General features: G+C 51.4%; 184 protein-coding genes, 16 tRNA genes and 3 pseudogenes (2 of these 203 running past the window's edge). 106 read left to right on the top strand and 97 right to left on the bottom strand.

The genetic code is table 11. The features are described 5' to 3' along the window. From AC07OI_RS01215 to AC07OI_RS01235, 5 genes are all read left to right on the top strand, one after another. On the top strand, window positions 1–1,174 hold the 3' end of the coding sequence (locus tag AC07OI_RS01215; RefSeq protein WP_495256020.1) for a sensor histidine kinase. It extends 1,220 nt beyond the left edge of the window; the window shows 1,174 of its 2,394 coding nt (coding positions 1,221–2,394); its start codon lies beyond the left edge, outside the window; the stop codon is at window positions 1,172–1,174. Between the two features lie 216 nt (window positions 1,175–1,390). Beyond that, window positions 1,391–2,113: a response regulator gene (locus AC07OI_RS01220; RefSeq protein ID WP_495256021.1), complete on the top strand. Its 723-nt coding sequence runs from the start codon at window positions 1,391–1,393 to the stop codon at window positions 2,111–2,113. Between the two features lie 30 nt (window positions 2,114–2,143). Then, on the top strand, window positions 2,144–2,533 hold the full coding sequence (locus AC07OI_RS01225) for a GTPase (RefSeq protein ID WP_492703849.1): 390 nt from the start codon (window positions 2,144–2,146) through the stop codon (window positions 2,531–2,533). A 442-nt stretch (window positions 2,534–2,975) separates the two neighbouring features. Then, window positions 2,976–3,233: a BTH_I0359 family protein gene (locus tag AC07OI_RS01230; protein ID WP_423006001.1), complete on the top strand. Its 258-nt coding sequence runs from the start codon at window positions 2,976–2,978 to the stop codon at window positions 3,231–3,233. A 276-nt stretch (window positions 3,234–3,509) separates the two neighbouring features. Next, complete coding sequence (locus tag AC07OI_RS01235; RefSeq protein ID WP_495256022.1) at window positions 3,510–4,538, top strand: adenosine deaminase; 1,029 nt, start codon at window positions 3,510–3,512, stop codon at window positions 4,536–4,538. Between the two features lie 74 nt (window positions 4,539–4,612). On the opposite strand, the gene AC07OI_RS01240 is transcribed toward AC07OI_RS01235, so the two are convergent. Next, entirely contained in the window at window positions 4,613–5,359 is a 747-nt protein-coding gene (locus AC07OI_RS01240; RefSeq protein ID WP_495256023.1) for an SDR family oxidoreductase, read from the bottom strand. A gap of 105 nt (window positions 5,360–5,464) precedes the next feature. Here AC07OI_RS01240 and AC07OI_RS01245 point away from each other — a divergent pair, with 105 nt between their 5' ends. After that, window positions 5,465–6,379, top strand: coding sequence for an AraC family transcriptional regulator (locus AC07OI_RS01245; protein ID WP_495256024.1), 915 nt, complete (start codon window positions 5,465–5,467; stop codon window positions 6,377–6,379). Between the two features lie 20 nt (window positions 6,380–6,399). On the opposite strand, the gene AC07OI_RS01250 is transcribed toward AC07OI_RS01245, so the two are convergent. Further along, on the bottom strand, window positions 6,400–7,566 hold the full coding sequence (locus AC07OI_RS01250) for an NAD(P)/FAD-dependent oxidoreductase (protein ID WP_492703853.1): 1,167 nt from the start codon (window positions 7,564–7,566) through the stop codon (window positions 6,400–6,402). Between the two features lie 8 nt (window positions 7,567–7,574). After that, entirely contained in the window at window positions 7,575–8,588 is a 1,014-nt protein-coding gene (locus AC07OI_RS01255; protein WP_495256025.1) for a GlxA family transcriptional regulator, read from the bottom strand. Window positions 8,589–8,714: 126 nt separating this feature from the next. On the opposite strand from AC07OI_RS01255, the gene AC07OI_RS01260 reads away from it, so the two are divergent. The 6 genes from AC07OI_RS01260 to AC07OI_RS01285 all read left to right on the top strand — a co-directional run bounded on the left by AC07OI_RS01260 (window position 8,715) and on the right by AC07OI_RS01285 (window position 12,376). Further along, window positions 8,715–8,981, top strand: coding sequence for a tautomerase family protein (locus AC07OI_RS01260; protein ID WP_495256026.1), 267 nt, complete (start codon window positions 8,715–8,717; stop codon window positions 8,979–8,981). Continuing rightward, window positions 8,978–9,409, top strand: coding sequence for an MAPEG family protein (locus AC07OI_RS01265; protein ID WP_492703856.1), 432 nt, complete (start codon window positions 8,978–8,980; stop codon window positions 9,407–9,409). The genes AC07OI_RS01260 and AC07OI_RS01265 overlap by 4 nt, the downstream gene beginning before the upstream one ends. Window positions 9,410–9,464: 55 nt before the next feature. Further along, window positions 9,465–10,046 (top strand): gamma carbonic anhydrase family protein, encoded by a 582-nt coding sequence (locus AC07OI_RS01270; RefSeq protein ID WP_492703857.1) that lies wholly within the window; start codon window positions 9,465–9,467, stop codon window positions 10,044–10,046. Between the two features lie 142 nt (window positions 10,047–10,188). Continuing rightward, complete coding sequence (locus tag AC07OI_RS01275) at window positions 10,189–11,349, top strand: HDOD domain-containing protein (RefSeq protein ID WP_492703858.1); 1,161 nt, start codon at window positions 10,189–10,191, stop codon at window positions 11,347–11,349. A gap of 206 nt (window positions 11,350–11,555) precedes the next feature. Beyond that, window positions 11,556–12,092: a DUF6985 domain-containing protein gene (locus AC07OI_RS01280; protein ID WP_492703859.1), complete on the top strand. Its 537-nt coding sequence runs from the start codon at window positions 11,556–11,558 to the stop codon at window positions 12,090–12,092. Window positions 12,093–12,103: 11 nt separating this feature from the next. Further along, window positions 12,104–12,376 (top strand): hypothetical protein, encoded by a 273-nt coding sequence (locus AC07OI_RS01285; RefSeq protein WP_492703860.1) that lies wholly within the window; start codon window positions 12,104–12,106, stop codon window positions 12,374–12,376. On the opposite strand, the pseudogene AC07OI_RS01290 reads toward AC07OI_RS01285, so the two are convergent. The 6 genes and pseudogenes from AC07OI_RS01290 to puuE form a co-directional block, all read right to left on the bottom strand. Then, window positions 12,373–12,837 (bottom strand): annotated as a pseudogene (locus AC07OI_RS01290) (NuoB/complex I 20 kDa subunit family protein); the annotation flags it as partial. The gene AC07OI_RS01285 and the pseudogene AC07OI_RS01290 overlap by 4 nt on opposite strands. Before the next feature lie 119 nt (window positions 12,838–12,956). Beyond that, window positions 12,957–13,853: a CPBP family intramembrane glutamic endopeptidase gene (locus tag AC07OI_RS01295; protein WP_495256027.1), complete on the bottom strand. Its 897-nt coding sequence runs from the start codon at window positions 13,851–13,853 to the stop codon at window positions 12,957–12,959. Window positions 13,854–13,977: 124 nt separating this feature from the next. After that, window positions 13,978–14,424, bottom strand: a complete 447-nt coding sequence (locus tag AC07OI_RS01300) for a carboxymuconolactone decarboxylase family protein (protein WP_495256028.1) — start codon at window positions 14,422–14,424, stop codon at window positions 13,978–13,980. A gap of 98 nt (window positions 14,425–14,522) precedes the next feature. After that, complete coding sequence (locus tag AC07OI_RS01305) at window positions 14,523–15,419, bottom strand: RNA polymerase sigma-70 factor (protein WP_495256345.1); 897 nt, start codon at window positions 15,417–15,419, stop codon at window positions 14,523–14,525. Between the two features lie 116 nt (window positions 15,420–15,535). After that, the gene (locus AC07OI_RS01310; protein WP_492704152.1) at window positions 15,536–16,627 is read right to left on the bottom strand and encodes a porin; all 1,092 of its coding nucleotides are present in this window, start codon (window positions 16,625–16,627) and stop codon (window positions 15,536–15,538) included. Between the two features lie 129 nt (window positions 16,628–16,756). Continuing rightward, on the bottom strand, window positions 16,757–17,701 hold the full coding sequence (gene puuE, locus AC07OI_RS01315) for an allantoinase PuuE (protein WP_495256029.1): 945 nt from the start codon (window positions 17,699–17,701) through the stop codon (window positions 16,757–16,759). 341 nt (window positions 17,702–18,042) lie between these two features. Between puuE and AC07OI_RS01320 the strand changes: the two genes are divergently transcribed. Then, on the top strand, window positions 18,043–18,888 hold the full coding sequence (locus AC07OI_RS01320) for a DUF817 domain-containing protein (protein ID WP_495256030.1): 846 nt from the start codon (window positions 18,043–18,045) through the stop codon (window positions 18,886–18,888). 259 nt (window positions 18,889–19,147) lie between these two features. Here AC07OI_RS01320 and AC07OI_RS01325 read toward each other — a convergent pair whose 3' ends face one another. Then, entirely contained in the window at window positions 19,148–19,636 is a 489-nt protein-coding gene (locus AC07OI_RS01325) for a GNAT family N-acetyltransferase (RefSeq protein ID WP_495256031.1), read from the bottom strand. 623 nt (window positions 19,637–20,259) lie between these two features. Between AC07OI_RS01325 and AC07OI_RS01330 the strand changes: the two genes are divergently transcribed. Then, the gene (locus AC07OI_RS01330) at window positions 20,260–22,155 is read left to right on the top strand and encodes an erythromycin esterase family protein (RefSeq protein ID WP_495256032.1); all 1,896 of its coding nucleotides are present in this window, start codon (window positions 20,260–20,262) and stop codon (window positions 22,153–22,155) included. A gap of 46 nt (window positions 22,156–22,201) precedes the next feature. Here the strand turns inward: AC07OI_RS01330 and AC07OI_RS01335 are convergent, their stop codons facing one another. From AC07OI_RS01335 to AC07OI_RS01360, 6 genes are read right to left on the bottom strand one after another with little or no spacing between them, the layout of a single operon-like run. After that, on the bottom strand, window positions 22,202–22,471 hold the full coding sequence (locus AC07OI_RS01335) for a hypothetical protein (protein WP_492703868.1): 270 nt from the start codon (window positions 22,469–22,471) through the stop codon (window positions 22,202–22,204). Then, window positions 22,472–23,608 (bottom strand): DUF418 domain-containing protein, encoded by a 1,137-nt coding sequence (locus AC07OI_RS01340; RefSeq protein WP_495256033.1) that lies wholly within the window; start codon window positions 23,606–23,608, stop codon window positions 22,472–22,474. 39 nt (window positions 23,609–23,647) lie between these two features. After that, window positions 23,648–24,652, bottom strand: coding sequence for an ABC transporter ATP-binding protein (locus AC07OI_RS01345; protein ID WP_495256034.1), 1,005 nt, complete (start codon window positions 24,650–24,652; stop codon window positions 23,648–23,650). Then, a complete protein-coding gene (locus AC07OI_RS01350; protein ID WP_495256035.1) occupies window positions 24,645–25,634 on the bottom strand; it encodes an ABC transporter ATP-binding protein in 990 nt (329 codons plus the stop codon). The genes AC07OI_RS01345 and AC07OI_RS01350 overlap by 8 nt, the downstream gene beginning before the upstream one ends. A 23-nt stretch (window positions 25,635–25,657) precedes the next feature. After that, window positions 25,658–26,575 carry an ABC transporter permease gene (locus AC07OI_RS01355; protein ID WP_495256036.1) on the bottom strand — a complete coding sequence of 306 codons (918 nt, stop codon included), beginning with the start codon at window positions 26,573–26,575 and terminating at the stop codon, window positions 25,658–25,660. A gap of 4 nt (window positions 26,576–26,579) precedes the next feature. Beyond that, window positions 26,580–27,557, bottom strand: a complete 978-nt coding sequence (locus AC07OI_RS01360) for an ABC transporter permease (RefSeq protein ID WP_495256037.1) — start codon at window positions 27,555–27,557, stop codon at window positions 26,580–26,582. Between the two features lie 246 nt (window positions 27,558–27,803). Here AC07OI_RS01360 and AC07OI_RS01365 point away from each other — a divergent pair, with 246 nt between their 5' ends. The 3 genes from AC07OI_RS01365 (at window position 27,804) to AC07OI_RS01375 (ending at window position 30,406) form a co-directional block, all read left to right on the top strand. After that, window positions 27,804–28,268 carry a hypothetical protein gene (locus AC07OI_RS01365; RefSeq protein WP_495256038.1) on the top strand — a complete coding sequence of 155 codons (465 nt, stop codon included), beginning with the start codon at window positions 27,804–27,806 and terminating at the stop codon, window positions 28,266–28,268. A gap of 265 nt (window positions 28,269–28,533) precedes the next feature. Next, window positions 28,534–29,730, top strand: coding sequence for a M20 aminoacylase family protein (locus AC07OI_RS01370; RefSeq protein ID WP_492703875.1), 1,197 nt, complete (start codon window positions 28,534–28,536; stop codon window positions 29,728–29,730). Window positions 29,731–29,785: 55 nt separating this feature from the next. Continuing rightward, window positions 29,786–30,406, top strand: coding sequence for an ATP-dependent Clp protease proteolytic subunit (locus tag AC07OI_RS01375; protein ID WP_492704153.1), 621 nt, complete (start codon window positions 29,786–29,788; stop codon window positions 30,404–30,406). A gap of 64 nt (window positions 30,407–30,470) precedes the next feature. On the opposite strand, the gene AC07OI_RS01380 is transcribed toward AC07OI_RS01375, so the two are convergent. From AC07OI_RS01380 to AC07OI_RS01420, 9 genes are all read right to left on the bottom strand, one after another. Beyond that, window positions 30,471–32,192 (bottom strand): methyl-accepting chemotaxis protein, encoded by a 1,722-nt coding sequence (locus AC07OI_RS01380; RefSeq protein ID WP_495256039.1) that lies wholly within the window; start codon window positions 32,190–32,192, stop codon window positions 30,471–30,473. Window positions 32,193–32,258: 66 nt separating this feature from the next. Beyond that, window positions 32,259–33,974: a methyl-accepting chemotaxis protein gene (locus AC07OI_RS01385; RefSeq protein WP_495256040.1), complete on the bottom strand. Its 1,716-nt coding sequence runs from the start codon at window positions 33,972–33,974 to the stop codon at window positions 32,259–32,261. A gap of 205 nt (window positions 33,975–34,179) precedes the next feature. Next, entirely contained in the window at window positions 34,180–34,593 is a 414-nt protein-coding gene (locus AC07OI_RS01390) for a type 2 periplasmic-binding domain-containing protein (protein WP_495256041.1), read from the bottom strand. A gap of 12 nt (window positions 34,594–34,605) precedes the next feature. Further along, complete coding sequence (locus AC07OI_RS01395; protein WP_495256042.1) at window positions 34,606–35,799, bottom strand: hypothetical protein; 1,194 nt, start codon at window positions 35,797–35,799, stop codon at window positions 34,606–34,608. A gap of 420 nt (window positions 35,800–36,219) precedes the next feature. Beyond that, a complete protein-coding gene (locus AC07OI_RS01400; protein WP_492703881.1) occupies window positions 36,220–37,641 on the bottom strand; it encodes a metallophosphoesterase family protein in 1,422 nt (473 codons plus the stop codon). Between the two features lie 14 nt (window positions 37,642–37,655). After that, the gene (locus AC07OI_RS01405; protein ID WP_495256043.1) at window positions 37,656–38,834 is read right to left on the bottom strand and encodes a serine hydrolase domain-containing protein; all 1,179 of its coding nucleotides are present in this window, start codon (window positions 38,832–38,834) and stop codon (window positions 37,656–37,658) included. A gap of 46 nt (window positions 38,835–38,880) precedes the next feature. Then, window positions 38,881–39,201, bottom strand: a complete 321-nt coding sequence (locus tag AC07OI_RS01410; RefSeq protein WP_495256044.1) for an AzlD domain-containing protein — start codon at window positions 39,199–39,201, stop codon at window positions 38,881–38,883. Then, on the bottom strand, window positions 39,198–39,935 hold the full coding sequence (locus AC07OI_RS01415; protein WP_495256045.1) for an AzlC family ABC transporter permease: 738 nt from the start codon (window positions 39,933–39,935) through the stop codon (window positions 39,198–39,200). Before AC07OI_RS01415 ends, AC07OI_RS01410 begins: the two co-directional genes overlap by 4 nt. A 590-nt stretch (window positions 39,936–40,525) precedes the next feature. Next, window positions 40,526–41,353: an AraC family transcriptional regulator gene (locus AC07OI_RS01420; RefSeq protein ID WP_495256046.1), complete on the bottom strand. Its 828-nt coding sequence runs from the start codon at window positions 41,351–41,353 to the stop codon at window positions 40,526–40,528. Window positions 41,354–41,878: 525 nt separating this feature from the next. Here AC07OI_RS01420 and AC07OI_RS01425 point away from each other — a divergent pair. The 5 genes from AC07OI_RS01425 to AC07OI_RS01445 all read left to right on the top strand — a co-directional run bounded on the left by AC07OI_RS01425 (window position 41,879) and on the right by AC07OI_RS01445 (window position 47,245). Continuing rightward, entirely contained in the window at window positions 41,879–43,480 is a 1,602-nt protein-coding gene (locus AC07OI_RS01425) for an ABC transporter ATP-binding protein (protein ID WP_495256047.1), read from the top strand. Next, a complete protein-coding gene (locus AC07OI_RS01430) occupies window positions 43,473–44,540 on the top strand; it encodes an ABC transporter permease (RefSeq protein ID WP_495256048.1) in 1,068 nt (355 codons plus the stop codon). Before AC07OI_RS01425 ends, AC07OI_RS01430 begins: the two co-directional genes overlap by 8 nt. A gap of 6 nt (window positions 44,541–44,546) precedes the next feature. Further along, window positions 44,547–45,467, top strand: a complete 921-nt coding sequence (locus AC07OI_RS01435) for an ABC transporter permease (protein ID WP_495256049.1) — start codon at window positions 44,547–44,549, stop codon at window positions 45,465–45,467. Between the two features lie 69 nt (window positions 45,468–45,536). Then, window positions 45,537–46,697, top strand: a complete 1,161-nt coding sequence (locus tag AC07OI_RS01440; protein WP_495256050.1) for a BMP family ABC transporter substrate-binding protein — start codon at window positions 45,537–45,539, stop codon at window positions 46,695–46,697. A 152-nt stretch (window positions 46,698–46,849) separates the two neighbouring features. After that, entirely contained in the window at window positions 46,850–47,245 is a 396-nt protein-coding gene (locus tag AC07OI_RS01445) for a hypothetical protein (protein WP_495256051.1), read from the top strand. A 33-nt stretch (window positions 47,246–47,278) separates the two neighbouring features. Here AC07OI_RS01445 and AC07OI_RS01450 read toward each other — a convergent pair whose 3' ends face one another. Continuing rightward, on the bottom strand, window positions 47,279–48,205 hold the full coding sequence (locus tag AC07OI_RS01450) for a LysR family transcriptional regulator (protein ID WP_211324215.1): 927 nt from the start codon (window positions 48,203–48,205) through the stop codon (window positions 47,279–47,281). After that, window positions 48,202–48,993: a class II glutamine amidotransferase gene (locus AC07OI_RS01455; protein WP_495256052.1), complete on the bottom strand. Its 792-nt coding sequence runs from the start codon at window positions 48,991–48,993 to the stop codon at window positions 48,202–48,204. Before AC07OI_RS01455 ends, AC07OI_RS01450 begins: the two co-directional genes overlap by 4 nt. A 274-nt stretch (window positions 48,994–49,267) precedes the next feature. Between AC07OI_RS01455 and AC07OI_RS01460 the strand changes: the two genes are divergently transcribed. After that, on the top strand, window positions 49,268–49,603 hold the full coding sequence (locus tag AC07OI_RS01460; protein WP_492703893.1) for a hypothetical protein: 336 nt from the start codon (window positions 49,268–49,270) through the stop codon (window positions 49,601–49,603). A gap of 58 nt (window positions 49,604–49,661) precedes the next feature. On the opposite strand, the gene AC07OI_RS01465 is transcribed toward AC07OI_RS01460, so the two are convergent. Then, window positions 49,662–50,378, bottom strand: coding sequence for an ArsR/SmtB family transcription factor (locus tag AC07OI_RS01465; protein ID WP_495256053.1), 717 nt, complete (start codon window positions 50,376–50,378; stop codon window positions 49,662–49,664). Window positions 50,379–50,465: 87 nt separating this feature from the next. Here AC07OI_RS01465 and AC07OI_RS01470 point away from each other — a divergent pair, with 87 nt between their 5' ends. The 4 genes from AC07OI_RS01470 (at window position 50,466) to AC07OI_RS01485 (ending at window position 53,602) form a co-directional block, all read left to right on the top strand. Then, on the top strand, window positions 50,466–51,671 hold the full coding sequence (locus AC07OI_RS01470) for a cytochrome P450 (RefSeq protein WP_495256054.1): 1,206 nt from the start codon (window positions 50,466–50,468) through the stop codon (window positions 51,669–51,671). Beyond that, a complete protein-coding gene (locus AC07OI_RS01475; RefSeq protein ID WP_495256055.1) occupies window positions 51,668–52,012 on the top strand; it encodes an antibiotic biosynthesis monooxygenase family protein in 345 nt (114 codons plus the stop codon). The genes AC07OI_RS01470 and AC07OI_RS01475 overlap by 4 nt, the downstream gene beginning before the upstream one ends. Window positions 52,013–52,210: 198 nt before the next feature. Then, window positions 52,211–52,915: a DUF6058 family natural product biosynthesis protein gene (locus AC07OI_RS01480; RefSeq protein ID WP_495256056.1), complete on the top strand. Its 705-nt coding sequence runs from the start codon at window positions 52,211–52,213 to the stop codon at window positions 52,913–52,915. Window positions 52,916–52,999: 84 nt separating this feature from the next. Next, on the top strand, window positions 53,000–53,602 hold the full coding sequence (locus AC07OI_RS01485; protein ID WP_495256057.1) for a LysE family translocator: 603 nt from the start codon (window positions 53,000–53,002) through the stop codon (window positions 53,600–53,602). Between the two features lie 9 nt (window positions 53,603–53,611). On the opposite strand, the gene AC07OI_RS01490 is transcribed toward AC07OI_RS01485, so the two are convergent. From AC07OI_RS01490 to rpmH, 6 genes are all read right to left on the bottom strand, one after another. Further along, window positions 53,612–54,442: an AraC family transcriptional regulator gene (locus tag AC07OI_RS01490; RefSeq protein ID WP_492703899.1), complete on the bottom strand. Its 831-nt coding sequence runs from the start codon at window positions 54,440–54,442 to the stop codon at window positions 53,612–53,614. A 15-nt stretch (window positions 54,443–54,457) separates the two neighbouring features. Continuing rightward, window positions 54,458–55,864, bottom strand: coding sequence for a tRNA uridine-5-carboxymethylaminomethyl(34) synthesis GTPase MnmE (gene mnmE, locus AC07OI_RS01495; protein ID WP_495256058.1), 1,407 nt, complete (start codon window positions 55,862–55,864; stop codon window positions 54,458–54,460). Window positions 55,865–56,189: 325 nt separating this feature from the next. Then, a complete protein-coding gene (gene yidC, locus AC07OI_RS01500) occupies window positions 56,190–57,860 on the bottom strand; it encodes a membrane protein insertase YidC (protein WP_495256059.1) in 1,671 nt (556 codons plus the stop codon). 9 nt (window positions 57,861–57,869) lie between these two features. Then, window positions 57,870–58,166, bottom strand: coding sequence for a membrane protein insertion efficiency factor YidD (gene yidD, locus AC07OI_RS01505; protein WP_492703902.1), 297 nt, complete (start codon window positions 58,164–58,166; stop codon window positions 57,870–57,872). Between the two features lie 10 nt (window positions 58,167–58,176). Then, window positions 58,177–58,611 (bottom strand): ribonuclease P protein component, encoded by a 435-nt coding sequence (gene rnpA, locus AC07OI_RS01510; protein ID WP_492703903.1) that lies wholly within the window; start codon window positions 58,609–58,611, stop codon window positions 58,177–58,179. Between the two features lie 39 nt (window positions 58,612–58,650). Continuing rightward, window positions 58,651–58,785 (bottom strand): 50S ribosomal protein L34, encoded by a 135-nt coding sequence (rpmH, locus tag AC07OI_RS01515; protein ID WP_061535510.1) that lies wholly within the window; start codon window positions 58,783–58,785, stop codon window positions 58,651–58,653. Window positions 58,786–59,275: 490 nt separating this feature from the next. On the opposite strand from rpmH, the gene dnaA reads away from it, so the two are divergent. The 5 genes from dnaA (at window position 59,276) to AC07OI_RS01540 (ending at window position 69,001) form a co-directional block, all read left to right on the top strand. Next, window positions 59,276–60,670, top strand: a complete 1,395-nt coding sequence (gene dnaA, locus AC07OI_RS01520; protein WP_495256060.1) for a chromosomal replication initiator protein DnaA — start codon at window positions 59,276–59,278, stop codon at window positions 60,668–60,670. Between the two features lie 466 nt (window positions 60,671–61,136). Continuing rightward, the gene (gene dnaN, locus AC07OI_RS01525) at window positions 61,137–62,243 is read left to right on the top strand and encodes a DNA polymerase III subunit beta (protein WP_110254682.1); all 1,107 of its coding nucleotides are present in this window, start codon (window positions 61,137–61,139) and stop codon (window positions 62,241–62,243) included. A gap of 227 nt (window positions 62,244–62,470) precedes the next feature. Beyond that, on the top strand, window positions 62,471–64,966 hold the full coding sequence (gene gyrB / locus AC07OI_RS01530; protein WP_495256061.1) for a DNA topoisomerase (ATP-hydrolyzing) subunit B: 2,496 nt from the start codon (window positions 62,471–62,473) through the stop codon (window positions 64,964–64,966). 878 nt (window positions 64,967–65,844) lie between these two features. Next, window positions 65,845–67,818, top strand: a complete 1,974-nt coding sequence (locus AC07OI_RS01535) for a ParB N-terminal domain-containing protein (RefSeq protein ID WP_495256062.1) — start codon at window positions 65,845–65,847, stop codon at window positions 67,816–67,818. Beyond that, window positions 67,802–69,001: a hypothetical protein gene (locus tag AC07OI_RS01540; protein ID WP_495256063.1), complete on the top strand. Its 1,200-nt coding sequence runs from the start codon at window positions 67,802–67,804 to the stop codon at window positions 68,999–69,001. The genes AC07OI_RS01535 and AC07OI_RS01540 overlap by 17 nt, the downstream gene beginning before the upstream one ends. Window positions 69,002–69,025: 24 nt before the next feature. Here the strand turns inward: AC07OI_RS01540 and dndE are convergent, their stop codons facing one another. The 5 genes and pseudogenes from dndE to AC07OI_RS01565 all read right to left on the bottom strand — a co-directional run. Further along, a complete protein-coding gene (dndE, locus tag AC07OI_RS01545; protein WP_495256064.1) occupies window positions 69,026–69,397 on the bottom strand; it encodes a DNA sulfur modification protein DndE in 372 nt (123 codons plus the stop codon). Further along, window positions 69,394–71,379, bottom strand: a complete 1,986-nt coding sequence (gene dndD / locus AC07OI_RS01550; protein WP_495256065.1) for a DNA sulfur modification protein DndD — start codon at window positions 71,377–71,379, stop codon at window positions 69,394–69,396. Before dndD ends, dndE begins: the two co-directional genes overlap by 4 nt. Window positions 71,380–71,387: 8 nt before the next feature. Beyond that, window positions 71,388–72,863 (bottom strand): DNA phosphorothioation system sulfurtransferase DndC, encoded by a 1,476-nt coding sequence (gene dndC / locus AC07OI_RS01555; protein WP_495256066.1) that lies wholly within the window; start codon window positions 72,861–72,863, stop codon window positions 71,388–71,390. Further along, window positions 72,860–73,981, bottom strand: coding sequence for a DNA sulfur modification protein DndB (dndB, locus tag AC07OI_RS01560; RefSeq protein ID WP_495256067.1), 1,122 nt, complete (start codon window positions 73,979–73,981; stop codon window positions 72,860–72,862). The genes dndC and dndB overlap by 4 nt, the downstream gene beginning before the upstream one ends. Before the next feature lie 154 nt (window positions 73,982–74,135). Beyond that, window positions 74,136–74,252 (bottom strand): annotated as a pseudogene (locus tag AC07OI_RS01565) (GntR family transcriptional regulator); the annotation flags it as partial. A gap of 283 nt (window positions 74,253–74,535) precedes the next feature. Between AC07OI_RS01565 and AC07OI_RS01570 the strand changes: the two are divergent. Further along, the gene (locus tag AC07OI_RS01570) at window positions 74,536–74,781 is read left to right on the top strand and encodes a hypothetical protein (RefSeq protein WP_495256068.1); all 246 of its coding nucleotides are present in this window, start codon (window positions 74,536–74,538) and stop codon (window positions 74,779–74,781) included. 51 nt (window positions 74,782–74,832) lie between these two features. Here the strand turns inward: AC07OI_RS01570 and AC07OI_RS01575 are convergent, their stop codons facing one another. From AC07OI_RS01575 to AC07OI_RS01595, 5 genes are all read right to left on the bottom strand, one after another. After that, on the bottom strand, window positions 74,833–75,813 hold the full coding sequence (locus tag AC07OI_RS01575) for an extracellular catalytic domain type 1 short-chain-length polyhydroxyalkanoate depolymerase (RefSeq protein ID WP_495256069.1): 981 nt from the start codon (window positions 75,811–75,813) through the stop codon (window positions 74,833–74,835). A gap of 198 nt (window positions 75,814–76,011) precedes the next feature. Further along, window positions 76,012–76,269 (bottom strand): hypothetical protein, encoded by a 258-nt coding sequence (locus AC07OI_RS01580; protein ID WP_495256070.1) that lies wholly within the window; start codon window positions 76,267–76,269, stop codon window positions 76,012–76,014. A gap of 8 nt (window positions 76,270–76,277) precedes the next feature. Next, window positions 76,278–76,613 carry an ArsR/SmtB family transcription factor gene (locus tag AC07OI_RS01585; RefSeq protein ID WP_495256071.1) on the bottom strand — a complete coding sequence of 112 codons (336 nt, stop codon included), beginning with the start codon at window positions 76,611–76,613 and terminating at the stop codon, window positions 76,278–76,280. Between the two features lie 422 nt (window positions 76,614–77,035). Then, the gene (locus AC07OI_RS01590; RefSeq protein WP_495256072.1) at window positions 77,036–78,175 is read right to left on the bottom strand and encodes an ABC transporter substrate-binding protein; all 1,140 of its coding nucleotides are present in this window, start codon (window positions 78,173–78,175) and stop codon (window positions 77,036–77,038) included. A 430-nt stretch (window positions 78,176–78,605) separates the two neighbouring features. Further along, window positions 78,606–79,130: a MarR family winged helix-turn-helix transcriptional regulator gene (locus AC07OI_RS01595; protein WP_495256073.1), complete on the bottom strand. Its 525-nt coding sequence runs from the start codon at window positions 79,128–79,130 to the stop codon at window positions 78,606–78,608. A 246-nt stretch (window positions 79,131–79,376) separates the two neighbouring features. Here AC07OI_RS01595 and AC07OI_RS01600 point away from each other — a divergent pair, with 246 nt between their 5' ends. Then, entirely contained in the window at window positions 79,377–80,633 is a 1,257-nt protein-coding gene (locus AC07OI_RS01600; protein WP_495256074.1) for a flavin-dependent oxidoreductase, read from the top strand. A gap of 152 nt (window positions 80,634–80,785) precedes the next feature. Here AC07OI_RS01600 and katG read toward each other — a convergent pair whose 3' ends face one another. Then, window positions 80,786–82,972: a catalase/peroxidase HPI gene (gene katG / locus AC07OI_RS01605; RefSeq protein WP_495256075.1), complete on the bottom strand. Its 2,187-nt coding sequence runs from the start codon at window positions 82,970–82,972 to the stop codon at window positions 80,786–80,788. A gap of 374 nt (window positions 82,973–83,346) precedes the next feature. Here katG and AC07OI_RS01610 point away from each other — a divergent pair, with 374 nt between their 5' ends. The 4 genes from AC07OI_RS01610 (at window position 83,347) to AC07OI_RS01625 (ending at window position 86,142) form a co-directional block, all read left to right on the top strand. Then, on the top strand, window positions 83,347–83,595 hold the full coding sequence (locus AC07OI_RS01610) for a DUF3297 family protein (RefSeq protein WP_492703914.1): 249 nt from the start codon (window positions 83,347–83,349) through the stop codon (window positions 83,593–83,595). Window positions 83,596–83,781: 186 nt separating this feature from the next. Further along, window positions 83,782–84,534, top strand: a complete 753-nt coding sequence (locus AC07OI_RS01615; RefSeq protein WP_495256076.1) for a tRNA-uridine aminocarboxypropyltransferase — start codon at window positions 83,782–83,784, stop codon at window positions 84,532–84,534. Between the two features lie 212 nt (window positions 84,535–84,746). Further along, on the top strand, window positions 84,747–85,181 hold the full coding sequence (locus AC07OI_RS01620; protein WP_495256077.1) for a MarR family winged helix-turn-helix transcriptional regulator: 435 nt from the start codon (window positions 84,747–84,749) through the stop codon (window positions 85,179–85,181). 184 nt (window positions 85,182–85,365) lie between these two features. Continuing rightward, entirely contained in the window at window positions 85,366–86,142 is a 777-nt protein-coding gene (locus AC07OI_RS01625) for an alpha/beta fold hydrolase (RefSeq protein ID WP_495256078.1), read from the top strand. Between the two features lie 62 nt (window positions 86,143–86,204). Here the strand turns inward: AC07OI_RS01625 and AC07OI_RS01630 are convergent, their stop codons facing one another. Continuing rightward, complete coding sequence (locus tag AC07OI_RS01630; RefSeq protein ID WP_495256079.1) at window positions 86,205–87,650, bottom strand: protein kinase domain-containing protein; 1,446 nt, start codon at window positions 87,648–87,650, stop codon at window positions 86,205–86,207. 91 nt (window positions 87,651–87,741) lie between these two features. Continuing rightward, entirely contained in the window at window positions 87,742–89,997 is a 2,256-nt protein-coding gene (locus AC07OI_RS01635; protein WP_495256080.1) for a hypothetical protein, read from the bottom strand. A 438-nt stretch (window positions 89,998–90,435) separates the two neighbouring features. Between AC07OI_RS01635 and AC07OI_RS01640 the strand changes: the two genes are divergently transcribed. Further along, entirely contained in the window at window positions 90,436–91,194 is a 759-nt protein-coding gene (locus tag AC07OI_RS01640; protein WP_495256081.1) for a hypothetical protein, read from the top strand. A 14-nt stretch (window positions 91,195–91,208) separates the two neighbouring features. On the opposite strand, the gene AC07OI_RS01645 is transcribed toward AC07OI_RS01640, so the two are convergent. Next, complete coding sequence (locus AC07OI_RS01645; protein WP_495256082.1) at window positions 91,209–92,699, bottom strand: FHA domain-containing protein; 1,491 nt, start codon at window positions 92,697–92,699, stop codon at window positions 91,209–91,211. Window positions 92,700–92,924: 225 nt separating this feature from the next. Between AC07OI_RS01645 and AC07OI_RS01650 the strand changes: the two genes are divergently transcribed. From AC07OI_RS01650 to AC07OI_RS01665, 4 genes are all read left to right on the top strand, one after another. Continuing rightward, a complete protein-coding gene (locus AC07OI_RS01650) occupies window positions 92,925–94,328 on the top strand; it encodes an aspartate kinase (RefSeq protein ID WP_495256083.1) in 1,404 nt (467 codons plus the stop codon). A gap of 396 nt (window positions 94,329–94,724) precedes the next feature. After that, window positions 94,725–95,312, top strand: a complete 588-nt coding sequence (locus AC07OI_RS01655; RefSeq protein WP_492703923.1) for a TetR/AcrR family transcriptional regulator — start codon at window positions 94,725–94,727, stop codon at window positions 95,310–95,312. Between the two features lie 229 nt (window positions 95,313–95,541). Next, complete coding sequence (locus AC07OI_RS01660) at window positions 95,542–96,606, top strand: alkene reductase (protein WP_495256084.1); 1,065 nt, start codon at window positions 95,542–95,544, stop codon at window positions 96,604–96,606. A gap of 251 nt (window positions 96,607–96,857) precedes the next feature. After that, window positions 96,858–98,021, top strand: a complete 1,164-nt coding sequence (locus AC07OI_RS01665) for a glycerophosphodiester phosphodiesterase (protein WP_492703925.1) — start codon at window positions 96,858–96,860, stop codon at window positions 98,019–98,021. 51 nt (window positions 98,022–98,072) lie between these two features. Here AC07OI_RS01665 and AC07OI_RS01670 read toward each other — a convergent pair whose 3' ends face one another. Beyond that, window positions 98,073–98,894, bottom strand: coding sequence for a dienelactone hydrolase family protein (locus AC07OI_RS01670; protein WP_492703926.1), 822 nt, complete (start codon window positions 98,892–98,894; stop codon window positions 98,073–98,075). 231 nt (window positions 98,895–99,125) lie between these two features. Between AC07OI_RS01670 and AC07OI_RS01675 the strand changes: the two genes are divergently transcribed. From AC07OI_RS01675 to AC07OI_RS01715, 9 genes are all read left to right on the top strand, one after another. After that, window positions 99,126–100,622 carry an ABC transporter permease/substrate-binding protein gene (locus AC07OI_RS01675; protein WP_495256085.1) on the top strand — a complete coding sequence of 499 codons (1,497 nt, stop codon included), beginning with the start codon at window positions 99,126–99,128 and terminating at the stop codon, window positions 100,620–100,622. A 500-nt stretch (window positions 100,623–101,122) separates the two neighbouring features. Next, a complete protein-coding gene (locus AC07OI_RS01680) occupies window positions 101,123–102,355 on the top strand; it encodes an ABC transporter substrate-binding protein (RefSeq protein WP_495256086.1) in 1,233 nt (410 codons plus the stop codon). Between the two features lie 18 nt (window positions 102,356–102,373). Beyond that, complete coding sequence (locus AC07OI_RS01685; RefSeq protein ID WP_492703929.1) at window positions 102,374–103,090, top strand: response regulator; 717 nt, start codon at window positions 102,374–102,376, stop codon at window positions 103,088–103,090. Window positions 103,091–103,100: 10 nt separating this feature from the next. After that, complete coding sequence (locus AC07OI_RS01690) at window positions 103,101–104,549, top strand: ATP-binding protein (protein ID WP_495256087.1); 1,449 nt, start codon at window positions 103,101–103,103, stop codon at window positions 104,547–104,549. Between the two features lie 415 nt (window positions 104,550–104,964). Then, on the top strand, window positions 104,965–106,185 hold the full coding sequence (locus AC07OI_RS01695; protein WP_492704154.1) for an ABC transporter substrate-binding protein: 1,221 nt from the start codon (window positions 104,965–104,967) through the stop codon (window positions 106,183–106,185). A gap of 214 nt (window positions 106,186–106,399) precedes the next feature. Continuing rightward, complete coding sequence (locus AC07OI_RS01700; RefSeq protein WP_495256088.1) at window positions 106,400–109,006, top strand: TonB-dependent receptor; 2,607 nt, start codon at window positions 106,400–106,402, stop codon at window positions 109,004–109,006. 161 nt (window positions 109,007–109,167) lie between these two features. Then, the gene (locus tag AC07OI_RS01705) at window positions 109,168–110,526 is read left to right on the top strand and encodes a sugar MFS transporter (RefSeq protein ID WP_495256089.1); all 1,359 of its coding nucleotides are present in this window, start codon (window positions 109,168–109,170) and stop codon (window positions 110,524–110,526) included. A 177-nt stretch (window positions 110,527–110,703) separates the two neighbouring features. Further along, a complete protein-coding gene (locus AC07OI_RS01710) occupies window positions 110,704–111,021 on the top strand; it encodes a helix-turn-helix domain-containing protein (protein WP_495256090.1) in 318 nt (105 codons plus the stop codon). Further along, window positions 111,018–112,259 carry a type II toxin-antitoxin system HipA family toxin gene (locus AC07OI_RS01715; protein WP_495256091.1) on the top strand — a complete coding sequence of 414 codons (1,242 nt, stop codon included), beginning with the start codon at window positions 111,018–111,020 and terminating at the stop codon, window positions 112,257–112,259. Before AC07OI_RS01710 ends, AC07OI_RS01715 begins: the two co-directional genes overlap by 4 nt. 46 nt (window positions 112,260–112,305) lie before the next feature. Here AC07OI_RS01715 and AC07OI_RS01720 read toward each other — a convergent pair whose 3' ends face one another. Next, a complete protein-coding gene (locus AC07OI_RS01720) occupies window positions 112,306–112,848 on the bottom strand; it encodes a hypothetical protein (RefSeq protein ID WP_495256092.1) in 543 nt (180 codons plus the stop codon). 3 nt (window positions 112,849–112,851) lie between these two features. Further along, window positions 112,852–114,108: a hypothetical protein gene (locus tag AC07OI_RS01725; protein WP_495256093.1), complete on the bottom strand. Its 1,257-nt coding sequence runs from the start codon at window positions 114,106–114,108 to the stop codon at window positions 112,852–112,854. Window positions 114,109–114,382: 274 nt separating this feature from the next. On the opposite strand from AC07OI_RS01725, the gene AC07OI_RS01730 reads away from it, so the two are divergent. Together AC07OI_RS01730 and AC07OI_RS01735 are read left to right on the top strand one after the other, a co-directional pair. Then, window positions 114,383–115,525: an SPFH domain-containing protein gene (locus AC07OI_RS01730; protein ID WP_495256094.1), complete on the top strand. Its 1,143-nt coding sequence runs from the start codon at window positions 114,383–114,385 to the stop codon at window positions 115,523–115,525. A 69-nt stretch (window positions 115,526–115,594) separates the two neighbouring features. Further along, window positions 115,595–116,677, top strand: a complete 1,083-nt coding sequence (locus AC07OI_RS01735) for a TFIIB-type zinc ribbon-containing protein (protein WP_492703936.1) — start codon at window positions 115,595–115,597, stop codon at window positions 116,675–116,677. Between the two features lie 79 nt (window positions 116,678–116,756). Here AC07OI_RS01735 and AC07OI_RS01740 read toward each other — a convergent pair whose 3' ends face one another. Then, a complete protein-coding gene (locus tag AC07OI_RS01740; protein ID WP_495256095.1) occupies window positions 116,757–117,458 on the bottom strand; it encodes a YceH family protein in 702 nt (233 codons plus the stop codon). 151 nt (window positions 117,459–117,609) lie between these two features. Beyond that, window positions 117,610–121,143, bottom strand: coding sequence for an EAL domain-containing protein (locus AC07OI_RS01745; RefSeq protein WP_495256096.1), 3,534 nt, complete (start codon window positions 121,141–121,143; stop codon window positions 117,610–117,612). Window positions 121,144–121,441: 298 nt separating this feature from the next. Between AC07OI_RS01745 and AC07OI_RS01750 the strand changes: the two genes are divergently transcribed. The 4 genes from AC07OI_RS01750 to AC07OI_RS01765 all read left to right on the top strand — a co-directional run bounded on the left by AC07OI_RS01750 (window position 121,442) and on the right by AC07OI_RS01765 (window position 128,600). Further along, window positions 121,442–122,224, top strand: coding sequence for a hypothetical protein (locus AC07OI_RS01750; RefSeq protein ID WP_492703939.1), 783 nt, complete (start codon window positions 121,442–121,444; stop codon window positions 122,222–122,224). 87 nt (window positions 122,225–122,311) lie between these two features. Beyond that, window positions 122,312–126,619 (top strand): MG2 domain-containing protein, encoded by a 4,308-nt coding sequence (locus tag AC07OI_RS01755; RefSeq protein WP_495256097.1) that lies wholly within the window; start codon window positions 122,312–122,314, stop codon window positions 126,617–126,619. Next, on the top strand, window positions 126,583–127,371 hold the full coding sequence (locus tag AC07OI_RS01760; RefSeq protein WP_495256098.1) for a sigma-70 family RNA polymerase sigma factor: 789 nt from the start codon (window positions 126,583–126,585) through the stop codon (window positions 127,369–127,371). Before AC07OI_RS01755 ends, AC07OI_RS01760 begins: the two co-directional genes overlap by 37 nt. After that, complete coding sequence (locus tag AC07OI_RS01765) at window positions 127,368–128,600, top strand: hypothetical protein (RefSeq protein WP_495256099.1); 1,233 nt, start codon at window positions 127,368–127,370, stop codon at window positions 128,598–128,600. The genes AC07OI_RS01760 and AC07OI_RS01765 overlap by 4 nt, the downstream gene beginning before the upstream one ends. Before the next feature lie 85 nt (window positions 128,601–128,685). On the opposite strand, the gene AC07OI_RS01770 is transcribed toward AC07OI_RS01765, so the two are convergent. Further along, window positions 128,686–130,839, bottom strand: a complete 2,154-nt coding sequence (locus tag AC07OI_RS01770) for a carbohydrate-binding module family 20 domain-containing protein (RefSeq protein WP_495256100.1) — start codon at window positions 130,837–130,839, stop codon at window positions 128,686–128,688. A gap of 675 nt (window positions 130,840–131,514) precedes the next feature. Here AC07OI_RS01770 and AC07OI_RS01775 point away from each other — a divergent pair. The 19 genes from AC07OI_RS01775 (at window position 131,515) to AC07OI_RS01865 (ending at window position 136,467) form a co-directional block, all read left to right on the top strand. Beyond that, entirely contained in the window at window positions 131,515–131,853 is a 339-nt protein-coding gene (locus tag AC07OI_RS01775; protein ID WP_495256101.1) for a hypothetical protein, read from the top strand. A gap of 306 nt (window positions 131,854–132,159) precedes the next feature. Further along, window positions 132,160–132,233 (top strand) — tRNA-Gly (locus tag AC07OI_RS01780). Window positions 132,234–132,285: 52 nt separating this feature from the next. After that, window positions 132,286–132,360 (top strand) — tRNA-Glu (locus AC07OI_RS01785). Window positions 132,361–132,376: 16 nt separating this feature from the next. Then, window positions 132,377–132,462, top strand: a tRNA-Tyr gene (locus AC07OI_RS01790). Between the two features lie 130 nt (window positions 132,463–132,592). Next, a tRNA-Ala gene (locus AC07OI_RS01795) sits at window positions 132,593–132,668 on the top strand. Between the two features lie 79 nt (window positions 132,669–132,747). Further along, window positions 132,748–132,821: transfer RNA gene (locus tag AC07OI_RS01800), tRNA-Lys, on the top strand. Window positions 132,822–132,908: 87 nt separating this feature from the next. Then, window positions 132,909–132,984, top strand: a tRNA-Asn gene (locus AC07OI_RS01805). Window positions 132,985–132,988: 4 nt separating this feature from the next. Further along, window positions 132,989–133,063: transfer RNA gene (locus tag AC07OI_RS01810), tRNA-Ile, on the top strand. Window positions 133,064–133,073: 10 nt separating this feature from the next. Then, window positions 133,074–133,150, top strand: a tRNA-Ile gene (locus AC07OI_RS01815). A gap of 127 nt (window positions 133,151–133,277) precedes the next feature. After that, window positions 133,278–133,353: transfer RNA gene (locus AC07OI_RS01820), tRNA-Trp, on the top strand. Between the two features lie 9 nt (window positions 133,354–133,362). Further along, window positions 133,363–133,438 (top strand) — tRNA-Arg (locus tag AC07OI_RS01825). A 276-nt stretch (window positions 133,439–133,714) separates the two neighbouring features. After that, window positions 133,715–133,803 (top strand) — tRNA-Ser (locus tag AC07OI_RS01830). 7 nt (window positions 133,804–133,810) lie between these two features. Continuing rightward, window positions 133,811–133,886: transfer RNA gene (locus AC07OI_RS01835), tRNA-Thr, on the top strand. Window positions 133,887–133,891: 5 nt separating this feature from the next. Continuing rightward, window positions 133,892–133,966: transfer RNA gene (locus AC07OI_RS01840), tRNA-Asp, on the top strand. 5 nt (window positions 133,967–133,971) lie between these two features. Continuing rightward, window positions 133,972–134,057, top strand: a tRNA-Ser gene (locus AC07OI_RS01845). A 9-nt stretch (window positions 134,058–134,066) separates the two neighbouring features. After that, window positions 134,067–134,142: transfer RNA gene (locus tag AC07OI_RS01850), tRNA-Arg, on the top strand. A 74-nt stretch (window positions 134,143–134,216) separates the two neighbouring features. Then, a tRNA-Met gene (locus AC07OI_RS01855) sits at window positions 134,217–134,292 on the top strand. 86 nt (window positions 134,293–134,378) lie between these two features. Further along, window positions 134,379–135,407, top strand: a complete 1,029-nt coding sequence (locus tag AC07OI_RS01860; protein ID WP_495256102.1) for an RNA ligase (ATP) — start codon at window positions 134,379–134,381, stop codon at window positions 135,405–135,407. A gap of 7 nt (window positions 135,408–135,414) precedes the next feature. Continuing rightward, entirely contained in the window at window positions 135,415–136,467 is a 1,053-nt protein-coding gene (locus AC07OI_RS01865) for a hypothetical protein (protein WP_495256103.1), read from the top strand. A 40-nt stretch (window positions 136,468–136,507) separates the two neighbouring features. On the opposite strand, the gene AC07OI_RS01870 is transcribed toward AC07OI_RS01865, so the two are convergent. Then, window positions 136,508–137,863, bottom strand: a complete 1,356-nt coding sequence (locus AC07OI_RS01870) for a hypothetical protein (RefSeq protein WP_495256104.1) — start codon at window positions 137,861–137,863, stop codon at window positions 136,508–136,510. Between the two features lie 139 nt (window positions 137,864–138,002). Here AC07OI_RS01870 and AC07OI_RS01875 point away from each other — a divergent pair, with 139 nt between their 5' ends. From AC07OI_RS01875 to AC07OI_RS01885, 3 genes are all read left to right on the top strand, one after another. After that, window positions 138,003–138,821, top strand: a complete 819-nt coding sequence (locus tag AC07OI_RS01875) for a nucleotidyltransferase domain-containing protein (protein WP_495256105.1) — start codon at window positions 138,003–138,005, stop codon at window positions 138,819–138,821. Window positions 138,822–138,901: 80 nt separating this feature from the next. Next, a complete protein-coding gene (locus tag AC07OI_RS01880) occupies window positions 138,902–139,915 on the top strand; it encodes an LLM class flavin-dependent oxidoreductase (RefSeq protein WP_495256106.1) in 1,014 nt (337 codons plus the stop codon). Window positions 139,916–140,013: 98 nt separating this feature from the next. Next, entirely contained in the window at window positions 140,014–141,546 is a 1,533-nt protein-coding gene (locus AC07OI_RS01885; protein WP_495256107.1) for a S41 family peptidase, read from the top strand. A gap of 427 nt (window positions 141,547–141,973) precedes the next feature. Here the strand turns inward: AC07OI_RS01885 and AC07OI_RS01890 are convergent, their stop codons facing one another. From AC07OI_RS01890 to AC07OI_RS01945, 12 genes and pseudogenes are all read right to left on the bottom strand, one after another. Further along, window positions 141,974–145,213, bottom strand: coding sequence for an efflux RND transporter permease subunit (locus AC07OI_RS01890; protein WP_492703955.1), 3,240 nt, complete (start codon window positions 145,211–145,213; stop codon window positions 141,974–141,976). Window positions 145,214–145,215: 2 nt separating this feature from the next. Continuing rightward, a complete protein-coding gene (locus AC07OI_RS01895; RefSeq protein WP_495256108.1) occupies window positions 145,216–146,418 on the bottom strand; it encodes an efflux RND transporter periplasmic adaptor subunit in 1,203 nt (400 codons plus the stop codon). 253 nt (window positions 146,419–146,671) lie between these two features. Further along, a complete protein-coding gene (locus AC07OI_RS01900; RefSeq protein WP_495256109.1) occupies window positions 146,672–147,490 on the bottom strand; it encodes a LytR/AlgR family response regulator transcription factor in 819 nt (272 codons plus the stop codon). Continuing rightward, window positions 147,487–148,644: a sensor histidine kinase gene (locus tag AC07OI_RS01905; RefSeq protein ID WP_495256110.1), complete on the bottom strand. Its 1,158-nt coding sequence runs from the start codon at window positions 148,642–148,644 to the stop codon at window positions 147,487–147,489. The genes AC07OI_RS01900 and AC07OI_RS01905 overlap by 4 nt, the downstream gene beginning before the upstream one ends. 94 nt (window positions 148,645–148,738) lie before the next feature. Next, window positions 148,739–154,066, bottom strand: a complete 5,328-nt coding sequence (locus AC07OI_RS01910) for a DNA repair ATPase (protein ID WP_495256111.1) — start codon at window positions 154,064–154,066, stop codon at window positions 148,739–148,741. Window positions 154,067–154,185: 119 nt separating this feature from the next. Further along, the gene (locus AC07OI_RS01915; protein ID WP_495256112.1) at window positions 154,186–156,384 is read right to left on the bottom strand and encodes a flotillin family protein; all 2,199 of its coding nucleotides are present in this window, start codon (window positions 156,382–156,384) and stop codon (window positions 154,186–154,188) included. Window positions 156,385–156,419: 35 nt separating this feature from the next. Beyond that, window positions 156,420–157,100, bottom strand: a complete 681-nt coding sequence (locus AC07OI_RS01920) for a ubiquinone biosynthesis protein (RefSeq protein WP_495256113.1) — start codon at window positions 157,098–157,100, stop codon at window positions 156,420–156,422. A 97-nt stretch (window positions 157,101–157,197) separates the two neighbouring features. Next, the gene (locus tag AC07OI_RS01925) at window positions 157,198–157,512 is read right to left on the bottom strand and encodes a hypothetical protein (protein ID WP_162044841.1); all 315 of its coding nucleotides are present in this window, start codon (window positions 157,510–157,512) and stop codon (window positions 157,198–157,200) included. Between the two features lie 24 nt (window positions 157,513–157,536). Continuing rightward, a complete protein-coding gene (locus tag AC07OI_RS01930; RefSeq protein WP_495256114.1) occupies window positions 157,537–158,274 on the bottom strand; it encodes a PspA/IM30 family protein in 738 nt (245 codons plus the stop codon). Between the two features lie 10 nt (window positions 158,275–158,284). Then, complete coding sequence (locus AC07OI_RS01935) at window positions 158,285–158,701, bottom strand: DUF2170 family protein (protein ID WP_492703963.1); 417 nt, start codon at window positions 158,699–158,701, stop codon at window positions 158,285–158,287. A gap of 194 nt (window positions 158,702–158,895) precedes the next feature. Then, entirely contained in the window at window positions 158,896–159,846 is a 951-nt protein-coding gene (locus tag AC07OI_RS01940; protein ID WP_495256115.1) for a M23 family metallopeptidase, read from the bottom strand. Between the two features lie 281 nt (window positions 159,847–160,127). Further along, window positions 160,128–160,598: pseudogene (locus AC07OI_RS01945) on the bottom strand (low molecular weight protein-tyrosine-phosphatase); the annotation flags it as partial. 162 nt (window positions 160,599–160,760) lie between these two features. Here AC07OI_RS01945 and AC07OI_RS01950 point away from each other — a divergent pair. Further along, window positions 160,761–161,309: a GNAT family N-acetyltransferase gene (locus AC07OI_RS01950; RefSeq protein ID WP_495256116.1), complete on the top strand. Its 549-nt coding sequence runs from the start codon at window positions 160,761–160,763 to the stop codon at window positions 161,307–161,309. A 23-nt stretch (window positions 161,310–161,332) separates the two neighbouring features. On the opposite strand, the gene AC07OI_RS01955 is transcribed toward AC07OI_RS01950, so the two are convergent. Beyond that, window positions 161,333–161,599, bottom strand: a complete 267-nt coding sequence (locus tag AC07OI_RS01955) for a hypothetical protein (RefSeq protein WP_492703966.1) — start codon at window positions 161,597–161,599, stop codon at window positions 161,333–161,335. A gap of 55 nt (window positions 161,600–161,654) precedes the next feature. On the opposite strand from AC07OI_RS01955, the gene AC07OI_RS01960 reads away from it, so the two are divergent. Continuing rightward, window positions 161,655–163,160, top strand: a complete 1,506-nt coding sequence (locus AC07OI_RS01960) for a tetratricopeptide repeat protein (RefSeq protein ID WP_495256117.1) — start codon at window positions 161,655–161,657, stop codon at window positions 163,158–163,160. Here the strand turns inward: AC07OI_RS01960 and AC07OI_RS01965 are convergent. The 3 genes from AC07OI_RS01965 to AC07OI_RS01975 form a co-directional block, all read right to left on the bottom strand. Continuing rightward, window positions 163,157–163,549, bottom strand: a complete 393-nt coding sequence (locus AC07OI_RS01965; RefSeq protein ID WP_495256118.1) for an MAPEG family protein — start codon at window positions 163,547–163,549, stop codon at window positions 163,157–163,159. The genes AC07OI_RS01960 and AC07OI_RS01965 overlap by 4 nt on opposite strands. A gap of 79 nt (window positions 163,550–163,628) precedes the next feature. After that, window positions 163,629–165,821, bottom strand: a complete 2,193-nt coding sequence (locus tag AC07OI_RS01970; protein ID WP_495256119.1) for a xanthine dehydrogenase family protein molybdopterin-binding subunit — start codon at window positions 165,819–165,821, stop codon at window positions 163,629–163,631. After that, window positions 165,818–166,297, bottom strand: a complete 480-nt coding sequence (locus AC07OI_RS01975) for a (2Fe-2S)-binding protein (protein ID WP_495256346.1) — start codon at window positions 166,295–166,297, stop codon at window positions 165,818–165,820. Before AC07OI_RS01975 ends, AC07OI_RS01970 begins: the two co-directional genes overlap by 4 nt. Before the next feature lie 159 nt (window positions 166,298–166,456). Between AC07OI_RS01975 and AC07OI_RS01980 the strand changes: the two genes are divergently transcribed. Further along, window positions 166,457–167,635 (top strand): sensor histidine kinase, encoded by a 1,179-nt coding sequence (locus AC07OI_RS01980; protein ID WP_492703970.1) that lies wholly within the window; start codon window positions 166,457–166,459, stop codon window positions 167,633–167,635. Then, on the top strand, window positions 167,632–168,426 hold the full coding sequence (locus AC07OI_RS01985) for a LytR/AlgR family response regulator transcription factor (protein ID WP_492703971.1): 795 nt from the start codon (window positions 167,632–167,634) through the stop codon (window positions 168,424–168,426). Before AC07OI_RS01980 ends, AC07OI_RS01985 begins: the two co-directional genes overlap by 4 nt. Before the next feature lie 188 nt (window positions 168,427–168,614). On the opposite strand, the gene AC07OI_RS01990 is transcribed toward AC07OI_RS01985, so the two are convergent. The 6 genes from AC07OI_RS01990 to AC07OI_RS02015 form a co-directional block, all read right to left on the bottom strand. Continuing rightward, window positions 168,615–170,693 carry a M13 family metallopeptidase gene (locus AC07OI_RS01990; protein ID WP_495256120.1) on the bottom strand — a complete coding sequence of 693 codons (2,079 nt, stop codon included), beginning with the start codon at window positions 170,691–170,693 and terminating at the stop codon, window positions 168,615–168,617. Window positions 170,694–170,799: 106 nt separating this feature from the next. Further along, the gene (locus AC07OI_RS01995) at window positions 170,800–172,419 is read right to left on the bottom strand and encodes a M28 family peptidase (RefSeq protein WP_495256121.1); all 1,620 of its coding nucleotides are present in this window, start codon (window positions 172,417–172,419) and stop codon (window positions 170,800–170,802) included. Between the two features lie 75 nt (window positions 172,420–172,494). Next, window positions 172,495–177,255, bottom strand: a complete 4,761-nt coding sequence (locus AC07OI_RS02000; protein WP_495256122.1) for an NAD-glutamate dehydrogenase — start codon at window positions 177,253–177,255, stop codon at window positions 172,495–172,497. 350 nt (window positions 177,256–177,605) lie between these two features. Further along, on the bottom strand, window positions 177,606–178,319 hold the full coding sequence (locus tag AC07OI_RS02005) for a hypothetical protein (RefSeq protein WP_495256123.1): 714 nt from the start codon (window positions 178,317–178,319) through the stop codon (window positions 177,606–177,608). Between the two features lie 35 nt (window positions 178,320–178,354). Beyond that, complete coding sequence (locus AC07OI_RS02010) at window positions 178,355–178,906, bottom strand: hypothetical protein (protein WP_495256124.1); 552 nt, start codon at window positions 178,904–178,906, stop codon at window positions 178,355–178,357. Between the two features lie 144 nt (window positions 178,907–179,050). After that, window positions 179,051–180,706, bottom strand: coding sequence for a M20/M25/M40 family metallo-hydrolase (locus AC07OI_RS02015; protein ID WP_495256125.1), 1,656 nt, complete (start codon window positions 180,704–180,706; stop codon window positions 179,051–179,053). Window positions 180,707–180,990: 284 nt separating this feature from the next. Between AC07OI_RS02015 and AC07OI_RS02020 the strand changes: the two genes are divergently transcribed. The 4 genes from AC07OI_RS02020 to AC07OI_RS02035 all read left to right on the top strand — a co-directional run bounded on the left by AC07OI_RS02020 (window position 180,991) and on the right by AC07OI_RS02035 (window position 185,458). After that, window positions 180,991–181,350, top strand: a complete 360-nt coding sequence (locus AC07OI_RS02020) for an ArsR/SmtB family transcription factor (RefSeq protein ID WP_492703978.1) — start codon at window positions 180,991–180,993, stop codon at window positions 181,348–181,350. Then, window positions 181,343–181,843 (top strand): SRPBCC family protein, encoded by a 501-nt coding sequence (locus tag AC07OI_RS02025; RefSeq protein WP_495256126.1) that lies wholly within the window; start codon window positions 181,343–181,345, stop codon window positions 181,841–181,843. Before AC07OI_RS02020 ends, AC07OI_RS02025 begins: the two co-directional genes overlap by 8 nt. Window positions 181,844–182,057: 214 nt before the next feature. Then, complete coding sequence (locus AC07OI_RS02030) at window positions 182,058–183,032, top strand: peptidylprolyl isomerase (RefSeq protein WP_495256127.1); 975 nt, start codon at window positions 182,058–182,060, stop codon at window positions 183,030–183,032. A gap of 212 nt (window positions 183,033–183,244) precedes the next feature. Continuing rightward, window positions 183,245–185,458, top strand: coding sequence for a C1 family peptidase (locus AC07OI_RS02035; RefSeq protein WP_495256128.1), 2,214 nt, complete (start codon window positions 183,245–183,247; stop codon window positions 185,456–185,458). A gap of 200 nt (window positions 185,459–185,658) precedes the next feature. Here the strand turns inward: AC07OI_RS02035 and AC07OI_RS02040 are convergent, their stop codons facing one another. Both AC07OI_RS02040 and AC07OI_RS02045 read right to left on the bottom strand, forming a co-directional pair. Further along, window positions 185,659–187,971, bottom strand: coding sequence for a DEAD/DEAH box helicase (locus AC07OI_RS02040; protein WP_495256129.1), 2,313 nt, complete (start codon window positions 187,969–187,971; stop codon window positions 185,659–185,661). 210 nt (window positions 187,972–188,181) lie between these two features. After that, window positions 188,182–189,060 carry a LysR family transcriptional regulator gene (locus AC07OI_RS02045; protein ID WP_495256130.1) on the bottom strand — a complete coding sequence of 293 codons (879 nt, stop codon included), beginning with the start codon at window positions 189,058–189,060 and terminating at the stop codon, window positions 188,182–188,184. A gap of 253 nt (window positions 189,061–189,313) precedes the next feature. Between AC07OI_RS02045 and AC07OI_RS02050 the strand changes: the two genes are divergently transcribed. The 6 genes from AC07OI_RS02050 to AC07OI_RS02075 all read left to right on the top strand — a co-directional run bounded on the left by AC07OI_RS02050 (window position 189,314) and on the right by AC07OI_RS02075 (window position 194,919). Continuing rightward, the gene (locus AC07OI_RS02050) at window positions 189,314–190,543 is read left to right on the top strand and encodes a M48 family metallopeptidase (RefSeq protein ID WP_495256131.1); all 1,230 of its coding nucleotides are present in this window, start codon (window positions 189,314–189,316) and stop codon (window positions 190,541–190,543) included. A gap of 93 nt (window positions 190,544–190,636) precedes the next feature. After that, window positions 190,637–191,296 (top strand): TIGR00266 family protein, encoded by a 660-nt coding sequence (locus AC07OI_RS02055; RefSeq protein WP_492703986.1) that lies wholly within the window; start codon window positions 190,637–190,639, stop codon window positions 191,294–191,296. Window positions 191,297–191,305: 9 nt separating this feature from the next. Continuing rightward, window positions 191,306–191,986: a TIGR00266 family protein gene (locus AC07OI_RS02060; protein WP_492703987.1), complete on the top strand. Its 681-nt coding sequence runs from the start codon at window positions 191,306–191,308 to the stop codon at window positions 191,984–191,986. A 12-nt stretch (window positions 191,987–191,998) separates the two neighbouring features. Beyond that, window positions 191,999–193,090: a TIGR00266 family protein gene (locus AC07OI_RS02065; protein WP_492703989.1), complete on the top strand. Its 1,092-nt coding sequence runs from the start codon at window positions 191,999–192,001 to the stop codon at window positions 193,088–193,090. Window positions 193,091–193,790: 700 nt separating this feature from the next. Next, window positions 193,791–194,558, top strand: a complete 768-nt coding sequence (locus AC07OI_RS02070) for an SDR family oxidoreductase (protein WP_492703990.1) — start codon at window positions 193,791–193,793, stop codon at window positions 194,556–194,558. A 55-nt stretch (window positions 194,559–194,613) separates the two neighbouring features. After that, the gene (locus AC07OI_RS02075) at window positions 194,614–194,919 is read left to right on the top strand and encodes an NIPSNAP family protein (RefSeq protein WP_495256132.1); all 306 of its coding nucleotides are present in this window, start codon (window positions 194,614–194,616) and stop codon (window positions 194,917–194,919) included. Here the strand turns inward: AC07OI_RS02075 and AC07OI_RS02080 are convergent. The 4 genes from AC07OI_RS02080 to AC07OI_RS02095 are packed head-to-tail and all read right to left on the bottom strand — an operon-like array spanning window position 194,916 to window position 199,124. Next, window positions 194,916–195,548: a Yip1 family protein gene (locus tag AC07OI_RS02080; protein ID WP_492703993.1), complete on the bottom strand. Its 633-nt coding sequence runs from the start codon at window positions 195,546–195,548 to the stop codon at window positions 194,916–194,918. The genes AC07OI_RS02075 and AC07OI_RS02080 overlap by 4 nt on opposite strands. A 31-nt stretch (window positions 195,549–195,579) precedes the next feature. Next, a complete protein-coding gene (locus AC07OI_RS02085; RefSeq protein ID WP_495256133.1) occupies window positions 195,580–197,349 on the bottom strand; it encodes an ABC transporter substrate-binding protein in 1,770 nt (589 codons plus the stop codon). Window positions 197,350–197,402: 53 nt separating this feature from the next. Then, window positions 197,403–198,191, bottom strand: a complete 789-nt coding sequence (locus tag AC07OI_RS02090) for a substrate-binding periplasmic protein (RefSeq protein ID WP_495256134.1) — start codon at window positions 198,189–198,191, stop codon at window positions 197,403–197,405. A gap of 39 nt (window positions 198,192–198,230) precedes the next feature. Beyond that, window positions 198,231–199,124: a 1-aminocyclopropane-1-carboxylate deaminase/D-cysteine desulfhydrase gene (locus AC07OI_RS02095; protein WP_495256135.1), complete on the bottom strand. Its 894-nt coding sequence runs from the start codon at window positions 199,122–199,124 to the stop codon at window positions 198,231–198,233. A gap of 92 nt (window positions 199,125–199,216) precedes the next feature. Here AC07OI_RS02095 and AC07OI_RS02100 point away from each other — a divergent pair, with 92 nt between their 5' ends. After that, window positions 199,217–199,879 carry a GGDEF domain-containing protein gene (locus tag AC07OI_RS02100; RefSeq protein WP_492703999.1) on the top strand — a complete coding sequence of 221 codons (663 nt, stop codon included), beginning with the start codon at window positions 199,217–199,219 and terminating at the stop codon, window positions 199,877–199,879. Window positions 199,880–200,028: 149 nt separating this feature from the next. After that, on the top strand, window positions 200,029–201,993 hold the full coding sequence (locus AC07OI_RS02105) for a CocE/NonD family hydrolase (protein ID WP_492704000.1): 1,965 nt from the start codon (window positions 200,029–200,031) through the stop codon (window positions 201,991–201,993). 52 nt (window positions 201,994–202,045) lie between these two features. On the opposite strand, the gene AC07OI_RS02110 is transcribed toward AC07OI_RS02105, so the two are convergent. Both AC07OI_RS02110 and AC07OI_RS02115 read right to left on the bottom strand, forming a co-directional pair. Next, window positions 202,046–202,918: a DMT family transporter gene (locus AC07OI_RS02110; protein ID WP_492704002.1), complete on the bottom strand. Its 873-nt coding sequence runs from the start codon at window positions 202,916–202,918 to the stop codon at window positions 202,046–202,048. 143 nt (window positions 202,919–203,061) lie between these two features. Beyond that, on the bottom strand, window positions 203,062–203,445 hold the full coding sequence (locus AC07OI_RS02115; RefSeq protein ID WP_495256136.1) for a hypothetical protein: 384 nt from the start codon (window positions 203,443–203,445) through the stop codon (window positions 203,062–203,064). Between the two features lie 711 nt (window positions 203,446–204,156). On the opposite strand from AC07OI_RS02115, the gene AC07OI_RS02120 reads away from it, so the two are divergent. Further along, on the top strand, window positions 204,157–205,884 hold the full coding sequence (locus tag AC07OI_RS02120; protein ID WP_495256137.1) for a rhamnogalacturonan lyase B N-terminal domain-containing protein: 1,728 nt from the start codon (window positions 204,157–204,159) through the stop codon (window positions 205,882–205,884). An 81-nt stretch (window positions 205,885–205,965) separates the two neighbouring features. Here the strand turns inward: AC07OI_RS02120 and AC07OI_RS02125 are convergent, their stop codons facing one another. Next, window positions 205,966–206,520, bottom strand: coding sequence for a hypothetical protein (locus AC07OI_RS02125; RefSeq protein ID WP_495256138.1), 555 nt, complete (start codon window positions 206,518–206,520; stop codon window positions 205,966–205,968). A 201-nt stretch (window positions 206,521–206,721) separates the two neighbouring features. Between AC07OI_RS02125 and AC07OI_RS02130 the strand changes: the two genes are divergently transcribed. Then, window positions 206,722–207,303: a CcdC protein domain-containing protein gene (locus AC07OI_RS02130; protein WP_492704008.1), complete on the top strand. Its 582-nt coding sequence runs from the start codon at window positions 206,722–206,724 to the stop codon at window positions 207,301–207,303. Between the two features lie 8 nt (window positions 207,304–207,311). On the opposite strand, the gene AC07OI_RS02135 is transcribed toward AC07OI_RS02130, so the two are convergent. The 7 genes from AC07OI_RS02135 to AC07OI_RS02165 form a co-directional block, all read right to left on the bottom strand. Next, window positions 207,312–208,124 carry a TatD family hydrolase gene (locus AC07OI_RS02135; protein WP_492704010.1) on the bottom strand — a complete coding sequence of 271 codons (813 nt, stop codon included), beginning with the start codon at window positions 208,122–208,124 and terminating at the stop codon, window positions 207,312–207,314. 228 nt (window positions 208,125–208,352) lie between these two features. Further along, complete coding sequence (locus tag AC07OI_RS02140; RefSeq protein ID WP_162044253.1) at window positions 208,353–209,108, bottom strand: LytR/AlgR family response regulator transcription factor; 756 nt, start codon at window positions 209,106–209,108, stop codon at window positions 208,353–208,355. 21 nt (window positions 209,109–209,129) lie between these two features. Next, complete coding sequence (locus tag AC07OI_RS02145) at window positions 209,130–210,470, bottom strand: sensor histidine kinase (protein WP_492704011.1); 1,341 nt, start codon at window positions 210,468–210,470, stop codon at window positions 209,130–209,132. Window positions 210,471–210,578: 108 nt separating this feature from the next. Next, the gene (locus AC07OI_RS02150; protein WP_495256139.1) at window positions 210,579–210,998 is read right to left on the bottom strand and encodes an ANTAR domain-containing response regulator; all 420 of its coding nucleotides are present in this window, start codon (window positions 210,996–210,998) and stop codon (window positions 210,579–210,581) included. Window positions 210,999–211,115: 117 nt separating this feature from the next. Next, window positions 211,116–213,578, bottom strand: coding sequence for a S9 family peptidase (locus AC07OI_RS02155; RefSeq protein WP_495256140.1), 2,463 nt, complete (start codon window positions 213,576–213,578; stop codon window positions 211,116–211,118). A gap of 201 nt (window positions 213,579–213,779) precedes the next feature. After that, on the bottom strand, window positions 213,780–215,207 hold the full coding sequence (locus tag AC07OI_RS02160) for a M16 family metallopeptidase (RefSeq protein ID WP_495256141.1): 1,428 nt from the start codon (window positions 215,205–215,207) through the stop codon (window positions 213,780–213,782). A 4-nt stretch (window positions 215,208–215,211) separates the two neighbouring features. After that, the gene (locus AC07OI_RS02165; protein WP_495256142.1) at window positions 215,212–216,534 is read right to left on the bottom strand and encodes a M16 family metallopeptidase; all 1,323 of its coding nucleotides are present in this window, start codon (window positions 216,532–216,534) and stop codon (window positions 215,212–215,214) included. Window positions 216,535–216,814: 280 nt separating this feature from the next. Between AC07OI_RS02165 and AC07OI_RS02170 the strand changes: the two genes are divergently transcribed. After that, a complete protein-coding gene (locus AC07OI_RS02170) occupies window positions 216,815–218,773 on the top strand; it encodes a methyl-accepting chemotaxis protein (protein ID WP_495256143.1) in 1,959 nt (652 codons plus the stop codon). A gap of 79 nt (window positions 218,774–218,852) precedes the next feature. Here AC07OI_RS02170 and AC07OI_RS02175 read toward each other — a convergent pair whose 3' ends face one another. Next, on the bottom strand, window positions 218,853–219,251 hold the full coding sequence (locus tag AC07OI_RS02175; RefSeq protein ID WP_492704020.1) for a glutaredoxin family protein: 399 nt from the start codon (window positions 219,249–219,251) through the stop codon (window positions 218,853–218,855). Between the two features lie 148 nt (window positions 219,252–219,399). After that, window positions 219,400–219,579: a hypothetical protein gene (locus AC07OI_RS02180; RefSeq protein WP_495256144.1), complete on the bottom strand. Its 180-nt coding sequence runs from the start codon at window positions 219,577–219,579 to the stop codon at window positions 219,400–219,402. Between the two features lie 485 nt (window positions 219,580–220,064). Between AC07OI_RS02180 and AC07OI_RS02185 the strand changes: the two genes are divergently transcribed. Then, window positions 220,065–221,594 carry a peptide MFS transporter gene (locus AC07OI_RS02185; RefSeq protein WP_492704022.1) on the top strand — a complete coding sequence of 510 codons (1,530 nt, stop codon included), beginning with the start codon at window positions 220,065–220,067 and terminating at the stop codon, window positions 221,592–221,594. A gap of 68 nt (window positions 221,595–221,662) precedes the next feature. Here the strand turns inward: AC07OI_RS02185 and AC07OI_RS02190 are convergent, their stop codons facing one another. Together AC07OI_RS02190 and AC07OI_RS02195 are read right to left on the bottom strand one after the other, a co-directional pair. Continuing rightward, complete coding sequence (locus tag AC07OI_RS02190; RefSeq protein ID WP_495256145.1) at window positions 221,663–223,054, bottom strand: RtcB family protein; 1,392 nt, start codon at window positions 223,052–223,054, stop codon at window positions 221,663–221,665. 160 nt (window positions 223,055–223,214) lie between these two features. Further along, complete coding sequence (locus AC07OI_RS02195; RefSeq protein ID WP_495256146.1) at window positions 223,215–223,619, bottom strand: tautomerase family protein; 405 nt, start codon at window positions 223,617–223,619, stop codon at window positions 223,215–223,217. Window positions 223,620–223,737: 118 nt separating this feature from the next. Between AC07OI_RS02195 and AC07OI_RS02200 the strand changes: the two genes are divergently transcribed. From AC07OI_RS02200 to AC07OI_RS02225, 6 genes are all read left to right on the top strand, one after another. Continuing rightward, the gene (locus tag AC07OI_RS02200; protein WP_495256147.1) at window positions 223,738–224,655 is read left to right on the top strand and encodes a LysR substrate-binding domain-containing protein; all 918 of its coding nucleotides are present in this window, start codon (window positions 223,738–223,740) and stop codon (window positions 224,653–224,655) included. Window positions 224,656–224,765: 110 nt separating this feature from the next. Beyond that, window positions 224,766–226,268 (top strand): DUF4331 domain-containing protein, encoded by a 1,503-nt coding sequence (locus AC07OI_RS02205; protein WP_495256148.1) that lies wholly within the window; start codon window positions 224,766–224,768, stop codon window positions 226,266–226,268. A 40-nt stretch (window positions 226,269–226,308) separates the two neighbouring features. Beyond that, window positions 226,309–226,572, top strand: a complete 264-nt coding sequence (locus tag AC07OI_RS02210) for a hypothetical protein (RefSeq protein WP_492704030.1) — start codon at window positions 226,309–226,311, stop codon at window positions 226,570–226,572. 94 nt (window positions 226,573–226,666) lie between these two features. After that, window positions 226,667–227,851 (top strand): hypothetical protein, encoded by a 1,185-nt coding sequence (locus AC07OI_RS02215; protein ID WP_495256149.1) that lies wholly within the window; start codon window positions 226,667–226,669, stop codon window positions 227,849–227,851. Beyond that, complete coding sequence (locus AC07OI_RS02220; RefSeq protein WP_495256150.1) at window positions 227,848–228,993, top strand: HupE/UreJ family protein; 1,146 nt, start codon at window positions 227,848–227,850, stop codon at window positions 228,991–228,993. Before AC07OI_RS02215 ends, AC07OI_RS02220 begins: the two co-directional genes overlap by 4 nt. A gap of 149 nt (window positions 228,994–229,142) precedes the next feature. Then, window positions 229,143–230,686, top strand: partial view of an alpha/beta hydrolase family protein gene (locus AC07OI_RS02225; RefSeq protein ID WP_495256151.1) — the 5' portion only. Its footprint extends 868 nt past the window's final position; only the first 1,544 of its 2,412 coding nucleotides appear in the window; its start codon is at window positions 229,143–229,145; the stop codon falls past the right edge of the window.

A 230,686-nucleotide genomic window follows, 5' to 3' on the forward strand; every position in this document is an offset into this window, starting at 1 on the left:
GGCCTACCTGGAATCTGTGCTGGCAAACATGTCAGCCGGTGTGATGGTGCTGGATCAGAATGGCAACCTGGTGACCTGTAATGAATCGGTAGAACGTATCTTGCAGCGCAGGCTGGAAAGCGAAATCAACAAACCTCTGGCAGATATTGATGGCATGCAGGCCTTTGCCTTTGCCATTTCCAAAGCCTTCTCAGAACAGCATGCGCAGTCAGCCGCTGGCGGTGAGAACGAGCGCGAACAGCACTGGCAGCAGCAAATCGAGGTACCGCGTCCCAACAAAGGCAAAAAAGCGGCAGCATCAACAGCACCAGGCGAAGTAGTGGTGGCAGAAGATGAACAAAGCATTACCCTGCTGGCACGCGGTTCGCATTTGCCAGTGGCATCAGGCAGCGGCTATGTGGTGGTATTCGATGACATCAGCAATATCATCTCTGCCCAGCGTTCCATCGCGTGGGGTGAAGTGGCGCGCCGCCTGGCCCATGAAATCAAAAACCCGTTGACACCGATACAATTGTCGGCCGAGCGCCTGCAAATGAAATTGCAAGACAAGCTCAGTGAAACAGATGTCCTGATACTCAACAAGAGCACGACCACCATCGTCAACCAGGTAACGTCGATGAAGCGCATGGTCGATGATTTCCGTGACTATGCACGCACGCCACCAGCAGTTCTCATGCCTTTGAATCTGGCTGGACTGATTGATGAAGTGCTGCACTTGTATATCGCTGGCGATGGCCGCGATGCCATCAAGCTGACCATGGCGGCGGATTTACCCAAGGTCATGGGGGATGCTACCCAGATGCGCCAGGTAATTCACAATCTTTTACAAAACGCCCAGGACGCAGTTGCTGACAATACCACTGCAGGTTTTATACCGCGTATTGATGTAATCACCGATGTTGTGCGCTACACTGGAACTGACCAGATAGCCCACTCTGCGGTACGCCTGTCAATTATCGATAACGGCCCGGGATTTTCCAGCAAAATCCTGGCACGTGCCTTTGAACCCTATGCCACTTCCAAACCACGTGGCACCGGTCTCGGGCTGGCGATGGTGAAGAAAATCATTGATGAACATGGCGGTAGAATCGATATTCAAAATCGTAGCGATACAAACGGTGCAAAAGTAGCGATTTTGCTGTTAAAGTTAGCACCGGATTCAAATACGGTATAAGTTCGCCGTACTTGCGGTAGTAGTTGTGCAGTAGTAGTTGTTCCGATATTCCCAAAAGAGGAATACGGATAAAGAGCAGAAGGGGCACTTTGAAATTGTCATTCAACACAAGCATATCGTTTTCACCAGCCAGTCTGGGGCAGACTATAGGCCAGCTTGAACATCGAACGGTAAGAAGCACCCAAAAAAACATAGAGGCGGTAATAGGGTAGATTTATGGCAAATATATTGGTCGTAGATGATGAAATGGGTATCCGTGAATTGTTGTCTGAAATTCTCGGCGATGAAGGTCATGTCGTTCAACTTGCTGAAAATGCTCAGCAGGCACGTCTTGCCAGGCAGGAAGCCAGGCCGGATCTGGTCTTGCTCGACATCTGGATGCCGGACACGGACGGTGTTACCCTGTTAAAAGAATGGCAGCGTGACGGCTTGCTGACCATGCCCGTGATCATGATGTCAGGTCATGCCACGATAGATACAGCGGTCGAAGCGACCCGGATAGGTGCCTTGAATTTCCTGGAAAAACCCATCGCCCTGCAAAAATTGCTGAAAGCAGTGCAACAAGGCCTGACCCGCAGCACAGAGGCACCTAAACCGGCAGCCCCTGCCCTGCGTGTGATCAGCAATGACAATGCCAACAGCGCCAACATGTCTGGTAGCTTTGGCAGCGCTGCTCCGGCCTATGAAGCCAGGCATTTTTCTGCAGCCCAGCCAGTCGCTGCTGCGCCAAATAATCAATTTGCCAGCCTGTCCTTTGACTTGCCCCTGCGTGAAGCCAGGGATGCATTCGAGCGTATCTACTTTGAATACCACCTGAACCGCGAAGGCGGCAGCATGACCAGGGTGGCAGAAAAAACCGGCCTGGAACGCACCCATCTGTACCGCAAACTAAAACAACTGGGCGTTGAGTCCATGAAGTACGCAAAACGTGGTGAGTAATGTTTAAGCAAAGCGCAATGTGAGTGCGGTGTGACAGCAGCAAAAGCGCAATTACACTTGATACACGGCGCAAGTTATACCCAGAGGGAGGCGGCAATTGCAGCCTCCCTTGCCCTTTTAGCTGACAACGGCGCTGTCGCAGACAAGAACATCATCATCCTCGAAGGCTTGCCGGATGGACAAGATATCCTGCATCCTTCAGAACTTCTGCACATCAGCCGCATTGCTCCCGGCTGCTTTTGTTGCATAGGCAATCTCAGCCTGCGCGTCACACTGAACCGCGCCCTCAGGCAAAAACCAGCTAATATATACCTAGGCATCGCCACAGATGCCCATTTAGATAAGCTCCTGCTAACACTCCAGGATCCCACCTACGCCAACCTACTTGAGATCAATAGTACAAGTGCCCTGAGTTATTAATTCGCTGAATAAATCCGGCGAGAATCAATGCGATACAGCGTCGCAAATGCGCGCAAGGCACCAGCCTTGCTGTGCTTTGCTACTTGTCTCGCACCGATTTCGCCAAATTTATTTTTCAGCGAACCAATAATTCAGGACACTAGCTTGTGAACCAATGTTAAGTCGCTAAAGTCCAGACGTTGCCATGCCGTAATACTTCATAGCAGCACAGAATAGTCCTAGGTATTACGGGAGTAAGAGTCCCAGAGTAAGCGCAGCGAGCGGCGCTAGTTTGGACCGAGACGCGCAGTCGTACGAATGTACGGCGAGCATCACAGGTTCAAAATCGCTCAGCGCTTAGCTTAATCTGGGGCAATTCTTGAAATTCGCTGTATGCAACATCATGTAAGCACCATGAACGGTAACCCGAGGAAATATCCTCCAGCCAGAAAGGATGCATAAAATGAACATCATTTACAACAGCGATCAATATAGCGTCATCGAATATGGCGCAGATACTGACCATGAAGCCCTGCGCTTTGGCGGTTATGAAATTACCGACAAGGCCGTACGCCGCGAATGGTTTATTGGTGGCCCGCTGGCTATCAATTTCCGTAAAGACGTGACTGAACTCATTGCCAGTGAACCCAGTATTGAAGAAATCGATGATTTCCTTGGTCAGTTCGATGGCTATATGGGACAAAGCGTTTTACTGCATTAATCTATAAATAACAAGCACCAAGCATCACAAGCCGATGAAGAACGCGACGCGATAATAAGTATGGGCGATGGCTAGGGCTGTCGTCCGTACTGCTTCGCGCCTGTTCACCGGCTGGCCGTAAAAATCCCACACCATCAAGCACTGGCCAGTATCAATATGCGGCTATCTATACAGAACATCATCTGGTTTTGATATCCTGAAAAGGGTGCAGTGATATCTTCAGCGTATCATTGCCATACTTTTATCCGGCACTTACCCTATTTCAGGTTCAAGATCATGAGTAATCAATTGCACGACTTTATCCGCGGTCTGCCCAAGGCAGAATTGCATTTGCATATAGAAGGCTCACTGGAGCCTGAGTTGATGTTTGCCCTCGCCCAAAAAAACGGCGTGCAATTACCCTACGCCAGCGTGGAAGAAGTACGCGCAGCCTATGATTTTGCAGACTTGCAGTCTTTCCTGGATCTGTATTATGCCGGTGCTGCCGTACTGCAAACCGAACAGGATTTTTTTGACCTGACGCATGCCTATATAGAACGCGCCCTGGCCGACAATGTGCGCCATGTAGAATTGTTCTTTGATCCGCAAACCCATACGGCACGCGGCATACATATTACTACTGTGTTCTCAGGCATCGCTCGCGCCTTGCGCGAAGCGCGTGCAAGTCATGGATTTTCTGGCGCGATGATCTTGTGCTTCCTGCGCCACCTCAGTGAAGAAGATGCGATTGCCACGCTGGAAGCGGCCCTGCCCTTGCGCGATGAATATGCTGACCTGTGGACAGGCGTGGGTCTGGATTCTGCCGAAGTCGGCAACCCGCCAGAAAAATTTGCCCATGTCTTCACGATAGCGCAAGCCATGGGTTTTCGTCTTGTCGCACATGCGGGTGAAGAAGGCCCGCCAGCCTATATCCATAGCGCCCTCGATGTCTTGCAAGTTGAACGTATAGATCACGGCGTACGTGCAGAAGAAGATCCAACCTTGATGGCCAGGCTGCAACAAAGCCGCATGCCTCTGACGGTATGCCCACTATCTAATTTAAAGCTGTGCGTAGTCAAGGATATGCGTGAGCACAATCTGGCGCGCATGCTACGTGCTGGATTATGCGTGACCATCAACTCAGATGACCCGGCTTATTTTGGTGGCTATATGAATGCGAATTACATAGCCACTGCCGATGCGTTGGAGCTGGGTAAAGAAGAATTAGTACAACTGGCGCGCAATGCCTTTGAAGCTTCGTTCGTGTCAGATGAGCAAAAACAGCTCTGGCTGGATGAGCTCGAAGCATACGCACAGCAAAACTGAGCCATCAATATACGCATTCCTGCCTAGGTAGAAGCCGGGGCAGGAATGCTGGACACATCTCGCCACATCTCGCTTTAATTCACAGCCATCAATGCCTGGGCATCCGCCCCTGCAGCAATGCGCATGGGGCTGGATGCATCGGTCGCGGCATACCATACCGCCTCTGCCACATCGCTGGCTTGAGTCAGCAACGACTGCGATTCAGCCCACCCGGCAAACACAGCCTGCGCCAGCTCAGCATAAGCCGGAGGAATACTTGTTTGCATGCGTGGTCTGGCATTGTCACCAAAGCGCGTCTCTGGTGCTCTCCCTGGCAGCACCAGCTTCACACTCACATTGAATTGCTGCAGTTCCAGCGCCAGCGATTCAGTAAAGGCATTCACTGCCGCCTTGCTGGCGGTATACACAGCCAGCAAAGGCAAGGCTTTCAGAGTCACGCTGGACGTGACATTGATGATGACGCCCTGCTTGCGCAACCTGAACTGCGGCAGCATGGCCTGTGTCATGGCGATGGTTCCCAAAGTATTGGTTTCAAAGACTTCACGTGCCGTTGCCATATCTGTCCCTTCCAGAGCGCCCAGCATGCCTATGCCAGCATTATTGACCAGTACATCAATATCTCCTGCTGCCTCAACTGCTGCGCGTATGCTGCCTGGATTGCTGACATCAAGAGCCAGCAGACGCAAGTGTTCTGAGCGTGGCAGCAGGTCTTCGCGCGGTGTACGCATGGTAGCGATGACTTTCCAGCCGCGCTCAAGAAAGTATTGTGCCGTGACTAGGCCGAACCCGGATGAGCATCCGGTGATGAGTACAGTTTTCATGATGATGTCCGAAAGTGGTTTTTTGGAAATCAGACTATAATCAGTCGCGGCTGGACTATCCATAATCAATAATCCGCCTTTCGTTAGCAATCGTCCGGGAATTTCATGTCAACAGACCCTCTTGCCGAAGTAGTCAGCCTGCTGCAGCCCCAGGCCAGGCATGCAAAAGTCGTCAAGGCTGCGGGTTCGTGGCGGGTGCGCCGCCAGGAATCGGGACAAAGCTTCTATTGTCTTATGCTTGAAGGCAACTGCCGCTTGACAGCGGCAGGACAGGCCCCTGTACTGCTGCAACAGGGTGACTTTGTACTTATCCCCGCCACCCATGGCTTTAGCATGTCCAGCATGGAAGCACTGGCCGAGGAAGATGCCGATACCGGGCCGGTTGCCTTGTTGCATGGTGAATTCAGGCTGGGCAGCCAAGATGGGCCGCCTGAGGTGATACTGCTGGTAGGGCATTGCAGCTTTGCTTCACCAGACGCCGCCTTGCTGGTGTCACTGTTGCCGCAATTACTGCATGTGCGCGGTGAACAGAGATTGAGCGCGCTGGTACAACTGATCAGCGAAGAATCGCGTGCGCAGCGGCCCGCGCGGGAAGTCATACTCGCGCATCTGCTGGAAGTCTTGCTCATAGAAGCCCTGCGTTCCACTGCGGGTAGTAATGCATCGCCCAGCCTGTTACGCGGGCTGGCAGACGAAAGACTGGCGATCGCACTGCGCTCCATGCATGAAAATATCCAGCAGCCCTGGACGGTGGCGCAACTGGCCAGGCAGGCGGCCCTGTCACGTTCGACTTTTTTCGAGCGCTTCAGCCGCACTGTGGGCATCGCCCCTATGGAGTATCTGCAAACCTGGCGCATGGCAAAGGCCAAGAAAATGCTGGCGCAGCAAGAAGCCAGCATCACGGAAATTGCAGAATATGTGGGTTATGGTTCTGCCAGCGCCTTCAGTGTTGCCTTCACCCGCCATGCCGGTATGCCGCCCACGCATTTCGCCAGGGAGGCGATGAAGGCAGCAGGCTGATCTGCCTTGCAAGCGCAGGTTCAGATCACATTCTTTTCCAGCAAAGGCTGGTTCAGCAGCACGCGTTGTGCAGAAAGGGGCGACAGATCCAGACTCAGATAAGCACCATCCACCAGTAGCTCTGCAGTACCGCGCCCGGTAGCGGGTGCATGTTGCATGCCATGGCCGCTGAAACCATTCGCCAGCACCAGGTTGGCTAATTGCGGGTGCGCACCGATGACGGCATTCTGGTCAAACACATGGTATTCATAATAGCCAGCCCAGGCTCTCTGCATGCGCAGGGCTTCAAAAGCGGGAACGCGATTCGCCATGATTTGCCAGACTGTATCGAACTGTTCATAGTCTGCTTCCAGCGGTGCATCATCAGGATCATTTTCCGGTGGCAAGCCACATATCCAGTGCTGGCCCTCTGGCCGCAACCATAAACCGGATGGATCAATGATGAGTGGGCAGGCAGGAGTCTGTGCCGGACTGGATACCACAAACACTGTGCGCTTGCGACCAACCACAGGCAAATCAAAACCCGTACCCGTCAATAAAGACCGTGCCCAGGCACCGGCTGCATTGACGGCGGCATCGCATTTAATGACCATGCCATCCTGCAAACGTACGCCGGTTACTCTACCCTTCTCATGCTCAAAACCTTGTGCATCTGCCTGCAGATAACTGACACCCAGGCTGCGCGCCTTGCGGCGAAATGCCATCAGCAAGGCATAGCCATCAAACCAGCCTTCACCACTGAGGCCCAGCGAACCTAAAGCCAGATCATCGACGTTCAACCAGGGGAATTTCTGCTTTAGTGCAGCTTGATTTAGCAGGGCAACATCCACCTGCTCAGCTCTTTGTATCTCATGATTTTCACGCAAAGTGGCGGCACCAGCCTCAGTCGCCAGATACAGGTAGCCATGTTCGCTGAGACCCAGCTCCGGCAACTCGCCATCAACAGCGAGGTGCTGATGCAGGTCACGCAAAAAGGCGATGCCAAATTGCGACATCTGTATATTCAGCGGCGTGCTGAATTGCTGGCGTATCGAACTGGCAGAGAGAGCAGATGAAGCATGGGTATAAGTCGGGTCTCGTTCCAGCACGGTGATCCTGCCCTGGAAGCGTGGATGTACTGCTAAAAAGTACGCCACCGCACTGCCGATAACGCCACCACCAACGATCACTACATGTCTGCTATCCATAGTTATCCTCAGAATCTCAATCCAAACCTGCGCCGGTAATCCTTGGGCGTCACTTGTGCCCATTGCTTGAAGATTTTACTGAAGCTGGAGACATCTTCATAACCACAGCGTGCAGTAATGTCCTCCAGCGACAGACGGGTGGTTTCCAGCAAGGCCTTGGCGCGCTCCACCCTTAATTGTTGCACATAGTGGATGGGGCTGAGCTTCATCGATTCCTGGAAACGCCTGAGCAAAGTCCGCTGGCTGACATTGCAATAGCTGGCAAGGTCGGCCATGGCCCATTGTTGATCCAGACGCTTGTTCAGCCAGCGCCGGGCACGTTCAATTACTGCATGACCCTGGTCCTGTATGATCGCCTTGGCGACATAAGGAGCCTGACTATTTCTGTTGGCATCGACCACCAGTATCTTGGCCGTCATCTGGCGTAATTCTTCACCGGCAAAATGCGCTACCAACCAGAGAGACAGATCGATATACGAAGTCACGCCGCCAGACGACACCAGTTGACCGTCCTGCACAATCAGCTCTTCTGCCTCCAATAAAACCTGAGGGAATTTCTTGCGAAAATAAGCGCTAAGCCACCAGCTGGTCGTAGCACGGCGGCCGTCAAGCTGGCCTGTCCGTGCCAGCAGGCTGGTGCTGGAACAGCTGGAAATCAGCAGACCATCGTCCCGCAGATAAGTTTCCATCAGCGCTTGCTCCGGCGCCAGCGCATCGAGCAAACCATCGAGCTGACTGCTGTCTCTGTGATCCACTCCCGGCACCATGAGGGCATCCAGTTTTTGCTTATGGATGTCATGCGCCTGAAAATGCAGGCCATCGACTTCTTGCAAGATATCGCCACGGGCACTGACCCAGAAAGCCTCGAAATGCACAGGCTTGGCGCCGGCAGGACGTATGCCTGCCAGGGTATTGGCAATGGTAAAAACATCCAGCGGCATCACTGCCCCGCTGCGCAGGCAGCCAGGATAGACCAGCACACCTATGCGGATAATTCCGTCCTTTGTTGTCTTCATCGTCATTTGGTTATCCTGTCCAATTTGCCACATCTGTCCAATAAACACCTTTTTATGTCGATTCAGCCAATGGTAGTACTTTTCTGCAGACCGCACAATGCAGTCTCTTACAACCAAGCACAGGAGTACACCATGCCCTATGTACAAATCAATACGATTAAAGGAATGCTGAACACGGAGCAGAAACAGCGCCTGCTGGAAAAAATTGCCGATGTACTGGTCGAAATTGAAGGGGGTGGTGACCCGGAATTCAAGAAATCGGTCTGGATCAATATCCAGGAAAGCGAGGCAGAAGGCTGGTCCATGAGCGGCTTGCGCCCATCGAGCCAGCAAATTGCGCAATTTGTGGCGATCAGAGACGTGCGAACCGGCCCACAAAATGCGGAGGTAGCACCATGATGAGTTACCCTGCCCTGCCCAGCTTTGTACTGGCCCTGCTGGCGCTGTTCCTGAAGGCAAGCTTATTGAGCGGCGTACAGATCATCAGCCGCGTACGCAGCCGTCGCTATCTCTTGCCTGAAGATGCCGGCATGGCTGGCCTGCGCCCGGTGGAAGCAGAGGCTGAACTGGTGCAGCGCTGCGCCCGCGTCTGGCGCAATGATGTAGAAAACCTGCCACTCTTCCTGGCTCTGGCACTGACTTATGTGTTACTGGGTGGCGAGTTATCCAGCGCCAACTGGCTGTTTGGCAGCTATGTGCTGATACGCTATTTGCATACCATCGTCTACCTGCGTGGCTTGCAACCCTGGCGGGCAATATTGTATCTGTCTGGCATGCTGGTGTGCTGGATGATCGCCATCGGGATACTTCAGCAAATGCACCTATAAAGCAGTATGCTGTTGTCTTTCATCAATTGAATCAGTTGATTTTTTGGGGGAGTAAATGGCTTTCATCGGTCCGGATGTCAAACTCGACAAGCCCGCGTATATCCACGACACGGCGCAACTGTATGGCAAGATCAGCGTGGGGCAAAATGCCTCAATCTGGATGAATGTCGTCGCCAGGTCTGAGCATAAAGAGATCATCATTGGTCCTTACACCAATATCCAGGATTTTGTCATGCTGCATATCGGCGACCAGACTCCGACCATCATAGGCAGCCATTGCTCCATCACCCATCACTGCACCATCCATGGTTGCACCATAGGTGACAACTGTCTGATAGGCATCAATTCCACCATCATGGATGGCTGCGTGATAGGCAATAACTGCATTATTGCCGGGCATACTTTTCTCAAGGAAGGTACTGTCATTCCTGACAATTCCATCGTCATGGGTACGCCGGGCAAGGTCATACGCACGCAAAACAATTATGTACGCAACCGCCTGAATGCCTATATGTATTACAAGAATGGCCTGGCTTATGCACGTGGTGAATACAGGGAATGGGCCAGGGAAGAATTCCCCGCAGAAATCATGGCAGAAATTGCCATATTGAATGCCCAGCTTGCCGCTGGGGAATGACAATTTAAGTTAAAAGCGGGCAACTAATTCACGATAGCTGGCGCTTGGGATTGACATGCTCACGGCAAATATACACACTGAATGCTCTGGCGCATCATGAGCATCAAGATGCGCTATTTCAGTTTGAATCGAAAGGGCAGCCGTGGCGAATACCCTGAGCAAATTCTTTAACCGCCTGTTCGGTGCAGAACAGGCCACGCCTGTCAGCAGCCAACCCACGCCAACTCCAGTGCCTGCGGTTGTAGCTGCACCAAAGACACCTGAAGCAGTAGTGACTGCAAAACCCGAACCAGAGATTGCAATACCTCAGCCTGAGCCAGCTCCCGTAGCAGAAGCCCCGGCAAGCAGTACAGCCACGACAGAAAAACTCGTCGCCTGGAAACCTGCGCTGCCTGTCGACAGCCTGTTCTTTGACTGGGTCATGGGTTATCCCGGTGAAGGCGGCAGTTTTGAAACTGAGCAGACTGTCATGCAGGCACTGTACAAATTGCTGGCGTCTGACCTGAATGACGCCGTCATTGTGCCGCGCGTACCCAGCGTCATACCGCAATTGCTGAACAGCCTGCGCAGCAAAACCATCTCTGCCGGTGAATTGTCACGCCAGATCGTCAAGGACGTGGTGCTGGTCGGGGAAGTCATCAATACCGTCAACAGTGCCCTGTACAACCCGGCTGACCGCATCAACAGTCTGGAAAAAGCTGTCATGGTCCTCGGTGAAGAAGGCTTGCGGCTGGTGATCGCCAAGGTCGCTTTCCGTCCCATCATCAACCTCAATGCCGGCCAATTCACCCGCCGTGCCGCGCCACATATCTGGGGTCAGTCAGAAAAATGTGCGGTCGCCTGCCATACGCTGGCCCGTGATATTGATCCCTTCCACGCGTTTTTGACTGGCTTGATGAAAAATGTCGGTCTCATCATCGCTTTCCGTTTGCTGGACCAGATTTGTGAGCATGGTAAATTCAAATATTCCCCCGCCTTCCAACCTATCTTCTCGTCCGTCGCAGCGACCCTGTCTTACCGTATTGCCCAGCGCTGGGAATTTCCTGAGCATGTAATCCTGGCGCTACAACAACAGGCAGGTGGCCGCAAAGCCATAGAATGGAGCCCATTGGGCCATTTGCTGCACACCGCCGACCTGATCGCCAAAATGCGTTTGCTGGTCAACCATGGACAATTGAATAGCACCGATAAAAAACTCAGGGTAGGTCTGAATCCGGCTGAAATCAGTTGCTTTGATCACTTGAATGAAATCCAATTGTATGACACGACCGGGGTGCAACAGCATCCTGAAGCACAAACTTAAGGAACGTCTGATTAAGTTACTGCGCGAAGCTATTTGGGGCCTGCGATGCTCGCCGTACTATCGTACGACTGCGCGTCCGGACTTTCAATGCGCCAAACTAACGCCGCTCGCTACACTTAATCAGAACTTCCTTATTGAGTCTGGGTTGAGTGTGGGACAATAGTGATTATGGCGTATATTGCCCAACCCACTAAAGAAAACTCACCATGAATATCCCAGGACTTGGGCCAGTAGAAAAAGATGAAGAAAATGGCTGGTACATCAGCGAGCCCATACTCATCCCCGCCTTGCAAGAACAAGAATACGAGTTCCTGCTGGAAGGCTATGACGAAGCTGACGATGCCAGCAAGGCTGATTTTCATAATGCCATTGCCAACTTCATTAAACTCGACCCGGCAGTTCTGAGCAAAGCCGAATCCGATATCTTTGCCTATTACCAGGACGTAGCCAACTACCGCAAATCCGAGAAGCTGGATGTAGTACAGATAGCCCAGCCAGCCGACGTCTGGCAGCACATACAGTATGGTTATGAAGCCCTGGTGTCCCAGCGCCCTAACGGCGACAAGACTATCTATGTTTCGCTGGAATGTGATTGCGACTGGGATGAAGAAAACGGTTTGCAACTGGTTTTCCGCAATGGCACAGAAATCAGCAAGCTCGGTCCTTTTGATGATTACCTCAGCAATGCCGATGCCTTTGGCGAAGCCAGCCTCGATAAAGTGGTTTATCAAAGCCGGGGCTGATGACTGCTAGCATGGAAATCAGGCCAAGCACAAACTGGGCTGATTTTGCCCAAGCCGATGAATTATCCCAATTGATCTGGGATGGTTTGTCGGAAGCAGATGGCGCATGGCATTACATGAATTTCACGTCTGACATGTCCATCTGGGAATCGGGGCATGATGGCAGTGCCATCACCATGCTCTACCAGGGCGAACGCCTGCAAGAATTGCTGGTGACGCCCGGCCTGGCATATGACTATCTTTTGCCCTTCATACAAAGCTTCAAGTTGAATGTACTTGCTTAACGCTCTATCATTTTCCTGCTACGTATCTTCCTCTGCAATTGTATGACTCCGTAAATCAGGGCCTCTGCTGTAGGTGGGCAGCCGGGGATATACACATCGACAGGCACGATGCGGTCACAGCCACGCACCACTGAGTACGAGTAATGATAATAACCACCGCCATTCGCGCATGAACCCATGGAAATGACGTAGCGCGGCTCTGCCATCTGGTCATAGATGCGGCGCAGGGCAGGTGCCATTTTATTGGTCAGCGTACCAGCAACGATCATCAGGTCAGCCTGCCTCGGACTGGCACGCGGGATCATGCCAAATCTTTCCATGTCATAGCGTGAGGCTGCTGCCTGTATCATTTCCACTGCACAGCAAGCCAGGCCAAAAGTCAGGTACCAGAGGCTATTGGTCTGTATCAGCCTGCTCACATCATCAAGACGCGTCAGCAAGACATGTCTTCTTTGAGTACTTCCAGTTCTTCCATCATGACTCCCTGTATTAGTGACAGGGGCAGTCTAGCCATGACAATTAATTCATACTTGTATCAGTACGACGAATTTGTACCGACACGTCATCACGTTGAAAAAAATCAGGCCAGACGCGGATAGGTAAACAGGAGGAAGTGGCAAAGATTAAAAGCAGCATGCGTCAGTATCACCCATTCCAGCCTGCGGGTCTGATGATAAACGATGGCATAACCCAGCCCCGCGACTGTCGCCAGGGCGGCATACTGTGTGCCGCCACCCAGATGTGCAAGACCAAACAGGATTGCCGATACCGCAATGGCCAGATAGCCAAGGACAGGTTTGTCACCAAGACGGTAGATTGCTTCCTGTATCAATCCACGGAAAAAGGCTTCTTCTGCCACGCAGGTCAAAAACAGGTTTATGGCCAGGAAGAGGAAAGTCGCTTCCGGCAATTTGGGAAGAAAACGGAAGAAGTGCGTGACCAGACCCAGGACGATCAAAACCGAGATGGTCAGCAGGGCGGGCAAGGCAATGCGCTTGCCATCGGCCAGGAATTGCTTGAAGCTGCTGGCGCGTGAGCAAAACAGGCTCAGCAACAAATAACCCGCCATGCCCTTGTCGAAATTGGCATACAGGGTAAAAGGAATGGCATCATCGCTGAACCTGACCTTGTCCAACAACAGGATATTGTGAAAACCCGGCACTTTGTGCATGGCCAGCACCAGGGCCATCACCAGCGCCAGGACACCGGCCAGTATGCGCAAGGAAAGTGGCAAAGTATTCCTGACACTTGCCCACAGCAAAAGTGCAAGCATCAATAGCACCACCGCTGCCACTGGAGTAATGAGGCCACAGACCAAAGCAAATACCCCTGCAAGCATGGCGAGCAGGTGGCCGGGCACCAGGCTTTTGACTGGTCCGGACACAGCTATTTTTGGCAACCATGCCGCTGCGATGGCGGCATACAAGAAAATGTAAGGCAGTATCTGGAGGAATGGCAACTCGGGCACAGTAGTCATGGGAAATAATCCTGTCAGGCGGTTGTTTGTTTCATGCAAGTTTGCCAAGGATAAATAACTTTATAAAAATGTCAATATTTATCCCCGACCTTGCTGCAAACATTTACCCAGCCTGATTTACGATTCAATTACGCATGCTAAAACTTGCCCCACAAGCAATCGCCACCCTGTTCCAGGCGTTCATGAGGCCGACGGCAAATGCCAGATCAACCAGTTCTTTTTCTGTGAAGTGTTTGGGCAATTCCTGTTGCAGCGCCTCATCCACATGTTTGCCCGCGATGCCAGTCAGCGCCTCGCTCCAGGCCAATGCGACTCTTTCTTTTTCACTGAAGCAGGGCGCTTCGCGCCAGCATATCAGACTGTTGAGTCGCTGGAAATTATCGCCGAGTTCCAGCAAGTCATGCGCATGCTTGTCTACGCAAAAAGCGCAGCCATTGATTTGAGATACCCGCAAGAACACCAGGTCGATGAGGGATTTGCCAAGGCTGCTGGCATCCAGCACCGTGTTCACACCCGCAAGGGCTTGATAAGCTGCAGGTGCCAGGCCAGGGAAATTGAGTTTGAGTGTCATGATAATTCTCCAGTTTTAAAATGAGTCAGCGAAATTGCTTTCTTCATCTATAAGACGCTGGAGAAAATCGGTTTGTGACAGTTTGTTTGAATAATTTCTTAAATAGTTGTCGCAGGCAAAGTCATACCCTGATAAGCCTGCAATTTGTCAGGATTGCGTATGGTGTACAGATCAAGGATTTTTTCACCGTCGCTGACGATAGAGATAGTCGCATCCAGTTTGCCATCAATAAAGCGCAGCAAACCAGGTTCGCCATTGATACTGACTTCAACAAACTGCATGCGTTGGGGATAGGTTCTGGCGACAACATGGTACAGACGCGCTATGCGTGCTGCGCCATGCAGAATGCGGTTGACAGATGCGACCTTGCCACCACCATCGCCTATCATTTGCGCATCATCGGCAAACAAGGCACTGAGTTCTTTTAAATCACCGCTTTGTGCCGCCAGACTAAAACGCTGCAGCAATTGCCGGTGATGATCACGGCTGACCTGGAAGCGCGGTCTTTCTTGCAGCACTCTTTCTTTGGCGCGGTGTACCAGTTGACGGCAGGCCGCTGTCGTCTTGTTGAGCATGCCTGCCACTTCCGGGTAATCGACGTCGAATACCTGATGCAAAAGAAATGCTGCCCGTTCTTCAGCCGATAATCGTTCCAGCATGGTCAGGAAGGCCAGTGAGACATCGCTGCTGAATTCAGCCATCAGTTCTGGCGTCCGGTGATCAACTTCTATCATGGGCTCTGGCAACCAGGGGCCGGTATAGTTTTCGCGCTCGCGCTTGAGGACACGCAGCCTGTCCACGCAAAGACGGCTGATGACAGTCACCAGCCAGGCCTGAGGTTCACGGATTTGCAGTAATTCTTCATCGCTGAGTGCATGCCAGCGTAAATAGGTATTTTGCACCAGGTCTTCTGCCTCGGCACGAGATGCCAGCATGCGATAGGCAATGCCAAACAGGCGGGGTCTGTGCTCAGTAAAGCTTTGCAGGCGATTCATCATGGCGAAATCCGTTAGGTACATGATGATAAGACGAATCAGACTTAGCGGTTGTGACAGCGGATAGAAAAAAACCGCAAATCTTTCAATATGCGGTTTTTGTCAGCTTAAGCAACTCAGAATCTGTGGCGTATGCCAGCAATGACGCTGGTAGCACGGTCCGCCGTACTGATCTTGTCACTCATCAGCACTGCATACACATCGGTACGCTTGGACAGGTTGTAGTCATAACCAGCCGACAGGGTATCGCGCTTGTACTCAGTATTGGCGGTCAGCGTGCCATTGCGTTTGGTGTTTGCATAAGCCAGCAAAATGTCGCCGCCACCCGCCGGGATCTTGGCACCCAGGCTATAAATCTTGTCATCCATCTGTTTGCCAGCCGCATTGTCATTTTTGCTGGAGGTATAAGTCGCATACAGCTTGGCGGCTGTCAGGTCATAACTGGCACCGACGAAGTAAGCAGTCTGGTTATTGATGGAGGCGAAGTTCACCGGTGCTGATGTGGCATCGACGATTGCCGAGCCGCCAAGAGGATTCGAGACCTGGACTTTTTGATAGAAGGCACTCAGGGCCAGCGGGCCATTGAAGTACAGGGCATTCAAACCTATATTGCGCGTGCCTGTATCGCCGGCTTTTTCACCAAACTGGTAATGCATATTGGCACTGAAGCCTGAAAAATTAGGGGTGCTGTAAATGATTTCATTACTCCAGCCTGAATCACCCGCGGCTGAGTTGGCCCAGGTACGTGAAGCAAAACCACCAGACGGTACATACCAGTGCAGCACCAAAGGCGAAACATCAAAGGAATCACCAAAGGGATTGAAAATCACCACAGGCAAAAAGCTGGGTGCAAGATCACGTCCCAGCGAGACACGGCCAAAACTGCCAGACAGGGCGACATTGGCATCACGTGAAAACAGAGTATCTCCACCAAAGCGGCCAGACTCACCGGTATCAGGGCGCAGGAAAGCAGTCAGTGCAAATTCTGCCTTGAGGCCACCACCCAGGTCTTCTACTCCCTTGAAACCAAACCAGGATGTTGTCATGCCACCAGGCGTGATGGCAGCCGTGCTGGCTTTGTCGCCACTCATTTTGACTGTACCCACAGACAAATCCACCAGGCCTTGCACGGTGACGCTGGATTGCGCCAGTGCACTGCCTGCACACAAACAAGAAGCGACTGCCAAAACCATGAATTTCATTTGCATTTTCATCTTTTTTCCTTCTCTCAGGTTTAACAACGATTTTTTTCAGCGTGGTGGCAAATCAAACTTTGTTAGCTCAATCAAGTTCAGGCAGGGTTTGGATACACCCAACCTGGTCAGCAGGCGCTGCATTTATTTAACAACATAGGGATGTACTTGTTTCCAGTGTTCTGCGATATCGATGCGGCGGCAGACCCAGACCTTGTCATGTGACTGCACATAGTCAAGGAAACGCTGGAAGGCACGGAAACGTCCAGGCCGCCCCAGCAAGCGGCAATGCATGCCTATGGATAGCATTTTTGGTGCATTGTCGCCTTCAGGATCACCTTCGGCATACAAGAGGTCGAAACTGTCTTTCAGGTAATCATAGAAATGCTCGCCCGTATTAAAACCCTGCGGCGTGGCAAAGCGCATGTCATTGCTGTCCAGGGTATAGGGCACCACCAGATGAGGATGCTGCTGGCCATCGCTGGTCGTCACCTGTGTCCAGAATGGCAGGTCATCGCCGTAATAATCAGCGTCATAGGCAAAACCGCCGTGCTCGACGACCAGCTTGCGGGTATTCGGTGAATCACGCCCGGTATACCAGCCCAGCGGCGCTTTGCCTGTCAGCTCGCGCATGATTTGCACGGCTTGTTGCATGTGTGCACGCTCCAGGGCTTCATCCAGGCCTTGATAATGTATCCAGCGCAGGCCGTGGCAGGCGATTTCATGCCCCAGTTCACCAAAGGCCCGGGTCAGCTCAGGATGGCGCTGCAAGGCCATGGCGACACCAAACACGGTCAGCGGCAACTGGCGCTTTTCAAATTCACGCAAGATGCGCCAGACACCGGCGCGTGAGCCATATTCATAGATGGATTCCATCGACATATGGCGCGCTTCATACGCTGCTGCACCAACGATCTCGGATAAAAACTGCTCGGACGCACGGTCACCATGCAGTACACAGTTTTCACCGCCCTCTTCATAGTTCAGAACAAATTGCAGGGCTATCCTGGCCTGACCCGGCCATTGCGCATGCGGGACATGGCGGCCATAGCCTATGAGGTCACGAGGATAATTATTTGACTGCGTCATACTTTTTATTCTCCGGAGTGCATACTGCTCAGGGTGGTTAAACCCAGGCTTTCATCGTTCTTGTTGAAGCTGATGGTGAATGCAATTGATGTGCCATCTTGATGTGCCATCCTGCTTTTTCACCATATCGTTTTCCATATTTATTCAGGATTGTCAGCATTTTTTCAGTGATACATATACTGTTTTTAGTATATGTTCTATTACGCATCAATTAAACAACACAGGTATTTGGCAAAAAGAAGAGGACTTGCCAAGTAAATTCTGTGTAAGTGCCATGTAACAGTGGCAAGCAGTGTCACCACTGTGACGACAAGCGCGGCAGGCTTGTTACAATGCAGCCCATGCGCCTGCAATCCATAGACCAGTTCCTCATTGAACCACCCCGCCCTGAAAATCTGGCAGGTTTTCGCCGTTTTTTACTCGAGTTCTGGTATTTCGGCATCAAGGAGGTGCGTTCCTGCCTGTTCGTCGGCCTGTTTTTTGCATCGATACTCATCGTACCCAAGGCTGGTTTGTTTGGCTTGCCACGTTACGATGTACTGTTTGTGATTGCGCTGCTGATACAGGCTGGCATGGTCTGGAGCAAGCTGGAGACCGTTGATGAACTGAAAGCCGTGACCCTGTTCCACATGGTAGGTTTTGCATTGGAAGTGTTCAAGGTATCGGGCCAGATACAGAGCTGGGCTTATCCTGAATTTGGCTATACCAAGCTATGGGGTGTGCCGTTGTTCAGCGGTTTCATGTATGCCAGTATAGGTAGTTATATCATCCAGGCCTGGCGCTTGTTTGATTTGCGCATACGCCATCATCCGCCTTACTGGATGGCTGGCCTGATAGGCATACTGATTTACCTGAATTTTTTTACTCACCACTATATCGGTGACTATCGCTGGTATCTGGCCGCCTGCGCGCTAGGCCTGTATGCGCGTTCGTCGGTCGTGTTTCGTCCGCTGGACCGTGACCGCAGCATGCCCCTGCTACTGTCCTTCGTGCTGATCGGTTTCTTTATCTGGCTGGCAGAAAATATGGGGACCTTCTTTGGTATCTGGCGCTACCCGAACCAGTTGGGTGCCTGGTCCACTGTACATGTAGGCAAATGGAGTTCATGGTCTTTGCTGGTCATCATGACGTTTACCATCGTTGCCCATCTCAAGCATATCAAGCGACATATTCATATCGCTGAATGAGTCATTGCGCAGTTTTTAAAGTGTCCAGGCAAAAAAATAGCCCGCTATTCGCGGGCTTAAATCCAAACCTTAGGAGGTGTTGGAGGAGACAGGTACTACTTTAATGCAGCGCAACATATCTGTATGCTTTATTATGCGTATATCAGGTATACACATTTAGAATATCTCTCCATGCATGCATACCACTTTGCTTTTTCATGGCTGATTTACTGCACAATGTGCATACCAGTCAGATACTGAGCACTTCTAGAGTAGTTCTTCAAACTTCCTCAAGGAGTTTGGCCATGATGAAATCGTCTATATATTCCTGCTCATCGCTGCGCTTATAGAATTGACGCAACCTGCCCTCAATCTCGAAACCCTCGCGCTGGTAAAAGGCAAGTCCCCGGCTATTGTCGGCTTCCACAATTAATTCCACCCGTCTGATTCCCATTGCCTGCAACGCCTGTATCGCTCCTGCCAGCATGGCCTGGGCTATGCCCTTACCCTGATAGTGCGGTGCGACTGCCAGCGTCCCCAGCTGAGCGACATGGGCAGCACGGCCAGGGTAACGGCTGATTCTGTAAAAACCGGCAACCTCTTCCTGGCTCAGATGCACAAAAAATGCTTTGCTGCTCAGCAGTTCATCAAAAATGAGCGAGAACTGCTCCAAAGGCATGGGATCATAACCAAGAAAACGGACTACTGCTTCGTCCATATAGATGGCGTAGATAGCATGTAAATCATCGCGATTCGCTAGTCTTTGCATGAAAATCCTATTTGTTTTTTACAGCATAATTCTGAGAAAATTATCACAATATACACTCAATAGTGATATGTCGATTTAGGTGCTGCACAGAAAAGCAAGGCGAGAGGATATTGGATGGCAAAAAAAAACCCGCAAACTTTGCGGGTTTAAATCCAAACCTTAGGAGGTGTTGGAGGAGACAGGTGTAACTATATCGCAGCGCAACAAATTTACCAAGATCTATTTATGCATATCAATCATTCATAAATCACATATCAGGGCGTATGAAATATTTCCTCATGGAATTAGAGTACTTATGAAATTCGGAATATACAGAGTGAGGAAATTAAATAGGCAAAAAAAACCCGCGACCTTGCGGTTGCGGGTTAAATCCAAACCTTAGGAGGTGTTGGAGGAGACAGGTACTACTTTATCGCAGCGCAGCAAATAAGTCTTCTTTATTTTTGACATAATAGTTATCACCATTTTAAATATCTCTATAGCTGCCTATGGCTTCTCCTTATGTCTTTGTATAAAACAAACATCCAATTCATTATCTGATATCGTCCCCTGCAATACATTGATGAAATCCTTCTAATTGACAAGATTCCCAATCACTCTGCTAACCTACTGCAAATTTATACATGCAATTTCTCAAGCTGCGCTTCCTACTTAGGCAATCCGGTAAACACATTATCTATGCCAGCCTGGCAATTGCTTCATCCATGTTGACGACACAGGCTTGCTCTGCTGAACTCGCTGTCGGCAATCTCAGCTTTGAAGAATGGCAGACAGGGCAAAGCCTGCCGGTTGGCTGGAAGATGATGGTAGAAGCACATACTGTCAGTGCTGATTGTCAGCTAGCCCAAGAGGGGAAGTGCTCGGTCAAAATTGAGAGTCATGCGAAAACGCCGCAAGGCGCGATGACTGTCATCGGACAAACCCTGATAGCCAGCACAATAGGTGGCCATCCTTTGCGCTTGTCTGGCTGGATCAAAACCAAAGATGTTAAAAATGGCCGCGCTGAACTCCTGTTTCAGGTCGATGGCAAATTAAAGACCGCCGTGGCTGATGCCATGCTGGGCAAGCGCGGGCCAACCGGCAACAACGACTGGCAACGCTTTGAGATTAAAGTACCAGTGGCCGCCAATGCCACTGCAGTCCATTTTGGTGTCGGGCTTGTAGGCCAGGGAGTTGCCTGGTTTGATGATTTGAAACTGGAAGTAGATGAAAGCATCACGATAGCTGACATCGCCGAAACCAGGCGACCAGCGCGCCCGCAAAAATCCATGCAATTGCAAGATGAGCAGAGCCTTGCTTTACCTCCAGGACTGATCCCGGTTATAGAACCTGCATGGCAGGCAGACATACAGAAAAATGCCCACAGCCTGCGCTCACTTTTCAGTGATGACTTCAGCGACCTGCAATTTCTGAAACCCATGTTGAAAGACAAGCGCATTGTGCAACTCGGCGAAAGCGCCCATGGTGTCGCTGAATTCAACTGGATGAAAGCACGTCTGGTCAAATTCCTTCACCAGGAAATGGGCTTTGAAGTCATCGCCATGGAAGCATCGATGACCGCTGCCGATGCAGCCAATGCCAATCTCGATAAAACTTCTGGTCTTGAAGCCATGCGCAGCAGCCAGTTTGGCACGCTCGCCACAGATGAGACACTGGACTTGTTCACTTACCTGAAGCAGGGTACGTCAGGCAAACCTCGCCTGATGCTCGCAGGATTTGATAATCAGGACAGTGGTTACCTGGGACATCAGAACATCACCAACAGGTTCAAATCCATGCTGTCGGTAATAGAGCCAGTTCCGGCACTAGCCGGGCAAGTAGATGGCGCGGAAGAGAAATTGAATGCCTTGCTCAACAAGCAAATACCCGTGACTGCGGCAAGTGAATTGCCTGGACACTATCAACTCATCGCCGATACTTTGCTCAAGAACAGGGCAAAACTGGCGCAGCATTTTCCAGCATACATGGTGGATATGACGATACAGGAAGCCAGATCAAGGGTGACGTTCAGCCAGCAACTGAATTTCCCTCCCACGAGCAATGAATCCACAGAAATACGCGACCAGCGCATGGCAGAGAACCTGAACTTCCTGGCCGACACAATCTACCCGAAAAAGAAAATCCTGGTCTGGGCACATAATTTTCATATCGCCAATGACTGGGCTGACAAGGCACACGCAAAAACCATGGGCGTATGGATGGCAGAAAAACGCCGCAAAGAAATGTACACCATAGGTCTGTACATGGGTCGTGGTGTTCTGGGCAGTTATGGCAAGGAAAGTTACACTGAAATTGCAGTACCACCAGCAGGCAGCCTGGAAAGTATCTTGGCAAATGGCCGCCTGAAAATGAGCTTTGTCGATTTTTCACTAGCAAAACCAGATGCCAGTAACAGCTGGATGTTCTCAACTGGCTATGCACGCTACTGGGGTATGACGCCAGAGGCCATTATTCCAGCCAAAGCCTATGATGCTGTAATTTATATCGACAGCGTTACTCCTTCGGAGTATCCACACTGACCCTCAGAATCATGCTGCGCTGAAATACGCCCAGGCAGTGCGTATTTCAGACAGAGCCATCACCGGTATCGGCCAGATTACCAAGGTCGAAATCATAGTCATTTCCATCACCTGGCTGGTTTGCAGCGCGCCTGGCTTGTTTTCTATTTAACTCTGCAGCCGACTCGTCTTCTTGCCGTTCACGTTCACGGATGTCACGCAATTCTTGCCTGGACATGACTATGGTTTCTGGCAGGGCAATACCGCACTTTTCACATTTGGCGTAGCGCTGGTTAAAAACAGGGAACCCACATGCAGGGCATTTTTGTTCAGACATTCAACTCCTCTGTTTCTCATTGAATGAATGCGCATACCTGGACGCTTTATTTCTTGTGACACGACGCAAGACCCACTCAAGCGGGCCATGTTCGAAATGAGTTCGCCAGACATGAGCAAAAATAATGGCCGACAAAAAGAATATGCCAGCAGCAGTCACCGTCCTGAGCAGGCTTTGCGGGCCATCCAGATAATCAAGCGCCTCCAGGATAGTCATGCCCAGCAGCACATGCGCCAGATAAATACTCAGTGCCAGTTGCCCTGTATGCACCAGGGCCCGCAAGCATAGCGTGCTGGCAAATTTTTCTGCCAGGTAAATGCACGAGACGATGATGACACAGGCACTGCCGCTCGCAGAAATCATATACACAGGCAAAGGCGGCAAGGGATCAGTTTTACTGAAAACATGGGCGAGTCCAGCGATCGCCTCAAAATTGCCAAAAGCATGAAACAAGAACAGTGCCAGGAGTTCAGCGCTAATGATCGCCACCACGCCAGCCAACAATAGCCGCCAGCGCATGGCGGGTGCATGCATATCCAGACGCCCTATCAGCATACCCAGCAGCATAAATCCCATCCAGGGGAAGAAGGGATGGAAGCCATTGAAAAACAGATTCATCAAAAAGCCTGGGATTGTCCAAAAATTGGAATAATGGAGTAAATCCCAATTCCAGTTCTGGCTATAGTTCAAGCTGAAAAACAGGGCAGTAAAGATCAGGCAGGCAACCGCTACCAGTATGAAAAGCAAGCGGGATGAAGCACTTAGCAAGAGCGCCGCCAGTGCTATATACAAACCATAATAATGCAGGATGTCGGCTGGCCATATCCAGATATATAGCAAGCCAAAACAGAACAGAAAAACAGCACGCTTCAACAGACTGACTCTTTGCTGGCGCAATACGAGCGGATCACCCGACAGTCTGGCGGTATTTGTCATGAGGCTGATACCTACACCCGCAAGTATTACAAACAAGGCTGAGGCACGGCCATCAAGATGGGTGAAGATACTGAGCCACCGCAGGTCTTGCCCATCCCTGCCTACTTGCGCATGCATGACGACTTTAAAATTGACCGCGATCATGCCAAAGATGGCAAGGGCGCGTGCCAGATCGTAGCCTGAAATTCTTTGCTGTTTCACTGTGCTTCTATAAATACATCAGAAGCAACAAGATAACCATCATGTATTTAAATGGCAAGCTGAAAAGTGTAAAGGAGACACTTCTCTGAGCAAGGGCTGTTCTGTCACACACCTGGGCATGGCGTGCGGGCAGCGTGGATGGAAGTGGCAGCCAGTCGGCGGATTAAGCGGAGAAGGAATTTCGCCCTTGATGGCGACATATTCCATCTTGCGCACTTCCAACCTCGGGGCAGAGGTCAGCAAGGCTTGCGTGTAGGGATGGTTAGGCCGCTCAAAAATTTCTGTAGTCGCAGCGGATTCCACCACGCGACCCAGGTACATGATGAGTACGCGGTCAGACACATGCCTGACTACACCAAGGTCATGGCTGATGAACAGGTAAGTCAGCTTCAGTTCGTCACGCAGTTTGATGAACAGGTTCAGGACTTGCGCCTGTATAGACACATCCAGCGCCGCTACAGCTTCATCGCACACCAGAAGTTCTGGCTTGACGGCGAGGGCTCTGGCGATGCCAACGCGGGCACGCTGTCCGCCAGAAAACTGGTGCGGAAAGCGTTTCAGCACAGCCGGGTCCAGCCCTACTTTTTGCAGCAGGTGTTCTACATATTCCTGCTGTTCTGCAGCCTTGATGATGCCATGCACGACTGGCGCTTCGCCGACGATGTCTTGCACACGCAGGCGCGGGTTCAGCGAGGCATACGGGTCCTGGAATATCATTTGCACTGCCAGTTGCATTTGCCTGCGTTTGGCCTGGCCCATGTCTGCCAGGTTTTCACCACGCCACCAGCGAGTACCGTCAGACAAACTGTGCAGGCCCACTGCCATGCGCCCTAGTGTAGATTTGCCGCAGCCTGATTCGCCGACCAGACCGACGACTTCACCCGCTTGCAAACTCAAATCGACTTGATCAACTGCATGGACGATTTGCTGTTTGCTGTCAGCGCCAAATAGTTGCGTCAGTTTGTCAGTCAGCGCTACAGGTTTGGCAAAGCGCTTGCTGACCTGGCGTAGTTCCAGTAAAGCTGGCAGACGGATATCAGTCATGCCTCACCTCTGCCAGAGTTTGCATGGGATGGAAGCACGATACACTATGCCCGTCCAGGCTCTCCACCACCGGGTCCTGTTCACAAACTGCAGTAGCACGTTCACAGCGCAGGCGGAAGGCGCAACCTTGCGGCAAGTTCAGCAAAGATGGTGTTGACCCCGGTATCTGGCGCAAGCTTTGCCCATGCAGGTTGCGTGACGGTGAAGACGCGATCAGGCCATGGGTATAGGGATGCCAGGCCTGGTCCAGTACTTGTTGCACGCTGCCGCTCTCGACTATCTTGCCGGCATACATGACGGCGACAGTATCAGCCAGCCCAGCCACCACGGACAGGTCATGGGTAATCCAAATCAATGCCGTGCCGGATTCGCGGCAAAGCTTTTGCATTTCATACAGGATTTGGCCCTGTATGGTGACATCCAGCGCGGTAGTCGGCTCATCGCAGATAATCAGCTCAGGCTCATTCAAGAGTGCAATGGCGATCGCCACCCTTTGCCGCATGCCGCCAGAAAACTGATGCGGATAGGACAGCAGTCTTTCATCTGGCGAAGGTATGCCAACCTTGACCAGGGCGGCGCGTGCCATGTCGCGTGCTTTTTCGCGGCTGACCTGCTGATGAGCAAAGATGGTTTCCATCATTTGCGTATCAATGCGCAAGACCGGGTTTAGGGTCATCATCGGGTCCTGGAATATCATGGCGATACGGTTGCCACGGATTTGCCGCATGGCTTCTGCCGACAGGTGCCGCAACAAATCCTGGCCCTTGAACAGGACCTTGCCTGCCGTGACTTTGCCGGGTGGGTCTATCAGGCCCATGATGGAATAAGCCGTCATGGATTTGCCAGAACCGGATTCACCCACCAGGCCCATGATTTGGCCCGGCTGCACGCTGAAGCTGACATTATTCACCGCACGCACAGTACCGGCGCGGCTGGCAAATTCAGTCTGCAGGTTTTGTACTTCCAGAGTCGCGATTGTCATGATGTCTGTTCCACCTATTCCAGCTATTGCGTCTGCAAGCGCGGGTTCAGCACATCGCGCAAATGGTCAGCCACCAGGTTGATGGATACCACCGTCAGCAACAAGGCCAGGCCGGGATAAAAACTGATCCAGTATTTGCCGGATAACAGATATTGGTAACCATTGGCGATCAGCAAACCCAGTGAAGGCTCGGTCACTGGCAAACCCAGGCCCAAAAATGAAAGCGTCGCTTCCAGCGAAATCGCCGATGCTACCTGCAAGGCTGCGATGACGATCAGCGGCGGCAGGCAATTCGGCAGCAAGTGGCGCCAGATAATACGCGCCGGTGACAAGCCAAGGCCGACTGCGGCTTCTATATATTCTTTTTGTCTTTCCACCAGTGCCGCACTACGGGCAGTGCGCGCATAGTAGGCCCATTGCACCAGCACCAGCGCGATGATGATCTTGCCTACACCCTGCCCTGTCAGCGCCAGCAAGATCATGGCAATCAGGATGGCAGGGAAAGATAACTGTATGTCGGCAATACGCATGATGATGGCTTCGACACGACCACCCAGATAACCCGCCAGCAAGCCCAGGCTCAAGCCGATTGCCAGCGCAATCATGGTGCTGGAAAAACCGACGATAAGGGATATACGCAAACCATAGAAGATGGCCGACAGCATATCGCGCCCCTGTTCATCGGTGCCTAGCAAAAACCTGTGCTTGCCATCGGCAGAGAGTTTGCCAGGTTCCAGGCGTGATTCCATGACATCCAGCGCCATCAGGTCATAAGGATTTTGCGGTGAAATCAAGGGCGCAAATATCGCCAGCAAGACCAGCAGCAATAAAACCAGACTGCCCAGGCTGGCGATGCGGCTGGCAAAGAAGTCGCGCAAGAAACGCTGCAGGGGCGTTTCAATTTTGGGGCTGATAGTTTCTGTCGTCGTCAAATTCGTCATCACCTTATCCCCGGCTTTCTGACAAACGCACGCGCGGGTCCAGCAATGAATACACCACATCCACCACGAGGTTAATGAGAATAAACAGGCTGACAATCAACAGCAAATAGGCAACGATGACTGGCCTGTCCAGCACGCGTATGGAATCAATGATGAGCTTGCCCATGCCCGGCCAGGCAAACACTGATTCAGTGACAATCGCAAAGGCGATGATGGAACCAAATTGCAAGGCAATCACGGTGACGATAGGGATAAGGATATTCTTGAGTACATGCACGCCGATGATGCGGCTATTGCGCAGACCCTTGGCACGGGCAAAGCGCACATAGTCTTGCAGCAGGGCTTCTTGCGCACCTGAGCGCGTCAGACGTATCACCATGGCGATATTGAAGAGCGCAAGGTTCAGCGCAGGCAAGAGCAAATGCTTGAGGCCATCGATACTCAAGAAACTCACAGGTATGCCCAGCAAGAGTGTCGTCTCGCCACGTCCGCTGGAAGGCAGCCAGCCGAGTTGCACGGCAAATACCATGATCAACATCAACCCTACCCAGAAGGTAGGCAGGGAGAAACCCAGTATCGATACCGCCATGATGCTTTTTGCAGCAATGCTGTCTGGCCGCAAGCCGGCCAGCAAACCCAGCGGTATGCCCAGCACGATTGCAATCAAGATGGCAAATACGGCCAGTTCCAGCGTGGCTGGCATGCGTTCCAGGATCAGGCCCAGGGCAGGAGTCGCGTAAGCGAAGGAGCGCCCCATGTCACCAGCCAGGGCATTTTTGAGAAATAGCCAGTATTGCTGCGGCAGGCTCTGGTCCAGGCCAAAGGCAGCGATGATGCGCAGGCGCTCCGCTTGATCTGCCTCAGGGCTGATCAGGATATCGATGGGATTGCCTATTGCATGCACGCCGGCAAATACCAGCAGTGACATGAGCAACAAAACAGCCAGGCTTTGCAGCAAGCGGCGCAAGATGAATGCCGGCATGTATCAGGCCTGCCTTGCCATCATATGCAGATATAAGCGCAGATACAGGGAAGCCGCATGGGCTGGCCCATGGCTGGTTTTCCGGCATGAAAGTTTCATGAGTATCTTCATTGCATCTGTATGTCTTGTATTGAAATTTTAAGGAATTTTACAGGCTTTACTCTAGCCTCGTGCGAGCTGTGCCATCTGCTACACTAGGCAAGCTGCAAGCCCTGCCTGAAAATTTCCCTGTATAACTGAGCTTACATGCCCATCATCAAGCGTATTACCCTGCATCTCTTCCTGATCCTGCTTGTCCTGATACTGCCGCCTTTAGTGTATGACTACATCAGCCACACCAGCCTCAGTACTGTACCTGGCATGCTCATGCTGGGTGCATTCAGTTACCCGGCGTATTTTTCATATCTGGTAACGCGTCTGCATAGTGCTCGCGCCAGACTCATTTTGCTGCACTTGATCACACTGCTGACGATCTCTTTCTTCATGCTTGTGGCCAGTGGTAGTTCCACCCCGTTGATCGTGGTCTTGTTGCCCGCCATCCTGGGTTTGGGTACGCTGCCCGTGGCTGTCATTGCCAGGCTATGCAAACAAAAAACGCTGGCAATCAACTGCCTGTGGAGCAGCCTGGTATCCGGGCCTATAGGTCTGGCCCTGAGTATGCTGGCCATTTATGGCATGGGCATGAGTGCCATGTCGGGGATGCGCTGGTAAGATAAGTCCTCTGGGCAAGCCAGTCAAAGCAGTTTTGGTAGTATGGATATGCGATCCTGGAATAGCTTGACTAGCAACCAGTTTGCCCGGAATCTGGTATCTTTCTCTATACTGAAGAAACATGTCGTAGGCAGGTATAGAGACGCATACCATGCTGACTATCATTTTTCTTATCAACAGGATAACATCCTGAAAAGAATAGCTTGCGTATATCTGCCAGTAGCTTGTTGCCAGCGCAGTAATGAAACGCAATCCGGAGACAAAAATGAACCTGATCGATCCTATCGTCCAATTCCAGGCTGAAATCCAGCAAATCCGGCGCGATATCCATGCCCACCCGGAACTTTGCTTTGAAGAACACCGTACTTCAGAAGTCGTTGCGCAAAAGCTGGAAGCCTGGGGCATACCCATCATCCGTGGTCTGGCAGGCACAGGCATCGTCGGGGTACTCAAGAATGGTACTAGCGAACGGGCCATAGGTTTGCGGGCTGACATGGATGCCCTGCCCATGCAGGAGATCAATACCTTTGCCCATACCTCAAAACACGATGGAAAAATGCATGCCTGCGGCCATGATGGCCACACCGCCATGCTGCTGGGGGCGGCACATTATCTGTCCAAGTATAAAGAATTTGATGGCACGGTCTATCTGATCTTCCAGCCTGCCGAAGAAGGTGGCGGCGGTGCACGGCGCATGATAGAAGAAGGCATGTTCGACAAATACCCCATGGATGCAGTCTTTGGCATGCATAACTGGCCGGGCGCGGCGGTAGGCACTTTTGGTATCACACCCGGCCCCATGATGGCGTCATCGAATGAATTTGAAGTGATTGTCAGAGGCAAGGGCGCCCATGCGGCGCAGCCGCACAAGGGCATAGACCCGATTATCGTGGCGATACAAATGGCGCAAAGCTGGCAAACCATCGTCAGCCGCAATGCCAGCCCGCTGGAGTCAGCCGTCCTGTCGGTCACACAAATCCATTCTGGCAGCGCCACCAATGTCATCCCGGACGAAGCGACACTGATAGGCACAGTACGCGCCTTCAGTACGGAAATGATAGACCTCATAGAAAAACGCATGCGTACCATCGCCGAACATACGGCTGCGGCTTTTGATGCCCAGGTGGATTTCCGCTTCAAGCGCAATTACCCGCCCTTGATCAATCATGCCAAGGAAACTGCCTTTGCGGCCGAAGTCATGCGCAGCGTGGTGGGTGCAGACAAGGTTGATGACCAGGTAGAACCCACCATGGGCGCGGAAGATTTTTCTTTCATGCTGCAGGCCAAACCAGGCTGCTATGTCTTTTTGGGCAATGGTGACGGTGGACACCGGGACATGGGCCACGGCCTCGGGCCTTGCAACTTGCACAACCCCAGCTATGACTTTAATGATGATTTGCTGCCCATAGGCGCAACTTATTGGGTCAGGCTGGCAGAAGCCTACTTGAAAAAAACTGCCTGAGCAGCCATCTAGACAACCTGGAATGACATAAAATCATCCCCCATATTTACCAAAAATTTACCGAAATTCAACCAGATCAGATAAGAAGACTTTCATGGCCGACGAAAAAGAGAATAACGAATCACAAGCACGCAGCCCTTTCCTCGAAGAAAAGGCCTTTAAATCCCGTACTGTGCTGGTATTTGGCACCATCAACGACAAACTGGCATCAGAAATCTCCCAGCGTCTGATCGCCCTGTCGGCAGAGTCCAAAGAGCCTATCACCATCCTGGTCTCTTCCCCCGGCGGCCATGTGGAATCTGGCGATGTCATCCATGACATCATCAAGTTCATTGATGCCCCAGTAAATATTGTTGGCACTGGCTGGGTAGGTAGTGCAGCAGTGAATGTGTTCCTGTCGGTACCTAAAGAGCGCCGTGTCTGTCTGCCAAATACCCGCTTTTTGATACACCAGCCTAGCGGTGGTTTTGGTGGCCAGGCAACAGATATTGCTATCCAGGCACGTGAAATCGTCAAGATACGCGAACGCATCGCTGCCCTGATCGCCAGAGAATCAGGTCAGTCACTGGAAAAAGTCACTGCAGACATAGACCGCGATTACTGGATGAGTGCTACTGAAGCCAAGGAATATGGCCTGGTGTCCCGTATCATCATCAAGCAAAGCGAACTGTCTTGAATTTTCATTTTTAAACTTCGCTGAACATCAAAAAAGCCACGGCTTGCCGTGGCTTTTTTTGTACTTAAAACTCTTCCCAATCATCTGCAGCTGCCACCACCGGCTCTTTTCTCGCCGGCGCAGGCTTGACGGTTTTAGCAACCGGCTTGGGCAAGCTGCGCACCACAGGTCTTTCACTGGCACTTTTTACTGGTGCTGACCTGGCAGTTGGCACAGGTTTGTTACTGACGACCTGTCCCTGATCAAGCTTGAAGACACTGACGATGCGGCTCAGGTTTTGTGCCTGGTTTTGCAGGGCACCGGCTGCGGCGGCGGCCTCTTCCACCAGGGCAGCATTTTGCTGCGTCATTTCATCCATCTGCGTCACTGCGACATTGATCTGTTCTATGCCAGCACTTTGCTCGGTACCAGCCGCGGTGATTTCACTGATGATGTCACTGACGCGCTTGACACTGTCGACCACTTCTTTCATGGTTTCACCCGCCTGATCAACCAGGCGCGTACCTTGCCCCACTTTATCGACAGAATCGTTGATCAATTCCTTGATTTCCTTGGCGGCACTGGCTGAACGCTGTGCCAGGTTGCGTACTTCTGATGCGACCACCGCAAACCCGCGCCCCTGCTCACCGGCACGTGCTGCTTCTACCGCCGCATTCAGCGCCAGGATATTGGTCTGGAAAGCGATGCCATCAATGACGGCAATGATATCGACAATCTTTTTCGAGGATTCATTGATGGAGCCCATGGTATCAACCACCTGCGACACCACATCGCCACCTTTTTGCGCTACCGCAGAAGCCGAATGCGATAACTGATTGGCCTGGCGTGCATTGTCACTATTGTGCTTGATGGTGGAAGTAATCTCCTCCATGGACGAAGCAGTTTCTTCCAGCGAGCTGGCCTGGTTTTCGGTGCGCCTGGATAAATCCAGATTACCATTTGCAATCTCGGTGGTGGCCGTGGCGATTTCATCCGTGCCCTGGCGTACTTCGGTCACCACTTGCAACAGACTCTGGTTCATTTCCTTCAGAGCCTGTAATAACAAACCGGTTTCATCACTGGTATTCGATTGAATATTACTGGTCAGATCGCCAGCAGCTACGGTTTGCGCCACCTTGACAGCATCTTGCAAGGGACGCGAGACGATACGGGCAATTGCATAAGCCAGCATCATGCCAAGCAAAATACTGATGGCAAGGACTACAATAATCAGGGTGCGCGAAGACTGATAAGCTTCCGTGCCCTTCTTGTAAGCATCAACGCCGCCGTCAACATTGGTCTTGACCATAGCATCAACCAGGCCACGCACCTTGGTATTGAGTTTGGATGAGTCGCCGCGCATCAGGCTCATGGCATCCTTGCCATTGCCTTCGCGCGCCAGAGCCATGATCTTGTCGGAAATTTGCAGATATTCCCCCATGGATTTACTATATTCGGCAAATTGTTTCTTTTCTTCGGGATCGGCAACCAGACGCCCGTATTCCGCTTCATTTTCTTTTAACCCGGCAATAGCTTCCTTGGTGCGGCCTATGTACTTTTCCACTTCTTCAGGGTTTTCAGCCGAGACCAGTTGCGCTTCCTGAGAACGAATACGCGAAACTCTTTCCTTGATACCCATGGCGGCATTCACGCTGGGCATCCAGTTGGTACCCAGTTCATAGGCATTCTGATTCACCTTGGCCAGCATAGTGATAGAAAACACTCCGAGGAAAATCGTCAGCAACAAAAGCAAACCAAAGCCTATGAATAGTTTGGCTGAAATTCTTAGGTTATAAAACGTCTTCATCACAACTCCCGGTAAAAGGGTCTACGACATGCCGAAAAACGCTCCCTGACAAGTCGGGCAAGATCCTCAGAACTCTTCCCAATCCTGCTCTGCCTTGGCCAATTCACGTTCTTTTGCTGCAGCTTTCACTTGCGGCAACTTGCGTACGCTGCTGCCCGGCCTCTGGGTTTGGGCAGACAGTTTTGCAGCGGGTTTTACTGCCTGGGGCTGGTAGCCAGAAGCAGTCTGCACACCGTGGAGTTTGAACACGCCGACAACCCGGCTCAAATTGGCAGCCTGCTCCTGCAAAGCGCCTGCCGCTGCGGCTGCTTCTTCCACCAGAGCAGCGTTCTGTTGGGTGACCTGATCCATTTGTATGATGGCAGTATTGATCTGGTCTATGCCTGAGCTTTGCTCGGCACCAGCCGCCGTAATTTCACTGATGATATCGCTGACGCGCTTGACGCTGTCTACCACTTCCTGCATGGTGACACCTGCTTCATCGACGAGTCGTGTACCCAGATCGACTTTTTCTACCGAGTCATTGATGAGTGTCTTGATTTCTTTGGCTGCACTGGCTGAGCGCTGCGCCAGATTGCGCACTTCTGATGCAACCACCGCAAACCCGCGTCCTTGCTCACCGGCACGTGCTGCTTCTACCGCTGCATTCAGCGCCAGGATATTGGTCTGGAAAGCGATGCCATCAATGACGGCAATGATATCGACAATCTTTTTCGACGATTCATTGATGGAACCCATGGTATCCACCACTTGCGACACCACGCTACCACCCTTTTGCGCTACCGCAGAAGCCGAATGCGATAACTGATTGGCCTGGCGCGCATTGTCACTATTATGTTTGACAGTAGAGGTCAGTTCTTCCATGGAAGATGCCGTTTCTTCCAGTGAACCGGCCTGGCTTTCGGTGCGTGCCGACAAGTCCATATTGCCATTGGCAATTTCGGTCGAAGCCGTGGCGATCAGATCGGTACCCGTCCTGACTTCACTGACTACCGATAACAGGCTGGCATTCATTTCCTTCAGGGCTTGCAAAAGTTCGCCGGTTTCATCTTTGGTCTTGACCTCAATATCACTGGTCAGATCACCGGAAGCCACTGTCTTGGCTACTCTGACTGCTTCTTGCAGAGGGCGGGCAACCACCCTGGCAATCCAGTAAGCCAGTAACAAACCAAGGGCAATGGTCACGACAATGAGGCTGAGTATCAAGTTTCTGGAATTGGCATAAATTTGCTCACCCATGCGATATTCGGCGATACCTCCGTCGGAATTGATCTGCACCATCTTGTCGGCCAGCACCAACATATCTGCATTCAGTTTTGATGACTCGCCGCGCAAGGTCGTGCGTGCTTCTTCCATATTGCCGGCATTGGCCTGGGCGGTCAGTTTTTTTGCCTCGACTACATAGCGTTCCCACAGTTTGCTGTAGTCGGCAAAGGACTTTTTTTCCTCATCCGTGCTTATGAGTTTGGCATAGTCCCCCTCATACTTCTTCAACTCAGCAACATAGTCTTGCCAGCGCTTTTCGTATTTTTTCAAATTCGCTTCATCACCTGCCGACATGACTATCTGCATTTCCTGGGTGCGCAAACGTGAAATTCTTTCCTTGATACCCATGGCAGCATTTACGCTCGGCATCCAGTTGGTGCCCAGTTCCAGTGCTGTACCGTTCACCCGCGATAATTGATAAACCGAAAAACCGCCGAGAAATACAGTAAGCAGTAAAAGAAGTATGAAACCAACAAACAGCTTGGCAGAGATCCTGAGGTTATAGAACAATTTCATGACGAGTCCTTTATGGTAAAGAACAACAAAATTGCAGAGAGGAAAAACAGGAAGGGATGCTATGACTATATATCTAGTTTTAGGAAGATTTGTTGCAGATTGCAAATTTCCCGCTGGTAATTTGAATAAACCCGGCAAAAGCGTGGCAAAAAAAAGAAAGCTGACCAGCAGCTTTCTTTCAGGTAACTGAAAATGTAAAAAAAGATCAAGGCAAGACTGTAACAACCTTGACTGTAGCATCCACAGCCGAGCGTTCTATATAACCTATGCCGGTGGGATTGGCAGCCACGGCTTTTTTTACTTCCGCGCTATTGTGCATTTCTTTCGGTGCCGTACCCTTGCCTGTAAAAACCAGCTTGGACCAGATTGTCTTTACTTCAGACAAATCCTTGTCGGCTACTTTTTTGTAAAACTCGGCACGCAGAGGCGAATTATCTGGCAAGTCCACAGGCGTGAACATGGGCGATTTCCCCAGAAAGAATTGGGAAGCCTGGGCGGCAGTCATTGCCGTTGCCGGGTTAGCAGTATTCACAATGACGACCAGTTCTGCAGCATGCGCCATAGAAGTGCCGGTCATGACGGTTGCGGCCAACAATAAATGTGTAAATAACTTATTCATCGTGCCTCTCCATCAAAATACAAAATCAACGACTGCTGCAAATACGGTCACCGGGCCTTTGAAGCCAGGCTTGGCATTGATAAATACGCCGGGGCCATTATCGGGTGACATCCTGTCCAACTGCAGTTTCAAAGCGGCAGATTTATGAAAATCCCAACGCACACCTATGCTATTGCTGGACTGTATAGGTGAAGCCGATGCCAGGCCATTGGCACCCAGTGTATACGGCAGCAAAGGGCCGGTAGTTGGCAAGCCAGCGACAGTGCGTGGACTGTCTTGCGTTGCTGATGCGTGCACGACATAAGGCAGGAAACTGCCCATGCGGTAACCGAACATGGTGTACCAGGATGTGGTGTCAGCGATAGACAGGCTGGCAGATTTACGTTTGCCATATTCAGCCTGTACTACCATACTCTTCCAGTCCACACCCAGACCTACTGAAGTGAAAGAAGCTTTGGTGTCATTCACTGCAATCGCATTCGCGGCAGAGGCAAAACCGAACTTCGTCAAGCCAGTAACCAGGGTGTTGAGGTTAGTGGAATTATCGACAGTGACATTTGCATCAACGCGACCAAAACGGAAAGTAAAAGGACCGTTTTCAGCAACGATATTGACACTCGATACCTTTTTGAATTTCGCCGTAAAGCCACCACGGTTGTCTGCATCAGTGACACCATAAGCAACCTGTGCAGTCACAGCTGTATCACCAAAATTGGTCTGGTACAGTACATCTGCACCATCCAGGCTTTCCAGCGTAACCTGGGTATACATTTCCACTGGCGGACGCAACATGGTGTTGGCGTAGCCAACATTGCGATAATCAGAAATCATATAGACAGGCAGGCCAACGCGGCCCACACGTATATTCAGGTTCTCAGAAACTTTGGCTTTGGCAAATGCCCAGGCCAGTTCTGCACCAAAATTGTCCGTCACATTTTTACGTACCAGACCCTGGCCAGTAAAAGACAGCCAGTCATTCATTTTTGCTGTGACTTGCAAACCAAGGTTGGAATCCACCCCGGTTTTTGCACCACTGGTGACACCTGCCAATTGATTTGGACGGGCAAATTCTGCGTCCGAAGTATTGCTGCGCGTGAGTGCAGCAGTACCAAATCCACTGATGGTGATGTTCGATGTGTCCTCAGCCCAGGCGGCGGATACTGCCGATGTCATCGCCAATAGGGTGATAAAAGGCTTCAATTTCATGCTATCTCCTTGAAAGTTTCCACATTGTAAGTTTTATTTATCAGGCAGATTTAGACTGTTTCCTCGATGAAACTTTTAAAGAAATTGCACAATAACAACGCAACAGATAACAATAAAACACTGACTTATTTGATGCCTGCTAGGAGATGCTTGAAGGAAATATACATATTGACCAGCCTTTTCAAATTAGGTGATAGCAAGACTTACAAGAAGTCATTTCACCATTTCTTGCACTTTCCGTGGCGAATTGCCTACAAATTCAGGATCATTAAATCAACAGAATTGAAATGAAAATAAGCATTTGTGCCAAATGAGTGCACAGTCTGATAGTGAAAAATTTACGCCTGAGGCGTAAAAAAACCTGAGCAAAAATCACTCAGGTTTTTTTATTTCTGCATTCTTTAAAGGAGTAAAACAGACTTACATGTTCTTGCATTCAGTCTTTTTGCCTTGCATACGGCATTCGGTCATCAATTTACCGCGTTTGTTCCAGGCCTGCACTTTCCAGCTATGCTGTTCACGCTCCATGACCATGAAGCCGACTTCATTTGAATTGCTGAAGTAGTCGAGTCTGGCTTCTGTGTATGGCGTGGAGTTCGCCGCCAGCGGTGTGGGCAAGGGGGTGTCCAAAGAAGAACCACCATTACCCGCTACAAATTGCACGGGATGATCTGTACTGAAAGTCAAAGCCTCAAACAAATGTACATGGCCAGCCAGCGTCGCCTGCACCTTGGATGGAAACAGTCGTGTGGTATTCAGAGTCTGCATGATGTCTTGCATGGCGAGATTACCAGGGAAGATATTCAGTGGCCCGTCTTTTTTACGTTCCGCAGCAAACGCCAATACAGGATGGTGATCAATAAAGATATTGAAATCTGCACTTTCTGCCAGCGTGTTGACGGCCTTGAACTGATCCATATAAAACTGGTAGGCAGCATCGGTTTTTGCCAGTGGCTTGATAGGTACTTTGGCAGAGTCAAAGACGATGAGTTGCGCCTGTTCGCTGCCCACGCGTCCCAAAGGTACGGCATAAGGGTCGCTGTAATCGCCACGCAAATCATCTTTATCGAGTACACAATCACGGCCTGCCTGCAAAGGACGCGGGTCCATGAGACGCCACCAGCCCTGGCCTGCGCGCACACAGGTTTCATGGTTGCCGCGCACGACTACCCAGGGTGCCGCTTTTAACAATGCAGTGGCAGGGGAAAAGAAATCTGCCTGCCAGGTATCCCAGCCATAACCCCAGGGGCTGCCTGCGCATTCCTTGTTACCTTCGGGGCAGGCATTTTCGCGGTAGTGATAATCACCAACATGTACGACCAGATCAGGCTTGAAGCGCGCCGCCGTTTCCACCATTTCACGGAAAGCCCATTTCTCACTGTCATTACAAGACTGGAAGTAATTGTCAGCCACTTTCAAACGGCAACCTGTATCGCCAATGACGATGATTTTCTGCGCCACTGGCTTGGGGAGGGGCAAATCACGGCCTGCAACGCTTGCTGTTTTGGTGCTTGTCAGCAAGGGCGCTTCGCAGACCAGCACAGGGAAGGAAGATGGCTTGCTGTCTTCCGGTTTGCTGGCCGTCTTGCGCAAAGGCAGAGTGTCTGTCCCTGCCCTGAGACTCATGCTTGCAGCATTGCCATCCTGCATCAGGGCCGGACATGTAGTATCTGTCGTAATGGCTCTGGCGATGGCTTGCCCGTTTTCACCAATAACAACCCAGGCAGTTTGCAACTTACTGGCTTGTTCACTTTGTATGGTAACGCTGCTGCATGCGACCAGCAGGCTGCTGATTGCCACCGCACTTATCAGGCGCAGCTTGGGTATCGCGTGAAAATCCATTTTTCCCTCTCTATTTATTTTAATCCTAATGCCTCATATGCCAGCCTCTTAAAATCAAAAGAGAACGGATGCCAGAAACTCATTAATCTTTGCGTCATCAATACCCCGGCAACATTATGGCGAGGAGATATCCACCAATGGGTACCGGCAATGCCGCCCCATTCAAACTCACCTGTCCCAGCTGGTGGATCTATTGATGAAGGCCGCAGAGTGACCGCTCCCCCAAAACCAAAACCCTTGTCCGGTACATCTCCCACTCCGGGAAAAGCAATGCCTGTACCTGCAGGCAAATGGTTTTGCATCATCAGTTTGATAGTCTCAGGCCTGAGCAAAGTATCGCCATCCGGCATGAAGCTGCGCATCATTGCCAACATATCCTGCATGCTTGATACCAGGCCACCGCCGCCGGACAGTCGTGCCACCGGCGTTGTGAAAGCCCCGGGATAAGGTGATTTGTCCAGCTTGCGCAAGCCACGCTGCAAGATATTTTGCGGATCGGTTCCAGCATAGTAAGAGGCCAGCCTGTCCAGTTTGTGTTCAGGCACAACAAAGCTGGTGTCATGCATGGCCAGGGGGTTCAAGATGCGCAATTGCAGGAAACGGTCAAAGCTCATGCCACTGACTACTTCGACCAACCGCGCCAATACATCAGTAGCTATCGAATATTCCCAGGCTTCACCGGGATGAAAACTCAGTGGCAATTCTGCCAGCACATCCATCATCTCGGCCAGACTGGTAAAGGCATTCATGACCCGCTTTTCGTTGTAGGCCTTGTACATGACCGTGCCATGATCGAGCAGGCCATAACTTAAACCGGCAGTATGGTTCAGCAAATGTCTGATGGTAATCTTGCTGCGCGCTGGCTCGGTATCATTGATGTCAGTCGCTCCAGGTTTGAGTACCCGCAGGTGCGCCAGTTGCGGCAGAAATTCTTCTGCAGGCTGGTCGAGTTCCAGTTTGCCATCTTCCATCAGCAGCAAGACTGCTATTGAGGTAATCAGCTTGGTATTGGAAAACACCCGGAACAGATGATCATCCCGCATGGGCGTCTGGCTTTCGCGGTCTGCCCATCCTGTGCAGTGCTGATGCACCAACTCGCGCCCGACCAACACCGCCGTCGAGACACCGGACAGAATTTGCCTGTCCACATATTTTTGCATCGCGGCGTTAACCGTGCTGAAGTCGTAAGTCATTTGCTGAATGCTGAAAGCGATAAAGCATACATATTAGCGCAAGGACTTAACTCAACATATATTGCCAGCTAAAGAACACCATCAGCCCAACGATGATAGTCGCCAATTGATGCCTGGTCACCGCACACAGCAAGGCTGCTACAGTTGCTGCCACCAGTTGCGGATTGCGCCAGCTCAATTCCAGCTCCTTGCCATGCGGTGACAAGGTCATGGGAACGATGATGGCTGTCAGCACCGTCACTGGCACAAACTCCAGCGCCTTTTTCAGGTTGCCGGAAAATGCCACACGGTCACCGAGAATGAAAATCAGCGCCTTGACCAGAAAGGTGATGATGGCCATGCCCAGGATAGTCAAAGTGATATTCATGCCTGCTCCACTACGATTTGTTTTTCTTTATTGTCTTGTTTACTAAAGCGCGACACCAGCATGCCAGTCGCCACCCCAAAGGCAATCGCCACCAGCAAACCCAGCTTGTAAGGCAAGTGCTGCAAGGCGTAGGCAGTGCTGCCAGCGACAATGGCCGCCAGCAAATGCGGGCGCTTGAACAATTGCGGCACGACTATCGCAATGAAAGTTGCCACCATGGCAAAGTCCAGGCCCAGGGTCTGCAATTGCGGGAATATCGCCCCGAACATCAGGCCTATCAGCGTCCAGACTTGCCAGTTGGCGTACATGGACAAGCCAGAACCCAGGAAATACCAGTGCCCCAATGCGTTGTCTGGATGCTGGCGGTAATAGCGGTCAACCACGGCAAAGCTTTCATCGGTCAGCAAAAACCCCAGCCCCCAGCGCCAGCGCCTTGGCAAATGGCGGACATGCGGCATGAGGGCGGCCGCATACAGCATGTGACGCAAATTAACGATAAAAGTCGCCAGCCAGATCACCAGCATGCCAGTGTGGCTGGCAATGAGGCCAGTAGCAATGAACTGGCTGGACCCGGCGAACACTGCCAGCGACATCAACTGCCCCTGCCAGGCTTGCATTTGTGCCGTGGCGACCAGGGTGCCAAAGATCATGCCGAAAGGGGCGGCACCGACCAGCATGGGGACGGTGTCGCGGACTCCAGCGGTGAAGTGCTTCATTCTTGTGCTTGAGAGCATGGGGTGATTCCATATTGCATTGCGATTGAATGGGATCTTGCCTGTTAATTCGGGAATGGGCTTGTACGTTCTTGCGGTTTGGGGGCGATAACCAAAATAAGATTCAACTAGCTCTGAACGAAGCTGTATCCTTAATTATCCAGCCGCAATTTTAAAAACGTCATTCCAGCGTGCTTTTGGCTGGAATCCAGCGGCGTTCGCTGCATATCGTGAACTACATTGACTTCAGATCCGTAGTTTTGCGCTCCTGCAATTCAAATACTTGCACGCGTCATTTGAGATTGCAGGCCGGGGGTAGCCCGGCAGCTACTCACTTTTCTTGCTGTCGCCAAGAAAAGTAAGCAAAAGAAGGCGACCCAGGCGTCGCTGCCCCCTAAAGGGGGTTCCCTTTGCTGCGAGGCAAAAAATGGGAAATGCCCGAAACTCGCTTCGCTCAAACAACGGTCATTTCTTAATCCATTTTTTGCCTCGCAGCAAAGGCATCGACACATGGGAACTGCGAACGTCAAAAACAACAGCAACCCCAACGTCAACACAACCTATACTTTTATAGCTACAAGCAGGATTAATCTCCAATTTGTCTAGAGCCATCAAACCCGCCATCTCCCCGGCGCAACCCCAAACGCCCGCTTAAAATGCCGCGTGAAATGGCTCTGGTCCGCAAACCCCGTCATCGTCGCAATCTCAGTCACTGACAAATTCTGCCGCAACAAACTCTGGGCGCGGTTCAACCTCAATTGATTACGCCAGGCATGTGGTGGCATGCCAGTCGTGCGGGAAAACAGACGGGCTGCGTAGAAACTGGACAGACCTACCTCTTGCGCCAGCTCGGTCAGGCTGATGGCGGCGCTGAGGTCTTCGCTAAGTCGGGATTTCATGATTTCTACCCTCGCTGCATCAGGCAGAACGGTTTGTACAGCCGGACGCGTGCGGGCGTAGCGCGACAGCATCAGGGCAAAGCCTGCGGTCAGAGCGTTTTCGGCTGCGAGCGGATCGCTACCCGCTTCCAGCAAACGGTGTGCAAAGGCAAGTTGGGCAGAGACTTCGGCATCCTCTATTACTCCATCAGGTAACCAGGGGACGCCGACCGCGCTGCCTGCCATGTCGCTGGCTAGCTGCTGCATCCAGTCTACCGACGGATAAAAGGCGCGGTAAGCCCAACCATGCTCGGTTGCCCTTTCACCTGTATGCACTTCGCCGGGATTGATGGCAGCGATGCAACCAACTGAGGCCAGGCAGCGGCTGCCGCGATAGCGATAGGTTTGTGCGCCAGACTGTATGACGGGGATGGAAAAGCTCTCATGCCAGTGCGGGGCAAACTCTTGCGCGAAATATTCAGCCGTCAGCAACTCAGCATCCGGCAGCAGCGGGCTGCGCCAGAAATGGGCGTCGTCACGGAAGGTGGCTGGTTTGTCCATGCAGGAAGAAATGCTGTAAAGGTCTGATTATTAAGGGCTATTCTATACTTAGTCAGTTAATCGTACATTCAGCCGCACAATACATTTGCCTGAAAACAATTCGTTCACAAAATTTTGTATGCGAGGTTTTTGCTGATGCTGGAAAACAACGCAAACAGGCGCAGGAAAAAATTTACATGATTTCTGTAGATTTTAAATTGCATAGGCAATTTTCATCTTGCACCAAATGACAAATAGATTTTGAATTTGCGCTGAGCAGCCACTTATAATGTCAGGCAAATGTCCAGCATGTCGCCTGCGTGATGTGCAGCCAGGGGCTTACTCCCTAGTCTAGTGGACTGTAACAGTGGAAATCGAGAGCGAAGGACATGTGCCCGGCGAATCAGGGCAAGGTGCAAAGCGGAGAGATAGCGGGGCTATCGCGAGCATTTGCAACACAGCCATGATCGTCGCGCATGTGGCAAGCACTCCGATTTCCACTGTTACAGTTCACTAAAATTTCAACCACCGGATGGAAAGGTCAAAGTGACTTCTGCTGCTTCACCCATATTGCCCAGGCTGGAACTGACCGACATCTGTAAACGCTATCCGGCAGTCATTGCCAATGATGGCGTCAGGCTACAGGTGGCACCCGGTGAAATCCATGCGGTGCTGGGTGAGAATGGTGCGGGCAAATCGACGCTGATGAAAATCATCTTTGGTGCCGTCAAGCCAGATTCAGGCACGGTGCGCTGGAATGGCCAGGAAGTCAGAGTAGCGACACCGCAGGATGCGCGCAAGCTGGGCATTGCCATGGTGTTCCAGCATTTCTCCCTGTTTGATACTCTGACCGTGGCCGAGAACATCGCTCTGGGACTGGACCAGAATGTGAATATGCTGGAGCTGGCCGAACAGATCGCCAGGACCGGTGAAAACTATGGCCTGGAACTGGAACCACACCGCCATGTGCATACCTTGTCAGTTGGTGAGAGACAGCGCGTGGAAATCGTGCGCGCCCTGCTGACCAAACCGCAATTGCTGATCCTTGATGAGCCAACCTCGGTACTGACACCGCAAGCAGTACAAAAACTGTTTGTCACTTTGCGCAAGATTGCATCCGAGGGCTGCAGCATCTTGTATATCAGCCACAAGCTAGATGAAATCCGTGAACTCTGCCATAGCGCCACCGTCATGCGTGCGGGCAAGGTCACCGGGCATTGCGACCCGGCGCAGGAAACTGCTGCCAGCCTGTCGCGCATGATGATAGGTGAGGACTTGCCACCATCTGCCCATACCGAGCCAGTCACCCTGGGTGAATCGCGTTTGCTGATCAGGCAATTGAGCCTGCCCAAGGCGCATGCCTTTGCTACGGCGCTCGAAGACATACAACTGGAATTATTCGGCGGTGAAATCGTAGGCATCGCCGGTGTATCCGGCAATGGTCAGCAAGAACTGCTGGCTGCATTATCTGGTGAAGACAGACGTGCAGCACCACAGATGATAGAACTCAAAGGTAAACCAGTAGGCAACCGTGGTCCCGAGAGCAGGCGCAAGCTGGGCCAGAGCCTGGTACCGGAAGAAAGACTGGGCCGTGGCGCAGTGCCCGAGATGAGCCTGACCAGCAACATGCTGTTGTCGCATCAGCATGCCCCATTTGTCAACAAGGGCATGATTAATTTTCGCCATACGATACAGGCAGCGGCGGACATCATTGCCCGCTTCCGCGTCAAGGCTGGCGGACCCGCGGCACTGGCGCGCAGCCTGTCGGGCGGCAATCTGCAAAAGTTTATTGTGGGCCGCGAAATCACGCGCCAGCCTGACGTGTTCATCGTCGCCCAGCCAACCTGGGGCGTGGATGTGGGTGCGGCGGCGCAAATTCATGATGAGATACGCAAGCTCAAGCAGGCTGGTTGCGCGGTGCTGGTGATCTCGGAAGAACTCGATGAATTGTTTGAATTATGTGATCGCATGCATGTCATCGCCAAGGGCCGTTTGTCACCATCGATAGCAACAGCCAGCGCGACCAGGGAAAAGATAGGATTGTGGATGAGTGGTTTGTGGGAAGAATGGACAACGGCAGAAACCGTGTCCCTCGGTAAAACCGGTGGCAGCCGCAAAAAAAGAACCGCGCGGGGTGAGCATGCTTAAGCTGGAATTGCGTGCCGCCAGCTCGCGTAGCATGGCTTATCTTTCTCCTGTGCTGGCTTTATTGCTGACCATCTTTTTCGGTGCACTGTTATTCATGGCACTGGGCAAAAACCCCTGGACTGGCTTGCAGGTATTTTTGATAGAGCCGATACGCAACAAAGCCGCCATCGCCGAATTATTATTGAAGACCACGCCACTGGTCTTGTGCGCGCTGGGGCTGTCGGTCTGTTACCGCGCCAATGTCTGGAACATCGGTGCTGAAGGTCAATTGATTGCCGGTGGTCTGGCCGCGGGCAGCACCATATTGTTTTTTGATACCGGCACGCCAGGTTTATCGGGTGGCATGGTTTTGTTGCTGGCAACTTGCGCGGGCGTGATCGGTGGCGCCTTGTGGGCATCCATCACTGCCTTGCTGCGTGACCGCTTCAATGCCAATGAGATTCTGGTATCACTAATGCTGACCTATATCGCGCAATTGCTGCTGATGTATGCCGTCAATGGCCCGCTGAAAGACCCGCATGGCATGAATTTTCCGCAGTCCAAGGTGTTTTCCAGTGATTACCTGTTGCCGCATCTGTTCTCGGGCAGCCGCCTGCATATTGGCTTTATCGTCATGCTGGTCGCCAGTGGCTTGATGGCCGTGTTTGTGTATCGCAGCTTTGCTGGTTACCGCTTGACGGTAGGCGGTCTGGCACCGCTGGCGGCGCGCTATGCAGGTTTTTCCAGCCGGCGTGCCTTGTGGACTTCATTGCTGATATCCGGTGGTTTCGCTGGCATGGCAGGTGCTTTTGAAGTGGCCGGGCCGATAGGCCAGGTCTTGCCTTCCATCTCGCCGGGTTATGGTTTTGCCGCCATCATCGTGGCCTTCATTGGCCGCTTGAATCCCATAGGCACCATCTTTGGTGGCCTGGTGCTGTCGCTGTTTTATCTCGGCGGAGAAATGGCGCAATCGCGCCTGGGCCTGCCTTCTGCCATCACCGGTCTGTTCCAGGGCATGCTGTTGTTTTTGCTGCTGGCTTGCGACACCCTGATCAATTACCGCCTGCGTTGGCAGAAATAAGCGACCATGGAAAATTTTGCTGCACTTATCGCCGCCTCCATCAACTCCGGTACACCGCTACTGATAGCGGCGCTCGGCCTGCTGATCAATGAGCGTGCAGGCGTGCTCAATCTTGGTGCCGAAGGCATGATGCTGGTGGCTGCCATCACAGGTTTTGCCGTGGCCCACCAGACCCATATGCCCTGGCTGGGTTTTGTCGCTGGTGCAGTTGCCGGCATGTTGATGGCGACCCTGTTTGCCTGGCTGGCACTGGTGCTGGTGACCAATCAGGTGGCAACTGGTCTCGCCTTGTCCATCTTTGGTGCTGGCCTGTCGGCCTTCATAGGGCAGTCTTTCGTTGGCCAGTCCCTGCCTGCCGGGCCACATGGCATACCGTTTTTATCGGACATCCCCTTCCTCGGCAAAGCTCTGTTTGACCAGCATATGGCTGTGTATTTTGGTCTCTTGCTGTGCGGCGGCATTATCTGGTTCTTGTACCGCAGCCGTGCTGGCCTGGTTTTGAGATCGGTGGGTGAATCGCCAGAATCTGCCCATGCCCTGGGTTATCCTGTGCGCAAGATACGTTTCCTGGCATTGTTGTTTAGCGGTGCCTGCTGCGGTATCGCTGGCGCTTACCTGTCAGTCGTGTATACACCGATGTGGGTGGAAGGCCTGGTTGCCGGGCGCGGCTGGATCGCACTGGCGCTGACGACTTTTGCCACCTGGCGTCCGGCACGGGTCTTGCTGGGTGCTTTACTGTTTGGCAGCGTGACGATTTTGCAGTTTCATTTCCAGGCGATAGGCATAGCCCTTCCATCGGAAATTTTATCCATGCTGCCGTATCTGGCGACGATTATCGTGCTGGTATTGATCTCGCGTAACCCTGACTGGATACGCCTGAACATGCCCGCCTCACTGGGCAAGCCTTTCCGCCCGGGGTCTGCTTAAGTATCTATAGATGTCATTTGCTGTGCGTTTTTTTGATTACAACTGAAAATCAAACCAAGGAAGCTATCCATGAAAATCTCTCGCAGAAAAACCCTGGCAGCCGCGCTGTCCCTGGCTATTGTCGGTCTTGCTGGCTGTGGCCAGAAAGAAGAAAGCAAATCCGCCAGCGCCAGTGCAGCGACGCCTGCACCAGCCAGCAGCGCTGCAACGCCAGCGGCAGCCGCCGAGCCCTTGAAAGTCGGCTTCATCTATGTAGGCCCGGTAGGTGATGCAGGCTGGACTTATGCCCATGATGCTGGCCGCAAGGCAGTGGAAGCCAAGTTTGGCGACAAGGTTAAAACCACTTTTGTCGAGAACGTGCCAGAAAGCGCGGCAGATGCAGAACGCGTGATCCGTGACCTCGCCAATCAGGGTAACAAAGTCATCTTTGGCACCACCTTTGGTTATATGGAAGCCATGCTCAAAGTCGCCAAGGATTTTCCTGATGTGAAGTTTGAACACGCAACAGGCTACAAAACTGCCGACAATCTGGCGCAATATGATGTGCGCACTTATGAAGGCGCTTACCTCGCCGGTGTAGCTGCAGGCAAGCTGAGCAAGTCTGGCAAACTCGGCGTGGTTGGCTCCATCCCTATCCCTGAAGTGCTGCGCAATATCAACTCCTTCACGCTGGGTGCACGCTCTGTGAACCCCAAGGCCACCACCAAGGTAGTCTGGGTCAATAAATGGTTTGACCCAGGCAAGGAACGCGAAGCCGCCAGCACCCTGATAGGCCAGGGCGTGGACGTACTCATGCAAAACACTGACTCCGCCGCGGTCGTACAAACCGCCGAAGAAAAAGGCGTCTACGCGTTTGGCTGGGACAGTGACATGAGCAAGTTCGGCGCCAAAGCCCATGTGGCTGCATCCGTGATTGACTGGGGCGTGTACTACACCAAGCGCGTCGATGAAGTACTCAACAAAACATGGAAATCAGACACCACCTGGTGGGGCCTGAAAGAAAACATGATAGACCTGAAGGCCTTTAACAGCAGCCTGTCAGACGAAGTCAAAAAGCTCATCGCCGACAAACGCCAGGGCGTCATCGACGGCACAGGCCCGATCTGGAAAGGGCCGATCAAGGACAATACTGGTAAAGAAGTATTGGGCAAGGATGCAGTGGCGGATGACAAGTTCCTGCATGACATCAAGTTTTATGTCGAGGGTGTTGAGGGGAAAGTGCCGGGTTGATGTAGGGCACTGTTCCCTTCAAGACCAAAGATACTGTGTTTCATTTAGAATGCGGCTCACAATTGTGGGCCGCATTTTTATAGTTGCTTGTTAAGACAGAGTTTTTAGAGGAAACAGTGAAAGAATCAATACCAGCAGGATGGACCGATGACATGAACATCGTCCTTCCAGAAAACAAAACTCTTGAAGAAGTCGTTACTCTAGTCATTTCAATGGGAATGAAGGGGGCCGACTATGGGCTTGTTCACGACGCACTTATCGAAGAGCTTGGGGTTTCATGTGACGACGCTGCTCTCGCATGGGATAGAGTTCATGGAGGCATAGTTCGCGCTTCAACAGGAAGAAGGGAGAACTGTCCAAATAAAACAAAAGACCCACTTGCATGGTTGAGTTTCCAGCAAGCGAGCAACGATATTTCTATTATTTCGTCGCTATACCCGCAATATGCCAAGCCAATTGTCGAGAAACCCCAATACGTTAAACCGGTTATTAACAAACTGGCATACGCTGATAGAACCGATGCGAAACCTTGGTGGAAGTTTTGGTAGTATCTTCAAATATGAAGCTTCTACGTGCTTGCGTTAAACCATCACCTTAGCCGAAGCCTCCGCCACTATCCTTCGTAACCACTGCACCTCCGCCGCCGCATGCGCACGTTCATGCCAGAGCATGAAAAACTTCATCTTGGGCACGGTAATCGGCATGGGCAAGACTTCTATCGGCCAGTCCCTGGCGCATTGCACGGCGAAGCTGCGGCTGGTGGTGAAGATGAGGTCGGTGCGTGAGAGTACGTAAGGGACCATGCCGAAGTAAGGGATGGTCATCTGTATCTTGCGTTTCAGGCCCTGCTCTGCGAGTGCGGTGTCGATGATGCTGCGGTGGCCCATCATGTAGGGCGTGGGGGCCAGGTGGGCCATTTCCAGATAGTATTTGATCGACAAACCCTTGCTGACGACCGGGTGTTTGCGATTCACCATGCACACTACTTCATCTTCAAACAATTGCGCCAGATGCAGGTGGGGTGGCAGGTCAGGCCAGTTGCCGATGACGCAATCGAGTTCGCCACTTTCCAGCCCGGCAGCATAATCAAAACCGGCATTCAGGGCATGCACGGTCAAACCGGCATTGGGGGCCTGTTCGCGCAGTTTTTCTATGATGAGTGGGATCAGCAGGGCGCTCAGGTAATCCGGTGCACCGAGGTGGAAAATGCGCTGGGTTGAGGCAGGCATGAAAGCAGGTGCCGGGCTGGCGATGCTTTCCAGCACATTCAAACCCTGTCGTGCCAACAACAATAGTTCTTCACCGCGCTCAGTCGCGGTCATGCCGTTCTTGCCGCGCACCAGAATGGCATCCCCCGTGATTTCGCGCAGGCGTTTCAGCATATTGCTGATGGCGGGTTGCGATTGCCCCAGCTTCATGGCGGTGCGGGTGACGCTGCGTTCAGTTAGCAGAGTATGCAGGACACGCAAGAGATTGGTGTCCAGCTGATCCATCAAACGCTGGCTCATGCTGTGGCCCCAGACAGTGAAAGAGGCAATACATCCCCATCAACAAATACCAGCATTTGACCAGATGCACATTGTGTCCAGCTTTCATTGGTGGTCAGAGGTTCGGTGACAATGATGGCAACCTTGTCGGCAGGCGTGGTCACCTGGGAAAAATCCACAGCCACGTCTTCATCCGTCAAGGCGGCGGTACTGAAGGGATGCTGGCGCACGATGTAGTACAGCTTGGTCGAACAGTGAGTGAACAAGGCTTCGCCATTCGAGAGCATCATATTGAAAGTGCCATAGCTGGCGATTTCTGCCGTAATTTCATGCATGAATTGCGCCAGTTGTTGCACGGATGGCAATTGCTCGCCAAAGTGACGGCGCATACGTTGCAGCAGGTAACAGAATGCCCGCTCACTGTCGGTATTGCCAACCGGCTGGAAACTGCCATCCAGCACAGGGGCAAATTCCTTCAGATCGCCATTATGGGCAAATACCCAGTAACGGCCCCAGCATTCACGCACGAATGGGTGACAGTTTTCCAGGCTGACCTGGCCCTGGGTAGCCTTGCGTATGTGGGCAATGACATTCTTGGATTTGATGGGATAACGTTTGATGAGCTCAGCCACTGGCGAGTCAACCGCTGACTGGTGATCAACAAACAGGCGTACGCCGCTGCCTTCAAAGAAAGCGATACCCCAGCCGTCCTTGTGCTCGTCAGTCAAACCGCCGCGTGTTGCAAACCCGGTAAAACTGAAAACGATATCAGTCGGGGTATTGCAGTTCATTCCTAGTAATTGACACATGATGCATATAGTGAAAACAGTTTGCACATACCTTACCATAGGCAAACCCGCTTATTATTCCCATCTATATAAGATTTTGAAGTTTGCTTATGTTATTTGCGGACAGCTTTGATGGCAAAACAACGGTCAGCAGCATAAGCAGGCAATACCAGTCTGAAAAATGCTGCTTTAAAGATGCCAGTGGTAAATGTTTTACATTTTGACCGTAGACTAAGCCCATATTGAGGCAGATAATCTGAATATGGCCTGAAATCAGGCTGATAAAGGAATAATCATGCAAAATTTCAGCACCGATGCCTTATTGCTGGCAGTACCTGAATTAAAGGATGTTGCGCCCAAACACTACCCTGAACTGGTGTTACTGGCCGCGCAGAAAACATTCAAGACACGCAAACCATTCTGGCGTGAATTCATGACTGCTCTGACAATATTCGCCGCAATTTATTTGTCCAACCGCATCGCTGCCCCAGACTCGATATGGATTAGCTGCGTGCTGACTGTCGGCCTGGCCCTTGTTTCCATGTTTGCAATTGATCTGGTGTACTTCCGCAAGTTAAAGCCAGCGATTATTGACAGACTTGCCAAGATCAAGCTGGGCACGAAAGAATAAGTAAAGTAAGCGCAGCTCGGATCCACGGTCTTCAGTCTCAGATCTTAAGGTTCGGGTTTCAGGTTTTTATGGCAAACACTTTTTGAAATTCACGTTTGCCCTTGCTGGTCAATGCCAGTGCCCGACTATCAAGATCACGCTCCAGCCAGGCGCGGTTTAGCAGCAAATTCAATAAAGCCGCCCCCAAAGCACCGCCCAGATGCGGTGTGCGCTCACTCCAGTCCAGGCATGAACAGGCAAAACGCCGCCTGGCCTTGCGGGTAGTGGCGATATCCAGACCCAGTTCTTCCAGTGCCTTGCTGCCTGCGCTTGTCAATTCATAGGCGGTTTCTTCACCTTCCACAGGCCTGATCCAGGCTTGCTGCATCAGATAATCATGCACTCCCACTGCCACTTCACCCGCCATATGGTCATAGCAGGTACGCGCCTTGCGCAGGCGGTCTGGGGTATTGGGTACGAATCGTGACTTGGGCAAACCGGCGATCAGCAGCAAGGATTCCAGCGCAATCGCGACTTCATTGCTGGCGAGCTGGTAATAGCGGTGCTTGCCCTGCGCCACCACATTCACCAGATGCTGTTCCAGCAGTTTGCTTAAGTGCACACTGGCAGTGGAGGGGCTGACCTCGGCCACGACAGCCAGCTCGGTGCTGGTGCGGGCACGTCCATCCATCAGGCTGCACAGCATGCGGGCGCGTGCGGGTTCGGCAATGGCACCTGCCAGTTTGGCTAATTGGGTATCGGCGTATTCTATATTGGTGGAATTTTCTGCATTCATAGTTTGATGGTAGACGAATTGTTCAATGCAGACAAGTCCTATACTGCATTTCAATACTTAGCCACCAAACTTAGCATCAAGCCTGCCATGACACAGAAAATCTCTATCCTGAATGCCCCTTGCCATCCAGACCCTTACCCATATTACGCCAGCCTGCGTGAAGGGCCAGCTCTGGTTTTTGATACCGAACTCAAATGCTGGATAGCCAGCCGTGCCGAAGTCGTGCAACAAGTGCTGGAATCACCCGCTTGCACCGTCAGGCCGGTTACAGAACCCGTGCCGCGTAATATTGCGGGGGGATCAGCGGGGGAAGTTTTTTCACATCTGATACGCATGAATGAAGGCCAGAAACACGCCCTGCCCAGGCAAATTATACAAAGCTCGCTGCGCAAGCTGGATTTGTCTGACATCGCTGTATATACGCAGCAGTATGCCACTCAACTCATGCGCAAATATGATGTAAGGACAGGAAACGGGCTGACACAATATCTGTTCGACCTGCCTGTTCATGTCATGGGCAGTGTATTGGGATTTGAAGAAGATACCTTGCCCGCCCTGGCAAACTGGATGGCAGATTTCGTGCGCTGCCTTTCCCCCTTGAGCACAGCAGAACAAATTGATGCGGCGCATGTGGCAGCACAGGCTTTGCAAAACAGCTTCCGCCAGTTGCTACAAGACAGCCAGGCAAAACAGTATGGATTTTTGGCAGGCTTGCAAAGTGAAGCCACTCAACTTGGCTGGCAACATGCTGATGCCATCTTGTCCAACCTGATAGGCTTGCTGTCGCAAACATATGAAGCCACTGCTGGGCTGGCAGGCAATAGTCTCGTTGCTCTGCAAACTCATCCTGACGCACTGAAGATCATGCGTGAAGGTCGTGCAGAGTTGCCACAAAAATTGCGTGAACTGGTAGCCGAAGTCGCCCGCTATGATGCGCCAGTACAAAACACCAGACGCTTCGTCAACCAGACTTGCGAAATTGCTGGTCAACACCTGCAAGCAGGTGATGTCATCGTCGTCTTGCTCGCCGCTGCCAATCGTGATGTGGCGGCAAATGCTGCCCCTGACATTCTGCAACTGGAGAGAGCAGACAGAAAAGTGTTCACCTTCGGCCATGGTCGCCACACCTGCCCTGGCCAAGACATTGCAGAGCGCATCACAGCCGCTTGCCTGTCTCACTTGCTGAGCGCACCTGCATTTGATTTTGCTGCTCTACGCTGGACTTACAGACCTTCGTTGAATGGCCGCATCCCGGTATTTACCCACAACATACAAAACAAGGAGGGCGCATGATAGCCGTGATTTTTGAAGTCATACCGCATGCAGAAAACAAGCAGGAATACCTGGATATCGCAGCAGGGCTTGCGCCTCTGCTTAGGGAGATGGATGGTTTTATTTCCATAGAACGTTTTCAAAGCCTGGTCGATCCTGCAAAGATTTTATCGCTGTCATTCTGGCGCGATGAAGCCGCAGTCGCCAACTGGCGCAATACCGAAGAACACCGGGCGGCGCAGTCGCAAGGACGCGGTCATATCTTTGCAGGCTATCGTTTGCGCATCGCATCGGTAGTACGTGACTATGGTTTGTTGGAGCGTGAGCAGGCCCCCACAGATAGCCGTCAGGTGCACGGCTAATTCACAAGTGCACCCCAGATTGATGACGTAGTATCCCGCCAAACCAGAAACAATTTTTATATCAATAGGGCTTACGCAAAATCGTCCCAGCAAGGCGTCAGCGACGAAGACAGTACTTTAGTACGCGGCTCCCAGGAGAGGAGCTGCAACGCAGCTGGGGCGGTTTTTCGGAAGTCCTAATCAAGAGAGAATATCAACATGTCTGAACTACAGCTCTACCTGAATACACATTTCCTGAACAAAGCACAATTCGCAGCAGCCTGTGCTATTTCTGAAGCAGAATTAAATGACTTGCTGGCTGCACACATACTGCCTGGCCCTTCTTATGTGGTCTCAGAAAAAGCCAGCATCAACTCTGCTGTGTTTGGTGAGTCAGATGCTGGTGATACTGTTGCTGGTGAATATTTTCGTGCCTGTCATACGGTCTGGTGCGACAGGGCAAGACAGCTGGTGGCCGAACACGGATGGACAACAGCACCAGAACTGATGAAGCAAGAATTTTTGCGTAACTATATCGCTGCGCTGACAGAATTGAATACCAGTACATGGCACCTGCAAGACTGCTTTGCAGCGGATGGCACGGTAAACATAGCGGGACTGACGGAAAATGCAGGGCTTCACTGGAAGCATTTTTTGCTCGGCACCTTTGGTATCTGTACCGCCAATCCAGCCTCTGCAACCGAGATTGCATGCAAAGGTGTTTTACAAGAAAAGCTTAGCCACCTGACAGCCAATGGCAGCAGAACTGATTTCAGTGCAACGGAAGCAAGGGACATCTTGCCGGTAGTTGATGCCTTTGCTGAAGTAGTCATGTGGTTTTCACCGGCAGAATATGCACGCTCGAGTCGCAAGCGCCTCGTCGATGATATACGACCGCGTTTGCTCGCAGCAATGGCAGCATAAATAGCAAGGGTAGTTTTCTTCAATACAGGTCAAGCGTGGCCCGGTATAAGTCTGTCTGCCGACTCACTTATACGGACCACGCTTATGCTCACTCTCAACTTCAACCTCTATCTCTCCATGGCTGCCTTTGCGCTGGCCGCATCCATTTCACCTGGCCCTGTGAATATTGTGGCTTTGCGCTCAGGCACGCAATATGGCTTTCGTGCCAGCCTGGCCCATGTCAGTGGCGCGACCATAGGGTTTACCGTCTTGTTATTCCTGACTGGACTGGGCCTGCATGAGCTGTTGATCATCATGCCAGCACTGACAAAAATCATACAATGGGCGGGAGTCGCTTTTTTGCTGTTCCTGGCTTACAAGCTGGCTGTCGATAATGGACAACTGGAAGTCGATGAAAATGGCAAGGGGCCATCTGCCTGGTATGGCGCACTCATGCAATGGCTTAATCCCAAAGCCTGGCTGGCATCCATCGCAGGTATGGGCGCTTATGCAGCGAATGGTGACACCAGCATGGTCTGGCACTTCACCATCATCTATTTCTTCATCTGCTATGCGTCGATAGCCGCCTGGGCTTACGCAGGAACAGCCTTGCGCCAGCTCTTCAAAAAGCCTGCGTTGATGCGTGCCTTTAATCGCAGCCTGGCGGTGATGTTATTGATCAGTGCTGTTTATCTGGTGCTGAGCTGACGCGCATTCTCAAGCCTGATATTGTCCAGGTGTTGCCGCCAGCAGGCGTTTGAAGACACGCTGAAAATGCGCCTGATCAGCAAAGCCTGCTTCCAGTGCCGCATCGGCAATTGAGGCACCTTGTCTCAATTTTTCTTGCGCATATTGCACACGGCGATTAATGAGATAGGCATGCGGAGTCATATCATATTGCTTCCTGAAAGCGCGGAATAAATAGGAAGCGGACAAACCTGCATGGGCAGAAATATCATCCAGGCTCAGGTCTCGTGTGCAGTGCTCATGGATAAAATCAGCAGCCAGTTTGAGTCTGGCATTTTCCAGATGCAGTTCTGCCGGAGCAGATTGCAGGTGCTTGTGTAATTCAGAAAAATACTGGATCAAGCAGCCCTGTTTGTTGAGGAGTTCAGTTTCAGGATCTATCAGGGTTTGATATAAATCGAGCAGGCCTTGATACAAGAGAACATTGTCAGACACTGCACTGGTATAAGCATGAAATTCCGGCTCTTTCAATTGTCCCAATTCAGCCTGCAAAGCTGCCAGCCATGTGGCATCAAGGTACAACATGCAAAATGACCAGGGCAAATCATCGACAGGCTTACAGATATGCACCTGCCCCGGATTGATGATCACCAGCTTGCCTGCTTGCACATGATACTGCGTACCAGCCACGACAAAATTGCTCGCACCCGCAGTAATGGCACCTATGCTGAAAGTCTCGTGTGCATGCTTGTCATAACTGGCTGAACGGCCCTCTGCCAGATAGCGCACCTCAATAAACGGCAGCCTGTCATCGCGCCAGAAGCGCGGGACAGTATCTGCCAGAGTCTTGAGTTGCGCCATATTTTATGCAGGGGTTTATTTACCGATACAAAACCGCGAGAAAATCACACCCAGTAAATCATCGGATGTAAATTCACCAGTGATGCTGTTCAAACGGTCTTGTGTCAAGCGCAGTTCTTCAGCAAACAAATCCAGCGACTGATCATTTTGCGCCGCATATTCAGCAGCATTTTGCAGATGTTCATGCGCATGCTTGAGAGCGATGAGATGACGTTCGCGTGCCAGGTAAAGTGACTCACCTGTTTGCTCCCAACCGGCAATGCGCAGCAATTCCTTGCGCAGCAGATCTATACCTATGTGTTCATGTGCGGACAGATAAATATGCGTCGCATCGGACATTTCATCGACGCTGGCATGATGGCCGGATAAATCGATCTTGTTCCAGATACGTATGACCGGCACGCCTTCCGGGAAGCGGGCGACGATGGCATCGTCAGCGCGGGTCGGGCCACGGCTGGCGTCGAGCAGGTGCAGGATGACATCGGCTTTATCCACTTCTGCCCATGTGCGTTCTATGCCTATGCGCTCTACTGTATCGATGGTATTAGCGATCTGACCTTCTTCGACTTCATCATGTTCATGGCGTATGCCAGCAGTGTCAATGATATTGAGGGGTATGCCTTCGATGTGAATGGTCTCGGTCACCTTGTCGCGGGTAGTACCGGCGATGGGGGTAACGATAGCCACGTCATCGCCAGCCAGTACATTCAACAGCGATGATTTGCCGACATTGGGCTGGCCTGCCAGTACCACATTCAAACCAGCTCGCAACAAGGCCCCCTGTGCTGCCTGCTCAAACACTTTTTGCAAGGCCGTTTGTATCGTCGCCAACTGGCCGCGGGCATTCGATTTTTCCAGGAAGTCGATTTCTTCTTCAGGGAAATCCAGCGTCGCTTCCACCAGCATGCGCAGGTGCACGACTTTTTCTACCAGTGCATGAATCACTTTGGAAAAAGCGCCGGACAGCGATTGTGATGCCGATTTGGCAGCCGCCTCGGTCGAGGCTTCGATCAAATCTGAAACGGCTTCAGCCTGTGCCAGATCAAGCTTGTCATTCAGAAAAGCACGCTGGGTGAATTCACCCGGTTCAGCCAGCCGCAAGCCCGCATCCTTGCCCGCTTCCAGGCAGCGCGACAGCAGCATTTGCATGACCACAGGGCCACCATGGCCTTGCAGTTCCAGCACATCTTCACCGGTATAAGAATGGGGAGCCTTGAAATAAATGGCGATACCCTGGTCGATGACGGTCCCATCTGCCTGGGTAAATGGCAGGTAACTGGCATGACGCGGCTTGAATTGGGTATTACCAAACAGGGCAGTGACGACAGGCGCAAGGTCCTTGCCGGAAATGCGTACTACACCTATGCCACCACGTCCGGGGGCGGTGGCAATGGCAGCGATGGGAATGGGTTCGTAGATCATGTTGAAATTCTATCTGTGCTTGCACTCTATGGGTGCAAATTAGTCTGTTGGTTTGTGACGGAAATGCGACAGGGCAGATACCAAGAATATCTACTCCCGTAGATTGGGCCGGGCCTCGCTAGGCTACCAACACTGGGCCTCAATAGACGGTATACGTTATTTAAACGCCGAGTGTTGGGCTGGTAAATCGTAGCCCAACCTACATGTTAGGACGCAAATGCGGCAAGGTTTTGCTCAACAAATTACCCCGTAAAAAAAGCCCGCAAGCAAACTTGCGGGCTTTCTCATTTGCTCAATTTTTAAGCTCTACCTTCAAGCCTGATGCTTAAACCTTATGCTCAGGCGGGATCAGCTTGTTATTGATGACCCATTGCTGCGCAATCGACAAGATATTGTTGACTACCCAATACAATACCAGGCCGGATGGGAAGAAGAAGAACATGACCGAGAATGCCAGTGGCATGAACATCATCATCTTCGCCTGCATTGGATCGGCCGGGGCCGGGTTCAGCTTGGTCGTGATATACATGGAAATAGCATAAATCACAGGCAGGATATACCAGGGGTCAGGTGAAGTCAGATCGGTGATCCAGCCCACCCATGGTGCGCCGCGCATTTCCACGCTGGCTTGCAAGACCCAGTACAGTGCCAAAAAGATAGGCATCTGGATCAGGATAGGGAAGCAGCCACCGAGAGGATTGATTTTCTCGGTTTTGTACAATTCCATCATGGCCTGGTTCATTTTTTGCGGATCGTTTTTGAAACGCTCACGCACGGCCTGCATCTTCGGTGTCACAACCTTCATTTTTGCCATGCTGCGATAACCGGCAGCCGACAAGGGGAACAAAGCCAGTTTGATGGCGATCGTGAAGACCACGATAGTCCAGCCCCAGTTACCCAGCATTTTATGGATTTGTTCCATGACCCAGAACAGCGGCTTGGCGATGATGGTCAATACGCCATAGTCTTTGACCAGCTCAAAGCCAGGAGCAATTGCTTCCAGCTTGGCAGATTCCTGCGGGCCAGAATACAGATGTGCATTCATGCTCACTGTTGCACCAGGTGCCACTGTACCCATAGGCAAGACATTACCAACTGCGTACAGATTGGTATCAACCTGTTTTGTGAAAATTTCACGCTTGGTCTTGTCTTGCGGGATGAAAGAAGACACAAAGAAATGCTGCAACATCGCTATCCAGCCATTGTCTGATTCTTTGGCATGGCCATCAGTACCCTTGGCGATTTTTTCAAAATCCAGTTTCTGGAATTTTTCTGCTTCTGTATACACAGCTGGTGCGTAGAATTCACCGCTGCCCGAGAACATGCCGCCGCTTTCAGGCTTTGTGCCGTCATGCAGCAATTGCAGGTACAGGGAAGGCTTGATGGCAGCTGCGCTGGTATTGGTCACATCATGACGCACATCGATCAGGTACTCACCTTTTTTGAAGGTGTAAGTCTTGGTCAGTTTGACGCCGCCTTGTTCCGCTTCCAGCACCAGTTGTACCTGGTTGCCGCCTTCCAAGGTACGTACACCTGGTTTGGCAATAAAGCCGGACTTATGGTTAGGGAAGGCACCGCCCAGCAAACCTGTCTGCGCCAGATAGGTACGTTTGGCCGACTGATCAAACAAGACTACATTTTTTGTATGGTCAGTGTCATTTTTATGTTTGAGCAATTCCAGTTTTTTCAGCTCGCCACCGATGGTATCAATATCCGCCTTGATGACATCAGTAGTAATGGTAATGGTTTCGCTCTTGATGACAGGGGCTGCAACTGCATCAGTGCCAGCAGTTGCTGCGGCGCTTGCAACAGCACTGGCGCTACCCGCTACGCTGGCGGCATTCGCAGTCGCGCTGGCAGAAGCTGATGCACTGGCCACTTTGGGTGGCGGCGGAGCAAATATAGACGGCTTGCCGCTATATACACCCCAGCCATTCCAGAGCATGATCAGCGAGAAAGAGAAAATTACCCACAGGACGGTACGTTTGATATCCATTTGTGTATGTCAGGAAAGGGGAGAAGAATGTCCAGTGTGCTTGCCATCATGGCAGCACTGGGCAGATGTGGGGGCGGTTTGCGATTTTTCACTAGCGGGTGGCACATGATCCACACCACCGGGGTGCCAGGGATGACATTTGCACAAGCGTTTACCTGCCAGCAAGCTACCCTTGGCGGCACCGTGTATCTTGATGGCCTCTGCCGCATATTCAGAGCAACTGGGATAAAAACGACAGTTCTGCCCCAACATGGGACTAATTGCCAGTTTATAAAATCTGAGCAACAGGAGCAGCAGGGTTTTCATCTCAAATGCCCTAAGGTTGACTTACCGGCAGTTTGGTACCCGCCAATGCGCAAGCCGGTGCAGCGAACAGACGCAGGATTTCCGCCCTGAGCTCACGCTTGAGCTGGGCGGTCGTCGCCGGCCCCGCCTTGCTGTTAACAGGGCGGGACAGCCTTACTATGCAATCCACGTTCAGCAATGCAGCATGCCGGAAAATCTCGCGGGTGACGCGCTTGATGGTATTGCGCGTCACGGCACGTGGCGCAAAACGCTTGGCGGCCACCACACCCAGCCTGGCATGCGGCAAATCATTGGTTCGGGTATACAGCACAAAATGCGCTGTCTTTTGCACGGGGCGCAAACGAAAAACGGATGAAAACTCATCCGTTTTAACGATGCGCCTGACGCGGGCAAAATCTGCGCCGCCGACACCTGCCTGAACTGACTCAGTTATATTATTGATCATGCGAATTCAGCAAGGCTGCGCAGATCAACGAACTGATAATCAAGCTGCCAGGCGTTTACGGCCTTTGGCGCGACGTGCGTTCAGAACAGCGCGGCCACCGCGGGTTGCCATGCGTGCGCGGAAACCGTGGGTGCGCTTGCGGCGAACGACGGAAGGTTGGTAAGTACGTTTCATGTTGGTCTCGCTAATTGAGCAATAAAAAAAATCGGAATTACGGATAAAGGCTGTCTTGGGTGCGACTTCGGCTTGCACATTTTCGTCAGGCCTTTCGCCTTTACTGCCCCAAAACCGCTGCTCATGGTGTTGCGCATCAATCCATCAAAAAACCGATAATTAAAGCCGCACCAATAAAAGAGGGGTAGGGAACCCTGAATTAGACACCATTTTTGCTTTGCGTGTCAATCACTTAGCGCAAAAATTAATCAATCAGGGCACATCCATTGGTGCAATGCAAAGAATAAATTTAAACCCAAACCTGTGGATAACTCGGTCAAGCGGGGTTAAAATAGCGGATTAGCGCGGCACCGTTTTATGTCTTTAAGACAACTCACCCAGCGATAGAGGCGCAAGTCTCTTGGTAACTCTTGCTAAAGTCTCGGCAAGATCGCACAGGTTAGAATTTAATTCGGCACCGCGCATTTGCATTTAATAATTAAAGTCATACATGGAAAATTTCTGGCAGGCCTGTTCTTCCCAACTTGAGCAAGAGCTTCCACCACAGCAATATAGCGCCTGGATCAAACCGCTAGTCCCGCTTGACTTTGAAAATGGCAAGCTGCGTATCGCTGCGCCTAACCGTTTCAAACTCGACTGGGTTAAGGCCCAGTTCGCCAGCCGCATCACCGACCTGGCTAACCAGTTCTGGGATGAGGATGTCGAAGTACAGTTCGTGCTTGACCCGCGTGGCAACAGAAAAACTGCTCCAGCAGCAGCGGCCTCACCACGCCCGCAGGGTTTGAATGCCGACCTTGATGCCCAGGGCAGTGTGCCAGAAATGATGTCTGAACCCGCTGCGCCAGAAGTATCACCGCGCCGCGAGCAAAGCCGTATTAATTCTGACCTGACTTTTGACAGCTTCGTCACCGGTAAGGCCAACCAGCTGGCGCGTGCTGCCGCCATCCAGGTAGCCAATAATCCTGGTGTATCGTACAACCCATTATTCTTATATGGCGGCGTTGGTCTGGGTAAGACGCATTTGATCCACGCCATCGGCAACCAGATCCTGGTTGATAACCCAAACGCCAAGATACGCTACATCCACGCTGAGCAATATGTGCGCGACGTAGTGACCGCTTACCAGCGCAAGGGTTTTGATGAATTCAAGCGTTATTATCATTCGCTGGATTTGTTGCTGATCGATGATATTCAATTCTTTGGCGGCAAGAGCCGTACGCAGGAAGAATTCTTTTACGCCTTTGAAGCCCTGATCGCCGCCAAGAAGCAAATCATCATCACCAGTGATACTTACCCCAAAGAAATCACCGGCATGGATGACCGCCTGATCTCGCGCTTTGACTCTGGCCTGACAGTGGCGATTGAACCACCAGAGCTGGAAATGCGCGTAGCGATCTTGCTCAAGAAAGCCCATTCAGAAGGCGTCAATATTTCTGATGACGTCGCCTTCTTCGTCGCCAAGCATTTGCGCTCCAACGTGCGTGAGCTTGAAGGCGCATTGCGCAAGATTTTGGCTTACTCACGCTTCCATGGTAAAGAAATCACCATCGACGTGGTGAAAGAAGCCCTGAAGGATTTGCTGTCGGTACAAAACCGCCAGATTTCCGTAGAGAACATACAGAAGACAGTCGCTGACTTTTTCAACATCAAAGTCGCCGACATGTATTCAAAAAAACGTCCGGCCAATATCGCCAGACCGCGTCAGATTGCGATGTACCTGGCCAAGGAACTTACGCAAAAGAGCCTGCCAGAAATCGGCGAACTCTTCGGCGGCCGCGACCACACCACGGTCTTGCACGCCGTACGCAAGATCACTGCAGACCGCACCAAGAACCCCGAATGCAATCATGAATTGCATGTATTAGAGCAAACGCTCAAAGGTTGATGGCCAGGATGTTGTAGGATGTGCAAGTTGGAATGGTTTTGTGTGTAGTTACAGGTAAGAAATATTTATAGGGTGCGCCATGCACACCACGGCGTTAAACCAGCTAAAACGGTGTGCGCGGCGCAACCTATGGGTTGGCAAGGGTTTTGCTCTGAAATCAGCGATACGCGTAAGCGTCAAACGCCACGGGATTCCAGCCTGCGCTGGAATGACAGTTTTAAGGGCACGGCTCGAATTGAAGCAGCAAGCTGTTTAAAACTGCACGAACAGTATTAACGTCATCCCAGCGAAGGCTGGGATCCATCTGCGCAAGAGCCGTTTGCGCGGAGCGATGAACAAGTTTGTAGGGTGCGCCATGCGCACCAAAGTAACAAGCAAGACAGCAGTAAATATGTGAAGCAGTTTATAAAAAATAGTAAGAGATAATTTAAGTTCCTTGTCACCATAATTTAGTGAGGATATTCAAATGCAATTGGTTAAAACCCACCGGGACACCCTGCTCCGGCCTTTGCAAATTGTGAGTGGTATTGTCGAGCGTCGGCATACATTGCCGATTCTGGCCAATATCCTCATTCGCAAAGACGGTGAACAAGTGTCGTTCCTGTCGACAGACATAGAAGTGCAGATCACGACCAAGGCAGCCATTGGTTCTGGCGGCGACAGCATTGCCACGACAGTTGCGGCCCGCAAATTGCTGGATATTTTGCGCGCCCTGCCAGATGACAATGATGTGGTCCTCAAGCTTGAAAACAAAAAGATGAGCGTACAGTCAGGCAAGTCGCGCTTCTCTTTGCAAACCCTGGCGGCAGAAGAATTCCCTACCGTAGCCCAGGCCGAGCATTTCAATGCCAGCGTCAACCTGCCACAAAAAACCCTGAAGCACCTGTTCAACATGGTGCATTTCTCGATGGCGCAACAAGACATTCGTTATTACCTGAATGGCTTGCTGCTGGTCGTTGATGGCAAGAACGTCATTGCTGTCGCAACTGATGGTCACCGCCTGGCGTTTTGCCAGGTTGAAGTTGAACAAGAATTCCCGCGTCATGAAGTCATCATCCCGCGCAAAACCATCATAGAGATGCAGCGCCTGCTAGAAGACAAAGAAGACCCGGTACAGATCGACATCGCCAACAACCAGGTCAAACTGACTTTTGCCGATATCGAACTGATTTCCAAACTGGTCGAAGGCAAGTTCCCTGACTTTAACCGCGTCATCCCCAAAGGCTATAAAAACAGCTTTACTTTGGGCCGTGAGCAATTGCTGCGTTCATTGCAGCGTGCCGCGATCATGACGTCTGACAAGTTCAAGGGTGTGCGTTGCGTCATCACCCCTGGCCTCATGCAGATATTGTCGACCAATGCCGACCAGGAAGAAGCGATAGAAGAAATCGAAATCGACTACGGTGGCGACAGCGTGGACATCGGCTTCAATGTCAGCTATCTGCTTGATGTATTGAACAACCTCAAATGCGACCAGATATCGGTCTCTTTGGGCGACTCTAATTCATCCGCACTGATCACTATCCCTGACAACACCGACTTTAAATATGTCGTCATGCCGATGCGGATATAAGTTGTAAATATCGACAGATGCCGTGGACATTATGTTCACGGCGATCTTAATACCGTCATTCCAGCGCAGGCTGGAATCCAGCGTCGTTAGTCGTTATGCCCTGATGCATCAACACCCAAGACACTGAATCCCACCTGCACAGAAATGACAAAGCAGTCCCTGAATATGTTTCACATTGGGCGATTTACACAATTGTCCAAAACAGTTCGTTTTTTTAGAAGGTAGCCATGTCCGATAACACCCAAGACAACACTCCAGCGCAGCCAAGTCAATACGGCGCATCCTCAATCCAGATTCTGGAAGGCCTGGAAGCCGTGCGGAAACGCCCCGGCATGTACATCGGTGACACCTCGGACGGCACCGGTCTGCATCACCTGGTCTTTGAAGTGCTGGATAACTCCATTGATGAATCCCTGGCAGGTCACTGTACCGAGATCAATGTCACGATTCACAGCGACAACTCCATCTCCATCACTGACAATGGCCGCGGCATCCCTACCGGCATCAAATGGGATGACAAGCACGACCCCAAACGTAGCGCCGCAGAAATCGTCATGACCGAGCTGCATGCAGGTGGCAAGTTCGATCAAAACTCCTACAAAGTATCCGGCGGTCTGCATGGCGTGGGTGTGTCCTGCGTGAATGGCCTGTCCAAGTTGTTGAAGCTGACTATCCGCCGCGATGGCAAAATGCACACCATGGAATTTGTCCGTGGCGTGCCACAAAACCGCGAGCTGGAAACCGTTGATGGCGTCGTTACGTCACCAATCAAAGTAGTTGGCGACACCGACAAGCGTGGTACTGAAGTCCACTTCTGGGCTGATGAAGAAATCTTCACCCATGTTGAATTCCATTATGAAATCCTGGCCAAGCGCATACGCGAATTGTCCTTCCTGAATAATGGCGTACGCATCAAGCTCAACGACCACCGCACCGGCAAAGAAGAATTGTTTGCCTTTGAAGGCGGCACTCGCGGCTTTGTTGAATACATCAACAAAAACAAAAGCATACTCAACCCAACGATTTTCCAGGCCACTGGCGAGCGCCAGTCTGACCAGAACACCACCATCACTGTCGATGTCTCCATGCAATGGAACGACGCCTACAATGAACAGGTATTGTGCTTCACCAATAACATCCCGCAGCGCGACGGTGGCACCCACCTGACCGGCCTGCGCGCCGCGATGACACGCGTCATCAACAAGTATATTGAAGAACACGAGTTCGCCAAAAAAGCCAAGGTAGAAGTCAGCGGCGACGACATGCGCGAAGGCCTGACCTGCGTCTTGTCCGTCAAAGTGCCGGAACCCAAGTTCAGCTCACAGACCAAGGACAAACTCGTCTCAAGTGAAGTACGCGGCCCGGTAGAAGAGATAGTCGCCAAGACCCTGACCGACTTCTTGATGGAAAAACCCAACGACGCCAAAATCATTTGCGGCAAAATCGTTGAAGCAGCACGCGCCCGTGAAGCAGCCCGCAAAGCCCGCGAACTGACACGCCGCAAAGGCGTCATGGATGGCCTGGGCCTGTCATCCAAACTGGCAGACTGCCAGGAAAAAGACCCGGCCCTGTGCGAACTGTACATCGTCGAAGGTGACTCTGCAGGTGGATCAGCCAAGCAAGGCCGCGACCGCAAGTTCCAGGCTATCTTGCCACTGCGCGGTAAAGTCCTCAACGTAGAAAAAGCCCGCTTTGAAAAAATGCTGTCCAGTGAACAGATCACCACCCTGATCGCCACCCTGGGCACCAGCATAGGCCCGGACGAATTCAATGCCGACAAACTGCGCTACCACCGCATCATCATCATGACCGATGCGGACGTCGATGGCGCCCACATCCGCACCCTGCTGCTGACCCTGTTCTATCGCCAGATGCCACAACTGGTAGAACGCGGCCACATCTACATCGCCCAGCCACCACTCTACAAAGTCAAGGCAGGCCGCGATGAGCGTTATCTGAAAGATGACGCAGAAGAAGCCACCTACATGATGACCGTGGCCTTGACCGGCGCATCCCTCACACCAGGCACAGGCGCAGCCCCTATCACTGGCGAAGCCCTGGGCGAACTGGTACGCCAGTACAACCTGGCCAACGCCATCATGATGCGCCTGACCCGCGTCATCGACCGCGCTGCCCTCACCGCCATCATGACCGGTGTCACACTGAAACTGGATAACGCAGAAAGCGCAGAAGCATCCGCCATCGCCCTGACCGCCGCCATTGGCGACAATGCGGTAAAAGCAGTAGTACGCAGCGACGAACTCTCAGGCGCATTCAGCCTGCGCATAGAACGCCTGTACCACGGCAACATCAAGGTCAGCAGCATCGACGCCGACTTTGTTGACGGTGCCGACTACCAGGTGCTGGAAAACGCCGCAACGACTTTCAAAGGCCTGCTCACCGAAGGCGCATTCATCCGCCGCGGCGAAGGTGAAAAAGCCAAGGAAATCGCAGTACACGACTTCCACCAGGCCATGCTCTGGCTGCGCGACGAAGCCGAACGCGGCGTCAGCAAACAACGCTATAAGGGTCTGGGCGAAATGAACCCAAGCCAACTCTGGGAAACCACCATGGACCCCACAGTCCGCCGCCTGCTCAAAGTACAGATCGAAGACGCGATTGCCGCCGACCAGATCTTCACGACACTGATGGGCGACGACGTGGAACCACGCCGGGCGTTTATTGAATCGAATGCGTTGAGGGCGGGGAATATTGACGTTTGATGTTGTCCAGGACTGTCATGTAGAACGAAAAGGTCAACCAGAATAGTTGGCCTTTTTTTACATTTATCCACTAAACAACTTTACTACTTTCCATTGGCAAAGGAAACAACTGCTAATCAAGTAGTCTCAGAACCGAATATGTTGGTTCAGAGACGTAAATGGATTCTTGTCTCGGTGCATTCATTTGAAAAAGATGGTGTCAACACCGTTCCAGAACCGTTCTCTGATGAAGTTGAACCAAAACGAAACATGCCAAATAATGACAGCGTAGGGCAAATTATGTTCTTGCCGATGACTGTGCAGGTCAAGACGCCAAACCGCTATATATGACGAGGTTTATTTGGACAGCAGACTACACAGTAATCGGAGCAACCGTGTTAACCAGAGGGGCGTATTCAGCTATACTTAACGTTAAAATAAGAGTAATTGGCAGAATTGAGGACAAAACATGAAAAAGACTTTGGGGCCTTACGGGGAAACAAATTCAGTCACAGTTTCGACTGCCTTGCTCAATCAAAAGCAAGGCACCTTAAACGGATCGAGAATGTTGACATCATCCGAAATCCTTTTGCTAAGAAAGAGTAAGCCAGAGATTGCCGCCAGATTCCATTCCAAGCTGTAGATTAATCGCAAATTGTCATTCGTAGTGTTGAACGGATTTAAGTACAGTTTGAGCATGCCACAAACGCTCAGATAACTATTATCAACGATCAAGATCAGATGGCGGACTGTGCATTTCTTTACAAACGCCACACTTATCTTATTTATTCCCTAGGCATCTCATTATGCTTATTTTCATCTCCAATGATTTATAGTATCCATAAGTACTTTTGGATACGTTGCCTTGACATCAAAAAATATCGGAAAGAGAAATCAGAATGTCGAAGATACCAGGAACAAAAAAAATAATGAAGTTCACGAAGGAAGTGCGTGGATCATTTGGACGATTCAAGACAGATCATAGTTTTAAAATTTATTATCTCAGCACAAGCATTCCAATTAATGATATCAGTGACTTGTCAACAGCGTCCGAACTATTTAACTCAGAAAAAATTGAATTTGAAGAACTGCTGCAAAGAGACATTGATCAAAGTCGAGTTAAAAAGATCGCAAACGAATATTTGAGCAAAGGTGAGGGTCGAGTAATATTTTTCCCACCGTTACTAGCGTGTCTAGTTTTAACAGACAACAATTTAGGACTTAAGAAACAATATTCCAACGTTCAGCATGAAGACCTTGGGGAATCTGAAATAGGTCCAGTTCTTAGAACTACATGGGATCATGACGGCTTTCAGTTAGACTTACCAGAAGCAGATAAAGAAACATCCGAGCGACAAATTTTGTGGGGAGAAACAGAAAGATTTTTTTATGAATATGCAGCCACGTTGCGCTTCAATCCGAAACGTGCAAAATTAATCGTCTTAGATGGACAACATCGCCTTGAAGCACTGCGCCTGCTAATAAAAAATGACGACCAGAAAAATATAGTTGCAGGTTTGGAAATTCCAATTTGCATAATTTGGGCACCAGAAGCTGTCGAAGCTGGTGACAATAATGAAAATATGACGCATGATTTCCGTGAGTTATTTGTTAGGGTGAACTCAGAACCACGAAAAGTTAGCGGTCATTTCATTACTCTATTGAAAGACGATAGCTATTCTGCTATGACTTTGCGTCGCCTTGCCGATAAATGGCGCTCAATTGATGAACCAAATGGCTGGCGAAGATTACATTTACTTGAATGGAATACACGTGAAGACGAACGCGTAGATGTTCGTACTAGAGATTTCTCAGTTACCACTGTATCTATTGTTGCAAAAGCATTAGATGAGCACTTGTTTTCACAAGGTGTTGCCCCAGATCTCCTCAGATTAGAAACCAGTGCGGCTGAATTCAGTACAATAGACCCTGACTTCTCATTTGATGGCGTAGTAGATCGCGCTCAAAAGTCAAAAATTGACGACATCATTAAGAATCATATAGATCAGTATTTGGTCCCTGCATTAGATATTCTCTTTAGAGAATCACCCCCTTATAAAAGGCTTGAAAATTCTCTTGGAGAAGCTTTTAAAAAGCTCCAACTAAAAGTTTCTGAGAATAATGGTTCGTTCATTAGCCTAAAATCATTGCTGAGTTCATACATTTATAAAGAAGATGAAATTTTTGAGGAAAGTGCAAGAGGTGCATATGTCGACTTCAAAAACTGGATTACGTTCGAGCAAAATGACCGAGTTTATTTTCTCTCGGTATTTCAACAAGCCTTATTAAGATTTTGGTTAAGTATCGCAGCTGTCCTAAAACCATTGGGCATTGATGCTGTTGAGTCAGCGAGTATTTCAGTTCGAGCCTTGGAGGCCCTAGTGTTCGTTCATAAAGAAAGATATTTAACTTCAGATAGAAAGTACACGCGCCGCACTCTATGGAAAAATGAGAATGTGAATTTTGCAACCTCTTGGGCGAAAAAAGCATGGACAGATATCGTAGGAACATCTCTATTGAATAGAAAAGTAATAGATGAAATTTCAAACATGCTAGAAAACAAACATGGCATTTCAAGTTTGCAACTAAATGAAGCAAAGTTGAAATTCATCGAACAAGGTTACAAATCTGCAGGAAATTATGTATCTAGACTCCAAGAAGAGATAACAAAAGAAACAAGACAATCTTTGGACGATTTTTTTGGCGAAGAACGCGCTCAACAATTACGAGCACTAAGAGATTCAGATAGGCAAGAATTTGAGGCTGTAATAAAAAAGAAGGCTGCATCACGGTACTTTGAAGCAATCACTGAATTGTCAGACCAATTAAAGATTAAGACAGAAGACCTTCTCCGATATGCTGATGCAAGTTAATCTTTGGCTTCCTGGCGATAAACTGCCATCCTCTGAGGATCCAATTTATTGCCGAATGCAGGATAAACCAGCTGCCATTCAATCGGTTAAGTCTGAGGGTAAGATACGACCAATTTATGCGGTAACACCAAATGGTGAGGATCTATTAGATCTCATTAATGCTCATATACACCTGAAAGTAGTTCCAGGAAACATTGGTTCAGCAGTAGTCAATTTCAGAAGAAACACGAACCACAAAATAGCCGAAACTTGTAGACTGCTTAGTCGCGGATTGCAAGTACATGATTCTGACACAGTCATCATGGCCAGCGAAAACCTGTCAACAATCTATGCGGAAATTACAGCGAAGGCTCGTTCAAAAATCCCCGAAAAAATTTTTACTCTAACCAACTATTTTGTTGAATTTGCGAATGACTGCTACCGTCCACTTGAACATAGTTCGCCTTTCATACACAAAAGTGCAAATAAAACAAATAAAAATTGGTGGATAACACAGCCAGCTCTTGCGGCAACATTCGCTCAAATATTAAAACATCTTCCAATTCAATTTGGAGGAACAACTCCTCCACAATTAACTCCACTGGAAGATTGGCTCAAAGAGATAAACAAACGCTTAAAATTGATGCAAGCATCTCCGCCAAATCTAAAAACAAGACAACAATCGCTGCTTGAGGCATCCGCATACTGTGGTGCTTTGGCTGAGAAATATATGCTCAAAGAACACTGTGGGCAAGCGGTGTTACTACTACATAGGGCATGCGATTTATTAATGTTCTCGCTCTGTATATCTCATAACATTATTGATTTTTCAGTTTTCGGAGGGAAATATCTTGATTCATACGCTTCAAAATTAAAACACAATAAAATCACGTTAACAAATTCCTTAAATTTGCTGGGTACTAATATTGCCAACCACAAAACAAGGCAATCAGATTTCGAGGAATTAAATGACTGGCGAAATTTACTGCTTCAAACTCATTATATGAGTGATTTAGATCTCTCTAAAACTGTTTCAATATTTATAAAAATTAGACCGCACCTAGAATTACTTGGCGGATCAAGTTGGCAAGCAGCGCAAAATAAATATCTAAATGGAATAACAATTCCACCTAGTGAAATATTAGATATAGGACACCAGCTGTCTCAAACATATGAAGATTGTACTGATAACATTTATTTGTAGTGATTGATAGAAAGTTACACCCTCTTAAACAATGCCAATTGCTATTGAAATTAATAAGTCATCTCCTCCTTTAGCGGACAAATATGATAATCCTCGATGAACATGTCGAGCCAACATTATTCGAATAGTCTCAAGATCATCAGCTAAACCATCGGCTTTACTCCTAAGTTTCAATAAATTAAAGTATACAACTTCGTTATTGCCCGTCAACGTGCGCCAATCAATATCTATCCCCCCATTAAAATTATAATTTTCTTGCGGTGGCTGGCTAGGATTAGCTAAAGATATACACAGTGCATATCTACACAAGACATTATAGTGCTCGACTCCAGTTTTTCTCTTTAATGAACTAAGTTGGTTTTTACCAGCAGCAGTAATTCTAAGTCTATCAATCATACATACGCTCCAATGCTATTTTTTGCAGAATGTGCAGTGGTGCATCTTGTTTCATCATCAAAAGTGAGCTCATATTCTTGGCTCATAAATGGTGCCAGTGCATCATAAACCGTCCCACCAACCTCCTCGTCTGTTGACAATGTCATGACCTGATGAGAGATTTTCGAGAAAAAATTTCGAATTAAGGATTCACGATGCTTCTTATCAAGTCTTGCTAAAGGCGTGTCAACAACAACGGGGAACCTGCCTTTTCTCTCACGTATAAGTGCACTCAAAACAGATATTGCTAGCATCTGTCGTTCACCAGCAGAGAGACGCTCCATGGGCAATACATGTCCAGATTCGTCTTCAATGGAAACGGCATAGGTTGCAGGGTCCACTACTACCTTTGCAATAAGTTTACGTTTGCGCAATAGTCCACGAAATTCGGTAGTTATCATCTCTGATAACCAATTTGCTTTTGAAGCAAGTAATCGCTCTCTAAAAATATTCAATACTTGTTTTGCGCGATTGGCAGCTTGTAGCCCTTTAATTTCTAAGGTGCGCTCAGAGAATTTTTCTCCAACTTGTTGTAATAAATTATTTACCCGACTTTCCAACAATGCCTGGCTCGCTCTCTCCTGATTCAACTTTTCACTAATCAAATGAAATTGAGACTCGAGATTAACTACCGCTTTTGAGCGCGATTGCAATTCGTCGAATATTTCGCTCAATTGCGCTTCAGCAGGAACCTCACTAACAGATTTATCTGCTCTTTCAAGTAAATTAGTCAGTTTCTTAAAAGCTTTTACACGGTCATTTACGTGAGTTATCGCGCCATCAAGCCGAGTTTGAATTTCTTCAGGATCTGGCCCAGGCAATAATAAAACCGTACTCTGATTCTCATTCTTGTATTTATTCAGGTCAGATTTAAGTATCTGACTTAAAGCCTTTTCTTGATCAGGAAGTGCACGTTTTAAGGCTGAGAGAATTCTTTTGTCTCGCTTTTGGAATTCTGTCATTAACAAAGCCGCATTTTGCGCGTTGCTATCTTGTTCCCACTGGATTTTGTATTGATCCCAAAGAGAACCTAGCCATATCAACGGGAGAAGCGGATCGCTAACAGCATCAATTAAAGCTGCACGAGCTGCTTTATGTTGTTTGTCAGCAGACTCCAAAGAACCTTTTAGTTCAGCAGCCTGCTGATATGCTGCCAAGCCTTGACGTTGTGCGCGGGCCGTAAATTTATCTAATTCACTTTGGGCGTGCTCAATTGTATTTTTTAAATCGCCTTGCTGTTGTACTAGGATCGCAATGCGTTTTTCAAATTCATCTAACTGATCTTGAAATTTACTTAGCTGTATACTAGATTCATCAGTATCAAGCGGAGCATCGTCACTCTTTCTATTTGCACGACGTTCGACTGCTTTAAGATCATTAGATAAAGTGTCGATGCCCCCCAAACCTAAGAATACCTCTGTGGCACGGCGCAGCAACTCTGGCAAACGTTCTGGATTGGCTAAGGCTTCAATCTTTTCGCCATCAAACAAAAAGAGATGAACAAGCTCTACCGGAAGAATGCTGTTGATAAAATCGTCCCAAGATTCAGCAAAGTCCAAATCTTTGATGCCATCACTTAAGACTGTAAAATCTTCGATAAGATTCTTGCCACGAAATGTCCATTCGCGCCTGAGTGTTACTGATTGTATTTTGCTACCAATCTCAATATCCAACGTAACCTCAATTACTGAACTACCTATAGCATCTTTTCGCTGAAGACTAACGATCAATTGTTCGTATTCAGAACGACGAAATACATTAATTGCTTTATATCCGTATAGACTTATTTGCAATGCAGTGAGTAATGTTGTTTTTCCACTACCATTTAATGCTTTGATCAATACTACTGGTTTGTTTGTCGCAACATTTAGCTCCAGAGTTTGACGCTCGCGAAATGGCCCCAAGTTCTCAATGGAGATTTTAGTAAAAGTTATCTTTGCCATATTGGTACTTAATCCGGCAACAAAGAGTCATGCTCATCATCTTCTATCAATGATTCGTTGCGAGGATTATTTAATTTCATTTTTTCAGTTTCAAGTGCAAAGTGCAGCGCGTCTTCTTCATTCCTAAACGAGTGAAATTGAAGGACTTGTTCTAATTTATCTAGATGGATTGAGCGCTTATTTGATTGCTGGGTTTGAAATTGCACTGCTAAAAGTGAACGCGTCAGGCGATATAGTTCTTCTCCAGCTTCTGGATCTACATCTTTGCTAATTGATTTTAATAGTTCAAGATCTTCACGCTCTAACGGTACTGGTTCAATTTTTTTCCCTGGATAAGTAAGCGAAAAAATTTCCTCATAAATCTTGGGGACTATGTCTTCAATTTCGCCTTTGTTTTCTAACCAAATCCGCCGAATTTCATCTAGCTCATCGATCGAAATTAATTCTATTGAGCGATAGTTGGCTACTTTGGCCGCTTCCTGAATTACTTTCTGAGTAGCCAAAAGTTCTCGTAATATTTTCTCTCGATGACTTTGTAAATATGGGCCATGCACAAGCCTGCCATTATTTACTTGAAGCCGACCATTCATGCGTCTGAAGTCGCGCAAATGCCTGTCATCAGTCGACAAATTGATATTGCGAAAATCAAGAATAGGTTGCATCCAACGCTTTTGCTCGTCATTTTGTACCATCGCTTGCATAGACTTGTCTTGAGATACCATTGTGCAGACATAACAACCAAATCTACTATCGCCGCAGCTTGGCGTCGATTTATCTACGACAATGGGGCATTCCGCATCAGGCGTTGCTCCACGATATATGCTGAATAACTCTTGATTGTCCACACCCCAAGGGTTTGGTTCAGTAATGATGTATTCCCATACGTTATCGCTATTCCAAGTTTCGATAGGAAGATAAACCCAGACCCTCGATAGCTTTGGATCTTTGTTGCGACTCAATTTATCGCGAGTACTACCTTCATAGTGGTCCATCACTTTGTCACGTGCCTGACTCTCACCACGTCTTTGGCCAAGCACAAGAATTGCTTCGCCACGATTTTCAGACAAATCATGAATAAATTGAGTAGAAGCGCTGATTTTCAGCCGATCTGTACACCACCTAAAACGATTCCGCGGCGCAGGGTAACCTTTACCGATCAAATTCACCCAAAATCGGTTTTCAATTGAAGGCTCAAGTCGATGCGCCTCAATAGGCAAACCCTGTACTTGGGCGGCACGATTAATACACTCTAACGAATTGATCACCCACGTTGCTATAACCGGATTTTCTACCAATGTATCAGTACTGATAACGTGTATATCTTTGCTGCGCTTTTCTTTTGGCAATGCCGCGACTGCGTTCCAAATAAGCTGCAGTGAGGCCGTGGAATCTTTGCCACCGCTATATCCGATAATCCAAGGGATGCTATCCGAAAGATACAACTCTTGAATTTCCTTTGAAATCTCTTCAACTGAAGTTATCACTTTTTGTTTTTCCTTACTACTTTATTTGGGCTACGTGCTTGTAATGCCTCTTCAGCAATTTGTTCTTCAGGCGTTAGCTTCAAACCTAATACTCGTTTAATTTCGTTTGTGGTTAATACTATGTTTTGACCTGATTTTGACATCGAACCACCTATCATTGCACGACCTTCCCAGGTCAATGCGTTCTTGCGTGACCAATCAATTTTCTTTAATTTCGTCAGCACTTTGTTCAAATCGGGTTTCGGCAATTGATAAATAGTTCTGCCAACCCTACCAAGGGCCTGCAATACGATCGCATGCGAATGAATAAAATCACGCCGCACTTCCCCTGCTGTCATTTTGGATTCGCGCACATAAATCCATTCAGGTATTTGCGCACCAACTACCTCCCAGTACTCATGACATTTTTGTGTTGCTGCCGTAAAGTCTTCCAGTTCTTTCTCAGGTAACAATTCAATAATTGCGTAGTGCAATGCACTTAAAGTAAATAATTTTCGCGAGCGTTCTGATAATGAAGATCGCTCTGTCTCTATCAAATTATTAAATACCTTTGACGTCAAACTGAGATGACGAGCAACATTGGCAGCAATACTTCTGTGGTCGTAAAGTATTCCTAACGACGCAGAAGTCTTCACAGCATAACGATTTAGATCAGCAAACATTTGCTGACATCGGTCCAAACCTTTATCCAAGAAAAAGACTACTGCTATAGTTTCATCAGCCAACTCTGGTGCAGTAAGTAGCGCCTGTTCTATCGCTGCCCGCCGATGTTGCCCATCATTAACAATAAATTTTGCATCCATTGAGACCGTCAAAGCTCCCATACGGAAACTTGTCACATCTTGCGTGCCAACTGGGGTGAACTTTACTTCCCCGTCGATAGAAACGGTAATTGCAGAAAATGTATAACTATCTTTATTTTCGACAATATAACGAGCCATTTCAGGTATGCGGGCTTTATTCAAAGACCGCTGCGCTCTTAGCTCAGGAACAAGCTCTTCGTCATCAAAAGAGAACAACTTTGTCAACAAGCGCATAGGACACATAGAGACATAGTATTCATGCCCCGCCTGTATTCCTCGGATTGCTGGGAAGTTATAAGAGAAATTGCTCGTCATAATGCGCGCGATTTTAACATGTTTGGGTTTTTACATACAAACGTATGTAAACAGCGAACTTGGAAAACGCAACACTTATAAATTTCTCATTTGGAATACTGTATCTGGCTTCGTCGTATGCGCGCGTGATCGTCGTCAGATCGACGTCCAGCTATGCTGCCAACTGGCGTTGCGGAGGCAGGCGGTCACCCGGTTTCAGCGATCCTTCTGCCACTGCCGCCTGCAAGGCATCTGCAATTTGCAAGAACCGTGGCCCGCCGTGCACGGCCAATCGCGGCTACCAGGTTGGCAAATTTTTGTCTTGTGTGTTTTTCAACTGGGACATTTTGTCCTCATGTATGGAAATTACTTTCAGGTAGTATGCATGAGGAAGTGGAGCAACACTGTCCTTGCAGGGCAGTCGTTGAGGTTTTCACCGCTCTCATCTGCATTCGGCAGCTTACTTTGCTGGATGCCTGTGGGGATGGTTTGAAACTGAGGCCTAGCTGCCGAAGCAAAGTTTTAAGCTAGTGGGCTTCACGATAGATAGTGGTAATAGCCAGGAAATACACAAAATGATGGATTGGATACCTATAGTCTTGGTTACGTTCAAGGTGCTCGTGCTTGCCGTGGGCATGTTCTTCGCCATCAAGTGGCATTACGATCAAGGGACGAAGGAAAAGGACTACGCGAAAGAGCATCGCGCGGTGTTACGCGCGAGTGGCAAGGTGGCCGTCATCTTCATGCTGTCGCTCGTATGCCTGGGACTCTTCACCTTTGTTCTTGCCAGGACCTTCGGCTTGGACTTGAGCTTCCCATGATGGCTAAGAGTAGTTGGCCGATATGCAGTGATAAGGCAGGCTGCACGACGCTCAGGATTGTTGCCGCTTAAAAAACTCCCAAATCATTTCTGGCCCATTCGGTGCCATTGGCGACGGGCCTAGCAGGCGGGCGCGGCGGTAGTAGGGTTGCGGCAGGCCATGTCCACCGCCGTGGATGGCGACGAGTTGGACTTCGGTTCTGGGGTCTTGCTTCCAGCTTATACGTTCCACATCGACGCCTGATATTGCGGTCTTCTGCATCGTGGGCGTGCCTGTGATCTTGTTCAGGTTTGCGAAATATTGTGCTGATGCGCGTGCATTGAGTACGTCGCCGCATTTGTAGAACAGGCCTAGCAGGTTCACTTCGCCGCCCTTGTATGGCACTAGCGGGTCTTTGGTGCCGTTCATGATCATGACTGAGGTTCCGCCAGTGCCTACTGGCTTGCAGCGGAAGTTTTGGGGTACATGTACGCTGGCGGACACTGCTGCTACGGCGCGGAAGCGGCTTGGGGATTCCAGGGCCAGGCGTAGTGACATGACGCCGCCTGCGGATACGCCGGTGGCGAATACGCGGGTCTTGTCTGTGCCGAGGTCGTTGATGAGTTTGTCGGTCAGGGCGTTGAGGAAACCAACGTCGTCGATGTCGCGGCCGTTGACCTGGTAGTCGCCGACCTTTCCGCAGTCGTTCCAGTCAAAGCTGTAGGAGTCGGGATAGGCGATGGCGAAGCCGTGTTGATCGGCGAGACGCTCAAAGCCGTAGCCGGTTTCTACGCGTATATCTTCTGCGCTTTGGCCTGAGCCGTGCATGACCAGCACCAGGGGTGCGCCTTTGGGCAAGTCGCGTGGAACATAGCTGATGTAGGTGCGCTTGATGCCATCTGCTTGTATGCTGCCTTTTTGCAGTGTGCCAGACAAGGCTGGGCGGACGGGTGCGGGCGAATAAATGAAGTAGGCGAACAATGCGCCGCACAGGGCGATGAGAGCAAGCAGGCCGAGCAGGCTCCAGGCAAACCAGCGTAGTACTCGTTTCATCTTGCGCCTTTAGTGGCTGGGAGCGTGAACGGAAGCATGACAACAATAAGCGAGTAAAGCGCCGTGGACACATACCAGCGAAACGATGACACATGGTGCATTTGCTTAACTCCTGATGGCCGCCAGGCAGCGCAGATAAACAGCGGAAGACTGCGCGCTGATTTAATTATTCGATGATTCGAATATTCGACCACTCGACTATTCAACTTCGCGAAGTATCTTTTCTACCGTCACGAGTCTGCCCTGAATTTCTGCCAGGGCTGCAGTGGTTGTGGTCAGCGCGGCTGCTGTCTCGGCCTGGCTTGCGGCTGCCTGTGTTGCGAGGGCACGATAGGCTTCGTCCTGCCCGAGGCGTACCCGCGCCTGCAGGACCTCGGATACGTATTTCATGAAGAAAATGATGACTGCGGCAGCGGCAGGGAAAAAGAACGCGGCGAAAAAGGCATTTTGAGACATGGTGACCTCTAGGATTCTGGATTGTTGTTCAGGGAAGCCGCAGCGGTAGCGATGCTGCGTGGCGAGAGCGTAATGGCGAAACTGCTTACTTCAAAGTAATTGAGTGCTTTGCCATCATGGGACAGTTCAAGCTGGCTGGTGACCAGGCCCGCAGCCTCCAGCTTTTGCAGGTGCAGATGCAGCAAGGGGCGGCTGATGCCTACTTCTCGCGCCAACTGGCTGATGTAGTTGCGCCCTTGCGTCTCAAGCACGGCGATGATGCGCAGGCGGTGCGGGTTAGCCAGCGCCGCCAACACTTCCAGCAACTGGTCACCTGTGATCGCATTATTTTTTATTTCTTTCATGTGTAAACAATACCTGACACGTGTCACGATGTATACGTATTTTTATTTATTTTTGGACCAGAGGCTTCGGCTGTGAGTGGTCAGGATTGCGTTTTTTCGCAAGGGAGGAATGAGCTCATGATGGCATGGAAAAACTCTGGCCGGGCTGTTGAACTACTGGCAAAGCTTGCGATGTTCCTGCTTGCGGGCTTTTGCTTGCGGGCTTTTTTTAAGCAGGTTCGGATAGGGTTACGCAGGCGGGCAGAAAAGTTAACTACGTAGGGCGGGCCAGTGCTGCGAGAGATGCTCAATCGCCTGACGCTCTTCTACAATGGAACCTGATAGCGAATGCAGCGAGGGTGTGGCAAGGGCTGGCACGATCCATGTTATGGATGAATCGCGCCTTCTTGATCAGTTCAAAATTTCATTACTTTATTAACGGCTTACGGCCCAACTGCCTTCCAATTTCCACCTTGTATCGTCAGCATCACCCTCGCCTTTTCTTCCAGACCGAAATGGTCATTCGCTGTGTAATGCAAGACACCCTGGGTGATAGGAATATCGATTTCAGATTCCATCGCATCTTTCAGTGCAGTACGGAATTCTGGGGTGCCGGGTTTGGCTTTTTTCAGGGCCAGGGGGATGACGCGGTTGAGTAACAGATATGCGTCGTAGCCGTGGGCGGCGAACTGGTTTCTGGTGCCTTCGCCATATTGTTTTTCATAGCGGTTGGTGAAGTCTGTGGCCAGTTGTTTTGACGGGTGGTTGTCTGGCAGCAGCTCGGGCAGGATGGCGAGGCCCGCGACGACGAAGGCGCCTTCTACGTCTTTGCCACCGAGGCGTATAAGGTCACGCGATGCTGCGCCGTGGGTCTGGTAGATTTTGCCTTTGTAGCCGCGTTCTATCAGTGCCTTGTGTGGCATGGCCGAGCCGCTACCGGATGCGCCGATGAGGATGGCATCTGGCTTGGCGGCGAGCAGCTTCAGGGTTTGTGCGGTGACACTGGTGTCGGGCCGATTGAAACGCTCTGTGGCGACGGATTGCAAACCATCTTTGCTGGCAGCAGCAGTGATGGCTTTGAACCAGGTTTCGCCATAGGCATCAGAATAACCAAGATAGGCGTAGGTTTTGACGCCTGTTTTTTTCATGTGATCTGCCACCGCATGGGCCATGAGCGGGGTGGACTGGGCGACGCGGAAGGTCCATGCGCCTTTGCCGGGTGCAACCTCGACCGGTGAGGTAGAGATTTGTGGCACCTTGAGTTCGCTTGCCACTTCTGCCAGGGCAACAGATGCAGGTGTGGCGGTGGAGCCGACGATGACGTCTACCTTGTCGTCAGTGATGAGCCTGCGGGCGTTCTTGCTGGACTGGGTGGTGTCGGATGCATCGTCGAGGATGATGAGTTTTACTTTTTCACCACCTATGGTTTCTGGCCACAGACCTATGCCGTTCTTGGTGGGGATGCCCAGGCCAGATGCAGGGCCGGTCAGGGGCAGGCTGACGCCTATGGTGATGTCGGCATGGGCTGTGCCTGCGACGGCTATCAGCAAAGCCAGCATGGTGGGTTTGATGTTGAATTGCATTGCGGTCTCCTGAATTATTGTTGGTGTTGCAGATGCGTGGTGTGGGGTATTGTTGCTTTTCGCTATTGGCCTTGTTTGCTGGCTGGGCTAGCAATTTTTGTTTTTTTATTACGGCACATTATTGTTATGTCGTATAACAGTTATTCAATATAATAATATTTTGGGTGGGATGCAAGTGGGGATTTGGATTTTTTGGGTTTCGCGTTGACGACGATGTAGCCATTGCAGCACGAAACTTCGAATTCGTATTCCGTAGGTTGGGCCGGGCCTCGCTAGCATCGTAGGTTGGGCTACGGGGTATCAGCCCAGCACTCGGCCTTAACAAACATGTACATTATTTATACGCCCAGTGTTGGGCTGATGAAGCGTAGCCTAGCGAGGCCCGGCCCAACCTACGAAATTTGCAAGCTTGTTTGCACAAAACACACTCTCACTTCGGTTCCATACACAACTTCCCCAACAAGGCACGCAACTGCTGACGCTCCTTCACCGTCAAGTGCTGGCTAACCCTGTCATCATGTTCCTTTACTGCCTGCTTGTATTTCTCCAATTGCTTCTGCCCCTCTTTGGTGAGGTGCAGGTTGTAGGACCTGCGGTCACCTGAATCCTGGCGTTCCAGCAGGCCAGCCTGTTCAAAATTGTCGATGATGGCGACTACGCCTGAGCGAGCGATGCCCATCACTTCTGCCAGACGTGTCTGGGAGATACCGGGGTTGTTGCTGATGATCACCAGGGAAGAAAAGCGCTGGGGGGTGATGTCATATGCACCCAGGCTGGCGGTAAAGTCTGCATAGATGGACAGCTGGGCGCGGCGTACTGCATAGCCGGTGAGCTCTTCGAGGATATCGTAGTCTATGCCTTCTATGCGGGCGTTGAAGGTGGGGGCTAGCGCCATGCCGGCCTGGCGCTTGGGCTTGGTTTGAACTTTGACGGTGGCTGGTTTTTGTTTGGGCATGGTCAGGCAATATGAATGAATTTGTTGTTTGAAGTATTGTACATGCTGAACTATTTTAAATTAGCCAAACCACATTGAATGCATATTCCCAAAATGCAAGAAACAAATAATGTGTTTCTGAGCGGCCAATCATTGCCTGCAAAAAATTGCAACACAGCTTGTGTTACTTCAAATAATTGTTATACAGTAGAACAATTAATCCGTGCATTGGAAATAGCGTGGCATCATAAATTGTTGGAGGAAGACATGAAAGTGGTAATCGCCGGTGCCGGTATAGGCGGCCTGACTCTTGCATTGATGTTGCATGAGCGCGGATTCGATGTTGAGGTGTATGAAGCAGTCAATGAGATCAAGCCGCTGGGTGTGGGTATCAATTTGTTGCCGCATGCGAGCCAGCAATTATGCCAGTTGGGGTTGGAGAGTTGTCTGGCTGAACGTGGTATAGAGACTTCATCGCTGTCTTATTTTAATAAATTCGGGCAAAAAATCTGGCAAGAGCCACGTGGCCGTGCGGCTGGTTATGACTGGCCGCAATATTCAATACACCGTGGTGAGTTGCAGATGACTTTGCTGCAAAAGGCGATCGAGCGCCTGGGCTCAGCGCGCATACATCAGGGGCATGCATTCACCTCATTCGATCAGGTGGCTGACAAGGTGATTTCTACTTTCACCAGGCAGGCGGATAAAGCGGCGGTGCTGGTGGAGTCTGATTTGCTCATTGGTGCTGACGGTATACATTCGGCAGTACGGCGCTTTTTATATCCACAGGGCGATCAACCGCGTTTTTCTGGCCGCATGTTATGGCGTGGGGTTACGGAAGCCGCACCATATATGGATGGGCGCAGTATGTTTATGGCGGGGCATCAGGACCAGAAATTTGTTTGCTACCCTATCTCTGAGCCATTGCGGGCGCAAGGCCGTTCGCTGATTAACTGGATTGCAGAGTTGCGTGTGCCTGGTGGTGAATTGCCAGCGTCGGACTGGAACCGAAAAGTCGATAAATCTACTTTCAGCAAACCCTTTGATAGCTGGAACTGGGGCTGGATAGATATTCCTGGCCTGATCGAAGCGGCAGAGGTGGTGTATGAATTCCCCTTGGTGGACCGCGACCCTTTGCCGCGCTGGACTTTTGAGCGGGTGACGCTGCTGGGTGATGCTGCCCACCCAATGTACCCGATAGGTTCAAACGGCAGTGCACAGGCAATACTGGATGCGCGCTATCTGACTGACTGTCTCGTTAATGAAGCGAGTATTTTATACGCGCTGCGTGAGTATGAAGCTGAGCGTTTGCCACGTACGACGGGTATCGTATTACGTAACCGCATGAACGGGCCTGAACAGGTGATGCAGATGGCTGAGGAACGTGCTCCTCAGGGTTTTGCAGACGTGAATGAGGTGATTGCGCAGGCTGAGCTTGAGGCGATTTCTTTGCGGTATAAGCGGCTGGCGGGGTTTGATAAGGATGCTTTGCGTGTAGCGGAGAAGCTCAGTCTAAAAGTGTAGATTGAGGCGCACCTTGCCAGGTCGGCCCTCATCAGGCTGCGGGTTACAGTCCAACACTAGGCGTTTAAATAACGTATACTTTTTTTTATGCCCAGTGTTGGGCTGATAACCCACAGCCCAACCTACAATAGTGCAATCAGTTTATTTGAATATCACAACAAATCAAACCTGTCCGCATTCATGACCTTAACCCAGGCCCGCACAAAATCACGCACAAAAACCTGCTGCGCATCGCTACTGGCATAAACCTCTGCCAATGCCCGTAGTTGTGAGTTGGAACCAAAGACAAGGTCTACTACGCTGGCTGTCCATTTCAGCTCACCGGTTTTTCTGTCGCGGCCTTCGAGCTGACCGGCAGTGTCTGACTTTTGCCATTTGGTTCTCATGTCCAGCAGATTGACAAAGAAGTCATTGTTGAGTGTCTCTGCATGTTTGGTGAGTACACCTTTGGCATCAAGTGCGCGCAGGCCACCTACCAATACTGTCATTTCTGGTGCACTCAGGTTCAGCAGTTGGGCTTTGTCGATAAGCAAGGCTGCGGCTGTGTCTTCCAGACCTTTGCGCAGGTAATTGCGGAAACCGTCTGCCTGGGGTTCGAGAACAGCAAATGATTCTACGTCAGTCTGTTCCTGGCTGGCGTCCATGCGGCCTGGGATGAATGGCACGCTAACGTCTTGACCGGCTTTTTTAGCAGCAGCTTCAATGGCGGCGCTGCCTCCCAATACGATCAAGTCGGCCAGCGAGATTTTTTTACCGCCAGATTGTGCTGCATTAAATTCTGCCTGTATGGCTTCCAGTTTTGCCAGCACCTTGGCCAGTTCTGCTGGCTGATTAGCTTCCCAGTCTTTTTGTGGTGCCAGGCGTATGCGTGCACCGTTGGCACCGCCGCGCTTGTCACTGCCGCGGAAGGTGGATGCAGATGCCCAAGCGGTATTGACCAGTTGTGAAATCGACAGACCGGATGCCAGCAGTTTGGCCTTGAGGCTGGCGATGTCTTTGTCATCGACCAATGCATGATCAACAGCGGGGATGGGGTCTTGCCAGATCAGTTCTTCTTTTGGTACCAGCGGGCCGAGGTAACGGGCGATGGGCCCCATGTCGCGGTGCGTCAGTTTGAACCAGGCGCGGGCGAAGGCATCTGCCAGTTCTTGCGGGTTTTGCAGGAAGCGGCGGGAGATTTTTTCATACGCAGGGTCGGTACGCAGGGCCATGTCTGCGGTAGTCATCATGGGTGCGTGGCGCAAGGATGGGTCATGCGCGTCTGGCACGGTGGTTTTGGCGGCCGGGTCTGTCGGTGTCCATTGATGGGCACCAGCCGGGCTCTTGGTGAGTTGCCATTCGTAGCCGAACAGGGTTTCGAAATAGGAGTTATCCCATGTGGTGGGCGTTGGTGTCCAGGCACCCTCTATACCACTGGTGGTGGTATGCACACCCAAGCCTGTGCCAAAGCTGTTGGTCCAGCCCAGACCCTGTTCTTCAAGACTACCACCTTCTGGTTCTGCGCCGACAAGGCTGGGGTCGCCAGCGCCGTGGGCTTTGCCAAAGGTGTGGCCACCAGCGACGAGGGCAACGGTTTCTTCGTCATTCATGGCCATGCGGGCGAAGGTTTCGCGGATATCGCGGGCAGAGGCAAGCGGATCTGGTTTGCCGTTCGGGCCTTCAGGGTTGACGTAGATCAAACCCATTTGTACTGCAGCGAGGGGTTTTTCGAGCTCGCGGTCACCAGTATAGCGCTGGTCATCCAGCCATTTGCCTTCTGAACCCCAGTAGATATCGTCTTGCGGCTCCCACACGTCAGGGCGGCCACCGGCAAAGCCGAAGGTCTTGAAGCCCATTGAGTCAAGCGCGACATTGCCGGCCAATATCATCAGATCTGCCCAGGACAGTTTGTTGCCGTATTTTTGTTTGATGGGCCAGAGCAGGCGGCGTGCCTTGTCGAGGTTGCCATTGTCAGGCCAGCTATTGAGGGGTGCGAAACGTTGCGCACCTGCTCCACCGCCGCCGCGACCATCGCTGGTGCGATAGGTGCCCGCGCTATGCCAGGCCATGCGTATGAAGAAAGGACCGTAATGCCCATAATCAGCAGGCCACCAGTCTTGTGAGTCTGTCATCAGGGTGTGCAGGTCTTGCACGACTGCATCGAGATCCAGGGTCTTGAAGGCTTTTGCGTAATTGAAGTCCTTTTCCATGGGATTGGATGAAGGAGAGTGCTGGTGGAGGATTTTGAGATTCAGTTGATTTGGCCACCAACCTGCGTTGGTTGGGGAACCGGCCACGGCAGTTAAGTGGGTACCAGCACGGGCGCTGCCTGAGAACGGACATTTTGCATCGTTAGACATGTTTATCTCCTTTGATTGAGTGACACGCGAACTCATTTCATCAAGAGAGTGTGAGATGAGTTCTACTACCTGATCGATTGTAGAGATGGAAATGTAATAGGTATACTTGATTTAATTTATTGATTCGATTTGTTTTGACTATCGAAACACTAGTCGCCCGTGCCAACATGCCTTTTGCAAAGTCAGGTGGCTACATGTACCGTCTATATGTACCTTATGCACCGTTCAGATGACATCTTTGTTGGCTCTGGCTCTCTGGCTTTGGTATTTGGTACATTCGCAATTGAGCTGAACACTGTCATGTATATTATCTTATTTGCACCAAAATATCTGAGTCATTGAATCGTCAGCACTTCTAAGGGATAATTGCGACCATGAACGACACTACACAATACCCCCCATTGCCAGATCGCCTGTCGGTTGATCCGCGCAGCCCTTATCATGTTGCCGCCGTGTTTCAACACGATGTCGGTATTAAGCTCAATGGCAAAGAGCGTAACGATGTAGAAGAATATTGCATCAGCGAAGGCTGGGTCAGCGTTGCCGCTGGCAAGGCACGTGACCGCAAGGGTAATCCCCTGATGATCAAGGTCAAGGGCGTGGTTGAGGCTTTTTACCGCTGATCGCTATTACTTTTTGCAGCCGGGTACTGGCTTTTGCAGTGCCCGCTTCATCAGGCCAGAACTGGCCGTCTGGGCGCATGGCTAGACAGTCATGACGCCAAATTTTCCCAAATAATTTGCCTGCCTGTTTGCTGTTTGAACGGGCATACTGTTTTTGTTGCCTGCATGCTCAATCCTGATTCAGCTATGAAGCCCACTCCTCTGCCACATGCTGTATCCCGTTTGCGCTCTGCCCGTCTGGAACGTAGTACCAGGCCGTTTCTGGCACGTGGCGGTCCCAAGGGTGAGCGTTGCAGTGGCTGCAGGTTGATCCTGAGTCATTGCCTGTGCGAATTGCGTCCCATCATGCCGACCCGCGCCGGAGTATGCCTGCTGATGGCCGAGCACGAGACGCTGAAACCCAGTAACACTGGCTGGCTGATCGCCGACGTGGTGCCTGATACCATGGCCTTTGGCTGGGCGCGCACTGAAGTTGACCCGGCCTTGCTGGCGGTGTTGGCTGATCCGCAATGGCAACCATATGTGGTGTTCCCAGGTGAATTTGTGGCACCACAGCGGGTGATTACGGAGTTACCGCCTTTGGATACAAAGCAGAATAGTCACAAACGCCCGCTGTTTATTTTGCTGGATGCGACCTGGCCAGAGGCACGCAAGATATTCAAGAAAAGCCCTTACCTGGCGCAGTTCCCCGTGTTGAGTCTGTTGCCGGAACAGTTGTCACGCTATCGCCTGCGCCGCTCACGGCGAGATGATCACTTGTGTACGTCGGAAGTAGCGGCCTTGTGTCTGGGACTGGCGGGTGAAACTGCGGCTGCACAGGCGCTGGAGATGTATCTGGATTTGTTCACTGATCATTACCTGCGGGCCAAGCAGCAATTGAAGGTGGAGTGGGAGGATGAATTGCATTTGCAGATGCGGGAGTTGGTGGGGGAATTGTAGAGACATATATATTCCGTTGTAGGTTGGGCTACGTCTTATCAGCCCAGCACTCGGCGTTTAATAACGTACGTGTTTATTGCGGCCCAGTGTTGGGCTGGTGAGGAGTAGCCTAGCGAGGCCCGACCCAACCTGCGCCCGTGCCAACGCTACTTACATTTGCTGACTATCCCAAATTGCGTTACGCTAGCCTTCTCCAAAGAAGCTTTTACCAAATGAGCACCCGTAAACCACCTCTCCTAGCAGATCATCTGTGTTTCAACCTGTACTCTACGTCACTGAAGATGACGCAGTTGTACAAGCCGCTGCTGGCTGAGTTGAATCTGACTTATCCGCAATACCTGGTCATGGTGGTGCTATGGGAAGAAGAAGGCCTGGGGATACGTGATCTGGCAAACCGGCTGGGACAGGACTCTGGTTCTATCACACCTGTGGTCAAACGGCTGGAGGCAGAGGGTTATCTCTTGCGTAACCGCGACCCAAAAGATGAACGCAACCGCGTGCTGACCTTGACTGACGCTGGCAATAAACTGCGTGCAGCCGGTGTACGTATCAGCCAGAAAATTGCCGCTGCCTGCGACTTGCAGTTGTCTGACTTCCAGCAACTCATGGCGGGCCTGAACAAGCTGGGCCGTCACCTCGACCGTTGAAGCCCCCCCCATAAATCGAAGGTAAAAGAAAAAATATTTAAAATTAACTTGCGCGCTAATTATTAGCGCGCTATTATTCACAACATGGCAAAGCGCAAAAGACGGGAAATGCCATTCAAATACTTAGCGCGCTAACTAATTTTTAATAATTTTATTTTTTAACTATTTTTTGAAAGTCATTATCATGAAACACATCAGCAAAACTGCATTGATCTCATCTGTTGCTTTGACTGCGGCACTGTCCGCTGCTGTACTGCCAGGCCATGCATTGGCCGCCTCCAGCAGCGACACCACGGTTGTCCTGGTACACGGCGCTTTTGCCGACGGTTCGAGCTGGAACCAGGTTACCCCATTCTTGCAGGCTAAAGGCCTGAAGGTCGTCGCCGTGCAAAACCCTTTGTCTTCGCTGGCTGATGATGTGGCTGCGGTGCAGCGTGTAGTCGATGCACAGACTGGCAAGGTAGTGCTGGTGGGTCACTCATGGGGTGGTGCAGTCATTACACAGGCTGGCAGCAGCGACAAGATCAAGGCATTGGTGTATGTGGCCGCCTTTGCGCCATCTGAAGGTGAAGCACTGGGCGGACTTGGTAAAGATTACCCTGTCCCGCCAGGTATCGCTACTCTGAAACCTGATGCGAATGGCAACCTGGAATTGTCACCAGAATCATTTGCGACCAACTTTGCGCAAGATGTGCCAAAAGAAAAAACAGCGGTGCTGGCAACCACACAAGGCCTGCTGCCAGCCAAGGTATTTGGTGAACCAGTGACCTTCGCTGCCTGGAAAAACAAACCAAATCATTACATCGTCGCCAGTAAAGACCGCATGATAGATCCAGGTTTGCAAGCGGCGTTTGCGAAAAAGATCAATGCCGTGACAACGACACTGCCAACCAGCCATGTGCCTATGCTGTCCCAGCCTAAAGCTGTTGCTGATGCGATTCTGGCTGCAGTCAAGAATTAAGCGATTACATTGAATTGCTGCGGGGGCCTGTGCCGTTATCAGCGGTGTGGGCCCTTTTGCATTCAGGCTGTCATGCCTGGCATTTGCCCGTTATCGCTACCAGTATTGCGGCTGATTGCGGCCAGATAGCGTTGTGCTTCTTCCCAAGTGATGAGGGTGTCGGTGGGGGCGTCTGCATGACGGCCTGCGGCTACCGCTGTCATTGCCTCGTCCTGCAAGCGCTTTTGCTCTTGCTGTTCTTTGTATTGTCTTAGCTGCTCATCTTTCTGGCGGCGCTGGGCATCTTCTATGGCATGCAGTCGGTTCTGCCGCTCTATGAGGGCACGCAAGGCTGCACTGGCCTGCTCGCGCCTTTGTTTTTCCAGTTCCTTGCGTTGCCGTCTTTGCTCTGCCCGCTGGCGGGCGGCGGCTTCTATCAGTGATTCCTTGACTTCAGCCTGTGGCCTGATAGTGCCAGATGCCTTGACCGGCATTGCATTGGTGAGAGGTTTGGCCGCAGCCTGCAGAGTTTGCAGTAGCGCACGGACACTGGCAGGGCGCTGATCTGGCTGGATGGCAAAGCCGCTTTGCAAGACTTGCCATTGGGCGGCATTCAGTGCGGCTGGCTGTATCGGTTGCTGCTGAGGGTGGCGATATTCGCCAAAAGGCATCGCCGCTTCCAGCATCTGATAAATCATGACAGCAACGGCATATACATCAAGACCGGGGCTGTGCTGGTGGCTGCCAGCTTCTGGCGCTCGGTAACCTGCGGTACCCGCATAGGGTGAGCGCGAGGGCGTCATGCTGGTGGAGATGAGTCCGGCCTGAGTATGGCTGCGCAAACGGGCCGAGATACCAAAGTCCAGCAATTTGATATCGCCTGCCTTGGTCAGCAAGAGATTGCCGGGTTTAAGATCACGGTGCACGAGTTTGTGCTTGCACCATGCATAGTCCAGGGCATCTGCCACGGGGCTGAGCATGTCCAGCACTTGCTTGAGGCTGCAGCGCGTATGTTTGATGAGGTAGTTTTCCAGATCATGCCCATCCAGGTATTCCATGATGATGAAATAACTATTGGTGGCAGGATCGCGTGCCCAGTCATATACCCGCACGATATGTTCATGCGCGAGCCTGCGTACCAGCGATGCTTCTTCCACCAGCAGGCGCGCATGCAGAGCACTCTGGGTAAGCTGTGGCGGCAAAATCTTTAGCGCAACCGTCTCGCTATGGCCAAGCTCAGCCTGGGTTGCCAGGTCACTGGCTTGCCACACCTGGCCCATGCCGCCCTGCCCCAGGAGTTTTTCCAGTCGATAGCGTTTGGAAACACCACCTACTTCCTGCCCCGCCAGAAAACCCAGATCAGTGCCCTGTGCAGTTTCTTGCGCGGCTTTACTGGTCTGCCTGGAAATGGCAGGGGCAAGCTCATTATCGAGAATAGCGTCTTTGCGTTGCTTGAATTCGTCTTCTGTGAGCAGGCCTTCATCCAGCAATGCGCGCAATTCACGGATTTTTTGTAGTGGCGTTTGCATTATCAGGGGCTGCGTTCTTCAAATGGGTGTAGGGCTAGGGGTATAGGGCTTAAGATCAATTTTTGCTGTGCTTGACTACATTTTTAATTACTCATTTTCTGCCTGCCTGGCCCGACTGTGCTACACGGCTGCCCAGGTTTTGCGCCATGCTGAGATCTATCTCATGGCGTCTTTGCTGCTCAGCTTCTCTTTGCCCGCGTTCATCCTGTATGCGCTCTTGCAGCATCTTGACGGCCTGTTCCCATGTCATGCCTTGCTGCGCGCTGGCCAAGGCACTCATGGCATGAGCAGCATGTTCTGAACTGCCCGCCTGCATGGCGAGGATTTGTTCAGCCGTCAGGCTGGCTTGTGCCTGCACCTTGACGATCTCGGCCAGTGCAATCGCATTGGCCGGATCTGCAGTGGCGATCTTGCCGGTTTCGCTGAAGTTGGCGATGGCGTTCATGCGTTCTATGGCGATGCGTGCCAGCAAGGCATCATGTGCCTGCTCTGCCTGACGTTGTTCACGTTCCAGGCTGAGTCTGGCGAACTTGTCGGCGCGCTCTGCTTCTGCCAGTTGCAGTTCTTTTTTCCAGCGGCGTTCATCGTCTTGCTGTTTGAGTTGCTGGCGCAGGGTTTCCACCTCTACCTCGGCCAGCCTGGCCTGATGCTGTTGCTGCTGCGTTTGTTGCTCAAACAGGGCATGGGCTTTCAAGGTCGTCAGCAATTTTTCATGCTGGGCCATGGCATCAGCCTGGCTGTCGTTGCGCTTGATGCCATTGATCTTTTCCTGCACCTGGTTGAGTTTGAATTCGGTATCCACATCGCTGATGCTGTCTTCACGTTGCAACGCACGTGTGCGTTGCTGGTGCAGCTCTTCTTCCCATGCCTGTATGCGTTGGAACTCCCTGGCCTTGGCTTCTGCTTCTATGCTGATCAGTATCAGGCGGTTTTTTTTTTCTTCATCTTCCAGTTCCTGCTCACGGCGTGCCAACTGGTTTTGCTTGTGACGTAATAATTCTGTCTGGGCTTTTTGCTGTTCCTGGTCAGCGATCAGGCTGGCTTGCGCAAACTCGTGTTCGAGCTGGAATTTTTTTAACTGATGCTGGATTTTTTGCTGCATCAGTTGCGCAGCTTCCTTACCCTGCAGTTGGGTGATTTCTGATTCTGAACGCATCTTGATGCGCGCCATCGTGCGTATATGCAGCCACTGGTCTGCCTCATTCTGGCGGTGTTCAGATTTTTGTTTGAGACTGTGCTCCAGTTCTTTGATGGTGTCTGCGGCACCACGTTCCAGCGCATGCTTGCGGGTGGCAGCATCGGCAATGCGGCCATACAGTTCCAGCTCACGCGCGCGTATGGTTTGCAGTCGCTCATTTTCATCCTGACGCAACTTGGCGCGGCTCAGGCGTTTTTTGGCGTTCTCTGCCTGGCCTTGCATGTGCAGCCAGCCCAGATCCTTGCCAAATTGCTGACGCATTTCTTCATGGCGATAACGCAAGCGGATTTGTTCTTCCTGTCTGGCGATCTTTTGCCATTCACTATTGGTATAGAGTGCGTCGATGAGCTTGCTTTGTTCCAGCCTGGCGCGCTGACCATCGATGATCAGATGCATGCTGCCTATCTTTTCACTCAGCTTTTCCCTATCATCCGTCAGTTTGTCGTGCCGCACTTCGCGAGTGACAGCCTGGGTCGCGACGAAACCATATTCTGCAATGGACAGATTCAGGGTAGACAACAGACGTTCATCCAGTTGCTGGCGCAGATGGGCATTGTCTTGCAAGTCCCGCAAGGATTGAGCGCCCAGAAATTCAAGCGCAATTTGACGCACCATGGGTTCCAGCAATTGTTGCAGTTGCTGGCAGGTGATGATACCGGGCGCAGCCATGAAATGCTTGGCAAACGCAGGTACATCAGCAATCTTGACGCTGATGACAAACTTGGCCGCGATAGCCAGAAATTCAGCGGTATGCAGATCTTCAAAACTGAATAGCAGGGCAAAGGGATTCAGGCGCGTCAATAAAACTTCTGCCGCTTTGTCTGTCTGCAAACCCATGAGCTGGCTGCTGATGTCCTGTCCAATGTAATCGCCTGCCAGCAATTCTACAAACTGGCCTTCTTGCAATATATAGGCGCGGGCGCTGACGGGTATATGCAAATCTTGTTTACTGATGCTACTGAGCGGACGTACGCCAAAATACATGGCGACCTCGTTCTCTTTGGGCAGCCAGCGATTGTGGCGCAAGATCGTCTCGTGCTGCGGGCTGCTCAACATCAGGCCGCAATGCGTGCAATAAATTGCATCTTGTATATTGTTATGGTCGCACTGAGGGCATTTGAGTTTGGAACTGGCAAAGATGCTGAACATGGGAACTCCTTCAATCGCTGCGCGGTGCGGGGATGAGGGAATATCATGCACCTGAGCAAAAATGGTAGCACCGGGGGTGGATTTGAAAGACGCGAACAGAAGGAGGATTTGGGCTTAGATCGCGCTATGGATGGTTTTGATAATATCTGTCAGTACAGTGGTGTAAAGTAAATTGCATGCCTCACATATAACTTTCTGCTGGGCATTTTTTTGATTGCTCATATTTTTTACCGGCGATTGCATCAAGAATTTCCAGCCCTTGCAAACCAGACATCATTTGCAATTATTCACATTGAGCAACAATCAGCTTAAAGCTATCAATACCGGTGACATCTATTATTTATTAGTATTTATAATACTGTGCTCATCATGGTTGTATCTACATGCCCCCAGTTCTATTACTCGCCACACAATAAAATTCTTGTTGATTATTAATACATGAAAAATTCCCGACCATTTTTACTGTTATTGAGTGTTTCCTTGTTGGCGTCTGTCAGCCATGCAGCTGATAAGGAGCTTGGTACTTTGCTCATGTCGGGAGAATGGCGGCAGGAGGCGGGAAGTTACGGCGTGCCCCAGCAGTTTGAAAAAATATTACCTGCCAAATGGCCGGGAGATCACTGGGTCTCTCTTGAGCTTAAGGAAAACTCACTGGAAATAAGACCCGCATCCAGTAAAGAGAAAATGCCAGACTGGCTGAAGAAAATTGTAGTGCAAATCCCGACCAAGGATCAGCCATCCAACTTTGAGCTTGAGACTATGGATGAGTACGACGGTCTTCAATATCTGCGTGTGCCCGGCGTCCAGTTCAAGCCAGGCAAGCAGCCAGTTTATGTATTCAAAAACGGGACAGGCACTTTACAGCCTCAATTGGATTATCAATACCGGCTGGAATTGAAGGGCGTGCCATTTGGCATGCGCGTCCAAAATGGCTTGAAAGGGAAAAACGGCGCAGCTTATGGAGAAGGGGCAACTTACTTCATTGAATATGCTGGCAAGAAATTTGAATATGCGCTGGGTTACTTCGGCTGGGATTCACGCGTAGAAGCCATCGTCGATATGGATGGTGACGGCTTTCCTGATTTTATTATCGCTATCAATGGATCGAACAGTAGCGGCAGGTTTGTTTTATTGTCTTCTACTGCAAAACCCGGAAAGAACGCACCGACTGCATCGCTACACAATTGGGGATGTTGAGCTTGCCTGTCGTTTTATTGACTGCTATCTGGATATGCCGAGCTTAAATAACGACAACCTGCAGGTAACTGGGCGAGTGCTCTTAAATCTGCAAGCCCATCCAGTCTGGTGTCTTGCAAAGTAAGCACGTCTCTATGCCAGAAGCCACCCTGGAAATGAAATATCACTGGTAATCCTTCTGATAAATTTTGCGCTGAAGGCACAGTTCTGGTTTCCGGCTTAATCAGGTAGAGCAGGCTACTACCTGCACCGGCAGCCGCATCACCAAGAATGACGGCATGCGGCAGTATTGCCATGACTTGCAATTGGACTATGCCCCTGACGCTGGCACAGAACTCGATTAGCATGCCTGTGCGCAAAGCATAGGCATGGTCTTTTTCCATCGCCATGCCATCAAGCAAAGTGCCATAGCGTGATACATCAGTGATTTCTGCGCCCATCCCCTTTCTGCCGATGATGGCGTGACGCGCGCTGATGCGACGGGTCAGCCTGGCGTTTTCTGCTGCGCTGTTGGCACGATGACTTAGCAGGATGTCAGCTTGTGGATGTTGCTCCATACGGCCAAGCACATACTCATCCAGGGCAAAGAGATGGATATTGCTGTGTGGCTGGGTCTGGTCTGCTGTCAGGCTGGCCCATTTTGTTGTTGCTGCGATTGACTTACTTGTTGGCTTACCTATTGGCTTGCTCGTTACTGGTCTGGCTGGCGGATTTTGCTCAGGCCTGGCAGGGCTGGCAATTGCCGCCGGGGCTTCAGGTTCTGATGCGACTTCCATGAGTTCTTCATCCCAAGCTATCGTCCCCAGGGCGATTTCATATTTGCCCGATGGTGGACGCATGTCCAGTTTGGCTATGGAAGCATCCGTGGCATTGATTTCTATATTCATATTGCCTTGCGCATAGCCGTTCGACTGGCCCAATCCGCTGAGTGTGGCAATTCCACCATCTTCCGCTATGACCCTGATATTCTTTTGAGCTGCTAAAAACACACTGTGGATTTCTGTCAGCGTGGCATCGGCGCGTGGGATGAAGATGACACTGGTACATAGCCATTTGCGCCTGGCTCCTGGCGTTTGCTCATGCGACAAACTGATATCAATAGGGTATTGCCCATGCTCTTTGTTCTTGGATGAAAAGCTGAGCAACAAGGGTTGCCATAACCCAGAGGCAGTACGCGACAAGCGCAGCTTTGCGGCACCCGCGGCGATAAGTTCGCAATGTAATTGCACTTCTATGATAGTGACATCTGCTGGCAACATGCCGCGCAGCTCCAGTCTGATGGTTTGACGGCCACCTGCAGCACGCGGGTCATAGCCGCTGAAGTGCAGATGCAAATTGCCTGGTGCCGCCGTTACACGTTTTTGCGTCAGGCTGCCTGCGGAGGCATTCAGTAACTCCAGCCTGCGGGGACTAACTGCCTGCGCGTGACCTGCTGCACATACGGCTTCACCCTCTGCCACCCAATGCGTGCAATGGGGGTGATGCGGGGTTTGGCATTTTTTCATGATGAGGCAACGGTCATAATACGGGCGATGCTATAACTATAGAGTTAAAGCGCTAGATCAAACGGAGGAATACAGCCGTGTTTTGCCGCCTGTTTTTTTCACAGGACACTGCAGCCGCGTTGACCTGCCCGGCTCACTGCATTAACCTTGTCGTTTCGATATATGCCATTTCGCATCTTGCGGGATGTCTGTGATCAACACGCTATCCCTGTCCTGGAAATTGCAATGAAAAAAATCGTCGTTAAATTTGGTGGGTCCAACCTGCGCCAACCTGAAGATATCAACCGCGTTGTCAATGTCGTGCAAACTTACCAACAGCCGCTAGTGTTGGTGGTTTCTGCATTTTATGGCATTACCAATGCACTCATCGCTTGCGTGCAGGCTGCACGGGAAGGTGCAGGGACAGCAGCAGCCCTGGCCGAAAGCAAGGATTACACACAAAACCTGCGTGCCCTGAAGAAACAGATACTGGAAGCGAATATCAGCGATGCCACCAACCGGGCGCGTGTAGAAAAAGCATTGTCAGCGCGCCTTGACCAGCTCGACCGTTACCTGACCGGCATACATTGCATAGGTGATGTACCTACCTTCGTCAATGATGCCATCCTCAGTTATGGTGAACGCCTGTCCAGCCTGTTGCTGACTGAAGTCTTGCTCAGCCATGGCATACGGGCGCGTGAAGCCTTGCCGGAAGATATAGGCCTGATCACTGATGGTGTGTTTGGCAATGCTGCCTGCGATTTTGATGCCAGCGCACCTGCAGTCTCGAAAGCATTGCAAGGCAATGAAGTCATCGTCGTGCCTGGCTTTTATGGGGTTGACCGGGACGGCAAGGCCACCCTGTTTGGCCGTGGTGGTTCTGACTACTCGGCGGCATCCATCGCCTGCTGCATAGGCGCAGAATCACTGGATGTATGGAAGGACGTGGATGGCTTCCTCAGTGCCGACCCAGGCACGGTGAGCGCACCGCATACGATTACGCAATTGAATTATCTGGAAGCGGCAGAGCTGTCTTACTTCGGTGCCAAGATCTTGCATCCGCGCACGGTAGAACCCTTGTTTGACCAGAATATCCCTATCCGCATCTTGAACATCACCCGCCCTGAGCGTGGTCTCGTGCCTTATACCATCATCAATGCACAACGCAAGGTGACACGCGATGTGGTGAAGAGTGTGACCTCGACAGAAGACGTGGCGATACTGAAACTGCATGGGCCAGGCGTGGGATTCAAACCCGGCATCCTGGCGCAGGTAACCAATACTCTGGATGCAAATGGCATCAATATCAAGAGCGTGCTGACGGCGCAGACTGCCATCAATATCCTGGTATCCCGTGATCATCTCGATGCTGGCTATGCGGCACTGGTAGAGCATCATCTGGCCGGTGTGGTGGAAGTATCGCGCAACGCTGACGTGGCCATTGTCGCTGTGGTTGGTGACGGCGTGCTGGAAGCGTCTGATGTAGGTGGGGCGATTGCCAGCCGTGCCTTGTCGGCGGCGATTGCAGCTGGCGTGCATGTCTGCCTCGCGGCTGCGGGTGCCAGCGAGGTGGCTGCTTATATGCTGGTGCAGCAGGAGGACAGAAAGCTGGCGTTGCAGGCGATACATGCTGAGTTTTTTGGGGGGTGAGGGCTGGGGGGCTAGCAGCTTTTTTTCGTTAAAAGATAAGTTTTTGATGCACTGGGTCAAAAAAATAGCTTTGACGAACAACCGACGACACTAGGCTCCAGCCTGCGCTGGAGCGACGAAGCAGGGGTTAGTCGCGTTGCACAGGCCTTGAGCTTTTGCTCTCAAAACGAGGACGGTTCTGGTATTACTCAAACTCTCAAATTCGTCGCTCCAGCGCAGGCTGGAGCCCAGCGGCGTTTATTGCCAACCAATCAAGCAGCTCAATATGAGCGGCCTATGACATCCGCGCTCAAAAAATTGACTAATCCCATTTACTGCTCTCGCTCCTTTTCGACACATTTTTTTCGGCAAAAAAATCACTAGACGACTGGTCTAATTTGTTTTAGAATCCAAACCATGAACACTCCGCGCACCGATGTCAGGCAACACATCCTCGATACAGCCAAGCCCATTATCCTGGGCAAAGGCTTTTCCGTGGTCGGCCTGAATGAGGTGTTGAAGGCAGCAGCCGTACCCAAGGGTTCGTTTTATCATTATTTCAAGTCCAAGGAATTGTTTGGCGAAGCCTTGCTGGATGATTATTTTGCCGGTTACCTGGCGGCGGTTGATGTCGTACTGAAAAATCCGGATATACCGGCAGCCAAGCGCCTCATGCGTTACTGGCAGGGCTGGTTACCGGAGCGCCCGGGTGAAAGTGTGCAATGCCAGTGCCTGGCGACCAAGCTCGGTGGTGAAGTATCAGACTTGTCTGAAGCCATGCGTCTAGCCTTGCAACATGGCACGGACAGTATTATTGCCAGGCTGGCAGATTGCATGCGTGAAGGTATTGTCGATGGTTCGCTGCCTGCGGACCTCGATGCAGACCATTGCGCACTGACCTTGTATCAAATGTGGCTGGGTGCCGCCCTGTTGACCAAAATGCGGCGCGACATGAGTGCGCTGGAAAGTGCGATGCTGGCTACCCGCAAGATGCTCAAGTTGTAAAACCCTGAACCTGACACTCCAAGCGAATTCCCGTTAGTGAACATTTTACAAAGAATATATTGTTATAAGTTTTTTCTAGACGACCAGTCTAATTTTTATCTTGAAGTACCCTGGGTTGGCTACACATAGAGTTCTGAATTTGCTTGCCAATCAAGTTTTGTCATAAGTTTGCCCACAAGTTTTTTTGCTGCTCCATACAGCTCCAATCGCCCAATAAAGGAATTAAGAAATGTTATTCAATCCTCTGCAAACCGGTTCTGTTTCCCTCGCCAACCGCATCCTGATGGCCCCGCTGACACGCGCACGTGCTGATGCAGGTCATATGCCCAACGCTCTGATGGCCGAATACTATAGCCAGCGCGCTACCGCAGGCCTGATCGTGACTGAGTGCACGATGGTGGCTGAAAATACATCCGCCTTCTATGCCGAACCTGGCATCTACAATGCCGAGCAAATCAATGCATGGAAACAAGTGACTGAAGCAGTGCACGCCAAAGGTGGCAAGATCTTCATGCAGATCTGGCACGCAGGCCGCGCTGCTGTCCCTGCATTCAACAATGGTGTCGAAAACGTAGGCCCAAGTGCCATCGCGATTGACAGCGAAGTGCATACGCCAAACGGTAAAGTGCCAAATGCAGTTCCACGCGAATTGCGTCTGGATGAAATCCCTGCCCTGGTTGCGGCTTATGCACAAGGCGCAAAAAATGCGATTGCTGCAGGCTTTGATGGCGTAGAAGTTCATGGCGCGAACGGTTACCTGATCGACGAGTTCCTGCGTGACAGCGCCAACCAGCGCACTGATAGCTATGGCGGCCCGATAGAAAACCGCGCACGCTTTTTGTTTGAAGTATTGACTGCAGTCAGTGCCGCAATTGGTTCAGATAAAGTTGGCCTGCGTCTGTCCCCTATCAACAGCTATAACAGCATGAAAGACAGCGATCCGCTGGCTTTGATTTCATATCTGACGACACGTCTGAATGAATTCAACCTGGCCTATTTGCATGTTATGCGTTCTGACTTTTTCCAGGCACAGACTGGTGATGTATTGACGATAGCACGTACCAATTACAAAGGCGTGTTGATCGGTAATATGGGTTACAACGCCGATGAAGCAACACAAGCTCTCAGTAATAATACACTGGATGCCGTAGCTTTCGGCACCAGCTTCCTGGCCAACCCTGACCTGCCTGCACGTATCAAACAAGGCGCGGCCTTGAATGCACCTGATGCAGCGACTTTCTATACACCGGGTGCAAAAGGCTATACGGATTATCCTAGCCTGCAAGCTGCATGATGCGCTACATGTAATACAGCCCAAGTAATGCAGATCAAGTAATACGGTAAAAGGCCGACCATTATGGTTGGCCTTTTTCATTTTCTTTTGAAGAAACAGAGGTGCAACAGTTTGTAAGATATTTCTCCAAGTCATCATCTGGTAATTCTTAAGCCTTACATTCCTGCCAACGCCAACATGATGGCAGCGAAGCATATCTGGCCAATTGCACTGGCCTCATTTTCTTGTAATGAATCTCGAGGAATACTTTGATGAGACACTTATCCAAACACACTGCACGCTTGCTGTGCGCGGTATTTGCTGGCATGAGCCTGAGCGCCTGTGGTGGCAATAGCAGCGAGCCGGTTGATTTCCAAAATCCAGGTCTGTCCTGGCCACCATTGCCGACGGTAACCGGTCACCGTGGCGCATCGGCACTGCGCCCTGAACATACGCTGGCCTCATATCAGAAAGCGATAGATGACGGTGCCGATATTGTTGAGCCCGATCTGGTTGCCACCAAAGATGGTGTCTTGGTTGCCCGCCATGAAAATGAAATTTCAGGCACCACCAATGTATCGACTCTGCCGCAATTTGCTGCGCGCAAAGCGACCAAGACCATAGATGGCATCCCTGTCACAGGCTGGTTCACTGAAGACTTTACACTGGCAGAATTGAAGACCATACGCGCCAAGGAACGTATCCCGGCGAATCGCCCTGCCAACACGGCTTATGATGGTCAATTTGAAATACCAACGCTGCAAGAAGTGATTGACCTGGTCAAGCAACAGGCCAAAGAAAAGAACCGTGTCATTGGCATTTACCCGGAAACCAAGCACCCGACTTATTTCAAATCCATAGGCCTGCCTCTGGAAAAACGCCTGGTTGATGTGCTCGTAGCGAATGGCTACAAAGGCAAAAATGCAGCGGTCTTCATTCAGTCTTTTGAAGTGACGAACCTGAAAGAATTACGCAGCATGACAGAGATGCGTCTGGTGCAACTGGTCGATAATCCACTGAACCCGCCAGTCAATGGCGTACCACGCAATGCGCCATATGATTTCATCGCCGCTGGCAGCAGCCGTACTTATGCTGACCTCGTCACACCGGCAGGCCTGAAAGAAATCGCACAGTATGCCGATGCAGTGTCACCGTACAAGGAAGTCATCATCCCGCGTGACGCCAAGAATGAACTGGGTGCGACTACCAGTTTTGTCGCCGATGCCCATGCTGCGGGTTTGAAAGTCCATACCTGGACACTGCGCCCGGAAAATCCTTTCCTGCCAGTTAGCATGCGCATTGGCGATGCCAGTTCGCTGACGCAACGTGGTGACTCTATCGCAGAAATCACTGCTTATTTGAAAGCCGGTATTGATGGTTTCTTTACCGATGATCCAGCCGTTGGCCGCGCAGCAGTGACGGCATTCAAAAAGTAAACATCTGAAGACAGTGAATGAAAATGCCTGGATCTTGGTCCAGGCATTTTTTTATGCATTTTTTTCTTGCGCCTGTTTCAAGCGATGGGCAAAGAAAGCAAGTATTTCATCCCGTGCAGCGATGGTCGGTTGCCCTGCTTCATCTATCAGGTGCGCCGTGACCACGCTATGCGGTGTTGTTACGTAGCGCCTGAAGAAGGGCGCAGTATCCTGATTGGCAGCACTATCTGGCAATACCTTGCCAACGAATCTCCCACCCAAAGCTTCTGAAAATGCCGCAAAGCGCTGGGCGCGGCAAAATGCGTCGCCCGCAAAACGGTAAGCCATGACAGTCAGATCTTCTGCTTCCAGGCGCTGGCGCACAGCTTGCAAGTCGGCAGCGTCTATGCCCGTACCTGCCGGATCATCCATCGGTAAAGATGGCTGCGACACTACCGGTGCAAGTACTGCTGGTTCCAGCATCATGGACAAAGCAAAATTGCCGGTGAAGCACATGCCTATCGCCCCCACACCGGGGCCACCAGATTCTTCATGAGCAAACCTTGCCAGCGCCCTCAGCCATAGCGTGACAGGGCTGGTCCCTTTACCTGCAAAGGCGCGGAATTCTGCACTGACACAGGTTTTCTGGAACACCGCCGCTCCCTCCTCCGCGGATGCCACCACACCATCGCGCCCAAACAGCGAAGGCATATACACAGTAAAACCCGCATCACGCACCCAGCGCGCAAAGCGTGCCACATGCGGGCTGATGCCGGGCATCTCTGTCATGACGATGACGGCGGGCCCTGTGCCAGCGACATAGACACGCTTGCTGACCTCATTGAGCGTGATCTCGCGTGCGCTGAAGTCAATGAGTGGGTCATCGGCATGCATGTTCTGTTTAGTGCTAAATGTGTTTCCTGCAATTGATATGTGGGTGGTTCCTGCGCTTTGCATGGTGGCTCCTGATTTATCTGGAGCTTGCAGTGTAGGTCTGCGTCAGAAACAAGAATAGCGGCGGTTCAGCCAGAATCAGGGCGGAATTGGACATTGGCAAACGCCATGTAGAATACAAGGTAAATATTCCATCGCAGTTTCGATCACAATTTAGTGGAGCGCAAACCCATGCTGATCTGGTGCAGGCTGCAATATCTTTCATCTTTAGCCTTGAAACTGTTATTACTAGGCGCTTTTGCAGTGCAAGCACAGGCTGCGGATACGCTCAAAGTTGGTTCCAAGCGTTTTACTGAATCCTATGTACTGGGCGAGATTTTGACGCAGACTGCGGTTACCCATAATCCTGCATTGCACCAGCAAGGCCTGGGTAATACTGCCATCGTATTCAACGCGCTCAAGAATGGCAGCATTGATATTTATCCAGAATACATGGGTACCATCAATACTGAGATATTGAAGCATGAGAACGCCATCAGCATGCAGGAGATGCAAGTGGAACTGGCTAAACAAGGCCTGGGTGTTGCTGTACCTCTGGGTTTTAATAATACCTACGCGCTGGCGATGCGGCCTGATGCTGAAAATATTAAATCGCTGACTGATCTGACGAAAAGACCTGAATTACGTTTTGGCCTCTCCCATGAATTCTTGGGTCGCGCCGATGGCTGGCCAGGCCTGGTCAAACGTTATCACTTGCCGCAACAAGCCAGTGGACTTGACCATGGCATCGCTTATGAAGCGCTGGCTGCCAAACAAGTAGATGTCATCGATATTTATTCCACCGATGCCAAGATTAAACAACTGGGCTTGCGCGTGCTGGTGGATGATGCAAATTACTTCCCGCGTTATGACGCAGTCTTGCTGTACCGACTGGATGTGCCAACCCGCTTCCCGCAAGCCTGGGCAGCGATACAGAAACTGGAAGGCAAGATAGATAATGCGCAAATGATAGCGATGAATGCGGCGGTAGAAATTGACAGGCAGAGCTTTGCCCAGGCCGCACAGCAATTTGTGGCAAAGTCACCGGCAAGCGTTGAACGCGCAGGCTTCATATCCAAATTATTTGGTACAGAGTTTTTGAAGTTGACCTGGCAGCATCTGACACTGGTATTGCTGTCAGTTACGCTGGCCTGCTTGGTAGGAATCCCACTGGGTATCATCGCTGCCTTTGAACCACGCTTGCGCGAAGTTGTCATGGCTACTGTCGGCATCTTGCAAACCATACCTTCGCTGGCCTTGCTGGCAATGTTGATACCCCTGCTGGGCAGGATAGGTTTTGTACCAGCCCTGATCACTCTGTCGCTGTATGCCTTGCTGCCCATCGTCCGCAACACCTGTGTAGGCCTGGTGCAAGTACCAGCTGGATTACGTCTGGCAGCGCAGGCCCTGGGTCTGTCATCGCGAGACCGCCTGCTGAATATAGACTTTCCGCTGGCCCTGCCCATGATATTGGCGGGTGTTAAGACGGCAGCAGTCATGAGTGTAGGCACGGCAACCATAGCCGCCTTCATTGGTGCCGGTGGTTATGGTGAACGCATCACCATAGGCCTGGCCTTGAATGACAACCAGATGTTGTTGGCAGGTGCCTTGCCTGCAGCAGCTTTGGCTTTGCTGACGCAGTGGGGGTTTGATTTGTTGGAGAGGGTGGTAGTGAGAAAAAGGGATTAATCAAAATGTTGTGCACTGTGACTACTGTAGGTTGGGCTACGGTTTACCAGCCCAACACTCGGCCTAGGAATAACATGTACGTTTATTAAACGCCCAGTGTTGGGCTGATACCCCGTAGCCCAGCCTACAATTTCCACTATTTTATCTCTTGAAAACAACAACTCTGCGAGGCATTGTGTACACAAAGCAAGGGCTTACGCAAAATTGTCCCAGCAAGGCGTGGCGACGAAGACAGTACTTTAGTACGGCTAGGAGCTGCAACGCAGCTGGGGCGGTTTTGCGTAAGCCCGCTGAACAATGCCTACCAGAAAGCAGCCCCCTTTGGTAATATGCATCCGGTTCGATCTTCCTGATCAATCCTGAAAACCTGGTTTCCCTGTTGCAATAACCTGCCCGGAAAAGTTTCTTTGATTTCGCCCACCCATCATGTCGCTGGATCATCACCCGCCAGGCGCTTTGCCAGGGCGGCGGCGCTTGGGGTTTTGTGCGTGGCGTGTTCAATGACGACAATCCATGCAGCCACGCCACAATCCGACAGCACCCTGCAAGTCTTGCACTGGTGGACCTCGGCCAGCGAACGCAAGGCGGCCAGTCTGCTGGCTGCGCGCATGGCGGATGAAGGCATCACCTGGCGCGACGCTGGCATACCCGGTGGTGCGGGCATAGGAGCGGGCAAGGTATTGAAGAGCCGCGTGCTGGCCAATGATGCACCCGAAGTCACGCAAATCATCGGTGTCTCGATACGTGAATGGGCTGACCTGGGTTTCTTACTGGAGCTGGACAAGGTTGCGGCGGCCAACAAATGGAATACCAGTTTCTTCCCGACCATACAAAACCTGATACAGCACCGCAAGCATGTGGTGGCTGCACCGCTAGGCATACACCGTATTAACACCCTGTTTTATAACAAGAAAATATTCAGCACGCTGAAGTTGTCACCACCAGAAAACTGGGATGAACTGGTCGCCGTTGCAGCCAGGCTGAAAGCTGCAGGCCTGATACCACTGGCACAAAGCAGCGAACCCTGGCAGGTTGCCACGCTGTTTGAAAACTTGATACTGGCCGAGGGCGGACCAGAATACCACCGCGAATTATTCGTCAAACAAAACGCTCAGGCCGTCATGGACAAGCGCTTCAGCCATGCGCTGGAACGCTTGCGCCAGATGAAAGGCTGGATGAATAATCCTGTCGATGAACGTCCCTGGACAGAAGTGGTGAAGCAGTTTTCCAAAAACGAAGCCGCGATGATGATCACTGGCGACTGGGTCAAGGGTGAGCTCAATGATGGCGGTTTCGCCACTGATGAAGCTTTCTCTTGCACGGCCATGCCGGGTACGGGCAAATACCATTTGTATAGCGTCGACACTTTTTCGATGTTCACCAACGACTATTCGCGCATCGTTGCGCAAGAAAAACTGGCACGCCTGGTCGCCACGCCAGCAGTGCAGGCTGACTACAATGCCGTCAAGGGCTCGGTATCGGTAAGGCGTGATGCTGACCCGGTTCGTATGGACAGTTGTGCCCGTGCTTCCTGGAACGCCTTTGCCCAAGGGATGACCACGCAAGCTCCTAGCCTGGTACACCGCATGGCTACCGATGAAACCAGCAAGGACGCCATCATTGCTGTAATACATAGATACTTTATCGATGCCACAGTAAGCCCAGCCGACACCCAGGCAAGGCTGGTGGCGATGTACAAGACATTTGGCAATAATAAAAAACAAACTCCATAAAATGTGAGGCAGACAAAGATGACACGCAAAATACTGATAGTCGACGATGACCAGAAAACCCGGGTTTTACTGAAAACCTATCTGGAAAAAAATCAGTATGAAGTCATCCTCTCGCACAATGGCGAGAGCTTTGTGGCTGAATTCAATAGCCAGATGAACCAGTTGTCGCTGGTAATACTCGATGTGATGTTGCCCGACACCGATGGCTTTGCCCTGTGCAAGGTGGTGCGGCAAAAATCAAATATCCCCATCATCATGCTGACTGCCAGTTCAGATGACACTGACCGCATCGTCGGGCTGGAACTGGGTGCAGATGACTACATCGCCAAGCCTTACAATCCGCGTGAACTGCTGGCGCGCATCAAAGCGATCTTGCGTCGCACTGCAACTGCCGATGTGGCAGCGGCACCACGCTATTACCGCTTCCTGGGTTTTACGCTGGACCTTGTTGAGCGCAAGGTCACCGACAATGCCGGTGAGCTTGTAGCGCTGACCGGGCTGGATTATCAGTTGCTGAAGTATTTTGTTGAACACCCTGGCGATGTGCTCGACCGCAATGTGTTGTCAGAAGAAACCCGTGGCCGCGATGCTGGCCCGCTGGACCGTTCACTCGACGTACAGATCAGCCGCTTGCGCCTGCTGCTCAAGGATGACAGCAAGCAACCTACCCTGATCAAGACCGTGCGTGGTGCAGGTTATGTATTTTCTGCCGACGTGAGCGTGGCAAGTGCCTGAACCTGCCATCATGCTTAGGCGTTGGCTACCGCAATCGCTGCTGGGCCGCTTGTCGCTGGTCATGGTGTGCGGCGTGTTGCTGACGCAACTGGTAGGCAGCGCCATCTGGACCACCCAGCAACGCGCCAAGGCCGAGATAGAAGCCACCACGGCTGCGCAATACCTGGCGCATAGTGCATCGAGCGCGATACGTTTTTTCCGCAGCCTGCCGCCTAACTACCGCACAGTGCTGATACAACAATTCCGCGAGATGGGTGGCACACGTTTTTTTGTGCAGGCGAATAATGCCTATGTGCCCATCACAGAAATAGAACCGCAGGCACTGGCACATACGGTATTGGGCAAGGTGGGTTACACCCTCAAGACTGACTTGCCACAATATCCTGAATTCAAAGTCGCCTTTGCCTGGCCAGATCAACTGACCACATCTGCTGAGGGTACCCGCATCACCGATTTGCCCGAAAGCTGGGTACAACATATCTTGCTGATCAAACCTGAACCTGCTCCTGTGCTGGTGATACAAACCGAACTGGAACCGGGCAACTGGTTATACCTGGCGGCCCTGATGCCCAACCCTTATTTTTTGAAGGGCAATGACCCCCTGTCCTTTGACCGCCTGGTCTTGCAGGGGCTGTCACTGGCTGCCGTATTGCTGCTCTCCATCATGGTGGTACGCTGGATCACGCGGCCACTGGCGGCCTTGTCGGATGCCGCCGCTGCCTTTGGCAAAGGTGAGCAAGTACCAGACTTGCCAGAGACAGGCAGCAAGGAATTCATCAATACTGCCCGCGCCTTCAGCGCCATGCGCCAGCGCATACAAAGCTATATCGAAGACCGTGAGCGTCTGTTCATCTCCATTTCACACGATCTGCGCACGCCCATCACACGTCTCAAGCTGCGTTCAGAATTGCTTGATGATGATGTCTTGCGTGGTGAATTTGAAGAAGACCTGGATGACCTTGACATGATGGTCAAGGGCGCATTGCAATGCGTGAAAGATAGCGACATCCATGAAAACCCCACCGAAGTCAGGCTGGACCCGCTGATACGCAGGCTGGTACGCAGTGCCCACCTGGCCAAGCATAATGTGGCGTTTGCAGATTCAGGCGTGACCGTCTATGGTAAACCACTGGCATTGAAACGGGCAATAGGCAATCTGCTCGACAATGCCCTTTACTATGGTGAACGCGCAGAAATCAGCGTGCGTGCGGCTGCTGATAACGTCATCATAGAAGTACGCGACCACGGCCCCGGCGTACCGGAAGATGCCCTGCCCAGCCTGTTTGATCCCTATGTGCGCCTGGTGCATGGCCGCAGCCAGAATGAAAGCGGCATGGGACTGGGCCTGGGCATAGCCCGCAGCGTCATCGAAGCACATGGCGGCACGCTGGTGCTGGAAAACCATATTGAAGGCGGCTTGAAGGCCATCATTACCCTGCCCAACGAAAACGCCGCCTGACCGGGTACTCTCCCCTCTCCATGCTTTCCTGTTTCAGCTTGCCGTGCACGGACAAGCTGGCATCCCTCTGCGCGAATCACAACACCTGAATCCGGACTTTTGTAAAGTTTTGTAAGGAATTCTTAAGTTAAGTTTTGCCAGCTGAGAAATTCACACACCTGCAAATCATCCACATCCTAGCGAACAGCAATGCCAGCGCCAAAACCGGGTAAGGATTTGTAAGCTGTTCACCTGACCAGTTCACACAAACCCTCAATAAATCAATCACTTATAAAAAGACGCACTAAACAGATATGCAAGTGGCATTACATTCATCGCATTGCTAGTATCGGTTTCAAGTAATTCATTTATACCGATTTTTTTCCTGAAAATATTCTTGACAGGGTTTCCCTTGAAGCACTTCCCTCACATCGCCATGTTGTGCGCCACCGCCATGATGAGCAATGCCAATGCTGGCACGCTTGTCCTGGAAAGCTGGCGCGTGGATGACAAGGCCTTGTGGGAAACAGTTCTGATACCAGCATTTGCCAAACGTCATCCCGGCATAGACATACGCTTTACACCTACCACGCCAACAGAATACGACAGCAGCCTGCAAGCACATTTTGTCAACGGCACAGCGGGTGACCTGGTAGCTTGCCGCCCCTTTGATGTATCGCAGTCTTTGTATAACAAAGGCTATCTGGAAAAGCTTGATGGCAAACCTGGCATGGAACATTTTGAAGCTACCGCCCTGCTGGCCTGGCAGACCGATGATGCGAAAACGACTTTTTGCATGCCGGTGGCATCTGTCATCCACGGCTTCTTGTACAACAAAAAAATCTTCAAGAAACTCAATCTGCAAGCACCGAAAACTCAGATGGAATTCTTGGCTGTGCTGGATGCAGTAAAAAAGAATGGCAGCTATGTTCCTCTCGCCTTGGGTACGGCAGAAAAATGGGAAGCCACACAAACCCTGTTCACCAGCATAGGGCCCAACTACTGGCATGGTGAAACTGGCCGCAAGGCACTCATCGCAGGCAAGGCAAAATTTACTGATGCGCAGTATGTCGCCGCCTTTGATTATGCCGCCAAGCTGGGTTCATATCTGCCCAGTACGGCCAGCACACAAACCTATAGTGACAGCCAGCATCAATTCGCTTCGGGCAAGGCTGCGGTCTACCCGGTTGGGTCCTGGGATATCTCTTATTTCAATCAGGTGCAGGGCCTGGACTTTGGTGTATTTGCGCCGCCGGTGCGCGCCACTGGTGACAAGTGCTACATCCTCGATCACATGGACATAGGCATAGGTATCAACAAGAAATCGCGCAATAAAGAAGATGCTTACAAGTTTCTCGAATGGCTGGGCTCGCAAGAATTTGCTGACCTGTATACCAATCGCGTCACCGGATTTTTTTCACTGTCGAATCATCTGATTGCCGTGCGTGACCCGATAGGCAAACAGATGATGGAGTGGCGCACGGCATGTGAATCCAGCATACGTGTCAATGCGCAGATATTGAACCGTGGCCAGCCGAGTATGGAACAGGAATTATGGAATGTGAATGCCGATCTATTGAATGGCACGGTCACAGGCAAGGAAGCCGCGGCAAGAATACAAAACAGTGTTGCAAGTGCATATAAGTTCAAGCGTTAAGATCATACCTCCCCCAAGTCGTATGATTGATTTGCCGACGCCCAGTGCGGCGTCGGCTTTTTTTAGCACTTGATGCAAGTGAAGATTCGAAAAAAAAGAACATAGAAAAGATTATTTTTACCCCGCTTGCCGTAGTTCAGAACGAGGTCAAAATTGCAGCGCCAAAAGAAGAAGATGTGATACCAACGAGTAAAACCAACTGAAGGAGATTTGCATGAACACCCCCGTATTCAAGAAGAAACTATTACCGCAACTGATTGCCCTGATCGTCAGCACCACTGCGTTTAATATAGTCTATGCTGCTGATGAAACGTCAGAAGCTGCACCAGGCTCGCAAGTAGTCGAAGTGCGCGGCATACGTGACACGCTGAAAAAAAACCTGGCTGGCAAACGCGATTCGCAAAACATCGTTGACACAGTCAACTCAGAAGACCTCGGTAAGTTCCCTGACAAAAACGTCGCTGATTCGCTGCAACGTGTACCCGGCATTTCTGTTGACCGTACCTGGGGTGAAGGCCGCGACATTTTCGTGCGCGGTACCGATAAAAGCCTGAACATGACGCAGTTGAATGGCCAGTCAGTAGCATCTGCCTACTGGTGGAAAAACGATTCACAAAGCCGTGGTTTTAACTACGACATTTTGCCTTCTGAACTAGTCGGCAGTCTCGATGTTTACAAAAGTCCATCTGCTGATCTGGATGAGGGCAGTATCGGTGGCCTGGTCAATGTCAAGACACGCAAACCACTGCAATTCAAGGCACCTTTGACTGCGCAGTTCTCACTGGAAGCAACCTACTCTGACCTGCCCAAGAAAACGGACCCGCAAATCTCTGGTCTGGTGAACTGGAAGAATGATGAAAACACCCTCGGTGTCTTGCTGTCCCTGAGCAAACAAAAACGCACCATGCGCCGAGATGGCCTGGAAAATTTTACTGATTCCACCAAGTACACCATCGTCGATCAAAATAATGTAGCCACACCAAACGCATATGCATCATGGGGTGGTGGTTCAGCGATTTTCCGCCAGGACCGTGAGCGTACGACTGGCAACGTCACCCTGCAGATCAAGCCTAACCGTGACAGCGACATTTCTCTGAATTACATCAATTCAGACATGAACATGGACAATAACAACCAGAACTACCTGTGGCAAATAGGTGGTCTGGCAGATGGCAATAATGTTATCCGCATCACCAATCCACGTTTCATCACCACCTCTGATGGCACCAAGGCAGTGGTCGGCGGCACTGTAGGCCCGACAACTGGCGTCTCTTTCGAGCCTATCTACCGCGAAGCCTATATCAAGTCCAAGATCCTCGATCTGGAAGGCAATTACGAAGGCGATGGCTGGAAACTGCATGGCCAGTTAGGTTCTACATCTGCCGAAGGTGGCAGCAAGCATGATCGCAATTTCTGGTTCACAGGCAATACCCGCGCCACCGTGAATATCGCACCAGATACCTATGAAGTGTCTTACCTCGACATGAGCCCGCTGGACCCAACCAAGCTCACGCTGCAAAATGCTCGTGACTGGGTACGCAAGATGGAAAGCAAAGAAAACTATGTACAAGGCGACCTGACATGGGACCTGACTGGCTCTTTCATCAAGGATATCAAACTGGGCCTGAAATACCGCGACAACACCGTGCAAAATCACCGCACCATAGGCACGGTAGGCCCCGGCAGCACTGGCTGGCAGTCTTTCAGCCTGGCTGATCTGTCCACTGGCCCATCACCACTGCTGAGCCAGGCTGCAGCAACCTCTGGTTCATTGACCCAATATGCATGGGTTAACGATTCACTGGCCGCCAGCAAGGGCTTTGCCATGTACGACAAGGGCATGGTCTATAACGAAGCCAAGGGCGAGTATTACAAGATACAAGAGAAGATTACTGCTGCCTATGTCAAGGCTGATTATGCCCTCGACAAATGGCGCGGTGACTTTGGTGTGCGCCTGGTCAAAACCGAACAGACATCTGAAGCCTATCAAGACCTGACTGGCAAGGGCAACTATGTCATCGGCAGCACGACACGTACGTATAACGACGTCTTGCCCAGCCTGAACGTGGTGTATGACTTGCGCAAAGACCTGATACTGCGCGGCGCAGTAGCCCGTGTGATGGCACGCAACACTTATAGTGACCTCAGCGCCAGTACCGAAGTCAGCGGCACTACCAACGCCGCCACTGCCGGTAATCCTTTGCTGAAACCTTATCACGCCGACCAAGCCGAGATAGGTGCAGAATGGTATTTTGCTGATGCATCGATGTTGTCTGCCACACTGTTCACCAAACGCCTCGATACCTTCATCTATACCTCGACAGCGCAAGAAAATGTCGGTGGTGTGACACGCCCGGTAACCCGCCCGCATAATGCTGACAATGGTGCGGTCATCAACGGTCTGGAACTGCAATGGCAACAAGCTTTTGGTAATGGTTTTGGTGCCATCGTGAATTACACCTTCACAGATGCCAAGGCAGGCTCCATCGCTGGTGGACAAAAACTGAATGTCATCGGTAACTCACGCAATCAGTTGAACGCCAGCGGCTATTATGAAAAGAACGGCATCAGCTTCCGCCTGTCATATAACTACCGTTCCAAATCATACGGTGGCCTGGATGAAGGTGGCCAGGATGTCACCAGCGCCTATGGCCAGTGGGATGCCACAGCCAACTGGGACATCACACCAAAGATCAGCCTGTTTGCCACTGCCGTCAACCTGACCAATTCTGTAATACGCACCAACACCACAGATGGCTTGCCAGTTGGCGTATATGAAAACGGCGCACGTTACAGCGTAGGTGTCAGAGCCAAGTTCTGATCTGCTTTCATCTGCACGACGGTGACCTGAAGTGATTCAGCTCACCATGCAAAGAGCGCCAGAAGAGCCTCCCCATATAAGCAGCAGGGGGAGGTTTTTTTTGCACAATGCATCAGCAAGACTAGATCAAGTGACCATTTTAAATACGTCTGGAACACCTCATGAACAACAATGATCAAGCAACGGGATCAACAAAGGATGTGGTCGTCGCCATGTTCTTTATCAGTCTCCTGTTTTTTATCCTGGGCTTTGCCACCTGGCTCAATGGCTCGCTGATCCCATTTTTAAAAATAGTCTGCGACCTGAATAACTTCCAGGCGCTATGGGTAACGTTTGCGTTTTATATCGCCTACACCGTCATGGCCCTGCCATCAGCCGCCATACTTAGCCGTACCGGCTACAAGAATGGCATGACACTGGGCCTGGGCATCATGGCAGTGGGTGCACTGCTGTTTATCCCCGCAGCAAAGACCAGCTATTACGGTTTCTTTTTGCTGGCCCTGTTCACACTGGCCACTGGCATGACGCTGATGCAAACCGCCATCAACCCCTACATCGTTTGCATAGGTTCACGCGAGAGCGCCGCCATGCGCATCAGCATCATGGGCCTGTTCAACAAGGGTGCAGGCATCGTCGTGCCTCTGGTGTTTTCTGCCCTGATCTTGTCGGGTATAGAAAAATATTCTGACACTGCACTGGCAGCACTTGATCATGCTGGCCGCCTGGCCCTGCGCTCTGAACTGTCATCCCGCCTGGTCTACCCGTATGCCATCATGGCGGCTGGCTTGCTGGTGGTGATGGTCATCGTGCATTTTTCTTCACTGCCAGAACTGCGGGCAGAAGAAGAAAAAAACCAGCCCGAAGTCACCAAATGGGGCGTGCTGCAATACCCGCAACTGGTACTGGGCGCATTGTCACTGTTTGCCTATGTCGGCGTTGAAGTCATCGCCGGTGACACCATAGGCCTGTATGGCCGCAACCTGGGTGTGCACAATTACACCGTGCTGACCTCTTACACCATGAGCTTCATGGTCATAGGCTATATCCTCGGTGCCACCACCATCCCCAAACTGATGACGCAAAAAACCGCCCTGCTGTTCTCCGCCATCAGCGGCCTGTTGTTCACCGTCGGCGTTGCCACCAGCTCAGCCACGGACACCGGCATAGCCCAAGCAGTAATCGGGTGGGCAGGCGTGCCCGTCGTACCAAATACCGTGATGTTCCTCGCCATGCTGGGCCTCGCCAATGCCCTGGTCTGGCCGTCAATCTGGCCACTGGCCTTGCAAGGCCTGGGTAAATACACTGCAGCAGGTTCAGCCCTGCTCATCATGGGCATCGCAGGCGGCGCACTACTACCCATGCTCTACGGTAAATTCTCCGACACAGGCAATCCCCAAACCGCCTACTGGATCATGCTGCCCTGTTATCTGATGATTTCCTTTTATGCGGTGAAGGGACATAAGTTGAGGAGCTGGGGCGCGGATGCAGGGAGACTGGAGAGGGTGGATCAGGCGGGGTGAGTTGATGCATGATTCCCATGCTACGATACCCTCATCCTTACCATAGCGAGGCTGAGGGTTAATCAGGAAGCAACAATTTACAGAGTAATTTGCTCAAAAATAAACTTGAGCCAGTATCATAACCAGTATAATTCTATTGGAAAGTTAGATTATCTAAGCCTAATCTATATAAAACCAATGGATTTCTCTTTACTACTGCCTAATGAAATTTGCCTGACACTCGGCGAAAGAACGCGTGAGCGTCGCTTGCTGCTAAACATAAGCATAGAAGAATTGGCGCAACGCACAGGCATCTCAGCCCAAACTGTCAGCAGTTTTGAACGCACTGGCAAATGCACCCTGGCCAACTTTGTCCGCATACTTGAGTCACTGAATGCCACGCCAGATTTACAGACAGTCCTGGTGCCGCAAACCAATACCATAGAAGACATGCGGGCAAAGTCTGCGGTACAAACCAGACAGCGTGCGTATCGTAAACCCAAGAGCCCATCATGAAAGAACTCAAGGTCAATTACAATGCGCATGGCGAGTCACTTTGGCTGGGCACGCTGGCCGACGATGGCCGCGATATCTTGTTCCAATACTCACCCGAAGCGCTTGTGCGTGGCCTGGAACTATCACCCATACGCCTGCCACTACGGCCATCTGCCTACCCTGACAAACAGGCCGATTACCTGCCCATCATGCAAGTGCCAGGTTTAATCTACGACTCCTTGCCTGACAGTTGGGGGTTACAGTTGATGAAACGCCGCATGAAAGCCAAAGGCATCGATACCGACACCGTCTCTGTACTAGACATGCTCGCCTACCTTGGTGACAACACCATGGGTGCTTTGACCTATGAACCCGGCAGCGAAACCCATCTGGCAGTCACAGACCTTGCATTAATCGAACTCGCAAAAGAAGTGCGGGCATTGGTGGTAGACGATAGCCACGAAGTCCTGGATGAACTGGCCAAGGCCGGTGGCTCCCCCGGCGGTGCACGACCCAAGGCGCTGGTTTACTACAAGCCAGCGACAGGGCAAATGAGCACTGAATATATGCCAGATGCAGAATCCTGGCTCATTAAATTCCCGGCAAAAGACGATGCCAGTGATAGCTGCGCACTGGAAGAACTGTACGCCCGGCTGGCACGCAAATGCGGCCTGGGCATGGGCGAGACACAATTCTTTGAATTACCTGACGGCATGACAGCATTCGGCACCAAACGTTTTGACCGCGATGATGAGCAGCGCGTTCACATCCACTCACTGGCAGGCATGTTGCACGTCCACTTTCAAATCCCATCCTTAGGCTACAGCGAATTCATGCGAGCAACCCGCAGGCTGACAAGGGATGCAAGAGAACTAAAAAAAGCCTTACAACGCTGCGCCTTCAACATACTGATGAATAACCGCGATGACCATGCCAAAAACCTGTCCTATCTGCTCAACAAAAATAATGAATGGGAACTAGCTCCGCCCTATGACCTGACCTATTGTGCCGGTTATCGAGGCGAGCATTTCATGGATGTGGCTGGCGAAGGCAAATCACCAACGCGGACACACATTTTGAAAGTTGCGCAAGACGGTGGAATGAAAGAAAAAGAAGCGAAGAATATTATTGATGAGATGCTGGAGTTAATTACTGTTGCTGATTTCAAGAATGCTGCACGGGATTTGCCTATCTCGAAAAAGACTTTGGCGATGGTGGGCAAAGTCGTTGAGGCGAATAGGTCAAGACTATATAAGTAAAACCAACGTGGCAAATAGATCAAATTTCAGTTAATGCAGTCTCCGGTCAAAGATTTGCAAGGTCAAGGATTTGTTTACGAAGGTTCCTATCAAAAATCCCACTAAGGATGCCATCAATCAATAAAATTGAAACTTTCAATCCATTTTCGGCATGCTTTTTATAATCTGCAAGTTTAAATTCATTAACAATATCTCTTGGATGGACCAATTGATCACGGAAGACTTTAAACTCTTTGAATTGACTCCACTCGGGTAGGTTCGTTATTTTAAGATGATTAATATTAAATTTAGAAATTAGATATCTAATTTTATTTTCCAAACTCTGATATTTTTCTCTTTCGATTAGAGTACCTTTTTTTGGATCAATCTCAGTTTGGATATCGTTTAAAAAATTACGCTCATGCAAAGTCAAGCTTAAGTTTTCACTAAAAGTCTCACCTATATAATTGACGAAAGATTCCAAAGCACTCGCCGTCAAAAATATTGCGGCGCGATATTCACGAATCTTTTGATCATCGCTTAAATCAGTAGAAGATATTTTTGCCCGCTCAATAAAGTGGCTAGCATCACTTAAATATGTTTCGAACATAAATTATATTTTCGATAATGATAAATTTGCTTTCTGCATTGCCTTTTTCGCTTCATACGATTGAATAGCTGCATTTGCGAGACTTTTTGTGATTTTTTTATCAGAAGATCGATTAATCAAAACAAAAAACACTTCAAACATCCTGCCCAGTTCATCTGAGTTTATTCGAGCGCCAATTCCTCGATATGTGTCGGGATCAACACCTTTCATTCGAGCATCTGACAATGCACGTGCGCCCATCGGATCTTCATCAACTCCAAGATTCTTTACCAATCCATATAAGACAGCCAATTGTTCATTTTTCCCAGAGTAAAAGCCAGCTATATAACTCCAACTAGCAACTACTGCAAGCGATAGAACTTTACTTGCAAATTGGGTAGATTTATCTTTCTTGCGCTTTGCAACTTTGTCTTTTTGCGTAACGTGCAACTCCCTAAATGCTCGTCCTGCATCAAGGAAAGCTTCATCAGTCCAATTAACAACGCTTCTCACCTTCTCATATTCAACATCCAGACCACCAGATTTACATACTGATGGAATGTGAAATGTTTCGCTTTGGTCAGCGACCTTTGCTCTCCAATAGTTAAGGACAAAAGTTCTTGCTACGCGAACGGTAGGAACATCGCCATTTTTACTATCGGAAAAGTCTTGGTTTTCTTCAAGCAATTTTATTTCTTGAAAAAAATCACGGAGCTCAGTACCAAGCAGTTGCTCTTTCATTCGATCAATAAGATCGTTTGATACTGCTATGGAAGTATTATTGACCGTCGCAATTTCAACTTTTTGCTCTTTAGTTAAAGAAAAATAAATTCGAAAACCATGATACTTATCATCCATATCAACGGCAGTTAAAATAGCTTTTACTCTATGCTGTCCACCGTATATTTTTAATGGGAAAGCAGAGTTATATGCCTTATCGTATTCAACAACAATATCCTCAAAGCTTCGTCCAGCTTGCGCATCGGATTTCATCACCCCAAAAGCATATTGATTTTCCGTGATATCGCGATTAAGTTTATACAGACTTCCGGAAGAACTTTCGTCATCCAAATCGTCTTCGTAAATGGTAGCTTCAAAATCCATTTTCTCTCGAATACTCTTTGCTGACAAATGGCAGCATACGTAATTTGCTTTACTTTTTTGATCATATAGAACAGACAAGCACTTCTCCAGAGGCGAGAATTCGGCTAAAAACTGATTTATTTCCATTGTAATTTGAGATGTTTCACCACCCATAGGCCATACTATTTCAGTGTGCATTGATACTGTCCTCTCAAAAATGTATCTTAATCTTACACCATTAATAATAGAGTGAATCGCAACATACACTCTATTACCAAAACGCTTTATCAAACAAGAATCAAATTTCCCTTCCCTCACCCTTGTGATAATGTACCAATTCAGCAATACTTCGCCTACGCCGAATGTGCTGGTGAAATTCAGTCACTCAAGCCTATTCGCCGAATAGCTGTTGGCCGCTATCAATGAATTGCCTGCCAGCATCCTGCAAGAATTTTGTTTTTTGGAGAACACTATGGGTCTGTGGAATAAGCTCAGCAATGAATTTATCGATATTGTCGAATGGCTGGATGACAGTCCCGATGTGATGGTGCATCGCTTTGAGCGCTATCAGAATGAGATCAAGATGGGTGCCAAGCTGACGGTGCGCGAGGGGCAGATTGCTGTGATGGTCAATGAAGGCCAGATGGGCAAGGGGCAAGTGGCAGATGTGTTCATGCCGGGCATGTATGAGCTGTCGACCGAGAACATGCCGTTGCTGAGTACGCTCAAGGGCTGGAAGTATGGCTTTAACAGCCCGTTCAAGGCGGAAGTGTATTTCTTCAAGACTACCCGCTTTACCAATATGAAGTGGGGCACGGCAGGGCCTGCCACCATGCGCGACCCTGAATTTGGTGTGGTGCGTGTAACTGCCTTTGGTATCTACGGCATACGCATTGTGGATGCCAAGGCCATGCTGTCTGAGCTGGTCGGTACCAAGGCTGATTTTACGACAGCGGATATAGAAGAAAACCTGCGCGGCAAGATAGGCATGCGCATCAAGGAAGTAATGCCTGAAATTGGCGTGCCGGTGATAGACCTGGAAGCCAAGGTCACCGAAGTGGGCAAGCGCATACAGGAAAAAATTGCTTCTGACTTTGTGCAATATGGTCTGGAATTGTGCGAAGTGCAGGTGCAGGACATAGGCTTGCCGGAGGAAGTGGAAAAAGCCATCGATCAGCAAGGTGCGATGCGCGTGATAGGCAATATGAACCAGTTCGCCCAATACCAGGGTGCGCAGGCTTTGCGTGATGCAGCGCAAAACCCGGGCATGGCGGGCGCCATGATGGGTGTAGGCGTCGGTGGTATGCTGAGCCAGAGCATGGGCACGATGTTTGGTAACAACCCGCAACCAGCTGCGGCACCTGCCGCAGCGCCGGCGGCGGGTGGTGGCATGCCGCCGCCTTTGCCAACGGCGGTATCTTATTTCGTCGCGCAAAACGGTGCGCAGACCGGGCCGTTTGATCTGGGTGTGTTGCAATCGCACGTGGGCAGCGGCAGTTTGACGCGTGACAGCCTGGTATGGCGTCAGGGCATGGCTGCCTGGGGCAAGGCGAGTGAACAGGCTGATTTGTCTGGTTTGTTTGCGGCCATGCCGCCACCGTTGCCACCACAATAAATCTTCCTCTGATGTGGCGTCGCGCCTGATGGTTGCGACGCCTTCTATTTTGTTCTGGAATCATCACCTGTGACGACAAAAAACTATCCCTGCAAATCCTGCGGTGCCAAGCTGGAATATGCGCCTGGCCAGCACGCCCTGCAATGCCCGTATTGCGGTGCCAAGAATGATATCCCTGAAGACCAGGCAGCCACTGTCGCGGCAGTAGAAGAGCTGGATTACCAGGCTTATCTGTCAGAGCAGGCGGGCAATGAACCCATGCTCGCCAGCCAGCATGTGAAGTGCACGGGCTGCGGGGCAGAGTCGCAACTAGCGGCTAACCTGGTGTCTGACCGCTGCCCGTTTTGTGCGGTACCGCTGATTGCAGCCAATGCTTATTCTGCACGCAAGATCAGGCCCAAGGCAATTGCGCCATTTGATATCAAGGAATCAGAAGCGCGCAGCAAGTTTGCCAACTGGATTACCGGCCTGTGGTTCGCGCCAAACGCGCTGAAGCAGGCTTACCGTGCCGAGCGCGGCCTCAAGGGTATCTACACCCCCTACTGGACCTACGATGCCGACAGCGACACAACCTATCAGGGCCAGCGCGGTGTCGATTACACGGTGACAGAAAACTATACTGAAAACGGCGAGACCAAGAGCCGCCAGGTGACGCGTACCAACTGGTACCCGGCAGTGGGTGCGGTGCAAGTGTCGTTTGACGATGTGCTGGTCGTCGGCTCAAAAACCCTGCCGACTTCGTATGCAGAAAACCTTGCGCCATGGCGTCTGGAAAAACTGCAGGGTTACCGCGACGATTATGTATCCGGCTTCACGGTAGAGGCTTACCAGGTGGGACTGGAACCCGGTTTTGTCGATGCCCAGGGCAAGATGGAAGGCGAAATCCGCAATGCCATCTGCCGCGACATCGGTGGTGACCACCAGCGTATCATTGCCATGCAGCCGCGTTATTCGAATATCAGCTTCAAGCACATCCTGTTGCCTATCTGGCTGTCGTCTTATAAATATGGCGACAAGACTTACCGCTTCCTGGTGAATGGCCAGACTGGACAGGTACAGGGCGAGCGTCCGTATTCAGCATGGAAGATTGCTGGTGCGGTATTGCTGGCAATCGCGGTCGTCGTCGTGATTGCCATGCTGAATCACAAATAATCAAGGTCAAGAACTCTCACCGCAGAGAGACAGAGAATGCGTTGTGTCTCTGCGGTGAGTTTTTCGGTCGTGTAGTCGCCTACTCAAACTGCTTCTTGAATTCTGCAAACTGCAAACTCAAATCGCTGACCTGCTGCTTGAGTTGCGCGACTTCTGCTTCTAGCTGACTGACTCTATCACTTTTTGAAGCGCCACTACCGCTGGAAAAACTAGAAGCTTCGGCCTGATCCAGGCTGGCTTCATCGCAGGACAACAGGTGTGCGTAACGCGGCTCCTTGGTGCCTGGTGTCAGGTTCAAACGGGCAACCAGCGGCGGGTATTTGTCCATCAGGTAGTCGAGGCATTTTTCGACGTCAGCAACACTGGCAAACTCATGCAGGCGGCCAGCGCGGGCGCGGATCTCGCCTGCGGTCTGGAAGCCGCGCAGCATGAGTATGGTCAATACCGCCACCTTAGGCTGGTCCAGCATCCATTTGATGCGCATGCGGTGCTCATACTTGGCGACGCGGGCACCGGCCTGGTGGATGGCATTCACCAGTTTTTTGGCAGCCAGCCTGTCTATGGCTTCCAGTACTTCAGACTCGGTCACGGACATGACAGGGTCGCGGCTGGTGAGCTGGTTGCAGGCATTCACCAGGGTATTTAATGACAGCGGATAATTATCGGGCGTGGCGGCTTCTTTTTCTGCCAGTACGCCAAGGACGCGCAATTCTGTTGCATCCAGAAAAGCCTCATCTTGGGTGGTCCTTGCTTCTGGTGTGGACGTGTTTTCTGTGTTCATGCGAACCTCTGCTGATTCTCTGTTGATTAACTGTTTTGCCGGTGCATCGCCCTGGGGTACTGCACTCACATCATCCATGGGCGCAATGTGTTCCCGCATTATCGCCGAAAAGCAAAGGCAGGCATCATCAATCTTAGCTCAGGTTTAATGATCAGGCATCTGGCCGGTGACGCATGAAAGCATCACGGATGTTTTCTTTCAATTGTGCGTCTTCCCAGGGTTTGGTCAGGAACTTGAAGATTTCGCCGCGATTCACGCCTTCGGCGATAGGTACCAGATCGGAATAGCCTGACAAGATAATGCGTATGGTATCTGGATACAGCTCTTTGACGATGCGCAAAAACTCGGTCCCGACCATACCGGGCATGCGTTGATCAGAAATGATGACCTGCACCGGGTTGACAGCCAGCAGGTCCAGCCCCTGCTGACCACTGGTTGCAGTCAGGATGTGGTAACCCTCGCCACGCAGCAAGCGTTTGAGTGCGGAACCGATATTCGGTTCGTCATCAACAATCAGCAGGGTCTTGGTACCATCAACAACTTCTTTTGGCGGCAACAGGCGTTTGCCCTCGCGCAGCATGGTGGCGAAGTCCTCGGCAGGTACCGGGCGACTGAAATAATAGCCTTGTATTTCATCGCAACGCAGCCTGCGCAGTAATTGTAATTGCCCTTCGGTTTCTACGCCTTCTGCCACGACACGCAAATTCAGGCTGTGTGCCATGGCTATCACTGCGGTGGTGATGGCGGCATCGCCAGGATTATTGGTAACGTCAATGATGAAGGCGCGGTCGATCTTGACGAAGTCAAACGGAAAGCGCTTTAAGTAAGCCAGTGAAGAATAGCCTGTACCAAAATCATCCAGGGACAATTGCATACCCATGGTTTTGATGGCTTTCAGCGTTTGCGCGGCTTCTTCCGGGTTGCCCATGACAACAGACTCGGTGAGTTCAAATTCGATATGATGCTGTTCGAGCCCGTGGCTATTGATGGCATCCTGGATGATGTCGAGGATTTTGCCATTCTTAAACTGCACGGCAGACAGGTTGACTGCCACCGGGACAATCTCTATTTGCTTCTCGCGCCAGGCGGCCTGCTGCGCGCACACTGCCTTGATAGCCCATTCACCTATCTGTACGATCAAGCCTGTATCTTCTGCTACCGGAATAAAGTCGCCCGGGTAAATCAGGCCACGTTCGGGATGTTGCCAGCGTATCAGGGCTTCTGCACTGACTATATGTCCGTTTAACAGATCGACACGCGGCTGGAAATACATGACGAACTGGTTATTACTCAAGGCTGTGCGGAGTTCATTTTCCAGCAGCATCTTGGCTGCCAGCGCGGCATTCATCAGTGGCGCATAAAACAGATAACGCTCGCCAGATGTCTTTGCGTTTTTTAGCGCTACTTCGGCATGCTTGTACAAGGTTTCAGTATCCGCGCCATCATCAGGATAAAGTGCCAGGCCTGCAGTGACAGAGACGCGAGCTGGCTGATGGTCCAGCAAGAAATCTTCGGCAAAGGTGCTGAAGACAGCATGTTCAAGTATGGAAGCTGCATCCCCACCTTGTACCAGGTTAGCCAGACCAATCGCAAAGGTATCACCGGCAATGCGGGCCAGGGTATAAGGTTCTTGCAAGGATGCTTGCAGCCGCCCCGCAATCTGTATCAGCAAGTTGTCACCGGCGTGGCGGCCAAGAGCATCGTTGAGTTGCGAAAACCGGTCCAGATTCAACAGGATGATGGCCGCCTTGTTAGGTTCCTGCGTGCCAGAATGCATTAGCTGCGTCAGTCTGTCATTGAACAAACGGCTATTTGGCAGGCCCGTCAGCTTGTCGTAAAACGCGAGATAACTAAGTTGCTCTTCCTTATCAATAAATTGCAGGGCGAATGAAAGATCGCCAGCCAGTTCATTGAGGAGTTTTATTTCGTCTTCGTCGAAAAAATCAATGGTGCCGGCAAACAATGTCAGCACAGCTACGACCCGGTTCTCTGTGACCAACGGCAAACAAGCCAGGGCAAGATGTCCCTGTGCCAGTAATTCGTCTTTGAAATTTGCCAGTGCAGGATCTTCCTGCACATTGTTGCAGATAAGCATACGCATTTCGCGCACTGCGATATCTGATGGCATATTGTTGTCTGATGCTTTGGCTAAAGCCTTCAGGCTGAGCTGTGCTGCGAGGTCGGACGCATTGCTGTATAAGGCAACAACAGGATCACTGCGTTTGTGCACGTCGGTACTTGCGACCCAGGCCATGCCAAAAGCCCCTTCGTGTACCGCAACCCTGCAGGTTTCCTGAAACAGTTCCATGCGATTGTGGGTGCGCACGATGGCAGAGTTAATGCCGGACAGCACTGCATAAATGCGGCTTAGCCTGGCTATTTTTTCTTGCTGGGATTTTTGTTCGGTAATATCTTGTATGGTATTAAACCATCTTGTCTTGCCGTGAACTACGCCATCTTCCAGCAAAGGTTCCATCACTTGCTTGAGCTGTACCAGATTGCCATCACCGCGCCACACCCGGTATTCGATTTCCACCCGGCTCACTAGTCTGCCTGCCTGTATGCAGGCATTACGGAATTTGTTACGGTCATCCTGATGAATGATATCCAGCCAGAGCCGGGTATCAGGTGGCATGCCACTATTATCCACACCGATAAGTATGGGCAGCGTATCTGACCAACGTTCAAAAGCTCCGTCAGGGCCGGTAATGACGTGCGCGGTCTTGTTCATCAATTGCGCGCGACGCAGACCCGCCTCGCTCTCCTGCAAACGGGCATTGGCATGCTTGCGGGATTCTTCACGCCCTATGTATTGAAATGAAAAAGCAACATCGGCGGCAAGTTCAGTCAATAGTTTTTGCTCTGAGTCATCGAAAGAATGAGGAGTATCAGCAAACAAGACCAGTACGCCAACGGGACGTTTATCCACGTGCAAGGGAAAGGCTGCCATGGACCCAAGCTGGCCCTCAATAAACCTGCCGTCAGGAATAAACATGCCGGGTGCTTCAAGTCTGTCGTTATAGATGGCTGGCAAGCCTGTGCGTACGGCCACCATCGCTGGCGATGCTGCCATGTCAATACCAAAGTTCAGGCCTGCAGAACCAATTTCAGGGGAAATATCACCGGCCCAGGCCACTACACTGCCATCAAGCGTGTCCGGATCAATAATAGCGATGTAGGCGGCAAGAAATTCAGCTTCTTCAGTGGCAATCCGGCAGGTATCCTGAAACAGGGCGGCACGGTCACGGGTGCGGACAATAAGGTAATTGATACGGCTGAGTACAGCGTAAATCCGGCTGAGGCGGCTTACTTTGTCTTGTGCATGCAAGCGCTCGGTGACATCATGTGCCAGCACAAATTTGCACAAGCGCCCTTCAAAATGGAGTGGATGTGAAGTAATTTCGACATTGATGATGCTGCCATCTTTCTTTTTATGCAGCCAGATACCGGATTTTTCAAAAGCTGTGGCTGTTTTCTGCTGCAAATTCTGCAGTAACCTCTCCTTTTCATAGGGTGGCCTGATCGCTTCTATGGTCATGGCCTGGAATTCGGCTTTAGTGTAACCATAATGCTCAATTGCCGCTGTATTGACGGTCAGAAAAGCGAGCGTCTGCAAGTCGTACACCCACATCGGTATCGGGTGGGCCTGAAATAACTCTATGAATGAAGTATTGTCTTTATTCATCGTGGTTCCGCCGAAATAGCCTGTCGCTATTGTCGGAAGTAAAGAAACTGTTATTTACCTGCTGATCAGGCCTCATTTATCTACGCCCTAGCAATAAAAGATTATTAGCTTCATAGCTGTATTCATACAATCAGGCTTAATTAATATTACACTATCGACACACTTCTGCCGATTTATTAATGAATGTTTCATTTTGTGGGCAATTCACAGCGATCCTGAAAAAATATAAAAACTTTTAACCCCTTTTGTTTTTCTGCTCCGTTTAATGATCATGACCCTCATGTTTACGGAGAAGAAAATGAAAAAATGGATATCAATACTGGCTAGCCTGGTATTAGCCAGCATCACAGGCGTGGCTAGCGCCGGGCAGTTGGCTGCCGTCAGCATCATCAATCAAAGCACAGGTGAACGCCTGCCCATCTGGCGGCATCAGGGTAACAATTATGTCGTTGGCAAGCCAGGTGAGCGTTATGCGGTAGAAGTCAGGAACAAGACTGGCGAAAGGATTTTGTCTGTCTTGTCCGTCGATGGTGTCAATGCACTGACTGGCAGCACGGCAGCGCCAACGCAGTCTGGCTATGTTTTGAGTGCCTGGCAGCCCATGGAAATCAAGGGCTGGCGCAAGAATATGGATGAAGTGGCAGCCTTTTATTTCACGCAACTGTCTGATTCTTATGCGGCGCGCACAGGGCGGCCAGACAATGTTGGTGTCATCGGTGTTGCACTGTTCAGGGAATATGTGGCTCCTGTCGCTATCATGGAACCAGAGTATGAACGCAGGGCCCAGACATCTCCAGCTCCTGCAGCACCAATGGCGAGTAACCAGGCCAAGGGCGCCATCGCAGCAGACAAGGCAGAATCCAGGATAGGTACTGGCCACGGCGAGCGCATCAACAGCACGGTAAGATCAACTGACTTCCAGCGCGCCAGTTCACAGGCAGATGAAATCATCAGCATACGCTATGACAGCTATGCCAATCTGGTGGCTCGCGGCATTATTCCCCGCAACCGCGACGTATATCCTGCACAGCCTAATCCCTTCCCCGGCGGCTTTGTGCCTGATCCCGGCCACTACCGTTAAATAATCTGAATTAACTATGTTCACACGTCAGAGCTGCCTCTGACGTGTGAAAGAACACGCCCTTACAGCATCCTTTTGGAGACTACCATGATAAAAAAGCCCAGCACCTTATTATTGACATTGATGCTCAGTGCCTGCCAGATCAGCAATGTTGCTGAACAAGATCCCGGTCATGTGACCGAGCTACCGAGACAAGCTGGGCCTCTTGAAGCAGACAGTGAGGTCACAGATGCAAAAGACAGCAAGGATGTGACAAAGCTCACCCGTAAAGCCGTGCAAGCGCCAGTCGTCGCCGAACCTGCCCCTGCTGCTGCCAGCCGTGACAACACCGTGCACGGCAAAGATTTGCCGGCTTTGATTAACAGCTATTTTGATGGCAATGCTAGGCAGCAGATGTTGATACAGGTAGATAAACCTTTGTACAAACCAGGCGAAACCATCTGGTTCAAAACCTGGGCTTTAATGAAAAAAACACTGGCTTCAGCAGACACGGCTGCCATCACCATGGAATTGATTTCCCCCAAGGGCAGCAGCGTCATGAGCAAGCGCCTGCAAGTCACTGCGGGTAGTGCAGCAAATGACTTTATCATCCCGCCAGAAGCACAAGGTGGCGAATATACTTTGCGTGCCAGTACAGGTGAGGGGCAAAGGGTTGAGCGCAGTATCATCGTCTCGGCTTATGAAGCACCGCGCATGAAAAAGAAACTGGAATTCGTCAAGAAATCTTATGGTGCAGGTGAGCAGGTCAGCGCCACCATAGAAGTCAAACGCCCAACGGGCGAAGCACTGGCGAGCAAGCAACTGATTGTTATCGCCACGGTTGATGGTGTCGAGCTGCCGCGTGTCAAAGCCAGTACCAATGCCAGCGGTGATGCCCTGGTCAAATTTGATCTGCCCAAAAATATAGAGTCGGGCGAAGGCTTGCTGACGATACTGGTAGAAGACGGTGGTATCACAGAATCGATTTCCAAATCCATCCCTATCTTGCAGAAAAAACTCTCGCTGGATTTCTTCCCTGAAGGCGGCAAGATGGTAGCAGGCTTGCCCAGCCGTTTGTACTTTGAAGCAAAAAACAAGCAAGGCAAGCCGGCAGATATAGAGGGCCGCCTGGTCGATGATCTGGGCAATGCTGTTGCCCGCTTCGCTACCTACAAGAATGGTTTGGGCAGGATCAATTTCACGCCTGCCACTGGCCGCAGTTATCGTGCCGAGATCAGCAAACCAGATACCGTGACTGAGACTTATGCCCTGCCGCTGGTGGAAGAAAAAGGCTGTGTCTTGCGTAATTATGATGACCTTGATGGCCAGGAAAAAGCTTTGCGCGTTGGAGTGCAATGCACGGACAAGCAAAAAGTCGTGGTGGCTGCCACCGTGCGCGAAAACGTTTTTGATGTCGGTGCTATTGAAGCGGGTAGCGACAAACCGGCAGTGATTTACCTTAAGGCCAAGGACGCAGCGATACAGAATGCCGCTGGCGTCGCCAGGGTCACGCTGTTTGATCAGAATCTCAATCCGCTGGCAGAACGCCTGGTATTCCGCAACCGTCGCCAACGCCTGGATGTCAAGGTGGAAGCCGACAAAAAATCGTATGTACCACGCGGCCAGGTGGCCTTGAATATCACCACCAAGGACAGTAGCGGCAAAGCCGTACCTGCCGAACTGACACTGGCAGTGGTGGATGACACGGTGCTCTCCTTTGCCGATGACAAGAGTGCCCACCTGCTGTCGCGCCTGATGCTGGAAACAGAATTGCCAGGCAAGATAGAGGAACCGAATTTTTATACTGACCTGACAGAAGAAAAAAGCGCACTGGCACTGGACATGCTGATGGGTACGCGTGGCTATCGCCGTTTTGAATGGCAGCCTGTACTGAATGCTGATTTTTCTGTCCGTACAGTTGCAGGCGGGAAGATAAACCGTAGAGAAGACAATATGCGTGTCCTGGCAGCACCGGCCCCACCCATGATGGCCATGGCACCACCGCCAAAGGTAATGGCACCAGCAGCTATGGAATTAAAAAAAATGGCTCCCTCTATGCCTGAAGCCATGCCTGTCATTGCCGCAGATGCCGTCAGACCACGCGAAGTCAAGGGTGAAATTCTTGCGCGTCCCGTCTTCAAGGCAGATATGGCAAATGGCCTGGTCGCCGAGGAAAAATTCATGGCAGCTCAAGCTGCAAAAGAAATCGCTGTCGACAAGGACTTTGCCCGCGCTGCCGCTAAAGTAGAGGAGAGGGATGCCAGGCAACAAGGCTGGGCTGCGGTACGCGTCTTCCCTGTGCCTGCATTCAAGCCCAACTACGCTGGTCCGCGTGATGATTATCGTGAAACCGTCATGTGGGCACCTAAAGTGCAAACCGACAAGCAGGGCAAGGCGACGGTGAAGTTTACCTTGTCTGATGCGGTGACATCTTTCCGCGTTTCGACTGAGGGTATCAGTGCCACTGGTGCGGGCCTGGCAGGTCGTGACGAGACTGTCATCAAGTCTTCGTTGCCATTTTCTTTATCAGCCAAGTTGCCGCTGGAAATATCGGCAGGTGACAAACCATTGATCCCGGTGACGCTCAGCAATGACAGTGAGCAAGCCCTGGACGTGGCACTGGATGCGAATTTTGGCAGCTTGCTGAAAGCGACAAATAGTAAAGGCAAGGATGACAGGCTGGCTGCGGGACAACGCAAGAGCATGTTCATCCCGCTGGAAGTGACAGGCATGCGCGGGCAATCTGAAGTGCAGTTGTCAGCCAAGGCATCAGGCCTGAAGGATGAAGTCTTGCGCAGCATACCGGTGGTGGCACCTGGCTTTCCACAACTGGCAGAAAAATCCGGGCAAATCAAGGGGCAGGCAAGTTATGAAGTTGACTTGAGCAAGGCCAGCAAAGGTAGCGTACAAGCCAGCATCAAGGTATACACCTCGTCATTGTCCACGATGATATCGGGTCTGGAAGGCATGCTGCGCGAACCTTATGGCTGCTTTGAACAAACCTCGTCCACCAATTACCCGAACGTGATGATCATGCAATACCTGAAGCAGCATGATGTGGCAGACACCGCTTTGCTGGAACGCACAGGTAAATTGCTGGATAGCGGTTACAAGAAACTGACTGGTTTTGAATCGCCGAAAAAAGGCTATGAATGGTTTGGCGGTGACCCCGGGCATGAAGCACTGACAGCCTACGGCCTGCTGGAATTTGCTGACATGAAACCTATCTATGGTGAAGTCGACAAGGCCATGATGACACGCACTGCAGCATGGCTGAAATCCAGGCGTGATGGCAGTGGCGGTTATCAGAAAGATGCCAAGGCGCTTGACACCTTTGGACGTGCTGCCCCTGCTGTGACTGATGCCTATATCACGTGGGCGCTGGTTAGCGCCGGTGAAACCGGGTTGGACAAAGAGATAGGCAAATCAGTCACACTGGCTGAGAACACCCAGGATGCCTATCAACTGGCCTTGGCAGTTGGCAGCATGCTGGAAGGCAATGGCAAAGCAGCTGTACCAGAAAAAACCCGCAAGGCTGCGGTAGAAAAACTGGCGAATATGCAGGCTGCATCAGGTGCATGGACGAATGCTGATCACTCCATCACCCGCAGTGGTGGCAGCAATCTGCATATAGAAACGACTTCACTGGCAATACTGGCCATGCTGAAATCTGGTGACCATCTGGAGCAGGCACGCAAGGGCATCAACTGGCTGCAAAACAACCGTAGCGGCTTTGGCCAATGGGGTGCAACGCAGGCAACCGTGCTGGCCTTGAAAGCCATGATCGCTTATGACAATACCACCCGCGTTGCGCCCAAGCCTGGCAAAGTCAGTTTGCTGGTCGATGGTGTCGTGGTTAGCGAACAAAGTTATGAAGCAGGCCGTCGTGACGCGATCTTGTTCACGGACTTTGACAAGGCACTGGCACCGGGCAAGCATATCATCACCCTGAAATCGCAAAACAACGATGCCCTGCCTTACTCAATCGCTGTCGAATATCGCACTACCGAACCAGCATCATCCAGGACTGCCGTAGTTGATTTGCAAACCCGTCTGGCCAAGTCTGAATTGAAAATGGGTGAAACCGTCAGGCTGGATGCAGTCATCAGCAACAAGACTCAGGCCGGTCAACCGATGAGCCTGGTGCGTCTGGGCTTGCCTGGTGGCTTGACTTTCCAGAACTGGCAGCTCAAGGAATTGCGTGAAAAAGGCCAGATCGCTTTCTTTGAAACCCGCGCCCGTGAAGTGATACTTTACTTCCGCGACATGAAGCCTGGTGAAGTCAAGAAACTGGGTATAGACCTGGTGGCAAGCGTGCCAGGCAGTTATAGCGGCCCGGCATCATCCGCCTACCTGTACTACAACGATACGGACAAGACGTGGACCAGTCCACTGAACATCAATATCACTCCCTGAGTACTCTGAGCAATAAGGGGGACAAGGTGCAGCACTTTTTGATCAGGAAATATGCTGAGGGGAAAGTGCTGTACCTGGCATTCGTCTATAAACATTTATCGGCATGGCAGATCAGAAATTTTGTTGGCGGCAGTGGGATTTCCGGTAAACTAGGGGACATGATCCCCCAACCTGACACCGATGAAGCTTTGATGCTGCTGTATTGCAAAGGCGACCTGCTCGCCTTCAAGGAGCTGTATCAGCGACATAGTCATGGTTTGTATCGTTTTATCAGCTGGCGTTCACCCCGCCGCGAATGGGTCGATGAAATCGTGCAGGACAGCTGGGCAGCCCTGCATACGGCCAGGACCAGCTACACGCCCTTGGCGGGCTTTCGCACTTATCTCTACCAGATTGCCCGCAACCGCCTGATTGACTTATTACGGCAAAAAGAAAGCCAGCTCATCCAGGAAAATGACGATACTGAGTTGAATGGCACAGCCAGTAGTGCGGACATTGCCCATGAGGGCTTGTCACCAGAAGCAGCGCTGGACAAGAAGCAGCAAAACGACAGGCTGCACGCAGCCATCCGGGTCTTGCCGAATGACCAGAAAGAAGCATTGGTCTTACAACAATTTAACGGACTCAGCCTGGAAGAAATTGCCACGGTGACTGCAGTACCGGTAGAAACTGTCAAAAGCAGATTACGCTATGCAATGCAAAAACTACGCTCCCAATTGCATAGCCAGACGAAGCAAGGTGAGCCAGCATGAGCGATAAAGACATCAAGGATAGCAACAACGATTTGGCAGATGCCGAATTTGATGCCTTTTTACAAGGTGGGGATGAACTCGCCCTCTTGCTGCAAGATCTGCCACAAGATACACCATCGGCTGAACTGGACGCCGCCATCATGGCTGACGCTGAAGCAGCCCTGGCTATGGCAGGCGCAACTACGCCGGCAGTTATAGCTGCCAATGATGCCAACAATCCTGATGCATCACCCCATCACCCTTCCTTCTTATGGCGCTGGAAAACGCCACTCGGCCTTGCCGCCAGTGTTTTGCTTGCGGTCCCCTTGTTCCTGCTGCGACAAGAACATGAAGAAGAAATTGAAGCAGCCAATACCAGGCAGGCTGAAGAGAAAGTCATTTATCCGCAAGAAGTGAAGAATGGCGAGATTGCAGCAGCCGCGTCTGCGAACATGCCGCCAGTTGCCGCCATTCCGCCCGTAATATCCGCACCTCAGGCAGATGCTGCGGGCAAGATTGCGGCCAGGGACTATGCAATAGAGCCCAAGGCCAGGGCAGAGCGCAGAGCGGATGCGGAGATGAAATCAGCCCCCGTTGCTGCCGCTGCCCCGCCCCGGGAAGCATCTGCTTACGCACCGCCAGCACCTGCCATGCCCGCCAACCCAGCACCACCCCCACCAGCCGCTGCGGCACCTGCACCAGTACAGCTTGCCGAGGCCCCGCCATCAGCGCCAAAAGCAATTGCCGGAGGTATGGCCAACGAGAAAATGCCAGAAGTAGTACGGCACGCAGAAGCAGAACGTGCCAGAAACACGGAATCATTCAAAATCGCCGCCAAGGAAGAAGCGCCAAGGCAGCTTGCCAAAGAAGCTGAAGCTGATAGCCGCCTGCAAGCTCCTGCGCCACCTCTTGCCAGGGCAGCGTCGCCCCTGATGGCGAAAAGCGCACCTGCTGCGGCAACGTCGGCACCGTTGGCCAAGCCAGCCATGGACAGCATGAATGCTGACAAAAAGGCGGACGTGCAAGCCGATAAGCAAGCCCGTGTTGCTGCACAACCAGTCCAGACCCTGGCTGCCGTACCGCCTGTACAGGCACCAGATGCCCCGGACTGGCAGGCAAAAATAGAAAAACTGCTCAAGGAAAAACAAAACCATGAAGCACTGGAAGAGTGGAAAAAATTCCGCGCAGTCTATCCAGATTTTGTAGTCGATAAATCCTTGCAAAAGAAAATCGACGCACTGCAAAAATAAAAAGGATCAATGGCATGCCATTGATCCTCATACTCACCTGGGCCTATGTTCGATACGGCCAGACGATATAGCTATCTGAAACAGCTTACTGGCGAAAAGTACTGGCCGGTATTGATACTGGACCACTGCCACAGGCAGGAACATTGATGACACGGTTTGCCCCCACTTCCCATGCCAGGGGTTTGACGCCCTGGGTAATGTACTTGTATTCGTAAGTAGTGCTGGCATTGAGGTTGCGTGATACCGTCCACAAGGGCCAGAAATTGCCTGACAGCCTGGTGGCAGTTGCAGTATTCCAACTGCCCAGTTCTGCCCCGCTGCCAGTGACATACACATCCTGCCCCACCACCGTATTGTTATTGGTGACCTGGAAATTCACCTGTACCTGACAGGCACCCGCCAGAGTTTTTGCACTGGCCGCAATGCTGCTGGCTGACACATTATTGGCATTATCCACCGCTGCGATGGTATAGCTGTAGGTGGTAGCAGGTAACAAGCCGCTGTCAACAAAACTGGTGCTGGCGCTGAACACGGGGCTCCCACCATTGCGTGCAACGTTATAACCCTTTACGCCACTGCCACCGGCATTGTCGGTAGCCGCACTCCAACTCAGGTTGATGCTGCTACTGCTGGTAGCAGTTGCCGTCAGACCACCAGGAACAGATGGTGCGGTAATGTCATTCGAGGCAGCGCCCAGCTTCTGGTTGATGTGCAAAGCTACTGCAGGTACCGTGCTGCCACCATTTGCGGGTATGCTGAGAGTGACCATGCCATTGGCAGCAACCACCACCGCATCTGCCGTACAAGCGGTCTTGCCAGCGTTGGCTACACCATGCACGACATTGCAGTAAGTACCTGCAGGCAGCAAGGTCTGGAAGCTTTGGTTCCATGCACTGAACTCGTTATTGATGGCGACAAAACCTTTGCTGCCACGGTTAAAGGCGATCTGGTTGCCGCTGCCGCTGGTAAAGTTATCGACACCCTGGCCCGATGTCACCGCACGAAAAGCTACCATATTGGCGATGTCAGCCCAGCGATGGATGAAATCCCATTGCTGGTTGATCAGTGGATTGCCATTCGCATCAAAGGGGCTGGCGGCTGGTGCGTCGGCATTGGTGTCCGTGAAGATAAAACCGGAATGCACTTGCGCCTCACCATAAGGCCAGGCCAGCATGAAGATGTTCGCCAGATCATAGCGCTTGCTGCCCTGTGTATCATTGGTCGCACCGCTGCGGTTACTGGCGTTCATGGAATCGCCATTGCGCTCAGTATCCCAGTTGTTCACAAACACGGTGGCCTTGCTGCTGTCCGTGAAAAAGCCCCAGGTTCCACCCCAGTTACCGGGCGTGCCCATGATGCTGCGCATTTGCGAAATGCTGGCACCGTTGAGGTTGCGGAAGGTTTCTTTCATCGCCGTTGCATACTTGAATTCATTGATAGTGCCTATGCTCAGGTAAGAATTACGGTCTACTGAGCCATCGGTAATGATTTCTTGCGTGATCCACAGAGGCTCGCCAGAATTGGTAGTGTGCGTTACGCCATTCACGATGGTCTGCAGATCTGTCTGGCGTATGTGCTTGGCCGCATCGAAGCGAAAGCCATCTATACCCATGCCTATCAGGCTGGTCAGATAATTCCTGATCTGGCCTTGTACATAGCTGGCACCCGTATCCAGATCAGGCAGGCCGACCAGGCGGCACTGGGTGACGGCATTGCGGTTATTACTGTAATCACTGCCCTGGATATCGCAAGCAGGATGGAAATCATTGGCACTGAAACGCGGATAACTGCTGGCAGCCACCCAGCCTGCACCGCCAGTAGAAGTACCACTTCCCGCTGCCAGATGATTGACGACGATGTCGGCATATACACGTACACCTGCAGCGTGACAGGTATTGATCATGGCTTGCAGCTCTGCTGCTGTGCCCATCTTGCTGGTCAGATTGGTGTAGTCAACTGGCTGATAAATATCCCACCAGTTGTTGCCACGATTGGCTGAACTGGGTGGGGATATCTGCACACCACCATAGCCTTGCGGGCCAAGAAAATTGCTGCATTCTTTTGCGATATCGCTCCACTTCCAGTGAAACATCTGCACCGAAGTGTCACGCGGATTAAAGGCTAGCGCAGGTGCACTTGCTGCCACCAGCATCAAACCAGCCACACCACAAAAGAATGCTTTATGTAATGTGCCCCTGATACCGCCTTTGCTACTTTCCTTGCTTAGATTTTGATTCATATTGTCCCCTCACTTTTTGCCTTGGCAAACTCAAACCCAAAGGATTTGAACTGCCCCCAATTTCATGCAGGTCGATTCAAGCATCGCCTCAACAGCCCCAAACTCACCGCCCGTCTTACCCGGCGGCACCGTCAATGGCAATCCACGGTGGAAAAACCACCTTACCTGCAAGGCATATCCAGACTTAGCGGTCTTTAGTGCCACATAAGTTTTTGATAAGCTTAAAAATTGTGCAGTAGTTTTAATACAAAAACTATTAATATATAAATATATTCATGCTGTTGTGCAGCACAAAATCTTTAAGGAAATTAGCAATTCACTCATAGAAATCATTAAAATCATGCTCATGCACGGTTGTTGATACACAACAATACATATTAAGTAATTTAACTACATTTTATTTTGTAGTGGAATGAGACATGCAAATATAGGTGCCTGGCAGACCGCGCCTATATATACGAGGTCGAAAAATCTGCTCAAAACCTTTTGTAGAAATCAGGCACATCAAAATCACATTGCCAATTGACGGCTCAGCAGGCAAATGAGATGAGATTGGGACTGGCTTTTCATAGTGCAACCTGGGCACGCAAGAGCCTCTACATATGCGAGGCAACGAACTCCACATTTGCATGTGTTGCAAAAAAACATCATAAATTTGAATAAATTCGTCATGCCATGCTTGTTTTTATAAAAAAGCTGTGGCAAGATACGTACATCAACCAAGCAACACCACACAATTTAGGAATGATCGTGAAAACAACTTTGACACAACAACTGATACAAAACTTGCGCAAGACAGCGCGGGCTTTGGCGTCGGTTGCCAAAGTTGAAGGCGCAGCAGTTGGCACATGGAATGGCTATGAAGCCTCGTATCGTACGAATACAGATACACGCACAACTAAAGATACAGATAGTGAGATGTTCAATGATGTCAGCCCAATTAATTTTGCGGCCACATGGTTTAACAACACAAGCATTCGAGGGGAAACCCTGAAGGTCACAGGCGGCAGTTAAAGCCACCCAAGACCCTAGCGCTGAAAAGCCCGGATGCCCTGAAAAGCTCCGGGCTTTTTTATTTTTTGGTGTCGTTTTTTTATTTTAGATTTTGGGTTTGCTTGCAGTATTCAAGGCAAACCACAGCAGTTAAATTCGCCAACTCGGCCCGCCAACGCGGTCGTGACCGGACAACACCGGATCATGGAAGCTCTTTAACAATTTGGGAAGTTCAACAGTTTTATCCCAAGGGCAGGAAAGCCTGCTTTTGAGGTAAGACTGAATACAAAAACTCGTTTCATCATTGAAGATGAAACACGTTTATATGCGGGTGTAGCTCAAAGGTAGAGCTGAAGCCTTCCAAGCTTAAGATAAGGGTTCAATTCCCTTCTCCCGCTCCATCATGAAAGTGACTTTATTAGTACTTACTATTGCCGAGGTTTTTTTCATGATGTCTTTGTCGTCTAATGGAGAGGACAGCTGACTTTCTATCAGCGAATGGCGGTTCGATTCCGCTCAAAGACTCCAGTATCAACAGTTTTACGGATGGTTACCCAACCGGTAAGGGATGCGACTGTAAATCGCAAGAGCGCCCGCTCATAGGTGGTTCGATTCCATCACCATCCACCATTTTTTGTGTCTCAAGCTAACCAGGTGAAAGCGCCGTTTTGAAGAATCGGAGAGCGTGGATCGTTACCACGGGGACGCACCAGAAATCATAGTAGTACTTAAGTACAAGCACAGTATCTTTATATATTACGGGGGTGTAGCTCAGTTGGGAGAGCGCCTGCTTTGCATGCAGTATGTCGTCGGTTCGATTCCGTCCACCTCCACCATTTTTTTTCATTTCAACAACAGGAGTAAGTCATGAAGCGAAAGACCAGGCATCGTCAGATGCCACACTTCACCATCACGCGGGATGTAGCTCAAAGGTAGAGCATTCGGCTTTTAACCGAACGGCGAGAGTTCGATTCTCTCTATCCCGACCACCAAGAATATCGATTAAAGCGTAGTCGTTTCAACCGATGTTTTTTGAACGCATTTCTTCAACAGCGAGAGATGCATTTTAGTTTAATTCCCCGATAGCTCAGTCGGCAGAGCGGCGTACTGTTAATGCGCATGTCCCTGGTTCGAATCCAGGTCGAGGAGCCACAACGTCCCTTTAGCTCAGTGGGAGAGCAACCGGCTCATAACCGGTGGGTCGCTGGTTCAAAACCAGCAAGGGGCACCATTTTATCTTTACTTGCATAGCTCAATTGGTCAGAGCGTTGCCTTGATAAGGCAGAGGCTGGTGGTTCAACTCCATCTGCAAGTACCAGTTCCCTAAACAGGAATTACGAAAAACTGTTCCAGCAAGGCGTCAACGACGAAGACAGTACTTTAGTACGCGGCTCCTAGGAGAGGAGTTGCAACGCAGCTGGGGCAGTTTTTCGTAAGTCCTGTATATCTCAGTAGCTCAATTGGCAGAGTCGCGGTCTCCAAAACCGAAGGTTGCAGGTTCAAGTCCTGCCTGGGATGCCAAACATTTTTCTCGCCTTAGCTCAGTTGGAAGAGCGCAACAATACGAATGTTGAGGCCGCAGGTTCGACCCCTGCAGGCGGGTCCAGTTTTACCGTGTGATCATGTGATCCTCACTACCTCACCAGTGGCATGTGCAGACGCACATGCGCGGTATTTTTTATCAGGACTTACGCAAAACCGCCCCAGCTGCGTTGAAGCTCCTCTCCTAGGAGCCGCGTACTAAAGTACTGTCGTCGTCGCTACGGCGCAGTCGGGGTTTCAGACTATACATTGTCTGCCGACGGAACGAACCTCCCTTCCCAGGGAGGCTTCCTTGGAGATAGCCTTACTGGGACAATTTTGTGCAAGTCCTGTCAGCAAAGGAAGATTCGCATAATGGTATTGCACCGGGTTGCTAACCCGGCGGGCTTGCAAGAGCCTATGTGCGTTCGAGTCGCACATCTTCCGCCAGTTTTTTGCCGGTTTAGCTCAGTTGGTAGAGCAACTGATTTGTAATCAGTGGGTCGCGGGTTCAAATCCTGCAGCCGGCACCAGTTTTGCCCTATTAACTCAATGGTAGAGTCCCCGCCTGTCTAGCGGGTTGCCAGCGGTTCGATTCCGCTATAGGGCGCCATCTATGGAAGCGTGGCAGAGTGGTAATGCAACTGTCTTGAAAACAGTAGGCCTGCAAAGGTCCGTGAGTTCGAATCTCACCGCTTCCTCCACATCAATACGTGTCAGTAGCTCAAAGGATAGAGCCCCGGTCTTCTACACCGACTGTTGCGGGTTCGAGTCCTGCCTGACGCACCATCTTTGGTCGCCACACACAGACCCGTTTCGGCATTGCCGATTCGTGGCGATCATTCCTCCATTCCTTGACCATACGAGATTTAGCTCAGTTGGCAGAGCATTCGCTTCATATGCGAGCGGTCGCTGGTTCAAATCCAGCAATCTCGACCACTATTCCCTGTTTTTATCCCCACTTAATTCCATTCGCTTACAATTGCCGTCATTCAAAAAACACATAAAAATAAAAAGGAATTCCCATGAGAAAATTAGTCACTATCAGAACAGTTAACAACATCAGGCCTATTCCTGATGCTGACGCCATCGAATGCGCCAGCGTGGATGGTTGGTCTGTGGTCGTCAAGAAAAATGAATTTCAGGTTGGTGATGCCTGTGTCTATTTTGAGATCGATTCCTTTTTGCCTCTGAGCGATGTACGTTTTTCCTTTCTGGAAAAAAGCAAAATTATCTGGAATGAAAAAACCGGGATAAGGCTGCGCACGATCAAACTGCGTGGCCAGATTTCACAGGGCATGATACTACCGCTGAATCAGTTCCCAGAATTGATTGAACTTACTGATGACGGCAACGCAGATTTTAGCCAGGTATTGGGTATAGAAAAATGGGAACCAGTCATTCCAGCCTCATTGTCTGGTGAAGTAGAAGGCGCTTTTCCTGAATACATACGCAAGACCGATCAAGAGCGTATACAGAATCTGACGGAAGTCTTGCGCACTCAGACACGGGAAGAATTTGAAGTCACGATCAAGCTCGATGGTTCCAGCATGACAGTCTTTCACAAGGATGGCGTATCTGGTGTTTGCGGCAGGAACTGGTGGATCAGGGAATCTGAAACCAATAGTCTATGGCGCGTAGCAAAGCAAAATCAGATGCTGACGGCTCTGACTGCCTATGGCCGCAATCTTGCACTGCAAGGTGAAATCATCGGTGAAGGCATACAGGGTAATCCTGAGAAAATGCGGGGCCAGGATTTTTACCTGTTCGATATTTTTGACATAGCCGCGGGCAGGTATCTGGGCAGGGCAGAACGTCAGGAAGTACTAGCCAGACTGCGCGCCCTGGGTGCTATTGTGCATGAGGTGCCGTGGCTGGAAAACATGACCCTGGAACGCTTTGCTGGCGATGTGAATAAAGTGCTTGATTATGCTGAGGGCGGATCACTGAACCCGGCCACAGCCAGGGAGGGCGTGGTCTTCAAGCGTCTGGATGGTAGCATGTCGTTCAAGGCGATTTCAAACACATATTTGCTGAAACACGGAGACAGGTAGGAAGATCATGGGTGGAAATGCATTAAAGGCTGATTCAGTTCGTCTGCCTGCCGCCAGGTATCACGAGGTGGAACACTATGCCGTGACGACATTGCAGCGGCATTTTCCACAGCGCCGTATCGAGGCTGTCATGGCCTATGCTGACAAGGCTGATTTTGGTGATCTTGATATCCTGATCGAGGCCGGCGATGGTTACAGTTCCAGACAATTTGCAGATGCACTGCAGGCGACAGAAGTTGTTGCCAATGGTGACGTCACCAGCATAGGCCTGGCTATTGCAGAAGGTGTATTCCAGCTTGATCTGATCAGGACAGACTCTGTCTCGTTTGATTTTGCTTCACGCTATTTTGGTTTGAATGATTTTGGTAATCTGATAGGTCGCATCGCGCATAAATTTGGGGCCAAGTTTGGCCATCTGGGCTTGTTGTATCCCATGCGTGACCCGGACAATAAAGACCATCTGATTGCAGAATTGTGCATTACGCGGGATTTTGGCGCAGCCTTGAATTTGCTGGGCTATGATGCGCTGCTGTATGAGGACATGCGTGCGGCAGGGCAGTTCAAGACCCTGGAAGATATCTTCCTCTATGTTGTGTCTTCACCCTATGTCAACCGCGAAATCTATCTGCTGGATAACCGCAATCACAAGGCCAGGATACGCGATGCCAAGCGGGCGACTTACAATGCCTTCTTGTTATGGCTGGATGAGCAGGACGTGGTGCAACTGCCAGCTTATGCATGGGCAGAAAGTGGCACGCCTGCACGACTAGAGCAAAAGCAGGCATTTCTGGAAATGGCTTTCGCCCGCTTCCCGGATTTCGAGCTGGCGCATGAGCAGGCGCTAGAAAAATACGCGCGAAAAAAACAAGTGAAACAGCAATTCAATGGTGCCCTGGTTGCTGACATCACTGGCCTGTCTGGTAAACAACTGGGTGAATTGATGGCGCAGATACGCAATTCATTTGCGGATGAAACCAGCTTTGAAAACTTCTTTCTTGATACTGATGCTGAAGTAATCAAAGCCAGGTTCTTGCAGGAAGCGGCAGCACTCTCGTCATGAACATCCCATCATGAACTTCCCAAATAGTGCTGCCTGTAAATTAAGGTGTGACCAGCCCGTCCATGCGGACTACTTCAAAGCTGCTGCCTTTGACATTGCCCAGTTCTGACACCAGTTTATCGTTATTCCAGCGTGCATCTGGTGCGCCGCTGATATACCAGTTGGAGCCATTGTCGGCCACCAGCATGCCGTAGGTTTTCATGGCTTGCAGGATGGCTTTGGTTTCGCTGGAAAAATTCGCAGGTATCTGGTAACTGGCTTTCAGACGGACACGCATGCCCATGGGCGGCAGGGTGTTGCTGGTGTTCGATGATGCCCAGTGTGTCGCTGGCGGTACATAGGCGCGGCGTGTGCGGCTTACCGTAAAACGCAAGGCGTGTCGTATGACACCACTAGCAGCTTCTTCATAACGTACCAGACCAGGGAAGATGGGCAGGCCTGCAGCATCGGCACTGGTCCAGCCTGGTTTTCCACCGGGTCTGACTGTATTGGATGTCAGATCAAATATAGCACCGCCACTGACCTTCCAGCTACCGCCTGCTTGTGGATAGGCATTACCGACTTCATAGAGGCGGTTGGCATCGCGGTCTATGACGAGGACGTGGCGGTCACCATCAAAGCTGCTGCCGTTGGCTTTTTGCCCTTCTATCGGCGCGTTGCTTGGTATGGGGTAAGGACCGGGTTCGCTTTCATCGCCATAGTCGGTAAATTGCACACTGACCTTGGGCTGGCTGCCTGCGACGACCACATAAGGTATGCCTATCGGCGCTCCGTCATACAGGCCAGCACCAAAATCAGGATGCAGGCCTGTCCCCAGGCCTATGCTGCTGATCAGCGCATCCGATGCGGGGTCGACTGCCGCATTGGAGATGTCGGTATTCCAGGCATTATTGGCAGGGAAAGGCAGGCTGCCATTCAGATTGGCACCGGCACCCAGGTCAGCCCTGCGCAAGTCGCCATAGACTGCATTGCCTGTGGTGCTACCGGTGCCTGCGCTATTCACGGTCACTGTGACCGTCGCGTTGGTATTGCAGGCTATGCTGCAGGCGGAATTGCTGGCTGTCAGTGTATAAGTCGTGGTCGCAGCCGGGTTGACGACAAGGCTATTGCCGGTAACAGCAGCACCATTCAGCGTCAGGCTGGTGGAGCCAGTGACTGTCCAGCTCAGTTGCGTACTTGACCCTGCATTGATGCTGGCAGGATTGGCGATGAAGCTATTGATCACTGGCGCAGTAGCCGTCGTGGTTCCGGTAGTGCCGCCAGTACCTGTGGTAGTTGTAGTCGTTGTGCCAGTCGTGCCGGTATTGGCAGGTGCAGAACCGCCTCCACCACCGCAAGCAACCAGGGGCAGTATCAATGCAAGGGCAGACAGTTTTGGCAGGAAATGTGGTGGCATGGTTTTACTCTTGGCATACGGCGTGGGAAAATCAGACTAGTCTTGAAATCCTGAGCCGACAATACGAATTGCATTTCCTTACAAATTGCCAGACTGAAAACATGTATCATTTTTTGCAAAACCATTATCAAAGATCATCATGAACACGACTACCCTGCCACTGGAAGAACAAGAACATCCCATAGACCCGGCGATACGCGCAGAGATCAATGCGACCCTGCAACGCATAGAAGAGACGCATGATGTCAAAGTCTTGTTTGCCTGCGAGTCAGGCAGCCGTGGCTGGGGCTTTGCTTCTCCAGACAGTGACTATGATGTGCGCTTTATCTATGCCAACAAACTGGACTGGTATCTGACCGTCTTCCCTGGTCGTGATGTCATCGAATTACCTGTCAATGAAATCTATGATGTCAGCGGCTGGGACTTGCGCAAGGCCCTGGGCTTGCTGCGCAATGGCAATGCGACTCTGATAGAGTGGTTGTCTTCACCGGTAGTGTATGCGGCTGACCCTGTCTTTTTGCGAGCCCTGCAAGCGGCCTCGCGTGAAGTGCATAGGCCGGAAAGGGCTTATTACCATTACCTGCATATGGCCAGCAAAAACTACCGCGAGCACTTGCAAGGTGAAATGGTCAAGCTGAAAAAATACCTGTATGTATTGCGCCCCTTGCTGGCTTGTTTGTGGATAGAACGAGACCTGGGTCCTGTGCCCATGCGTTTTCAGGACATGGTCGATGCAACAATTGAAGACAAGGAATTGCTGGCAGCCATCGCCGAATTACTGGTCATCAAACGCCGTGCCAAGGAATCAGAATTGTCTGTCCCCATGCCTGTCATCAACCGTTTTATCGAAAGCCAGTTGCAGAGGCTCGACGGTGTCAGGACTAATAGCACGGGTGACATGGATTTCTCGGTACTGGATAGCTTGCTGTTTGATACGGTCATGAAAAAGCCTGCTTAAAAAGCAAGGAATCAGGGCCTGCAAACAGAAAATCGCGATTTCAACCATAATGGTTTTCTCTCAATTTGAAATTGCAGGCTATGTCTTCCTCATACCCTTTATCCATACTCGATCTGTCACCGATTGCCGAAGGCAGTGATGCTGCGCAATCTTTCCGCAATTCCCTCAGCCTGGCTCAGCATGGCGAAGGCTGGGGCTATCAGCGTTACTGGCTGGCAGAACATCACGGCATGCCTGGCATTGCCAGTGCTGCCACTGCTGTCCTGATAGGCCATATTGCTGGTGGCACCAAAAGCATACGCGTGGGGGCTGGTGGCATCATGTTGCCAAATCATTCTCCACTGGTCATCGCTGAACAATTTGGCACACTGGAATCGCTCTACCCTGGCCGCATAGACCTCGGTCTGGGACGTGCACCGGGCTCAGACCAGCGCACTGCGCGTGCGCTGCGCCGCAATCTCTCCAGCGATGCAGATGAGTTTCCGCAGGATGTGGCTGAACTGATGGATTATCTCAGTGAAGATTCGCAACAGGCGGTACGTGCTGTGCCTGGACATGGTTTGAAAGTACCCATCTGGATTCTGGGTTCCAGCCTGTTTGGTGCGCAACTGGCGGCAGCCATGGGCTTGCCGTATGCCTTTGCCTCGCATTTCGCACCCCAGCAAATGATGCAGGCGATAGAAATTTATCGTGCCACTTTCCGTCCTTCTGCCCAACTGGACAAACCCTACGTTATGTTGGGCTTTAATGTGTTTGCGGCGGATACGGATGATGAAGCCTATTACCTGGCCAGCTCTGCCCAGCAGGCATTCATCAATTTGCGCAGTGGCCGCCCGGCAAAGCTGCCTTTGCCAGTCGCCAATTTCTTGCAGAATATCGGCCCGCAAGAGCATGCCTTGCTAGAGCAGGTTTTGTCTTGCTCGGCCATCGGTGCACTGGATACTGTCGCTGAAAAAATGCAGGCATTCATAGAATATACCAGTGCGGATGAATTGATGATCACGGCACAAATCCACAATCACGCTGCGCGCCTGCGTTCTTATGAAATTGCGGCACAGGCAGGCGCAACCATCAAACTGACTCCCAAAATTTGATTTGATAATTGATGAAACGGCGAAAGTAATTTGAGACAACTTTTGCCATTTTTTTGTTTGCCCTGAGATACACTTAAGTTTTGGGGACAAACAAGAACATGAAAAATTTCGCGCATCGCTTTTCTTACACCGCAGTCGTTACATTATTTACCCTTGCTGGTCTAGCTGCCCCGGCTGCAACAGTCAGTGCACAAAATAATCTGCCAACGACACCGGCAGCCTGGTCAGAAACATTTAAAAATGATCTGCAACTGGCTTATCAGGAAACCCTGGAAAATCATCCAGGTGCGCATGATCCCCATAACCCGGATTTTCGCAAGAACCTCGATACTGCACGCAGCAATGCACTGGCCCTGGCGGACAAGATAAAAGACGCAGCAGGCTATGAAGCGGCATTCAATCGTTTCAACGTCAGCCTGCATGATGGCCATGCTGGTGCACAGGCCAAGCTGCCTCCTTCTCTGGCGCCACGCATACGCTGGCCAGGTTTTGTCACAGTTTGGCGTGGTGACGCTCTGTATGTCTATGCATCTGAAACAGCACAGCCTGCCACCGGGGCCAGGCTGCTCAGTTGTGATGGCAAACCGGTCAAAGAGCTCGTCATGGAAAATGTTTTTTCCTTCAAAGGCCGCAGTGATGAGGCAGGGCACTGGTGGTATCTGGCCAGGCAGGCCTTGATCGATTATGGCAATCCTTTTGTGCAAGTGCCCCCACAATGTGTATTCAGCCATCAGGGCAAGACACTGACACATACGCTCAACTGGCAAGCTGCCAACGACAATTTCGAAACCTGGCGCATACGTTCCTATAACGGGGAAACGCTGCCCACAGGTTTGACAGAGCCAAGGAAAAATCTGTTGTGGGTCGCGATGCCCAGTTTTCAGCCCAACCAGGCAGAACGCGATACGCTCAATAAAATGACTCAGGAAATTGCTGAGCATCGCGAACGTGCATTGCATGCAGATGCCATCGTCATTGATTTGCGCGACAACGAGGGCGGCTCTTCCGAGTGGAGCCGCAAATTTGCCAGTGCTTTATGGGGCAAGGAAAGAGTGAATCGCCTGATGCAGGCATATTCACCCAATACCGATGTCTGGTGGCGCGCCTCCAGAGATAATACCCGCTATATGCACGAACTGATAAAGCAATTTAAAAGCGAAAACAGGGAAGACAGTGCTGCCTGGGCGCAGCGACATGCCAAAGGCATGCAGGCAGCGCTGGACAAAGGTGAATACTTTTATGTGGAATCATCTACCTTCAAATCTGAAACCATAGCAGCTGCCACCACCAGCAGCTTGCCAGCAGACCCGGTCAGCCTGACAACGCCGGTGTATGTCATCGTCCCAGGCCAATGCGCCAGCGCCTGCCTGGATGCGCTGGATATCTTCACACGCTTTGACAATACCAAACTCATAGGCGCACCCAGTTCGGCAGATTCCAGCTATATGGAAGTCCGTACCAAGACGCTGCCATCCGGGTTGGCGCGTGTGGTCATCCCCAACAAGGTCTATGTCAACCGCGCACGCGCTGCCGGGCGGGTTTATACACCGGCCATCACGGTCACCGACATAGCATGGTCGACTGATAATTTCTTGAAAATTGTAGAAGCCGATCTGGCCAAATCTAGGTAATACAGAATATGGGCGAATAGGACTTCCACAAAATTGTCCCAGCAAGGCTATCGCTTTAGGAAACCACCCTTGTAAGGGTGGTTCGTTCCGTTGGCGGACAACATGTTGTCCGAAACCCCAACTGCACCTATCGCTTTAGGAAACCACCCTTGCAAGGGTGGTTCGTTCCGTTGGCGGACAACATGTTGTCCGAAACCCCAACTACACCGTAGCGACGAAGACAGTATTTTAGTACGCGGCTCCCAGGAGAGGAGCTACAACGCAGCTGGGGCGATTTTGTGGAAGTCCTATAAAAAAAAGCCTGCGCACACCTCGTTGCGCAGGCTGTCAAATTGCTGACCAGAGAACAATGGGTCTTATCAGCAAGAGGGAAACGTCTCTACTACAATTCTTTGCTATCTTGTCTCAGATTTCTCTGAGATATACCTCAGGCATTTTCAGCCTTGACATTCAATGCTGCATTCGATTTACGGTTTCGACCAGTGACGATACCAAAAAGTTTCATCAGCATGCGATAAATAAAACGCACAAACAGCAAGGTGAATAATGCTTCCAGCATGGTCATGCAAAAACCGACCAGGGGATTACGCACTTCCATGCGCATACGCATTTTCGCCATCATGCGGTCACGTGATATTTCTATGCTGTCATAGAAAGTAGGCACGACCAGCAAGGTCAGAATTGTCGAAGTGATGGTGCCACCAATAATCGCAATCGCCAGCGGACGGTAGAACTCGCCGCCTTCACCCAGGCCCAGCGCCACGGGCAACATACCTGCAATCAGCGCAAAGGTCGTCATCAGGATAGGGCGCAAACGCACACGGCCAGCGTGCATCAATGCCTCTTCACGGTCATAACCTTCGGCCTCTTGTTTGCGGGCAGCATCAAGCAAGAGAATCGCATTCTTTGCGACAAGACCCATGAGCATGATGATGCCGATAAAGCTCATCAGATTCAGGGTGCTTCCTGTTACCAGCAAGGACAGAACTACGCCTATCAGTGACAGCGGCAAGGACAGCATGACGCCCAGCGGTGCCGTGAAGGAGCCGAACTGTATCACAAGTATCAAATACATCAAACCTATGCCCGACAACAATGCGATCAGCATGGCACCAAATACTTCTTGCTGATCCTGGCCGGAACCACCAAGTGAAAGGCCGTAGCCAGGCGGATAGTCAAAGGACTTGGCCAGCTTCATGGCGTCATCAATCACTTCACCATTGGAGCGGCCCTGGGCATTGGCAGACACGGTAATGGTACGCTTGCCATTGGCATGCTCAATACCTGATGGCCCCTTGCCCATGGTAATGGTGGCAATCTGATCAAGCGGTACCATCTGGCTGGTGCCGGATACTGCGATAGGCAGGCGTTCAATGTTTTCCTTGCTGACGCGGTCATCAGGATGCAGGCGTACTGCCACATCGCGGGTCTCACCTGTCGGATCTACCCAGTCACCCACCTCGATACCAGCAAAGGCAACCCGCAGGGCCTGTGCTGCATCATTGGAAGAAATACCCATGGAATTGGCGAGACCACGGTTCAGTTCTATCTTCAGTTCCTTTTTCGGATCCTGCTCAGACAAGCCGACATCGACTGCACCTGGAACCTGGCGCAATTTATCCATGTAGGCACTGGTAATTTCCAGCAACTTGCGGGAATCGGGGCCGGTAAATTCTATCTGCACCGGTTTTTGTGCACCATTGTTGAGGTCATCCAGCACCACATATTCAGCGCCAACCAGGACACGTACTTTCTCACGTAATTCAGCAGCGATTTCCTTGGCACCGCGTTTGCGCTCTGTACGTTTGCCGATATCGACATAAATACGGCCACCGGCAGGCGTGATGTTGCTATTGGTGTCTTTGGTTTCTGGCAGGGTACGGGCAATTTCTGCGGCCCTTTCCATTTTCAGGCGTGCATATTCCAGTGAAGACGAAGCAGGAGTACGCACAGTGATCATCAGGTTGCCTGAATCAGAAGCAGGCAGGAAACTGGTACCACCCCATTTGACTTGCACACCCAGCGCAGCCACCAGACTGAGCAGGGCAATCGCCCCCATGGAACGACGGTGATGCAGGGCCCAGGCAATCACATTACCGTAGCGGTCAGACTGATGATCAAACCAGTCATTGAAACGCGCCAGTACCTTGCTGATACCTTTTTTCGGTGCAGTATGATGATCAGGTGGGTCACCCCAGTATGCCGACAGCATAGGATCAAGCGTGAACGAGATACCCAGGCTGACCAGTACCGAGCAAGCTACTGTCAGCGCAAATGGGCGGAACCATTCACCCGGCATGCCAGGCATGAAGGCCACGGGAATAAATACCGCGATGATGGAAAAGGTAGTCGCTGCCACGGCCAGACCGATTTCTGCCGTACCTTCGAGTGCGGCAGTGCGGCGGTCAGAACCATTTTGCATATGGCGCACGATATTTTCCCGCACCACGATCGCATCATCAATCAGCACGCCAATCGCCAGCGACAGGCCCAGCAGAGTCATGAAGTTCAGTGTGAAGCCGCACAGCCAGACGGCGATGAAAGCCGCAATGACCGAGGTTGGCAAGCTCAAGGCCGTGATCAGGGTAGAACGCCAGGAATTCAGGAAGGCATACACCACGAAGATGGTCAGGCCAGCGCCGAGCACCAGGGATTCAATGACATTATTGAGGCTGCGTTGAGCGTCCTTGCCGCCGTCGCGGGTTATCTCAAGCTTGGTGCCTGGTTGTGTCTTTTCAAAATCCTTGTTGATTTCATCGACCTTGTCGCGCACGGCCTTGGCCACGCTGACAGTACTGGCATCGCGGGCACGGGTGACAAAGATACCGACATTCGGCTTGCCGCTGCGTATGCTGAGTCCATCCTTGTCTGCAAAACTGTCTTCTATGGTCGCTACTTGTGACAGACGTACGATCTGGTCGCCAGTGCGTTTCACGACGATGCCCTGGAATTCTTCTGGCGATTCTATGCGGCCAACCAGGCGTATGCTTTCTTCATCCAGCGTGCCGCGTATCTTGCCTACCGGGGCATTGGTATTCTGGTTGCGCAAGGCACTGACGACTTCGCCGACGGAAACATTAAATTCGCGCAGCTTTTCTGCACGCAGAAGCACAGACAATTCACGCTTCAGTGAGCCGCTGACTTCGACGGTTGCTACACCATTAATGCTGCGCAATTTGTCGGCCAACGTGTCTTCAGCCAGGCGGGAAATCTCGGCATGGGTCTGTTTGTTCGATGACAGGGCCATATTGACAATAGGCTGTGAACCCGGGTCCCAGCGGCGTATCATGGGTTCGCGCATTTCTGTCGGCATTTTATAGCGCAGGCCGGAGATGACATTGCGGACTTCATCTGAAGCCTCGATCATGTTTTTCTTGAAACTGAAACGCATGTCGAAGCGACCGCTGTTTTCTGATGCCGTGGCCCAGACTTCTTGTACGCCCGCCACCGCTTGCAGGGATTTTTCCAGGCGGTTGATGATTTCGCGCTCTACCGTGTCTGGCGATGCGCCAGGGTAAGTAATCACTACAGATAAACCCGGCACTTCGACGTCAGGGTTCTGGTTGACCCTCAGTTTGCTGAGAGCCAGCAAACCCAAAGCCATGAGTGCGACGATCAAGACGATGGTCGCAGTCGGCTTTTTGATACTGAAGTCAGATAAGAACATGGTTATTTTCCTTGCGCTGGAGTCGCGTCAGCTACTGCCACCTTGGCGGCAGCCAGTTCTATGTTCTGACCATCCTTGAAACTGGAGCTCGGGCTGCGCATGACGACATCACCTGCCGCCAAACCACTGCGGATTTCATAATTGCCTGTGCGCTGGTCACGTTTGCCGATTTGCAAATCCACCTTGTTCAAGGTTTTGCCTGCAATTTTCCAAGCATAAGACTTGTCACCGGACTTGATGACAGCCGCTTCTGGCAGCATCAGGGCGCTGACAGTCGCCGCTTCAATATTCCCCTCGGCATACAGGCCAGAAACACTGGGTTGCTTGCTGTCAGCAAAGGCTACCAGCACTTCAACCTGGCGAGTAATCTCATTGGCCGCAGGATCAACCCGGGTGACCTTGCCACGGAACTCTTGCCCGGCATAACCATTGATGCGGAAACCTACAGGCTGGCCAACCTTGACCATGGCGATCTTGTCTGTCGATACACGGCCAGCAAAGCGCATACTGGTCGGGTCGATGACTTTAACCAGTTCCTTGCCTATGGCGGCAGTATCACCGGCAGATACCTTGCGTTCGCTGACGACGCCATCAAACGGTGCGCGCACGACCGTGCGTTGCAATTGCTGGCGCGCCACCACGGCGCGCGCTTTGGACGCTGATAATTCGCTTTGGGCAGTGTTACGGCGTACTTCAGCATCATCCAGTGCCTGCAAGGAAGTCATGCCGGAGGCACGCAGTGTTTTCAAGCGCTGCAAGGCACGCTCAGACTGGTCCAGCGCCAATGTGGCACTACGGGCGTTGTCTTCTGCGGAATTGAGGTTGTCGCGAATAGAGGTTTCATCCAGTTTGACCAAAATATCGCCACGTTTGACGACATCACCATTTTCTTTCAGCACTTGCAACACGACTGCGCTCACTTCTGCACGCAGATCAGCCTTGCGCTCTGGTTGTATGGAACCAGTCACAACAGGGCCGGATGCCATGGCATTGCTCTGTACCGTCATCACGTCCTCTGGTGCAATCACCAATTTGACAGGAGCTTTGTCTTTCTTGTCATTTACGCCACTTTTATCGGCAGCTGCACTGGCGCTGGAGCTTGCACTGGCACTTGAGCTTGCATCTGCTTTTTCCGCGGATTTGTCTTTGCTGCATGCTGCCAGAGCCGAGGCAATGGCAAGAACAAGTAGAGTTTTACGTAACATGATGGTCCCTGTCGCTATTAGTGTGGGGAAATTGGATGAGAAAGTATTCCCTGTAGTCTTGTCTAGTTCAATCGCCATGGTTTTAAAGTGCACTTTTTTATGGATGAAATGCTGATTTGGCGGATTGAAATGCAAACAGACTTGCTTGAATTACGGGGAATCAGACCCAAAGAGGAGTAATAAGTTCAGGAGAGTGCCAAAATTCCGGGCTCGGCCATGATGGATACGCGATGGATGCCCGACAGGTGTAATGTCATGCCTGACCCAGCATAAGCTGACGCAGGGCATCGACATAATTCTTGCTGACGGCTACCTCTGTACCGTTACGCAGCCTCAATTGATAACTGCCATTTCCAAGTACCTGCAAATGGGCGGGTTGATCTGCCCTGACGATGGCCCCCCGGTGAACACGGATGAACTGGCGGGGATCGAGGTATTCTTCCAGCTTGCTCAGAGGTACTCTGTGCAAGACCACACGCTTGTCCAGGTGTAGCTCTACATAATTACCTGCCGCACCTACCCAATAAACGTCAGAGAGCAGGATGTTCTCCATTTCACCGACAGACCTGACCGTGACCTGTTGCAGGTAAGCGGGTTTCTGTTCATCCAGGCCACGTTGACTGGCAGCAAGCCAGGCTGATAGTGCACGGCCGTAAGCAGGTTGCCGGGTCAGGCTCAGCATTTCCCTGGCCCGCTCCAGGGTTTTAGAAAATCGGTCAGGACTGAAAGGCTTGAGCACATAATCCAGTGCCTGCAATTCAAAAGCGTCAATCGCATGGACATTATAGGCAGTCACGAAGATGATCAAAGGTGGTCCTGGCTGCGCGGCCAGACTGCGCGCCAGTTCCAGGCCTGACTCTTTGGGCATTTGTATATCGAGAAAAACGACATCAACGGCATTTTCCGCCAGAAACTCGCGTGCTGTTGCTGCATTCTTCAATTCGGCCAGCACCTGCCATTCAGGATATTTGCTCAGGGCATAGCGCAGGGTAATACGCGCATGTTCTTCATCATCGACGATGATGCTGCGGATGGTGGCTATGTTGGCTGTATTAGCTGTAATGGCTGTCATTCTGATCTTGTTACCGGCATGCTGATCGTCACTACGAAACGGCCTGTAGTAGTCTCGGTCTGCAAAGACGCGGCATCGCCATAGGCCAGTTGCAGGCGTGCCAGTGTATTGCGCAAACCCAGGCCTACACCGGGATTGGCCGCAGCTTCGGCATGCACGGGGTTGCTGATGCGTATCAGCAGATTACCCTCGCTGCAGTCAAAACGGCACAAGATATCGCTGGCTTCTTCATGACAATCCAGATCATGCCGCAAGGCATTTTCTATCAGGGGTTGCAATAACAAGGGTGGACAATCGCAGGCCAGTACCTGCTCATCCACCCCTACTATGGCGATATGCAGGCGCTCCCCATAGCGCAGACGCTGCAGCGCCAGATAATCCTGCACAAAGGCAAGCTCCTCTGCAAACCTGACCCAGTTTTTATCTCCGGCGGCCAGCGCATAGCGCAATAGTTCGCTCAAGCCATGTATGCCATTCAGGGCGACATCCTTATTATCTGAAATGACCAGGGCACTGATGGCATTGAGGGCATTGAACATGAAATGGGGTTCCAGCTGCGCCCGCAAGGCCAGGGATTTTTGCTGCTCCAGCTCCAGCCGCAAAGCCAGGGCATCTGCTCTTTCCAGTGCCCAGGCACGCCCCCTTTCCTGGCTTTGCTGCCAGATCTTGATGGCGACCACGGCAAAATATACGGCACTGATGGACGACAAACGCAGCAAGGCCGCCAGCTTGTCGAAGACCTGCAGCTCTGCCTCTATCTGCCCCCAGTTCATGTCATGCGGGCCATCCAGGGTAAACAGCTTGCCGACATACAGCAATTGCCCGGGCAAAACAATCAGCAATAGCAGTCCATACCCTACCGCAATATGTCGCGCACTGCTATATAACCAGGGCCAGCGTTTGAAACAATAAGCCAGGATATAGCCAAGTATCGCCAGCGCTATCGCACTCCTGCCCCAGCTTTGAAAGATCAGCCAGAAGTCGCCCTGATTGCCTTCGCGCAAATCATCATTGAGAGAAGTCAGCGCACCGATCAGGCTGAGCGTGCTCCAGATGAATACATTCAACAGCAGTACCCTGGCCGCAGCCTGCCAGGTCTGTGGCGCTGGCTGCGGCACTGGGTTTGAAGAAGTATGAAAGCTGCTGGTATCCATACTTTGCAGTATAGCAGCGCAATCACACTGAAATTTTTGCTTGCCGGGTTTTCGTCACGGCAAGTATCGGTTTCATCACTCAGGACGGAAGTATTCAAGGCTTGTCTTCAGCAGGCTTTGCGTCTTTCTCTTTTTTCTTTTTTTCTGCATAACGCACAGGGATCAGATGCTTTTCCAGATCATGCAGGCTGGTGGACATTTCGCGTACATTGTCCCAGATGCTATGATCAAGGCGCATCTTATGGTTCATGGCGCTGATGATGGGCAATAAGGTTTGCTCATAACTTTCTGCCAGGCGCTTCAAGGTGGTTTGCAAGACTTCCTGATCGGGCATGTTGATGTGCACATCACTTCTTGCCTTCTGCCCGAGGGCGGCAATCTGCTCGCTGATATCGGCCAGCAGATTGGCAACCTTGGTGGCACCATCTGCATCTGCACCGCCCTGCTTGCGCAAACGGCTGAATTCATGCAACAGGTCTTGCCAGCGTGCCTGCTCTTCTGGCTGGGGCTGACCGAGCAGGTGTGCCAGTTTCAAGAGATTTTCTTCCGCGCCCATGGTCAGGGTCTGCGCCTCGCCGCGGTAGTGATCGCGCAATAAAAGATCCAGCTCATCATCATGCATCAATGCTGATATTTTTGGTGTCAGCTTGCTCATATTGCGGTAACTGCCTTGCAATTTGAATGCAGGCTCGGTACGGAATTGATCATCTTGTGAGGCAGAGGCGATGTAAGCCTGGTTCACTTTCAGCAAGGCATCACGCACTTTGAACAGGCGTTGCAAAAGCGCGCAGATTTCTGCAATTTCTTGCTGGCTGTAGACATGCTTCAAATCGCTGGCCGGTATGGGTTCACCCTGCGCCATCCGGATCAGTTGGTATGTATCTTGCGGGTCGCGTGTACTCAACAAATGCAGGGCCGGGTGTGACACCAGGGCATTTTCTATATATGACAGGGCAAAGGCATCTTCCTTGCCACTCAGCACATCACCCAGGTTATAAATATCGGCACGGTTTGCCAGCATGTCGGGAATTTTGAACATCTCACCCGATTCAGTATACGGGTTACCAGCCATGACGATGGCAAAGCGCTTGCCGCGCAAGTCATAACTCTGGCTGGCACCGCGCCACACACCTTCTATGCGGCGCGTGCCGTCGGCCAGGGCAATGAATTTTTGCAGGAACTCAGGATGGGTATGCTGGATATCATCCAGATACAGCATCACATTATTGCCCATGGCCAGACCGAGATTGAGCTTTTCCAATTCCATGCGGGCGGCGCTGCTGCTAGCCTGTGCAGGATCAAGTGAAGTGACATTGTGGCCCAGCACCGGGCAATTGATGCGGACAAAGATCATGCCCAACCTGTCGCCCAGGTATTCCATCAGCGTGGTCTTGCCATAACCCGGCGGTGAAATCAGCAAGAGCATGCCCATGGAGTCAGTACGTCTCTGCGCCCCGGCAGCACCTATCTGCTTGGCCAGGTTATCACCCACCATGGGCAGGTAGACTTCATCAATCAGGCGATTGCGGACAAAGCTGGACAAAGGCTTGGCCTGGAATTGCTCCAGATGCAGGCGGGCTTTTTCTTCCTGTACCAGTTGCAGGCGCAGGGTCTGCAATTCCTGATAGGCAGGAACGATGAGCTTCACATGATGCGAGAGACGGCGCATGAAGTCATTGAGTTGCAGATCAAGGGCCGGATTCTTGTCCTGTACGTCTGCCGGCGTAGTGATACGTACATGTTCACCCAGCATACCGCCAACCTGTACCTGCAAATCTGCCGAATGTATGTGGCGCGGTAAATTACACAGCAAGGCTGCACTGACCTCTGGCAAGAGATTCTGGTCGAGTTGCTGATGCGTGATATAGCCGTGCACCCATTCACTGGCGAGCTGCCAACGTGCATGTAAAGCCAGAGTCTGCTCTTGCCATGGCAGGGGAATCGCATTCCTGGCCAGATGCTGCAAGATACCCTGCATGATGTCATAGGCGGCGCGGCTGCATATCCATTCATGCGCCGTTGCGCGTTTGACGCCACCGGCATCCTGACTGAGTTCATCGAGCAGGTAGCTGGCTGCTTCTTCCATCAGCATGGACAGGGATTCTGTGCCTGCTTCCATGCAGTGACTGAAATCCAGATGCTGTTGCTGCACATATTTTTGCAAGGCTTGCTGCTGTTCGGTCGCGATCTGGCGTAACAGACGGCCGTTGCCAAATTGCTTGCTCATCAGTTCTGCCTGCTCGGCCTGATGTTGCAAAGTCTGCGCTGCTACTTGCAGACTGGGAGTATTGCTCAGGTGCTGCCAGTACAGCACAGCAACTGCCCTTGCCAGCGGGTTGTAGCGCAATAGCCCGGCATTCTCCACCATGGGAACCAGATTGCGCAGGATGGCGCTGGCATCATGATCATGCACACCTTTTTGATAGCCTTCCTGAAAACGTGCTGCAGCAAAGCGCCGCACCAGGGTATCGAGTGTTGCGGTATCAGTCTGTGCAGCAGCCTCCAGTAACTCTTGCCACTTGCCACTGCCTGTCTCTGCACGGGCGTTCTCCACGATCTGATAGGCCAGGTACTCTGCGCGATAAACCTGCCCGGATTCTGACAATATTTCCAGCCCCCAGTAGGGCCGCAATGCTTCAAGGCGGGAATCTTCAACCGCACAGAAATAATCGGTACCACTGATATGGTAAGACAGCTTGTCTTGTCTGGCGATAATGGTCAGGTCCAGCAATTGCTGGTTGACTGTAAATGCATGACGACCCAGGCGTATGGTATTGCCGCTCACCAGCTCACTGCGGTCACGCAAAGAACGCTGTGCTTGCTCACGTATATTCTTGAGTTGCCCGGCGAGGTCATCAGCAGCAACCTGATTACCCAGCTTGCGCAATTCTTCTATGCTGGCCTTGAGTTTATTGAGCAGGGAATCAGAGGCAAAATAAGCCTCCATTTGCGCCTGCTCCTGGAACTGTGTCAGGCGCTTGGGGATGCCAGTCAAGATGCGGCGTGCTGCTTCCATGATGGCCTGGGCGCGGCGCGAACGGGCATCGTTCAGGATTTGTTTCTTACCCTCGAAGGTTTCGTATACCGATTCGCGCTTGTGGGCGATCTCTGTCAGGTATTCATCCTGTTCGGCAAATCGGCCTTCCAGTTCTTCGAGCTGTGCCAGCAAACGTGTCAGCAATTCATCGCAACGTTCAGGCGTAGCGGCCTGTTCCAGCGCGCTGTCTACCGATTGTCCGAACAGTTTTAATTGCGCCGCAAATTCGGCAGCCGATTCACCTAGCGACAACTGCTTGCGGCGCAAGCGTGCCTCTGCCCGCAGTTTATTCAGCTCTGCATAAATGCCGGATATCGTATCGAGTATCCTGGTGCGCAGGCTGGCATCACCTACCGCCAGTGTCCCCAGCAATTCTGTCAAGCCATCGAGATTGTGCGCGTGCTTGTCCAAAGCTTCGTAGACGGGTGACAGTTCTGCCGTGGTTTGCAGGCTGCCCAGCTGGCTGCTGAATTTGGCAACTTCTTCATGGATTTTTACAAAGGCATCGTCGCGTGACAAGAATTGCACGGTGCGCTCGGCCACACGCCTTTCTTCAGTTGCCAGTTCATCGTCAAGTGCATGCAGGCGCGCCACATCCATATAACGCTGTTCTTTGAGCCCGGTCAACTGCCCGCGCAGCAAGCGTATCTGGTCCAACGCTGTAATGAAATCACCGGGTGCATGCCATAAGCGGCTGGCGGTTTCTGTCAGCAGCTGCTTTTGTGCAAACTCAGTTTGCTGCAAGGTTTTTCTGGCCTGGCTTTGTATGGCGGCGACCTTGTCAAACTCATCCAGGGTGGCGCGTGCCACTTCTATCAGGCTCTGTACATCCTTGCCGATTTCCCTGGCTTGTTCTGCACTCAGCCAATAATAGGCATCGATCAGGTGCCGGGCTTGTTTGGCGATCGCCTCATAGACAAAGCGACTGGGCAATTGCGCATTGCTGCTATCGTCCTGCTCACGCACTGACTTGGCCAGCGAATACAGTTCAGACAAGCCGCGTACCAGCTCGCGGTTACCTATCTTGCCAAAGAAACTTTGACGCGGGGCCTGCCTGGCGGCATGATCATCACTAAGAAAAGGTGTCTGCCATAATTGCATCGCATGGTTGCGGGTAGGCTCGTCGCTCTCGGCAGTAAACAGCATCATGCGCCCGTCGCCATAGCGGGCATACCCCTGGGCCAGCAATGGCTGTTCCAGTGACTTGTTGATGAGGTTGTAAGTCAGCAAAACATAAATGCCCGGTTCAACGCCATAAAACACATACAAGACATCTTCACCATTGGGGGACAGGACACGACGCTTGAATTGCAAGTCTGTGGGCAAGTCACTGAACAGGCGATGTTCACCGCTTTGCAGTATGTAACCACCAGGAAAAACGATGCCGTGGTCTTCTGGCAACTGCACGCAAGACCTGCCTATCGCATCCACTCTCATCACTTGCTGGGTGCGGCGCACATACACCAGATAACGGCTCTGGGTTTCGCGGTAAGGCTTTACCCGCAGCAGTATCAACTCACCCACAGCAGCGTAGGCAATCTCTGCGTCATTCAGTGACTGGTTGGCATCTTCAACCGGCTCGGCATAAATGCCCAGCCCCGTATCGGTATTGTTTTCTATCTTGACCGTCAGGTCGCCGCCTATGGATTCGACAAACAGGGTATCAAGGATATTGACGTGGGAATGCTTGCCAATGACATGCTGTTCCCGGGTGGCCGACAGCCATTCAAAATCATGTGCTGGTGGCAGGGCGACATCTCTTTCACCCCGGTTATCGATATAGCTGACCGTGCCATCATCTTTTATCTGCCAGCGAAACACGCGAATATCCGACATGCGTTCGCCTATCTTGAAGGCAGCCAGCAATTTACCCTGGTGCACACGCAGTTGCACCAACTGGGCATTTTTATAGTAACTGTAGAGTTCCCTGAACTCGTTGAGGAAACGGCTATCATTGAGGAAGGTATCCTCCAGCTTTACCGGTTCAAGCTCATGCTGCCCGCTGCTATTATCCAGGCGATACAGAGCAAACACATCTTCAACCCGGGTCTCTTGCCGCAATCCTATAAAGACGTTGTAACCCAGCACCAGTATGTCGCCAACCAGGACCAGGTCGCGCGATACGCAATTGTTTTCAGTGCGCGCACGGGTGCGTGCCAGCAGGCTCATCTCGTCACGGCCAAACTCTTCCAGCCTGGCACTATTGAGCAGGGCCGCCTTGTCGGATATCAGCTTGCCTTGATTATTGAGTCGCTGACGCAGCAGATCAAAACTGCCGGAATGTTCACCGGCAGCAGCTTGTGGATCTGAGTCATCAATTGCAGCATTGCTGCTTGTACTACTTTGTGTATTGCTGGACGCGGCTTGCTCAGGCATTGCATTCATTGCTGGGTTTTCCGTTTGTTTTTTCGTTTGCATATCAGGCAGTCATCAGCAACTGCATTGACGCGGAGAAAAGTGCAAGCCTGCACCTTTCTCCGGGAATCAGGTCATGCAAATCCGCCTTATGGCAAAACTTTCTCTACACCCTCTGCGCCCTTGCCCAGACTGTTGATCAGCGTGTGCAGGGCACTTTTCTGTTGTGCTGTACCCTGGGCATTCACTCTCGCCAAAAACGCAGACAAGGACAGGTTTTGCAATTCAGCAGATGACCCGCCAAGTGCCCCCACCAGGTCACGCAAATCATGCACCATGTCGCGCTCACCACTCAGGTGATTTTTCAGACCCACCTGCAAGGTTTTACTCTTCTGTATCGTGCCATCTATCCCCTTGCCTATCGCCAGGGCGTTGACAAAGCGGTCAAAGTAATCACCCTCACCACCAACGATATCGATATTGGCGTTTTGCAGTGCCTTGCCGAGTACCTCAGCCTGGTCTTTGGCAATATGTGTCTGTGCGTCCAGACCTTTCATGATTTGCTGATTGGAGATTTCCAGTTGCATACGGAATTCTTCATGTGCACGGGTTTCATCACTCATGGCAGCCATGGCTTCAAATTTCTGACGCAGGCCTTTGGACTCTGCTTCAAAGCGGGTTTGTATGACGTGAGCTTCCGCATCACCATGGGTGACTGTTGCACTGGCATCTGCCGTTTTGACATTGGCCGCAGCCAGGCCCATTTGCTCATGGCCCTGAGCCTCAGCCTGCATATGCAAGCGCAAAGATTCAGCATCTGCGGCCCCCTGTTTGGCAGTTGCTTCGGCACCGGCAATGCGGACATTGGCTTCTGCACGGCCCAGTTGTTCTTTACCCTTGGCTTCTGCTTCCATTTGCATGCGGGTTGATTCTGCCTGCGCGGCGCCCTGTTTCAGGATAGCTTCAGAAGCAGCGATCCTGACTTTGGCATCGGCCAGGCCAGGTGCTGCCAGTTCTGCTTCGCGTCCTTCAGCTTCGCGTTTTTTGGATTCAGCTCCTTTCTCGGCGACTTTCAATGCTGCATCTGCCAGTGTCAGATCTTGCGCTGCCCTGTGTTTAGCAGAGCGCTCTTCTGCTTCTGCTGCCTTGACTGTCAGCACCATTTTTTCTTCTGCACTGGCTTCTGCGATGATCACCACGCTCTTTCTCTGACGGTCAGCTTCAGCGACCACACGTACTTCCTTGATAGCTTCTTCCTGTTCGGCGACTGTGCGTTCCACCACGATGCGTTCACGAATGACGTCGGCAATCGCCTTCTTCTGGATTTCTATGGCTTTTTCTTTTTCTATGGTTTGCAGTGCCACTTCTCTTTCCCTGTCGACGACTTCGAGTTGACGGGCTCTGGTGACGCGCTCTTCTTCAATCGCGACAGCACGCTTGCGATTGTTTTCTGCCACTTCTTTTTCACGCATGGTATTTTCTTGCTGCACCAGTACAATCTGTTCCGACTGCAGACGTGCCAATTCAGATTTGGCATGTTCTTCAGCCTGGACTTTCTGGGTCTCGGCCTGTTCACGCGCACGTACCGAACCTATCTCACGCCCCTGACGCGATTCTGCATCGGATTGCTGACGTTCAAGTTCAAGTATGGCTTCACGGGTTTCCACATTCTTTTTCTTGATGCGCATTTCTTCATCGCGCTTCAATTCATTGGTGCGTATGCTTTCTATCGCGGTCAGCTCAGTGATTTTTTTGATACCCTGGGCATCGAGGATATTGTGGGCATCCATTTTATCCAGCGATGTTTGCTCGATATAATCAATCGCCGCATCTTCGAGTACATAACCAGACAGGTCATCACCAATCTGGCGAATGATTTCATCACGGAAGCGGTTGCGCGCCTGATACAGATCGACAAAGTCCATGGACTTGCCGACGGTCTTGAGTGCTTCTGCAAACTTGGCGGCGAACAGGCTTTCCAGCGTGTCCTGGTGCGAGGCGCGCGCGCAGCCTACCGCCTGCGCGACTTTCAGCACGTCTTGTGCAGTTTTGTTGACGCGGATAAAAAAAGTGACCTTGATGTCGGCGCGGATATTATCCATGCAGATCAGGCCATCCTTACCCATCCTGGCGATTTCTATGGTCTTCAGAGAAATCTCCATGAGTTCTTTTTTATGGATGATGGGGTAGACAATGCCACCAGTGAAAGTGACATCGGGCTCTGCTCTGAGAGTATTGATAATCATCGCATGGCCCTGTTCCACCTTGTGGTAGAACTTGGCGAACATCGCCAGTGCACCGAGTAACACAATAACGCCGAAGCCAATTGCGAGCAGCATGATGTCCATGAAATTCCTTTGTTTGTCTTTTGGTAAATTTAATATTAAATCTGCTCGGTAAGAGCACTTACTTCGTACTGCTGATTGCTGTCGTTATAGGCAAGCACGACCGCTATTGAATTCTTTTTCAAGGTGTTGGGGCTAGCTGCCCATACCCGGATATTGATGGCGACACCATGATCTTCAATTTCAGCCCGGCCAAATTTCTCATCCACGCTTTCTGTCACGATGCGGCAGCTATGGCCAATCAGGCTATGGTTGTCCCTGGCATAATGACGCACGAACAAACTGCGCATGGGTTTGATGAGGCTGGCAGAAATGGGGATAGATAAGGCCATGCCAGCCAGCAGCGTGCCACTGCCCACGACTAATTGCAGCATTGCCGTTGGTACCAAGGCCAGCAAATATTGATGTACCAGTGCAGTGAATAGCCAGGTAAAGAAAATGATGAGAGTCGCGACTATGGAAAAAGGTACTCCACCCAACCCCATTGCCACCAGATACCCCGCCATGGTATGCAGGTCGGCACTATCACCGTCTGCATGCGCATCATGATTGCCAACATCATGGTGACCAAGATGCAGCTCATGACCACCACCAGCATCAAGATGATGACCAAAATCAACCAGGCCAAATATGGACAACAGCCAGTACACGACAAGCACGCCCATCAGTACGCTGGGTATTGAGGTTGGAAAGCTGCTCAGCAACTGCCAGATATTCATGAATTTTCCCTGTCTATTATTTTTGTTGATATAAGCCGCATCGGTCAGTTCTTAAGTAAACACCGGGGTGATCGTAACAGGCTCCATCATGTCAGGATTATTTTTTTGTAAAATTGATCAACTCCTGATTCAAGCGCTCTTTAATCGCACGTTTATCTTCCAGATCTATGCCAAAGCGTTCAGCCAGCATGACGTAATCGGCGTCACTCAAAGTGACCGTCAGGCGCGGCCTGACAGGTTTGCTGTTGTAAGGCAAACCCAGTATCAGGCGTATCTGGTCAGAGGGAGATAACTGATTGTCGAAGGCGGCGCGGCGTACGGCTTCTATCACCTGTTTTTCAACATCAAACGCCACCTGCACCGCACGCAAGGCGGCATCAGAACTTGTCCAGCTTGACGATGTTTTGACCATGTGATTCTCAAGCATCTGTCTCGTTTAATTAGCGCCATCACTGGTCGCTGGCTTCATCATTGCCGCTTGCCGCGCACTGAATTTTGCCTGCAACCTGGCCAGGACCAGTGCCTTCTGGTCAGGTACCTGCCCTATGCCTGCGGCTGCCAGTTTCTGGTCGAGTGCTTTACCACCCAGTTCATTTTCCAGTGTATCTGCTGCATGCATCTGATCTGCCATGTCTTGATGGCGCTGCTTGATACGCTCCAGCGATTCTTTTGCACTCATGAGTTTGGAACCACTGGCACCCATGGTCTGGGAAATGGTAGCAGTCGCCTGATACACGCTCTCCGTGGTCTTCGCCATGGCGAGCTGGCGCTCATGCTCGCGCAAGCTGGTTTCGGCATTGCGTATCATGTCCTTGAGCTTGTTGATGTTTTCTGCGAACTCATTACGCGAGGCATTTTGTTCGCTAATCGCAATTTCCAGGTGGGCGAGCTTGCCTGCGACTTCTTCAGCCAGCACCAGCTCACTTTTTTGCATGGCCTGCAAAGCCAGTTCTTCATAGCGTGCCAGCTCTGCCTGCAGGCTTTCAATTTCCCGCGCTGACTGCATTTCTTTTGCCATCACGGCAGTCAGGTTTTGCTTGGCCCTGGCGACATGCGCCTTCGCTTCGACAATCTCTTGCTCATAAATGCTACTGGCATTCTGGTCAACCACACTTTGCCCGATTTCGCGCAAATTGCCTCTGAGCATAGTCAAAATTTTAGAAAAGACAGCCATGGTAGTCCCCTTATTTCAGATATTCAGTGAATACATCTAAAGCTTCAATCGCGTTATCGGCCACCATGGCGACATCGATGGCGATATCTTCCACCGATGCATCATGTGCCAGCGACCCATAAATGACATAGTGCTGTCCTATGCGACCAAAATTGGAAAGCGGGATAGAGATATTCAAATCCATCATGGCTTCCAGCATTTCTGCGCGGCGCTCTGGCTTGATTTCTTCTTCTGTCCACAGATAACAAATGCAGAGTACCTGGCTGGGGGATACTGTGACAAAGACGGGCAACTCGGCCTGGCTTTCTATGCTGATGCGCATGACCGGCACACCTTCGGGCTCGGTGACAGGCAATAAGCTGGCACTGACATCCGCCAGCCCCATGCGCCGGGACAGTATATTTTCTATACCTGCCAAGCGCTTCATCAGCTCTTCCATACAACTCCCTCAGTTCTTTAAGCAATTACAAAAAGGATACATGACATATTATGTCGCATTTTAGGCGTACGACATAAAATGTCAAGAGAGGAAAGTGAAAATATTTTTATGCTTTTTGCACAACCATTTAAGCATGAGTCAATATCAGTGAGATTTGTACCCGCACTCAGCGCAGTGAGATTTCAAGAAGCTGACAGGCAGCGTATAACCGCATCGTCCACTGGCTTGCCGCCTGGCAGGCATTCGCGCAGGGTCTTCCTGGCTTTGGTTTTGCTGGCGCTCACAGTTTGAGTGTCAGGTATCAACCAGCTTTGATAACGCGGCGTGAATACGCCATCGTGAGAATTACGAAAACGGAATGGCAGGGAAATGATGGTGCCGTTCTGGTTCACCTGTACATGAAAATGCAGGTGTGGCGTAGCGGAGTAACCACTGTTACCGGACAAAGCCAGGACATGCCCGGCTTCCACGCGCATACCTGCTTGCACCTGACTGGAGTTTTGCTTGAGATGGAAGTAATCAGCCCAGGTGCCGTCATCATGCAGGATGCGGACATAATTGGCCTTGTCAAAGAATTCGGCCTCAGTCCTGCCGTTGTCGGCAAACTGGCTGACCACTTCCACCACATAACCGGCACGCGCCGCCACTACTGTCGTACCCATCGGCATATCAATATCGACGGCATAACGGGTGGCAACGCTCTGATGGGTAAACTGCGGGCCATCGGCGGCTTGCACAATCTGGAAACCGTGACCAGCGGCAAAAGGAATTTGATAGCTGACATTCGCATCATGCCGGGCATTAGGGTCGCCCTGCACGAACTGACTACTGTAATCGATGGTATACCCAAATTGTGCGTTGGCAGCAGATATCTGCACCAATTCCATGCTTTGGCCACCCGTCAGTTGTGCCTGTATGGGCCACCTTTTGTTCGACGTCAGATTACTGAAACTGCCAAGCTGCAAGGTCACTGTGACTGGCATACGGCTGTTATTGGTCGCCAGCAAGGCATTTGAATAGGCACCTTTGACAGTCTCGATTTTCACCAGCTCATTGCGGGCATATGCTGACAAGGTAAAGCCGAGGAAAATCCCCAGGCTGAGCATGCTGTGAAAAAATATTCTATGTGACATGGATAAAGTTACGGCAACTGTTGACGCCCGGCACGCCGCCACATTGTGCGACTAGCCGCCTTTATGCTCTCCACTAAACCGGCATCGCGCAAGCTTTCAAGTGCCTGCACCACCATGGATACCGGGAGAGCTTCATCTGGCCAGTCTATCCAAAATGTGGTAATACCTTCTGCAGTATCAGCACTGTCAGGGTGCCTTTGCAGATACTCGCGTATGGAGTTCATGATAAATTCGAGATCTCGTGCCTGCATTATGCTTCCCCCTCTTTTGACATTTTCCTCTTGATGTATCACGCGAACCAGGCCAGCACTGGCATCTTCAATATAATCCAGCACCAGGTCAAAACCGTCAGCGCCACCATAGTAGGGATCAGGCACAATCTCGCTGTCACTCTGGCCTGCATATTCCATCATCAGTTTCAACTTGTGCTGATGCTTTGCCGGGCAAGCAGACTTCATTCTCGCCAGGTTTTCTTTGTCCATGGCCAGCAATAAATCGAACTTTTCAAAGTCACTGGCGACGAGCTTGCGCGCCCTTTGCTGTGACAAGTCTATGCCACGGCGTGCAGCAAATTCCTGCGAGCGCGGATCAGGCGCCTCGCCTATGTGATAAGCATGGGTACCGGCAGAGTCTATGTGCAAATCCAGTCCGGCTGCTTCAGCATGGCTGCGAAATACCCCTTCTGCACTGGGTGAACGGCAAATATTACCCATGCAGACAAACAGTATTGCCCTGGTAGCGGAGTTTTTCATTAGGAAAACAAAAATTATTAATATAAAGACAAAACATCTTATCGTTCCTGCCATGCTAACACGCAGTTTTCACGCCAGTAAAGCCAGATTCTGGTGTGGATAAGACGCATGTTATTATTTCAGGTCAAAGCAAGCCTGAACCCTCTTTTCACATAAACGCGTATGACAGAAAACATCTCAAGCAATACAACAACCATCAGTTTTCGCCCTGCAGTTGATGCTGATGCTGAAACTATCGCTGCACTGGTCAACAGCGCCTACCGTGGCGACAGCAGCCGCCAGGGCTGGACTACAGAAGCTGATCTATTGCAGGGTTCACGCATATTTCCGCCTGAAGTGCGCGAACTGATCGCGAATCCCAATTCTGTCATCCTGCTATGCCTGCAGGATGAAGACATCATAGGTTGCGTGAATCTGGAAAAGACCGAAGGCGCGGCCTATCTGGGCATGTTTGTCGTACGCCCGGTCTTGCAGGGAAATGGCATAGGCAAGCATTTCATGCAAACGGCAGAAAAACATGCGCAAGACTTATGGGGAATAAACAAAATCTGGATGACCGTCATCAGTGTCAGGAAAGAACTGATTGCTTACTATGAGCGCCGTGGCTACGTACGCACAGGCCGCTTCAAGCCCTTCCCTTCGGACAATGGCAAGGAACAGATGCTGGTTGAAAACCTGCAGTTTGAAGAGATGGAAAAAATCCTGGGCTAAGTTGGCCAAGTTGGTTACATCAATTACTTTGGCTCTTGAGGATAATAAATGCTGACGGCGATGGCAATGCAAAAAGCGATGCCTACGCCGTACAGCAAGCGTATATCGCTACCAATGAAGTAGGGATAAAACATCAGCCCCACGGCCAGCCATTTGACACGCTTGTTGCTTTTTTTCCTGCCATAGTAAAACGCCGCCATACCCAGCAAGCCAAAAGCAAAGGCAGCAATCAGGTAAGCTGGTGTAGGTAACAGACTCCACAGCAGCGCCCACAGTTCCTGTTCATCCATATAGCATGCATCCTTAATAGAATAGTCAAGATAGTACAGGAAATTGAACAGTATCATGAGCGCACAGATCAGCAATATATTGCAACAGGCAATCACACTTCACCAGCAGGGCAAGCTAGCCGCGGCGGAAGCACTCTACCTGCAAGTCTTGCAAACCCAGCCTGAGCATTTTGATGCCATGCAATTACTGGGGGTGATTGCCAAGCAACGCGGCGATGCGGAGCTGGCAGTGACACGCCTGCGCCAGGCAATCGCTATTGATGCACAACAAGCCATTGCACATGGCAATCTGGGCGCAGCCTTGCAAGACCTGGGTTTATCGCAAGAAGCCTTGGCCAGTTATGACATGGCCCTGCAATTGAAACCCGATTACGCCATGGCCTGGAATAACCGTGGCAATACTTTGCGCAGCATGGGGAAGCTGCCTGCTGCCCTGCATAACTATGATAAGGCCCTGCGCCTTAATCCCCGCTATACAGAGGCTCTGCTAAACCGTGGTATCGCCCAGCAAGAAATGGATGAGCATCAGCAAGCCTTGCAGGATTTTGATGAAGCCCGGCAATTAAAACCACAAGATGCTGCCATCCATTTTGCCCGCGCCTTCAGTCTGCAATGTTTGCGGCTATATGAAGGTGCTATCGCTGGATATGAAGATGTCTTGCACTTGCAGCCCGGGCACATACAGGCCTGGTGCAATCGCGGTATCTGTCTGCAAAAATTGCAGCAGTTTGCAGCCGCTGTGGAGAGCTTTACACAGGCGATAAAAATCAAGCCGGATTATGTCAAGGCGCATCTGCAATATGGCAATACATTGCGCCAGATGGGGCAGGACGATGTTGCTATTGCGGTTTATCAAGTGGCAGCCAGTCATTGCAAGGATGATGTGGAGCTGGCGCAAATCAATTATGCGCTGGCAGCACTGGGCGTAATCGATACGCCCGCAATGTCTCCCCCCACCTATATTGCTGATTTGTTTGATCAGTACGCTACCCATTTTGACGAGCATTTGCTGAAAGTCTTGCATTATCAAATACCGACCCTGCTCAGCAAGGCAGTCAGCAAGCATGTCAAAGCTGAGCCCGGCAATTATCTGGATCTGGGTTGCGGTACGGGCTTGTGCGCAGCTTATCTGCGGGCAAAAGCCAGCAAGCTGACGGGCATAGATTTGTCAGAAAAGATGCTGAACCAGGCCAGGAAAACAAGTCTGTATGATGAACTGCATTGCGCAGAAATAAGCGACTGGTTGCAACTGCAAGACCAGGATTTTGACCTTATCATTGCAGCAGACGTGTTTGTATATATCGGCGAGCTGGATCAGGTATTTGCTGCTGCCAGTCGTGTCATGCAAACGAAGTCAGTGCTTGGATTTTCAGTCGAAGTGGCGGATGAAAGCGTAGACTACATTTTGCGCCCGTCCCAGCGCTATGCACACAGCTATGCTTATCTGCAGCGGCTGGCACAATTGCATGGCTTCAAGATCGTTGAAGCCAGCCAGGAAATTGCACGTCAGGACAAGGGCGAGGATGTTCACGCCCACATCCTGGTCATGATAAAAATCTAGGCCATCAGCAAAATGGCGATGCTGGTAGCCACACCACCAGACCAGACCAGGGTACGCAAAGTGCCCTGATTCATCAAATAGGTAATGATGTAGACGATACGGATGGCAATGAACAAGACTGCCAGTTGATCTATACGCACTTGGTCTGCCTGGGCTTGCTGGGCAAGAACAACCGCAGCAATAAACAAGGGCAGGGCTTCAAAACCGTTTTGCTGCGCCGCATTGGCACGCTGCTGCCAGCCACTCAGGCCCTTGGCCCATTCCCTGGGATTGTTATTGTCATACCTGCCTGCTTCACGCGGCATTTTGGCTGAGCCACCCTTGGCCAGACCAACTGTCACTATCGGCAACAGGCAAGCCGCCAGTACGCACCAGTTTGCTATCGTCATTTTTATCTCCTGGAATAGTGTGAATTCAGATTTGAGAATTGCACGATACCAGCAGTCACAACAAGCTGCAGTAAATATTTTACGCCACCAGCGTCCATCCTGCCTGTGTCAAAGGGAGGCGCGTAACAGGCTTGCCACTCGCTGCCAGCAAGGCATTGGCAATGGCCGGGCCTATCGACGGCGGACCTTCTTCACCCACGCCTTCCGGCTTGTCACCAGTACTCATGACCATGACGTCCAGTACTGGTGTCTGTGCCAGCGTGACCAGTGGATAACTATCAAAATTACCCTGATCCACCTGGCCATCTTTGAAACTGATTTCGCCAAACAGGGCAGCAGACAGACCAAACAAGGTACCACCCATCATCTGTGCCTCAACTGCTTTGGGGTTACCGACGACTCCCGGGTTGATGCCAGCAGTAATTTTTACCAGACGGAATTGCCCCGGTTTGCTGACCGCAATTTCGACAATATGAGCACTGAACAGAAAGCTATTGCCATTCATGGCAAAACCACGGTAATGGCCATTGGGCAAGGGCGTGTTCCAGCCAGCACGATCTGCCAGCGCATTGACGAAAGCAAGGGCTTTAGGATTATGCTGCAACAGGCGGCGACGGTATTCCAGGCTATCCATGCCCGCCTTGCGTGCGGCCTGCTCCAGCGTGTGTTCAAGAAAAAAACAGTTTTGCGAATTGCCTACCGAGCGCCAGTAAGAGCAGGGAACGCCAAAGTCAACGCGTGTCCAGCGTGTATCGAATAAAGGGAATTTATAACTGTTACCGAACCAGCCCATGATATAGGTCCAGTCAAGACCATCCCTGGCCGGGCTATTCGTGACCCGCGTATATTCCAGTAGTGAGGGACCCGCAGTATCGAGCCGTAAAACCATGGGCAGATGATCTTTATCCAGCGCCAGTTGCACACGGGCAGCGGTGATGGGGCGGTAATAGCCAGCCCGCATATCGTTCTCACGCGACCAGATGGTTTTTACGGTGGCACCGGCAGCCCTGGCGATCAAGGCAGCCTCGATGGCAAAATCATGTTCCAGCCTGCGGCCAAAACCGCCACCCACGTGCTGGGTGTGCACCTGTACTTGCTCAGGCTGCAAACCCAGGGTCTTGGCGACGCCATTTTGCGTATCCGTCTGGCTTTGGGTGGAGAGCCAGACTCGCGCACCTGTTGCAGTCACTTCAACAGTGGCATTCAGGGGTTCCATCGCTGCATGCGCCAGGAAGGGGACATCAAAGCTGGTGTCGATAATGCTGCTTGCCTCTTTCATTGCTGTCTCTGCAGCACCTTCTTTTTGTTTTTTCGGACGAGGGAAGAGCTTGCCCTCGCCAGTAGCAACTGTCCTCAGCAAGCTGTCGCGCATATCTGCGGTGTTGATGCTCGCATGCGCGCCATCCTGCCATACTGGTTTTAGTAGTTGCACTGCCTTGTGAGCGATCCAGTAACGCTCAGCTACTACCGCCACGGCATTTGGCAGATGCACTACCTGACGCACACCTTTTATTGCCAGCGCAGGGCCATCATCCACACTTTGCAAGCTGCTGCCAAAGCGCGGCGCATGCAGGACAGCTGCCATCAGCATGCCTGGCCTTTGCACATCAATGCCAAACACGGCGCTGCCGTCTACCCTTGCCGGAATGTCAGGGCGTGGCATTGACTGCCCCAGCACCTTCCAGTCTTTGGGTGATTTGATCAGCAGTTTTTCTGGTGGCGACAGCAATGCTGCTGCCTTGATCAAGGAGGTATAGGGCAGGCTGCGGCTTGTAGCGGCATGATTTATTTGCGCGTTGCCTGCGGTGCAATCTTTCACCTCGACTTGCCATTGCAAGGCAGCTGCCTGCAGCAACATCTGCCTGGCCGCAGCACAGGCCGGTGCTATCGTTTCCAGCGCAGAATTAAAACCTGCACTGCCAAAAGTGGTGATACCGGGCGGCCATTCCCTGTGGAATTTCTTGATGACTGGCGCATGTTCTATGCGCACATTGGCGATAGGCATCTCCAGCTCTTCAGCGACGATCTGGGCAATCGCCGCATGCGTGCCCTGCCCCAGATTGGTGACCGTGGTGTAGGCAGTCACCACACCTGTGCCATCCATGCTGAGCCAGAAATCAAAGGGCGAATTAAAGGGCGACCCTGCCTTGCTTTTTTCATCCGCCGCCAGACTATCAAGCATGGGTATTGCGCTGCTGCCCAGTACCCATGCACCGGCCATCAGAGAAGACTTAAGAAAATTCCTGCGTGCAGGCGAAGCCAGGGGAGTCATACTTTTATCCCTTTCTTGCCTGCCAATGGTTTGAGTTTTGCAGCAGCCGTGTGTATCGCGGCCCTGACACGCGGATAAGTACCGCAACGACACAGATTGGTAATTGCCGCATCGATTTGCTTGTCGCTGGGATGTGGTGTAGTGTTCAGCAAGGCAGCAGCGGCCATCAGCATGCCTGACTGGCAATAACCGCATTGCGGCACCTGATGCTCTATCCATGCTTGTTGCAGGACATGGCTGCGGTCGGGCGACAAACCTTCTATCGTCGTGATGCTGCGCCCGTTCAGGCTTTCTACCGGCATGACGCAACTGCGCAAAGCCTGTCCATCCAGATGCACGGTACAGGCACCGCATTGCCCGGCACCGCAACCAAACTTGGTGCCAGTCAGGCCCAGGTCTTCGCGCAGTATCCACAGCAGCGGCGTGTCACCATCTGCCTGGCATGTACGTACTTGCCCATTTACTTTGAGTTTCACATCCATGTGTTCCCTTTGCGTTTGCAATTCAACAGCAGAAATTGATTATCTGGCAGCGATACACTGTCATGGCAGAGCTTGTGACGAAACCCCGAAACCCTGTCGCTACTCCCTTTCTGCGCAGGCAAATATGGCTATGCAGACTGCTATACTGCTGCCATGGAAAATGCCCGCCCAGATACTGCCGCCCTGAACCAGATGCCACAGCTCACAGCGATCACCGTCTTCAAACTCTTGCTGAGCAATATCCTGGTGTGGACCAGTCTGTGTGCCATTGGTGCTCTCGGCAATTATGGTGACCTGATCAAGTACGGAACTACCCAGCGCAGCTTTAGCGAGATACTGTGGTTCTGGGTCAGCAGCCATTTGCTGATGATGGTCTTCAGCACCTGCCTCTACCTGATTTTCATGCGGTACGAGCGATTCCTCAGCAAGGCGAAGGGCATAGCACTGGCGTATGTGATCATGCTGCTGGGCTTTCTGCCACTGGAAGTGATGTATATCGCTATCCTTGACCTGCTCAAGGACAAACCCGGCTTTGGTTTGCAAGACATCCTGACCACGGCCTTCAATATGCGGAACTTTACTATCTTCCTCGAATATGCCTGGTCCACCGGCACCTTCATTGCCGTGCTGGCGATCTGCACCTGGCGACAGGCGCGTGTGCGTGAGCAAGCCCTGCAACAATCGATGAACGATGTTTTGCATCTCAGACTGGACCTGGAGCAGCAAAGGCTGGATGCCTTGCGCGGACAACTGGAACCTCATTTTATCTTCAACTGCCTTAACGCCATCAGCGCCCTGGTTAGGGCAGACGACAAACGCATCGCCCTGACTGGCCTGAACCGCCTCAGTGATTTGCTGCGCTATGCGCTGACGGCCAGCAACAAGGACTGGGTGAGGCTGGAAGACGAGATGACTTTCATACGTGATTATCTGGAATTGCAAAGGCTGCGTTATGGCGCGCGCCTGCAAATCAGTATCGCTGGTGATACCACGAACGTACTGGCAGGTGACTGCCCGCCTCTGTTGCTGCAACCCTTGCTGGAAAATGCCTTGCGCCATGATCTGGATTGCCACGAGGGCAGCAGCGACATACGCATGCAGTTCAAACTGGATGGTGAAGAACTCAGTATCAGCGTCAGCAATACCGTCACCGATGGCATTGCTGCCAACCCCGGGCTGGGACTGGGCTTGCCGCAAACCCGCGCCAGGCTGGAATTGATTTATGCAGGACGCGCCAGCATGCAAAGCGGACGTACGCAAGATGGTGGTCAGTATCGCTATGAAGTGAAAATCCGCATGCCGCTACATATGCCTGAGAGCGCCACAACATGAACACTATCCGCGCACTGATCGTCGATGATGAGGAACCGGGGCGGGCGAACTTGCGCTATGCCTTGAAAGATCATCCGGACTGGAGCATAGTCGCTGAATGTGCCAGCGTGGCCACAGCACGGGAAGCAATGGACACCTATGTGGTTGATGTTATTTTCCTCGATATACAAATGCCACGCGAAACCGGGCTGACACTGGCACGTGAACTGGGTACGCAAGTTGCGCCACCGTTGGTAATTTTTGTTACGGCCTTCAATGCCCATGCGATAGAAGCCTTTGACCTGCATGCGCTGGATTACCTGCTCAAGCCTTTTGATGATCAGCGCCTGGCCTTATCGCTGGAACGCGCTACCGCCATGCTCAAACAGCGTCAGCAAGCCAGCTATGCGCAAGCGATGAGTCAGTATGTCAAGGCGGAAGATGAGGCAAAAAAAGACCAGCCAGCTTATTGGCAACAAATCAGCGTACGATCGGTAGGCCGCATAGAATGCATACAACTGGCCGATGTTTTATGGATAGAAGCGGCTGGAAATTACATGCAATTGCATCTGGGACAGAGACAGGTATTGCACAGGGTTGCTCTGAGCCAGCTGGAAAAACATCTCGATCCTGCAAGCTTCATGCGCGTACATCGCAGCGCTATCGTGCGCTGTGACCAGCTCAGCCAGCTTGAAGTTCTCGGTGATGGTGTGTATCAACTGGTGCTCGCCAACCAGGACAAAGTCCCCGTCAGCGAGCGCTATGTTGCTGAAGTCAGGCGGCGCATGCATGATGGCTTGCGACCGGTCTGACATCTTCTTTCCTTAAAACCTGTTTACGATCTGTAGCGAGCGTGCGTCAGCGGGGACGGGGTAACACTCAGTGCAACATAAACGCAGCGCAAAAAGCGGAATGTACTCTAGTACATGAACATTTTGAGCAGCGCAAGAGCCCCGCATTAACTCCGATGCGCTCGCGCTTAAGATCGTAAGCAGGTTTTTTACCAGACCTTGACCCTGTCCTTCGGTGCCAGATAAAGTTTTTGACCAGGCTGCACGGCAAAGGCATCGTACCAGGCATCCAGATTACGCACGGTCAGGACGCGGTATTGTCCTGGCGCGTGTTCATTGGTAATGATGGCTGTACGCAGGGTTTCATCACGCATCTTGCCGCGCCAGCTACGGGCGTAAGCCAAAAAGAATTCCTGTTCATCTTCTTTGCTAATGGCCTGGCTTTTTTGCTTCATCGAGGTACGATAGGCATCGTAGGCAGCCATCAAGCCGGCCAGATCGGCAATGTTTTCACCCAGGGTCTGCGCACCATTCACGGACAGGTCAGGGAAGGCCTTATATTGATTGAACTGGGCAATCAGGGCTTTGGAAGAAGTCTTGAAATGCGCCAGGTCAGCCTTGCTCCACCAGTTGCGCAACTCACCTTTTGCGTCAAACATGGCACCGGAATTATCAAAGCTGTGGCTGATTTCATGGCCTATGGTGGCACCGAGAGCACCGTAATTGGTGGCGTCACTGGCGGCCAGGTCAAAGTTCGGCGATTGCAAATACGCAGCCGGGAAGTTGATGGCGTTTTGCAGCGGCATGTTGACGGCATTCACCAGTTGCGCATTCATGCACCATTCAGTGACATCGACAGGCTGGCCAAATTTTGCAAGGGCGCGACTATATTCAAACTCCTGCGAACGTTCACGGTTGCCATAGGCATCATTTGCATCGACCACCAGACCAGAATAATCGCGCCATTTATCCGGGTAACCAACACCGACATAAGTCGACTTGATTTTGGCCAGTGCTTCTTGCTTGGTAGCAGGCGTCATCCACTTCAAGGCCTGCACGCGTTCGCCAAAGGCGGCCAGGATATTGCTGACAATTCCATTAATACGCGTTTTGGATTCTGGTGAAAAATTCTCGGCCACATACAACTTACCGACTTCTTCACCGACTGCATTATTGGTTGCTGCCACTGCATATTTCCAGCGTGGCTGCGGTGCTTTGGCGCCGCTGAGTGCGCTGTAAAACTTGAAGCGCTGGTCAAAGAAGGCCTGCGGTAATACTGTTGAGCGCTGGTTGATGGCATGGAAGCGCAAATAATCTTGCCAGCTTGTCAGTGGCGTTTTCGCTACCAGTGCCGATGATGCCTTCAATGCAGTGGGATGCCAGATAATGAATTTGTTTTGCCCATCCAGACCTGCTGCCTTGAAGTACGCTGCCCAATCCAGGCCAGCAGCTTTTTTATTGAAGTCAGCCAGGGTCCAGGTATTATCGGCCTTCAAGACATCAGAGGTGGCTTCACGGTTGGCATGGCCCTTGGCGATCTGTATTTCCAGATCAAAGACGCGCCTGGCAGCTTGCTCAGCATCAGGCACATTTGCCAGCTTGAATGTCGCGGCTATATGGGCCAGGTAGTTTTTCCTGATCTCTGCCATTCTGGGACTGGCTGACAAATAATATTCGCGGTCAGGCAAACCCAGGCCACCTTGCAAGAGGTAGGGCATGTACTTCGTATGGTCATGGAAGCCTTGCGATACCCACAGGCCAAACAGGTTTTCAGTAAATACATTGGTGGCATTGATAGGGTCAACGTCGGCACGCAAATGCTTGCCCAGGTAAGTCGCCAGCGCAGTCTTGTCTTTGAGGTCAGCTATGCTTTGCATCTCGCCTTGCAAAGGTGCCAGACCACGCTGGTTGATGACATCGGTATTCAAGTAAGAGGTGTAGAAATCACCTATCTTGCGCACCGCACTGCCTGCTTCTGCTCTGGTCGCCTGCTCTATGATTTTCAAGACCTTGGCATCAGACTCTTCTACCAGTACATCAAAAATACCGACTGCGACTTTGTCGTCGGGAATGACAGCGGTTTTTTCCCAACCACCGTTGGCATAGCGGTTAAAGTCGTCACCTGGTGTGACTGAAATATCCATGCCGTTTTCTTTTTTTATCGGCGCTGCGGTTTTGGTAACAGGTGCATCGGCGGCACGTACCATGCCATGCATCAAAGGCATAGCCAACATGACCTGCAGGCAAACGCTGGCGATGGGCTTTAATTTAAATATTGTCTGGTTCATTATTTTCTTTCTTGTGAAATCTTGCAGAGATTTTGTCTATCGATAGGCAGCATAGACTTGGAAATCATTTTCCGTGACAAGTTCCACTATCTTCTTCTATTTTTATTTATTTCCTTACTTTCGCAAAAGCATCATTTTCTTTCCAGGCAGGCATTTTTGCTGCATTAGCAATTTCCCGACCAAGATTCAGAGTGAACTGTGCCTGCTCAGTCATGCCAGATAAATCCCAGTTGGCATCATATTCATCGCTCACCTGGTGATAACGTTTGCCATAGCCGCGCGCTTTTTCTTGCGAGGCTTGCGGGTCATTAATATAGTCGCGGCCACTGCCTATCGAAAAAGCCGGTACGCCCGCCTTGGCAAAACTAAAATGGTCGCTGCGGAAATAACCACCCGCCACGTCCACGCGTGGCGGGGCGACTGTCATGTTCATGCCTTGCGCGACTTTGCTGGCAGCCACGATAAGGTCACTACGGTCGGCACCAAAGGCACTGATGTCTTTGGTACGGCCCACAAAATTGAGCGTATCCAGATTCAGCGCAGCAGCCGTTTTATTCAGGGCCCATAAAGGATGCGCAGCATACCAGGCGCTACCGAGCAAACCCTGCTCTTCTGCTGCCACCCACAAGAACATCTGGCTGCGCTTGGCCGGTTGCGCGACTGCGGCTTTTGCCATCGCCAGCAAGGCTGCTGTGCCAGAGCCATTATCGACTGCACCATTGTAAATCTGGTCGCCTGTACCTTCTTGCTTGCCCAGGTGATCCCAGTGTGCGCTGTAGATCACCAGTTCATTCTTAAGCTGCGGATCTGTACCGGGTACGATACCGGCAATATTGAATTGTTCCAGCTGCCGTATTTGCGATTTTGCTTCACCCTTGAGCCAGGCCTTGATGGCGACTGGTTTGAAATCCTTGCCTTCGGCAGCCTGGCGCAGCGCATTCAAATCCAGGCCTGATGCCGCAAACAGGGTGTTTGCGGCGCCATCAGTGATCCAGCCTTGTATCGCCAGGCCCTTGGCATCTTTATTCGCCAACTGGAATTGCTCACCCGTGCCACCATTTTTCAAGACATCCCAGCCTATGTTTGCAGACGCATCGGTGTGTATCAGCAAAACCCCAGCCGCGCCACGGCGCAGGGCTTCTTCCGTCTTGTAACTGCGGCGGCCATAATAAGTCAGGGCTTTGCCACCAAAGCGGTCTGGCTGTTCTGCGCTGGGTTGCGGATCATTCACCATGACGACGAGAATCTTGCCTTTGCAATCAACACCCTTGAAGTCATCCCATTGTTCTTCCGGCGCGTTGATGCCATAACCGACGAACAGCAATTCATGATCAAACTGATGTGAGCTCACGGCATCACCCGCACTCCAGATCCAGTCTTCACCAAAAGTCAGGTTAAGCGACCTGGCAAGACGTATATTGACAGAGCTTTCCAGTGGCAAAGACTTGATACCGTTGATGCTGACTGCCTGCCTGTAGCTCTTGCCATTGGCAGGTAACAGACCAGCTACAGCAGCCTGGGTTTCCAGATAGGCCACTGTCAGGTCACCACCGCGCTGCCCCGTACCACGGCCTTCAAACAAATCGGAAGACAAGAGTGCCAAATGGGCGCGCAAAGCAGCTTCATCAACTTTTGCAGGGTTTGTCTGTGCAAAACTATACGCTGGAATTGTCAGGGCAAAGCCCAGTAGCGCAGTAGATAAATAGTGTGCAGAATTTTTTTTCATATCATTTTTATTCAAAACAAGGCAATAAAAAAACCGGCCTGTCAAAAAAACAGGCCGGCTTCGTCAGTCAATATTTCAAGCCAGGTGACGCAATTCGCGCAGGGCCACCGATACAGGTGCCAGGTCCGGCCCCTGTGCGCTGATGGTGGTCAGCAAGGCAGTCAGTCTGTCTATGGCCGGTGCATGCTGCGCATGCCAGTTGCTGACATCTTCCTGGCGTGACAACAGGCCACGGGTGATCTGACTGGCGATGGAATACACATCATCGCGTGCGCTGCCGCGTGCCTGGGTCTGCCACAAAGTGTCTGTCGGCAGGCGGTTGATCTGATTGCGCCAACCGGTCAGGCCCAGTTCATCATCAATACCGAAGTAAGCACGCGCTGCCAGTTCCAGCGTGCTGCTGGTGCTTTGTGCCAGGTCAACCAGGTCGAGTGCCGGGAAGATGTATTCCAGCGCCGTCAGGTTTTGTGCCAGCGTGGCTTCTACCCCGGCTTGCGTCAGCGCCTCGGCTTCTTTTTGCCAGTTGGCGTGGGCATTGGCTGGCAGCCAGTCATCTAGCTGCCAGCGCAGTTCACGTGCTGCCGGTTGATAACGTTGTATCAGCGTAGGCAGATCAGTGCTTTGTGAACGTATGCGCAACATCCAGCGTGAAGCCCTTTGGGCGATCGCGATCAGTTTGGACAAGAGATCGAGCTGCAGTTTTGAATCGACGACATAATCAAGCGCATCGATCTGGTCCCACAGCGCTTCCAGATCAAATATCTCACGGGCCAGCGTAAAGGCGCGTATCACGTCTGCCGCGGTCGCCCCTGCTTCAGAAGCAATGAAGTTGACGAAGGTGGCGCCGGCACGATTGACCACCGTATTGGTGATGAAGGTGGCAATGATTTCGCGTTTCAACGGGTGATTGGAAATCGCTTCAGCAAAACGCTCTGACAAGACTTGCGGGAAGTAAGCCTTGAGCGCGCGGCTGAAGAAAGGATCGTCCGGCAAATTGCTGGCAACCAGTTCATCAAACACTGACATCTTGGCATAGGCAAGCACGACCGCACCTTCTGGTGCAGTCAGGCCTTGCTTCAATGCCTTGCGATGGAAGATTTCATCATCACTGGGCAGGTATTCTATGGCACGGTTCAGACGGCCCTGTTTTTCCAGCGACTGCATCAGCCTTTGCTGACCATCAAGCACATACAGTGGGCGATGGGCAGCAATATCCAGTGCCTGGCTTTGATAATAATTATCGGTCAGGACCAGGTGGCCGACTTCATCTGTCATCGACGCCAGCAAGTCATTACGTTGCTTCAGTGTCAGGTCACCCGCTTCGACGATGCTGCCCAAAAGAATCTTGATATTCACTTCATGGTCAGAGCAATCGACACCGGCAGAATTGTCTATCGCATCGGTATAGATACGACCACCTTTTTGCGCGAATTCTATACGGCCATTCTGGGTACAACCCAGGTTACCGCCTTCGGCCAGGACCTTGCAGCGCAAGTCATTGCCATTGACCCGGAAGGCATCACCAGCCTTGTCACCGACCTGGGCATGGGTTTCATACTTGGCCTTGACATAGGTGCCTATGCCGCCGTTGTACAGCAAATCTACAGGAGCTTGCAAAATGGCACGCAGCAATTCCACTGGTGCCAGTTCGGCAGTTTCTATGCCCAATACGGCACAGGCTTCCGGACTCAGACTGATGGATTTTGCAGTGCGTGGGAACACGCCGCCACCAGCAGAAATCAAGCTCTTGTCGTAATCATCCCAACTCGAACGCGGCAGGTTGAACAGACGCTGGCGCTCGGCAAATGAGATCGCCACATCAGGTGAAGGATCAATAAAGATGTGGCGATGATCAAATGCCGCCACCAGTTTGATATGCCCGGACAACAGCATGCCATTACCGAATACGTCGCCGGACATGTCACCAATACCGGCCACGGTAAATGCCGTGTCCTGCGTATTCACACCCTGTGAGCGGAAATGGCGCTTGACCGATTCCCATGCACCGCGGGCAGTGATACCCATTTTCTTGTGGTCGTAACCGACCGAGCCGCCGGAGGCAAACGCATCACCGAGCCAAAAGCCATAATCAGCCGATACACCGTTGGCGATATCCGAGAAGGTTGCCGTACCCTTGTCAGCCGCAACGACCAGGTAAGGGTCATCGGCATCATGACGTATGACTTTTTGTGGTGGTACGACAGTGCCTTTGACGATATTGTCAGTCACATCCAGCAGGCCGGACAGGAAGATTTTGTAGCAAGCCACGCCTTCAGCCTGATAGGCTTCGCGGTCGCTTGCTGGTGGCGCATTCTTGAGGACAAAACCACCTTTGGAACCAACAGGTACGATGACGGTATTCTTGACTTGCTGGGCTTTTACCAGACCAAGGATTTCGGTACGGAAGTCTTCACGCCTGTCCGACCAGCGCAGGCCACCACGGGCCACTTTGCCCCCGCGCAAATGCACACCTTCAACCCGTGGAGAGTAGACCCAGATTTCAAACAGGGGTTTGGGTTCCGGCACGCCGGGTACTTCGCGCGGGTTGAGCTTGAAGCTCATGTAAGGCTTGAATGCACCGCTGGCGGTGGTTTGCCACAGATTGGTACGCAGGGTTGCAACAATAGTCGCGATGAACTGGCGCAAGATGCGGTCTTCATCCAGGCTGGCGACATTGCTCATCTGGGCTTCAAGCTGTTCGCGTATATGCTTTTGTGCCTGTTCGCGGTCACCGACATAGTCAGGCTTGAAGCGGGCACCAAACAACTCGGCAATCAGTTGGGTGATAGGCGCATTCTTGTTGAGTGCTGCTTCGATATAGTTCTGGCTATAGGCAAAACCCAGTTGCTTGAAGTAACGCGAGCAGGCACGCAAGACAGCAATAGATCGTGCATCCAGCGTGGTATTCAAGACCAGGCGGTTCAGGTCATCGCTTTCAACCTCACCACCCCAGGCTTGTGAAAACAGGTTTTCAAAACGCAGTTTGACTGATGATAAGTCTGTATTGGCAGGTAATTGCAAGCCAAGGTCATGTATCCACAAAGTCTCGGCGCCGCTGACAATCGCGTAAGGATGTTCATCCAGTACCCTGGCCCCCATGTGCTCCAGCACCGGCAGCGAATCAGACAAGGCCACCTTGGCAGTGTTATAAATCTTGAAGCGCAAATTGCCGGGGCCTGCATCGAGTGGCCGATAGAGCTTGACCATCATCGGTGCGCCGGCGTTCAGACTGGCCAGCATGTCTGCATCTTCTGCACCAACCAGAGCAGAAAAATCTTCACGGTAAGCTGTCGGGAAAGCATGGGCAAAGCGGTTTGCCAGGCTCAGGCCATTGCCTTCACCATGCGAGCGCAGCAACTCTGCCGTGCAGTCATCTTCCCAGCGTTGCGCGAGTTTGGCAATGCGCGCTTCCAGCATGGCCAGATTGACATTTTGAGGTGCGACATCCTTGGCCCTGACCAGGTAATGGATGCGCGCCAATGGGCTGTCGGTCAGCATGGGCGTGAATTCTATGGACTGACCATTCAGTGCCATCATCAACTCATTACCTATCTTGACGCGCAACTCAGTGTTATAGCGGTCACGCGGCACAAACACCTGGGCCGAAGTGAAACGACCAAAGGGGTCACGGCGCAAGAACAAGCGGGTGCGCTGACGTTCTTGCAGGCGCAGGATACCTATTGCATGATCTGCCAGGGTGTTGCCATCAATCTGGAACAATTCATCACGCGGATAATCATCAAGGATGGCTTGCAGGGATTTGGCTGCATGGCTCTCAGGCACGACACCGGAGGTGTTCATGACATTCACCACGCGCTGACGTACCAGCGGGATATTGCCCACCGGTTCAGAATACGCCGTGGATGTGTACAAACCCAGGAAGCGCGATTCACCGATGACATTACCGGCATCATCAAAACGCTTGACGGCGATATAGTCCAGCCAGGCTGGCCTGTGCACAGTGGCACGTGTCATGGCCTTGGTGACCATCACCATTTCTGTGGAATCCATCAGGGCCACTACTTCTGGCGGCAAACGGGTTTCCGGTGTCTTGACAGGGCCACGCAAGATGCCCAGACCAGAATCGGCTATCGCTACCAGGCTGACATTGTCGCCATCGCGCTTCAAATCATAGTCGCGCACACCGAGGAAGGTGAAATGCCGGTCTTCCAGCCAGGCCAGAAAGGCAAGGGCTTCATCACGTTTTTCTGGGGATTGGGTAGATTTCTCACAAGCTGCACGTACTTCGCGTACACGGGCCAGCATGGGTTGCCAGTCAACCACGGCACCACGTACATCGGACAAGACACTTTTCAGATCTTCCACCAACGCCTGCTGTGCCGCCTGGTCAACGATGCGGTCACATTCAACCAGGATCAGGGATTCTACTGGGTCGCTACGGCCTGCCGCCTTCGCCGCTGCCACTGTGCTGACTGCAGTCACACTGCCATTCGCATCACGCGCCACGCTCATCAGCGGGTGCACTATCCAGTGTGCAGTACGGCCACTGCGGTTGATTGCCATCGTCACCGAATCCACCAGGAAAGGCATATTGTCATTCACAATCTGCACGACCGTATGGTCGCTGACAAAACCATCTTCTGCCAGGGTAGGGTTGAAAACCCTTATCTTGGGTGTCTGGGCGGTACGCGGTGCATCCAGCAAACGCCAGTGGGCATTGGCCTGGGCGAACAGGGTAGCTGGGCCACGGCTGATGATTTCATCCGGGTCAGTGTTTTCAAAATAGGTGGTAATAAAAGAACCCTGGCGTTCAGATGCCGGGCCAGTGTGCGCTTGCGCATAAGCAATCAGCTCAGCGAAGTGGGAAGAGGTCATACGTTCTCCTTCTATTGGAAGATAACGAGAGATAAAGATGCAAGGCTACCTGTGCACCATATTGTGCAAGTATCCTCCATTATGCGGATGGAAACAAACGGCATTTCCCTTACGAGCGTACGGAAAATTGATCGCCAGACCACACAACTGGTATTGAGTGCAGGCAGTTCTGAGCAAGTGTTGCTTACTTACACAAAAATGCCGACAAAATGCGAGAACATCGAGCCCAGGCTAAATGCAGCTTTTTTGCTTTTTCTCAAGCCTGACAAAATAGGAAAATACAAAATTGTGGGTAATCATGACCATGTGCAGTGCAGCATGAGGACAAGAGCAGGTCGTCTCTCATGAGCCTAATGATTGAAACGGATAGGTTGCATAAACCAGCCCACGATACTGGCGATCAGCATGATGGCCGCAAGCCACACCAGCTTGCGCCACGTCTGACCACTGCTTTTGAGTATCTCGAAACTATCGACAAAGATGGTTTCGCAAGCGCCGTTGCCAGTATCGGTGCGGACGATGCTGGTGCCGCGCTTGAAAGCGAAACCATGGTTATGTGAGTATTCAGAGAGGCGGCCACGCAGATGAATCTGGTCGCCGATCTCGACCTTTTGCATGATCTTTGCGAGGCCGGGCTGGTCGGTCAGCAAATGGTTGTTCGAAATAGCCGTCTGGTCAAAAGCAGCAAATGCTTCACCCGTCGAAGCCTGGAAATTGCAGGTGAACTGGCCGCTGGAAAAACTGATGTCGCTATAGGAACCGTTGCGCGCATTATTACCCCAGATGACGCATATATCCATGACATTCAGATGGTCATTCCATTCACGGTGCAAATAATCCCAACCGGTACTGGTGTCATGCCTGCTGACGACCAGGCCAACCAGATCATAGTCATACAAGGGTTGCACCTTGTAATCGACACCGCCTCTGCTGACTTCGAATGCGGTTTGCTCTATCTTGTTTTGTACTGGTTCATTCAATAGCACATTGTTCAATTCGGCCGGAGGTGGCAATACGTCACGCCTCCATATCGCGTATAGCAAGAGGCAAAGGCTGAATGTCATCAGCCATTTCAAAAAAGTGCGCAGTGTCAACGTGCTTAACCCAGCTTCAACAAGCTGACATCATGTAATGAGCAAGCCTGTACTTTTGCGCCAAAGAAATCGGCTTGTAGCTGAAATGCTCGCAGAATTCTTTGACGCCCAGGTTCATCATCCGGCAAAGTAAAAATCACTTTCAGTACATTCGCTGTATTGGTAGCTTGTTGCGTGTTGATGGCTTGGGCCAGTGTTGTGGAGGCTGTCGTTGAAGTGACAGTTGCTGTCTGCGGCAGCATTTTATGCATTTCAGCAAGGACTTCTGCTTCGGTGATGATGACGGTATCGTGCGCGCCATGAAATTTTCGTGCGCCAGGACTGACATCAGCGACACCGCCAGTAATTTCAAATTCCGTGGCGGAAATACGCTCGTAATGGAAGGCTTGCCAGTCACTATTTTGCAGTTCCACTGGCTGAGCAGCCAGGTATTTGCGGTTTGCCACTGCTGCCATTGCAACGGCAGCAATCCCGCCACCGGCAATCATGCCAATTGGCAACATCTCTGCCAGGTTATCGGGAATATCTTCCGCACCGTTCAGACTCACTTCACTCATTTGCTGCCTCAATCAAAAAAAGCTGTTTGCGCATTGTATTCCTGTTAGGGATTATCAGGCACAAACAGCTTAGAACTCCTTTCATAAATATGAATGAGATGCGTTCCAGTCGAAGAGAATTGATGAGGATAAATGAGAGAAAACTTATTTGGCAGTGGCTTCTTCGCTGGCCTTGTCTTCTTTCTTCTCGTCTGGCGGTGGGTCTTTCGGCATGGGTTTGCGAGGCAGCATCTCATTGCGGTTGGCAGCATGGGCAACGAAGCTGGCCAGTATCATCGAAGCCTGGGTCAGGTCGCTCTTTTGTACTTTGTCATATACATCCATGCTGGAGTGATGAGTGCGGCTGAAGTAATCCATATCGTCCTGGACGAACTGGAAGCCGGGCACGCCAACGCGGTCGAAACTCACATGGTCGGTGCTGCCGGTATTGCGCAGCGTGGTCGTTGTGGCACCAACATCATTGAATGGTGCCAGCCAGGCATCAAATATCGGTTTTAATGTGGCATTGTTTTCTGCATAGATGCCACGGATTTTGCCGCCGCCATTGTCGAGATTGAAGTAGGCAGAAATCTTGCTGTGCATGGGTTTGATGCTCAAAGGCCCGGTCTGTTTGCGTGCAAAAGTCGGCAGTTCAAGTTCCTTGGGGTCAGTTGGTTCAGGGCGGGAAGCGATCCATTTATTGACATAGGCACGCGACCCCAGTAAACCCTGTTCTTCACCACCCCACAGGGCGATGCGTATGGTGCGGCGCGGCTTGAAGCCAGTCGCCTTCAACAGACGCACAGCCTCCATGGCCATGGCAACACCGGCGGCATTGTCGGTTGCGCCTGTGCCACCGTGCCAGGAATCCAGGTGGGCACCGAGCATGACGATTTCATCTTTTTTATCTGTGCCGGGGATTTCAGCCAGTACATTGATGGCAGCTTCCGGGTCTTCGTCGCTAAAGCTGGCTTTGACATCAATTTCCAGTTCCACGTCTTTTTTCTTTTCCACCAGGCGATACAGGCGGTTGTAGGTTTCACTGGCGACGACCAGGGTTGGCGGGCCGGTCAGTTCACCTTTCTTGTATGAACCACCTTCCTGTACAAAAATGGTGCCATCTTCGCCACGGGTGACATTCAGCGCAGCCAGGACTTTTTCTTCCGTCAGGAAGGTACGCAGTTTTTTAGCAAACGTAAAACGCTTCAGATAAGCCGGTATGTCACCACGGCGCGAGGCTGCCGGGTCAAAATCGATTTTACTGAGTTCACTCAGTTCTTCATGCGAATACCTGTGTGCATCTGCCTTGACATGTGGCTTGATGGGCAGAGGCTCGTCCAGCAACACGATGGCTCCTGCCAGCTTGCCCTTCCATTTCGGCAGGTCTTCATCTGCCGTCATTTTTGCAATCATCAGCTTGCCGCGCTGCAGCCCGTCTGTGCCTGGGGTCCATGCCTTGGGAATGGCATACAGATCGACTTGCGAGGGCGCAACCATGCGCAAAGTGGTTTTTTCCAGTGTCCAGCCTCGGCCAAAGGGAGCAAAGCTTTCGCTATGGATATTTTGCAGGCCCCATTCACCGAATTTGCTGCGGGTCCAGTCACCAGCCTTGCGCAAGGCTGGCGAACCGGTCAGGCGCGGGCCGATTTCATCTGTGAGCGTGCCCAGTATTTCTTGCGCCTTGGAGCGGTTCATGGCCTCGTCACGCAATTTGGTAATCAGGTCGAGGTCGATTTTTTCTTCGCCGGCGGCAAACGCGAGCTGGCCGCTAAAGCTGGTGGCGATGAGGGCGGTACCGCATACAAGCTGCAAAATACGCATTAATTGTCTCCTGTTTGGATTGACCTATGTAAGTCTCTGGCCGGATTGGCTTGAGCTTCAGTGCAATGTTTTTATGCCGGCTGGAATTGCTTGTTATTCTTATACCGGATTATGTTGCACTGCTTGGAGTGGATAAGTCCTTATTTGTTCCGCAACTTCCATGCTTTTAAGAAATATTCCTTATTTTTAACGGGAATACCCGAAAAATTTACTGGAATCTAATTTGACATGGTGAGAAATTTATCTTATTTTACCAAGTAGTTAAATAAAGAAAAACCGCCACCATGCAGCAAGATGCCCTCAGCATGACCTTCTCCGCACTGGCCGATCCTACACGGCGCGCCATCCTGGCGCGGCTGGCGACGGGGGAAACTTCAGTCAGCGAACTGGCAGAACCATTCGACATGAGCCTGCCAGCCATCACCAAACATTTAAAGGTACTGGAGCGGGCAGGCCTGATCACACGCAGCCGCAGCGCCCAGTGGCGGCCTTGCCAGCTACAGGCAAGCCCACTCAAAGAAGCATCCAGTTGGGTTGATCAATATCGCCAGTTCTGGGAGCAAAACCTGGACAGGCTGGAAATCTATCTGCAAGACCTGCAAACAGCCGCACAATCGACAACAACAGGGGAACAGCATGAATGAAAATAAACCGGATTTTGTCATCACCCGTATCCTGAAAGCACCGCGTGAACTGGTATTTGCCGCCTTTAGCGAAGCTGACCACCTGGCGAAATGGTGGGGGCCAACAGGTTTTAGCGTAGTCCGGTCCAGCATGGATTTGCGCGTCGGTGGCAGCTATCACTTTGGCATGCGTGGCCCGGATGGCAGCATGATGTGGGCCAAATTTGTCTACAAGGAAATAATCCGCCCTGAAAAACTGATGTATCACCATAGCTTTTCTGATGAAGCAGGCAATCTGGCGCATCACCCCATGAGCCCGACCTGGCCGCTGGAGGTTTTATCGACCATCAGTTTTGATGAGCATACTGATGGCACCTTGCTGACAATACGCTGGGCCTTGCTCAACAATGCCACCGAGGAAGAAAGAAGCGTCTTCCACGCCACCTTTGCCAGCATGGATCAGGGTTTTGGCGCTCTGCTGGATCAATTGCAGGCTTACCTCGCCAGTCTCTGATATTTCAAACTGTTTCAGACAGGCTGAGGCTGTCTCTGATACAGGCGATAGAGAGCCAGGGCGAGCCATTTTTTACTGAAATTTAGTAAGTAAAAGTGAATAACTAGCATGACAGGTAAAATCACGAGTAGAATTCAGCGTCATTTTTTAAATCGTCGTATGCCAACAGGCATGATATCTGCTGCAAAGTCAGCTCAATATTGAAGGAATGTGTATGTCAATTAAGTCCCGTGTAGTCCTGGGTAGTGCGCTTGCCCTGCTGGTACTCAGCGCCTGTAATGATAAAAATGCAGATAAGGCCGCATCGGCTTCTGCTTCTGCCTCGGCTTCCACAACTGCCAGCAGCAGCGAAGTCGCTGCCACTGTCGATGGCACGCCTATCAGCAAAAAACAATTGGATCAGATCATGCAGCAGCAAGCTGCTCAAGGCATGCCTGATACACCAGAAACACGCAAAATGGTCATCGACAATCTGGCCATGCAACTGCTGGTTGCCAAAGAAGCGGTCACCAAAGGCCTGGATAAAACACCTGACGTCGCTGACCAACTGGAAATGTCCCGTCAATCAATCCTGGCAAATGCCTATGTCAAGGATTACATCAAGACAGCGGCAGTAACGGATGATGCGCTGAAAGCAGAATACGAAGACTTCAAAACCAAGAATGGCGGCAATGAATTCAAAGCGCGTCATATCCTGGTAAAAACAGAAGATGAAGCCAAAGACATCATCGCCAAAATCAAAAAAGACATCAAAGCTTTTGAAGGCCTGGCAAAATCCAAATCACAAGACCCTGGTTCCAAAGCCAGTGGTGGCGACCTGGGCTGGTTCAACCCACGTGGCATGGTCCCTGAATTTGGCGCAGCCGTTGCCAAACTGGAAAAAGGTAAATTCACTGAAGAGCCAGTCAAATCCCAATTTGGTTACCATGTCATCGTATTGGATGATTCCCGTCCTGTGACTATCCCCCCGCTGGAAGAAGTCAAAGCTGGCCTCAGTCAGCAGTTGCAACAAAAAAATCTGAAGAAAATGCTGGATGACATGAAGGCAAAAGCCAAGATTGAAGTCAAAGCAGCGCCAGCAGCAGCTTCTGCGCCTGCTGCAACAGGTGCACCTTTGACAGTGACACCAACCGTAGTACCGGCAGCATCTGCAGCGGCATCCGCTTCTGCTGAAGCACCGAAAAAATAAGCCTTAGCAATTTCTGGCAAAGGTTGGAAAAGAAGGTCGTCAAGCTTGTCTTGGCGGCCTTTTTCTTTGCCTGCATGCTTGATGCGAGTAGGTATTAAATCATTGAACTATTGCCAAGTTAACTAAATCCTGAGACACTATTATTGCCAATATTTCAAGCAATGATATAAGCAAAAAGCACCTAGAAGTTCAGCCATTTCCACTCAGGAGGCATGATGCCAGCCCAGACAATACCTTTCAACGGCAGCGAACTGGCGCTGGATGCACGGCCCGATCGCCTTGATATCCGCGACCGCATGTACACGCCCAGAGTGATGAACCTGCCAGTGTCTTTTCCAGACGCTGGCTTTATCAAAACCCAACTCGCCAAATACATCAAGGCAGGCATGATTTTGAATCAGGGTTCCGACGGTGCCTGTACCGGTTTTGGCCTGGCCGCCGTCATCAATTACCTGTTCTGGCTGCGCGACGCGGGCAATAAGGAAAGCAGCCCGCGCATGATTTACCACCTGGCGCAACTGTATGATGAATGGGCAGGTGAAGATTACCTGGGCTCCAGCTGCCGGGGTGCACTCAAAGGCTGGCACAAGCATGGCGTCTGCAGTCGTGAGTTGTGGCCCTATACGGTAGACAAGAATGACCAGGTACCCGCCTTTGAAGCCCCCAAGCCAGGCTGGGAGAAAGATGCACTTAAACGTGCCCTGGGCGTGTATTACCGCATAGATAAAGCATCCATCACCGACATGCAGGCTGCCATCGTCGAGATTGGTGCCATTTATGTATCGTGCAAGCTACATCAAGGCTGGGCAGAAGTCCCTCCACCCAAGGCAAGCAGTTTCAGTAAACTGGATCAACTGCCTGTGGTTAACTTCAGTGACATCAAGGCCGGGGGCCATGCCTTTGCCTTGCTCGGTTACACCGACCAGGGCTTTGTCGTGCAAAACTCCTGGGGCGAAGATTGGGGCTTGCAGGGCTTTGCCATCATGACCTATGACGACTGGCTGGTGAATGGCAGCGACGCCTGGACTGTGTCACTCGGTGTACCTGTGCGCTATGTCGATGCAGTGAACCGTACCCGCGCAGAAAACCAGCTGGCACCGCAGGCCAATATCCCGCCCGCCGCGGCCTTCAAGGCCAGCGGTTCTGCGTTGATACCAGGTGCAGCATGTGCATCCAGCAAGGCAGGGCAGCCCAATCTCAGCATGGACCAGGCTTACAGCCTGACTGTCGTCATGGGAAACGATGGCGGCCTGATACAACGGTTACTGGAAGTCGCCGATGCTGCAGCAACGGTAGAAAAAGTTCTGGTGCAGGCACCACAAGCCTGGTTCAGACAGCAGAGTAAAAACGAGGCTAAGGGCAAGACATTGAAACTTGCCCTGTATGCCCATGGCGGCCTCAACACTGAAGATGATTCACTCAAACGCATCGCTGCCATGGCACCGTATTTTCTGGCGAACGGCATTTACCCGGTATTCATTACCTGGAAGACCGGACTCACAGAAACCATGGGAGATGTGCTCAAGGATAAATTGCAGGACTACCTGACTGGCTCAGTCCTGTCCAGCGACTGGCTGGACCACCTCAAGCATACCGCCGTTGATGTCATGGACCGCACAGTAGAAAACCTGGCAGCAAGCATAGGCGGCAAGTCGCAATGGATGCAGATGAAACAGAATGCGGCACTGGCCACTGAAGATGATGACCCGCCACGTGGCTTGCTCGCGATTGCTGAACGTCTTAAGGAATTAAGCAAAGCCCTGGGCAAGGGCAAACTGGAAATCCATCTGATCGGCCATTCTGCCGGCTCGATTGTGCAGGGGCATTTGCTGAACCTGCTGGCCGCACGCAAGCTGACTGTCAGCACATGCAGTCTGTATGCGCCGGCCTGCAGCCTGGAATTTGCAGAAAGCACTTACCGCCCTGCCATAGAAAACGGTGTGCTGGCGCGGGAGAATTTCCACATTCATTTGATGTCAGATGCACGTGAGCGTGACGATAATGTCTACCAGATTTATCGCAAATCCCTGCTCTACCTGGTAGCTCGCGCTTTTGAAAACCGCCATAAAACACCCTTGCTGGGTATGGCGGCCAGCCTGGATGCAGCTTATTTTAATGGTGACAAAGCATCAGAAGGGCAATGGAATGACGCCAGCATCGCGACATTAAAGAGCTGGAATAAATTTTACTGGAATAAAAAACTGCCCAGCGATTTCGCCGAAACCGGTGAAGGTCTGACGGCGGAGCAAAAAGCCAGTTTGCATATCATCCATGATACGCATGTCAATTGCGGCAAGCGCCTGATCCCGGTTGCCCACGGCAGTTTCGACAATGATGTCAACGTTGTCTCGCAAACCCTGGCACGTATTCTTGGCCTGGAAACAGGCGATGCTTTGCCTGTGCCTGTTCAAGATCTGGATTATTGAGCCCTCTTAATTGAACACTCTTAATTGAGCAATATTAAGTTGCGGCCAACTTGAGCAAAAGCCTGATGTATTCCCAGGGCCTTCGTTCCAGGTTCCAAAAATCATGGAAGGTCAGAAATAACACCCCATGCATAAATAAATACCCCCGCATGCGCGGGGGTATTCATACTATCGCATCACATCTGATGAGACTGGCATACTCAGGCTTTAGGACCCTTGCGATGTGGCTTGGCTGCTGCTGGCTTGCCTGATCCATAGCCTTTGGCTTTTTCTGTCACGCGACGATCACCGCCGGCTTTTTTTGGGCCGAAAGGTGATGGCTGGTTGACGGGCAGAGGCTTGCGCACATGGTCTTCACCAACCGGGCTGATCTGGATTTGCTTGCCTGCGACCCAGACGCCTTTCAGCTGCTTCAGCAATTCCTTGGGCATGCCATCTGGCAGGTCCAACGTGCTGTAGTCGTCGAAAATATCGATGCGGCCTATGTGCTTGGCTTCCAGACCGGCTTCATTGGCAATCGCGCCGACGATATTGCTGGGCGTTACTGCATCTGCCTTGCCGACTTCGATACGGTAAGTCAGCATGGGGATGCTGACCTTGCCTTTGCCGTCAGCCTTGTCTTTCTTAGGCTTGGCTGGACGCTCTTCATCAAGGGGAGCACGGGCTGCACGGTCTACTACCTGATTCAGCTTGCTGCCAGGTGCAGCATCCGCAATACGTGGAGCACGTTCGCGAGGCGCTTCTTCACGCGCTGCACGTGGTGCCGGGCGGGATGCTGGCGCGCTGCTGCCTTGCGCTTTTTCTGCACTGATACGCAGAGCCTGGCCAGCAACACGTACTGAACTCAGGTGCTCCATCATGTCACCAGGCAGATTGTCTGGCAAATCAAGGATGGTGTAGTCATCATAGATATCGATACGACCGATGAACTTGGATTCTATATTGGCTTCATTGGCAATCGCGCCAACGATATTGCCGGGTTTGACGCCATGATCATGACCCACCGCGATACGGAAAGTCTGCATGCCTGGCTCCGGCGTGCGCGGGCTGTGTTCACGGCGTGCGCCACGGTCTTCACGAGGTGCACGCTCAAAACGGTCACCCCTGTCACCACGATCGCGGTCGCCACGTTCAGCGCGGACAGGACGCTCATCGCGCCAGCTATCATCATTTTTCGTTTCTTTACGGTTTTTATCCAGCAGCAAAGGTTCATCACCACGCGCCATTTTGGCCAGCGCCGCAGCAATTTCCACTGCCGGGATATTTTGCTCACGTTCAAAATCTTCAATCAGGGAGGTGAATTCTTCCAGGCCACCCTGTGCCAGCGTGGCAGAAATCTGGTCCTTGAAACGGGCGATACGGACATTATTGACTGTCTGTATGGTTGGCAATTCCAGCGGTGACACTGGCTGGCGGGTTGCCCGTTCTATCGCTTTCAAGAGATTTTTTTCACGTGGCGTGATAAACAGGATGGCTTCACCACTGCGACCGGCACGACCAGTACGGCCTATGCGGTGGGTGTAGCTTTCTGGATCGTACGGTACATCATAGTTGATGACGTGGCTGATACGCTCTACGTCCAGACCACGCGCAGCAACGTCAGTGGCGACCAGGATATCGATCTTGCCGTCTTTCAGCTGCTGGATGGTGCGCTCACGCTGTTGCTGGTTGATGTCGCCATTGATGGCGGCAACCGAGAAGCCTCTTGCATCGAGCCTGGCTGCCAGTTCTTCGGTACCCAGTTTGGTACGGGCAAAAATGATCATGCCGTCGAAAGTCTCGGCTTCCAGTATGCGTGTCAGGGCATCAAGCTTGTGCATGCCGCTGACCAGCCAGTAACGCTGGCGGATATTGTCGGCAGTGCCGGTCTTGGCCGCAACCGTGACTTCTGCCGGTTTATTCAGATAAGTCTGGGCAATGCGCTTGATGGCTGAAGGCATGGTGGCCGAGAACAAGGCAGTCTGGCGGCCTTCCGGTGTTTCTTGCAGGATGCGCTCGACATCATCAATAAAGCCCATGCGCAGCATTTCATCAGCTTCATCCAGCACCAGGGTTTTCAGGGCGGATAAATCCAGTGTGCCCTTGTCCAGATGGTCAATCACGCGACCTGGCGTACCCACCACCACATGCACACCACGGCGCAGGGCCGAGAGTTGCGGGCCATAGCTTTGGCCACCGTAGATAGGCAAAACATGGAAACCGGGGATGTGGCGTGCGTAAGTCTGGAAGGCTTCTGCCACCTGTATTGCCAGTTCACGCGTTGGAGCCAGCACCAATGCCTGCGGCGTAGTCTGGCGGATATCGATACGCGACAAAATAGGCAATGCAAAGGCAGCAGTCTTGCCAGTACCGGTTTGTGCCTGGCCCAGCACATCGCGGTTGGACAGCAAAATCGGGATGGTGGCCGCCTGTATCGGCGACGGTGTTTCATAGCCTACATCCTGCAAGGCGCGCATGATGGGCGCACTCAGTTGCAGGTCTTCAAAAGTAATCGGGGGTTTGTTTTCTGACATGGCGATGCTCGCTCGTTCGCTCGTATCGCAGGATGCGACAAGATGGTTATCCCTACAGTTTACTCTTCTACGTCAATCTCAGGGAATTTTCCTGCCCTGAGGCAGAGTTGGCTTAGCTTAAATACATCAGATATAAATTATATTTTTAGCATCATACAATCTGTTTTTAAGGTGATAGCGACAACATTCAGGGAAGGGAATTTTTGCAGCTTACTTCATAAAATCAATGAAAGCCCGCAAAGCCGCTGACTGATGGCGGCGGCTGGGATAGTATAAATAAGTGCGCTCAGGCGCTGGCCACCAGTCTTCCAGCACATATTGCAATTGCCCCTGCTGCACCAGTTCATCTGCATAGCCGCGGTAGGTATAGCAAACCCCTGCACCATCGCAGGCAGCCCGCGTCGCTACGTAGAAATCATCCACCACCAGCGCACCGGTGGTAGCAACTTCCATCTTTTCTTGCCCGCGCTGGAATTCCCAGCGATATCTTTGTCCGCTAGGGAAACGAAATTGTATGCATTGATGCTGCAATAAATCATGGGGCGTTGCAGGAATCCCATGCTTTTGCAAATAGTCCGGTGAAGCGCAGACAACGAAGCGGACTTCCTGCCCTACCGGGATAGCAACCATGTCTTGCTGCAAGCTTTCACCAAAACGCAGGCCCGCATCAAAACCCTGTTCAACGATATCGATGAGTGCATCACTGCTGACAACTTCCAGCTCCACCTCGGGATAAGCTGCGTGCCAGGCTGCCATCAACGGGGCTAGCGTCAGTTGCGCCGCCGGGCGCGGCACATTCAGGCGCAGGCGTCCTACCGGTTTATCGCGTAGTTCATTCAAACCTTCCAGCGCCCCCTGGATTTCTTGCAGCGCCGGTCGCAGGCTATGTAACAAGCGTTCCCCAGCTGGCGTCATGCTGACGCTACGGGTCGTGCGGTGCAACAAGCGCATACCCAGTTTTTTCTCCATCTTCGTCACCGTGTGACTCAGCGCTGAGGCGGTGAGCTGCAATTCCTGCGCCGCCTGGCGAAAGCTGCGACATTCTGCAACACGGGCGAAAGCCAATAAATCATTCAAGTCTGGTGACATAGCAGGAAACTCCAGTTAATGGAGTGCATTATATCGACGCGGGGGAAACATAAAGCTTATATAAACTTGGATAGACGTGGATAGAGCCCCTTATTGCGTCGTACTAACAGCCTGACTTTGCTGCGTCAATACCAAGTTTTGTCAGGTTTAAAAACTTAAGCAAAAAATACTGATCCCTGATTTATAATTCTGACGCCCTGACTGAAATTGGTCAGCCCGACCAATACTTTTTTTAAATCAAATCAGGACCTACATGGATCTTGCTTCCAGTAAATATCCTTGCCACGCCTTCCATGCATCCCTGCCAGGTGGCCGCGATGTGGGCGAACTGAGCCTGTCGCAATTGGGGGTCAGTTATCAGGTGGCATCTTTGCTGGGTACCCTGCCATTTGCGCAAATGGAACTGACCCTCGGTGGGGCGGCCAATAAACTGGTCTTCATCAAGCATGCACACAAACCAGATCTGGTGCTGTACACCAGTGACTTGAGCATATTGAAAAATCCTGTCTTGCTGGCCCATCCTGAATGCTCACGCCAGATATCTGCACTGGGCCGCAAGCGCGCTTATGGCTGGGGTGTGCTGATAGGCTTTAGCCTGTTGCTACTGGCTGTGCCAGTGGGGCTGATGTGGCAAATGGATACCATGTCCGCCTATGCCGCCAAACAAGTACCAGTGGAATGGGAAGAAAAACTCGGTGCCAGCGTCGCCGCCCAGGATGACCTGAAAAACAGGCGCATGGCCAAGGCCGAAGCTGATGTCGTGCTCAAGCCACTGACCGCTCCTCTGCTGCAAGCCCTGCCCAATTCGCCGTACCGTTACTCTATCTCCATCGTCAATGACAGCAGCACCAATGCCTACGCCCTGCCGGGTGGTTATGTCGCCATCCATTCAGGCCTGATCCTCAAGGCGGGTAGTGCAGAAGAATTGCTGGGCGTACTGGCGCATGAAATCAGCCATGTTGAAGAACGTCATGGCACACGCAATGTCATCGGCAATGCCGGTATTTATCTGGTCGCCAGTGCCGTGTTTGGCGACGTCAGCGGCTTGCTGGCAGTCTTCACCAATGCGGCACCTATGCTGTTGAGTCAGCAGTATTCACGTCGTTTTGAAACCGATGCAGATGAAAAAGGCGTGCTGCTGTTAAAGCGCGCCAAAATCAATCCGGCAGGCTTGCCAGTCTTCTTTGAGCGCATGATTGCGGAAGAAAAAGCCGCGCTGGAAAAAATCGACAACAAGCAGGCACGCGAAGCCTACAAGCAAGCCATGGGCTTGCTCAGCACCCACCCCACCAGCGAAAAACGCATGGCGCATTTACGTGAGCTGATCGGTAAACCTGAGGGACCGGGGACGTATATCAATCAGGAAGCGGCCTTCAAGGATTTGCAGGAAGCTGTCAAAAAATTTGTCGCCAAGTCTCCCGTAACTGAACCCAAAGTACCTGCACCAGCATCACAAGAAAAACCACCAGCAACGCAGTCCTGAAAATTAAATAAGAATTTCACAAAATTGCCTCAGCCATGAACTGCAACGCAGTCAGGGCGATTTTGAGAAATTCCACACAAAGAGGAGTTAGTAGTGAAAGCAAATATCAAAGGAGGCCATGCCTTCTCCTACGTCGAGGTAGAACTCGCACCCGGTGAAAGCATCATGACAGAACCGGATGCCATGTCCAGCATGGATGCCAGTCTCGACCTGACAGCCCATTTCAATGGCGGCCTGATCAAGGGTTTGCTGCGCAAATACCTGGGTGGTGAATCCTTGTTCATCAGCCGCTTTAACAATGCTACTTCTGCGCCACGCAGCATGACCATCGTGCAGCCCACGCCTGGTGAAATCCTGTGCAAGGAACTCAATGATGAAGTGTATTACATGCAGCCTGGTGCTTTTCTCGCGTGCGAAGAAAGCGTCAAGATAGGCCTGGGTTTTGCCGGTTTTGCGTCCTGGATAGCGCGCGAAGGCCTGTTCCGTATCAAGGTAAGCGGTCACGGCAAGGTCTGGTTTGGTGCCTATGGTGCACTGCTGGAAAAAGAAGTGAATGGTGAATACATCGTCGATACCAGCCATCTGGTGGCCTACGACCCATCGCTGCGCCTGAATTTGCAACTGGCGGGTGGCCTGTTTTCCAGCTTCTTTGGTGGCGAAGGCCTGGTGACGCGTGTCAGCGGCCAGGGCAAGATCGTCATCCAGACACGCAGCATTTCCAGCCTGGCTGGCTGGCTCAATCCAAAATTGTAAGGACGCATCATGCACGTAGAATTAGTCAATCAGCCTGGCAATACCGCTGCCAAAGTCAGCCTGCGTCCAGGTGAAGTCTGTACTGCCGAATCTGGTGCCATGCTGGCCATGAGCAGCAACATGCAAATCACCACGACCACCCATAAAAAACAGGGCGGCTCTTTATTGAAAGCAGCCAAACGCCTGATAGGTGGTGAATCCCTGTTCCTGAATCACTTTGAACCACAGAATACACCGGGCGAAGTCTGGCTGGGTACTGACCTGGCAGGCGATATGCTGGTACTGCCGCTGGACAACGATAACCTCATCGTCCAGGGTGGTTCTTTCCTGGCTTGCGATGAAGGCATAGAAGTTGACCTGGGCTGGCAGGGTTTCAAATCCATCCTGTCTGGCGAAAGCATTTTCTGGCTCAAGTTGAAGGGCAAGGGTACTGCAGTCTTGTCTTCATTTGGTGCCATCTATCCCATAGAAGTGGATGGTGATCACATCGTCGATACCGGTCACATTGTCGCCTTCAGCGAAACCCTGCAATTCTCCATCACCAAGGCAGGCAAGAGCTGGCTGCAATCCATACTCGGTGGCGAAGGCATGGTCTGTAAATTTTCTGGCCGTGGCACAGTCTGGTGCCAGTCGCATAATGAAAGCAGCTTTGGCAGCCTGCTCGGCCCTGAACTCAAAGCCCGCGGATAAGGACAATAAGAAATGAATAACACGATGATAGATATCGTCCTCACCGGCGAACTGGCTGAAGGCATCAGTTTTGAACAAGCTTGCAGTACAGTCGAAAAACTGTTCAAGCTCTCCACGGAACAAGCCAGGCAATTACTGGAAACCGCACCGAGAGTCATCAAGCGTGGACTCGATAGCGAGACTGCAGAAAAATACCGGCTGACCATAGAAAAAAATGGCCTGAAGGTACTCTTGCAAAGTGATGCTGACGTTGCTGTAAAAAACGAAATTGTCGCCCCGGAAGTGACAACGACAGCGCCTGTACCCGCAACTGCGGTTGTGACCCAGGCCGCCGTTGAAGCAGTGCCGCCAGCGATAGCCAGACAAGAGCTTACGACCAATACAGCCGCTACCACCAGCACCGCCATCACTCCAGCACAGCCAACTGCAGCAACCGAGTTCGCCGGCCTGAAATTCAAGATCGATGGCAGCCCGGACTTCGGCTTTGTCACGGTCCAGTTACCAAGCGGCCAGACCTTGAAAGTGGAAGCCAGTGCCATGGCCACGATGGACACCAACCTGGTCATGAAGACCAAGATGAAAGGTGGCATATCACGCATGCTGTCAGGTGAAAACCTCTTCCTTAATGAATTCACAGCAGAAAACGGCCCAGGTGAAATCGGTATCGCCCCTGCCACCCCCGGCGACCTGATTCACCGCTACATGCGTGGCGAAACCCTGTACCTGCAAAGCGGTGCCTTTGTCGCCAGCACCACTGGCATCAACATAGAAACCAAATGGCAGGGTTTCACCAAAGGCTTCTTTTCCGGCGAAAGCCTGTTCCTGATCCGCGCCACTGGCGAAGGTGACCTGTGGCTCAACAGCTACGGCGCGATCATAGAAATCGATGTCAAGGACGGCTACGTCGTCGACACCGGCAACATCGTCGCCTTTACCGAAGGCCTGGAATACAGCATCAGCAAAGTCGGCGGCTACAAGTCCCTGTTCTTCTCCGGCGAAGGCTTTGTCTGCCGCTTCAAGGGTGAAGGTAAATTGTGGATACAAACACGTAGCGTTGGCGCGTTTGCGGGCTGGGCTGGGAAGTATCGTCCGACGAAGGATTAAGCAGTCAATAGTTGATTCATCAAGATTGAAGAAATTTGACAGTTGGTCGTGTTGACGTTGCTTTTGCAGTTGTTTTTGACTTTTGCAGTTCCCATGTGTAGCCGCCGTTTGTGCTGTACAGAAAATGGATTAAGAAGAGCCGCTGTCTGAGGTGTAGCAGGGGTTTCGTGCAGCATGCTGCACGCCTGCGTAACGACAATCGCTTGCAAGCGATTGTGCGCCCTGCAAGGGAAGCGAGTTTCGGATCTTCCCATTTTTTGTACTGCATAAACGGGAACCCCGAAGGGGCGGCTACGCCTGGGTCGCCTTCTTTGGCATACCTTTCTTGGCGACGCAAGAAAGGTATGTAGCTGTCGGGCTACCCCCGACCGGCAATCGTGAATGACGTGTGCGGGTATCTTGAAATCTAACTCGTGAGTCTGCGAATTTGAATTTAGCGCATTGCGCGGCACGCTAAAAACGTCACTGGATTCCAGCCAAGAGCACGCTGGAGCGCCAGTCCGGTGGAATGACGTCAATAAAATATTCCAAGTTCAAAGTCTAATCAGCTAGGTTAGATGTCGGAACATGGTACTTGGCGCAAAAATATAATTACCAATTACTGAAATTAAATCATCAATATCATGAACAAAACAGGGATTGTTTCACCAATCCCTACCCATCATACTGCCATTTCCAACCTCCTCACAGGAAAACCGAAATGTCAGCAATCACAAATGAATTCCAGGACCAGATCATCGTCATCACTGGCGGCTCCTCAGGCATAGGCCTTGCCAGCGCCAAGGCATTTATCAATGCCGGTGCCAAACGCATCTACATCACTGGCCGTTCAAAAACCAAATTAGAACAAGCCCGAGAAATTCTCGGCAATAAAGTAATCCCGTTTACAGCAAATGTCGCTAGCATCAGCGACCTGCAAGCACTGCATGACAAGATAGCTCAACAAGGCGACAAAATAGATGTCCTGTTCGCCAATGCCGGCATCGCCAACCACAACCAGTTTGGCAGCACCACGGCAGTGGAATTCGACAATATCTTTGGAACAAATGTCAAAGGCCTGTTCTTCACTGTGCAAAGCCTGCTGCCATTGATGAACCCGGCGTCTGCCATTGTGCTGAATGCCTCCATCGCCGCTAGCATGGGCATGCCAAATCTGAGCCTCTACAATGCATCCAAGGCGGCTGTACGCTCGTTTGCACGCAGCTGGTCGAATGATCTTAAGGACAGGCAGATACGCGTCAACACCATCAGCCCCGGCGTCACCAGAACCCCCATCATGGAAAATGGCCTGGGCATGAAAGAAGAAGATATCACCAATTTTTCAGCCTACCTGGCTGGTGCAGCACCGGCTGGCCGCATGGGCAAGCCAGAAGAAATCGCCGCTGCTGTCTTGTTCCTGGCATCCAGGGCCGCCAGTTATGTGAATGGTGTGGAGTTGTGTGCAGATGGTGGATTAAGCCAGGTTTGATGCCAGAACCCGGATACAGGTAAGATAGCTGCTCTTAAACTTCCAGTTCAACATCATGGTTACCTGCTATCTGCGCTACATCATCGATCCCGCCAAACTGAAAGAGTTTGAACATTACGGCAAACTCTGGATACCGCTGGTGAACAAGTTTGGCGGCCAGCATCACGGTTATTTCCTGCCTTCTGAGGGCGCGAATAATGTGGCGCTGGCATTGTTCAGCTTTCCCAGTCTGGCTGCGTATGAACAATACCGCCTGCAGATGATGGATGATACCGAATGTCAGGCAGCATTCCAATATGCAGAAGAACACAAGTGCATCATCAGCTATGAAAGAAGTTTTTTCAGGCCGGTGATGAGTTAATTCGGGCCGCCCATGACGCTAGCCATGAAAACCACAAGAACGATGGGCAGCCAGGCAAGCAGCATTAACACCGCTGCGCTTACCGCAGTAAATATACCGCGTTTTTCTCGTGGCACTTCAAGCAACACAGGTGAGCCCAGATAGAGCAGATAAATGCTGTAGATACTGGCAAGAAAATTGATCACGACCATCGCGATCAGATTTTCGTTGACTCTTTCATTGCGAAAGAAAGGCAGTATGTGCAGCGATCTGACTATCAACAATGGCACTATGCTATAGATGCTCAGCTTCAAAGCCTGCGGCAGGCTATACGAGCCGCCAAACCTGCGGCTCAGGCCCTGCATGACACGGGCAATGATATAGATAAATACCAGGCCCATGCCATAGGCACGCACAGAGTTCACCAATATCATGCGCAGGTAATCGCGTGACAGGGTTTCAATCTCTGTTGCCGGACCAAAATGCCTCAGCAGCAAAGCAGATACCAGGCCCAGCAAAAGAAAGAAAGCCGTGAGGGGTACGATAGTCAGCACGAATACATGCTGACTGCTGCGGCTGTCTTGAGCAATTCTTTGCCACTCACGCCTGGGTTCGGTCAATACATAGTACACACTGCGTACCAGATCCATTTTTTATCCTGATCAAGTCCGGGAAAAATGCTTACTTGGTTTTTTCGACATCCAGGAAGCGCCAGTCACCGCGCAAGATGGGATGTGTTTTATAGCCCTTGACCCAGGGCTGTATCAGCCAGTTGCGCACACGCCAGAGTTCCATGCTGTGCACGGTGTCGGCTTCAAGGATTCTTTCCATAGTGTTGAATAATTTCAGGCGTTCTGGTCCGTTGGGCATAAGGCGCGCCTTGTCATAGGTTGCATCGAACGCCTCAGACTTATAGCAGCCATGATTGCCCCGGTAAGCGTTCTTGCCATAATACAGTTCCATGAAATCCATGCCATCCGGGATGTCGGCGATATAACCCATGCCAAACATCATGAGCTTGCACTGGTAAGCTGATTTCAGGTTATCAGCAAAACCAGCAACCGGGAATTCTGCCCGTATGCCTATCTTGTCGAGCGAACGCTTCCAGACTTCCATGCGGGCATAGTCCTTGGTCTTGGGAGCGGAATGGATGCGCAGTTTCAATGGTGAACCATCAGGCATGCTGCGGAAACCATCTTCACCGCGTTTGTAGCCAAACTTGTCGAGCAGTTTGTTGGCCAGTTTGGGGTCGTAGCCGTTGCTGTTCCGGTAGCTGGCATCATGCCCAGCTACATCCGGCGGCACCATGGATTGGGCCTTGATGGCTTGTCCGAACCAGACCTGGTCAATTTCTTCCTGGTGATTGAAAGACAGGGCAATCGCCCGGCGCAGGGCAATTTTATCCTTGCTGTAACCGCCAACCGTCGGGTCCTGGAAATTGAAAAAAGTGCGGGTAACACCTGGGTCTATGGTACGGTAGAGTTTCAAACCCTTGGTTGCGAATTCTGGCTTGAGCTTGCCCTGGTCCAGCAACTTGACTGAGGCTGCCGGTACCAACATTTCAAAATCCAGCTGGCCAGAATCAAAGGCCAGCCAGCGTGACTGCTCTTCTTCTATGATGGCAATCTCGACACGCCCGACCTGGGGCATCTGTTTGCCCTTCATGTCCTTGATGATCTGCTTGTCCCAGTCCGTGCCAGTGCCCTGGAAGTCCCAGACAAAACCACGGTATTCAGGATTGGCTTCGAGGATGATTTTACTGCGTGGTACATATTGCTTGAGCATATACGCACCGGTACCTACCGGATGCTGGTTGACAGCCTCGCCGTAATGCACAACTACTTCACGCGCTACCGCACCACCCAAGGGTTTGGCGAGGTAATAAATCAGGCCAGGATGTTGCGCCTTCATGCGCAAGATCAGGGTATAGGGGTCTGGTGTTTCCAGTCCGGCAATTGGCTTGTCATAGTCAAACTTGCCGGTTTTTTTGGCGGCGGCAATCAGTTCATCCAGACCGACTATCTTGCCTTCCAATATGCTGGCCTGCACTGAACGGTTGTTTGGATCAACCAGGCGCTTAAAGGTATAGGCATAGTCGCTGGACTGCAATTCCCTGCGCTGCCCCTTGAATGCCGGGTCGGGGGAAAAATAAATCCCCTTTCTGAGACGGAAGGTCAGAGTCTTGCCGTCATCACTGATGACAGGCATGGCTTCTATGGTATTGGGCACGAGTTTGGCCGGACGGGCCAGGTAATCGTAAGTGACCAGGCCTTCAAAAATCGCATCTGACACCCAGTTGGAATAGGCGCTATTGGTGCGCATGGCATCAAAGCCATCATCGGCAGCTTCAAAGGACAGATGCAAGACTTTGTTCGGATCAGCTGCAGCCATCACGGGCAGGCTCAGGCTGCAGAGCAATGCCGTCAGCACAGCAGTCAGGGAAGATTTCATCTAAAAAAAAGGAAGAAGAATAAAGCCAGCAGGATAGCAGTTAACAGCGCCGTTTAACGCATGGATAAACCATATTTGCGCATGATCCTGTCCATCTCGCCGGTTTCTTGCAAAAACTGTATCGCGCTATTGATTTGTTCCAGCTTCCACATCGATTTATGCGACAGGGCGCACTGAGTCTGCACGACAGAGAAGGGGGTTTTGGACACTTTGTAGAGGCTGCGTTTTTCCGGGAAGTTTTTGAAATATCCCTCTATCTCACCATCAGAACTGACCATGGCGTCACCACCACCAAGAGCAAGCAGACGGAACATGCCTGGCACATCAGTCAGATCAACGCGCTTGATTTTGCCTTCGCTTAACTGACTTGTGATTTGCGGATAGTGGTAACCAAGTTGCAGAATCACTTTCTTGCCTTCGAGTTGCTGAGGCACCATCTCTATACTGGTTTTGTCAGCCATGACTACTACTCTCTCCACCTGCGGGAAAGTGGCCACGGTCCAACTGACTTCCTTGGGTAAATCAAACCAGGCCGGGCTGGAATAACACATGATATCGGCGTCACCCTGTATCACCACGCTTTCTATGCGTCTGCGTGAATAAGGGGCATAGCTGGCTTGTGCCGAGAGTTTTTTTGCCAGCTGGTCAGTAAAATCTTTTTGCAAGCCACCAATCAGCTGGTGGTTCTTGTCAAAAATATTGAGGGGGTAATCAAGGTTTTCATAGACTGCAACCCGCAGTTGCGGCTCCGCAGCCAGTGTCACTGAAGGGTAAGCCCAACACAAAACCAGACCTGCCAGCCCGCTCAAAGCGGTGCCAAAACATGTGCGCTGTCTTTTCATATTTGCACCCAGCTCTATTATTACGACTACAACACATGACTACCTGCGGGCAAACCCACGTGCCCCCTGCAAACCACCAGTATGCACCGCCACTACCCTGGCATTTTGTGCGAGATATCCATCATGCCACAACTGGCGCAAGGCAAACATCATTTTGCCCGTATATACGGGTTCAAGAGGAATCGCTGTCTCTTGTTGAAATTCATGGCAAAAGCCTGTCAGGGCAGGCGATATCTTGCCATAACCACCATGATGATAATCGGTCAACAATTCATAGTTCTGGTAGTCAGGATAGCCTGCCTGGCTCAGCAAACGGCTGACTTCTGTGCGCAGGTATTCACCTTTGCTGATTGCCGCAATGGCGATGACTTTGGAGCGCCCCTCCAAGCCGGCCAGCAAACCAGCCAGCGTCGCCCCCGTACCACAAGCAAGCACCAGATAATCAGGAATGAAGGCTAACTCGGCCACCAGCTCTGCCACACCCCGCAAAGCCAGTGGCGTGCTACCGCCCTCGGGCAGCCAGAGTGTACTGTCATCTGGTGCATCCACATGACTGCGCCAGGCAGAGTTATCCAGTCTCAATTCACGATAAGCCTCACGATTCACAAGCTGCACCCGCATACCCAGAGCCCTGACATCGTCCAGCATGGCACTGTGCATGCCCGCCGCCCCTCTGATCAGGGCTGTAGTGGGCAGCCCCAGTATATGTGCCGCATGGGCCAGGGCATGGATGTGATTAGACCAGATGCCTCCCATGGAAACCACGTGCGTACTCTGCCCCTGCAAGACTTGCAAGGGGTATTTCAATTTACGGAACTTGTTGCCCGACACCTGGGGATGCAACATATCGTCGCGTTTCATCCACAAATCCATGCCAGGAAAAAGCTGGCTGATCACTTGTTGGCAAGGAGAAATCTGGTCAGTGAATAACATGCTTGGCAGAAATGCAGGTGACAATGGTAAAGTACCATTGTAGCGCCTGGTGCCAGACCCTGGGCCAGACCTAGCCCGTAGCCGGAGAGTACATGCCCCCAGAATTTAATCAGCCTTTGTTAGAAGCAAGACAACAGATTGATCAGTTGATCAAGCAAATCAAGAACGAAGGTCATCAGGATAATCTCTTGCCAGCACTGGAAACCGTGCTGACCCAACTCGACAGCATGGCCAGGACAGATCACCTGACCGGCGCCCTGAACCGCCGCACACTGATGGCGAAGCTTGATGGCGAACTGGCACGCTCCTTCCGTACTGGCCATACCTTTACCCTGGCAGCCATTGCCGTCGATGGTCTGGAGCAAATACTGGAACAACATGGCCAGGCCGTTGCACGCCAGGTCTTGCAGCAAGTCGCCAAAGAAGCACTGACCATGTTGCGTACCCTGGACTCATTTGGCCGTGTCGCCGCCAATGAATTTGCCATCGTCATGCCCACTACCTGGCTGGAAGCCAGCCGCAAGGCCATTGCCCGCCTGAAGTTACGCATCGCCGAAATAGATTGGGAAGCCATCTCGCCTGGACTGAAAGTGACTTTTGCCACCGGCCTGACCACCAATGCCCACAAAGACAGTGCTGACAATATGCTGAAAAGAGTCAACAGCGCCTTGCAGACTGCCCGCAGCCAGGGTGCAGACCACATCGTGGAAATTGAGCCTCCTTTGCCAGACTACGACCCGAATGCAGAAGATTAAGGGAACTTGTTGGCGTCTTTGCAGACCAAGTAGTGCCGGTTAAGTTTCAATTAAGCATCCAAAAGGTATCAAACTGAGTGTGTCCTCTGAGGGTGCTCTATTTGATACCTGGCTGGCCCTAATCCAAACAAAAATATTCAGGGAACCTCATGAGAACACCGCAGTTGCGACAGGCATTGCCTGCGCTATCCATCATGCTGGGCGCAATATTGACCAGCATTGCCACACCAACGCTGGCCTTGAGCAGCAATATCGTCAACACAGGCAATAGCGTCGCCACGGATGACAAAACCGAAGCCGCCAGATTGCGCGCCGAGTACATCCGTAAAAACTATGCCAAGTTTGAATACCGCATTCCCATGCGCGATGGCAAACTCCTGTTCACTGCCGTGTATATGCCGAATGATGCGAGTGCCAGCAAGCGCTACCCCATCCTGATGAGCCGCACGCCCTACTCCGTCGCACCGTATGGAAGTGACCAATACAAAACCATGCTGGGGCCAACTGCCGAGTATGAAAAAGATGGCTTCATCTTTGTCTATCAGGATGTGCGTGGCACCTATATGTCAGAGGGTGAATTCATCAACATGCGCCCGCATCTGGACCAGAAAAAATCCAAAACCGACATCGATGAAAGCAGTGATACCTATGACAGCATAGAGTGGCTGGTCAAGCATCTGCCACACAATAATGGCAAGGTTGGCCAATGGGGCAATTCTTACCCCGGCTTTTATACCTCCGCTGGTGCCATCGACAGCCACCCGGCACTGAAAGCCATCTCACCACAGGCACCTATTGCGGACTGGTTCCGTGGTGACGACATGCACAGGAATGGCGCTTTCAACTTGCAGATGGCCTTTGGTTTTTTCCACAGTTTTGGTCAGCCACGCCCGCAACCGGTAGCAAGTACAGGCTGGAAGACTTTTAATTTTGGCACACCCGATGGTTACCAGTTCTTCCTGGACCTGGGTTCGGTGGCGAATGCAAATACTCGTTATTTCAAGAACGGCATCCCCTTCTGGAACGAGATCACGGCACATCCAAATTACGACAACTTCTGGCAAAGCCGCAATATCCTCCCTCACTTGAAAAACATCAAGGCAGCTGTGCTGACCGTGGGTGGCTGGTATGACACAGAAGATTTGTACGGCCCGCTCAATACCTACAAGGCCATAGAAAAACAAAACCCCGGTATACAAAACACCCTGGTCATAGGCCCATGGACACATGGCGGCTGGTTCCGTACAGACGGTGACAAAGTGGGTGATGCGAATTTTGGCTACAAGACTGTACAGACCTACCAGCCCGTAGAACTGGCTTTCTTCAAGCACTATCTGAAAACCGGCGATAAACCTACGCTGGCAGAAGCATGGATGTTTGAAACCGGTGCCAATCGCTGGCGTGGTTTTGACAGCTGGCCACCAAAGGAAAGCAAGGACAAGGCTCTGTACTTCCAGGCTAATGGCAAGCTCAGTTTTAGTGCCCCCACCAATCAGGATGCGCAGTTTGCAGAATACATCAGCGACCCGGCCAAGCCAGTTCCTTACACTACCGAGATAGAAACGCGCTGGAGTAAACAATATATAGCAGCTGACCAGCGCTTCGCCACCAGCCGCCCGGATGTACTGAGCTGGCAAAGTGAGGTACTGGAAAAAGATGTGACACTGGCTGGCCCGCTGAGTGCCGATCTGTTTGTCAGCGTCACCGGCAGCGATGCTGACTTTGTCGTCAAGCTCATTGATGTCAACCCAGCCAACCTGGAAATTGATGCGCAAACAAATCGCGGCAACCAGCAAACCCTGGTACGCGGTGAACCTTTCCGCGCCCGTTTCCGCGATGGTTTCGAGACGGCCAAACCCATGGTACCGAACCAGATGACCAAGGTGAAGTTTGCCATCAATGATGTCTTCCACACTTTCCAGCGCGGCCACCGCATTATGGTGCAGGTGCAGTCCAGCTGGTTCCCCTTCATAGACCGCAATCCACAATCCTTTGTGCCGAATATCTATGAAGCCAAGGATAGTGATTTCATCAAGGCCACCCACAAGGTTTATTTTGGCAGCCAGCAACCCAGCGCCCTGCATGTCAAGGTCCTGCCAGCCCTGGACGAATGAAAAAATGCCGCTTACCCAAATCAGGTAAGCGGCATTTTTTAATCAATAATCTTTACGCTGGTTTTGGTGTTGGCTGGAACACGACCAGCCAGGTCGCCAGCACCACTCCAGCACAACCTATGACGGTATTCATGGTGATGTGTTCATTCAGGAACAAGTAACCCCACAGCAGGGCAAACAGCGGAATCAGGAAAGTCACCGTCAGCGCCTTGGTTGGTCCCAGGTCAGCCATCAGGCGAAAATAGATCAAATAGGCAACCGCACTACATAACAAGGCCAGTGCAACACCCACCATCGCTATGGTCAACGTAATCTCGCCCTGCACGGGTGCCAGAGGCAGGAAGGGCAATAGCACAAATGCCGCACCTACTTGCGAACCTGTTGCCATTTGCATGGACGTCAGGCCCGTCAGTTTTTTCTTGGTATAGATACCAACGATGGCATAGCACAAAGTCGCGCCCACGCAGGCCAGCACCGCCAGCACCAGTTTGCTATTGAATTCTACTGGCCCCAGGCGCACCAGGAAGGCGACACCAAGCACACCGATTGCCATGCCAGCCATCTTGCGCAGTGTCAGCCGTTCGTCCAGGAATGCCGCGCCCATCACCGCACCCCATAGAGGACTGGTGGCATTCACGATGGCGGAGTAACCAGCCGGTATGCTGAGCGCCGCATATGAATACAGGGCAAACGGCAAGGCTGAATTAATCGTACCCAGAATTAAAAAAGACTTCCAGTTTTCACGGAAGTTCATCGACCTGCCAGTGACAAGCATCATGGCCAGCAAGGCCATACCAGCCAGCCCCACCCGGACTTCGGCACTCCATAATACCCCGACCACAGGTGCCAGCACCCGCATGAACAGGAAAGACGCACCCCAGATGGCAGCCAGGGAAATAAGACGTAACAGGTCAGCACTGCGCATACACACTCCATCAGAATCAGGATAGCAGCTTAACAAACTACAGGAAAAGCTGCTGGCAGCTTTCGGACATGAGGGGAATGAACAGTGAAAAGCGAATAGCAAGCCATCTCAAATAATGGTGCAGAACCGATTCAGAAATTTTTTTACTTCTTGAAATCTGGATCACGGCGAGGGTCACTGCCAGGATCACAAGCCAGTGATTCAAGGCTGGCACACTCGCGCTTCCGGTTAGCGGGATGGTCGCTCAAACTATTTTTTCCTTCGGCATACCCTTTCAGGTATTGCTCCCGGTGCGGCGGCTGATTACGCAACTTATTGCGCCACTGTTGAAACTCAGGTTCACTGAGATGGCATTTTACCGAACGATACAGTGCATCATTGTAGATCGCAGCCTTTTGAGGGAAGGCTTCAGTACATGCCTGCGCCGCGCCGTCCACTGAGCCGGCATATCTTGCCGTTGATAATTCCTGCGCACCTGACACGTTCAGCAGCAGGTAGCTCACTGCAAATAGCAAGATGTGTTTCATTTTCCCTCTTCAATCCACATTAGGTGTTACCGGGCAACCTGAAAAACCATCATCCAGCACGGACACAAAAAAACCAACACGCTCCAGCAAGTTCAGTACAGCAGCTTAACAAACATAGGGCAAAGCTGCTCGCAGCCTGCGGATATCGCAAGATCGACCGACAAAAAAAGGAAGCGGATACTGATGCATTGCAGCAGTGACTCAGCATAAGCCCGGATCGCTCAAAAAAATGATTTATTGATGGAAACGAGGCTATTGTTGTCCAATTGAATTGACACGATGAATACAGAAAATAATACTGCAAGCACTACACGAGATTTGCGCAGCAGGATTTTCTTTACCTGACTCGTCGCAAACAAACACTCTTTTCATCAACTCAAACATCACACTATTCCTTGTGTTTTTTGATCGCGGAAGCTGCGCAGATGCGATCACGATGACTGTCTGCAGAACAGCAAACCATGCAGGATACCTATCAGTGTCCTGCTGATGGCTGCTGCCTCAAAAGCGTCCGACCATTCCACGCCCGCGACAGTATCAGAGTAAAGAACTGACAAATATTTTTTCGCCACATCCTGCATAAAACATGAGCATGCCGCATGCTTTACTACATTTGTATATTCATACATTTGAAAAAGAAAAGCACGACATCTGCTCAAGGCAAAAATATAGAAAGTCTGAATCACATCCTATCAATAACAGGAGACAAAATTGAAAACAAGAAAATTACGTAGCTATTGGGCAAGCGGTATATTGTTAAGCATGCTGATCTTGCTGGCAGCTTGCGGTGGTGGCTCGCAAAGCGGTAACGCGCTGACCGCTGCAGTTCCACCGGTACAAGCACCACCAGCCGACACGTTCGGCCTGACTTCCGACAGCAATTTCTTTATCGTCGATACCGGTGCAGGTCTGGTTTTCAAGATACGCCGTCTGGATAATGGCGTCAGTACCCAGTCTGCCGGTGACATTGCTTCTTTGATTTACAACGGCGTGCAATACCAGGACCAGTCGCGTGGTTCACAGGTGAATAGTGGCTTTGATTTTCTGTACACCGGCATATCTGCAGTGACTGTAAATGCCGATGTCATCAATACCGACTATATACGTGTCACCGTACAGGCAGGCAACCTGACCCATTACTACCTGGCCAAGCGAGGCAACCCACACATTTACATGGGCACTTACTTCACTAGCGAACCCGACACGCTGAATCTGGTGCGTTATATCGTGCGCGTACCCGTAGGCGTACTGCCGTTTGGTCCGGGACCTTCAGACTTGCGCAACAATACCGGTGCCATAGAATCTGGCGACATCTTTGGCATGGCGAATGGCGAGACACGCTCCAAGCATTATTCAAACATGCGGCTCAAGGACTGGTCTTATATAGGCGGTACCAGCAGCAGCGTGGGCCTGTGGATGGTCAGGGATAATAATGAAGGTGGTTCTGGCGGGCCCTTCTTCCGCAGCCTGTTGAACCAGATTACATCCACCAATCAGGAAATCACTTACATCGTCAACTATGGTGAAAGCCAGACGGAAGCCTACCGCCCTGGCATACTGAATACCTATACCCTGGTATTTACCAATGGTGCGGCACCCGGTACGCTCGATACTTCATGGTTCGCCAACATGGGCATGAGCGGATATATACCCTCATCAGCACGTGGTGCAGTGGCAGGCACAGCCATCAATGGCCGCAACACCAGCTATGGCTACACCGTGGGTTTCTCGAATGCGACGGCACAATACTGGGCCACGGCAAATGCCGGCAATGGCTCATTCTCCAGCCCGAATATGATACCCGGCACCTACACCATGAAGATTTACAAAAACGAGCTGGCCGTCGATACTCGCACAGTCACCGTGAATGCTGGCAGCACCTTTAACACGGGTGCCATCACCATCACAGGTGACCCCAGCAGTAGTGCAGCATTGTGGCGCATCGGTGACTGGGATGGTACGCCCGCTGAACTGTTGAATGGCGACAAGGTCACTACCATGCATCCATCCGATGTCCGCATGAGCTCATGGGTGCCTGGTAATTTTGTGATAGGCAGCTCAACTGCCGCTGCCAACTTCCCGGCCTATCAGTGGAAAGCGGTGAATGGCAGCTACACCATCAAGTTCAATCTGACTGCCAGCCAGATTGCCGACCACACACTGCGGGTAGGTATCACCACTGCCTATGCTGGCGGGCGTCCAAAAGCGCAAATGAATGCCTGGGTTTCTGCCAATCCGACAGCATCAACCCAGCCATCCAGCCGCACCCTGACCGTTGGCAGCTATCGGGGCAATAACACCATGTACACATTTGCTATTCCGGCCAGTGCTTTTGTTATCGGTGAAAATACGCTGACCCTGACGGCTATCAGCGGCTCCAGCGGTACGACTTATCTGAGTCCGGGTTATTCGTATGATGCGGTAGATCTCTTGCAATAAGAACGTTCTTCAGGCCAGCAGTTTTTGCTGGCCTGAACATCAGTTTATGGATAGAGATAAAAGACCAGTGTCGCTGAAATTCTATTTTGCCAGGCCCATGTTTACATTGGGTATGCCTGTCGTATTCGGGTACAACTGGTGTATCAATTCTGTCGTATACGAAAACCTGTCTACAGGATTTGACATAGTCCATTGCATGTTACTGCTCTTCCTGCCGATATCTGTACGCGCAGTGGCAGAAAAATCACCGAGATAATACGCCTTGCCTGGCTTGAATGCCAGATTGCGTATAGGATTACGGAAACTGCCCACTTCCCTGACATTGCCATCGGCATCCGTGTACACGATCTCATCAATATCACAAATTGATGGTTTTATTTTGATGATATGCACAGGACTTTCCCGGTAAAAACGCAACAAATATTTGCTGCCATCCTGACACTTGAGGTTCAATCCCATGCTGACATGCCCATCTGCCGAAACTAATATTTTTTCTGTTGTAATTAAAAAACTGCCATATAAAAAACTATCTGCTTCCGTCAATTTTTCATCTGGTTTCAAACGAGGGGTGTAATTCGCGCAGGCGGTCAAGAAAAGTGCTGTCAATAACAGCACAGGGATAGTTTTTATCTTCATGATAGATTTACAAATACGAGAAACACAGCGGACGCAAACGATACAGGGATTAGGCAGCGATTGCAAAAAAATTCGCAAGTTTGCTTTGCACTCCCTAACGCCAGCGTTGATACAAGCTGGTCTGATACATTCTGGTACAGGCGAATTTTTGTACATGGTAGACTTTTACGCTTCATCTGCATGCGAAATTGAAAGTCCATCATGAGTACAAGTCCAACATCAATGCTATTCGGTGCCGCCATCGGTGCGTTCGTAGTCTGGCGCATAGTCTCGCGTATCCGGCGCATGGTGGGCAGGCAAAAATACTCAGGTGTGCGTGCCATTCTCACGGTATGCATTTTCCCTGTATTGATTGCGCTGGTGGCATTTGGCGCACTGAATCATGAAGGCAATATACTGTTCATGCTGGCTGGATTGACAGTCGGTACCGGTCTCGGTTTTTATGGTCTGCGTCTGACCAGGTTTGATAACAGCCCGGCCGGAAAATTCTATACACCGAATGCCCATCTCGGGATTGCACTGTCACTGCTGATGATAGGCCGGATAGCCTGGCGCATGGGTACGCTGTATTTCACGACACAATCCTTTACTGCACCACCTGGTGATTTTGCCAGCAGCCCGCTCACTCTGTTCCTGTTTGGCATGTTGGCTGCTTACTACATCAGTTATGCAGTTGGCTTGTTGCGTTGGTCACGCAGTTTGCAAAAACCAGTGGCAATTGCATCATCAGTTACGTCATCAATTGCAACAGACGTTGTTGAAGGTACAGAGCAGAAAGTGTGAGCAAGGGCTCATGATACGGCTTTGGTCAAACCAAAAAACTGTTCAGTATTGTTTCGTATCTGCTGCGCAAGCGCTACTGGCGATATACGTAAAATGGCAGCAACTGCTTCCAGCACTACCGGCAGATGCATGGGTTCGTTGCGATTATCTTGCGGGCGTACCGGCAAGTTCCGCGGCAACAAAAACGGTGCGTCAGTCTCTATCATCAGTTTGTCTTTGGGCAGGTATTTGATGGCCTTGCGTAAATCATCACCACGCCTTTCATCACATATCCAGCCGGTAATGCCGATATGGCAGTCAAGGTCGAGATAGGCGCGCAGTTCTTCAGTATTACCAGTAAAGCAGTGCACCACTGCACCTTTGAGTTGTGGACGGTATTGCCTCAGCAAGGCAAAAAATTCTTCATGCGCATCGCGCTCATGCAGGAATACAGGCTTTTGCAAACGCACTGCCAATTGCAGTTGCGCTTCAAAACAGGCGCGTTGTTGTACTTCGCTTGAAAACATGCGGTTATAGTCGAGGCCGCATTCACCAACCGCCACCACAGTGTCACTGGTCGCAAGTTTTTCTATCGCTTTTGCACACTGCGCATTCCAGTTTTTTGCTTCATGCGGATGCACGCCCGCAGTGCTGTTTAAATAGCCGGGATAAATTTGCGTCAACACATGGGCATCATGGCTGGCACGTTCGGATGTCCCGGTGACGATGATATGTTCGACACCCGCCTGTTTTGCGCGTGAAATCACGGCATCAAGGTCATTGTGAAAACGATGGTTGGTCAGGTTCGCACCGATATCTATCAGTACAGGTTTTTGTAGCATGGTATAAATTTCCTGTTGTTTTTATTATTTGGATTACTAGCCGCTCAGTAAATAATACAGATAAAACTGAGGGTATTCTGAAGCAGAAACTGCGAGGGAATAGTCTGGATAGATCTAAATCTTATTGTTTAAATTAATGGCGCTGATTTCAACGCCAGCGCCATCTTAATTCGGGATGATGAAAAATATCAAGCGTTTTCATCAAGGTGTGTTGTTGATCCAAGCTAGTTACATTGGCTTGAAGCGCCATGCATACGCCTGACTGACCTTGAGCTTTTCTTGCAAGCCTCTAAGCTCCACCGTGTACTTGCCCAGCTCATCCCTGTGCGCACGCGTAATCGCATCAGCGCGCACAACCGTGCCGCGATGCACTTGCCAGAAGATGTCAGGGTCAAGACCATCCATGATTTCTTTAAGTGGTTTGCGTACATGCGCCTCATCATCAGCGCAAACTACCCGCGTGTATTTTTCATCGGAACTAAAGAACAGGATTTTTTCTACCGGGAACATCTTGATGGTGTCGCCAACGCTGGCACTGATCCAGCGTATCCGTTCTGCGGTCGTGTTCTTCAAGCGCTTGTCGAGTTCAGACATGAGCTGGCTGACATCTGCCACGGGTTGTTTGCTGGCGATGCGCTCTTTCAATCGGGTGACGGCCTCTTGCAGCCTGATTTCAGAAACAGGTTTGAGCAGATAATCAACGGCACCGGCGGCAAAGGCATCGAGTGCGTGGCTGTCGTAAGCAGTGGTGAAAACGGCGTGGCAACGTCCCTTTACGGCATGCGCCACGTCGAGGCCGGTCATGCCCGGCATGCGTATGTCTAAAAAAGCGATGTCAGGCTCTTCCTGATGTATTGCTTCCAGCGCTTCAGCACCATGTTCACATTCGGCCAGTATTTCAAGTTCTGGCCAGACTTTGTTGAGCATGCGGCGCAATTCCTTGCGGGGCAAATCTTCGTCATCGGCAATGATGGCTGTGGTCATGGGATTATCTCTTTTTATTTATTATGCTTCCAGGGGAAGAAGTATGGTCGCTGCAACACCGCCTTCAACTCTGGCTTTTAATACCAGGCTGGCACGCGGGCCATACGTGGATTCCAGTCTTTCATGTATATTCGCCAGACCTATACCAGTGCCGGAACTGCTACCTGCAAAACCGACACCATTGTCGGCGACGGTCAGTTCCAGCATGTCTACGCCATAGCGTTCGACCTTCTTTGCAAAAACAGCGATATGCACGGCACCTATCTTGGGTTCTACGCCATGTTTGACGGCATTCTCAACCAAAGAAATCAGCATCAGTGGTGGCAGTGCGGCGTCTGTCACTTCACTGTCCACGCTATAACTGAGGCGCGGTATGCGTGCCTGCATGAGACCCAGATAAGCACTGGCAGCTTCCAGTTGCTGTTTGAGTCTGGCCTGGGCAGAACTGCCGTCGTTACGCATTTGCGGTATAGTGGCACGCAGGTAATCAACCAGGTGATCGACGATGGCGGTAGCGCGTTCAGGCTCGGTCAAAATGGCTGAGCGTACACCTGCCAGGGTATTGAAAAGAAAATGCGGTTCCACCTGGGCAGCCAATACTGACAGTCGCAATTCAGCTTCACGGCGCGCCTCCTGTGCCAGGCTGAGTTCACGCTGACGCATGACTTCCAGCAGGCGTTTTTTCTGACGGAAGAAATACCAGAGATCAACCGCACCCGCCGTATAGGTGACGAGACCAAACACCAGCATGAAGGAAAAACCTTGCACCAGCATTTTCAAGGCCGGTGATTGCTCAATCTTGCTGACGTTTTTGTCCTTATCACTCTCCTCGGCCGGGCGAACCGTCACTCCGGTGGCTGGCTTGTCTGTTTTCGATGGCGGTAAGCCCGAGGCAGTAATACTACCCTGAACCGCAAATTCCATATTTTCACCACCGTAAGCCAGGTACTTGGTGGCATAGTTAGTCCCAGAAATAATGCCATAGCTGATGCCTGCACCAACCAGCAGGGCCAGTGTCAGCGATATGGCTTCTTTCTTGCTCGCATAAGCCTGGTTTCGGACCCATACCGCCATTGCAGGTCCGATCAGGTGCAAGGCCGTGCCACCTATGGTCAGAGGGACGAAGGCCACCGCCAGCTTGCGCAGATCTGTATCTGCCACCAGACCTGTCGCTATCACCAGCAAGTCAACGATGATGAACAAACCTATCCATGCCTGCGCCCGGTAACGGAACCAGGTACGCGAAAACACGGGGTAGTTACGGGCGCGGGTCAGCCAGGTTTCACTTCTCGCCGTTACTTCGGACGGCAGTAATTGTTCTGAAGTATGTAAAGCTGTGCGCATAGGATTAATGGCTGACATGACAATTCCTTATGAAGTTGCAGCTAGTCTAAGGAATGCGACAATGATGTGGGAAGAATGCGATAAAACTGGCTGGCGGTCGATGAAATGCGATTTTGCAGCGACGAATTATTCCATCCCGGCTTCGCTGCCATCTTCCGCCGCGCTGGCTCTTTGCTGTTTGGCAATACGTATGATGGTATTGCGTATGGAGGTCAGTACCGCCACGGAATTGAAGGGCTTCACGATAAAACCCTGTACCCCGCGTTGCTGGGCCGTCTGCAGTATGGTCGCATCAATTTTTGATGACACCAGGAAAAGCAATGCCTTAGGCAATTCAGCCTTGATCTTGTCGAGCAAAGCCAGACCTTCTTCATCGGTTTCGCCTATGTCCACGCAAACAATCTGTGGCTTGAGTTTGATCACACGGGCCAGGCTGGCGGGCGTCAGATTGGCATCTCCCACTACTTCATGACCCCCATTCACCAGAACAGAAGTCAGCAAATTACGGGCAACAGCATTCGCATCCAGAATGACGGCTTTTAGCATGGCTAAATGTAGAAAAAGATTCAATTTGCATATTAATGCAAAACTTTAAGTTCATGTGAAAAAGGCGGCAGATATGTCGTATCTGCCGCCTTTCCATCGCCATTACTTGCGTATGTCCTAATCCCGGTTACCGTCCGGTTTGGCATTTTTTACATACATCTCCAGCCAGCGGTCTTGCTCCCACAGCATGTGCAGGATGGATTCGCGGGCACGGTAACTGTGGCTTTCATTTGGCAGCATGGACAGCCTGGTAGCCCCACCCAGGCCCTGTATGGCCTGGTACATGCGTTCGCTTTGCATGGGGAAGGTGCCGGAATTATTGTCTTGCTCGCCATGAATAAACAGGATGGGGTCCTTGAACTGGTGGGCAAAATTGAAGGGGGACATTTCCTGATAGACCTTGTTGGCTTTCCAGTAATTTCTGTCTTCGGACTGGAAACCGAAAGGCGTCAGGCTACGGTTATAGGCACCAGAACGGGCAATCCCGGCACGAAAAAAGCGGGTATGCGCCAGCAGGTTGGCGGTCATGAAGGCACCATAACTATGCCCACCGATGGCGATGCGGTTGCGGTCTGCCACGCCTAGGCGCACCACTTCATCGACGGCTGCTTCTGCATCCATCTTCAGTTGCTCAAGATAGGTATCGTTTGGTTCTTTCTTGCCTTCACCGATGATGGGCATGGTAGGGCCGTCCAGCACGACATAGCCACGGGCCAGCATGGGCAAGGGGCCGTTATAGGAAATGCGGTTGAACTTGTATTGCGAACCTATGACCTGCCCGGCAGCTTCTGCCGATTTGAATTCACGCGGGTAAGCCCACATCAGCATGGGGCGTGGGCCATCGCGCTTGGGGTCATAGCCGGGTGGCAGATACAGCGTTGCCGTCAGGTCTACGCCATCTTCACGCTCATAACGGATTTGCTGTTTCTTGATGCCCTTGAACTGCGGCATGGGATGCGGGAATTGCGTCAATGCGCGCGGTACAACATTTGCCTGCAAATCATGCAGATAGAAATTGGGCCTTTCTTCGACCGATTCGCGGCTGGTAATGAAGCTGCTACCCTTGTCATTCAGCAGTGCCTGTATTTCTTCATAGTACGGGGCTTGCGAGCGCCACAGGCGGGTGATCTGCTTGTTGGTCAGATCGAATTTATCGAGGAAAGGCCGGTCACCCTCAGCACTGGCGCCATTGCCGGTAAAGAAGATGGCCTTGCCATCCGGGCTGATGCGCAAGACCAGGCGGCCCTGGGCGTTTTGTGTCATGACCGGGTTGCCGGGATTGCTGTACTGGTCTTCTGACTTGCGGACAAACATGAGTTCGGGCTTGCTGTCCGGTACGCCCGGCTGTATGCGCCATGTACGCGTGTCGCGGGTCTTTACCCAGTTCTCGGTCACGACAGCCAGATAATCATTGCCCCATTGTACATTTCCAAAACGCCAGCCCAGGTCCATGATTTTTTGCGCCGGGGTATCGAAAGGGGCAGCCTGCTGGAACAGGGCATCATGGATTTTGCTATTCACCTCAGGGTCGCCGCCTGCCTGTGCTTCCAGCCAGTACAGGGTGGCAGGTTTATCCGTGCGCCAGCCAAAATCACGCGGGCCGGCTTGTACGGCATCATTGCCGGTGGGGATGCGTTCACGCAGTGGGCGCTCAGCAACCGTCTTCACCTTCTTGCCCTGGATATCCCAGAGTTCTATCAACTGAGCAAAGCGGTCTGCCGGCAACATGGTGGAATACGGGCGGCGCAATTGCGTGGTCAAAATCAATTTGCCATCAGGTGAAGCCTGGGATTTGATCAGGGTCATGGGGCGGGTGATACGGCGCACCTCGCCATTCAGGTTGACGATGCCCAGTTGGGTCTGCAAATACCAGTCCAGGGTATCGCTATCCCGCGCTGTCCTTAGCATGTCTGGATAGATGCGGTTTTGCAGGGTTTTGCCACCCTTGGTCTCTTGCATATTCGGCCCTGCCGGTACTGCAGGCTGGGGGGGTAATTCCTTTTGATGCTGGGGAGTCAGCCTGACCAGTATTTTTTCTGAACCTTCTATCCAGGAAAAACCGGGGCCGGTCACGGCATTGAGCTTGTCGGCCATCAGGCGGCGGGCAGTACCTTTTTTGATATCCAGCAACCACAATTCGACGCCACCTTCTACCCACAGGCTGAAGGCCAACCATTGTTCATCGGGTGACCAGGCGGTTTCGGCGATCTTGAGCTTGGCTGGCAAACCCTTGACTTCACGCGCCTTGCCGGTGGCAATATCCAGCAAACTCATGCCATTGCCAAAGTCAAAATGGCTGGTGGCGCGCGTGCGTGGATTGATGCGCAAACCCGCCAGGCGCAATTCTGGCTGGGAGACATCGGCAATACTGGGCAAACCAGGCAGTGTCAGCAACAATGCTGTCTTGCGTTGCGGTCCCAGGCGAAACAGCGGGCCTCGGGGGGCATCGACCACGGCTTGCAGTTCTGCCGGTGGTAGCTGGTAGCCGGATTCCGGTACATTGCCAGCCTGGATCTGGCTACTGGCCAACGCTAACAGAGCGAATGTAGCGGCGGCGAACAAGGGTTTAATACTTATCATTAACAGAGCATCCTGATTACAACTTAACAACGAGCTTAAGCACGAGCTAAACCGCAGTTTGACAATAATTTCAGGGCTAATTTGATAATTTTTTACGCCCTATAAAGAACTACCGCCCCATATTGGGGCGGAGTTTTTATTGCATTGTAAGCGCTTTACAGGCTTTTTACAGCTTAGTTAGGGCTCCATATCGCTAATCGCTTATTTTGCGCCTGGTGCAAAACCATTGGCGGTAATGTCGAGTTCAGTGACTTCACCATAATTGGCAGCAATACCGCGTATGCTTTCGGCCTTGCCTATCAATACCATTTGCAGCTTGTCGCGTGGGAAGTGTTTGTCCACCAGTTGTTTGGCTTTGTCTACGTTGAGGCCATCCACATCACGCATGAAATGGTCAATTTGTTCACGTCCTACTTTGGCAACAAACATTTCACCCAATAAGCCAGCCAGTTGCTGATTGGTTTCAAAACGTGGCGGGAATTGCCCTTTGACATAGGCCTTGGCTGATTCCAGGGTAGCGGCATCAATACCCTTGTCCCACAGGCGCTGATAAGTCTTGGCTGCCAATGCGAGCGCTGCCTCTGTCTTGGGCGTGGCAGTGAAACTGGAAACGGCAAAGCTGCCCGTCTCAGCCAATGGTGAGAAGCTGCTATTGGCGCCATAAGTCAAACCGGAATTGACGCGCAATTCATCATTGAGCCAGGAAGTAAAACGCCCGCCCAAAATGGTATTGATGACTTGCAGAGGTACATAGTCAGGGTCATTACGGGCAATGCCCTTGCCGCCAAACAGGAAAGTGGTTTCGACAGCATCTGACTTGTTGACCAGCCAGACGCGGGCCTTGTCTGCTTCAACCTTGCCATTGGCAGCAATTGCAGGCATGGCAGTAGTGGCTTTCCAGGAACCGAACAAGCTAGTCAGCTGGGCACGCATGACGCTGGGCTTGAAGTCACCGACGATCACCAGCGCCGCATTTTCAGGGCGGTAATAACTTTGATGGAATTTTTTGGCATCCTGGGGTTGCAGTGCCGTCACGCTGGTGACCGTACCTGCCACCGGGTTGGCATACGCACCATGACCAAACAACATGCTGCGGTAATAGGTTTGCACCACATTACGCGGGCTTTCTTTGGCCTGCTTCAAACCATCGACAGTACGCGAACGCAGCTTGCCGAATTCTTCCGCCTCAAATGAGGGATGCAAAATGGCATCGGCAAAGATGGGCAAAAGCACATTCACATCGGCACTGGCAAAGTCTGCATTCAGGGAAGTGGATTCTGTCGTCGTCGCACTGGAAATACGGCCACCACGAAAATCAAAGCTCTGGTCCAGGGTCTTTTTATCAAACTTGCTGCTGCCTAATAACAGCGCATCACCGGTCAGGTTGGACAAGCCCGCATTGCCAGCATCGCTGACTGCACCAGCCTTGACGACGGCGCGCACGGCAATCAGGGGCACGTCATGGCGTTCCATCAGATACACAGTCAGGCCATTGGGCAGCTTGGTGGTTTCAAAAGCAGGCAGGCGGAATTCAGCCGCCTGGCTGTTCGCTGCCAGCAAACTCACGCTGGTCAGGCCGGCCAGGCTGCAGGCGAGAATTCTTTTATTAATTATTTTTATACTGATCATCTTCTTATTCCTCCACAGCGGCGAGCACGCCTACTGTTCTTTGTGATTTTTTAAAGTATTTGGCGGCAACACTCTGGATATCTGCAGGAGTCAGTTTGCGATAGGCATCCGGTGCGTCAAAGAGTTTCTTGTAATCGCCAAAGAACATTTCATATTCACCTAGCTGAGCAGCCTTGCCATTGATGGTTTCCTGGGCACGGTAGAAATTCAGGAGTTTCTGGTTTTTCACTTTTTGCAATTCATCTGCCGTGACACCGTCTTTGACCAGCCTGTCTATCTCGGCCAGCAATGCAGCTTCGACCTTGGCGGCAGGCACCTTGTTGGCAGCAACGGCAAAGAAATTGAACAGGCCAGGGTCAAAATTCTTGCCATGGTCGGCACCGACCTGGGTTGCCAGACGCTGATCCACCAAAGCCTGATACATGCGCGAAGTCTTGCCATCAGTCAGTATGCTGGCGATGACATTCAAGGCATAGTAGTCAGGATGGCTGGTCGCAGGCATCTTGTATGAAACCATGAGATTGGCAGCAGTGGCAGATTCCTTGCGCACGAACACGCGGCGCTCACCTTTTTGCTCAGGCTCCACCGTACGCACGACAGGCGGCAAGGCACGCTGTGGCACATTGGCAAAATACTGCTCTGCCAGGCGTTTCACTTCTGCTGCCTTGACATCACCAACGATGACAGCCACTGCATTGTTCGGGGAATAATAGACATTGAAATAACGCTGCAAGTCATCTTGCGTCCAGGCCTTGATGTCGGATTCATGACCGATAGTCGGAATGGAATAGGGATGGGCGCGGAATGCAGATGCGTACACCTCGCCCCACAGGGCGCGCAGATTGGAGTTTTCCAGCCCGGTGCTGCGCTCGGACAAGACCACGCCGCGCTCGCTCTCGACCATTTTGGGGTCTATGCTGAGATTAGCGATACGATCGCTTTCCAGATCAAAAATGGTAGGCAGGGCTGTGGCTGGGAACCAGTCCTGGTACACCGTCAGGTCATTGCTGGTATAGGCATTATTGGCACCGCCGTTGGCTTCCATGGTGCGGTCAAATTGCTTGGGGCCGAATTTTTTCGAGCCATTGAACATCATGTGTTCAAAAAAATGCGAGAGACCGGTGATGCCTGGCACTTCATTGCGCGAACCGACTTTCCAGTAGGTGTACATATTCGCATTTGGTATTGTACTGTTTTCCAACACTAGGAATTTCATGCCGTTTGGCAGCGTAAAAGTTTTTACCTGTTCAACTGTAACGGCCTGGGCCGTCCCCGCCATCATGCCCAGATAAAGACCGCCTGCGGCAGCCATGGTTTTCCACTTCATTGCATTTTCTCCCTTGTATGCTTATTGATTGCGGGTGCTGATCCCTGAGCTATGACAGAGAATACCGTCTCTAGTTCTGATCAAAAATATTCTGGATATATAAAGATTTCTAAAGACTGCAGATATTTACCCTAATTTGTCATACTGGCAAGCAAAATCGTTGCAAATAACCACTCTTACACCAGGTAATTTATTCACTGCGGCAAGATTGCCTTAATCCGTCATATCATTCACATCATTGCAGACACTTCTGCTTGGAAAACACGCAAGGCTAAGAATCATGACATTAACGACATCCCCAGCCCGCTTTGGTTTGCGGGCAAAAATGCTCTTCGCTGTGCTGGCTATGGTGCTGGCAGGTTTTACCGTCACCATCAGCCTGCTGACCAAGCAGGCTGGCAGCATGCAGCAGGAGTCAGCCCAGCAATACGCCAGACAACTGGCCATCAATAATGCAGGCAAGGTGGCGGAGCGCATCAACCTGGCCCTGCATGCAGCACGCAGCCTGGCGTTTGAACTGGCTGCCATGCAAGCCAGCGGCAAGGCAGAGCGCGCCAGTGTCGACCTGTTACTGAAGAGCGTGCTGGAAGGCCATCCTGAATTTACCGGCGTAGGCACGATATGGGAAGCCAATGCTTTCGATGGCAAGGACAGCGAATACGCTGGCAAGGAGGGCCATGACGCCACTGGCCGCTACCTGCCCTACTGGAACCGTGGCAGCGGCAAGACCCAGGTTGAAGCCCTGACGGATTACGAAAAAGAAGGTGCAGGCGACTATTATCTGCTGGCCAAGAAGAGTGGCAATGAAGTCTTGCTCGAACCGTATATGTACAAGATCGCTGGCAAGGATGTATTCATGACTACAGTCACTGTCCCGGTCAAGGCCAAGGGCCAGGTCATAGGCGCAGTCACGGTAGATTTGCCGGTAGCAGGCTTCCAGGAAGATGTCAGCAAAATCCATCCTTATGAAACCGGCTATGCCAGCCTGATTTCTAATAACGGTATCTATATCGGCGATGCTGATGCAAAAAACGTGGGACAGAACATCGGCGACAGCGCCGCTGCAAAAGCTGCCAAGACGGCCATCAAAGCTGGCCAGACTTATAGTGACAGCTTTGAGCACAGCACCATGCAGACGACGGTAAGCCGCATTTATGTTCCGGTGCAGATAGGTGCCACCACTACACCATGGTCATTTGTCATCAGCGTGCCAGAGAATAAAATATTGGCCGACGTGCGTTATCTGCGCAATACCGCGATCCTGATTGGTATCTTCAGCGTGCTGGTGGTATCGGCCATCCTCAGTTTCGTCATCAACAAACTGGTAATCGCCCCTCTCGGTGGTGAACCTGATGTCGCCGTCAATATTGCCAGAAGCGTGGCAGAAGGTGACCTGACCACAGTAGTGACACTAAAACCCGGCGACCGCAGCAGCATGTTGTATGCCTTGCATGGCATGCAGCAGCAATTGACCGTCATGGTCACGCATATACGCGACAGTAGCGAGTTCGTCTCGAACGCATCTGGCGAAATTGCCATGGGTAATATCGATCTTTCGCAAAGAACCGAGAACCAGGCTTCATCACTGGCACAAACTGCCAACAGTGTAGAAAGCCTGAACCAGACCGTCAGACAAAATGCCGGCAATGCCGAGCAAGCCCGGCAGCTCGCGGTCTCTGCCGCACAAACAGCGCAACGCGGCAGCACCCAGGTTGACAAGGTAGTCAATACCATGGCGGGCATCTCTGCCGAATCGAAAAAGATGTTTGACATCATCGCAGCCATAGAAGGCATCGCCTTCCAGACCAATATCCTGGCACTGAATGCTGCAGTCGAAGCTGCCAGGGCTGGCGAACAGGGTCGCGGCTTTGCCGTGGTGGCGTCAGAAGTGCGCAACCTTGCCCAGCGCAGCGCTGTCGCCTCGAAAGAAATCAAGTCACTGATAGAAACCTCGATCGCCAAAGTGGATATGGGCTCGGAAGTGGTTGGCCATGCAGGTAAAACCATGACCGAGATACTGGCATCGGTAGAGGGCCTCTCCACGATACTCAATGAAATCTCCAGTGCCTCTGCCGAACAAAGTCACGGCATAGCGCAGATCACGAATGAGATAGGCTTGATGGACCAGACGACCCAGCAAAATGCAGCATTGGTGGAAGAGTCTGCGGCGGCAGCGGCATCGTTGAAAGAAGAAGCGCAGAAATTGTGGCAGGCATTGCTGGTGTTCAAGGTCAATTAATTTCTAATCGCGCTGTACAGTAAATCAGTAACAAGAAATGGACATCAAAACCAGTGTTTGATGTCCATTTTTTTCAGCATCACTTTGCCGCAGTCTGCACCTTTGCCATGGCCTGCAAAGCCTCAGCAAATACTTCAGGCTGATAACCACGTATCATGCGCTTGCCTATGATGATGACTGGCACACCTTCACCGCCCAGCTCTGCATGTCTGGCCGCAGCGGCAGGAGATTTCTCTACATCCAGGTCCACGAATTCGATTTTATTTTCATCAAAATAAGCCCGCGTTTTTTTGCAAAAACTGCAGCTGGCCGTGCCATACATCAGGACTTTGCTGTTGGTATTCTGGAAGTGGGCCGAATAATCAGCTTCCTGATAAGCAGGTTTCAACCACATGGGAAGACGCGGTGCAACATAGCCTATCAACAATCCTACCGCAATGATGAGCGCATAGCTCAGTATCGTCTTTGCTATTTTCATACTGTCTTCCAGATAAACGGGATTTGATGAACAAGGTTTTCATGTAAGCAGTGACCAGCCTGTTGCTGATCACTGCCGTGGAGCAGCCATGCCAGACCACCCGCATACAAACTGGGTGGCATCAGCTTAGCCAAGCTTCACAAAATCATTACTCCGGATAACCGCTGAGGCAATCCTCCATGCAGGCGGCCCAAGCCTCAGAGCCACGCGGACCTTCCTTGATGCAGATCTTATTGCAGAAATAGAACGGTGGAGGATAGGCAAATGCAGCACTGCAGCCAATTGCCAATGCCAGAGCGATCAATTTTTTTGTTGTTGATTTAAACATCTAAAGTCTCCTGATTTATTGAATGGGGGGAACCTAACAGCACCGGAACATTCGCCCCCAGATCAAATGCCCGGTTTTATGACACAAGGTAGTTTTGGCTATCGTCTTCTCTGCATTTCTTATCAAGACAATCTAGTAACATGCTTTTTTATAATTATTAATTCGACAAAATAATACCATCAAATATATTTGACTTAACATTATTTAACTATTGCACCTGCACAGAAATTTTGCTTTTTTACCATTTATTTTATTAACAAGAGCCAGCTCTTCAGAGGGGGGATGGCGACATCCTGAATAAAGTTGCTAGTGGAAATCAGCACAGCATTTTTTGCTGCGGCGCAGCATATGTCTTTTTATATGAGATTTTTGTCGTGGTAAGCTACGCGCCGAATTGACTCAATTCACATCATTTACAGGTACGCATTGAAAAAAATTTTGCGGCCAGCTGCGACTTTTATACAAAATAATTATTGGAGAGCACTTTGAACAAAATTCAAACGCCAGGTGCACACACTATTCTGGGACACCCGGATAGCTTGTTCGTCCTGTTCTTTACAGAAATGTGGGAACGGTTTTCTTACTACGGCATGCGCGCCCTGCTGGTGCTGTTCCTGGTCACCACGGCAGCCAAAGGCGGCTGGGGCTGGAGCCGTGCCGATGCAACGGCCCTGTATGGCTGGTACACTGGCCTGGTGTACCTGACCCCTATCCTTGGTGGCTATATCGCCGACAAGATACTGGGCAGCCGTCGTTCCGTCGTCCTGGGTGGCTTCATCATCGCTGCCGGACATGCCTGCCTGTTGTTTGATACCCCGGCCATGTTCTATACGGGCTTGGGCCTGGTGGTTGCCGGTACCGGTTTGTTCAAACCAAATATCTCTGCCATCGTTGGCCAGTTGTATACCAAGGAAAATGAAGGTGGCCGTGATGGTGGCTATACCCTGTTCTATATGGGTGTGAACTCTGGCGCTTTCTTCGGCATCCTGTTGTGCGGTTATATCGGTGAAAATATCTCCTGGCCTATGGGCTTTGGCCTGGCCGGTGCCTTCATGATTTTGGGTGCGATCCAGTTCTATTTTGGCCAGGGTATCTTTGGTGATATCGGCCTGGCAAAATCCCAGCAAAGTACGGACGTGGTTGCGGCGGAAGAAGCTGAACCGCATATCGTCGCTGACCGCCTCAAAGCAATTTGCGTCTTCTCTTTCTTCACCATCTTTTTCTGGTTTGCGTTTGAACAAGCCGGTGGTTCGATGACGATTTTCGCTGCTGACTATACCGACCGTGCACTGGTTGGTACCAGCGGCATGATGTTCAAGATCGTCAACAGCCTGATGACAGTCATCCCGACCATCATCCTGAGCTGGCTGCTGATCAAATTGTTTGCAGGTACGGCAAAACGCTATCTGTTATCGAATGCCTTGCTGGTACTTTGCATAGGCCTGATCTGGGTGCTGGTGATCTGGATGTTGCGCCGTGAATTTGGACTTGATCAATCCAGTGTACCTGCTACCTGGTTTGGTGTGTTGAACTCCTTCTTCCTGGTGATCCTGGCACCGATGTTTTCCAAGATGTGGGAAAAATACTGGAACCCGAGTGGCCCGGTCAAATTTGGTGTGGGCCTGATCTTGTTGGGTCTGGGCTTTGCCGCCTTGTCCTATGGCGCATCCAGCATCCCTGCCGGTGCCAAGACAGCAAGTGTAGGCATGGTCTTCCTGATCGCTGCTTACTTCTTCCATACCATGGGTGAGCTTTGCGTTTCTCCGGTAGGCTTGTCATATATCAGCAAACTGGCGCCACCACGTTTGCTGGGCCTGATGTTTGGTGTCTGGTTCCTCAATACGGCGATTGCCAACAAACTGGCTGGGTTCACCGGTAGTTATATCGACCATATTTCTGAAACTTATTCACTGTCAGTCTTCTTCCTGATCTTCACGCTGATACCTATCGGGGCTGGCCTGGTTCTGATGATGTTGAACAAGTGGATGGAAAGAAAAATGCACGGCGTCCACTAAACTGCGCGCTGCATAGAAAAATCCCCGCCCAATGATGATTGCGCGGGGATTTTTTATGGCAGATTACTTTAAGCCTTGAATGTCACCCAGGGTTTCAATCTGACTGTTGCCTTGATCAGGCCTGCGGTCTCTTGCGCCTCTATCACCGGGCCTATGGGTTTATAGGCTTGCGGTGCTTCTTCTACCTTGCGCTCTTCCCTGAGAGTCACACATTGCCAGCTGGCGTCGGCATTATCATGACGCAGACGCCGCACGTCCTGCCTGCGTACACGACGACCCGCACCATGACTGCAAGACCATAACCAGTCAGGGTTGCCCAGTCCTTCTACCAGGTAGCTGGCATCACCCATGGAGCCGGGTATCAGGGCCAGGTCACCTTCCCTTGCCGGGGTTGCACCCTTCCTGTGGATGTTCATGCCATGCTCACGCAGGATGACATTGTGAGGTACATCCACTATCAGCGATGATTTGGCATGACCCAGCACCACCTGCAATTGCTGCCTGACCAGTTCTGCCAATACCATGCGATTGGCCCAGGCATAGCGCGCTGCCACGCCCATGGCTTGCAGATATTCTTCAGCCAGTTCCCCACTGAGTCCATACAAGGCAGACTCAGGATGTTTGAGACCGACAGGCCATTCTGCCCTGGCCCTGTCCATCCAGCGCTGGCCAACGTAGAAGCCTACATCGCGTGAACCGCTATGCATCATGACGACGATATCGTCCTTGGACAGACCAGCACGATATGCCAAATGGCGGTCGAAGACAGCATCGACGATCTGCAGTTCGACAAAGTGGTTACCACCACCTGGCGTACCAAGGCTGGGGTCACGCACGATGCCATCGCGGTTGAACCAGGCCTCAGGTGCATAGCGACTGGCACCGCCAAATTCCTGCAAGCCTATACAGACAGCAAGTTCTTGTTGCAGACGGTCACGGTCGGCTGTGGCCCAGATACCACTATCAGGCAAGCTGTCCAGAAAAGCAGAAGGACCGGCATCGCTGAGTGCAACAAAGGCTTTGGCGTGGGCAGGCACATCCCGGCCATTTTCCAGCAAGACTCGTTGCAACTGCCGTATCAATGCAGGCTTATGCTGGTTTGCCTGGGACAAATTAAACCCGGTGGTCAACAAGCGCATGCCGCAATTGATGTCGGTGCCTATGGCCGCGGGAATCACAAAGCCTGCATCGGTGGCAACGATGGAACCTACCGGTGCAATGCTGCCGGGATGAAAGTCTGGCGTTGCACAGGCCTTGCAGACTGCATGATGGCCGTCTGCTAATTTGACTGCGGCAAAAGCCATTAATTGTTTTACTGCTTTTTCTTCCAATGGAAGAGTGTCAGGCAATAAGACTGTTGCCTGCGCATGTTCATGATGAAGCTGGAATATGCCATTGGCATGTTCAACATGGATGCCCTGTCTTTGCAGGGCCGTTTGTAAACGAGATATAGAAGTCATGGCTGCTACCAAAATTTGAAGTACAGGTGAGCCTCCGGCGATTCGGGGGCATTTGTACCTCTAGCAGCAGCGCCAAGAGGAAGATTTTTAGTATAACTAAAATTGCTGAATCTGCAAACAATTTGGCGGGGGGATGTCTCTTGCCAGCATCCCTCGCTTTTCAGCCAGCAGCCACCTGCTGCACCAGCGCCATGGCAAATTTGCCGTTGCCTGTAGACCAGTCGGAATAGTCGTTTTCATGCATGAAGATGAAAACATCGGCCTTGGCCACACCCGCATTTGCTGCCAGGTTTTCTGCAATGTGAGCGTACAGATCACGCTTCATGGCGTCGCTGCGGCCGCGCCTGAGGCTGATGTCGATGACCACAAGTTTGTCTGAACGCGCCACGCCGTTGAAGCTGCGGCTATAGAAAAAATCCTCTGCCTCATAGCTGCTGACGAGATTGAACAACTCGTCTTGTGGCATGCCTATGCTGCTCACCAGCGCCTGGTGTATGCCTTCGACGATAGCCTGACGTTGCTCCTGGCAGGTGTTCTTGCTGACATGGGTACGGATGAATGGCATGTGATATTTCCTGAAAATGAATTTGATTGAAATGTAAAATGGCAAACAGCATTCTGAGAGGAAATGCATTGGAAGAAAATCGATATTCATTCGCTTGTATGTGCGATAAACTCAAATAATGAAACGCCGCCTGCCACCCCTGAATGCACTCCGCGCCTTTGAAGCCGCTGCCCGGCTGGGGCGCATGACTGCCGCTGCCGATGAACTGGCGGTGACACCCGGCGCCATCAGCCGCCAGATACAACAACTGGAGCAAAGCCTGGGTACAGTCTTGTTTGAAGGCTCCAAGAACCGCCCGCAACTGAGCGCCATGGGCCAGCAGCTATTACCAGCACTGACAGCCGCCTTTGACCAGATGGACACTGCAGTGAATGCCGTGCGCAATGACAATAACGGCACGCTGGACATTTGCTGCTTCAATACTTTCACGGTGAAATGGCTGATACCACGTTTGTATGATTTCAATTCCAGATATCCCGACATCGACGTCAGGCTAAGCTCCACTGACCGTCGTCCCTACGCTGCGCCAGATACTGAGTATGAACGCTACGACCTGTTGATCAGCGTGGATGAAGCCAGTGCAAATTCAGACGACCGGGACAGAATCTTGCCGCTGTTCCAGGAATGGCTGGGGCCAGTACTTTCACCAGCGCTGGCAAACAGTATCAGCATCACTGCAGCAACTGACCTGACCGGGAAACCCTTACTGCACACCCACACCAGAGCGAATGCCTGGCAAATGTGGGAACAGGCAGCTGGTTGCACAATCGCTGTGGCAGAAGGCAGGGAGTTTGAGCACTATTACTTTACGCTGGAAGCTGCCATCGCTGGCCTGGGTATCTGTATTGCCCCCTGGCATCTGGTGATAGATGATATCCGCAGTGGCAGGCTGGTCGCCCCCCTCGGTTTTAGTGCCAGCACTTATCGCTATGTGGCACGGCGCAGCCGCAAGCAAGATAAAAAGCTGGACCTGTTTTGCAACTGGCTGCAAAACCAGGCCGCACTCAGCCCATTGCCGGGTGACAAGCTGAAATAAACATTATTTTTAAATAATTGCATCCAAAACCAAATCTCCTGCGTAAGAACAGTGCCCGTAAAGTTTTTTAAATTTCGACGGTCATTTTTCCTACACTTCAGGAGTTGGTCATGAGACAAGTAACATCGAAGTTCAAGCAAAAAATTCTGCTCACCCTGGTCACTGCAGGCAGTATAAGCGGCATCGCCGCCCTGCCGGCACAGGCATCCAGCCATCGCGAAGCACCCTTTATTACACGCCACCCAAAAGTGGATGCGGCTGATTTTTATATGTTCCGCAGCTATGAAGCCAACCGCGCGGCATTTACCACATTGATCGCCAATTACTCGCCCCTGCAGGATTCTTACGGAGGCCCGAATTATTTCTCCATGGATCCGGATGCGCTGTATGAAATCCATATCGACAATGTCGGCGATGGCAAAGAGCACCTGACTTTCCAGTTCCGCTTCAGCAATACCAATAATGACGCACAGTTCACCGTGGGCGGCAAGAAAGTCTCCATTCCTCTGGTCATCAATGGCGGTGCGATTGATGGTGTCAATCCGGCGGGTTTGAATGTACGTGAAACCTACACCGTCACCATGGTGACGGGCGACCGCCGTACCGGTACCCGCCAGGCCGTGACTAATGCCAATACTGGCTCCGCCACCTTTGACAAGCCAATTGACTATATCGGTAATAAATCCATTCCTGACTATGCAGGCTATGCCGCCAAGCATGTGTTTGCTGTCAATATCCCGGGCTGCACGACACCAGGCAAAGTCTTTGTCGGCCAGCGTAAAGACCCCTTCGTCGTCAACCTGGGTGAAACTTTTGACCTGATCAATATCAAGGCACCTGCTACAGCATTTGATCCGAATGCAGAGAAAGCCGGTCATGATGACCTGGCCATGAAGAACGTCACGGCAATAGAAATGGAAGTACCGACCAGTTGCCTGACCAATGGTAAAGAAGCCGTGATTGGTGGCTGGACCACGGCCAGCTTGCGTCAGGGTCGTGCCATCAATCCTACGCCAAGCAGCACGGGTGCAGCATCCAAGGAAGGTGGCGCATGGACGCAGGTATCGCGTCTGGGTATGCCATTGGTGAATGAAGTCGTGATTGGCCTCAAGGACAAGGATCAGTTCAACCACAGCAAACCCAGTGGTGATGCCCAGTTCATCAACTATGTGACCAACCCTACCCTGCCTGCACTGGTGGAAGTCTTGTTTGGCAGCGCTGGCGTCAAGGCACCAACCAACTTCCCGCGTAATGATCTGGTGGCAGCTTTCCTGACGGGTATCAAGGGCGTCAATCAACCAGCAACGGTCACACCATCTGAAATGCTGCGCCTGAATACCACAACGCCGGTCAGTGCAACGCAAAACCGCCTGGGTGTGATTGGCGGGGACAGCGCTGGCTTCCCTAACGGTCGCCGTCCTGGTGATGATGTGGTGGACATTGCCTTGCGCGTGGTCATGGGACGTTTGTGCACACTCAGCATAGGCTGCGTACCAGCCGATGCACCAGCGGGCAGTATCGATTTCACAGACGGTGCCTATCTCGACAGCAGCTACACCGACAATGCCTTCCCTTACCTGAAAACCCCTGTGGCTGGCGCACTGAAACGTTAAACGTATCAGTCATTTTGTACACCATACTCAAGGAGCAATCATGAAAGCAAGACATTCTTATCTGATCGCCGGTGCATTGCTGACGCTCATGTTGACAGGCTGTGGCGGCAGTTCAAGTCCGCCAACCAGTACCACGACACCCGGTACTGGCACTGGAACAGGGACGACCACACCCACGGTCATCGATACCTTCACGCAATATGTGCTGAACCTGTTCGGCGCAGCGGATACAGCAGAACCACAGTCCATCGATGCAGCAGTCGTCACGGCGCCAGAAGCAACAGAACCTGTTAGTGTCAACTAGGTGGATAGTTGCAGCCAACTGAAGTTGCGGGCTCAGGACATTTTATTTGCTGTATGTCTTGAGCCCGCCCATGAATTTGGAGATTTAAAAGAATATGCACCTGTCTCGTTTTTTATCTGCGCTGCTGATCTTTGCCAACCTTGCCTTTAATGCACAGGCGACGCCGTTTATTCCCGGCAATGGCAAACAGGTGCTGGAACAATTGCCATCGCGTACAGACCCTGCCCAGCGTGCATTTGCAGAACTGCGCAAGCGCCTGGCAGCAAAGCCAACTGACACTGCCATTGCCAGCAAACTGGCACAAGCCTATATCAATGCCGCCCGCAATGATGGTGACCCGCGTTACCTTGGCTATGCACAGGCAGTATTGAAACCCTGGTGGAGCCTGCCAAATCCGCCGATACCTGTACTGGTATTGCGTGCCACCATACTGCAAAGCACGCATCAATTTTCTGAAGCCTTGCTTGACCTTAACAGTGTATTGAAGCAGGACAGGGATAATGCCCAGGCCTGGCTGACCCGCGCCACTGTCTTGCAGGTACAAGGACAGTTTGCCCAGGCCAAAGCCAGTTGCATGCACCTTTATCCTCTCGCGACTGAACTGGTCACGCTGACCTGTTTGCATAATGTTGGCAGCCTGAATGGGGACGCGGCCAACAGCTATGCAGCGCTTGCTGCTGCCTATAAAAAGTACGAAAAAGATGCCAATAGCGATGCAGGTACAAAAATCTGGGTCACGACACTGCTGGCAGAAATGGCTGCCAGACTGGGCGATGTCAAAGCAGCCGAAGCCTGGTATCAGACAGCTCTGTCACTGGCAGAACCTGACAGTTACTTGCTGGGCTCTTATGCAGATTTTTTGCTGGATCAGCAAAGACCTGCTGAAGTCGTCAAGCTGTTAAAAGACAAGACCAGAATCGACGCCTTGTTGCTGCGTTATGCGCTGGCCTTGCAAGCGCAAAAATCCCCTCTGGCAGCGGGACAAATCAGCTTGCTGGATCAACGTTTTGAAGCTGCCATGCTGCGTGGCGACACTGTGCACCAGCGCGAGCAGGCACGCTATGAATTGCAATTAAAGAAGCGCCCGGCAATTGCCCTGAAACTGGCGCAACTGAATTGGGCAATACAAAAAGAAACCGCAGACTTGCGCATCCTGCTGGAAGCAGCCGCAGTACATGAGCCTGAGGCTGCAAGCCCGGCCCTGGCATGGATGACTCAAAACAAACTGCAGGACATCGCATTGAATCCCATACTCGCCAAACTGGGAGTCAAGTCATGATGCTCAGCACCATGCATCAACTGGCGCGCCGTCTTATGCTGGCAATGCTATTCAGTCTGTTCAGCCTGCCTACCCATGCCCATAAACCCAGTGATAGCTACCTTATTCTGCAGGCAGACCAGGCCGGTATCCACGGTCAATGGGATATCGCCTTGCGCGACCTGGATTTTGCGATAGGCCTGGATGAAGACGGAAATGGCGAACTGACCTGGGACGAAGTGCACAACAAACATGCTGACATCGCCGCTTATGCACTGGCCAGGTTGAAGATCACTGCGGGTGAGCAGCCATGCCCGTTGACAGCAGGACAACAACTGATAGACCAGCACAGCGACGGCGCTTATACCGTATTGATGTTCGACAGCACTTGCAATGCTGAAAAAATCAGAGTGCAGTATCAATTATTTTTTGATCTGGATACCCAGCACAAGGGCTTGCTGCGCCTGGTCAACAAAAAGGATGCAACAACTACCGCTATCTTCAGCCCCGAGCAGGCCAGTCAGGAATTTGTCGTGGCCGAGGTCAATCAATGGCAGCAGTTCAGCGATTATATTTTCCATGGCATCTGGCATATCTGGATAGGCTTTGACCACATCCTGTTTTTATTGTCGCTATTGTTACCGGCAGTACTGGTGCTAAAAGCAGGCAAATGGCAAGCAGCCAGCAGCTTTAAAGCAGCAATGATCGATGTATTGAAAATCGTCACGGCATTTACCGTCGCCCATTCGATTACGCTGACACTGGCTGCCCTGAACCTCGTGGCCCTGCCTTCACGGTTGGTAGAGTCAGCGATTGCGGCATCTGTCATCCTGGCAGCGCTGAATAATCTGATCCCGCTTTTCCAGGGTAAGCGCTGGCTGGTGGCATTTATTTTTGGGCTTATCCACGGCTTTGGTTTTGCCAGTGTACTGGCTGATCTTGGTTTGCCACAATCAGCATTGACGCTGGCACTGGTCGGTTTTAATCTGGGCGTGGAAATCGGCCAGTTGACCATCGTGGCAGGCTTTTTTCCTCTGGCTTATCTGCTGCGCCGTCACTGGCTGTATCAGCGTGCCGTTGTGCAGGTAGGTTCAGGGTTGATCATCCTCATTGCCCTGGTGTGGTTTGTTGAGCGTGCCTTTAACATGCGCCTGATTTCATAGGGGCTGCGGATCTGTCCTCTGCCACTTTCTTTTCATATTCGTTTGGTTATGAATATGCGAAGAAAACTGCGCATTTTTTATATATTGCGGTGCTAGAATAAACAATTTCGACCTTTGCCGATTTATATAAAGTTCAACCGAGGATATTAATGAAAAGCAAACTGAGTCTGCTATTGCTGGCCGCGCTGAGTGCCAATGCTGGTTCGCAAGAAAATCTGAACTATCAAAAACCACCACAAGCCATACTGGACCTGGCCGACTTCCAGCGCGCCCCGGTAGTGAGCATGGATAGCCATAGAAAGACGCTGTTGCTCAGTTATCGCAATACCTATAAATCATTGAATGATTTGAACCAGACAGAAATGCGTCTGGCTGGTTTGCGCATTAATCCTGTCACGAATATTTCCAGCACCCTTACCTATGTCAATAATCTGAAGTTGCGCAAAGTCGACGCCACTGAAGAAGTGCAGGTCAAGGGTTTACCCGAAAATCCTTTGATCAGTCACCTGACCTGGTCGCCGAATGAAAAGAAAATCGCCTTTACCAATACCGCTGCCAAGGGTGTCGAGCTGTGGGTCATAGACGTGGAAACAGCAACGGCGAAAAAACTGACAGAAGCCAATCTGAATGCCAATCTGGGCACGCCATTTGACTGGTACCGCGATAGCGAAAGCCTGCTGATCAAGGTCTTGCCCAAAAACCGTCCTGCCCTGTTGGATGCCAGCAAGGACTTGCCCAGCGGCCCTATCATCTCAACTTCAAGCGGTGCGACTTCACAGAACCGCACTTATGCCGATCTGTTAAAAAACCAGAATGACGAGAGTAACTTCGAAAACCTGACAACTTCCGAGCTGCATAAAATCAGCCTGAATGGCAAGAGCAGCCTGTTCAAGAAGGCTGATATGTTTGCCGATGTCAGCTTCTCGCCTGATGGTAAATATCTGCAGATCAGTACCATACAAAAACCTTTTTCTTACATCGTCCCGCTGCAACGTTTTCCTTCAAAAACCATCGTCAGTGATGTCAACGGCAAGCAAATCAAGGTCGTCAATGAAACGCCCTTGCATGAAATCATTCCCAAGGGTTTTAGTGCTGTCCCTGTTGGCAAACGCTATATGGCCTGGCGCGCTGACAAAGCAGCCAGTCTGAGTTATGTGCAGGCGCTTGACGGTGGCGACCCGGCCAATAAGGCAGAGTTCCGTGATGAAGTGTTTTCCTGGGATGCGCCTTTCGACAAACCCGCAACCTCACTGGTAAAAGTCGCGCAGCGCTATGGTGGCATCGTCTGGGGTAACGATAATCTGGCCGTCGTCACTGATGGCTGGTATGACACGCGCAATACCAAGGCCTATCTGTTTAATCCTTCCAATCCGGCAGAAGCAGCACGTGTGATTTCTGACCGCAATATGCAGGATATCTATTCTGATCCTGGCCGTTTTGAAACCAAATTTAACCAGTACCATCGCCGTGTGCTGGCGATAGAAGATAACAAGGCGTATCTGCTGGGTGCTGGTCACACTAAAAAAGGCCAGTTCCCTTTCATCGATGAAATGGATTTGAGCAGCCTGAAAAAGAACCGTCTGTATCAGTCCACCTATACCGACAAGATAGAAAGCATAGTCTCGATAGAAGATGTCAAAAAAGGAGACGTGCTGGTACAGATACAATCGAAGACAGAATATCCGAATTACTA

This window comes from Undibacterium sp. GW821-FHT07F11, assembly GCF_059418665.1.

Bases quoted from the DNA above. Each gene is read 5' to 3' on its own strand.
- AC07OI_RS01220 (WP_495256021.1), top strand. From the start codon at position 1,391: ATGGCAAATATATTGGTCGTAGATGATGAAATGGGTATCCGTGAATTG.
- AC07OI_RS01230 (WP_423006001.1), top strand. From the start codon at position 2,976: ATGAACATCATTTACAACAGCGATCAATATAGCGTCATCGAATATGGC.
- AC07OI_RS01235 (WP_495256022.1), top strand. From the start codon at position 3,510: ATGAGTAATCAATTGCACGACTTTATCCGCGGTCTGCCCAAGGCAGAA.
- AC07OI_RS01240 (WP_495256023.1), bottom strand. From the start codon at position 5,359: ATGAAAACTGTACTCATCACCGGATGCTCATCCGGGTTCGGCCTAGTC.
- AC07OI_RS01245 (WP_495256024.1), top strand. From the start codon at position 5,465: ATGTCAACAGACCCTCTTGCCGAAGTAGTCAGCCTGCTGCAGCCCCAG.
- AC07OI_RS01250 (WP_492703853.1), bottom strand. From the start codon at position 7,566: ATGGATAGCAGACATGTAGTGATCGTTGGTGGTGGCGTTATCGGCAGT.
- AC07OI_RS01255 (WP_495256025.1), bottom strand. From the start codon at position 8,588: ATGACGATGAAGACAACAAAGGACGGAATTATCCGCATAGGTGTGCTG.
- AC07OI_RS01260 (WP_495256026.1), top strand. From the start codon at position 8,715: ATGCCCTATGTACAAATCAATACGATTAAAGGAATGCTGAACACGGAG.
- AC07OI_RS01265 (WP_492703856.1), top strand. From the start codon at position 8,978: ATGATGAGTTACCCTGCCCTGCCCAGCTTTGTACTGGCCCTGCTGGCG.
- AC07OI_RS01270 (WP_492703857.1), top strand. From the start codon at position 9,465: ATGGCTTTCATCGGTCCGGATGTCAAACTCGACAAGCCCGCGTATATC.
- AC07OI_RS01280 (WP_492703859.1), top strand. From the start codon at position 11,556: ATGAATATCCCAGGACTTGGGCCAGTAGAAAAAGATGAAGAAAATGGC.
- AC07OI_RS01285 (WP_492703860.1), top strand. From the start codon at position 12,104: ATGGAAATCAGGCCAAGCACAAACTGGGCTGATTTTGCCCAAGCCGAT.
- AC07OI_RS01295 (WP_495256027.1), bottom strand. From the start codon at position 13,853: ATGACTACTGTGCCCGAGTTGCCATTCCTCCAGATACTGCCTTACATT.
- AC07OI_RS01300 (WP_495256028.1), bottom strand. From the start codon at position 14,424: ATGACACTCAAACTCAATTTCCCTGGCCTGGCACCTGCAGCTTATCAA.
- AC07OI_RS01305 (WP_495256345.1), bottom strand. From the start codon at position 15,419: ATGAATCGCCTGCAAAGCTTTACTGAGCACAGACCCCGCCTGTTTGGC.
- AC07OI_RS01310 (WP_492704152.1), bottom strand. From the start codon at position 16,627: ATGCAAATGAAATTCATGGTTTTGGCAGTCGCTTCTTGTTTGTGTGCA.
- puuE (WP_495256029.1), bottom strand. From the start codon at position 17,701: ATGACGCAGTCAAATAATTATCCTCGTGACCTCATAGGCTATGGCCGC.
- AC07OI_RS01320 (WP_495256030.1), top strand. From the start codon at position 18,043: ATGCGCCTGCAATCCATAGACCAGTTCCTCATTGAACCACCCCGCCCT.
- AC07OI_RS01325 (WP_495256031.1), bottom strand. From the start codon at position 19,636: ATGCAAAGACTAGCGAATCGCGATGATTTACATGCTATCTACGCCATC.
- AC07OI_RS01330 (WP_495256032.1), top strand. From the start codon at position 20,260: ATGCAATTTCTCAAGCTGCGCTTCCTACTTAGGCAATCCGGTAAACAC.
- AC07OI_RS01335 (WP_492703868.1), bottom strand. From the start codon at position 22,471: ATGTCTGAACAAAAATGCCCTGCATGTGGGTTCCCTGTTTTTAACCAG.
- AC07OI_RS01345 (WP_495256034.1), bottom strand. From the start codon at position 24,652: ATGACTGATATCCGTCTGCCAGCTTTACTGGAACTACGCCAGGTCAGC.
- AC07OI_RS01350 (WP_495256035.1), bottom strand. From the start codon at position 25,634: ATGACAATCGCGACTCTGGAAGTACAAAACCTGCAGACTGAATTTGCC.
- AC07OI_RS01355 (WP_495256036.1), bottom strand. From the start codon at position 26,575: ATGACGAATTTGACGACGACAGAAACTATCAGCCCCAAAATTGAAACG.
- AC07OI_RS01360 (WP_495256037.1), bottom strand. From the start codon at position 27,557: ATGCCGGCATTCATCTTGCGCCGCTTGCTGCAAAGCCTGGCTGTTTTG.
- AC07OI_RS01365 (WP_495256038.1), top strand. From the start codon at position 27,804: ATGCCCATCATCAAGCGTATTACCCTGCATCTCTTCCTGATCCTGCTT.
- AC07OI_RS01370 (WP_492703875.1), top strand. From the start codon at position 28,534: ATGAACCTGATCGATCCTATCGTCCAATTCCAGGCTGAAATCCAGCAA.
- AC07OI_RS01380 (WP_495256039.1), bottom strand. From the start codon at position 32,192: ATGAAGACGTTTTATAACCTAAGAATTTCAGCCAAACTATTCATAGGC.
- AC07OI_RS01385 (WP_495256040.1), bottom strand. From the start codon at position 33,974: ATGAAATTGTTCTATAACCTCAGGATCTCTGCCAAGCTGTTTGTTGGT.
- AC07OI_RS01390 (WP_495256041.1), bottom strand. From the start codon at position 34,593: ATGAATAAGTTATTTACACATTTATTGTTGGCCGCAACCGTCATGACC.
- AC07OI_RS01395 (WP_495256042.1), bottom strand. From the start codon at position 35,799: ATGAAATTGAAGCCTTTTATCACCCTATTGGCGATGACATCGGCAGTA.
- AC07OI_RS01400 (WP_492703881.1), bottom strand. From the start codon at position 37,641: ATGGATTTTCACGCGATACCCAAGCTGCGCCTGATAAGTGCGGTGGCA.
- AC07OI_RS01405 (WP_495256043.1), bottom strand. From the start codon at position 38,834: ATGACTTACGACTTCAGCACGGTTAACGCCGCGATGCAAAAATATGTG.
- AC07OI_RS01410 (WP_495256044.1), bottom strand. From the start codon at position 39,201: ATGAATATCACTTTGACTATCCTGGGCATGGCCATCATCACCTTTCTG.
- AC07OI_RS01415 (WP_495256045.1), bottom strand. From the start codon at position 39,935: ATGCTCTCAAGCACAAGAATGAAGCACTTCACCGCTGGAGTCCGCGAC.
- AC07OI_RS01420 (WP_495256046.1), bottom strand. From the start codon at position 41,353: ATGGACAAACCAGCCACCTTCCGTGACGACGCCCATTTCTGGCGCAGC.
- AC07OI_RS01430 (WP_495256048.1), top strand. From the start codon at position 43,473: ATGCTTAAGCTGGAATTGCGTGCCGCCAGCTCGCGTAGCATGGCTTAT.
- AC07OI_RS01435 (WP_495256049.1), top strand. From the start codon at position 44,547: ATGGAAAATTTTGCTGCACTTATCGCCGCCTCCATCAACTCCGGTACA.
- AC07OI_RS01440 (WP_495256050.1), top strand. From the start codon at position 45,537: ATGAAAATCTCTCGCAGAAAAACCCTGGCAGCCGCGCTGTCCCTGGCT.
- AC07OI_RS01445 (WP_495256051.1), top strand. From the start codon at position 46,850: ATGAACATCGTCCTTCCAGAAAACAAAACTCTTGAAGAAGTCGTTACT.
- AC07OI_RS01450 (WP_211324215.1), bottom strand. From the start codon at position 48,205: ATGAGCCAGCGTTTGATGGATCAGCTGGACACCAATCTCTTGCGTGTC.
- AC07OI_RS01455 (WP_495256052.1), bottom strand. From the start codon at position 48,993: ATGTGTCAATTACTAGGAATGAACTGCAATACCCCGACTGATATCGTT.
- AC07OI_RS01460 (WP_492703893.1), top strand. From the start codon at position 49,268: ATGCAAAATTTCAGCACCGATGCCTTATTGCTGGCAGTACCTGAATTA.
- AC07OI_RS01465 (WP_495256053.1), bottom strand. From the start codon at position 50,378: ATGAATGCAGAAAATTCCACCAATATAGAATACGCCGATACCCAATTA.
- AC07OI_RS01470 (WP_495256054.1), top strand. From the start codon at position 50,466: ATGACACAGAAAATCTCTATCCTGAATGCCCCTTGCCATCCAGACCCT.
- AC07OI_RS01475 (WP_495256055.1), top strand. From the start codon at position 51,668: ATGATAGCCGTGATTTTTGAAGTCATACCGCATGCAGAAAACAAGCAG.
- AC07OI_RS01480 (WP_495256056.1), top strand. From the start codon at position 52,211: ATGTCTGAACTACAGCTCTACCTGAATACACATTTCCTGAACAAAGCA.
- AC07OI_RS01485 (WP_495256057.1), top strand. From the start codon at position 53,000: ATGCTCACTCTCAACTTCAACCTCTATCTCTCCATGGCTGCCTTTGCG.
- AC07OI_RS01490 (WP_492703899.1), bottom strand. From the start codon at position 54,442: ATGGCGCAACTCAAGACTCTGGCAGATACTGTCCCGCGCTTCTGGCGC.
- mnmE (WP_495256058.1), bottom strand. From the start codon at position 55,864: ATGATCTACGAACCCATTCCCATCGCTGCCATTGCCACCGCCCCCGGA.
- yidC (WP_495256059.1), bottom strand. From the start codon at position 57,860: ATGGATATCAAACGTACCGTCCTGTGGGTAATTTTCTCTTTCTCGCTG.
- yidD (WP_492703902.1), bottom strand. From the start codon at position 58,166: ATGAAAACCCTGCTGCTCCTGTTGCTCAGATTTTATAAACTGGCAATT.
- rnpA (WP_492703903.1), bottom strand. From the start codon at position 58,611: ATGATCAATAATATAACTGAGTCAGTTCAGGCAGGTGTCGGCGGCGCA.
- rpmH (WP_061535510.1), bottom strand. From the start codon at position 58,785: ATGAAACGTACTTACCAACCTTCCGTCGTTCGCCGCAAGCGCACCCAC.
- dnaA (WP_495256060.1), top strand. From the start codon at position 59,276: ATGGAAAATTTCTGGCAGGCCTGTTCTTCCCAACTTGAGCAAGAGCTT.
- dnaN (WP_110254682.1), top strand. From the start codon at position 61,137: ATGCAATTGGTTAAAACCCACCGGGACACCCTGCTCCGGCCTTTGCAA.
- gyrB (WP_495256061.1), top strand. From the start codon at position 62,471: ATGTCCGATAACACCCAAGACAACACTCCAGCGCAGCCAAGTCAATAC.
- AC07OI_RS01535 (WP_495256062.1), top strand. From the start codon at position 65,845: ATGTCGAAGATACCAGGAACAAAAAAAATAATGAAGTTCACGAAGGAA.
- AC07OI_RS01540 (WP_495256063.1), top strand. From the start codon at position 67,802: ATGCTGATGCAAGTTAATCTTTGGCTTCCTGGCGATAAACTGCCATCC.
- dndE (WP_495256064.1), bottom strand. From the start codon at position 69,397: ATGATTGATAGACTTAGAATTACTGCTGCTGGTAAAAACCAACTTAGT.
- dndD (WP_495256065.1), bottom strand. From the start codon at position 71,379: ATGGCAAAGATAACTTTTACTAAAATCTCCATTGAGAACTTGGGGCCA.
- dndB (WP_495256067.1), bottom strand. From the start codon at position 73,981: ATGACGAGCAATTTCTCTTATAACTTCCCAGCAATCCGAGGAATACAG.
- AC07OI_RS01570 (WP_495256068.1), top strand. From the start codon at position 74,536: ATGATGGATTGGATACCTATAGTCTTGGTTACGTTCAAGGTGCTCGTG.
- AC07OI_RS01575 (WP_495256069.1), bottom strand. From the start codon at position 75,813: ATGAAACGAGTACTACGCTGGTTTGCCTGGAGCCTGCTCGGCCTGCTT.
- AC07OI_RS01580 (WP_495256070.1), bottom strand. From the start codon at position 76,269: ATGTCTCAAAATGCCTTTTTCGCCGCGTTCTTTTTCCCTGCCGCTGCC.
- AC07OI_RS01585 (WP_495256071.1), bottom strand. From the start codon at position 76,613: ATGAAAGAAATAAAAAATAATGCGATCACAGGTGACCAGTTGCTGGAA.
- AC07OI_RS01590 (WP_495256072.1), bottom strand. From the start codon at position 78,175: ATGCAATTCAACATCAAACCCACCATGCTGGCTTTGCTGATAGCCGTC.
- AC07OI_RS01595 (WP_495256073.1), bottom strand. From the start codon at position 79,130: ATGCCCAAACAAAAACCAGCCACCGTCAAAGTTCAAACCAAGCCCAAG.
- AC07OI_RS01600 (WP_495256074.1), top strand. From the start codon at position 79,377: ATGAAAGTGGTAATCGCCGGTGCCGGTATAGGCGGCCTGACTCTTGCA.
- katG (WP_495256075.1), bottom strand. From the start codon at position 82,972: ATGTCTAACGATGCAAAATGTCCGTTCTCAGGCAGCGCCCGTGCTGGT.
- AC07OI_RS01610 (WP_492703914.1), top strand. From the start codon at position 83,347: ATGAACGACACTACACAATACCCCCCATTGCCAGATCGCCTGTCGGTT.
- AC07OI_RS01615 (WP_495256076.1), top strand. From the start codon at position 83,782: ATGAAGCCCACTCCTCTGCCACATGCTGTATCCCGTTTGCGCTCTGCC.
- AC07OI_RS01620 (WP_495256077.1), top strand. From the start codon at position 84,747: ATGAGCACCCGTAAACCACCTCTCCTAGCAGATCATCTGTGTTTCAAC.
- AC07OI_RS01625 (WP_495256078.1), top strand. From the start codon at position 85,366: ATGAAACACATCAGCAAAACTGCATTGATCTCATCTGTTGCTTTGACT.
- AC07OI_RS01630 (WP_495256079.1), bottom strand. From the start codon at position 87,650: ATGCAAACGCCACTACAAAAAATCCGTGAATTGCGCGCATTGCTGGAT.
- AC07OI_RS01635 (WP_495256080.1), bottom strand. From the start codon at position 89,997: ATGTTCAGCATCTTTGCCAGTTCCAAACTCAAATGCCCTCAGTGCGAC.
- AC07OI_RS01640 (WP_495256081.1), top strand. From the start codon at position 90,436: ATGAAAAATTCCCGACCATTTTTACTGTTATTGAGTGTTTCCTTGTTG.
- AC07OI_RS01645 (WP_495256082.1), bottom strand. From the start codon at position 92,699: ATGAAAAAATGCCAAACCCCGCATCACCCCCATTGCACGCATTGGGTG.
- AC07OI_RS01650 (WP_495256083.1), top strand. From the start codon at position 92,925: ATGAAAAAAATCGTCGTTAAATTTGGTGGGTCCAACCTGCGCCAACCT.
- AC07OI_RS01655 (WP_492703923.1), top strand. From the start codon at position 94,725: ATGAACACTCCGCGCACCGATGTCAGGCAACACATCCTCGATACAGCC.
- AC07OI_RS01660 (WP_495256084.1), top strand. From the start codon at position 95,542: ATGTTATTCAATCCTCTGCAAACCGGTTCTGTTTCCCTCGCCAACCGC.
- AC07OI_RS01665 (WP_492703925.1), top strand. From the start codon at position 96,858: ATGAGACACTTATCCAAACACACTGCACGCTTGCTGTGCGCGGTATTT.
- AC07OI_RS01670 (WP_492703926.1), bottom strand. From the start codon at position 98,894: ATGCATGCCGATGACCCACTCATTGACTTCAGCGCACGCGAGATCACG.
- AC07OI_RS01675 (WP_495256085.1), top strand. From the start codon at position 99,126: ATGCTGATCTGGTGCAGGCTGCAATATCTTTCATCTTTAGCCTTGAAA.
- AC07OI_RS01680 (WP_495256086.1), top strand. From the start codon at position 101,123: ATGACGACAATCCATGCAGCCACGCCACAATCCGACAGCACCCTGCAA.
- AC07OI_RS01685 (WP_492703929.1), top strand. From the start codon at position 102,374: ATGACACGCAAAATACTGATAGTCGACGATGACCAGAAAACCCGGGTT.
- AC07OI_RS01690 (WP_495256087.1), top strand. From the start codon at position 103,101: ATGCTTAGGCGTTGGCTACCGCAATCGCTGCTGGGCCGCTTGTCGCTG.
- AC07OI_RS01695 (WP_492704154.1), top strand. From the start codon at position 104,965: ATGTTGTGCGCCACCGCCATGATGAGCAATGCCAATGCTGGCACGCTT.
- AC07OI_RS01700 (WP_495256088.1), top strand. From the start codon at position 106,400: ATGAACACCCCCGTATTCAAGAAGAAACTATTACCGCAACTGATTGCC.
- AC07OI_RS01705 (WP_495256089.1), top strand. From the start codon at position 109,168: ATGAACAACAATGATCAAGCAACGGGATCAACAAAGGATGTGGTCGTC.
- AC07OI_RS01710 (WP_495256090.1), top strand. From the start codon at position 110,704: ATGGATTTCTCTTTACTACTGCCTAATGAAATTTGCCTGACACTCGGC.
- AC07OI_RS01715 (WP_495256091.1), top strand. From the start codon at position 111,018: ATGAAAGAACTCAAGGTCAATTACAATGCGCATGGCGAGTCACTTTGG.
- AC07OI_RS01720 (WP_495256092.1), bottom strand. From the start codon at position 112,848: ATGTTCGAAACATATTTAAGTGATGCTAGCCACTTTATTGAGCGGGCA.
- AC07OI_RS01725 (WP_495256093.1), bottom strand. From the start codon at position 114,108: ATGCACACTGAAATAGTATGGCCTATGGGTGGTGAAACATCTCAAATT.
- AC07OI_RS01730 (WP_495256094.1), top strand. From the start codon at position 114,383: ATGGGTCTGTGGAATAAGCTCAGCAATGAATTTATCGATATTGTCGAA.
- AC07OI_RS01740 (WP_495256095.1), bottom strand. From the start codon at position 117,458: ATGAACACAGAAAACACGTCCACACCAGAAGCAAGGACCACCCAAGAT.
- AC07OI_RS01745 (WP_495256096.1), bottom strand. From the start codon at position 121,143: ATGAATAAAGACAATACTTCATTCATAGAGTTATTTCAGGCCCACCCG.
- AC07OI_RS01750 (WP_492703939.1), top strand. From the start codon at position 121,442: ATGAAAAAATGGATATCAATACTGGCTAGCCTGGTATTAGCCAGCATC.
- AC07OI_RS01755 (WP_495256097.1), top strand. From the start codon at position 122,312: ATGATAAAAAAGCCCAGCACCTTATTATTGACATTGATGCTCAGTGCC.
- AC07OI_RS01765 (WP_495256099.1), top strand. From the start codon at position 127,368: ATGAGCGATAAAGACATCAAGGATAGCAACAACGATTTGGCAGATGCC.
- AC07OI_RS01770 (WP_495256100.1), bottom strand. From the start codon at position 130,839: ATGAATCAAAATCTAAGCAAGGAAAGTAGCAAAGGCGGTATCAGGGGC.
- AC07OI_RS01775 (WP_495256101.1), top strand. From the start codon at position 131,515: ATGCTTGTTTTTATAAAAAAGCTGTGGCAAGATACGTACATCAACCAA.
- AC07OI_RS01860 (WP_495256102.1), top strand. From the start codon at position 134,379: ATGAGAAAATTAGTCACTATCAGAACAGTTAACAACATCAGGCCTATT.
- AC07OI_RS01865 (WP_495256103.1), top strand. From the start codon at position 135,415: ATGGGTGGAAATGCATTAAAGGCTGATTCAGTTCGTCTGCCTGCCGCC.
- AC07OI_RS01870 (WP_495256104.1), bottom strand. From the start codon at position 137,863: ATGCCACCACATTTCCTGCCAAAACTGTCTGCCCTTGCATTGATACTG.
- AC07OI_RS01875 (WP_495256105.1), top strand. From the start codon at position 138,003: ATGAACACGACTACCCTGCCACTGGAAGAACAAGAACATCCCATAGAC.
- AC07OI_RS01880 (WP_495256106.1), top strand. From the start codon at position 138,902: ATGTCTTCCTCATACCCTTTATCCATACTCGATCTGTCACCGATTGCC.
- AC07OI_RS01885 (WP_495256107.1), top strand. From the start codon at position 140,014: ATGAAAAATTTCGCGCATCGCTTTTCTTACACCGCAGTCGTTACATTA.
- AC07OI_RS01890 (WP_492703955.1), bottom strand. From the start codon at position 145,213: ATGTTCTTATCTGACTTCAGTATCAAAAAGCCGACTGCGACCATCGTC.
- AC07OI_RS01895 (WP_495256108.1), bottom strand. From the start codon at position 146,418: ATGTTACGTAAAACTCTACTTGTTCTTGCCATTGCCTCGGCTCTGGCA.
- AC07OI_RS01900 (WP_495256109.1), bottom strand. From the start codon at position 147,490: ATGACAGCCATTACAGCTAATACAGCCAACATAGCCACCATCCGCAGC.
- AC07OI_RS01905 (WP_495256110.1), bottom strand. From the start codon at position 148,644: ATGGATACCAGCAGCTTTCATACTTCTTCAAACCCAGTGCCGCAGCCA.
- AC07OI_RS01910 (WP_495256111.1), bottom strand. From the start codon at position 154,066: ATGAATGCAATGCCTGAGCAAGCCGCGTCCAGCAATACACAAAGTAGT.
- AC07OI_RS01915 (WP_495256112.1), bottom strand. From the start codon at position 156,384: ATGGACATCATGCTGCTCGCAATTGGCTTCGGCGTTATTGTGTTACTC.
- AC07OI_RS01920 (WP_495256113.1), bottom strand. From the start codon at position 157,100: ATGAATATCTGGCAGTTGCTGAGCAGCTTTCCAACCTCAATACCCAGC.
- AC07OI_RS01925 (WP_162044841.1), bottom strand. From the start codon at position 157,512: ATGGTCAAAACATCGTCAAGCTGGACAAGTTCTGATGCCGCCTTGCGT.
- AC07OI_RS01930 (WP_495256114.1), bottom strand. From the start codon at position 158,274: ATGGCTGTCTTTTCTAAAATTTTGACTATGCTCAGAGGCAATTTGCGC.
- AC07OI_RS01935 (WP_492703963.1), bottom strand. From the start codon at position 158,701: ATGAAGCGCTTGGCAGGTATAGAAAATATACTGTCCCGGCGCATGGGG.
- AC07OI_RS01940 (WP_495256115.1), bottom strand. From the start codon at position 159,846: ATGTCACATAGAATATTTTTTCACAGCATGCTCAGCCTGGGGATTTTC.
- AC07OI_RS01950 (WP_495256116.1), top strand. From the start codon at position 160,761: ATGACAGAAAACATCTCAAGCAATACAACAACCATCAGTTTTCGCCCT.
- AC07OI_RS01955 (WP_492703966.1), bottom strand. From the start codon at position 161,599: ATGGATGAACAGGAACTGTGGGCGCTGCTGTGGAGTCTGTTACCTACA.
- AC07OI_RS01960 (WP_495256117.1), top strand. From the start codon at position 161,655: ATGAGCGCACAGATCAGCAATATATTGCAACAGGCAATCACACTTCAC.
- AC07OI_RS01965 (WP_495256118.1), bottom strand. From the start codon at position 163,549: ATGACGATAGCAAACTGGTGCGTACTGGCGGCTTGCCTGTTGCCGATA.
- AC07OI_RS01970 (WP_495256119.1), bottom strand. From the start codon at position 165,821: ATGACTCCCCTGGCTTCGCCTGCACGCAGGAATTTTCTTAAGTCTTCT.
- AC07OI_RS01980 (WP_492703970.1), top strand. From the start codon at position 166,457: ATGGAAAATGCCCGCCCAGATACTGCCGCCCTGAACCAGATGCCACAG.
- AC07OI_RS01985 (WP_492703971.1), top strand. From the start codon at position 167,632: ATGAACACTATCCGCGCACTGATCGTCGATGATGAGGAACCGGGGCGG.
- AC07OI_RS01990 (WP_495256120.1), bottom strand. From the start codon at position 170,693: ATGAACCAGACAATATTTAAATTAAAGCCCATCGCCAGCGTTTGCCTG.
- AC07OI_RS01995 (WP_495256121.1), bottom strand. From the start codon at position 172,419: ATGAAAAAAAATTCTGCACACTATTTATCTACTGCGCTACTGGGCTTT.
- AC07OI_RS02000 (WP_495256122.1), bottom strand. From the start codon at position 177,255: ATGACCTCTTCCCACTTCGCTGAGCTGATTGCTTATGCGCAAGCGCAC.
- AC07OI_RS02005 (WP_495256123.1), bottom strand. From the start codon at position 178,319: ATGACATTCAGCCTTTGCCTCTTGCTATACGCGATATGGAGGCGTGAC.
- AC07OI_RS02010 (WP_495256124.1), bottom strand. From the start codon at position 178,906: ATGAGTGAAGTGAGTCTGAACGGTGCGGAAGATATTCCCGATAACCTG.
- AC07OI_RS02015 (WP_495256125.1), bottom strand. From the start codon at position 180,706: ATGCGTATTTTGCAGCTTGTATGCGGTACCGCCCTCATCGCCACCAGC.
- AC07OI_RS02020 (WP_492703978.1), top strand. From the start codon at position 180,991: ATGCAGCAAGATGCCCTCAGCATGACCTTCTCCGCACTGGCCGATCCT.
- AC07OI_RS02025 (WP_495256126.1), top strand. From the start codon at position 181,343: ATGAATGAAAATAAACCGGATTTTGTCATCACCCGTATCCTGAAAGCA.
- AC07OI_RS02030 (WP_495256127.1), top strand. From the start codon at position 182,058: ATGTCAATTAAGTCCCGTGTAGTCCTGGGTAGTGCGCTTGCCCTGCTG.
- AC07OI_RS02035 (WP_495256128.1), top strand. From the start codon at position 183,245: ATGATGCCAGCCCAGACAATACCTTTCAACGGCAGCGAACTGGCGCTG.
- AC07OI_RS02040 (WP_495256129.1), bottom strand. From the start codon at position 187,971: ATGTCAGAAAACAAACCCCCGATTACTTTTGAAGACCTGCAACTGAGT.
- AC07OI_RS02045 (WP_495256130.1), bottom strand. From the start codon at position 189,060: ATGTCACCAGACTTGAATGATTTATTGGCTTTCGCCCGTGTTGCAGAA.
- AC07OI_RS02050 (WP_495256131.1), top strand. From the start codon at position 189,314: ATGGATCTTGCTTCCAGTAAATATCCTTGCCACGCCTTCCATGCATCC.
- AC07OI_RS02060 (WP_492703987.1), top strand. From the start codon at position 191,306: ATGCACGTAGAATTAGTCAATCAGCCTGGCAATACCGCTGCCAAAGTC.
- AC07OI_RS02065 (WP_492703989.1), top strand. From the start codon at position 191,999: ATGAATAACACGATGATAGATATCGTCCTCACCGGCGAACTGGCTGAA.
- AC07OI_RS02070 (WP_492703990.1), top strand. From the start codon at position 193,791: ATGTCAGCAATCACAAATGAATTCCAGGACCAGATCATCGTCATCACT.
- AC07OI_RS02075 (WP_495256132.1), top strand. From the start codon at position 194,614: ATGGTTACCTGCTATCTGCGCTACATCATCGATCCCGCCAAACTGAAA.
- AC07OI_RS02080 (WP_492703993.1), bottom strand. From the start codon at position 195,548: ATGGATCTGGTACGCAGTGTGTACTATGTATTGACCGAACCCAGGCGT.
- AC07OI_RS02085 (WP_495256133.1), bottom strand. From the start codon at position 197,349: ATGAAATCTTCCCTGACTGCTGTGCTGACGGCATTGCTCTGCAGCCTG.
- AC07OI_RS02090 (WP_495256134.1), bottom strand. From the start codon at position 198,191: ATGAAAAGACAGCGCACATGTTTTGGCACCGCTTTGAGCGGGCTGGCA.
- AC07OI_RS02095 (WP_495256135.1), bottom strand. From the start codon at position 199,124: ATGTTATTCACTGACCAGATTTCTCCTTGCCAACAAGTGATCAGCCAG.
- AC07OI_RS02100 (WP_492703999.1), top strand. From the start codon at position 199,217: ATGCCCCCAGAATTTAATCAGCCTTTGTTAGAAGCAAGACAACAGATT.
- AC07OI_RS02105 (WP_492704000.1), top strand. From the start codon at position 200,029: ATGAGAACACCGCAGTTGCGACAGGCATTGCCTGCGCTATCCATCATG.
- AC07OI_RS02110 (WP_492704002.1), bottom strand. From the start codon at position 202,918: ATGCGCAGTGCTGACCTGTTACGTCTTATTTCCCTGGCTGCCATCTGG.
- AC07OI_RS02115 (WP_495256136.1), bottom strand. From the start codon at position 203,445: ATGAAACACATCTTGCTATTTGCAGTGAGCTACCTGCTGCTGAACGTG.
- AC07OI_RS02125 (WP_495256138.1), bottom strand. From the start codon at position 206,520: ATGAAGATAAAAACTATCCCTGTGCTGTTATTGACAGCACTTTTCTTG.
- AC07OI_RS02130 (WP_492704008.1), top strand. From the start codon at position 206,722: ATGAGTACAAGTCCAACATCAATGCTATTCGGTGCCGCCATCGGTGCG.
- AC07OI_RS02135 (WP_492704010.1), bottom strand. From the start codon at position 208,124: ATGCTACAAAAACCTGTACTGATAGATATCGGTGCGAACCTGACCAAC.
- AC07OI_RS02140 (WP_162044253.1), bottom strand. From the start codon at position 209,108: ATGACCACAGCCATCATTGCCGATGACGAAGATTTGCCCCGCAAGGAA.
- AC07OI_RS02145 (WP_492704011.1), bottom strand. From the start codon at position 210,470: ATGTCAGCCATTAATCCTATGCGCACAGCTTTACATACTTCAGAACAA.
- AC07OI_RS02150 (WP_495256139.1), bottom strand. From the start codon at position 210,998: ATGCTAAAAGCCGTCATTCTGGATGCGAATGCTGTTGCCCGTAATTTG.
- AC07OI_RS02155 (WP_495256140.1), bottom strand. From the start codon at position 213,578: ATGATAAGTATTAAACCCTTGTTCGCCGCCGCTACATTCGCTCTGTTA.
- AC07OI_RS02160 (WP_495256141.1), bottom strand. From the start codon at position 215,207: ATGATCAGTATAAAAATAATTAATAAAAGAATTCTCGCCTGCAGCCTG.
- AC07OI_RS02165 (WP_495256142.1), bottom strand. From the start codon at position 216,534: ATGAAGTGGAAAACCATGGCTGCCGCAGGCGGTCTTTATCTGGGCATG.
- AC07OI_RS02170 (WP_495256143.1), top strand. From the start codon at position 216,815: ATGACATTAACGACATCCCCAGCCCGCTTTGGTTTGCGGGCAAAAATG.
- AC07OI_RS02175 (WP_492704020.1), bottom strand. From the start codon at position 219,251: ATGAAAATAGCAAAGACGATACTGAGCTATGCGCTCATCATTGCGGTA.
- AC07OI_RS02180 (WP_495256144.1), bottom strand. From the start codon at position 219,579: ATGTTTAAATCAACAACAAAAAAATTGATCGCTCTGGCATTGGCAATT.
- AC07OI_RS02190 (WP_495256145.1), bottom strand. From the start codon at position 223,054: ATGACTTCTATATCTCGTTTACAAACGGCCCTGCAAAGACAGGGCATC.
- AC07OI_RS02195 (WP_495256146.1), bottom strand. From the start codon at position 223,619: ATGCCATTCATCCGTACCCATGTCAGCAAGAACACCTGCCAGGAGCAA.
- AC07OI_RS02200 (WP_495256147.1), top strand. From the start codon at position 223,738: ATGAAACGCCGCCTGCCACCCCTGAATGCACTCCGCGCCTTTGAAGCC.
- AC07OI_RS02205 (WP_495256148.1), top strand. From the start codon at position 224,766: ATGAGACAAGTAACATCGAAGTTCAAGCAAAAAATTCTGCTCACCCTG.
- AC07OI_RS02210 (WP_492704030.1), top strand. From the start codon at position 226,309: ATGAAAGCAAGACATTCTTATCTGATCGCCGGTGCATTGCTGACGCTC.
- AC07OI_RS02215 (WP_495256149.1), top strand. From the start codon at position 226,667: ATGCACCTGTCTCGTTTTTTATCTGCGCTGCTGATCTTTGCCAACCTT.
- AC07OI_RS02220 (WP_495256150.1), top strand. From the start codon at position 227,848: ATGATGCTCAGCACCATGCATCAACTGGCGCGCCGTCTTATGCTGGCA.